The sequence below is a fragment of the Mycobacterium sp. NPDC050041 genome (assembly GCF_049541695.1).
GTDB lineage: Bacteria > Actinomycetota > Actinomycetes > Mycobacteriales > Mycobacteriaceae > Mycobacterium.
On sequence record NZ_JBMVDG010000001.1, the window covers coordinates 275,214 to 500,093 of the forward strand.

The 224,880-nt window shown below is 69.1% G+C and carries 212 protein-coding genes, 1 tRNA gene and 1 pseudogene (2 of these 214 running past the window's edge); 98 read left to right on the forward strand and 116 right to left on the reverse strand.

What is annotated here, in order from left to right; translation table 11 throughout:
• On the forward strand, window positions 1-107 hold the end of the coding sequence (locus ACPCHZ_RS01505; RefSeq protein ID WP_423483114.1) for a Na+/H+ antiporter. 1,486 nt of this gene lie to the left of the window's left edge; only the last 107 of its 1,593 coding nucleotides appear in the window; its start codon lies off the left edge, out of view; its stop codon occupies window positions 105-107.
• On the opposite strand, the gene ACPCHZ_RS01510 is transcribed toward ACPCHZ_RS01505, so the two are convergent.
• The gene (locus ACPCHZ_RS01510) at window positions 104-664 is read right to left on the reverse strand and encodes a TetR/AcrR family transcriptional regulator (protein WP_364978400.1); all 561 of its coding nucleotides are present in this window, start codon (window positions 662-664) and stop codon (window positions 104-106) included. The genes ACPCHZ_RS01505 and ACPCHZ_RS01510 overlap by 4 nt on opposite strands.
• Before the next feature lie 103 nt (window positions 665-767).
• On the opposite strand from ACPCHZ_RS01510, the gene ACPCHZ_RS01515 reads away from it, so the two are divergent.
• Both ACPCHZ_RS01515 and ACPCHZ_RS01520 read left to right on the forward strand, forming a co-directional pair.
• Window positions 768-1,808, forward strand: a complete 1,041-nt coding sequence (locus ACPCHZ_RS01515) for a Rieske 2Fe-2S domain-containing protein (protein ID WP_423483115.1) — start codon at window positions 768-770, stop codon at window positions 1,806-1,808.
• Entirely contained in the window at window positions 1,805-2,884 is a 1,080-nt protein-coding gene (locus ACPCHZ_RS01520) for a dihydrodipicolinate reductase (RefSeq protein WP_423483116.1), read from the forward strand. Before ACPCHZ_RS01515 ends, ACPCHZ_RS01520 begins: the two co-directional genes overlap by 4 nt.
• On the opposite strand, the gene ACPCHZ_RS01525 is transcribed toward ACPCHZ_RS01520, so the two are convergent.
• Window positions 2,881-3,147: a helix-turn-helix transcriptional regulator gene (locus ACPCHZ_RS01525; RefSeq protein WP_423483117.1), complete on the reverse strand. Its 267-nt coding sequence runs from the start codon at window positions 3,145-3,147 to the stop codon at window positions 2,881-2,883. The two genes, ACPCHZ_RS01520 and ACPCHZ_RS01525, sit on opposite strands and share 4 nt — an antisense overlap.
• Before the next feature lie 86 nt (window positions 3,148-3,233).
• Between ACPCHZ_RS01525 and map the strand changes: the two genes are divergently transcribed.
• A complete protein-coding gene (map, locus tag ACPCHZ_RS01530; RefSeq protein ID WP_423483118.1) occupies window positions 3,234-4,022 on the forward strand; it encodes a type I methionyl aminopeptidase in 789 nt (262 codons plus the stop codon).
• A 24-nt stretch (window positions 4,023-4,046) separates the two neighbouring features.
• Here the strand turns inward: map and ACPCHZ_RS01535 are convergent, their stop codons facing one another.
• Window positions 4,047-4,808 carry a MerR family transcriptional regulator gene (locus ACPCHZ_RS01535; protein ID WP_423483778.1) on the reverse strand — a complete coding sequence of 254 codons (762 nt, stop codon included), beginning with the start codon at window positions 4,806-4,808 and terminating at the stop codon, window positions 4,047-4,049.
• Between the two features lie 57 nt (window positions 4,809-4,865).
• Window positions 4,866-5,330: a MarR family winged helix-turn-helix transcriptional regulator gene (locus ACPCHZ_RS01540; RefSeq protein WP_423483119.1), complete on the reverse strand. Its 465-nt coding sequence runs from the start codon at window positions 5,328-5,330 to the stop codon at window positions 4,866-4,868.
• A 63-nt stretch (window positions 5,331-5,393) separates the two neighbouring features.
• Here ACPCHZ_RS01540 and ACPCHZ_RS01545 point away from each other — a divergent pair, with 63 nt between their 5' ends.
• The 5 genes from ACPCHZ_RS01545 to ACPCHZ_RS01565 all read left to right on the forward strand — a co-directional run bounded on the left by ACPCHZ_RS01545 (window position 5,394) and on the right by ACPCHZ_RS01565 (window position 10,586).
• Window positions 5,394-7,421: an MMPL family transporter gene (locus ACPCHZ_RS01545; RefSeq protein ID WP_423483120.1), complete on the forward strand. Its 2,028-nt coding sequence runs from the start codon at window positions 5,394-5,396 to the stop codon at window positions 7,419-7,421.
• 11 nt (window positions 7,422-7,432) lie between these two features.
• Window positions 7,433-8,245, forward strand: a complete 813-nt coding sequence (locus ACPCHZ_RS01550; protein ID WP_423483121.1) for an alpha/beta fold hydrolase — start codon at window positions 7,433-7,435, stop codon at window positions 8,243-8,245.
• Window positions 8,246-8,254: 9 nt separating this feature from the next.
• The gene (locus ACPCHZ_RS01555) at window positions 8,255-9,466 is read left to right on the forward strand and encodes a cytochrome P450 (RefSeq protein ID WP_423483122.1); all 1,212 of its coding nucleotides are present in this window, start codon (window positions 8,255-8,257) and stop codon (window positions 9,464-9,466) included.
• Window positions 9,467-9,484: 18 nt separating this feature from the next.
• Window positions 9,485-9,682, forward strand: coding sequence for a ferredoxin (locus tag ACPCHZ_RS01560; RefSeq protein WP_364977008.1), 198 nt, complete (start codon window positions 9,485-9,487; stop codon window positions 9,680-9,682).
• 103 nt (window positions 9,683-9,785) lie between these two features.
• Window positions 9,786-10,586 (forward strand): hypothetical protein, encoded by an 801-nt coding sequence (locus ACPCHZ_RS01565; RefSeq protein WP_423483123.1) that lies wholly within the window; start codon window positions 9,786-9,788, stop codon window positions 10,584-10,586.
• A gap of 15 nt (window positions 10,587-10,601) precedes the next feature.
• Here the strand turns inward: ACPCHZ_RS01565 and ACPCHZ_RS01570 are convergent, their stop codons facing one another.
• From ACPCHZ_RS01570 to ACPCHZ_RS01585, 4 genes are all read right to left on the reverse strand, one after another.
• A complete protein-coding gene (locus tag ACPCHZ_RS01570; protein ID WP_423483124.1) occupies window positions 10,602-11,633 on the reverse strand; it encodes a hypothetical protein in 1,032 nt (343 codons plus the stop codon).
• 63 nt (window positions 11,634-11,696) lie between these two features.
• A complete protein-coding gene (locus ACPCHZ_RS01575; RefSeq protein ID WP_423483125.1) occupies window positions 11,697-12,371 on the reverse strand; it encodes a hypothetical protein in 675 nt (224 codons plus the stop codon).
• Between the two features lie 18 nt (window positions 12,372-12,389).
• The gene (locus ACPCHZ_RS01580; RefSeq protein WP_364977016.1) at window positions 12,390-13,025 is read right to left on the reverse strand and encodes a PaaI family thioesterase; all 636 of its coding nucleotides are present in this window, start codon (window positions 13,023-13,025) and stop codon (window positions 12,390-12,392) included.
• The gene (locus tag ACPCHZ_RS01585; protein ID WP_423483126.1) at window positions 13,022-14,317 is read right to left on the reverse strand and encodes an adenylosuccinate synthase; all 1,296 of its coding nucleotides are present in this window, start codon (window positions 14,315-14,317) and stop codon (window positions 13,022-13,024) included. Before ACPCHZ_RS01585 ends, ACPCHZ_RS01580 begins: the two co-directional genes overlap by 4 nt.
• Before the next feature lie 91 nt (window positions 14,318-14,408).
• Between ACPCHZ_RS01585 and ACPCHZ_RS01590 the strand changes: the two genes are divergently transcribed.
• Window positions 14,409-14,993 (forward strand): hypothetical protein, encoded by a 585-nt coding sequence (locus ACPCHZ_RS01590; protein WP_423483127.1) that lies wholly within the window; start codon window positions 14,409-14,411, stop codon window positions 14,991-14,993.
• A gap of 10 nt (window positions 14,994-15,003) precedes the next feature.
• Here ACPCHZ_RS01590 and ACPCHZ_RS01595 read toward each other — a convergent pair whose 3' ends face one another.
• The gene (locus tag ACPCHZ_RS01595) at window positions 15,004-15,474 is read right to left on the reverse strand and encodes a DoxX family protein (RefSeq protein ID WP_423483128.1); all 471 of its coding nucleotides are present in this window, start codon (window positions 15,472-15,474) and stop codon (window positions 15,004-15,006) included.
• 35 nt (window positions 15,475-15,509) lie between these two features.
• Between ACPCHZ_RS01595 and ACPCHZ_RS01600 the strand changes: the two genes are divergently transcribed.
• Window positions 15,510-16,289: a site-2 protease family protein gene (locus tag ACPCHZ_RS01600; RefSeq protein WP_423483129.1), complete on the forward strand. Its 780-nt coding sequence runs from the start codon at window positions 15,510-15,512 to the stop codon at window positions 16,287-16,289.
• 44 nt (window positions 16,290-16,333) lie between these two features.
• Entirely contained in the window at window positions 16,334-17,236 is a 903-nt protein-coding gene (locus ACPCHZ_RS01605) for a cation diffusion facilitator family transporter (protein WP_423483130.1), read from the forward strand.
• A 20-nt stretch (window positions 17,237-17,256) separates the two neighbouring features.
• Here the strand turns inward: ACPCHZ_RS01605 and ACPCHZ_RS01610 are convergent, their stop codons facing one another.
• Window positions 17,257-17,673: a DUF3151 domain-containing protein gene (locus ACPCHZ_RS01610; protein ID WP_364977024.1), complete on the reverse strand. Its 417-nt coding sequence runs from the start codon at window positions 17,671-17,673 to the stop codon at window positions 17,257-17,259.
• Window positions 17,674-17,776: 103 nt separating this feature from the next.
• Here ACPCHZ_RS01610 and ACPCHZ_RS01615 point away from each other — a divergent pair, with 103 nt between their 5' ends.
• The gene (locus tag ACPCHZ_RS01615) at window positions 17,777-18,748 is read left to right on the forward strand and encodes a DUF4878 domain-containing protein (protein ID WP_423483131.1); all 972 of its coding nucleotides are present in this window, start codon (window positions 17,777-17,779) and stop codon (window positions 18,746-18,748) included.
• Here ACPCHZ_RS01615 and fbaA read toward each other — a convergent pair.
• Window positions 18,745-19,779, reverse strand: a complete 1,035-nt coding sequence (fbaA, locus tag ACPCHZ_RS01620; RefSeq protein WP_423483132.1) for a class II fructose-bisphosphate aldolase — start codon at window positions 19,777-19,779, stop codon at window positions 18,745-18,747. The genes ACPCHZ_RS01615 and fbaA overlap by 4 nt on opposite strands.
• A 45-nt stretch (window positions 19,780-19,824) precedes the next feature.
• Window positions 19,825-20,838, reverse strand: a complete 1,014-nt coding sequence (locus ACPCHZ_RS01625; RefSeq protein WP_423483133.1) for an alcohol dehydrogenase catalytic domain-containing protein — start codon at window positions 20,836-20,838, stop codon at window positions 19,825-19,827.
• A 118-nt stretch (window positions 20,839-20,956) separates the two neighbouring features.
• Between ACPCHZ_RS01625 and ACPCHZ_RS01630 the strand changes: the two genes are divergently transcribed.
• Window positions 20,957-21,664, forward strand: a complete 708-nt coding sequence (locus ACPCHZ_RS01630; RefSeq protein ID WP_364977032.1) for a VTT domain-containing protein — start codon at window positions 20,957-20,959, stop codon at window positions 21,662-21,664.
• A gap of 14 nt (window positions 21,665-21,678) precedes the next feature.
• Here the strand turns inward: ACPCHZ_RS01630 and ACPCHZ_RS01635 are convergent, their stop codons facing one another.
• From ACPCHZ_RS01635 to ACPCHZ_RS01650, 4 genes are read right to left on the reverse strand one after another with little or no spacing between them, the layout of a single operon-like run.
• Window positions 21,679-22,704, reverse strand: a complete 1,026-nt coding sequence (locus ACPCHZ_RS01635) for a zinc-dependent alcohol dehydrogenase family protein (protein WP_423483134.1) — start codon at window positions 22,702-22,704, stop codon at window positions 21,679-21,681.
• Window positions 22,705-22,747: 43 nt separating this feature from the next.
• A complete protein-coding gene (locus ACPCHZ_RS01640; protein ID WP_423483135.1) occupies window positions 22,748-23,233 on the reverse strand; it encodes a (R)-mandelonitrile lyase in 486 nt (161 codons plus the stop codon).
• A gap of 23 nt (window positions 23,234-23,256) precedes the next feature.
• Window positions 23,257-24,396 (reverse strand): alpha/beta hydrolase, encoded by a 1,140-nt coding sequence (locus tag ACPCHZ_RS01645; RefSeq protein ID WP_423483136.1) that lies wholly within the window; start codon window positions 24,394-24,396, stop codon window positions 23,257-23,259.
• An 8-nt stretch (window positions 24,397-24,404) separates the two neighbouring features.
• On the reverse strand, window positions 24,405-25,655 hold the full coding sequence (locus ACPCHZ_RS01650; protein ID WP_423483137.1) for an MFS transporter: 1,251 nt from the start codon (window positions 25,653-25,655) through the stop codon (window positions 24,405-24,407).
• Window positions 25,656-25,802: 147 nt separating this feature from the next.
• On the opposite strand from ACPCHZ_RS01650, the gene ACPCHZ_RS01655 reads away from it, so the two are divergent.
• On the forward strand, window positions 25,803-26,714 hold the full coding sequence (locus ACPCHZ_RS01655) for a helix-turn-helix transcriptional regulator (protein WP_423483138.1): 912 nt from the start codon (window positions 25,803-25,805) through the stop codon (window positions 26,712-26,714).
• Window positions 26,715-26,733: 19 nt separating this feature from the next.
• Here ACPCHZ_RS01655 and ACPCHZ_RS01660 read toward each other — a convergent pair whose 3' ends face one another.
• Window positions 26,734-27,627 (reverse strand): helix-turn-helix transcriptional regulator, encoded by an 894-nt coding sequence (locus tag ACPCHZ_RS01660; protein ID WP_423483139.1) that lies wholly within the window; start codon window positions 27,625-27,627, stop codon window positions 26,734-26,736.
• A gap of 101 nt (window positions 27,628-27,728) precedes the next feature.
• On the opposite strand from ACPCHZ_RS01660, the gene ACPCHZ_RS01665 reads away from it, so the two are divergent.
• The 3 genes from ACPCHZ_RS01665 (at window position 27,729) to arr (ACPCHZ_RS01675) (ending at window position 30,214) form a co-directional block, all read left to right on the forward strand.
• Entirely contained in the window at window positions 27,729-28,613 is an 885-nt protein-coding gene (locus tag ACPCHZ_RS01665; protein WP_423483140.1) for an aldo/keto reductase, read from the forward strand.
• A 2-nt stretch (window positions 28,614-28,615) separates the two neighbouring features.
• The gene (locus ACPCHZ_RS01670) at window positions 28,616-29,605 is read left to right on the forward strand and encodes an aldo/keto reductase (RefSeq protein ID WP_423483779.1); all 990 of its coding nucleotides are present in this window, start codon (window positions 28,616-28,618) and stop codon (window positions 29,603-29,605) included.
• Window positions 29,606-29,785: 180 nt separating this feature from the next.
• A complete protein-coding gene (gene arr, locus ACPCHZ_RS01675) occupies window positions 29,786-30,214 on the forward strand; it encodes an NAD(+)--rifampin ADP-ribosyltransferase (RefSeq protein ID WP_423483141.1) in 429 nt (142 codons plus the stop codon).
• A 3-nt stretch (window positions 30,215-30,217) separates the two neighbouring features.
• On the opposite strand, the gene ACPCHZ_RS01680 is transcribed toward arr (ACPCHZ_RS01675), so the two are convergent.
• The 5 genes and pseudogenes from ACPCHZ_RS01680 to ACPCHZ_RS01700 all read right to left on the reverse strand — a co-directional run bounded on the left by ACPCHZ_RS01680 (window position 30,218) and on the right by ACPCHZ_RS01700 (window position 36,189).
• Window positions 30,218-31,126, reverse strand: coding sequence for an LLM class F420-dependent oxidoreductase (locus ACPCHZ_RS01680; RefSeq protein WP_364977055.1), 909 nt, complete (start codon window positions 31,124-31,126; stop codon window positions 30,218-30,220).
• Window positions 31,127-31,155: 29 nt separating this feature from the next.
• Entirely contained in the window at window positions 31,156-31,998 is an 843-nt protein-coding gene (locus ACPCHZ_RS01685) for an alpha/beta fold hydrolase (protein ID WP_423483780.1), read from the reverse strand.
• Between the two features lie 54 nt (window positions 31,999-32,052).
• Window positions 32,053-33,180 (reverse strand): annotated as a pseudogene (locus tag ACPCHZ_RS01690) (XdhC family protein); the annotation flags it as partial.
• 25 nt (window positions 33,181-33,205) lie between these two features.
• Window positions 33,206-35,128, reverse strand: a complete 1,923-nt coding sequence (gene nhaA, locus ACPCHZ_RS01695; protein ID WP_423483142.1) for a Na+/H+ antiporter NhaA — start codon at window positions 35,126-35,128, stop codon at window positions 33,206-33,208.
• The gene (locus ACPCHZ_RS01700; RefSeq protein ID WP_423483143.1) at window positions 35,071-36,189 is read right to left on the reverse strand and encodes a glycoside hydrolase family 76 protein; all 1,119 of its coding nucleotides are present in this window, start codon (window positions 36,187-36,189) and stop codon (window positions 35,071-35,073) included. The genes nhaA and ACPCHZ_RS01700 overlap by 58 nt, the downstream gene beginning before the upstream one ends.
• Window positions 36,190-36,282: 93 nt before the next feature.
• On the opposite strand from ACPCHZ_RS01700, the gene ACPCHZ_RS01705 reads away from it, so the two are divergent.
• Both ACPCHZ_RS01705 and ACPCHZ_RS01710 read left to right on the forward strand, forming a co-directional pair.
• Window positions 36,283-36,825 carry a TetR/AcrR family transcriptional regulator gene (locus tag ACPCHZ_RS01705; protein ID WP_423483144.1) on the forward strand — a complete coding sequence of 181 codons (543 nt, stop codon included), beginning with the start codon at window positions 36,283-36,285 and terminating at the stop codon, window positions 36,823-36,825.
• Window positions 36,822-38,411, forward strand: coding sequence for an MFS transporter (locus ACPCHZ_RS01710; protein ID WP_423483145.1), 1,590 nt, complete (start codon window positions 36,822-36,824; stop codon window positions 38,409-38,411). The genes ACPCHZ_RS01705 and ACPCHZ_RS01710 overlap by 4 nt, the downstream gene beginning before the upstream one ends.
• Here the strand turns inward: ACPCHZ_RS01710 and ACPCHZ_RS01715 are convergent.
• Genes ACPCHZ_RS01715 through ttfA form a run of 4 tightly spaced genes read right to left on the reverse strand, consistent with a single transcriptional unit; the run spans window position 38,295 to window position 41,561 of the window.
• Window positions 38,295-38,945 (reverse strand): TrmH family RNA methyltransferase, encoded by a 651-nt coding sequence (locus tag ACPCHZ_RS01715; RefSeq protein WP_423483146.1) that lies wholly within the window; start codon window positions 38,943-38,945, stop codon window positions 38,295-38,297. The two genes, ACPCHZ_RS01710 and ACPCHZ_RS01715, sit on opposite strands and share 117 nt — an antisense overlap.
• Window positions 38,938-39,834 (reverse strand): hypothetical protein, encoded by an 897-nt coding sequence (locus ACPCHZ_RS01720; protein WP_423483147.1) that lies wholly within the window; start codon window positions 39,832-39,834, stop codon window positions 38,938-38,940. Before ACPCHZ_RS01720 ends, ACPCHZ_RS01715 begins: the two co-directional genes overlap by 8 nt.
• 18 nt (window positions 39,835-39,852) lie before the next feature.
• Window positions 39,853-40,629 carry an SDR family NAD(P)-dependent oxidoreductase gene (locus ACPCHZ_RS01725; protein ID WP_423483148.1) on the reverse strand — a complete coding sequence of 259 codons (777 nt, stop codon included), beginning with the start codon at window positions 40,627-40,629 and terminating at the stop codon, window positions 39,853-39,855.
• A 47-nt stretch (window positions 40,630-40,676) separates the two neighbouring features.
• Window positions 40,677-41,561 (reverse strand): trehalose monomycolate transport factor TtfA, encoded by an 885-nt coding sequence (ttfA, locus tag ACPCHZ_RS01730; protein ID WP_423483149.1) that lies wholly within the window; start codon window positions 41,559-41,561, stop codon window positions 40,677-40,679.
• A 144-nt stretch (window positions 41,562-41,705) separates the two neighbouring features.
• Between ttfA and ACPCHZ_RS01735 the strand changes: the two genes are divergently transcribed.
• Window positions 41,706-43,061, forward strand: coding sequence for a DUF7373 family lipoprotein (locus ACPCHZ_RS01735; RefSeq protein WP_423483150.1), 1,356 nt, complete (start codon window positions 41,706-41,708; stop codon window positions 43,059-43,061).
• Window positions 43,062-43,139: 78 nt separating this feature from the next.
• Here the strand turns inward: ACPCHZ_RS01735 and clpB are convergent, their stop codons facing one another.
• Window positions 43,140-45,686: an ATP-dependent chaperone ClpB gene (clpB, locus tag ACPCHZ_RS01740; protein ID WP_423483151.1), complete on the reverse strand. Its 2,547-nt coding sequence runs from the start codon at window positions 45,684-45,686 to the stop codon at window positions 43,140-43,142.
• A 107-nt stretch (window positions 45,687-45,793) separates the two neighbouring features.
• Window positions 45,794-46,147: a VOC family protein gene (locus tag ACPCHZ_RS01745; RefSeq protein ID WP_423483152.1), complete on the reverse strand. Its 354-nt coding sequence runs from the start codon at window positions 46,145-46,147 to the stop codon at window positions 45,794-45,796.
• A 107-nt stretch (window positions 46,148-46,254) separates the two neighbouring features.
• Here ACPCHZ_RS01745 and ACPCHZ_RS01750 point away from each other — a divergent pair, with 107 nt between their 5' ends.
• The 3 genes from ACPCHZ_RS01750 to ACPCHZ_RS01760 are packed head-to-tail and all read left to right on the forward strand — an operon-like array spanning window position 46,255 to window position 48,310.
• On the forward strand, window positions 46,255-46,884 hold the full coding sequence (locus ACPCHZ_RS01750; RefSeq protein ID WP_423483153.1) for a helix-turn-helix domain-containing protein: 630 nt from the start codon (window positions 46,255-46,257) through the stop codon (window positions 46,882-46,884).
• 46 nt (window positions 46,885-46,930) lie between these two features.
• The gene (locus ACPCHZ_RS01755) at window positions 46,931-47,587 is read left to right on the forward strand and encodes an enoyl-CoA hydratase-related protein (RefSeq protein WP_423483154.1); all 657 of its coding nucleotides are present in this window, start codon (window positions 46,931-46,933) and stop codon (window positions 47,585-47,587) included.
• 54 nt (window positions 47,588-47,641) lie between these two features.
• Entirely contained in the window at window positions 47,642-48,310 is a 669-nt protein-coding gene (locus ACPCHZ_RS01760) for a GAP family protein (RefSeq protein WP_423483155.1), read from the forward strand.
• 8 nt (window positions 48,311-48,318) lie between these two features.
• On the opposite strand, the gene ACPCHZ_RS01765 is transcribed toward ACPCHZ_RS01760, so the two are convergent.
• The 4 genes from ACPCHZ_RS01765 to ACPCHZ_RS01780 form a co-directional block, all read right to left on the reverse strand.
• Window positions 48,319-49,242: an antibiotic biosynthesis monooxygenase gene (locus ACPCHZ_RS01765; RefSeq protein ID WP_423483156.1), complete on the reverse strand. Its 924-nt coding sequence runs from the start codon at window positions 49,240-49,242 to the stop codon at window positions 48,319-48,321.
• A 13-nt stretch (window positions 49,243-49,255) separates the two neighbouring features.
• A complete protein-coding gene (locus tag ACPCHZ_RS01770) occupies window positions 49,256-50,653 on the reverse strand; it encodes an amidohydrolase family protein (RefSeq protein WP_423483157.1) in 1,398 nt (465 codons plus the stop codon).
• Between the two features lie 12 nt (window positions 50,654-50,665).
• Window positions 50,666-51,625 (reverse strand): antibiotic biosynthesis monooxygenase, encoded by a 960-nt coding sequence (locus ACPCHZ_RS01775; protein ID WP_423483158.1) that lies wholly within the window; start codon window positions 51,623-51,625, stop codon window positions 50,666-50,668.
• An 81-nt stretch (window positions 51,626-51,706) separates the two neighbouring features.
• The gene (locus ACPCHZ_RS01780) at window positions 51,707-52,336 is read right to left on the reverse strand and encodes a TetR family transcriptional regulator (protein WP_423483159.1); all 630 of its coding nucleotides are present in this window, start codon (window positions 52,334-52,336) and stop codon (window positions 51,707-51,709) included.
• Between the two features lie 95 nt (window positions 52,337-52,431).
• Here ACPCHZ_RS01780 and ACPCHZ_RS01785 point away from each other — a divergent pair, with 95 nt between their 5' ends.
• From ACPCHZ_RS01785 to ACPCHZ_RS01795, 3 genes are read left to right on the forward strand one after another with little or no spacing between them, the layout of a single operon-like run.
• Window positions 52,432-53,433 carry an ABC transporter permease gene (locus tag ACPCHZ_RS01785; RefSeq protein ID WP_423483160.1) on the forward strand — a complete coding sequence of 334 codons (1,002 nt, stop codon included), beginning with the start codon at window positions 52,432-52,434 and terminating at the stop codon, window positions 53,431-53,433.
• A gap of 11 nt (window positions 53,434-53,444) precedes the next feature.
• Window positions 53,445-54,611: an FAD-binding oxidoreductase gene (locus tag ACPCHZ_RS01790; protein ID WP_423483161.1), complete on the forward strand. Its 1,167-nt coding sequence runs from the start codon at window positions 53,445-53,447 to the stop codon at window positions 54,609-54,611.
• Window positions 54,612-54,633: 22 nt separating this feature from the next.
• Window positions 54,634-55,548, forward strand: a complete 915-nt coding sequence (locus tag ACPCHZ_RS01795) for an aldose 1-epimerase (RefSeq protein ID WP_423483162.1) — start codon at window positions 54,634-54,636, stop codon at window positions 55,546-55,548.
• Here ACPCHZ_RS01795 and ACPCHZ_RS01800 read toward each other — a convergent pair.
• The 4 genes from ACPCHZ_RS01800 to dnaK form a co-directional block, all read right to left on the reverse strand.
• Window positions 55,545-55,919, reverse strand: coding sequence for a heat shock protein transcriptional repressor HspR (locus tag ACPCHZ_RS01800; RefSeq protein ID WP_364977101.1), 375 nt, complete (start codon window positions 55,917-55,919; stop codon window positions 55,545-55,547). The genes ACPCHZ_RS01795 and ACPCHZ_RS01800 overlap by 4 nt on opposite strands.
• Window positions 55,919-57,088, reverse strand: a complete 1,170-nt coding sequence (gene dnaJ / locus ACPCHZ_RS01805; protein ID WP_364977103.1) for a molecular chaperone DnaJ — start codon at window positions 57,086-57,088, stop codon at window positions 55,919-55,921. Before dnaJ ends, ACPCHZ_RS01800 begins: the two co-directional genes overlap by 1 nt.
• Before the next feature lie 162 nt (window positions 57,089-57,250).
• Window positions 57,251-57,850, reverse strand: coding sequence for a nucleotide exchange factor GrpE (grpE, locus tag ACPCHZ_RS01810; RefSeq protein ID WP_423483163.1), 600 nt, complete (start codon window positions 57,848-57,850; stop codon window positions 57,251-57,253).
• Window positions 57,847-59,703: a molecular chaperone DnaK gene (dnaK, locus tag ACPCHZ_RS01815; RefSeq protein ID WP_423483164.1), complete on the reverse strand. Its 1,857-nt coding sequence runs from the start codon at window positions 59,701-59,703 to the stop codon at window positions 57,847-57,849. Before dnaK ends, grpE begins: the two co-directional genes overlap by 4 nt.
• 195 nt (window positions 59,704-59,898) lie before the next feature.
• Here dnaK and ACPCHZ_RS01820 point away from each other — a divergent pair, with 195 nt between their 5' ends.
• Window positions 59,899-60,612 carry an MBL fold metallo-hydrolase gene (locus ACPCHZ_RS01820; RefSeq protein ID WP_423483165.1) on the forward strand — a complete coding sequence of 238 codons (714 nt, stop codon included), beginning with the start codon at window positions 59,899-59,901 and terminating at the stop codon, window positions 60,610-60,612.
• Window positions 60,613-60,631: 19 nt separating this feature from the next.
• On the opposite strand, the gene ACPCHZ_RS01825 is transcribed toward ACPCHZ_RS01820, so the two are convergent.
• Complete coding sequence (locus ACPCHZ_RS01825) at window positions 60,632-62,371, reverse strand: acyl-CoA dehydrogenase family protein (protein WP_423483166.1); 1,740 nt, start codon at window positions 62,369-62,371, stop codon at window positions 60,632-60,634.
• A 109-nt stretch (window positions 62,372-62,480) separates the two neighbouring features.
• Window positions 62,481-63,098, reverse strand: a complete 618-nt coding sequence (locus ACPCHZ_RS01830; protein ID WP_423483167.1) for a DUF1942 domain-containing protein — start codon at window positions 63,096-63,098, stop codon at window positions 62,481-62,483.
• A gap of 146 nt (window positions 63,099-63,244) precedes the next feature.
• Between ACPCHZ_RS01830 and ACPCHZ_RS01835 the strand changes: the two genes are divergently transcribed.
• The 10 genes from ACPCHZ_RS01835 (at window position 63,245) to ACPCHZ_RS01880 (ending at window position 75,415) form a co-directional block, all read left to right on the forward strand.
• Window positions 63,245-64,081: a hypothetical protein gene (locus tag ACPCHZ_RS01835; protein ID WP_423483168.1), complete on the forward strand. Its 837-nt coding sequence runs from the start codon at window positions 63,245-63,247 to the stop codon at window positions 64,079-64,081.
• Window positions 64,078-66,312, forward strand: coding sequence for a sphingomyelin phosphodiesterase (locus tag ACPCHZ_RS01840; RefSeq protein WP_423483169.1), 2,235 nt, complete (start codon window positions 64,078-64,080; stop codon window positions 66,310-66,312). Before ACPCHZ_RS01835 ends, ACPCHZ_RS01840 begins: the two co-directional genes overlap by 4 nt.
• 59 nt (window positions 66,313-66,371) lie before the next feature.
• Window positions 66,372-68,891: an ABC transporter gene (locus tag ACPCHZ_RS01845; RefSeq protein ID WP_423483170.1), complete on the forward strand. Its 2,520-nt coding sequence runs from the start codon at window positions 66,372-66,374 to the stop codon at window positions 68,889-68,891.
• Window positions 68,892-68,949: 58 nt separating this feature from the next.
• On the forward strand, window positions 68,950-69,477 hold the full coding sequence (locus tag ACPCHZ_RS01850; RefSeq protein WP_423483171.1) for a hypothetical protein: 528 nt from the start codon (window positions 68,950-68,952) through the stop codon (window positions 69,475-69,477).
• A gap of 86 nt (window positions 69,478-69,563) precedes the next feature.
• Complete coding sequence (gene zwf / locus ACPCHZ_RS01855; RefSeq protein ID WP_423483172.1) at window positions 69,564-70,979, forward strand: glucose-6-phosphate dehydrogenase; 1,416 nt, start codon at window positions 69,564-69,566, stop codon at window positions 70,977-70,979.
• Window positions 70,972-72,804, forward strand: a complete 1,833-nt coding sequence (locus ACPCHZ_RS01860; protein WP_423483173.1) for a glycoside hydrolase family 15 protein — start codon at window positions 70,972-70,974, stop codon at window positions 72,802-72,804. Before zwf ends, ACPCHZ_RS01860 begins: the two co-directional genes overlap by 8 nt.
• 4 nt (window positions 72,805-72,808) lie before the next feature.
• Entirely contained in the window at window positions 72,809-73,429 is a 621-nt protein-coding gene (locus tag ACPCHZ_RS01865; RefSeq protein ID WP_423483174.1) for a TIGR03085 family metal-binding protein, read from the forward strand.
• Window positions 73,430-73,440: 11 nt separating this feature from the next.
• Window positions 73,441-74,382 (forward strand): LLM class F420-dependent oxidoreductase, encoded by a 942-nt coding sequence (locus ACPCHZ_RS01870; protein WP_423483175.1) that lies wholly within the window; start codon window positions 73,441-73,443, stop codon window positions 74,380-74,382.
• Window positions 74,383-74,415: 33 nt separating this feature from the next.
• Complete coding sequence (locus ACPCHZ_RS01875) at window positions 74,416-74,856, forward strand: hypothetical protein (RefSeq protein ID WP_423483176.1); 441 nt, start codon at window positions 74,416-74,418, stop codon at window positions 74,854-74,856.
• Between the two features lie 13 nt (window positions 74,857-74,869).
• Window positions 74,870-75,415 (forward strand): hypothetical protein, encoded by a 546-nt coding sequence (locus ACPCHZ_RS01880; protein WP_423483177.1) that lies wholly within the window; start codon window positions 74,870-74,872, stop codon window positions 75,413-75,415.
• 154 nt (window positions 75,416-75,569) lie between these two features.
• Here ACPCHZ_RS01880 and ACPCHZ_RS01885 read toward each other — a convergent pair whose 3' ends face one another.
• The 5 genes from ACPCHZ_RS01885 to ACPCHZ_RS01905 all read right to left on the reverse strand — a co-directional run bounded on the left by ACPCHZ_RS01885 (window position 75,570) and on the right by ACPCHZ_RS01905 (window position 82,906).
• Complete coding sequence (locus ACPCHZ_RS01885; protein WP_423483178.1) at window positions 75,570-77,465, reverse strand: Hsp70 family protein; 1,896 nt, start codon at window positions 77,463-77,465, stop codon at window positions 75,570-75,572.
• A gap of 61 nt (window positions 77,466-77,526) precedes the next feature.
• Window positions 77,527-79,032, reverse strand: coding sequence for a dynamin-like GTPase family protein (locus tag ACPCHZ_RS01890; protein WP_364977138.1), 1,506 nt, complete (start codon window positions 79,030-79,032; stop codon window positions 77,527-77,529).
• A gap of 67 nt (window positions 79,033-79,099) precedes the next feature.
• Window positions 79,100-80,953 (reverse strand): isoniazid-induced dynamin-like GTPase IniA, encoded by a 1,854-nt coding sequence (gene iniA / locus ACPCHZ_RS01895; protein ID WP_423483179.1) that lies wholly within the window; start codon window positions 80,951-80,953, stop codon window positions 79,100-79,102.
• 93 nt (window positions 80,954-81,046) lie between these two features.
• The gene (locus ACPCHZ_RS01900) at window positions 81,047-82,087 is read right to left on the reverse strand and encodes an IniB N-terminal domain-containing protein (RefSeq protein ID WP_423483180.1); all 1,041 of its coding nucleotides are present in this window, start codon (window positions 82,085-82,087) and stop codon (window positions 81,047-81,049) included.
• Window positions 82,088-82,384: 297 nt separating this feature from the next.
• Entirely contained in the window at window positions 82,385-82,906 is a 522-nt protein-coding gene (locus ACPCHZ_RS01905) for an Rv0340 family IniB-related protein (protein ID WP_423483181.1), read from the reverse strand.
• A 226-nt stretch (window positions 82,907-83,132) separates the two neighbouring features.
• Between ACPCHZ_RS01905 and ACPCHZ_RS01910 the strand changes: the two genes are divergently transcribed.
• From ACPCHZ_RS01910 to ACPCHZ_RS01930, 5 genes are all read left to right on the forward strand, one after another.
• On the forward strand, window positions 83,133-84,968 hold the full coding sequence (locus ACPCHZ_RS01910) for an Hsp70 family protein (protein WP_423483182.1): 1,836 nt from the start codon (window positions 83,133-83,135) through the stop codon (window positions 84,966-84,968).
• A gap of 7 nt (window positions 84,969-84,975) precedes the next feature.
• Window positions 84,976-87,513: an isoniazid response ATPase/transcriptional regulator IniR gene (gene iniR / locus ACPCHZ_RS01915; protein ID WP_423483183.1), complete on the forward strand. Its 2,538-nt coding sequence runs from the start codon at window positions 84,976-84,978 to the stop codon at window positions 87,511-87,513.
• A gap of 139 nt (window positions 87,514-87,652) precedes the next feature.
• On the forward strand, window positions 87,653-90,898 hold the full coding sequence (locus ACPCHZ_RS01920; protein ID WP_423483184.1) for a heterodisulfide reductase-related iron-sulfur binding cluster: 3,246 nt from the start codon (window positions 87,653-87,655) through the stop codon (window positions 90,896-90,898).
• Window positions 90,899-91,020: 122 nt separating this feature from the next.
• A complete protein-coding gene (locus tag ACPCHZ_RS01925; RefSeq protein ID WP_423483185.1) occupies window positions 91,021-92,304 on the forward strand; it encodes a pyridoxal phosphate-dependent aminotransferase in 1,284 nt (427 codons plus the stop codon).
• Window positions 92,305-92,334: 30 nt separating this feature from the next.
• Window positions 92,335-93,594 (forward strand): YibE/F family protein, encoded by a 1,260-nt coding sequence (locus ACPCHZ_RS01930; protein WP_423483186.1) that lies wholly within the window; start codon window positions 92,335-92,337, stop codon window positions 93,592-93,594.
• Here the strand turns inward: ACPCHZ_RS01930 and rfbA are convergent.
• The 8 genes from rfbA to dcd all read right to left on the reverse strand — a co-directional run bounded on the left by rfbA (window position 93,548) and on the right by dcd (window position 101,186).
• Entirely contained in the window at window positions 93,548-94,411 is an 864-nt protein-coding gene (rfbA, locus tag ACPCHZ_RS01935; protein WP_423483187.1) for a glucose-1-phosphate thymidylyltransferase RfbA, read from the reverse strand. The two genes, ACPCHZ_RS01930 and rfbA, sit on opposite strands and share 47 nt — an antisense overlap.
• Window positions 94,412-94,421: 10 nt before the next feature.
• On the reverse strand, window positions 94,422-94,787 hold the full coding sequence (locus ACPCHZ_RS01940) for a nuclear transport factor 2 family protein (protein WP_423483188.1): 366 nt from the start codon (window positions 94,785-94,787) through the stop codon (window positions 94,422-94,424).
• Between the two features lie 74 nt (window positions 94,788-94,861).
• Window positions 94,862-95,605: a maleylpyruvate isomerase family mycothiol-dependent enzyme gene (locus ACPCHZ_RS01945; RefSeq protein WP_423483189.1), complete on the reverse strand. Its 744-nt coding sequence runs from the start codon at window positions 95,603-95,605 to the stop codon at window positions 94,862-94,864.
• A gap of 1 nt (window position 95,606) precedes the next feature.
• Window positions 95,607-96,935, reverse strand: a complete 1,329-nt coding sequence (locus ACPCHZ_RS01950) for a cytochrome P450 (RefSeq protein WP_423483190.1) — start codon at window positions 96,933-96,935, stop codon at window positions 95,607-95,609.
• Window positions 96,932-97,258 (reverse strand): DUF1330 domain-containing protein, encoded by a 327-nt coding sequence (locus ACPCHZ_RS01955; RefSeq protein ID WP_423483191.1) that lies wholly within the window; start codon window positions 97,256-97,258, stop codon window positions 96,932-96,934. Before ACPCHZ_RS01955 ends, ACPCHZ_RS01950 begins: the two co-directional genes overlap by 4 nt.
• An 11-nt stretch (window positions 97,259-97,269) precedes the next feature.
• A complete protein-coding gene (locus ACPCHZ_RS01960; protein WP_423483192.1) occupies window positions 97,270-98,610 on the reverse strand; it encodes a UDP-glucose dehydrogenase family protein in 1,341 nt (446 codons plus the stop codon).
• An 87-nt stretch (window positions 98,611-98,697) separates the two neighbouring features.
• Window positions 98,698-100,362, reverse strand: a complete 1,665-nt coding sequence (locus ACPCHZ_RS01965) for a DUF7159 family protein (protein WP_423483193.1) — start codon at window positions 100,360-100,362, stop codon at window positions 98,698-98,700.
• 242 nt (window positions 100,363-100,604) lie between these two features.
• Complete coding sequence (gene dcd / locus ACPCHZ_RS01970) at window positions 100,605-101,186, reverse strand: dCTP deaminase (RefSeq protein ID WP_302914182.1); 582 nt, start codon at window positions 101,184-101,186, stop codon at window positions 100,605-100,607.
• Window positions 101,187-101,231: 45 nt separating this feature from the next.
• On the opposite strand from dcd, the gene ACPCHZ_RS01975 reads away from it, so the two are divergent.
• Together ACPCHZ_RS01975 and ACPCHZ_RS01980 are read left to right on the forward strand one after the other, a co-directional pair.
• A tRNA-Gly gene (locus tag ACPCHZ_RS01975) sits at window positions 101,232-101,302 on the forward strand.
• Window positions 101,303-101,461: 159 nt separating this feature from the next.
• Complete coding sequence (locus tag ACPCHZ_RS01980; protein ID WP_423483194.1) at window positions 101,462-103,261, forward strand: FAD-linked oxidase C-terminal domain-containing protein; 1,800 nt, start codon at window positions 101,462-101,464, stop codon at window positions 103,259-103,261.
• A gap of 54 nt (window positions 103,262-103,315) precedes the next feature.
• Here ACPCHZ_RS01980 and ACPCHZ_RS01985 read toward each other — a convergent pair whose 3' ends face one another.
• Genes ACPCHZ_RS01985 through ACPCHZ_RS02000 form a run of 4 tightly spaced genes read right to left on the reverse strand, consistent with a single transcriptional unit; the run spans window position 103,316 to window position 107,236 of the window.
• Window positions 103,316-104,014 carry a phosphatase PAP2 family protein gene (locus tag ACPCHZ_RS01985; protein ID WP_423483195.1) on the reverse strand — a complete coding sequence of 233 codons (699 nt, stop codon included), beginning with the start codon at window positions 104,012-104,014 and terminating at the stop codon, window positions 103,316-103,318.
• 58 nt (window positions 104,015-104,072) lie between these two features.
• On the reverse strand, window positions 104,073-104,828 hold the full coding sequence (locus ACPCHZ_RS01990) for a phosphatase PAP2 family protein (RefSeq protein WP_423483196.1): 756 nt from the start codon (window positions 104,826-104,828) through the stop codon (window positions 104,073-104,075).
• Window positions 104,829-104,867: 39 nt separating this feature from the next.
• Window positions 104,868-106,019: a glycosyltransferase gene (locus tag ACPCHZ_RS01995; protein ID WP_423483197.1), complete on the reverse strand. Its 1,152-nt coding sequence runs from the start codon at window positions 106,017-106,019 to the stop codon at window positions 104,868-104,870.
• The gene (locus ACPCHZ_RS02000; protein WP_423483781.1) at window positions 106,016-107,236 is read right to left on the reverse strand and encodes a glucosyl-3-phosphoglycerate synthase; all 1,221 of its coding nucleotides are present in this window, start codon (window positions 107,234-107,236) and stop codon (window positions 106,016-106,018) included. Before ACPCHZ_RS02000 ends, ACPCHZ_RS01995 begins: the two co-directional genes overlap by 4 nt.
• On the opposite strand from ACPCHZ_RS02000, the gene ACPCHZ_RS02005 reads away from it, so the two are divergent.
• The 3 genes from ACPCHZ_RS02005 (at window position 107,174) to ACPCHZ_RS02015 (ending at window position 110,352) form a co-directional block, all read left to right on the forward strand.
• On the forward strand, window positions 107,174-108,148 hold the full coding sequence (locus tag ACPCHZ_RS02005; RefSeq protein WP_423483198.1) for a Gfo/Idh/MocA family protein: 975 nt from the start codon (window positions 107,174-107,176) through the stop codon (window positions 108,146-108,148). The two genes, ACPCHZ_RS02000 and ACPCHZ_RS02005, sit on opposite strands and share 63 nt — an antisense overlap.
• Window positions 108,141-109,235, forward strand: a complete 1,095-nt coding sequence (locus ACPCHZ_RS02010) for a zinc-dependent alcohol dehydrogenase (protein ID WP_423483199.1) — start codon at window positions 108,141-108,143, stop codon at window positions 109,233-109,235. Before ACPCHZ_RS02005 ends, ACPCHZ_RS02010 begins: the two co-directional genes overlap by 8 nt.
• A 163-nt stretch (window positions 109,236-109,398) precedes the next feature.
• Window positions 109,399-110,352, forward strand: coding sequence for an enoyl-CoA hydratase/isomerase family protein (locus ACPCHZ_RS02015; protein ID WP_423483200.1), 954 nt, complete (start codon window positions 109,399-109,401; stop codon window positions 110,350-110,352).
• Here the strand turns inward: ACPCHZ_RS02015 and ACPCHZ_RS02020 are convergent.
• Window positions 110,349-110,972: a PadR family transcriptional regulator gene (locus ACPCHZ_RS02020; protein ID WP_423483201.1), complete on the reverse strand. Its 624-nt coding sequence runs from the start codon at window positions 110,970-110,972 to the stop codon at window positions 110,349-110,351. The two genes, ACPCHZ_RS02015 and ACPCHZ_RS02020, sit on opposite strands and share 4 nt — an antisense overlap.
• Before the next feature lie 59 nt (window positions 110,973-111,031).
• Here ACPCHZ_RS02020 and ACPCHZ_RS02025 point away from each other — a divergent pair, with 59 nt between their 5' ends.
• Both ACPCHZ_RS02025 and ACPCHZ_RS02030 read left to right on the forward strand, forming a co-directional pair.
• Window positions 111,032-111,859 (forward strand): hypothetical protein, encoded by an 828-nt coding sequence (locus ACPCHZ_RS02025; protein ID WP_423483202.1) that lies wholly within the window; start codon window positions 111,032-111,034, stop codon window positions 111,857-111,859.
• Between the two features lie 106 nt (window positions 111,860-111,965).
• A complete protein-coding gene (locus ACPCHZ_RS02030) occupies window positions 111,966-113,012 on the forward strand; it encodes an alpha/beta fold hydrolase (RefSeq protein WP_423483203.1) in 1,047 nt (348 codons plus the stop codon).
• 20 nt (window positions 113,013-113,032) lie between these two features.
• Here the strand turns inward: ACPCHZ_RS02030 and ACPCHZ_RS02035 are convergent, their stop codons facing one another.
• Window positions 113,033-113,908, reverse strand: coding sequence for a glycoside hydrolase family 16 protein (locus tag ACPCHZ_RS02035; protein WP_423483204.1), 876 nt, complete (start codon window positions 113,906-113,908; stop codon window positions 113,033-113,035).
• Between the two features lie 174 nt (window positions 113,909-114,082).
• Between ACPCHZ_RS02035 and ACPCHZ_RS02040 the strand changes: the two genes are divergently transcribed.
• The 4 genes from ACPCHZ_RS02040 to ACPCHZ_RS02055 all read left to right on the forward strand — a co-directional run bounded on the left by ACPCHZ_RS02040 (window position 114,083) and on the right by ACPCHZ_RS02055 (window position 118,282).
• The gene (locus ACPCHZ_RS02040) at window positions 114,083-114,961 is read left to right on the forward strand and encodes a hypothetical protein (protein WP_423483205.1); all 879 of its coding nucleotides are present in this window, start codon (window positions 114,083-114,085) and stop codon (window positions 114,959-114,961) included.
• Window positions 114,962-114,979: 18 nt separating this feature from the next.
• On the forward strand, window positions 114,980-115,696 hold the full coding sequence (locus ACPCHZ_RS02045; protein ID WP_423483206.1) for a hypothetical protein: 717 nt from the start codon (window positions 114,980-114,982) through the stop codon (window positions 115,694-115,696).
• Window positions 115,697-115,698: 2 nt separating this feature from the next.
• Entirely contained in the window at window positions 115,699-116,310 is a 612-nt protein-coding gene (locus ACPCHZ_RS02050; RefSeq protein ID WP_423483207.1) for a hypothetical protein, read from the forward strand.
• 529 nt (window positions 116,311-116,839) lie between these two features.
• Window positions 116,840-118,282, forward strand: a complete 1,443-nt coding sequence (locus ACPCHZ_RS02055) for a hypothetical protein (RefSeq protein WP_423483208.1) — start codon at window positions 116,840-116,842, stop codon at window positions 118,280-118,282.
• Between the two features lie 180 nt (window positions 118,283-118,462).
• On the opposite strand, the gene ACPCHZ_RS02060 is transcribed toward ACPCHZ_RS02055, so the two are convergent.
• From ACPCHZ_RS02060 to ACPCHZ_RS02070, 3 genes are all read right to left on the reverse strand, one after another.
• Window positions 118,463-119,131 carry a hypothetical protein gene (locus ACPCHZ_RS02060; protein ID WP_423483209.1) on the reverse strand — a complete coding sequence of 223 codons (669 nt, stop codon included), beginning with the start codon at window positions 119,129-119,131 and terminating at the stop codon, window positions 118,463-118,465.
• A 235-nt stretch (window positions 119,132-119,366) separates the two neighbouring features.
• The gene (locus tag ACPCHZ_RS02065) at window positions 119,367-120,140 is read right to left on the reverse strand and encodes a DUF2637 domain-containing protein (RefSeq protein ID WP_423483210.1); all 774 of its coding nucleotides are present in this window, start codon (window positions 120,138-120,140) and stop codon (window positions 119,367-119,369) included.
• Window positions 120,141-120,176: 36 nt separating this feature from the next.
• Window positions 120,177-121,535 carry a DUF7159 family protein gene (locus ACPCHZ_RS02070; protein WP_423483211.1) on the reverse strand — a complete coding sequence of 453 codons (1,359 nt, stop codon included), beginning with the start codon at window positions 121,533-121,535 and terminating at the stop codon, window positions 120,177-120,179.
• A gap of 68 nt (window positions 121,536-121,603) precedes the next feature.
• Here ACPCHZ_RS02070 and ACPCHZ_RS02075 point away from each other — a divergent pair, with 68 nt between their 5' ends.
• Window positions 121,604-121,825 carry a hypothetical protein gene (locus ACPCHZ_RS02075; protein WP_423483212.1) on the forward strand — a complete coding sequence of 74 codons (222 nt, stop codon included), beginning with the start codon at window positions 121,604-121,606 and terminating at the stop codon, window positions 121,823-121,825.
• A gap of 9 nt (window positions 121,826-121,834) precedes the next feature.
• Here the strand turns inward: ACPCHZ_RS02075 and ACPCHZ_RS02080 are convergent, their stop codons facing one another.
• The 6 genes from ACPCHZ_RS02080 to ACPCHZ_RS02105 all read right to left on the reverse strand — a co-directional run bounded on the left by ACPCHZ_RS02080 (window position 121,835) and on the right by ACPCHZ_RS02105 (window position 129,031).
• The gene (locus ACPCHZ_RS02080) at window positions 121,835-124,108 is read right to left on the reverse strand and encodes a DUF4185 domain-containing protein (RefSeq protein WP_423483213.1); all 2,274 of its coding nucleotides are present in this window, start codon (window positions 124,106-124,108) and stop codon (window positions 121,835-121,837) included.
• A 140-nt stretch (window positions 124,109-124,248) separates the two neighbouring features.
• On the reverse strand, window positions 124,249-124,662 hold the full coding sequence (locus ACPCHZ_RS02085; RefSeq protein ID WP_423483214.1) for an ATP-binding protein: 414 nt from the start codon (window positions 124,660-124,662) through the stop codon (window positions 124,249-124,251).
• Entirely contained in the window at window positions 124,649-124,990 is a 342-nt protein-coding gene (locus tag ACPCHZ_RS02090; RefSeq protein ID WP_364977203.1) for an STAS domain-containing protein, read from the reverse strand. The genes ACPCHZ_RS02085 and ACPCHZ_RS02090 overlap by 14 nt, the downstream gene beginning before the upstream one ends.
• Entirely contained in the window at window positions 124,987-126,966 is a 1,980-nt protein-coding gene (locus ACPCHZ_RS02095) for a glycosyltransferase (RefSeq protein ID WP_423483215.1), read from the reverse strand. Before ACPCHZ_RS02095 ends, ACPCHZ_RS02090 begins: the two co-directional genes overlap by 4 nt.
• The gene (locus tag ACPCHZ_RS02100) at window positions 126,963-128,198 is read right to left on the reverse strand and encodes a GAF domain-containing SpoIIE family protein phosphatase (RefSeq protein WP_423483216.1); all 1,236 of its coding nucleotides are present in this window, start codon (window positions 128,196-128,198) and stop codon (window positions 126,963-126,965) included. Before ACPCHZ_RS02100 ends, ACPCHZ_RS02095 begins: the two co-directional genes overlap by 4 nt.
• Entirely contained in the window at window positions 128,195-129,031 is an 837-nt protein-coding gene (locus tag ACPCHZ_RS02105) for a glycoside hydrolase family 26 protein (protein WP_423483217.1), read from the reverse strand. Before ACPCHZ_RS02105 ends, ACPCHZ_RS02100 begins: the two co-directional genes overlap by 4 nt.
• A gap of 149 nt (window positions 129,032-129,180) precedes the next feature.
• Here ACPCHZ_RS02105 and ACPCHZ_RS02110 point away from each other — a divergent pair, with 149 nt between their 5' ends.
• Window positions 129,181-129,792, forward strand: a complete 612-nt coding sequence (locus ACPCHZ_RS02110) for a VOC family protein (protein WP_423483218.1) — start codon at window positions 129,181-129,183, stop codon at window positions 129,790-129,792.
• A gap of 226 nt (window positions 129,793-130,018) precedes the next feature.
• On the opposite strand, the gene ACPCHZ_RS02115 is transcribed toward ACPCHZ_RS02110, so the two are convergent.
• The gene (locus ACPCHZ_RS02115; RefSeq protein ID WP_423483219.1) at window positions 130,019-131,827 is read right to left on the reverse strand and encodes an Hsp70 family protein; all 1,809 of its coding nucleotides are present in this window, start codon (window positions 131,825-131,827) and stop codon (window positions 130,019-130,021) included.
• A 206-nt stretch (window positions 131,828-132,033) separates the two neighbouring features.
• On the opposite strand from ACPCHZ_RS02115, the gene ACPCHZ_RS02120 reads away from it, so the two are divergent.
• Together ACPCHZ_RS02120 and ACPCHZ_RS02125 are read left to right on the forward strand one after the other, a co-directional pair.
• The gene (locus ACPCHZ_RS02120; RefSeq protein WP_423483220.1) at window positions 132,034-133,557 is read left to right on the forward strand and encodes an FAD-dependent oxidoreductase; all 1,524 of its coding nucleotides are present in this window, start codon (window positions 132,034-132,036) and stop codon (window positions 133,555-133,557) included.
• A complete protein-coding gene (locus ACPCHZ_RS02125; protein WP_423483221.1) occupies window positions 133,550-134,008 on the forward strand; it encodes a nuclear transport factor 2 family protein in 459 nt (152 codons plus the stop codon). Before ACPCHZ_RS02120 ends, ACPCHZ_RS02125 begins: the two co-directional genes overlap by 8 nt.
• A 15-nt stretch (window positions 134,009-134,023) precedes the next feature.
• On the opposite strand, the gene ACPCHZ_RS02130 is transcribed toward ACPCHZ_RS02125, so the two are convergent.
• Window positions 134,024-134,677: a L,D-transpeptidase family protein gene (locus ACPCHZ_RS02130; RefSeq protein WP_423483222.1), complete on the reverse strand. Its 654-nt coding sequence runs from the start codon at window positions 134,675-134,677 to the stop codon at window positions 134,024-134,026.
• 130 nt (window positions 134,678-134,807) lie between these two features.
• Here ACPCHZ_RS02130 and ACPCHZ_RS02135 point away from each other — a divergent pair, with 130 nt between their 5' ends.
• Complete coding sequence (locus ACPCHZ_RS02135) at window positions 134,808-136,298, forward strand: bifunctional phosphatase PAP2/diacylglycerol kinase family protein (protein ID WP_423483223.1); 1,491 nt, start codon at window positions 134,808-134,810, stop codon at window positions 136,296-136,298.
• Here the strand turns inward: ACPCHZ_RS02135 and ACPCHZ_RS02140 are convergent.
• The gene (locus tag ACPCHZ_RS02140; protein WP_423483224.1) at window positions 136,252-136,914 is read right to left on the reverse strand and encodes a phosphatase PAP2 family protein; all 663 of its coding nucleotides are present in this window, start codon (window positions 136,912-136,914) and stop codon (window positions 136,252-136,254) included. The genes ACPCHZ_RS02135 and ACPCHZ_RS02140 overlap by 47 nt on opposite strands.
• Window positions 136,915-136,957: 43 nt before the next feature.
• On the opposite strand from ACPCHZ_RS02140, the gene ACPCHZ_RS02145 reads away from it, so the two are divergent.
• The 3 genes from ACPCHZ_RS02145 to ACPCHZ_RS02155 all read left to right on the forward strand — a co-directional run bounded on the left by ACPCHZ_RS02145 (window position 136,958) and on the right by ACPCHZ_RS02155 (window position 138,566).
• On the forward strand, window positions 136,958-137,437 hold the full coding sequence (locus ACPCHZ_RS02145) for a hypothetical protein (RefSeq protein WP_423483225.1): 480 nt from the start codon (window positions 136,958-136,960) through the stop codon (window positions 137,435-137,437).
• Window positions 137,438-137,451: 14 nt separating this feature from the next.
• Window positions 137,452-137,934, forward strand: a complete 483-nt coding sequence (locus ACPCHZ_RS02150; protein WP_423483226.1) for a hypothetical protein — start codon at window positions 137,452-137,454, stop codon at window positions 137,932-137,934.
• 83 nt (window positions 137,935-138,017) lie between these two features.
• A complete protein-coding gene (locus ACPCHZ_RS02155; protein ID WP_423483227.1) occupies window positions 138,018-138,566 on the forward strand; it encodes a hypothetical protein in 549 nt (182 codons plus the stop codon).
• Here ACPCHZ_RS02155 and ACPCHZ_RS02160 read toward each other — a convergent pair whose 3' ends face one another.
• The gene (locus ACPCHZ_RS02160) at window positions 138,567-141,503 is read right to left on the reverse strand and encodes an RND family transporter (protein WP_423483228.1); all 2,937 of its coding nucleotides are present in this window, start codon (window positions 141,501-141,503) and stop codon (window positions 138,567-138,569) included.
• Complete coding sequence (locus ACPCHZ_RS02165) at window positions 141,500-141,916, reverse strand: MmpS family transport accessory protein (protein ID WP_423483782.1); 417 nt, start codon at window positions 141,914-141,916, stop codon at window positions 141,500-141,502. The genes ACPCHZ_RS02160 and ACPCHZ_RS02165 overlap by 4 nt, the downstream gene beginning before the upstream one ends.
• Before the next feature lie 148 nt (window positions 141,917-142,064).
• Between ACPCHZ_RS02165 and ACPCHZ_RS02170 the strand changes: the two genes are divergently transcribed.
• The 6 genes from ACPCHZ_RS02170 to cysC all read left to right on the forward strand — a co-directional run bounded on the left by ACPCHZ_RS02170 (window position 142,065) and on the right by cysC (window position 148,683).
• Window positions 142,065-142,718, forward strand: a complete 654-nt coding sequence (locus ACPCHZ_RS02170; protein ID WP_423483229.1) for a TetR/AcrR family transcriptional regulator — start codon at window positions 142,065-142,067, stop codon at window positions 142,716-142,718.
• An 86-nt stretch (window positions 142,719-142,804) separates the two neighbouring features.
• Complete coding sequence (locus ACPCHZ_RS02175) at window positions 142,805-143,497, forward strand: cutinase family protein (protein WP_423483230.1); 693 nt, start codon at window positions 142,805-142,807, stop codon at window positions 143,495-143,497.
• A gap of 112 nt (window positions 143,498-143,609) precedes the next feature.
• On the forward strand, window positions 143,610-145,004 hold the full coding sequence (locus ACPCHZ_RS02180) for a sulfatase family protein (protein ID WP_423483231.1): 1,395 nt from the start codon (window positions 143,610-143,612) through the stop codon (window positions 145,002-145,004).
• Between the two features lie 66 nt (window positions 145,005-145,070).
• A complete protein-coding gene (stf0, locus tag ACPCHZ_RS02185; RefSeq protein WP_423483232.1) occupies window positions 145,071-145,874 on the forward strand; it encodes a trehalose 2-sulfotransferase in 804 nt (267 codons plus the stop codon).
• Window positions 145,871-146,788, forward strand: a complete 918-nt coding sequence (gene cysD, locus ACPCHZ_RS02190; protein ID WP_423483233.1) for a sulfate adenylyltransferase subunit CysD — start codon at window positions 145,871-145,873, stop codon at window positions 146,786-146,788. Before stf0 ends, cysD begins: the two co-directional genes overlap by 4 nt.
• The gene (cysC, locus tag ACPCHZ_RS02195; protein WP_423483234.1) at window positions 146,788-148,683 is read left to right on the forward strand and encodes an adenylyl-sulfate kinase; all 1,896 of its coding nucleotides are present in this window, start codon (window positions 146,788-146,790) and stop codon (window positions 148,681-148,683) included. The genes cysD and cysC overlap by 1 nt, the downstream gene beginning before the upstream one ends.
• Window positions 148,684-148,689: 6 nt before the next feature.
• Here the strand turns inward: cysC and ACPCHZ_RS02200 are convergent, their stop codons facing one another.
• A complete protein-coding gene (locus ACPCHZ_RS02200; RefSeq protein ID WP_423483235.1) occupies window positions 148,690-149,454 on the reverse strand; it encodes a trans-aconitate 2-methyltransferase in 765 nt (254 codons plus the stop codon).
• A 36-nt stretch (window positions 149,455-149,490) separates the two neighbouring features.
• Between ACPCHZ_RS02200 and ACPCHZ_RS02205 the strand changes: the two genes are divergently transcribed.
• On the forward strand, window positions 149,491-150,690 hold the full coding sequence (locus ACPCHZ_RS02205) for an alpha/beta hydrolase family protein (protein ID WP_423483236.1): 1,200 nt from the start codon (window positions 149,491-149,493) through the stop codon (window positions 150,688-150,690).
• On the opposite strand, the gene eccE is transcribed toward ACPCHZ_RS02205, so the two are convergent.
• From eccE to ACPCHZ_RS02285, 16 genes are all read right to left on the reverse strand, one after another.
• Entirely contained in the window at window positions 150,675-151,640 is a 966-nt protein-coding gene (gene eccE, locus ACPCHZ_RS02210) for a type VII secretion protein EccE (RefSeq protein ID WP_423483237.1), read from the reverse strand. The genes ACPCHZ_RS02205 and eccE overlap by 16 nt on opposite strands.
• Window positions 151,637-153,010, reverse strand: coding sequence for a type VII secretion-associated serine protease mycosin (mycP, locus tag ACPCHZ_RS02215; protein WP_423483238.1), 1,374 nt, complete (start codon window positions 153,008-153,010; stop codon window positions 151,637-151,639). The genes eccE and mycP overlap by 4 nt, the downstream gene beginning before the upstream one ends.
• 10 nt (window positions 153,011-153,020) lie before the next feature.
• Window positions 153,021-154,436, reverse strand: a complete 1,416-nt coding sequence (gene eccD / locus ACPCHZ_RS02220) for a type VII secretion integral membrane protein EccD (protein WP_423483239.1) — start codon at window positions 154,434-154,436, stop codon at window positions 153,021-153,023.
• Window positions 154,418-155,305 carry an ESX secretion-associated protein EspG gene (locus tag ACPCHZ_RS02225; protein ID WP_423483240.1) on the reverse strand — a complete coding sequence of 296 codons (888 nt, stop codon included), beginning with the start codon at window positions 155,303-155,305 and terminating at the stop codon, window positions 154,418-154,420. The genes eccD and ACPCHZ_RS02225 overlap by 19 nt, the downstream gene beginning before the upstream one ends.
• Before the next feature lie 24 nt (window positions 155,306-155,329).
• Window positions 155,330-155,617: a WXG100 family type VII secretion target gene (locus ACPCHZ_RS02230; RefSeq protein WP_364977255.1), complete on the reverse strand. Its 288-nt coding sequence runs from the start codon at window positions 155,615-155,617 to the stop codon at window positions 155,330-155,332.
• A gap of 33 nt (window positions 155,618-155,650) precedes the next feature.
• Window positions 155,651-155,944 (reverse strand): type VII secretion protein EsxS, encoded by a 294-nt coding sequence (locus ACPCHZ_RS02235; RefSeq protein ID WP_264011213.1) that lies wholly within the window; start codon window positions 155,942-155,944, stop codon window positions 155,651-155,653.
• 56 nt (window positions 155,945-156,000) lie between these two features.
• A complete protein-coding gene (locus tag ACPCHZ_RS02240; protein ID WP_423483241.1) occupies window positions 156,001-157,545 on the reverse strand; it encodes a PPE family protein in 1,545 nt (514 codons plus the stop codon).
• A gap of 1 nt (window position 157,546) precedes the next feature.
• A complete protein-coding gene (locus tag ACPCHZ_RS02245; protein WP_423483242.1) occupies window positions 157,547-157,858 on the reverse strand; it encodes a PE family protein in 312 nt (103 codons plus the stop codon).
• Window positions 157,858-161,829: a type VII secretion protein EccCa gene (gene eccCa / locus ACPCHZ_RS02250; protein ID WP_423483243.1), complete on the reverse strand. Its 3,972-nt coding sequence runs from the start codon at window positions 161,827-161,829 to the stop codon at window positions 157,858-157,860. The genes ACPCHZ_RS02245 and eccCa overlap by 1 nt, the downstream gene beginning before the upstream one ends.
• Window positions 161,826-163,370, reverse strand: coding sequence for a type VII secretion protein EccB (gene eccB / locus ACPCHZ_RS02255; protein WP_423483244.1), 1,545 nt, complete (start codon window positions 163,368-163,370; stop codon window positions 161,826-161,828). The genes eccCa and eccB overlap by 4 nt, the downstream gene beginning before the upstream one ends.
• Entirely contained in the window at window positions 163,367-165,232 is a 1,866-nt protein-coding gene (gene eccA, locus ACPCHZ_RS02260) for a type VII secretion AAA-ATPase EccA (RefSeq protein ID WP_423483245.1), read from the reverse strand. The genes eccB and eccA overlap by 4 nt, the downstream gene beginning before the upstream one ends.
• 154 nt (window positions 165,233-165,386) lie before the next feature.
• Entirely contained in the window at window positions 165,387-166,280 is an 894-nt protein-coding gene (locus ACPCHZ_RS02265; RefSeq protein ID WP_423483246.1) for a class I SAM-dependent methyltransferase, read from the reverse strand.
• A gap of 130 nt (window positions 166,281-166,410) precedes the next feature.
• The gene (locus ACPCHZ_RS02270) at window positions 166,411-167,472 is read right to left on the reverse strand and encodes an aldo/keto reductase (protein ID WP_423483247.1); all 1,062 of its coding nucleotides are present in this window, start codon (window positions 167,470-167,472) and stop codon (window positions 166,411-166,413) included.
• A gap of 8 nt (window positions 167,473-167,480) precedes the next feature.
• Window positions 167,481-168,002, reverse strand: a complete 522-nt coding sequence (locus ACPCHZ_RS02275; protein WP_423483248.1) for a nuclear transport factor 2 family protein — start codon at window positions 168,000-168,002, stop codon at window positions 167,481-167,483.
• 128 nt (window positions 168,003-168,130) lie between these two features.
• The gene (locus tag ACPCHZ_RS02280) at window positions 168,131-168,949 is read right to left on the reverse strand and encodes a helix-turn-helix transcriptional regulator (protein ID WP_423483249.1); all 819 of its coding nucleotides are present in this window, start codon (window positions 168,947-168,949) and stop codon (window positions 168,131-168,133) included.
• A 66-nt stretch (window positions 168,950-169,015) separates the two neighbouring features.
• Entirely contained in the window at window positions 169,016-169,927 is a 912-nt protein-coding gene (locus ACPCHZ_RS02285) for an oxygenase MpaB family protein (RefSeq protein WP_423483250.1), read from the reverse strand.
• A gap of 81 nt (window positions 169,928-170,008) precedes the next feature.
• Here ACPCHZ_RS02285 and ACPCHZ_RS02290 point away from each other — a divergent pair, with 81 nt between their 5' ends.
• On the forward strand, window positions 170,009-170,632 hold the full coding sequence (locus ACPCHZ_RS02290; RefSeq protein WP_423483251.1) for a TetR/AcrR family transcriptional regulator: 624 nt from the start codon (window positions 170,009-170,011) through the stop codon (window positions 170,630-170,632).
• Here ACPCHZ_RS02290 and ACPCHZ_RS02295 read toward each other — a convergent pair.
• Window positions 170,604-171,191 carry a VOC family protein gene (locus tag ACPCHZ_RS02295; protein WP_423483252.1) on the reverse strand — a complete coding sequence of 196 codons (588 nt, stop codon included), beginning with the start codon at window positions 171,189-171,191 and terminating at the stop codon, window positions 170,604-170,606. The genes ACPCHZ_RS02290 and ACPCHZ_RS02295 overlap by 29 nt on opposite strands.
• 101 nt (window positions 171,192-171,292) lie before the next feature.
• Here ACPCHZ_RS02295 and ACPCHZ_RS02300 point away from each other — a divergent pair, with 101 nt between their 5' ends.
• From ACPCHZ_RS02300 to ACPCHZ_RS02330, 7 genes are all read left to right on the forward strand, one after another.
• Window positions 171,293-171,481, forward strand: coding sequence for a hypothetical protein (locus tag ACPCHZ_RS02300; RefSeq protein WP_423483253.1), 189 nt, complete (start codon window positions 171,293-171,295; stop codon window positions 171,479-171,481).
• A 123-nt stretch (window positions 171,482-171,604) separates the two neighbouring features.
• Window positions 171,605-172,738: an alpha/beta hydrolase gene (locus ACPCHZ_RS02305; protein WP_423483254.1), complete on the forward strand. Its 1,134-nt coding sequence runs from the start codon at window positions 171,605-171,607 to the stop codon at window positions 172,736-172,738.
• Between the two features lie 55 nt (window positions 172,739-172,793).
• Window positions 172,794-173,738, forward strand: coding sequence for an NAD(P)-dependent oxidoreductase (locus tag ACPCHZ_RS02310; protein ID WP_423483783.1), 945 nt, complete (start codon window positions 172,794-172,796; stop codon window positions 173,736-173,738).
• A 51-nt stretch (window positions 173,739-173,789) separates the two neighbouring features.
• Window positions 173,790-175,976: an acyl-CoA dehydrogenase gene (locus tag ACPCHZ_RS02315; protein ID WP_423483255.1), complete on the forward strand. Its 2,187-nt coding sequence runs from the start codon at window positions 173,790-173,792 to the stop codon at window positions 175,974-175,976.
• 53 nt (window positions 175,977-176,029) lie between these two features.
• Window positions 176,030-176,989, forward strand: a complete 960-nt coding sequence (locus ACPCHZ_RS02320; protein ID WP_423483256.1) for a LysR family transcriptional regulator — start codon at window positions 176,030-176,032, stop codon at window positions 176,987-176,989.
• Window positions 176,990-177,139: 150 nt separating this feature from the next.
• Window positions 177,140-178,636, forward strand: a complete 1,497-nt coding sequence (locus ACPCHZ_RS02325) for an APC family permease (protein ID WP_423483257.1) — start codon at window positions 177,140-177,142, stop codon at window positions 178,634-178,636.
• Window positions 178,637-178,671: 35 nt separating this feature from the next.
• Window positions 178,672-179,685: an aminotransferase class IV gene (locus ACPCHZ_RS02330; RefSeq protein WP_423483258.1), complete on the forward strand. Its 1,014-nt coding sequence runs from the start codon at window positions 178,672-178,674 to the stop codon at window positions 179,683-179,685.
• Between the two features lie 27 nt (window positions 179,686-179,712).
• Here the strand turns inward: ACPCHZ_RS02330 and ACPCHZ_RS02335 are convergent, their stop codons facing one another.
• Window positions 179,713-180,636 (reverse strand): ADP-ribosylglycohydrolase family protein, encoded by a 924-nt coding sequence (locus tag ACPCHZ_RS02335; protein ID WP_423483259.1) that lies wholly within the window; start codon window positions 180,634-180,636, stop codon window positions 179,713-179,715.
• Between the two features lie 57 nt (window positions 180,637-180,693).
• Between ACPCHZ_RS02335 and ACPCHZ_RS02340 the strand changes: the two genes are divergently transcribed.
• A complete protein-coding gene (locus tag ACPCHZ_RS02340) occupies window positions 180,694-181,017 on the forward strand; it encodes a hypothetical protein (protein ID WP_423483260.1) in 324 nt (107 codons plus the stop codon).
• A 3-nt stretch (window positions 181,018-181,020) separates the two neighbouring features.
• Here the strand turns inward: ACPCHZ_RS02340 and ACPCHZ_RS02345 are convergent, their stop codons facing one another.
• Window positions 181,021-181,575 (reverse strand): TetR/AcrR family transcriptional regulator, encoded by a 555-nt coding sequence (locus ACPCHZ_RS02345; protein ID WP_423483261.1) that lies wholly within the window; start codon window positions 181,573-181,575, stop codon window positions 181,021-181,023.
• Between the two features lie 168 nt (window positions 181,576-181,743).
• Between ACPCHZ_RS02345 and ACPCHZ_RS02350 the strand changes: the two genes are divergently transcribed.
• Window positions 181,744-182,484, forward strand: coding sequence for a 3-oxoacyl-ACP reductase family protein (locus ACPCHZ_RS02350; protein WP_423483262.1), 741 nt, complete (start codon window positions 181,744-181,746; stop codon window positions 182,482-182,484).
• On the forward strand, window positions 182,481-183,803 hold the full coding sequence (locus ACPCHZ_RS02355; protein WP_423483263.1) for an MFS transporter: 1,323 nt from the start codon (window positions 182,481-182,483) through the stop codon (window positions 183,801-183,803). The genes ACPCHZ_RS02350 and ACPCHZ_RS02355 overlap by 4 nt, the downstream gene beginning before the upstream one ends.
• Here the strand turns inward: ACPCHZ_RS02355 and ACPCHZ_RS02360 are convergent.
• Together ACPCHZ_RS02360 and fadD2 are read right to left on the reverse strand one after the other, a co-directional pair.
• Window positions 183,685-184,464, reverse strand: a complete 780-nt coding sequence (locus ACPCHZ_RS02360; RefSeq protein ID WP_423483264.1) for an SDR family NAD(P)-dependent oxidoreductase — start codon at window positions 184,462-184,464, stop codon at window positions 183,685-183,687. The genes ACPCHZ_RS02355 and ACPCHZ_RS02360 overlap by 119 nt on opposite strands.
• A 55-nt stretch (window positions 184,465-184,519) precedes the next feature.
• Complete coding sequence (gene fadD2 / locus ACPCHZ_RS02365) at window positions 184,520-186,211, reverse strand: long-chain-fatty-acid--CoA ligase FadD2 (RefSeq protein WP_423483265.1); 1,692 nt, start codon at window positions 186,209-186,211, stop codon at window positions 184,520-184,522.
• Window positions 186,212-186,276: 65 nt separating this feature from the next.
• On the opposite strand from fadD2, the gene ACPCHZ_RS02370 reads away from it, so the two are divergent.
• Window positions 186,277-187,545, forward strand: coding sequence for a DNA polymerase domain-containing protein (locus tag ACPCHZ_RS02370; RefSeq protein WP_423483266.1), 1,269 nt, complete (start codon window positions 186,277-186,279; stop codon window positions 187,543-187,545).
• A 254-nt stretch (window positions 187,546-187,799) separates the two neighbouring features.
• On the forward strand, window positions 187,800-188,255 hold the full coding sequence (locus tag ACPCHZ_RS02375) for an STAS domain-containing protein (protein ID WP_423483267.1): 456 nt from the start codon (window positions 187,800-187,802) through the stop codon (window positions 188,253-188,255).
• 206 nt (window positions 188,256-188,461) lie between these two features.
• Here ACPCHZ_RS02375 and ACPCHZ_RS02380 read toward each other — a convergent pair whose 3' ends face one another.
• The gene (locus ACPCHZ_RS02380) at window positions 188,462-190,090 is read right to left on the reverse strand and encodes a GMC oxidoreductase (protein WP_423483268.1); all 1,629 of its coding nucleotides are present in this window, start codon (window positions 190,088-190,090) and stop codon (window positions 188,462-188,464) included.
• An 80-nt stretch (window positions 190,091-190,170) separates the two neighbouring features.
• Complete coding sequence (locus tag ACPCHZ_RS02385; RefSeq protein ID WP_423483269.1) at window positions 190,171-190,335, reverse strand: rubredoxin; 165 nt, start codon at window positions 190,333-190,335, stop codon at window positions 190,171-190,173.
• A gap of 121 nt (window positions 190,336-190,456) precedes the next feature.
• On the opposite strand from ACPCHZ_RS02385, the gene ACPCHZ_RS02390 reads away from it, so the two are divergent.
• Entirely contained in the window at window positions 190,457-191,779 is a 1,323-nt protein-coding gene (locus ACPCHZ_RS02390; RefSeq protein WP_423483270.1) for an alkane 1-monooxygenase, read from the forward strand.
• Here ACPCHZ_RS02390 and ACPCHZ_RS02395 read toward each other — a convergent pair.
• A complete protein-coding gene (locus ACPCHZ_RS02395; protein WP_423483271.1) occupies window positions 191,686-192,099 on the reverse strand; it encodes a nuclear transport factor 2 family protein in 414 nt (137 codons plus the stop codon). The genes ACPCHZ_RS02390 and ACPCHZ_RS02395 overlap by 94 nt on opposite strands.
• A gap of 28 nt (window positions 192,100-192,127) precedes the next feature.
• Window positions 192,128-193,342 (reverse strand): CaiB/BaiF CoA transferase family protein, encoded by a 1,215-nt coding sequence (locus ACPCHZ_RS02400; protein WP_423483784.1) that lies wholly within the window; start codon window positions 193,340-193,342, stop codon window positions 192,128-192,130.
• A gap of 134 nt (window positions 193,343-193,476) precedes the next feature.
• On the opposite strand from ACPCHZ_RS02400, the gene ACPCHZ_RS02405 reads away from it, so the two are divergent.
• Window positions 193,477-194,889 (forward strand): NCS2 family permease, encoded by a 1,413-nt coding sequence (locus tag ACPCHZ_RS02405; RefSeq protein ID WP_423483272.1) that lies wholly within the window; start codon window positions 193,477-193,479, stop codon window positions 194,887-194,889.
• A gap of 56 nt (window positions 194,890-194,945) precedes the next feature.
• Window positions 194,946-195,884 carry a DUF808 domain-containing protein gene (locus tag ACPCHZ_RS02410; protein ID WP_364977306.1) on the forward strand — a complete coding sequence of 313 codons (939 nt, stop codon included), beginning with the start codon at window positions 194,946-194,948 and terminating at the stop codon, window positions 195,882-195,884.
• An 11-nt stretch (window positions 195,885-195,895) separates the two neighbouring features.
• On the opposite strand, the gene ACPCHZ_RS02415 is transcribed toward ACPCHZ_RS02410, so the two are convergent.
• Window positions 195,896-197,428 carry a phospholipase D-like domain-containing protein gene (locus ACPCHZ_RS02415; RefSeq protein WP_423483273.1) on the reverse strand — a complete coding sequence of 511 codons (1,533 nt, stop codon included), beginning with the start codon at window positions 197,426-197,428 and terminating at the stop codon, window positions 195,896-195,898.
• 69 nt (window positions 197,429-197,497) lie between these two features.
• Between ACPCHZ_RS02415 and ACPCHZ_RS02420 the strand changes: the two genes are divergently transcribed.
• Window positions 197,498-198,838 carry an esterase/lipase family protein gene (locus tag ACPCHZ_RS02420; protein WP_423483274.1) on the forward strand — a complete coding sequence of 447 codons (1,341 nt, stop codon included), beginning with the start codon at window positions 197,498-197,500 and terminating at the stop codon, window positions 198,836-198,838.
• Here the strand turns inward: ACPCHZ_RS02420 and ACPCHZ_RS02425 are convergent.
• Window positions 198,835-199,746, reverse strand: a complete 912-nt coding sequence (locus ACPCHZ_RS02425) for a LysR family transcriptional regulator ArgP (RefSeq protein ID WP_423483275.1) — start codon at window positions 199,744-199,746, stop codon at window positions 198,835-198,837. The two genes, ACPCHZ_RS02420 and ACPCHZ_RS02425, sit on opposite strands and share 4 nt — an antisense overlap.
• 101 nt (window positions 199,747-199,847) lie before the next feature.
• Here ACPCHZ_RS02425 and ACPCHZ_RS02430 point away from each other — a divergent pair, with 101 nt between their 5' ends.
• Window positions 199,848-201,290 carry a S1C family serine protease gene (locus tag ACPCHZ_RS02430; protein WP_423483276.1) on the forward strand — a complete coding sequence of 481 codons (1,443 nt, stop codon included), beginning with the start codon at window positions 199,848-199,850 and terminating at the stop codon, window positions 201,288-201,290.
• Window positions 201,291-201,336: 46 nt separating this feature from the next.
• Here ACPCHZ_RS02430 and ACPCHZ_RS02435 read toward each other — a convergent pair whose 3' ends face one another.
• From ACPCHZ_RS02435 to ACPCHZ_RS02480, 10 genes are all read right to left on the reverse strand, one after another.
• Window positions 201,337-201,624 (reverse strand): hypothetical protein, encoded by a 288-nt coding sequence (locus tag ACPCHZ_RS02435; protein ID WP_423483277.1) that lies wholly within the window; start codon window positions 201,622-201,624, stop codon window positions 201,337-201,339.
• A gap of 163 nt (window positions 201,625-201,787) precedes the next feature.
• Window positions 201,788-202,045 carry a hypothetical protein gene (locus ACPCHZ_RS02440; protein ID WP_364977316.1) on the reverse strand — a complete coding sequence of 86 codons (258 nt, stop codon included), beginning with the start codon at window positions 202,043-202,045 and terminating at the stop codon, window positions 201,788-201,790.
• A gap of 120 nt (window positions 202,046-202,165) precedes the next feature.
• Window positions 202,166-203,017, reverse strand: a complete 852-nt coding sequence (locus ACPCHZ_RS02445; protein ID WP_423483278.1) for an SDR family oxidoreductase — start codon at window positions 203,015-203,017, stop codon at window positions 202,166-202,168.
• Between the two features lie 153 nt (window positions 203,018-203,170).
• Complete coding sequence (locus ACPCHZ_RS02450; RefSeq protein WP_423483279.1) at window positions 203,171-203,443, reverse strand: WGxxGxxG family protein; 273 nt, start codon at window positions 203,441-203,443, stop codon at window positions 203,171-203,173.
• Window positions 203,444-203,676: 233 nt separating this feature from the next.
• On the reverse strand, window positions 203,677-204,693 hold the full coding sequence (locus tag ACPCHZ_RS02455) for an LLM class flavin-dependent oxidoreductase (RefSeq protein ID WP_423483280.1): 1,017 nt from the start codon (window positions 204,691-204,693) through the stop codon (window positions 203,677-203,679).
• Window positions 204,690-205,190: an SRPBCC family protein gene (locus tag ACPCHZ_RS02460; protein ID WP_423483281.1), complete on the reverse strand. Its 501-nt coding sequence runs from the start codon at window positions 205,188-205,190 to the stop codon at window positions 204,690-204,692. The genes ACPCHZ_RS02455 and ACPCHZ_RS02460 overlap by 4 nt, the downstream gene beginning before the upstream one ends.
• Before the next feature lie 30 nt (window positions 205,191-205,220).
• A complete protein-coding gene (locus ACPCHZ_RS02465) occupies window positions 205,221-206,177 on the reverse strand; it encodes a hypothetical protein (RefSeq protein WP_423483282.1) in 957 nt (318 codons plus the stop codon).
• Between the two features lie 40 nt (window positions 206,178-206,217).
• Window positions 206,218-207,036, reverse strand: coding sequence for an SDR family NAD(P)-dependent oxidoreductase (locus ACPCHZ_RS02470; RefSeq protein WP_423483283.1), 819 nt, complete (start codon window positions 207,034-207,036; stop codon window positions 206,218-206,220).
• Window positions 207,037-207,088: 52 nt separating this feature from the next.
• A complete protein-coding gene (locus tag ACPCHZ_RS02475; protein ID WP_423483284.1) occupies window positions 207,089-207,736 on the reverse strand; it encodes a maleylpyruvate isomerase family mycothiol-dependent enzyme in 648 nt (215 codons plus the stop codon).
• Window positions 207,737-207,786: 50 nt separating this feature from the next.
• Complete coding sequence (locus tag ACPCHZ_RS02480; RefSeq protein ID WP_423483285.1) at window positions 207,787-208,539, reverse strand: glycoside hydrolase family 16 protein; 753 nt, start codon at window positions 208,537-208,539, stop codon at window positions 207,787-207,789.
• Between the two features lie 153 nt (window positions 208,540-208,692).
• Here ACPCHZ_RS02480 and ACPCHZ_RS02485 point away from each other — a divergent pair, with 153 nt between their 5' ends.
• On the forward strand, window positions 208,693-209,691 hold the full coding sequence (locus ACPCHZ_RS02485; RefSeq protein WP_423483286.1) for an oxygenase MpaB family protein: 999 nt from the start codon (window positions 208,693-208,695) through the stop codon (window positions 209,689-209,691).
• Here the strand turns inward: ACPCHZ_RS02485 and ACPCHZ_RS02490 are convergent.
• The 3 genes from ACPCHZ_RS02490 to ACPCHZ_RS02500 form a co-directional block, all read right to left on the reverse strand.
• A complete protein-coding gene (locus ACPCHZ_RS02490) occupies window positions 209,624-210,088 on the reverse strand; it encodes a TetR family transcriptional regulator C-terminal domain-containing protein (protein WP_423483287.1) in 465 nt (154 codons plus the stop codon). The two genes, ACPCHZ_RS02485 and ACPCHZ_RS02490, sit on opposite strands and share 68 nt — an antisense overlap.
• Before the next feature lie 258 nt (window positions 210,089-210,346).
• Complete coding sequence (locus tag ACPCHZ_RS02495; RefSeq protein WP_423483288.1) at window positions 210,347-210,586, reverse strand: hypothetical protein; 240 nt, start codon at window positions 210,584-210,586, stop codon at window positions 210,347-210,349.
• On the reverse strand, window positions 210,586-211,107 hold the full coding sequence (locus tag ACPCHZ_RS02500; RefSeq protein WP_423483289.1) for a hypothetical protein: 522 nt from the start codon (window positions 211,105-211,107) through the stop codon (window positions 210,586-210,588). Before ACPCHZ_RS02500 ends, ACPCHZ_RS02495 begins: the two co-directional genes overlap by 1 nt.
• A 223-nt stretch (window positions 211,108-211,330) precedes the next feature.
• Here ACPCHZ_RS02500 and ACPCHZ_RS02505 point away from each other — a divergent pair, with 223 nt between their 5' ends.
• The gene (locus ACPCHZ_RS02505; RefSeq protein WP_423483785.1) at window positions 211,331-211,801 is read left to right on the forward strand and encodes a DUF1348 family protein; all 471 of its coding nucleotides are present in this window, start codon (window positions 211,331-211,333) and stop codon (window positions 211,799-211,801) included.
• A gap of 18 nt (window positions 211,802-211,819) precedes the next feature.
• Here the strand turns inward: ACPCHZ_RS02505 and ACPCHZ_RS02510 are convergent, their stop codons facing one another.
• Complete coding sequence (locus tag ACPCHZ_RS02510; RefSeq protein ID WP_423483290.1) at window positions 211,820-213,958, reverse strand: helix-turn-helix transcriptional regulator; 2,139 nt, start codon at window positions 213,956-213,958, stop codon at window positions 211,820-211,822.
• Window positions 213,959-214,267: 309 nt separating this feature from the next.
• Between ACPCHZ_RS02510 and ACPCHZ_RS02515 the strand changes: the two genes are divergently transcribed.
• From ACPCHZ_RS02515 to ACPCHZ_RS02545, 7 genes are all read left to right on the forward strand, one after another.
• On the forward strand, window positions 214,268-214,792 hold the full coding sequence (locus ACPCHZ_RS02515) for a hemerythrin domain-containing protein (protein ID WP_423483291.1): 525 nt from the start codon (window positions 214,268-214,270) through the stop codon (window positions 214,790-214,792).
• Window positions 214,793-214,938: 146 nt separating this feature from the next.
• On the forward strand, window positions 214,939-215,826 hold the full coding sequence (locus ACPCHZ_RS02520) for an alpha/beta fold hydrolase (RefSeq protein WP_423483292.1): 888 nt from the start codon (window positions 214,939-214,941) through the stop codon (window positions 215,824-215,826).
• Window positions 215,827-215,854: 28 nt separating this feature from the next.
• Window positions 215,855-216,784, forward strand: a complete 930-nt coding sequence (locus ACPCHZ_RS02525) for an SDR family NAD(P)-dependent oxidoreductase (protein ID WP_423483293.1) — start codon at window positions 215,855-215,857, stop codon at window positions 216,782-216,784.
• 117 nt (window positions 216,785-216,901) lie between these two features.
• Window positions 216,902-217,540, forward strand: coding sequence for an HD domain-containing protein (locus ACPCHZ_RS02530; protein ID WP_423483294.1), 639 nt, complete (start codon window positions 216,902-216,904; stop codon window positions 217,538-217,540).
• 14 nt (window positions 217,541-217,554) lie between these two features.
• Window positions 217,555-218,490: an NADP-dependent oxidoreductase gene (locus ACPCHZ_RS02535; RefSeq protein ID WP_423483295.1), complete on the forward strand. Its 936-nt coding sequence runs from the start codon at window positions 217,555-217,557 to the stop codon at window positions 218,488-218,490.
• On the forward strand, window positions 218,487-218,933 hold the full coding sequence (locus tag ACPCHZ_RS02540) for a cupin domain-containing protein (protein ID WP_423483296.1): 447 nt from the start codon (window positions 218,487-218,489) through the stop codon (window positions 218,931-218,933). The genes ACPCHZ_RS02535 and ACPCHZ_RS02540 overlap by 4 nt, the downstream gene beginning before the upstream one ends.
• Before the next feature lie 28 nt (window positions 218,934-218,961).
• Window positions 218,962-219,648, forward strand: a complete 687-nt coding sequence (locus tag ACPCHZ_RS02545; protein WP_423483297.1) for an alpha/beta fold hydrolase — start codon at window positions 218,962-218,964, stop codon at window positions 219,646-219,648.
• 24 nt (window positions 219,649-219,672) lie between these two features.
• On the opposite strand, the gene ACPCHZ_RS02550 is transcribed toward ACPCHZ_RS02545, so the two are convergent.
• Window positions 219,673-220,608, reverse strand: coding sequence for a lysophospholipid acyltransferase family protein (locus ACPCHZ_RS02550; RefSeq protein ID WP_423483298.1), 936 nt, complete (start codon window positions 220,606-220,608; stop codon window positions 219,673-219,675).
• Between the two features lie 147 nt (window positions 220,609-220,755).
• Here ACPCHZ_RS02550 and ACPCHZ_RS02555 point away from each other — a divergent pair, with 147 nt between their 5' ends.
• Together ACPCHZ_RS02555 and arr (ACPCHZ_RS02560) are read left to right on the forward strand one after the other, a co-directional pair.
• Entirely contained in the window at window positions 220,756-221,700 is a 945-nt protein-coding gene (locus ACPCHZ_RS02555) for a DUF5996 family protein (protein WP_423483299.1), read from the forward strand.
• 201 nt (window positions 221,701-221,901) lie between these two features.
• A complete protein-coding gene (gene arr, locus ACPCHZ_RS02560; protein WP_423483300.1) occupies window positions 221,902-222,324 on the forward strand; it encodes an NAD(+)--rifampin ADP-ribosyltransferase in 423 nt (140 codons plus the stop codon).
• Between the two features lie 24 nt (window positions 222,325-222,348).
• Here arr (ACPCHZ_RS02560) and ACPCHZ_RS02565 read toward each other — a convergent pair whose 3' ends face one another.
• Window positions 222,349-222,663, reverse strand: a complete 315-nt coding sequence (locus ACPCHZ_RS02565) for an STAS domain-containing protein (RefSeq protein ID WP_423483301.1) — start codon at window positions 222,661-222,663, stop codon at window positions 222,349-222,351.
• A protein-coding gene (locus ACPCHZ_RS02570; RefSeq protein ID WP_423483302.1) for a SpoIIE family protein phosphatase crosses the window boundary here: on the reverse strand, window positions 222,663-224,880 show its 3' portion. It continues 335 nt past the right edge of the window; 2,218 of the gene's 2,553 nt are visible here — the last part of the coding sequence; the start codon falls outside the window, past its right edge; the stop codon is at window positions 222,663-222,665. Before ACPCHZ_RS02570 ends, ACPCHZ_RS02565 begins: the two co-directional genes overlap by 1 nt.

Consider the following 224,880-nt stretch of genomic DNA (forward strand, 5'->3'; position numbering starts at 1 on the left):
GCGAGACGTTCATCGCCGAGCGCGACGCCGGACGCATCGACGACGAGGTGCTGCGCTCGGTGCTGCGCGGGCTGGATCTGGAGGAGGCGACGCTCAACCGCCGTTAGGCCTGCGGTTCGAGGTAGGCGACGATCGCGTTGGTCAGGCCGCGCCGCGCGACGTCCAGGTCGTAGTACGAGCCGAGCTGACGTTCGGACACCAGGCCCCGCATGGCGCCGGGGATGAACGACGCCACCTCGCGGATGCGCTCGGGGTCGACGTCGACGTCGGCGAATGCCGCCTGACAGGCCTCGATCCAGCCGCGTCCCCACGACTGGAGCTCCGCCGCGGTCTGCGGGTAGAGCCGTTCCAGCTCGGCGCCGTCGCGGGGCAGCGCGGCGCGCAGCGTCTCGATCGCGCGGGAGTCCGGCGCGGACAGGCCGTCGAAGAGCAGGTCGATGATGGCGCCGACGCGTTCGCGCAATGGCGCGCCGGGCGTCGCCCCGGACGGCAGCCTGCCGCGACGCTCGGCGGTGCGGCGCAGCACGGCCGCCCACAGCCCGTCGATGTCGCCGAACTGGTATTTGACCGCGCCCCACGTCGCGCCTGCATCCTTGGCGATGCGGTTTCCCGAGGCGGCGGCCGTGTCGCCGGTGGCGAGGGCATGCAGCGCCGCGTCGAGCATCCCGTCTCGGGTGGCCTGGCCACGCCGGTTGGTTCGCCGAGTGCTCTCGCTCTGCGATGCCGACACTTGACGAATCGTAGAGCCCTCTGTGATTCTCGTCCACATGGCGAAACCGCCGCTTTCGATGAAGCCGACGGGCTGGTTCCAAGTGGCCTGGTCCGACGAGGTCGGCGTCGGCGACGTGCACACGATGCGGTACTTCGGCGAGGACATGGTCGCCTGGCGGTCGGAGACCGGCCGGGTGGTGGTGATGAACGCCTACTGCGAGCATCTCGGCGCGCACCTCGGCTTCGGCGGTCACGTCGTCGGCGAGGTGATCCAGTGTCCTTTCCACGGCTGGCAGTGGAACGCCGACGGGCGCAACGTGTGCATCCCATACCAGGACCGGCCGAACCGCGGCCGCCGCATGCGGACCTACCCGGTCACCGAACGCAACGAAGCCGTCTACATCTGGCACGACGTCGAGGGCCGGGAGCCGTTCTTCGAAGCCCCCGACGTGTTCGCGTCGTTCGCCGACGGCAGCAGCGCCGCCGACTACTTCCCCCAGCAGCGGCTGTGCCGGCAGGGGCTGGAGATGCACCCGCAGTACGTGCTCGAGAACGGGGTCGACTTCGCGCACTTCAAGTACGTGCACGAGACGCCGATCGTTCCGGTGTTCACCCGCCACGACTTCGCCGAACCGGTCTCCTACGTCGATTTCACGATCACCTTCGAGGGCGACGACCAGCAGTCGATCGACGACGTCCGCAGCGGCGTCGAGGCGATCAACGGCGGGCTGGGCATCGCGGTGACCAAGAGCTGGGGCATGGTCGACAACCGCACCATCTCCGCAGTCACCCCGGTCGACGACTCGACCTCCGACGTCCGGTTCATGGTCTACATCGGCAGGCCGGGCAAGCCCGTACGGGACCTCGAGCGGGCCCGCGTCAAGGCCGAGGCGTTCGGCGACGAGGTGATCCGCCAGTTCGCCCAGGACATCCACATCTGGTCGCACCAGCGCTATTCCGATCCGCCGGCGCTGGCCACGGCCGAGTACGAGGGATTCACCGCGATCCGCAAGTGGGCGATCCAGTTCTATCCCGACGGCCGCGGCGGCAGTGCCGCGGACCTCGCCTCGATGACCGAGAAGGGTTCAGCAACATGACTTCACCGATTCGGGTGTTCCAGGTGGCGACGGGCAACGTCGGTTCCGAGATGATCCGCCGCCTGCAGCACCGTACCGACCTGGAACTGGTCGGGCTGCACTGCTACACACCCGAGAAGGTGGGTCGCGACGCGGGAGAGATCGCCGGGATCGACCCGATCGGGGTGACCGCGACCGGCACCGTGGACGAGATCATCGCCGCCAAGCCGGACGTGCTCACCTTCCACGGCGTGTTCCCCGACGAGGATCTCTACGTCGCGGTGCTCGAAGCCGGAATCGACATCGTCACCACCGCCGACTGGATCACCGGCTGGCACCGAGACACCAACCACCCGCACCCGTCGGGTAAGCCGGTCTCACAACTACTTTCGGAGGCCTGCGCGAAGGGCGGTTCGACGTTCTACGGCACCGGCATGAATCCCGGTGTCAACCAGATCCTCGGGGTGGCCTGCTCTGCCGACGTGGCCGAGATCGAGAACGTCACCACCATCGAGTCGGTCGACGTGTCGTGCCACCACTCCAAGGACACCTGGATCGAGGTCGGTTACGGCCTGCCCGTTGATGATCCGTCGATTCCGGGCAAGCTGGAGAAGTACACCCGGGTCTTCGCCGACAGCGTGCTGATGATGGCCGACTGCTTCGGCCTCGAACTCGACGAGGTGGCGTTCAGCTACGAACTCGGCGCCTGCACCAAAGACGTCGACCTCGGCTGGTACCGACTGCCGAAGGGTTCGCTCGGCGGCAACTACATCAAGTACCAGGGCATGATCGGCGGCGTGCCGCGGGTGGAGACCCACCTGGAATGGCAGATGACCCCGCACACCGATCCGAGCTGGGACATCAAGGGCTGCTACATCACTCAGATCAAGGGCGATCCCTGTGTCTACAACAAGCACATGATCTTCCCGAAACCCGGTGTCGACCTGTCGAATCCGGAGAACTTCGCGTCGATCGGGATGACCGTCACCGGCCTGCCTGCGCTCAACGCGATCCGCTCGGTGGTGGCCGCGCCGCCCGGACTGCTCACCAGCGCCGACGTGCCGCTGCGCGGGTTCGCGGGCCGCTTCGCGATCTAGATCGCCACCCGGCGTTCGTCGGCCCCGTGCCACGCGTCGACGGCGTCCTGCAGCGGCAGGCCGAGCGCATTGCAGAGCCCGATCACCGTTCCGAAGCTGGGACTGGGCATCCGCCCGACCTCGATCTTGCGCAGCGTCTCCGGTGAGATGCCCGCGTCACGCGCGATCGTCTCCGGGTCGCGTCCGGCGCGGGCCGCCCTGATCAGCGCGCCGAGGCGTTGTCCGGCCCTCACCTGCTCCGGGCTCAGGGGTACGCGCACCATGCCGGTCAGCATAGCCGGTATTCAAATACCGGAGCTGGTACCGTCGTGACGGTATAAAAATACCGAGGGTGCACGGAGGCACGAACGTGATCGAACTGAAGACCGCCGCAGAGATCGACAGGATGGCGGTGACGGGCGACTTCGTCGCGCAGACATTGGCGACGCTGGCGGCCGAGGCGGAACCCGGGATGAACCTGATGCATCTCGAGCACCGTGCCCGCGCGCTGGTCGCCGACCGCGGCGCCACGTCGTGTTACTGGGATTACGCGCCGTCGTTCGGTCGCGGGCCGTTCCGGAACGTCATCTGCCTGTCGGTCAACGACGCTGTGCTACACGGCATGCCGCGCGACCACATCCTTCGAGACGGCGACGTGCTGAGCCTGGACTTCGCGGTGTCGATCGACGGCTGGGTGGCCGACGCGGCCGTCACGGTGATCGTCGGGGACGCCGCCGACGCGGCCGACACGGCGCTGATCGATTCGACGCGGCGAGCTCTCGACGCGGGCGTCGCGGCAGCGGTGCCCGGCGGCCGGCTCGGTGACATCTCCGCCGCGATCGGCCGCGTCGCCGCAGAGGCCGGCTATCGAGTCAACGTCGAATTCGGCGGGCACGGCCTGGGTCGCACGATGCACGAGGACCCCCACATCCCCAACCGGGGACGCCCCGGCCGCGGCCTGCTGCTGCGGCCGGGCATGACCTTCGCACTCGAGCCGTGGTGGGCACGCGGCAGCGACCGGTTGGTCATCGACGCCGATGGCTGGACGCTGCGCTCAGCGGACGGGTCGAACGCGGCGCACTCCGAGCACACCATCGCCGTCACCGAGTCCGGCCCGCGCATCCTCACCCCCACCCGGTGCGCACACCGAGTCACGTAACCCAACCCGGTCGCGCCGAACTCGTCAGTTGCCCGTTCGATCCGCGTTCGCGTGAATCGCCTCGCGGCAGTAGGCCGCGAGGCCCGGGAGCCCGAACGACTCGTCGTAGGTGGCGACGTACCTGGGGTCGCTCACATACATGTCGCCCAGCTTGCGGTGGAAGGCCGGCGGGCAGTCGTAGAACCAGCGATTCACGTGCAGCCGGTGCTTCTCCGCCGCATTCATCGCCTCTTCGGAGTCGGCTGAGAGCCCGGCACGGAAGGCGTCGGACAACGCCTTCTCGACAGCTTCGCCCTCGGCCTTGATCTGGATCCATTCGTCGCGGCCGTAGGACTTGGTTCGGCGCTGCGATTCCTGCCACTCAGCCGTCTCGCCCCACTTCTGCTCAGCTTCTGCCTGATAGTCGTCGAAGCCCTCACCGAAGAGTTCACGCATGTCGTCGTCGGTCATGGGGGTGTTCGTCATTGCTTTCTCCAATGCCTGATCGATGGCCTCGATGAGGTCCTTCATCTCATCGAGCTGAGACATGACGCGTTCGCGCTGGCGAATCAGGTGGCTGACCACGTCACCCTCGTCCAGCAGGCTCGCGATCTCCTCCAGCGACAACCCGAGCCGGCGGTACACGATGACCTGCGACAAGCGCGTCAGGTCCGCCGCCGTGTACACCCGATACCCGGAGGAGGTACGCCGACCAGGGGTCAACAACCCGATGTCGTCATAGTGGTGAAGCGTCCGCACCGTGATGCCATACCGCTCCGCGACCTCGCCCACGGTGAGTTCGTCCACCTGCATCTCCTGCGTCACGTCAATCAGGCTGAGGCCTCACGTCGCGTGAGGGTCAAGTTAACCGTCCACCTCGCGCTGGAAGGCCAGCATCGCCTCGAGCACAGCGGCGAAGGTGCGGTGCGCGGCGGCGAGATCGCGATCGGACAGGCCGGACATGGCGCGGTGGTTGTGGTCGGCCAGCGGCGCGAAGAAACCCTTCGCCACGGCCATGCCGTGGTCGGCCACCCGCAGCAGCACCTTGCGCCGATCGGTCGGGTCCGACTCGCGTTCGAGGTGCCCCGACGCGATCATCCGCTCCACCAGGTAGGTGATGGCCGCTCCGGACAGTCCCATCCGCTGCCGCAGTTCGCCCGCGGTCAGCGGCGCGCCCGCCGTGTCGGCCACCATGACGTGCAGAAGTGCGCGGAAGTCGTTCACCGAGACGTCGTGCCGCGCCGCGAACAACCGGCCGACGCGTTCGGACTCCGCGGTGAGTGCCCGCACGTCCGCGGCGATCACCGCCTCCAGCTCCGTCCGGTCCACCCCGACAGCGTAACCGCTATTCGTTCACTTGATTAATATTTCAGTTTCTGAAATATTCGAACGATGTCCGGTCGCTTCTCCTGGGTGCTCGCCCTCATCGTCGTCGCGTTCTCCGGTGCGCTGCTCGGTCTGGTCGGCAGCGGGGATTCCGGCAGCCAGTCGCCCGTGTCCGTGCCGTCCGACGCGGAGTCGGCGCGCGTCACCGCCCTGCGCGCAGACTTCCCCGACGGCGACCTGGTGCCTGCCGTCCTCGTCGTCACCCGCACCGACGGGACCGCCCTGACGGCCGCAGACGTCGACGCCACCGAACAGGCGCGCCAACGCATGCTGGCCGTCGCCCGGACCGACGGCGCCGCGGGCCCGCCGGTGGTGGTGTCCGATGACGACCTCGCCGCGGTGACCACCGTGCCGCTGAGCGGCGACCTGTCCGGATTCGCCCTCAACGACGCCGTGAAGGGACTGCGGACCGCCGCCACCGACGGCCTGCCCGCCGACCTGCGGGCCGAGGTCACCGGCGGCCCGGCGTTCGGGGCCGACATCGCCAACTCCTTCGCCGGCGCGAACATCACCCTGCTCGCGGTGACCGCGGCGGTGGTGGCCGTGCTGCTGATCGTCACCTACCGGTCGCCGGTGCTGTTCCTGGTGCCCCTGGCCGTCATCGGCTTCGCCGACCGGGTGGCCGCCGTGGCGGGCACCGCCGTCGCCGAAGCCCTCGGCATGAGCCCCGACGGTTCGACCTCCGGGATCACCAGTGTGCTGGTGTTCGGAGCGGGCACGAACTACGCGCTGCTGCTGATCTCGCGCTACCGCGAAGAACTCGGCCGCGAGGAAGACCACCGCAACGCGCTGCGGGTCGCGGTGCGCAGCGCAGGCCCGGCGATCGTCGCGAGCAACGCCACCGTGGTGCTGGCCCTGCTGACGCTGGTGTTCGCGTCCGCACCGAGCACCCGCAGCCTCGGCGTGCAGGCCGCGTCCGGTCTGGTGGTGGCCGCGGTGTTCGTGCTGCTGGTGCTGCCACCGCTGCTGCGCCTGTTCGGCAAGCGCCTGTTCTGGCCGTTCATCCCCCGCACCGGCGCGACGCCGCTCACCGACAGCGGTGTCTGGCACCGGATCGCCGACGCGGTGGCGCGCCGTCCGGGCCGCGTCGCGGTGGTGTCGATCGCTGCGCTGGCGTTGCTGTGCACCGGCCTGCTGAGCACCCCGCTCGGGCTGTCGCAGACCGAGCAGTTCCGGGTCCAGGCCGAATCGGTCACGGGCTACCAGCGGTTGGCCGACCACTTCCCCGGCGGCCTCACCGATCCCACCCGGGTGATCGGCCCGACGGCGCGGGCCGCGGCGCTTCAACGGGCCATCGACGACACCGACGGCGTGGTGTCGGTGAGTCCTGCCGGCCAGTCGCCGTCGGGTCTGACGCAGTGGTCGGTGGTGCTCGACGCCGAACCGGCCTCCGAGCAGGCCTTCGACATCGTCGACCGGCTGCGTGATTCGGTGCACGAAGCGGATCCCGCGGCGCTGGTCGGCGGATCGGACGCGCAGGCCCGCGACATCGGCGCCGCCGCCACGCGCGACCGACTGGTGGTGATCCCGGCGATCCTGGCGGTCGTGCTGCTCGTGCTGTACGCGCTGCTGCGTTCGGCGCTGGCGCCGCTCGTCCTGGTGGCGGTGACCGTGCTGTCGGCACTCGCCGCGATCGGCCTCGGCGGCTGGGCCAGCGTGCACCTGTTCGGCTTTCCCGCGCTGGACAACTCCACGCCGCTGTTCGCGTTCCTGTTCCTGGTGGCACTCGGCGTGGACTACACGATCTTCCTCGTCACCCGTGCCCGCGAGGAGACGCCCGAACACGGCACCCGGCAGGGCATCGTGCGCGCGGTGTCCGCGACCGGCGCCGTGATCACCAGCGCAGGCATCGTGCTGGCCGCGGTGTTCTGCGTGCTGGGCGTGCTGCCGCTGATCGTGCTGACCCAGGTCGGCATCATCGTCGGGCTCGGCATCCTGTTGGACACGTTCCTGGTGCGCACTGTGATCATCCCCGCGTTGTTCACCCTGATCGGACCGCGCATCTGGTGGCCCGCGCTGCGGCCGGACCGCTAGCGTCACACGGTGTGCAGGAACGCCTGATCGACACCGCACTCGGCCGGCTTCGGACGACGGTAGGCGGCGCGCAGTCCGGCGACACCATCGTGTTCTGGCCCAGCCTGCTGATGACCGGTGACATGTGGTCGGCTCAGGCGGCGCACTTCGGCACCGGGCACCGCGTCGTGCTGGTCGACCCGCCCGGCCACGGCGGAAGCGCAAAGCTCACGGCGACATTCACATTCGAGGAATGCGCGCGCTGCGTCGTCGACATCCTCGACGCCGTCGGTGCGCCGAGGGCACACTTCGTCGGCAACTCGTGGGGCGGGATGATCGGCGCCACCTTCGCCGCCCGCCATCCGGACCGGATCGGACGCGCGGTGCTGATGAATTGCACGGCCTCGGCCGCAGGCGGCAGGCAGCGGCTCGAATACGGGCTGCTACTGAGAATGGCGGGCCTGCTGCGCGGCATCCGGCCGCCCCTGACCAGGTCGGTGCTCAAGGCGTTTCTCGGACCCACCACGCTGCGGACCCGGCCCGACGTGGTCGCCTACGTGCGGGACGCCGTTCAACGCGTCGACGTGGACTCGGCCCGGTGGGCGGTGCGCTCGGTGGTGCCGATGCGCCCGGACCAGCGCGCGCTGCTGGCCGACGTCAGGACGCCGGTGCTGGTGGTCGCCGGCGCCGAGGACGCGACGTTCCGGGTCCCCGAGACCGCCGCCATGGCCGACGCCATCCCGGGTTCGGTGTTCGTCGTGCTCGACGGTGTCGCCCACCTGGCGGCACTGGAGAATCCGACCCTCGTCAACACGCTGACCGGGGACTTCCTCGCCCGCGGGTAGCGTCGTGACATGACCGACGTCGAGGCGGAGCCGCTGCCGCCGTTGCACATGCGCCGCAACGACTTCGATCCCACCCCCGAACTGCGGGAGATCCGCGAGTCCACGGGTGTGCGGGTCGCCAAGAGTGCCTTCGGCATGGACGTCTACCTGGTCACCCGCCACGAGGACGCCAAGGCGGTGCTGTCGGATCACCAGCGCTTCTCCAACGGGCGACCGCCCGGCTTCGTGATCCCGGGCGCGCCGGTGCTCTCGGAGGACGAACAGCAGCGCAACCGTTCGGGGAATCTGCTCGGCCTCGACCCGCCCGACCACCAGCGGCTGCGCCGGATGCTCACCCCCGAGTTCACCATCCGGCGGATCAAGCGGCTCGAACCGCGCATCGTCGCGATCGTCGACGAACACCTCGACGCAATGGAAAAGGCTGGCGCGCCAACAGATCTCGTTGAAGGATTCGCGCTGCCGATCCCGTCGCTGGTGATCTGCGAGCTGCTCGGCGTGCCGTACGAGGACCGCGCCGACTTCCAGCGCCGGTCGGCACGCCAGCTGGACCTGTCCATCCCGATCGCCGACCGGTTCGAGCTGCAGCGGCAGAGCCGCGACTACATGCAGTCGCTGGTCACCCGGGCGCGGGTGGAGCCCGGCGATGACATCCTCGGCATGCTGGTGCGCGAGCACGGCGACGAGCTGACCGACGACGAACTCGTCGGCGTGGCGAGCCTGCTGCTGTTGGCGGGCCACGAGACCACGTCGAACATGCTCGGGCTGGGCACCCTTGCCCTACTGCGGCATCCCGAGCAGCTGGCGGCGGTGCGCGACGATCCCGATGCGGTGGCGCCCGCGGTCGAGGAGCTGCTGCGCTGGCTGTCCATCGTGCACAGTGCCATCCCCCGTATCACCACCACCGACGTGGAAGTTGCGGGGGTGCACATCCCGGCCGGCCAGCTGGTGTTCGTGTCGCTGCCGACGGGCAACCGGGACCCGCACTTCGTCGACGCACCCGAGAGGCTCGACATCTCCCGCGGCGCGATGGGGCACCTGGCCTTCGGCCACGGCGTGCACCACTGTCTCGGCGCACCGCTGGCCCGGATGGAGATGCGGATCGCCTTCCCCGCGTTGCTGCGCCGCTTCCCGCGGCTCGCGCTCGCCGAACCGTTCGAGGATGTGCAGTTCCGGTCGTTCCACTTCATCTACGGACTACGGTCGCTGGCAGTGAGTTGGTAGCAGGGTGGTGATGAGCGGATGAGGGTCGAAGCCGAACAGGACGCGTGCATCGCGTCGGGAAACTGCGTCATGGTCGCCGACGCGGTGTTCGACCAGGACGACGACGGCATCGTCGAGGTGATCGTCGACGAGGTGCCCGCCGGCGAGGAGGACCACGCCCGCGAGGCCGTCAAGCTGTGCCCGGCCTCGGCGCTGCGGATCGCCGCGGAGGATTAGCGCCCGAGCCCGGCAGTAATTGGGATCGGTAGCCCGGGTCCCCCTCTGTACTTGTCCCACGACGGCCGACACGGCCGAGGACGAGACCACCGAGGAGCACCCGATGAACGCCGCCGACAACCTCGACACCGCAGCCCACACCGGCGCGGTCGACCACGAGACCATCCGGTCCGCCGATCTCGCGGTGCTCTCCGCCGAGAGCACGCAGGCGTCCGCGTGGTCGAACGCGCTCGCCGACCTCCACGGCCCGATCGACGACTCGATCGACGACCAGGACCCGATCGACGGCGAGGCCCGGCCCGGCCGGTCGAAGGCGTTCAGCAACGGCGTGGTGGCAGCGGCGATGGCGGGTGCCGTCGGCGCATTCGCGGTTCTCGGCGTGGTCGTCTCGCAGTACTACGCCGAGCCGCATCCGCCGGCGCCCGTGGCGGTGACACCCGGCGCGGTGGTCGTGCCCGCGACCCCGGCCGCGGCGCCGACCGCTCCGTCGGTTGCCGCCGTCCCAACCGTGGTCAAGGCACCCGCGAACCACCAGCCCGTTCCGGTCCGCGTCGGCAACAACCGCCCGGCGGTCCCGGTCAAGGCTCCGGTGCGTCCGGCGCCCGTCGCGGCTCCCGCCGCCGCACCGGCCGCACCCGCACCAGCGCCCGCCCCGGCTGTCGTGCCGGCCCCAGTCGTCGTCCTCAACATCCCGGTGCCGCAGCTGCCGCCGCTGCCGCAGGCTTCCGCTCCTGTGGATCCGGCTCCGGCCGCTCCCGCCGACCCGGCGCCGGCAGACCCCGCCCCCGCCGCCGAACCGGCTCCTGCACCGGCCGACCCGCCCGCCGAGCCGGTGTTGCAGCCGCTGGCGCCGCTCGCGCCGCCGGTTCTCGACCCGGCGCCGGTGGTGCAGCTGGCACCGTGAGGTGGGGGCCGGGCGTCAGTTCTTCCTGTCGAACCGCTGGCGTTGCCGGACGCCGTAGGCCGCCGACTTCACGGCTTCGTCATCCTCCATCCCGGACCCGAGCGCACCACCCAGGGTCGCGATGGCAGCCACCAGCCACGCCAGCAGCAACAGGGTCGACAGGTCGACGGGATGGCCGATGTTCTGAGCGATCAACCCCGGCGGGATGGTCCACCACGCGGTCACCAACAACAGCAGGAACAGCGCGACATGGAAGATGGCGACGCCGAGTGTCAGCGTGACGACGGTCGCTGCGTTGTACAACCTCGCGCGTTCCCGTTCATCGGCCGACTGAGGGCGTTCCCACAGCTCGTGGTCCAGGATCAGCCAGGCGATCATTGCGGCGCTCGCGAGTATCGTCGCCGCGATCATCCGCCACGGGCCCATGGTGTCGGACAACTGCCAGATCGTCGGATAGGCAAGGCTCACCGCCCCGGTGGCGAACGCCGCCATCATCACCTTGGACATGCCGGAGACCAACCGCCACGGGCGGTTCGCGTAGACCATCCCGGAGAGAAGCCGTAACCGTGACAGCGCAGACGGCGCAGAGTAGCGCACCACGCCGTCTTTCTCAGTGCGAGTCAGTCGCTTCGCCGAGCCGTCCAGCTCGCCGGACTGCAGTACCTCGGCCACCACCGTCCTCGCCATCGCACGTACGCGGTGATCGAGGCGTACGCCGCCCATCGCGGGAATAGAGATCACCGCGAACCGGTGCTGCACGCTGATGTCGGCGATCGTCGGCGTCGTCCCCACGCGCCGGGCGAGGTCCGTCAAATAGACGACGATGTCCGCGTCCTCACCCGCCGGGTCGATGGTGCGGACCAGATCAGGGACGCCATCGTGCTCGTCGATCGCGTACGCCTCGCGGCGCGTGGACACGTCCCACCCGCGCTTGGCAGAGCTCCCTTCGGGCAGCACTTCCGGGAGCGATTCAGATAGACGTTCGGCCATTGCCGCCGGTGCACCTGGATCGGCGATGAGAAGAATTGATGATGTGACCCCAGACATCTAATAACGCCTACCCACGACGGATTCCGTCAAACGCGATCTTGTCCGAGCGGTCGCCGGCGGCTAACGCCGCTCGCCCGCCTCGTGGTCGCCCCAGTGCACCACGCCGGCGCGGGCCAGCAGCAGCACGCTGACGAGCAGCACCCACACCGGGAACGCCAGCACCAGCCACGCGCTCACATCGCCGGCGAGCAGCAGCGCCACCGCGACCAGGTAGGTGGCGTACACCAGCGGACGCGGCATGAGCCCGGTGCGCAGCCAGATCGTCGCCAGCGAGACCATGAACACCGCCGCCATCCGCACGCCGTAGGTCTTGCTCAGCGCGTTGAGCAGTGTCTGCCCGAACGCCACCACCTCGGCGTGCACCGCGGAATTCTCCGACACCACCCTGGTGGCGATCAGGCCCTCGCCGACCGCCACGGTGGTGAACATCATCGCCAGGAACAGCAGTCCGCTGCCGATGAACACGCTCGCGAAGAACTTGTCCTCGTAGCGGCCGAGGCCGTCGCGGACGACGCCGATGAACCACAGGAAGGCGATGCCCGCGAACGGCATCAGCACCGACGCCCACCGCAGCCGGCCACTGGCCCCATCGACCCACTGCGAGCCCGGCGCGCCACCGTCGGGCAGTGCGGTACGGATGAGAATCAGTGCGGCGCCGAACAACAGCGCGAACAACACCCCCGCCACTGCCGCGGCCCTGGGCGTCGAAAGCCTGCGCAGATTTTGTTCGACCACGCGGTCATGGTGTCACGCTCAGGGCTGTCCGGGCAGCAATCTGATCATCAGGCCGTTCGCCTCGGCAAGCAGATTCCCCTCGGGATCGCGCATCTCGGCGTTGACGAACGATTTGCGGCCCTGTGCCTCGCGGACCCAGCCCCGCACGGTCAGCGTGGTGTCGATCGGCGTCACCTTGCGGTAGTCGACGTGCAGGAACCCGGTGCGACTGATCGGCCTGCCGGTGGCGTGGATGACCATCCCGAACACCGAGTCGAACATCAGCGGCAGCACCCCGCCGTGCACCGCGTAGTTGCCGCCGACGTGAAAGCGACTGAACTGCACGGTCAGCTCCACGGCTTCGGCGTCGAACTTCGTCACCCGGTACGGCGCCATCAGCAGGCTGCCCGCGCCCGGCAGCTCGGGCACCCGGTTGGCCGGGCCGACGCCCTCGGCGGCCTCGAACGGGTCGAGCAGCGCGACGAGCGCCTCGACGTGCTCAGCGGCCTTCTCCCACGTCTCGGTGTCCGGGGCGGCCGACACCGCCAGATCCTGGGCGCGGCGCATCGCGGTCAGGAACCGCGCGAAGCCGGGGCCGGGGTCCGCCCGTTCGAAGTTGGGAAACCCGCCGTGCCTGTCGTATTCGGGATCGACAAGCCGCGGGTCGTCTGTCATTTGGCCGCCAGGATGTCGCGGCGCACAATCGTCTGCTCACGCCCGGGACCGACGCCGATACACGAAACATGGGCTCCGGCAAGTTCTTCAAGCCGAAGCACGTAGTCGCGGGCCTTGGCGGGCAGGTCGTCGAACTCGCGCGCGGTGGAGATGTCCTCCCACCAGCCCGGCAGTTCCTCGTAGATCGGCTCGGCGATCGCGATGTCGGACTGCGTCATCGGCATGTCGTCGGTGCGCTTGCCGTTCACCCGGTAACCCACACACACCGGCACGGTCTCCAGGCTGGACAGCACGTCGAGCTTGGTCAGGAAGTAGTCGGTGATCCCGTTGACGCGGGTGGCGTAGCGGGCGATCACCGCGTCGAACCAACCGCAGCGCCGCGGCCGTCCGGTGGTGACCCCGACCTCGCCGCCGGTCTTGGCCAGATAGGCGCCGTACTCGTCGAACAGTTCGGTGGGGAACGGGCCCGATCCGACGCGGGTGGTGTAGGCCTTGAGGATGCCCAGCACCGTGGTGATGCGGGTGGGCCCGATCCCCGATCCGACCGACGCCCCACCGGCCGTCGGATTCGACGACGTGACAAAGGGATACGTGCCGTGGTCGACGTCGAGCAGGGTGCCCTGCGAACCCTCGAGCAGCACCGTCTCACCGCGTTCGAGGGCCGCGTTGAGCAGCAACCGGGCGTCGGCGATGCGGTGGGTGAACCCCTCGGCCTGCGCCAGCAGATTGTCCACCACCTCGGCGGCGTCGAGAGCCTTGCGGTTGTAGATCTTCACCAGCATCTGGTTCTTGAGTTCCAGTGCCACCTCGATCTTCTCGGTCAGCTGGTGGGGGTCGAGCACGTCGGCGACGCGGATGCCGATGCGGGCGATCTTGTCCTGGTAACAGGGCCCGATGCCGCGGCCGGTGGTGCCGATCTTCTTGCTGCCGGCGTACCGCTCGACCACCTTGTCGATCGCCACGTGATAGGGCATCAGCAGGTGCGCGTCGGCCGAGATGAGCAGCCGGTCGGTGTCGACACCGCGGTCTTCGAGCCCGCGCAGTTCGGTGAGGAGCACGCCGGGGTCGACGACGACGCCGTTGCCGATCACGTTCGTCACGCCGGGCGTCAGGATCCCCGACGGGATCAGGTGCAGCGCGAAGTTCTCGCCGGTGGGCAGCACCACGGTGTGGCCGGCGTTGTTGCCGCCCTGGTACCGCACGACCCACTGGACGCGCCCACCGAGCAGATCGGTGGCCTTTCCTTTGCCCTCGTCGCCCCACTGGGCGCCGATGAGCACGATTGCCGGCATGGCTTCTCCGCTTCAGTGCGTGAAAATGACGTGTGCAGCCGGTGAGCTACCTTATCCGACCGGACACATACCCGTTTGCGAGGAGCTTTCCTTGACCACCACCGACGTCGCGGTGCTGCGCTGCGGCGACCGGCCGGCGCCGCGGCCGCTGCGGATGCTGCCGACGGTCGATCTCGACGGGGTCGACCGGTGCAGGCGGGTGGTCGTGGCCGGGGACGCCGCACAGCTGGCCGCCGTGCTGACCCGGCTGCTGCGCGCCGACCGGCTCGACGTCGAGGTCGCCGTCGCAGGCCGGTTCGGGGCGAGGCGGGCAGTGACCGCGCCGGCGAGGCAGGTGCCGCTGATCCGCGACGACACCGGAACCGCGCTGGTCGGGGCGGCATCCTGGACGGGCTCCCCGGAGGGCACACCGCTGACGGGCGAGGCCGTCGTCGACGACACCGTGCTCTTCGACGGCGACGTACACGGTGTGCGGATCGAACCGACGGCGTCACTGCCGGGTCTGCGTGCCGCGGTGCTCTCGCCGCGCGGGCGGCCGCGCGGTTGGGTCTCGGGGCGCGCCGTGCAGCTCGGCACCCCGGCGGCGACGCTGACCCGCGACGGCGTCGCGGCGCCGCGGCCGGTGAAGCGCTCGACGTTCTACCGGCACACCACGGGCTGGCTGCGCGTCGGCTGACCCGCCGCCTCTAGCGCGACCTGGGCACCGCCGTCGACCACAGCGCCCACGCCACCAGCACCGGCTGGAACACCAGCCGCACCAGGCGCTTGCGGTCGGAGTCCAGGCCGAAGGCGTCGCGCTTGCCGAGGTACTGCGCGATGTTCCCGGGGAACACCGCGACGAAGAACGCCGCCAGCAGCCGCCCGACGAGCACCCGGTCGCGTCGCAGCACGGCCAGCCCGGCCCCGAGCATGATCTCCACGGCGCCGGACGCCACCACCACGCCGTCGGTGTCGATCGGCGCGGTCTTCGTCACCCAGTCGGGCACCTGGGCCTGGAAGTCCTTGCGTCCCCAGAAGAGGTGGCTCAGCCCGGCGAACACCATCGCGCCCGCGAGCAGCAGCCGGGCCGCCGTGCGCAGTGGCGTGGACGGCGGCGGGCCTGCCGGGACCGGCGGCGGCAGCGCAGGAGGTGGCGCGGGAGGAGCGATCGTCGTCATGGGTCCTTCTTACCGAAGATCGGTAGCGTCGAATCGTGAGCATTCGTTCGCCGCGCCAGTCGGTGCGGCCCAGCCCGGTCTTCCTGGCCATCGTCGCGCTCACCGCGGCGGGCGGTGTGCTGGCGTGGCTGGCCGCCGACACCGTGAAGCCGCTGGCCTATGCGGGCGTGTTCGTGTTCGTGATCTCCGGCTGGCTGGTGTCGCTGTGCCTGCACGAGTTCGGGCACGCCTTCACTGCGTGGCGGTTCGGCGACAAGAGCGTCGAGATGCGCGGGTACCTCACGCTGAACCCGCTGAAGTACACCCATCCGCTGCTGTCGCTGGGCCTGCCGGTGCTGTTCATCGCGCTCGGCGGCATCGGGCTGCCTGGCGGTGCGGTCTACCTGCGCACGTCGTGGATGACGGCCCGGCAGAAGACGCTGGTCAGCCTGGCCGGGCCCGCGGCCAACGTGGCGCTCGCCATCCTGCTGCTGACGTCGACCCGGCTGCTGTACGACCCCGCGCACGCGGTGTTCTGGGCGGGCATGGCGTTCCTGGGCTTCCTGCAGGTGACGGGTGCGCTGCTCAACCTGCTGCCGGTGCCCGGGCTGGACGGCTACGGCGCGTTGGAGCCGCACCTGAGCCCGGACACGCAGCGGTCGCTGGAGCCCGTCAAGGGCTGGGGCTTCCTCATCCTGCTGGTGCTGCTGCTGGTGCCCGAGCTCAACCAGTGGTTCTTCGGCGGGGTGTACTGGCTCTTCGAGCTCTCGGGTGTGCCGTCGGGGCTGAGTGCGGTCGGCAACCAGCTGACGCGCTTCTGGTCGGCCTGGCTGTAGGGGAACCCTTGCGATATATGCGTCTTTACGCATAGATTGCTGGGATGGGCGCCGGGCACGACCACAGTCACGGCGGGGGCGACACCCGGGTGAGCCGGATGATCATCGCCGCCGCGATCCTGTCCGCGTTCTTCGTCCTCGAACTCGTCACCGCGCTGTGGATCGACTCGATCGCGCTGCTGGCCGACGCCGGGCACATGCTGACCGACCTCGTCGCGATGTTCATGGGGCTGACGGCGGTGCTGCTCGCCCGGCACGGCAGCGCGTCGCCGGCGCGCACCTACGGCTGGCACCGCGCGGAGGTGTTCACCGCCGTCGCCAACGCCGTCCTGCTGCTCGGCGTGGCCGTGTTCATCCTCTACGAGGCGTTCGAGCGGCTCGGTGACGCACCCGAGGTGCCGGGCGTCCCGCTGATCGTGGTCGCGCTCGCCGGCCTGCTCGCCAATGCGGTGGTGGTGCTGCTGCTGCGCTCCCAGTCCGAGCAGAGCCTGGCCGTCAAGGGCGCCTACATGGAGGTGGTGGCGGACACCGTCGGCAGCATCGGGGTGCTGATCGCCGGCATCGTCACCGTCACCACCAGCTGGCCCTACGCCGACGTGGTGGTCGCGGTGTTCGTCGCGCTGTGGGTGTTGCCGCGGGCGATCGCACTGGCCCGGGCCGCCCTGCGCATCCTGTCGGAGTCCTCACCCCAGCACATCGACGTCGAGGAACTGCGCTCGGCGCTCTGCGCGGTCGACGGCGTCACCGAGGTGCACGACCTGCATGTGTGGACCCTGGTGCCCGGCAAGGACATGGTCACCGCACACCTGACGTCGGAGGCCGACTCGGCCCGGGTGCTCGACGACGCCCGCGCGGTGCTGACCGCTCGTGGACTCGACCACGCGACCGTGCAGGTGGAGCCGCCGGCGGGCGCTGCGGACTGCAACTGCGAGAACAGCAACTGGTAGCCGCGGCCGGCGCCGTGAGGTCAGGCCAGCCCGAACTCGCCGCGCGCCGAGGGATCGCAGTCGTCGAGCAGATCCAGGCAGCGGGCGTACTCGTCGGTCTCGCCGATGGTGTCGGCGGCCTTGGCCAGCGCCGCCACACAGCGCAGGAAGCCGCGGTTGGGCTCGTGCCGGAACGGCACCGGGCCGAAGCCCTTCCAGCCGTTGCGGCGCAGCTGGTCCAGGCCACGGTGATAGCCCGTCCTGGCGTAGGCGTAGGCCGCGACCGCCTGGTCGGCGGCCAAGGCCTGTTCGGCCAGTGTCGCCCACGCCACCGACGCCGAGGGATGCGCGGCGGCGACGATGGACGGATTCTCGCCGGCGTCCAGTTCGGCCTCGGCCTCGCTGTCTCCGGGCAGCAGCACCGGCTCCGGTCCCAGGAGGTCGCCCATCCGCGTCATGAGGCCATTGTGCCGTGCGGTTCGGCGTGGCACTCCAGCGCACCACCCGAGCCGGGTCGATAAGCTTCCGGCGTAGGACGCGCGGAGGAGGAAAGCAGCAGGGATGTCGAACCCACCAGGGCCGCAACGAGGCGAAGAGCCGACCGAGCCGACGGCCGACGCGCAGGAGCAGACTCCGACGGCCGAATCCGGAGAATCGGAGCCGACCCCCGAGTACGCCGCCGAGACCGAGGTCATCGACGTCCAGCAGGCGGACGGCGGGCACGAGCCGGCCACCGAGGCGATCGCGTCGACGCCGCGGGAACCCGAACCTCACGACGCCGAACCCGAGGACGCAGTCCTGGTGCCGGTCGAGCACGATCACGAACCGGCGACCGAGGTCTTCGCCTCCACCTCGCAGCCCACCGATCCGCAGGCCGAGTCGCAGGCGGGCGAGCGTCGGTTCACCGCGCCGTCCGGTTTCGACGCGGGCACCACGCAGAAGATCGACAGCCCGCAGGAGCCGGCCACCGAGGTGTTCGCGACATCCGCAGCTCCGGCAGGCGGCGACTCGGCGGGTCAGCCGAAAGCGGCCACCCCGCAACTCATCCCGCCACGCGGCGAGCAGCCGCGGCCACCGCAGCCCACGAAGAAGCGCAGCTGGGGCTGGGTCGCGGCCGTCGTGCTGGTGATCGCCGCGCTGGCGGCCATCGCGATCCTCGGCACGTTGCTGCTGACCCGCGGCTCGGACGGTGGGGTGTCGCAGGAGGAACAGGTCCGCACGACCATCCAGAACTACGACACCGCCATGCAGAAGGGCGACCTCGCGACGTTGCGCAGCATCACCTGCGGCGCCACCCGCGACAGCTACGTCAAGTACAACGACCGGACGTGGGCCGACACCCACGCCCGGGTGTCGGCGGCCAAGCAGTATCCCGTCGTCGCGAGCATCGACCAGGTGGTGGTCAACGGTGATCACGCCGAGGCCAACGTCACCACCTTCATGGCGTTCGCGCCGCAGACCCGCTCGACGCGGAGTTTCGACCTGCAGTTCCGCGACGACCAGTGGAAGATCTGCCAAGCGCCCGCCAACTAGGCGGTGACCGACTTGCCGTCGCTGTGCAGGTCTCGGCAGGCCTCGACGACGCGCTCCGACATCGACGCCTCGGCCTTCTTCAGGTAGCTGCGCGGGTCGTAGACCTTCTTGTTGCCCACCTCGCCGTCGACCTTGAGCACACCGTCGTAGTTGGTGAACATGTGCGCGGCGACCGACCGGGTGAACGCGTACTGCATGTCGGTGTCGACGTTCATCTTCACCACGCCGTACTTCAGCGAGTCCTCGATCTCCGACTTCAGCGAGCCCGAGCCGCCGTGGAAGACGAAGTCGAAAGGCGTTGCGTCGGAACCGAGTCCGAGCTTCGCGGCGGCCACCCGCTGTCCTTCGGCGAGCACCTCTGGCTTGAGCTTGACGTTGCCCGGCTTGTACACGCCGTGCACGTTGCCGAAGGTGGCGGCCAGCAGGTACTTCCCGTGCTCGCCGGACCCGAGTGCATCGACGGTCTTCTCGAAGTCCTCGGCTGAGGTGTAGAGCTTGTCGTTGATCTCGGCCTCGACGCCGTCCTCCTCGCCGCCGACCACGCCGATCTCGATCTCCAGCACGATCTTCGCGGCGACGGCCTGGGCGAGCAGTTCCCGCGCGATCGACAGGTTCTCGTCGATCGGCACCGCCGACCCGTCCCACATGTGCGACTGGAACAGCGGGTTGCGACCGGCCGCCACCCGTTCGGCGGAGATCGCCAGCAGCGGGCGGACGTAGGTGTCCAGCTTGTCCTTCGGACAGTGGTCGGTGTGCAGTGCGACGGTCACCGGGTAGCGCTCGGCGACCACGTGCGCGAACTCCGCCAGCGCGACGGCGCCGGTCACCATGTCCTTCACACCGAGGCCGGATGCGAATTCCGCTCCGCCGGTGGAGAACTGGATGATGCCGTCACTGCCCGCGTCGGCGAAGCCCTTGATCGCCGCGTTGACGGTCTCCGACGACGTGCAGTTGATGGCGGGGAAAGCGAACGAGTTCTCTTTGGCGCGGCCGAGCATCTCGGCGTACACCTCGGGCGTGGCGATCGGCATGGGAGCCAGTATGCGCCGATCGGGCCGGCGTCACATGGCGAGTCGTCACATGGTCAGGACCATGCGGTAGCGCGCGCGCCCCTCGTCCATCGCCGCGTACGCCTCGGCGGCCTCGGCCAGCGGCCGCTCCTCGATCATCGCCCGCACGCCGGACTGCACCGCGAAGTGCATGGTCTCCTCGACGTCGCGCGCGGTGCCCGACGGATGGCCGGTCACGCTGAGCCCGGGGGTGATCAGCTGCATCGGGCTGATCGGCAGCGGGTCGGCGGTGACGCCGACGATGACCAGCTCACCCTGCGGGGCGAGTCCGCCGACGGTGTCGGCCATGGCCTTCGAGTTCGCCGCCGTGGCGAGCACCACCGCGGCCCCGCCCAGCTTCTGCAGCGCCTCGCCGACGTCACCGGCGGTGGAGTCGACGTAGTGGTGCGCGCCGAGGGCCTTGGCGTCGTCGGCCTTGCCTGCGCCGCGGGCGATCGCGACGGTCTCGAAGCCCATCGCCCTGGCCCACTGCACACCGAGGTGGCCGAGCCCGCCGATGCCGAGCACCGCGACCAGGTCGCCGGCGACGGCCCGGGTCTGCCGCAGCGCGTTGAAGGTGGTCACCCCGGCGCAGCCCATCGGGGCGGCCTCGGCGAACGACAGCTCGTCGGGGATGCGGGCGAGCGCGGTCGCCGGGACGGTGATCGACTCTGCATAGCCACCGGGATAGCTCAGGCTGGGTATCTGGCCCCGCTCGCACTGCATGAAGAAGCCCTTACGACAGGGAACGCAGCGGTTGCAGTTGCCGCCGAACCAGCCGACCGCCACCCGGTCGCCCACCTCGAAGCCCTCGACGCCGTCGCCCAGTTCGGCGATCGTGCCCGCCACTTCGTGACCCGGGGTGAGCGGCCACGTCATACCGGGGAAGGCGCCGTTGACGAAGGCGTGGTCGGTGCCGCAGACACCGCACGCGGCGACGTCGATGCGGACGTGGTCGCGCCCGGGGGCGGTGGTCTCGACGTCGACGAGGGTCAGCTTCTCGCCGACCGCGGCCAGTTGGGCGGCGGAGTGGGTAGCCATGAATACAACCCTAGCTATGCGAATAGCTTGATGGATTGCCGTTAGCAGGAAGTTCACCGGCCCGGGCCGCGCGGCTGAATTTCGGGACGCCGTGGCCGCGCCGGTATCTTGGGGTGCCATGACCACCCCGACCACCCATCTGGCGCTGATGCCCGAATTCCTGGATCCGATGACCCTGCTCGGGTACTTCGGCACCTGGGCGCTCGTCGGACTGCTGGTGGTGATCTTCGTCGAGTCCGGGGTGCTGTTCCCGATCCTGCCGGGCGACTCGCTGCTCTTCGTGGCAGGAATGCTGGCCGCAGGCACCGCCGCCGCGGCCGAACAGGGCAAAGAGGTGCCCGACTTCCAGCTCTGGCAGCTGCTGGTGTTCATCCCGATCGCGGCCATCCTGGGTGGTCAGGTCGGCTACTGGATCGGCCGCAACCTCGGCACCGCGATGTTCAAACCGGACGCGCGCTTCCTCAAGCAGCGCTACCTCGACGAGGCGCACCTGTTCTTCGAGCAGCGCGGACCGTTCGCGATCGTGATGGCCCGGTTCGTGCCCATCGTGCGGACGCTCGCCCCGCTGACCGCGGGCGCCGCCAGGATGAGCTATCCGGTGTTCGCGCTGTACAACATCCTCGGTGCGGTGGTGTGGGGCGTCGGCCTGACGCTGCTCGGCTTCTGGCTCGGCCAGTTCGAGATCATCCAGAAGCTGCTGGAGCCGATCTTCATCGCGATCGTGCTGGCGTCGGTGCTGCCGATGCTGATCGAGTTCATCAAGCGGCGCCGCGCGGCCCGCCGCGCCGGAATCCCGGCCCCGCCGATCGAGCCGGCCGCCGACTAGGCCGATCCGACCGGTCAGCAGGTGAGCAGCACCTTGACCGCCCGGCGTTCGTCCATGGCCCGGTACCCGTCGGCGGCCTGGTCGAGGGGCAGGGACAGGTCGAACACCCTGCCTGGATCGATCGTCCGATCCCAGATCAGCTGGATCAGCTCGGGAAGGAATCGGCGCACCGGCGCCGGGCCGCCGTGCAGATGCACCGCGGAGAAGAACAGCTCATCGGCGGGCAGTGTGACACCGTCGTGGGCGACCCCGACGTAGCCGACGTGTGCGCCGGGCCGGGCGGACCGGATCGCTTGCAACATCGACTCCTGGGTGCCGACGGCCTCGATGACGCTGTGGGCGCCGAGCCCGTCGGTGAGTTGCCTGACCCTGGCGACTCCTTCGTCGCCACGTTCTTCGACGATGTCGGTGGCACCGTAGAAGCGCGCCAGTTCCTGCCGTTGGGGGTGTCGCGACATGGCGATGATGCGCTCGGCGCCGAGCTGCCTGGCGGCCAGCACGCCCATCAGGCCCACCGCGCCGTCACCGACGACGGCCACCGTCTTGCCGGGCCCCGCCTCGGCGGCCACGGCGGCGAACCAACCGGTGCCGAGCACGTCGGAGGCCGCCAACAGCGAGGGAATCAGTTCGGGGTCGGGGTGGCCGGGTGTGGCGACCAGGGTGCCGTCGGCAAGGGGGATGCGGGCGCGTTCGGTCTGGGTGCCGATCGCCGCGCCCATGAGTACGGCGTGCACGCAGCGACTCTGATATCCGGCGCGGCAGATCTCGCAGGTGTTGTCGGACGCGAAGAAGGACCCGACGACGAAGTCTCCGACGCCGAGGGTCCTCACCGCGCTGCCGATCTCCTCGACGACGCCGACGTACTCATGTCCCATGACCTGATGGTCGGCGGATTCGACGCCGCGATACGGCCACAGATCCGAGCCGCAGATGCAGGTTGCGGCGACCCGGATGATCGCGTCGGTCGCCTCGATGATCTCCGGGTCGTCCCGGTTTTCGACCCGTACATCGCCGGGGGTGTGCATCACTACGCCACGCATGGCGATCCCTTCCTCTCGTGAACTGTCGTCGATGGCCGGTCGGTCATCCGTGGTACTGCTCGTCGGTGACGTGTTCCATCCAGTCGACGGGACGCCCGTCGACGGTGGCCTGGACGGCGATGTGGGTCATCTCCGTGTCCTGCTGGGCGCCGTGCCAGTGCTTCACGCCGGGCTCGGTCCAGATCACGTCGCCGGAGTTGATCGGTTGCCTGGGACCGCCCCACTGCTGCACCCAACCGGTGCCCGAGGTGACGATGAGCGTCTGTCCGCCGGGATGGGTGTGCCATGCCGTTCGTGCGCACGGGCTGAAGGTCACCTCGGCCGCGCCGAATGTGCGGGCGCCGTTCGGGTTGAACAGCGGCTTCACCCCGACCTGACCGGTGAAGTTCTCGGCGGGCCCCGCTGCGGTCGGCCGCTCCTGATCGGTTGAGATCTGGATGCCGTCGTCGGCGCCGGCGGGGCCTGCCTTCGCCAGGGTCAACGAGGTGGCCGCAGCCAGCAGGGCAGTCATCGCCAGGATCGGCTTCATCTGTGTCGTCCTCTCATATGTCCTCATGCAGGGGAAAGGTTGGTCCGGAAGAACGTGGTCAGCGCCTCGAAGGGGATGAGGTCGACCCGGTCGTACAGGTCGACATGCCCGGCTCCGGGAACGAGCACCAACTGCTTGGGTTCGGCGGCCAGCCGGTAGGCGTCCTCGCTGAACTCGCGCGAATGGGCCTGGTCACCGGAGATGAACAGCATGGGTCGAGGCGAGATGGTCTCGATGTCGGCGAACGGGTAGAAGTTCATGAATTTGACGTTGCTGGTCAGCGTGGGGTGGGTGCTGGTGTCGGGGCTGTGTCCGCGTGCGGTGCGGTAGAAGTCGTAGAACTCGCGGTCGATCGGCGACGACGCTGCGGACAGCTCCTCAGGTGTGCCGCCGGTGAATTCCGTCGGCGCACCGGTGAATTCGGCGTCGCGCTGCTGTGCGGCCTGTGCGAGCACCTCCCGGCGCTGTTCGAGGCTGACGGCGTTGCGCAGCCCGTCGCGGTTGGCGGCGCCCATGTCGTACATGCTGACCGTGGCGACGGCCTTGATGCGCGGATCGATCTTCGCGGCGCTGATGACGAAGCTGCCGCTGCCGCAGATGCCCAGAGCGCCGATGCGTTCGCGGTCGACGAACGGTTGGGTGCGCAGGTAATCGACGGCCGCGCTGAAGTCTTCGGCGTAGATGTCCGGCGACACGGCATTGCGTGGCAGGCCGTCACTTTCACCCCAGAACGACAGATCCAAGGACATCGTGACGAATCCTTGCTCGGCCATCTTGGTGGCGTACAGGTTGGCGCTCTGCTCCTTGACCGCTCCCATCGGGTGACCGACGACCATCGCGGCAGCGCTGGCGTCCGGCGCCATGTTCTTGGGGACGAACAGATTTCCCACCACGTTCATCTGATACTGATTCTTGAACGTGACCTTCTGGACCGTCACCTGGTCGCTGCTGTAGAAGTTGTCCGCGCCTCGGCCGATGTCGCCGGGGGGCAGATCCGGCGTTGCGGCCGCGGGCACCGGGGGTGCAGGTGAGCCGCCCGGCTGGGAGGCCGTGCAACCGGCAGCGGCCAGAATCGCCACCACCGATGCGGCAACGGTCAGTCCGCGGCGGCCGAAGCCCCTGTGGTTCTGCGCTTCACGGTCCTGATTGACGTCGATCGTCATGTTCACTCCTAACGTTGATATTCGAATCGCCTGTCCGGCAATGACTTCGGCGTGCGGTTGAAGTGCCGACCATGTCCGGCCCGGCGGTGGGCGACGGCCAGAATCGTCAGCGGCATCAGTGCGGAACCGGTGATCAGCGCACCGAGGACGGCCGGTCCGGTCAGTCCCAGCGGTGTCGAGAGCATGGCGCCCGCGAGTGCGGATCCGCCTGCGGTGCCCATGTTGAACGCGGCAGTGGCCAGCGACGAGGCCAGGGTCGAACCACCGCCGGCGTGACGGAGGACCTGGGCGATCAACACCGGGTTGGCGCCGAGCCCGAACGCGCCGAGCAGCACCACGAGAATCACCGCGATCGTCGTATGGCCGGCTGCGGCCGCAAGAGTCAGCATCGCCGCTGCCGATGACGCCGTCGCCAGGGCGATGACGGCCAGCGGATGACGGTCTCCGAAGCGACCCCCGACGGCGGTGCCGACCAGTGCGCCGATCCCCAACCCCGCCAGCACGACGGGCACCAGCGCCTCCGGGACCCCGGAACGACCGGTCAACAACGGGCTGATGAAACTGTAGGTGCCAAGGAAACCGGCCTGGGCCAACACGATCGCCGCCAGCGACGCCCACACCCGCCAGGGCCGGATCGCCTCGACCTCACTCCGGACGGACAGCTCGGCGGATCGGTCGCCGTTCGTGGCGGGTGCCAGTCGCTGCACCGCGACAGCCACGACCACCGACAGGCCGGCCAGAAGCCAGAACGGACCCCGCCACCCCGTGAGCAGGCCGGCGAAGGTGCCCAGCGGCACACCTGCCACCACAGCCAGACTCAAGCCGCCCGACATCACTGCCAGCGCTCGCGCACCGGCCGTGGGGCCGGCCGCCGCGGTGGCCACCACCGCTCCGACCGCCCAGAACGTCCCGGTGGCCAGCGCGGTGATGACGCGCGCAACGGTCAGCACGGCGAAGGACTCGCTGACCGCCGCCACCGCATGCCCGACGGCAAACACGATCAGTGCACCGACCAGGGTGGCGCGCGCAGGCATCCGCAGCGTGGCCAACGCCATGACCGGCGGACCGACGATCATGCCGACCGCGAACGCGGTGATGAGCAGTCCCGCCTTGGCGACACTGATGCCGAGGTCGGCGGCCACCTCGGGGAGAACGCCGGCGAGCATGAATTCAGTTGTGCCCATCAGGAAGATTCCTGCTGCCAGGACGTACACCAACAGCGGCAATCGGGTGCTGCCGTCGCTGCGAGCGGGGTTCATGGCGGGTTCGACTCCTCGGTTTCCGGGGTGATGCTCGACTTCTTCCGATGACCACGAAACCCGTTCTCATAGGCCGGTAACAGGTTCGGCTGTTCCATGTACTGACAGGGCACCCCTGACCGCGTCGTGACTGCCTACCCTGGGCTCATGGACAGCAGGAGCGACATCCGGGAGTTCTTCGTGACCCGGCGCGCCAGGATCTCCCCTGAGCGCGTCAACCTGCCGTCTTACGGCACCCGCCGCGTGCCCGGGCTGCGCCGCGAAGAAGTGGCCGCGCTGGCCGGGGTGAGCGTGGACTACTACAACCGCCTCGAACGGGGCAACCTCGCCGGGGTGTCGGAGACGGTGCTCGAGGCGATCGCCAACGCCCTGCAGCTGGACGAGGCCGAACGGCTGCACCTGCACCGCTTGGCCCGCGCCGCCAATTCCTCACCGCGCAGCAGGGCGGCAGGCGTGAAACGACCACGCCTGAGCCCCAGCATCCAGCGGGTGCTCGACGGAATGACCGGGGTGGCCTCGATCGTGCGGAACGGCCGCATGGATCTGCTGGCCGCCAACATGCTGGGCCGGGCGCTCTACTCACCGGCCTACGACGCCGAACCCGAAGTCCCGAACCTCGCCCGTTTCGCATTCATGGATCCCGCGGCGCGCGATTTCTACCCCGACTGGGACGGCGCGGCCAACGTCGCGGTCGCTCTGCTCCGCACCGAGGCCGGCCGGACTCCCGGTAATGCCGCGTTGTCCGCCCTCGTCGGGGAGCTGTCGACCCAGTCGGATGAGTTCCGCCAACGCTGGGCGACACACAACGTCCGCACGCACTACAGCGGCACCAAGACCTTCCGTCACCCCTCCGTCGGAGAGCTGGAGCTGGCCTATGACGTCATGGACATCCCTGGGGGCGCGGGCCTTTCGCTGACTGCATACACCGCCGAACCGGCATCGAAGTCCGCCGACAACCTCACGCTCCTGGCCAGCTGGGCGGCGACCGACAGCGGCGACTCCGATGTCCCGCCGAGGCTCCGGTCGACGCGCGCCCGACCCGAGGGTGAGACACAGTAGGACCGTCGCCGGCCGCGCCTCATCCTTTGGTTGCGGCCCGTTCCGTGGCGAGGCCGTCCTGGCTGGCCGCCCACGAAGCGAGCAGTTTGAGGCCGTCGGCGGTGGGCGTGTCCGCAGGCGCCGTGTAGACGTTGAGCTGAAGACCGGGGTCGGCGGGCAGCGGCATCGCCTCGAAGTCCAGATCGAGCTGACCGACGACGGGGTGGCGCAACCGCTTTCGCCCGGATCGGTGGAAGCGGACATCCTGAGAAGCCCACTGCTTCCGGAAGAGCTCGCTGCGGGTCGACAACTCACCGACCAAGGCGATCAGGTCCTCGTCGTGCGGGTTCTGACCCGCTTCGAGGCGAAGCATCGCGGCCGCATCGCGGGCGATCTTGTCGTAGTCGACGAAGAACTGCTCGGCAGCCTCGCAATTCAAGTACACGAACCGCGCGGTGTTCGCGGGCCGGCGCGGGTCGGCGAGCACCGGCGCGTAGAGCGCGCGGGCCAGTTGGTTCATCGCGAGCACGTCGTGGCGCCCGTTGCGGATCCAGGCGGGCGCGTCGCCGATGGCATCGAGGACCTGCTGCAGGGCGGGCCGGACGGTCCCCGGCGTCCTGCGCTTGCGACGACTGCTCCCGGTCCCGGACTGCCTGGCGAGCGCATAGAGGTGCTCACGCTCCGCCTCGTCGAGTTGCAGCGCGGATGCCAGCGCGTCCAGCACGCCCTCCGACGCGCCGGCCAGACTGCCGCGCTCCATGCGCACGTAGTAGTCGACCGACACCCCCGCCAGCATCGCGACCTCTTCGCGCCGCAGTCCCTTGACCCGGCGGTTGCCGCCGTAGGCCGGGAGTCCCGCCTGTTCTGGGCTGATGCGCGCACGCCGTGAGCTGAGGAATTCACGGACCTCGCTGCGCAGGTCGATCGCGGTCATGGCTCCACCGTAGGCAGGCGCAGAGGCGGCTGGGAGGTACTGCCGGTACCCCGCTGATCAGGCACTCCCAGACGCCGTCGGCGACGCCTAGCGTCGATGACATGAGCCTCCCCACCTTCACCCTCAACAACGGCGTCGAGATTCCCGTGCTGGGCTTCGGCGTCTTCCAGACCGCGCCGGACGAGACCATCGCCGCCGTCGAGACGGCGCTGCAGACCGGATACCGGCACATCGACACCGCGGCGGCGTACGGCAACGAGCGCGAGGTCGGCGAAGCGATCCGCCGGTCCGGCCTGGCCCGCGACGACATCTTCATCGAGACCAAGGTCTGGATCACCGACTTCGGCTACGACGCCACGCTGCACGCCTTCGACAAGGCCGTCGGCAAGCTGGGCGTCGAGCAGCTCGACCTGCTGATCCTGCACCAGGCGCTGCCGGGCGAGTTCGAACTGACCATCGGTGCGTACAAAGCGCTGGAGAAGCTCTACGCCGACGGCAAGGTCCGCGCGATCGGCGTCTCCAACTTCATGCCGCCCCACTTGGAGAAGCTGCGGGCCGAAACGGAGGTGGTGCCTGCGGTCAACCAGATCGAGATCCATCCCTACTTCCGGCAGTCGGAGTTGCTCGCGTTCGACGACGAACACGGCATCCTCAACCAGGCCTGGGCGCCGATCGGCGGCATCACCTTCTACCGCGAGGGCCCGCACACCTCGACCCTCGACAACCCGGTCATCGGCGAGATCGCGGCTTCGCACTCGAAGACACCGGCTCAGGTGATGTTGCGGTGGCATCTGCAGCAGGGCCGCCAGGTGATTCCGAAGTCGGTGACGCCGTCACGGATCGCCGAGAACTTCGACGTCTTCGACTTCGACCTGAACACCGAGCAGTTGGCCGCCATCGACGCGCTGGACACCGGTGTGCGCGGCGGCCCGGAGCCCGAGGACGTCACCCGCGAGAACTACGGCATCAAGATCCCGGAGGCATGAGCATGCACACCCGCACACTTGGCCAGGGACTTCGCGTTTCGGCGGTAGGGCTCGGCGCCATGGGGATGTCGCAGAGTTACGGGCCCAACCCCGGTGACCGCGACGACATGATCGGCGTACTGCGCTATGCGGTCGAAGAAGCGGGGGTGACGTTCTTCGACACCGCCGAGGTCTACGGGCCCTACGTCAACGAGGAACTCGTCGGCGAGGCGTTGGCGCCGCTGCGCGAACGGGTGGTGATCGCCACCAAGTTCGGCTGGAACATCCAGGACGGCAAGATGGTCGGCACCGACTCGCGCCCGGAACAGATCAGGCGCGTCGCCGACGCGTCGCTGCGCCGCCTCCGGACTGACGTCATCGACCTGTTCTACCAGCATCGGGTCGACCCGAATGTGCCGATCGAGGACGTCGCCGGCACGGTCGCGGACCTGGTGCAGGCGGGAAAGGCGCGGCACTTCGGGCTGTCGGAGGCGGGGGCCGCCACCATCCGGCGCGCCCACGCCGTGCATCCCGTCACGGCGGTGCAGAGCGAATACTCGCTGTGGACCCGGGATCCCGAGCCGGACGTGCTGCCCACATGCGCGGAACTGGGCATCGGGTTCGTCCCGTTCAGCCCGCTCGGCAAGGGGTTTCTCACTGGAACCGTCTCGCAGACAACGGACTTCGCCACCGGTGACGTCAGGGCGACGATCCCGCGGTTCACCGCGGAGAACATTGCCGCGAATGAGGCGCTGGTGACCCAGGTGCGCACGCTCGCTGAGGCCAAGGGCGCCGCGCCGGGGCAGATCGCCCTGGCCTGGCTACTCGCCCAGCAGCCGTGGATCGTGCCCATCCCCGGCACCCGCCGCCGTAGCCGCATCGACGAGAACGCAGGTGCCACAGAGATTGCGCTGTCGGCCGATGACGTCGCGGGGCTCGATGTCCTGGCCGCACGGGTCGGCGTGCAAGGCGACCGATACAACCCGGCCGGCATGGCGATGGTCGGCCTCTGAACAGTCATCCGAGTGTGAACGTCACGACGATTTGCGGCGAAATTCGCCGCCAGATTCACACTCGCGGAAGCGCGTCGCGCCTCTTCCCACTCTCACTTTAAGGCAGGGGTGGGGGCTTGCCGCAAGGCCCCGTTCGTGCTGCACAATCCTCCGGCCAGTAACGATCTACGGGGGTTGAGAGTGACGAACACGCCGAAACCGTTCGAGGTTCACCCGACGGGCGCGTACCTGCACGGCACCAGGGCCGACCTGTCGGTGGGTGATCTCCTGGTGCCCGGGCGCGAATCGAATTACGAGGCGGGACGGATCATGAATCACGTCTACGTGACGCAGACGCTCGACGCCGCGGTGTGGGGGGCCGAGATGGCGGCCGGCGAAGGCCGGTGCCGCATCTACATCGTGGAACCGGAAGGCGAACTGGAGGACGACCCGAACGTCACGGACAAGAAGCTGCCCGGCAATCCGACCCGCTCCTACCGCACCCGTGAGCCGGTGAAGATCGTCGGCGAACTGACCGACTGGGTGGGCCACTCAGCCGAGCAGTTGCAGTCCATGCGCGATGGCCTCGCCGACTTGAGGCGCAAGGGGCTCGACGTCATCTACGACTAGGGCTCATCCCAGCGGGAGCGCCTTGGCCAGTTCCCGCAGGGCCGGCCGCGGGTCGGCCATCGGGTTGTCCCCGAGCACCTGCACCACGACGTGGTCGGCGCCGGCGTCGAGGTGGGCGGTGACCGAGGCCGCCGCGTCGGCAACCGAGCCCAGGCCGACGACGCCGCGGGCCAGCCGGTCCGAGCCGCCGCGCACCAGGTCGGATTCCTCGAAGCCCTGCCGCAGCCACGAGTTGCGATAGTTCGGCAGCCCGCTGTACACGTCGAGATGCTGGTGCGCGCGCTGCAGCTGGTCCTCGTCGGTGCCGCCGAAGGCGACGGCCTGCTCGGAGACGATCCACTTGTCGGGTCCGAGGATGTCGCGGGTGGTCTGGGTCTGCGCCGGGGTGACGAGATACGGGTGGGCGCCGTCGGCGTGGGTGCCGGAGAGTTCGATCATCTTCGGGCCCAGCGCCGCCAGCAGCCGGGTGGGGCGGGGAGCGCCCGGCTCGATCATCTCGGACACCGCCGCCATCTTGTCGAGATAGGTGCGCATCGTCGCCAGCGGCTTCGAGTACGTCCCGCCCATCCCGTGTTCGACGAGCGGCGCGTGGCTCACGCCGAGGCCCAGCACGAAGCGGTGGGGATACTGCGCGTTGAGGGTGCGGCCGCCGGTCTCGGCGGCCGATGGCAGCCGGATGTGGATGTTCGCGATTCCGGTGCCCACCACCAGGCGGTCGGTCGCGGAGAGGAATGCCGCCGACTGGGTCAGGCACTCCTTGCCGGTCACCTCCGGGATGAACAGCGAGCCGTAGCCGAGCGCCTCGATCTCGCGGGCGACGTCCTGGGCCTCGGTGATCGACCATGTCTCGCTGGCCCACCAGACACCGACGCGGGACGGAAAGGCGATCTCGGGCTTACCGGAATCAGTCACCCGCTCAACTTAACTCGACGGGTGTCGAGTCAGGTGATCGGGTGGGCGGCGAACCACTCCAGCAGCAGGTCCGACAGCTCGTCGGCCTTCTCCTCGGGGATCCAGTGCGAGACGCCGGGCATCACCTCGAAGCGGTAGTCCGCCGCGACGTACCGCTCGGTCTCATAAGCGGCCTTGGGCAGCAGCGCCGCGTCGTTGTCGCTCCACACGTACATCGTCGGCACGGTGATCTCCCCGCTGGCCCGCCGCAGGTCGGTCAGCGGCATGGCCCGGTACCAGTTCAGGCCTGCAGTCATCGCGCCCGGCTCGAGCATCGCGCGGGTGTCGCGTTCGGCGGCCTGCCGGGTCTGACCGATGCGCTGCAGCGACTTCGTCGAGAATGCGCCGCCGTTGCGGGTGAGCAGGAACTCCGGCAGCCACGGCAACTGGAAGACGTACATGTACCAGGACGCCAGGCCCTGCTTGCTGGTCGGCATGGACTTGAGGAACGCCGCGGGGTGCGGTACCGACACCGGCGACACCGTCGCGAGCCGGTCGGGGTACTCCGACGCGACGCCCCACGCGACGGCGGCGCCCCAGTCGTGGCCGACCACGTGCACCTTGTCCGCGCCGCTGGCGTCGATCAGGGCGCCGATGTCCGCGACGAGCTCGGTGGTCTTGTAGTCACGGCGCCGCCGCGGGCGGGCGCCGGGCGAGTAGCCGCGCTGATTGGGCGCCAGGCAGCGGAAACCCTGCGCGCTGAGCCGGGCGATGACGGCGTCCCAGCTGTCGTTGTGCTGCGGGAAGCCGTGCAGCAGCACCACCACCGGCCCGTCCGGCGGACCCACGTCCTTGACGTCGAACACCAGGTCGCCGCGGCGGTACTGTTCCATACCGCTCAGTGTCGTCCCTGGCCGATCATGAAGGCAAGACGCCGGCCCGTCATGCTCGTGATGGATGGGGCCGCCGGTGGCGCCGAGTGGTCGCCCGGTGCCGCCCCAGCGCCGCGCGATGATCTCGGCCGCAATCGACACCGCGGTCTCCTCGGGGGTCCGCGCGCCGAGATCGAGGCCGATCGGGCTGGCCAGCCTCGCCAGCTCGGAGTCGGTGAGCCCGGCCGCCCGCAGCCGGTCGAGCCGGTCGGTGTGCGTGCGCCGCGACCCCATCGCGCCGATGTAGCCGATCTCCGGCAGCCTCAGCGCCACCTCGAGCAGCGGCACGTCGAACTTGGGGTCGTGGGTGAGCACGCAGATCACGGTGCGGCCGTCGACGGCGCCCGCCTCGGACTGCGCCGCCAGATAGCGGTTCGGCCACTCGACCACCACGTCGTCGGCGGTCGGGAAGCGCGCCGGGGTGGCGAACACCGGCCTGGCGTCGCACACCGTGACCCGGTAGCCGAGCAGCGACCCCTGCCGGGCCACCGCCGCGGCGAAGTCGATCGCCCCGAACACCAACATGCGCGGCCGCGGCGCGTGGCCGGCGACGAACACCTCCATGCCGACGCCGCGCCGCTCGCCGTCGGGTCCGAAGGTCAGCACCTCGCTGCGGCCGGCGTCCAGCAAACCGCGGGCGTCGTCGGTGACCGCCGCGTCCGCCCGCGCCGAACCCAGTGTGCCGGTGACGGGCGTGCCCGCGTTGTCGGGACGCACCACCAGCCGCCGTCCCACCCACGACGGGTCGGGATGGGTGACGACGGTCGCGGTCGCCACCGGGCGGTGGGCGTCGATGTCCTCGACCACTGTGTCGAAATCGGGGAACGTGTGCTGCGAGACGGCCTCGACGAACACGTCGAGGATGCCGCCGCACGTCAGCCCGACGGCGAAGGCGTCGTCGTCGCTGACGCCGTAGCGCTGCAGCCGCGGCGTGCCGTCGGCCACGACCTCACCGGCCAGCTCGTACACCGCCCCCTCGACGCAGCCGCCCGACACCGACCCACTGACCGTGCCGTCGGGGGCGACCACCATCGACGCGCCGGGCGGGCGTGGCGCCGAGCGGAAGGTGCGGACCACCGTCGCCACCCCCGCGGTGCCGCCGTCGCGCCAGACCGCGAGCAGGTCGGCGAACACGTCCCTCACGCCGACCACGGTACTGGGCGGGTGCTCAGCGCGGGACCTCGGTCGCATCGCCCGAGAGGCCGGCCTCCAGCGCGCGAATCAGGCTGGCGGCGTCCCAGGGACCCTTGTGCCGCTTGCCGTTGACGAAGAACGTCGGGGTGGAGTTGAGGTCCATCACCTCGGCGTCCTGGGCGTCGTCCTGCACCCGGTGCAGCACCTTCGACGCGTGCACCCGCACGTCCTGGTCGAAGCGCTCGATGTCGAGGCCGACGCCGACCGCGTAGCGGTAGATGTCGGACCACTCCAGGTCGTCCTGGTGGGCGAACAGTTCACGACCCATCTCCCAGAACTTGCCCTGCAGCGCGGCGCCCTCGACCGCGCGGGCGGCGTCGAAGGCCCGCGGATGGGCCCGCTCCAGCGGCAGGTGCCGCCACACGTAGATGAGCCGGTCGCCCAAGTGTGCCCGCACCTCGTCGATCGCCCCGGTGGCCCTGCTGCAGAACGGGCATTCGTAGTCGCCGTACTCGACGAGCGAGAGCGGCGCGTCCGGCCGTCCCTTGACGTGGTCCCGGTCGGGGTCGATGGGGCGGACCAGCTTCATCCCGACCGCCTCCGGAGGGCTGATCAGGTCGGTGATCCGGAAGAACGCCCAGCCGAGCACGAACGCCAGCACCGAGGCGATCAGCACGCCGACCCGCGCCTCGTCCTGCTTCAGCGGGTCGTCGATGGCGAGATCGACGATGAACAGCGAGATGGTGAACCCGATGCCGGAGAGCAGCGCGCCGCCTGCGACCCGGCGCAGCGACATGCCCGGAGAGAGCTGGCCGAGGCCGGTGGCCCGCATCACGGCGGTGGCCGCGGTGATGCCGACGAACTTGCCGAGCACCAGGCCCGCGACGATGCCCCACGTCAGGGTCGAGCCCAGCGCGGCCATGACGGTCGGCTCGTCCAGTCGGACGCCCGCGTTGGCCAGCGCGAAGATCGGCAGCACCAGGAACGAGACGTAGGGGCCGACGGCGGTCTGCAGTCGCTCGTTGATCGAGATCGACTCGCGCAGGCCGCGGGTGACCGCGCGCGCGTACTCGGGGTTGGGTGACTGGCGGAACGCGCGGATCAGGTCGACGGTCTGCTCGACCTGTCGCCGTTCGGGCGTGAACACGGGGATCAGCAGCGCGACGGCGACCCCGGCGAGAGTCGGGTGCACGTGGGCGATGTACAGCGCGATCCACAGCGCGAAGCCCAGCGCCGCGTATGCCGGACCGCGCAGCCTGGGCAGGAACCGCACCCCGGCAAGGGCGCCGATCAGGACGATGGCGACGATCAGCGGGGTCACCCGCAGGTCGTCGGTGTAGAACAGCGCGATCGCGCCGAGCGCGCCGACGTCGTCGACCACCGCCAGGGTCAGCAGGAAGATGCGAAGCCGCGCCGGGAATTTCGGCTTGATCACCGCCAGCGCGCCGACCAGGAAGGCGGTGTCGGTGGAGATCACCACACCCCAGGCCTGGGCGTCGTCGCCGGAGGGGTTGAATGCCAGGAAGATCACGGCGGGCAGGATCAGCCCCGCGACGGCGGCGACCACCGGCACCGCGGCACGCGACCGGTCGGTCAGCTCGCCGATCGCGAACTCGGCCTTGACCTCGAGCCCGACGATGAAGAAGAAGAAAGCCATCAGGCCGTCATTGACGAGGTGCTTGACCGACATCTCGGTGTGGTGTTCGCCGAAGCTCAACCCGATGTCGGTGTTCCAGAACTCCGAATACGTCTCGGCCCACGGCGAATTCGCCCACCCGATGGCCAGCAGGGTGAACAGCAGCAGCAGCGCGGCGGCGGTGTTCTCGGTGGATCGCGGCGTGCTGGGGTCCCGGCTGAACCGGGTCGGCAGCAGGCGGACGATCCGGGGAAAGGCCGTCGTCACGTCGTGGCGGCCTCCGATTCGGCGACGGTGTGCGCGGCCTCCATCAGCATCCATCCCGACAGCTGCACCGAGAGGTCGCGCTCGGGGATCTCGGATGCGTTGACGGCGCCCTCGACGAACTCCGCTTCCTTGCCGGCGAGCGTCGGCACCTCGGCGGTGCGCTCCCAGAACGCGCCGAACAGCGGGAGGCCGTCGACGGTCTGCCGGTTGTCCCAGGCGGCCTGAGCCGAGGTCAGCACCAGATCGCGGGCGGTGTCACGGGCGGCGGCATCCTCCGGGGTGCGCTGCGGCAGGTCGGTGGCGACCAGGGCCAGGTAGCGCGCGAGGATGCCGTGGAACAGGCCGCCGTCGCCGCCACCCGCCCCCTTGAGCACCCCGTCGGGCGCCATGTGCTCGCGGACGGCCGCGACGAGCCGGTGCACCCGGGGCGCGTGGTCGTCGTCCTGGGTGCGTGCGGCGAGTTCCACCTCGAGCCCGAGCACGACGCCCTGGCAGTAGGTGTACTGGGCACGCACCAGGGAGCCGGCCTTGATGCCGTCGAAGACGAGGTGGCTCTCGGGGTCGATGAGCACCTCGTCGATCCAGTCCGCCATCTGCTGGGCGCGTCGCAGCCGGTCGTCGTAGCGCGCGAGGAAGATCCCGGCCGGGCCGTTGGCCGGTGCGTTGAAGAACTGGTCCTGCTTGCGCCACGGGATGCCGCCGCCGTCCTCGGGCACCCAGGCGTTGACGAGCTGATCGGCGAGCTTCTTGAGCGCCCGCGGCTTCTCCACCCCGGCCAGCCGGCAGGCCCGTTCCAGGGACAGGGCCAGCCACGCCATGTCGTCGTAGTAGTCGTTGACCCAGGACCCGTTGTTGCGCAGCCGATGTGACCGGACCTGGCGGGCGATCCTGCTCTGCCGCTCCGGTTGCGGATCGCGCACCTGCGCGTCGACGAGGCAGTCCAGCAGGTGCGCCTGCCACCAGTAGTGCCAGGTGCCGAACCACGAATGGCGCCGCGCCGCCGGCCAGGCCACCACGCCGAGCTGGGTGCCGGGCAGGCCCCACAGCCGTTTGAGATGGCGCTTGGTGATCGCGGCTTCGGCGCTGGCCGCGCGATTGGCCCACAGCTGATCCATGGCCTTGATCCTGCCTCACCGGGCGGCATGCGGGAGGGTCGCTCGGCGGAAAGTCATGAGACAATTCTGTCTCATCAGGGTTATAGTCGTCTCATGGCCGTCGATCGCGAACACCTGCTGCGGGCGGCCGCGGACTTCCTCGGACGCCGGCCCAACGCCACCCAGGACGAGATCGCCGCGGCCGTCGGCGTCAGCCGCGCCACGCTGCACCGGCACTTCGCCGGCAAGCCGGCGCTGCTCGCCGCGCTCGACGACCTCGCGATCGCCGAGATGCGCGGCGCCCTGAACAGCGCGCGCCTGCAGGAGGATTCGGCCACCGACGCGCTGCGCAGGCTGGTCGCCGCGTGCGAGCCGGTGTCGCCCTACCTCGCGCTGCTGTACAGCCAGAGCCAGGACGTCGACATGGACGCCTCGCTCGAGGGCTGGGCCGAGGTCGACGCGGAGATGACGAGGCTGTTCGAGCGCGGCCAGCGCGCCGGGGAGTTCCGTCCCGATCTCACGGCCGCGTGGCTGACCGAGGCCCTCTACAGCCTGGTCGCCGGATACGGCTGGGCCAGCCAGGTGGGCCGGGTGCCGGCCCGCGACTTCAACCGGATGATCACCGAACTGCTGTTGAACGGAGTGCAGACACCATGAGCCGCCGCTGGTTCGCCCTGGGCATCCTGACCCTGGCGGTGCTGCTGATCGGCATCGACGGCACGGTGCTGGCGCTGGCCACCCCCTTCATCAGCCGCGACCTCGGCGCGACCGCCACCGAGATCCTCTGGATCGGTGACATCTACTCCTTCGTCCTGGCCAGCCTCCTCATCACGATGGGCAGCCTCGGCGACCGGATCGGCCAGCGCAAGCTGCTGCTGTTCGGTGCGACCGGATTCGGCGCCGTCTCAGCGCTGACCGCCTACGCACCCACAGCCGAACTGCTGATCGCGGGCCGGGCGCTGCAGGGTGTGGCCGGGGCGACGCTCGCGCCTGCCACGCTGGCGCTCATCCGGAGCATCTTCGCCGATTCCCGCGAACGGTCGCTCGCCGTCGGCATCTGGGCGGCGACGTTCTCCGCAGGCGCAGCGCTCGGCCCGGTGCTGGGTGGTGTGCTGCTCGAGCACTTCTGGTGGGGCTCGGTGTTCCTGATCAACGTGCCGGTGATGGTCGTGCTGGTGGCCGGTGGCCTGCTGCTGCTCCCCGAGCACCGCAACCCGCACCCCGGTCCGTGGGACCTGCCGTCGGTCGCGCTGTCGATGGCGGGCATCCTCGCCGTGGTCTACGCCGTCAAAGAGACCGCCGCCCACGGCTTCCGCCTCGACGGAGCAATCGCGGCGGTGGTCGGCGCCGCGGCGCTGGCCTGGTTCGTCCGGCGCCAACTGCGGCTGCCCAGCCCGCTGATCGACGTACGGCTGTTCGCCAACCGCGCCTTCTCCGGTGTGGTCGGCGCGAACCTGCTCTCCGTGCTCGGCCTTTCCGGCCTGGTGTTCTTCCTCTCGCAGTTCTTCCAGCTGGTGAAGGGGTACGGCCCGCTGCAGGCCGGGCTGGCCGAGGTGCCTGCCGCGCTCGCGGCCACGGTGTTCGGCGTGCTGGCCGGCGTCGCGGTGCGCTACCTCAGCCAGCGGGCGGTGCTCACCGCGGGCCTGACGATGGTCGGGTTGGCGATGGCGACGCTGACGCTGATCCGCCCCGACACGCCGTATCCGCAACTGGGCGTGACGTTGTTCATCGTCGGCGTCGGGCTCGGGCTGGCCTTCACCGTCGCCAGCGACGTCATCCTGGCCAGCGTGCCCAAGGAGCGAGCGGGCGCGGCGGCCGCGGTGTCCGAGACCGCCTACGAACTCGGCATGGCCTTGGGCATCGCCGTGCTCGGGTCCATCGTCACCGGCGTCTACCGCGGCTTCGTCGTGCCGCCCGGCACTCCGGCGGAAGCGGCCGCGCACGCCCAGGATTCGCTGGCCGCCGCGGTCCAGGTCTCCGAGGGACTTCCCGCCGCCCAGGGTGATGCGCTTCGCACCGCCGCGCAGGAGGCGTTCACCTCCGGGCTGGCCTTCGCCTCCGGCGCAGGCGCGGTGCTGATGCTGGTGTCGGCGCTGGGCGTGTGGCTGCTGCTGCGCAGCGCACCGCTACCAGGCCAGGCCGAGGTCGGCGTGCTGGACGACCCAGGCGTGCATGGCGATGCCGGCGGCCACGGCGGCGTTGATGCTGCGGGTCGAACCGAACTGTGCAATCGAAACCGTTGACGTCGCACCGGCTTTCGCATCCTCGGTGATACCGGGGCCTTCCTGCCCGAAGATCAGCAGGCAGTGCCGCGGCAGGGTCGTCTGCTCGAGGCGGGTCGCACCAGGGACGTTGTCCACCGCGACGACGGTCAGGCCGGCGTCCGCCGCGAACGCCAGCAGTTCGGCGGTGCTGTCGTGGTGGCACAGCCGCTGGTAGCGGTCGGTCACCATGGCGCCGCGGCGATTCCAGCGCCGGCGGCCGACGATGTGCACGGTGTCGACGGCGAACGCGTTGGCGGTGCGCACCACCGCGCCGATGTTGGCGTCGTTGCCGAAGTTCTCGATCGCGATGTGCAGCGGATGGCGACGGCGGTCGATGTCGGCGACGATCGCCTCCCGCGTCCAGTACCGGTAGGCGTCGACGACGTTGCGGGTGTCCCCGTCGCGCAGCAGGTCCGGATCGAAGCGCGGGTCGGTGGGCGCAGGCCCGGGCCACGGTCCGACCCCCGGCGTTGCGTGCCACTCGGTGGGGCCCGGCGCGTCCTGGTCAGTCACGGGTGGTCCACAGGGCGGCGTGGGTACCCACCACCGAGACCGTGGCGTAGAGCAGCGCGGCGTTCAATTCGCCCTGCGTACACAGCGACGCGTTGAGCGCGACGGCGTCACGTGAGGTATCGGGCAGCACCAGCACCGAGGACCCGTAGGTGGAGCATGCGTAGCTCAGCCCCGGCGGCGGGAGCGTCGGCCCGACGACCACCATCAGCGGGCCGCCGCGCCGGACCGCGTCGTCGCGGTAGCGGGTCGACGCGCCGGTGATCTCCAGTCCCATCAGCATGTAGCCATCGCCGATGAACGCGTCCGGCGCGCCGATGGCGGTCGGGGCTATCTGCACGCCATCGGCATCGAAGGCGTCGACGCTGGTGGTCTTGAGGCTCAGACCGGTGTCCGTGCCGGGGGTGGCCACCATCCCGACCGGGAATGCGGCGGGATAGGCGACGGTGGTGCCCGGAACCCGGTCCTTCGGCGAATAGACATAGACGCCCCGCACCTGGCTCTGGTCGCGCATCGGGCCGAGACAGACAGTGCCGCTGAGCCGGTCGGGCGTCGGCGACGCCGCGGGCCGGATGTCCAGCGTCTCGGCGTCCCGGCAACCGCCGACGGCGTTGGCCTCGATGGGGTGGTACAGCGCGCCGTAGAGGCCGAAGCGCAGGCTGTCCGCGGGGGCGGCATCGTCGGCGTTGCGGGCCGCGTCCACATCGACCAGCACGAGGTCGCCGTCGAACCGCAGGTTCGCCACCGAGAGGTTCCAGCCCAGCACCGACTGCGACTCACCGATGGCGACAGCCTCTGCGCCGTAATGGTTCTCGTCGGTGGCGGCGTCGTCCGAGCAGCCGGACACCGCGGTGAGGACCACGGCCGCGACGGCCGCGGTCAGCCTACGCACTGGTGTTCACGGTCGGCGTCAAGTCCTGCCACGGCCCTTGCCCACCACTTTGGTCATGGCGCGCACCAGGTTTCGCGGGACGACCCGGCCACCGGTGGTGAGCGCCTTGTACTGCACGCCGGGCACGATGACGACCTTGTCCTTGGCGACGCCGGCCAGGCAGTCCCGCACCACGTCGTCGACCTCGAGCCACAGGAACGACGGTGTGCCCGCCATCTCGATGCCCGCGCGGGCGTGGAATTCGGTGCGCACGAACCCAGGACACAGCGCATGCACACCGACGCCGGTGCCGCCGACCCCGTTGGCCAGCCCCTCGCTGAACGCGATCACCCAGGCCTTGGACGCGGAGTACGTCGACCCGCGGCCGGGCAGCAGCCCCGCGACGCTGGCGACGTTGATCACGGTGCCGCGCCCGTCGGCGAGCATGGGCGGGAGTGCCGCGTGCGTCAGCTGCATCACCGCGGTGACGTTGACGTCGAGCTGGGACTGCAGCAGCGCGAGGTCGGCGGTCCAGAACTCGCCCGCGGTGCCGAATCCGGCGTTGTTGACCAGCACCTGGACCCCGGCGGCGAGCCGGTCGGCAACCTTGGCGCGGTCACCGGCGACGGCGAGATCGGCGGGGATCACCTCGACGGTGGCGCCCGCCTCGGCCCGCAGTTCCGATGCGAGTTGCTCGAGGCGGCCCGCGTCACGGGCGACGAGCACCAGGTCATAGCCGTCGACGGCGTAGCGGCGGGCGAATCCCGCACCCAGTCCGGACGTCGGTCCGGTGATCAGTGCGACGGGGCGGGCCATGCCGACAGGTTACTTGGCGGCGTGTGCCGCCCGACAACCGCGGAAGGTCAGCGCTGGTAGTGCGGCGACTGCCTGGCGTTGCGGGCCTGCGGCGGACGGCGCGACGGCTCGGCACGCACCGGGGACGGACCGCCGGCGCGGCCGGCCGGGGGGCCTTCGGCGCGAGCGGCTTCGGGCCGCTGGGGGTAGCGGGTGACGTCGGCGCGGCCGGGCGCCGCGTCGGCGCGGCCAGCGGCCATCTCGGCGCGGGGCGCGGGGGCCGGCTTGAGCGGACGGCTCGGCGAGCCGCTGCGCCTGGGCGCCGGCTGGCTGGCGGCGGGCTGCGGGACGGGCGGCAGCACACGCAGCAGGTCGTTGAACTGCCGCACGGTCCGCAGACCCTCGTCCCACTGGGCGCGGGTGCTGGTGACCGGCATGCTGACCAGCGTCCAGTTCTGCTCGTTCCACATGATCTCGGCGCAATCCGGCGCGGTGTGGGCGAACGTCACCATCCGGCGATCGCAGGCGCGCCGCGCGGCGTCGAGGTTGGTGGAGTAGACCATCCGCGGCCCGATCGCGCCGAGCAGCCAGATGTCGTTCTCGCGCGGTTCCTTGATGTCCTTGAGGCGCACGTCGACGACGACGTTCGTGCCGACCTTGCGGTGCAGCGCGATCACCGTCGCGACGTCCTCGAGGTCGAAGATGAAGACGGCCTCGCCGCGGATCTGGCCGAGCACCACGTTGCGGGCGTTGACGTCGCCGACGGTGGACATCACCCCGCGCTTCCAGCGCTTGAGGATGTCACCCGACTCGTGTTCGTAGTCGAAACCGTGCGATTTCGCCCAGGACTTCCGGCGGCGGCCGAGCCCGCGTCGACGGTCGATGTCGACGTACAACAGCACGGCCGCACCCACGAAGCAGAGCGCGGACAGCGTGAACCAGAGCGGGACCATTGGTCCTAGCCTACTTGCTGGTACCGCTTTCGCCCGAACTCAAGTTGGTCACAACCACGTCTCGGCGACTGTCACGCGTCTCTCCCGTCACATCAGTCACGGTGTCGACCCATGCCGGCGGTGCCGCCCACTATCTTCACCGCCATGCAAGACGTCGGGCGGCGCGCAGCCCTTCTTCGCGGCACCCTGTCGGCCGGGGTGGTGGCGATCCTGATCGTGGGTTGCAGCGAAACGGTCGACGTACGACAGCCGCACGGCGCGGCCCCGACAAGCGCCACGTCGTCCGCACCACTGCCCCCGCCCGTCGACCCGGCTCGACTGGACACCGGAAGCTATCCGACCCGGCCACGTGGGCCGCTCGGCACAGCAGGCACCGACGAAGAGGCCGCGCTGGTCGAGGGGCGCCGATTGGCGAACCACGTCGTCGGCCCCTGGGAGGTGGACGGCGGGCTCACCGGCGGCGGCCACATGCCCACCCTGTTCGACGACGCGTTCGCGAGCAGCGCGTGGTTCGCCACCGCCACCTCGCATCGGGCCACCTCGCCCATCCGCTGGTTGACCAGGGATCAGTGGCGCGCGGTGACCCCGCCCGACAAGTACGTCGTCGGCGTCCACTCCGGCCGGACGAAGACGCCCGACGACACTCTGTGGAACGAGGTCCACCGGTTCGCGGACGCGCGGTCGGCGGCGGCTGCCGCGGCGGCGATCGGCGAGGCCGCGCTTGCGGCGCACGACGGGACGGGGGCGTCCGACGGGGCGGCGGCGCAAGTGGACATCCCCGGGCACCCCGAGGCGATCGCGGCGACCCATCACTACGACGAGGCCGAGGACGACGCGATGCTGCTGCCCGGCGTCGACGATGGCGTCGTGTCGCACCGACACACTGCGGTGCGGTCGGTGGTCGCGCACGGCCCCTATGTGCTGGTTCAGCAGACGCTGTTCCCCGAGCTGCCCGTCGACGGTCTGGCGCCGGCGGTCGCGCGGATCGCCAGGACTCTGGATCTGCAGATCCCGTTGGCCGATTCGTTCTCTGCGACCGATTCCGCCGCGCTCGCCGATGCGCCGATCGATCCGACCGGGCTGCTCGCCCGCACCGTCCCGATCCCGCCCGAGGATCTCGGCGTCAACCGGACGGCGCTCGCGGTGTTCGAACCGCGCGGCGCCCTGCACTTCCTGCGTGGGCCCGTGAGCACCGCGGCGGCGATGGATGCGACCGGCGTCGATCTGGTGGCCAACGGGAAGGCGACCGTCTACCGGGCCAGCGATGGCGCGTCGGCGGCGACACTTGCCCAGCGGCTGATCGCCGCACTCGACGACCACGCTAGGCCGCAGGCGCCCGTGACCGGCCTCCCCGAAAGCAGATGCCTGCGCTTCACCGCCGCCGACAGGTTCCACTGCGTGGCGGCCGTCGACCGGTACGTGGTCGAGGCGGACCTGCGAGACCTGAAGGCGGTGCGCCAGGTCGTCAGCGCTCAGGTCGCGATGCTGATCGACCCCTAGGTCACCCACACGCGAAACTGCGGCCAGATCGCGATCCGTTCACGAATCGCAATCTGACCGCAGTCTCGGCGCATCAGCTCAGCCGAGCACCAGGCCGTCGCCGTCGGCGCTCACGTTGACCGGCACCACGTCTCCGTCGTGCACGTCGCCGGCGAGCAGCAGCTTCGCCAACTGGTCGCCGATGGCCTGCTGGATCAGCCTGCGCAGCGGCCGGGCGCCGTAGAGCGGATCGAATCCGCGCTGGGCGAGCCACTTCTTCGCGGGCAGCGACACCTCGAGGGTGAGGCGGCGCTGCGCCAGCCGCTTGGCCAGCTGCTGCAGCTGGATGTCGACGATCGAGACCAGCTCTTCGGGGTTGAGCCCGTCGAAGATGATGACGTCGTCGAGGCGGTTGATGAACTCCGGCTTGAAGGCCGAACGCACTGCCGCCATCACCATTTCCTCCGAACCACCGGCGCCCAGGTTGGACGTCAGGATGAGGATGGTGTTGCGGAAGTCGACCGTGCGGCCCTGGCCGTCGGTCAGCCTGCCCTCGTCGAGCACCTGTAGCAGCACGTCGAACACGTCGGGGTGGGCCTTCTCGATCTCGTCGAACAGGATCACCGTGTACGGCCGCCGCCGCACCGCCTCGGTCAGCTGACCGCCCTGGTCGTAGCCGACGTAGCCGGGGGGCGCACCGACGAGGCGGGCCACCGAGTGCTTCTCGCCGTACTCGCTCATGTCGATGCGGACCATCGCGCGTTCGTCGTCGAACAGGAACTCCGCCAGCGCCTTGGCCAGCTCGGTCTTACCGACGCCGGTCGGTCCGAGGAACATGAACGAGCCCGTCGGCCGGTTGGGGTCGGCGACCCCGGCGCGGCTGCGGCGGACGGCGTCGGAGACGGCCTGCACGGCCTTCTTCTGGCCGACGACGCGCCTACCCAGCTCGTCCTCCATGCGCAGCAGCTTGGCGGTCTCGCCCTCGAGCATGCGGCCGGCGGGGATCCCGGTCCACGCGGACACCACCTCGGCGATGTCGTCGGGGCCGACCTCCTCCTTGAGCATGACGTCCTCACGCGCCTCGGCCTGGGGCACCGCCGCGTCGAGCTTCTTCTCGACCTCGGGGATGCGGCCGTAGCGCAGCTCGGCGGCCTTGGCCAGGTCGCCGTCGCGCTCGGCGCGCTCGGATTCCTGACGCAGCGCGTCCAGCTGTTCCTTGAGCTCGCGGACCGCGTCGATGGCGTGCTTCTCGTTCTGCCAGCGGGTGGTCAGCTCGGACAGCTGTTCCTTCTTGTCGGCCAGTTCGGACCGCAGCTTCACCAGCCGGTCCTTCGAGGCGTCGTCCTCCTCCTTGGCCAGCGCCATCTCCTCGATCTCGAGGCGACGGACCAGCCGCTCGACCTCGTCGACCTCGACGGGCCGGGAGTCGATCTCCATCCGCAGCCGCGACGCGGCCTCGTCGACCAGGTCGATGGCCTTGTCCGGCAGGAATCGGGCGGTGATGTAGCGGTCAGAGAGGGTGGCAGCGGAGACGAGAGCCGAGTCGGTGATGCGGACGCCGTGATGTACCTCGTAGCGCTCCTTGAGGCCACGCAGGATGCCGACGGTGTCCTCGACCGACGGCTCGCCGACGTAGACCTGCTGGAAGCGGCGCTCCAGCGCGGCATCCTTCTCGATGTACTTGCGGTACTCGTCCAGCGTGGTGGCGCCGACCAGGCGCAGCTCGCCGCGGGCCAGCATCGGCTTGATCATGTTGCCCGCATCCATCGACGAGTCTCCGGTGGAGCCGGCGCCGACGATGGTGTGCAGCTCGTCGATGAACGTGATGATCTGCCCGGCCGAGTTCTTGATGTCGTCGAGGACGGCCTTGAGCCGCTCCTCGAATTCACCGCGGTACTTCGAGCCGGCCACCATCGAGCCGAGGTCGAGCGAGACGACGGTCTTGTCGCGCAGGCTCTCCGGCACGTCGCCGGCGATGATGCGCTGGGCCAGGCCCTCGACGATCGCGGTCTTGCCGACGCCCGGCTCGCCGATCAGCACCGGATTGTTCTTCGTGCGACGGCTCAGCACCTGCACGACGCGACGGATCTCGGTGTCGCGACCGATGACGGGGTCGAGCTTGCCTTCCCGCGCGCGGGCGGTGAGGTCGGTGGAGTACTTCTCCAACGCCTGGTAGGTGCCCTCGGGGTCGGGGCTGGTGACGCGTGCGCTGCCGCGGACCTTGGCGAACGCCTCCCGCAGGGCCTGCGGTGATGCGCCCGCGCCGGTCAGCAGCTTGGCGACGTCCGAGTCGCCGGTGGCCAGGCCGACCAGCAGGTGCTCGGTGGAGACGTATTCGTCGTCCATCTCGGTGGCCAGCTGCTGGGCGGCGGTGATCGCGGCCAGCGACTCGCGGCTCAGCTGGGGCTGGCTGTTGGCGCCGCTGGCACGGGGCAGCCGGTCGACGAGCCGCTGCCCCTCGGCGCGGATCGTCGCGGGTTCGACGCCGACGGCCTCGAGCAGCGGGGCGGCGATGCCGTCGTTCTGCGTGAGCAGCGACATCAGCAGATGCGCGGGTGCGATCTGCGGGTTTCCTGCGGCGGTGGCCGCCTGCAGGGCCGACGTGAGCGCGGCCTGCGTCTTGGTCGTCGGGTTGAACGAATCCACCACAACCTCCGATTCAGTCTCTACGGGGTGGTCAAAATGCTTGTCCGCATGTTCAACGCCGTCAAGGTTGAGTCTGTTCCGCTCAAGTCTATGTTTTTTCGCCAGACTCAGTAATCGGGCCGGAAGCCCCCGATGAAGCCGACGACGTTGCCGTCCGGATCGGCGATCTGCGAGAACCGCACGCCCTTGTTCGCCTCGACGATCTCGCCGGGCTCGATGCCCCGGCCACGCACCTCGTCGAGGTGAGCCTCCAGGTCGTCGACGGCGAGGTTCAGCTGCCCCTTGCCTGCCCGCTCCGGGTCCACGAACACCTGCACCCACCCGCCCGGCAGCACCTGCCACTCGGTGAGGCTGGGCATGGGGTCGTTGTCCGCCGGGCGCCCGATCAGCGTGGCGTACCACTCCCGGCTGCTCTGCAGGTCGGACACCGGGACCACGGCCAGTACGTGCTCGATCGACATGAGGAGCACTCCCTTCTCTCGTATTCGTCGTCGAGTTGTAGACCCCTCGACCCTGCCGGACTCATCACGGCGAGTTACAGAGCATGCGCTCTGTTACTGTGACGGCCATGCCCCGGCCCCGCATGCACGACCTCGACCGGGTACTCGACGCCGCCGAGGAGCTCGCAGTCACCGCGGGGCCCGCCGCGGTGACGATCCGAGCCCTGTCGGAGGCGACGTCGGTGTCCAACGGAGCGCTGTACCACGCATTCGGGTCACGGGCCGGCCTGCTCGGCCGCGCGTGGGTGCGTGCCGCGGAGAGCTTCCTGCAGCTCCAGCGTGATGTCGTCGAGCAGGCGCTCTCCGGCGCGGGCGACGACGCCGGTGACGCGAGCGCGGTGGAAGCCGTTGTCGTGGCGGCACTCTGCCCGGCGCTGTTCTCCGACCGCAGACCGACGTCGACGCGCTTCCTGCTGACCGTTCCGCGCGACGAACTCCTCCGGTCCGGCGAGATACCGGACGGCGTCGCCGATCAGCTGCGCAGGCTCGACATGGCCCTCGGCGAGCTCTTCGTGCAACTGTCGCGCAGCCTGTGGGGCCGTGCGGACAGGCAGTCCGTCGCCCTCATCCGCGACTGCGTCGTCGAACTGCCGACCGCACTGCTGCTGCACGGCGACCGCACCGCCGACCCCGCCGCCCGCGAACGCCTCGCCGCCGCTGTGCGCGCCGTGCTGACCGTTCCACCCGCCACCGCCTGACACCGCCTGACACAAGGCATTCCACCACCCCGAAAGGACGACCCCGATGCCCCCGACACTCGAATACCGCGACACGATCGCCGTGCTGACCCTCGGCGACGACGAGAACCGCTTCTCCGTCGAATGGCTGGACACCGTGCACACCCAGCTCGACGAGGTCCGGACCGAGGCGCAGGCGCTGATCACCTCCGGGATCGGCAAGTTCTACTCGAACGGCCTCGACCTCGACTGGCTGGCCGCGAACGGCGACCGGCTGGGCTGGTACGTCGGCCGGGTGCAGGAATTGCTCGACCGCGTGCTGACCTTCCCACTGCCGACGGTCGCGGCGGTGAACGGCCACGCGTTCGGCGCAGGCTCGATGCTCGCCATCGCCCACGACTACCGCGTCATGCGCGACGACCGCGGCTACTTCTGCTTCCCCGAGGTGGACATCCGCATTCCCTTCACCCCCGGGATGGCCGCGCTCATCCAGGCGAAACTCCCTCCGCAGACCGCCGTCACCGCCATGACCACCGGGCACCGCTACGGCGGCCGCGAAGCGCTGGCCGCGGCCCTCGTGGACGACACCGCACCCGAGGCGGGCGTGGTCGAGGCCGCGGCGCAACGGCTGCAACCGATCCTCGGCAAGGATCCCGGCACGCTCGGCGCGATCAAGACGACCATGTACGCCGCGGTCTCCGAAGCGCTGCGAATCCCGGGCTGACGACGCGCCCCGTCGACCCCCTATTCGGCGTGCGCGCTTGCTAGGTTCGAGACCATGACCGGGCGTTGGGTGTCGGAACTGGTCGAACTGATCCCCCTGGCGCTCGTGATCGCGCTCTCACCGCTGTCGATCATCCCCGCGGTGCTGGTGCTGCGCTCCGCGCGACCGCGGCCCGCAGGCCTGTTGTTCCTGGCCGGCTGGCTACTCGGGATCTTCGCCCTCGCCGCGGCCTTCCTGTTGCTGTCCGGTCTCATCGGCAACTTCGACAAGCCGCCGGCGTGGGCGTCGTGGCTGCGGATCCTCGTGGGCGTCGTCCTGATCGGGCTCGGGGTGTACCGCTGGACGCGGCGCGGCGAGACGCACACTCCGAAGTGGATGACCTCGCTGACGACGCTGTCGCCCGCCCGCGCGTTCGTCACCGCACTGACGCTGGTGGTCGTCAACCCGAAGGTGTTCTTCATCAGCGCCGCATCGGGTATGGCGATCGGCAGTAGCGGGCTGGGCGTCGCAGGCGCGTGGTCGGCCGCCGTCTACTTCGCCCTCGTCGCAGGGTCGACGGTGCTGCTTCCCATCGTGGCGTACTCGCTCTTCACCGACCGCCTCGACGCGACGCTGCGCCGGGTCGGCGACTGGATGGAGCGCAGGCATGCCGTACTCGTCGCCGGAATCCTCGTGGTCATCGGTCTTCTGCTGCTGTACAAGGGCATTCACGGCGTGATCTAGCCGGCGGGTCACCGCCGGGCGAGCGTCTCGAAGAGCAACAGCGTGGCGGCGTAGAGCACCACGATCACCGCCGCACCGGCCAGGTTGCTCCGCCAGCCGGTGCCCTCCACCGGGTCGAGCCACCGCCGGAACGGCCGCGACACCCACGGCATCAGCCACCACTGCATCAGCGACACGCTGACCACCTGGCTCAGCCACAACGCCAGCCACGGCGGCGCGAAAAGCCGGTCCAGCACGGGCCCGAGATACCGCGACAATGCCATCACGGTCGGATAGAGCACCAGAAGCAGGAGCATCGCCGACTTCCAGTTCGGCGTCATCACGATGCGGCCGTGCTCGTTGCGCACGGTGGTGCCCAGCGGGGTGGTGCTCGTCATCGGTACGAAGTCCCGGCTCAGGCTGGAACGCAGGTCGGGCAGGTCGGCGACGCGCTGCGGCGACGACGTCCACACCGCGAGCTGCCGGTCGGTTCGGAAGCGCAGCACCGACAGCGATTCGCCGCCCGCGTCGTCGAGGAAGAGCGAGGTCCCCTCGTATCCGCTGAATCGGGCCGCCGCGTCGGTGAGCAGGCCCTGGGCGGTGAGGAATTCGGTGCGTCTGCCCGCGGCGACCCGGTGCCGGAAGGCCGCGACGCCCGGTGGCGGCGGCGAGTCGGCGGCCAGCACGAGCACCGGCGCCGACGGCCACCAACCCTTCTCCCTGCCCGCCCGCAGCACCTCGGCCCGTGCGGTGCTGTCCAGCCACCGGTCCAGCCGCTCTTCGTCAGAGAAGGTGACGGCGACCGCGGGCTCGAACTGCCCGCCCTCGAGGGCGATACGCGTCGAGACGCACCCGTCGGCGTCGGCGGCGCACGCCGTCAGGGAACGGGCCCACTCGCCGAACGGCGCACCGCCGACCGGGTGGAACACCGACACCGCTGTCGCCTGGTCCATGGTCTCGGGCGACCTAGGCGACCACGCGCCGGCCCTGCACGTACACCTCGGCGATCGACGACTCCCGCAGACCCATCAGCAGCGCGAAGAGTGTCTGATCACCGGCCAGGCGGGTGTCGTCGGCGCGAATGGCATTGTGCAGCAATCCTTTCAGTGCACCTTCGGGCCGTACCACCAGGAAGTCGGCCTCCTTGCCCTGGTCGAAGTTGCCGAACCTGTCCTCCATGTCGAGAGCCCGGGCGCCGCCGAGCGTGCCGACGAACAGCAACTCGGCGGGATGCAGCGAGACACCGGCAGCGCCGTCCTCGTTGATGTGCTGTTTGAACGCGTCCCCGAGCACCCGCGGCACCAGCCACTCGTCTCCCCCACCGAAATCCGTTCCCGCAGCGACGTTCACGCCTGCGGCGATGGTCCGCTTCCACGGCATGGTCCCGGAGCCGAGGAACAGCTGCGACACCGGGCAGTGCGCGATCGAGGTGCCGGTCTCCGCCATCCGCGCCAGCTCGGCGTCCTGGCAGTGCACGCAGTGAGCGAGGATGGTCCGTCGGCCCAGCAGGCTCTTGCCGCCGACCTGCGAGCCCGGCAGGAACTTCCCGTCGTAGGTGTCGAGGTAGGTGCCCACCTGATACTCCTGCTTGGTGGAGTCGACCTCGCCGGTGCCCGGGCGGTTGTTCTCGTTCAGGTGGGTGTGCACGTAGACACCGCGGTCGCGGAACTCGTCGTATAGCTCACCGAGATTCCGCAGGGTCTCGGTGGTCACCGACAGTGAGAACCTGGGCACGATCGCCACGTGCAGCAGCGCGGTGTCCACGTCGCCGGTGTCGGCGGCATGCCACTTCTCGATCTCCTCGCGCGTCAACCGGATTGCGTCCTCCTCCGAGGTGATCAGCGGTCCGGCGCTGTCCGGGCCGCGGGTCTGGATGCCGCGGCCCGACACGATCCGCAGACCCGCCTTCCGCGTCTCGGTGAACAAGGCGTCCTGGGCGTGCGGGAACGCCGAACCGAACACCATCGCGGCAGTGGTGCCCGCCGCGATCCGGCGCCGGGTGAACTCCACCGCCGCCTCCTGCGCGAATTCCGGATCCGCGTACCTGGATTCGGAGGGAAAGATGCAGTTGTTCAGCCACTCCAGCAGTTGCCCACCGCCGTAGGAGTCCCCCGCGTAAGTCTGCGGGAAGTGGATGTGGGTGTCGACGAACCCCGGCAGCAGGTAGCCGCCGCGCTGGTCGTGCACCGTCGCCGATGCGTATTCGGCTGGTACCGAGGCTCTTTCACCGGCGAACAGCACCCTGCCGTCGTCACCGACCACCAGCGCGCCGTCCGGGACGGAGACCAGCGCGTCGGCCGCCTCGGTGACGGTCGGGCTACCTGCCAGGTGGAAGACGTGCCCGTAGTGGACATCAATGGTCATGGACTTCCCTCGTCAGAATTCGACCGTGATCAGGTAGAACACCAGCACCCACGCGGCATTGACGAGGAGAACCACCAGCAGACCGCGCAGGTCGGTCGCCGGTTGGCGCGCCCCCCGCCGCGGCGTGAGCCACCAGCCCAGCAGCGGGTTCACGTACCGCGGCATGACGACGTAGCTCATCACGAAGCTGGACAGCAGATTCCCGACCAGCATGGCCAGCCACAACGGCATACCCAGCGGCGCCGTCAGCAGGGAGAGCATCATCACCGTCGGGTAGAGGCCGACCCACACCGCGACCGACGTCTTGAGGTCCGACGGCGGCGGTTGTGCCTTGTCGCCGAACGAGAACCAGTTGCCGAACGAATGGTCGATCCTGCTGAGGGTGTAGTCGCTGAAATCGTCGGCCTCATCGAGCAGGCGCCGGCGTTCGTCGGACGTCAGCCAGGCGTCGAGGTGCTCGGCGGTGTCGAACCGGTAGGAGATCGTCCACTCCTCCTGCACGCCGTCGACCGGGCGGAACACCTCGGAGCCGCGGTAGCCCGGGAACGCGCCCTCGGCTTCGTCGACCCGTCGCTGCCAGTTCAGGAAGTCGTCGATCTTGGCCTCGGCGACCCGGTGCGTCACCACAACCGTGACCAGGGTGTCGGGTTCGCGGCCGCCCTCGGCGATCACCTGCGCGGTGCCGGGGCCGTCGAACCATGCTCCCGCCTCCTCGAGCAGTTCGAGTCGCCTGGCGCTGTTCAACCAGTCCTGGACGTGGCTGACCGAGTCGAACTGGTACACCGCCAGCCAGTCCTGCTGGATTCCGGTGGGTGGCCGCATGTCCGACCCCTGGTAACCGGGGAACCGTGCGGCGGCGGCGTTGACCTCCTGCTGCCAGCGCCGGTACTCGTCGTCGTACCCGTCACGCACGCGCTGACCGATGATCAGCGTGGCCGCGCCGCCTGTCGCGTCGACCGCAGCGCCACTCATCGGCGACCTCCAGCGAAATACAGCCGTCGGACCCGGCTCGTCGCAGAACGTTATCCCGCAGTCCTGTCGACCGCTACCGGATCACGGCGATGGCAGCCCGAGGTCGTCGGGGTCGGCGGTGAGGTAGCGCGTCACGGTGGGTGCGAGCAGGCCGACGAGTTGGTCGCCGGTCAACGTGGCCAGCGGCGGGATCTTCATCACGTAGCGCAGCATCGCGGTGCCGACCAGTGTGGTCGCCGCGAGCATCGCACGCAGCCGGGCTGATTCGTCGCCGCCGAGCACGCCGGCCACGGCGGTCAGCACGTAGTTCTGCATGAAGCTGCGGAACGCCTCGTGTGCATCGGTGTTCGACGTCGCCGACTGCAGCATCGTCACCATGCTCGGCCCGGTGTCGGGCGACTCCCAGATCCGCAGATACGCCCGCACCATCCGGGTGCCGACATCGCCGTCGCCGTCGGCCAGCGCGTCGACGAGCATCTGCGGCTCGAGGATCAGGCGCAGCGATTCGCGGAACAGGTCGAGTTTCGAGCCGAACAGGTACAGCACCATCGACGGGTCCACGTGGGCGTCGTCGGCGATCGCACGCAACGTGGTGCGCTCATACCCCTCGCTGGCGAACCGCTTCTTGGCCGCGGCCAGCACAGCGTCGCGCGACACCGGCTCACCCTGCCGCCGGCCCCGGCGGCGCACCGTCTTCGCTGGTGGAGCCATTCGACGACAATATCATTTCAATAGTTGTTGAAAACTTGTCCGCGCAGCGATACGCTCCTCGCATCGAATTCAACGGTCAATGAAAAGGAGCGGTCATGGCGACGACTTCCGCACCGCACGCCCAGCACGCGGTGCCCACCCACGAACCGCCGGCCGCGGTGCGCGCCGCCGGGATCCTCGCCGTCCTCACGGTGGGGCTGGCCACCATCGCGATCGCCTTCGCGCTGCCCGCCACCAAATCGGCTCCGCACGACGTCCCGATCGGCATCGCCGGCCCGCAGGCCGCCAACGGACAGCTCACCGAACGGCTCGACCGCCAGGCGCCCGGCGCCTTCGCGGTGACCTACTTCCCCGGCGAGACCGCGCTACGGGACGCGATCCTGCACCGCGACGTGTACGGCGGCATCGCCCTCGGACCCGACGGCCCGCGCCTGCTCATCGCCACCGGCGCAGGCCCGGCCGTCGCGCAGATGCTCACCCAGCTCGGCAACGGCCTCGCCCAACAAACCGGTGCCCCCCTCCAGACCGAGGACCTGGCCCCGCCCACCGCCGACGATCCCCGCGGCGTCGGGCTGCCGGCCTCGGCGCTGCCCATCACCCTGGCCGGCATGCTGCCGGCGATCGCGCTGGTGCTCGTGCTGCGCCGCGAGGTATGGACGCGTCTGGCGGCCGTCGTCCTGTACGCGCCGGTGGCCGGCCTCACCGTCGCCGCCCTGCTGCGTTACGTCTTCGGCTCGATCGACCAGAACCTCTGGGGCGTGGCCGCCGGACTCACGCTCGGCGTGCTGGCTTCCGGGCTGCTGCTGCTCGGCCTCGGATCGCTGTTCGGCCGGCCCGGCCTGATCGCCGGTGCCCTGGTGGCCGTGCTGCTCGGCAACCCGCTCTCGGGCCTGGCCGCCGCGCCGGAACTGCTGCCCAGCGGCTGGGGTGAGCTGGGCCAGCTGCTGCCGCAGGGCGCCACCGCCACGCTGCTGCGGTCGACGGCGTTCTTCTCCGGCCACGGCGCTGGCACCGCGATCGCCGTCCTGACCTGCTGGGCGGTCTTCGGCGCGACGCTGGTGTTCATCGCCGCGATGCGCCGCAACAGGGTCACTTAGACTCGAACGGCGTGGGACTCGACGACCGTGACGCGCTGATGCTGCTGCGCGATGCCGTCGACCCCGCCCTCGGCTCCGACGAGACGATCCGCCGGTTCTACACCCACTGGTTCGCCATCGACCTCTCGGCACGCGACCTGTTCCCCCCGGACATGGAGCAGCAACGCAGGGTCTTCGCCCAGGCGATGACCTGGCTGTTCGGGGAACTGATCGCCCAGCGCGCCGAGGAGCCGGTGGCGTTCCTCGCTCAGCTCGGTCGTGACCACCGCAAATACGGTGTCACCCAGGCGCATTACGACTCGATGGCGCACGCGCTGTCCACGGCGCTGCGCGACCGGCTCAGCGACCACTGGGACGACCGGCTGGCCGAGGCCACCCACGACGCGGTCACGCTGGCCACCGGCGTGATGCGCGGCGCCGCGGACGCCGAGGCGGCGCCGGCCTACTGCGACGGCACGGTGATCGAACACATCCGCGCCTGCCGGGACGTGTCGGTGGTGCGGCTGCAGCTCGACCAGCCGCTGTTCTACCACCCCGGCCAGTACGTGACCGTCCAAGTGCCGCAATGGCCCCGGCGCTGGCGCTACCTGAGCCCCTCCATCCCCGCGGACCGCGGCGGGGCGATCGAGTTCCACATCCGGTCGGTGCCCGGCGGCATGGTGAGCACCGCCATCATCGGCGAGACGCAGCACGGCGACCGGTGGCGGCTGTCCAGCCCGCACGGCGGCCTGCACGTCGACCGGGCGGGCGGTGACGTGCTGATGGTCGCGGGCAGCACCGGGCTGGCGCCGCTACGGACCCTGATCATGGACATGACCCGGTTCGGCGACAACCCGCGGGTGCACCTGTTTTTCGGCGCCCGGTTCCCCTGCGACCTCTACGATCTGAACACGCTGTGGCAGGTCGCGTCGACCAACCCGTGGCTCTCGGTGACGCCGGTGTCGGAGTTCAGCACCGATCCGCCGTGGGCGGCCGACTTCCCCGACGTCCGACCGCCGCGTGGCCTGCACGTCCGGCAGACCGGACTGCTGCCGGACGTGGTGACCCGCTACGGCAACTGGGGCGACCGGCAGATCCTGGTCTGCGGCGGCCCGCGGATGGTCGAGGCGACCAAATCGGCGCTGATCGCCAAAGGCGCACCGGCCGAACGGATCCAACACGACCCGCTCGCGAGCTGACCGTCCGTGACAGACTCGGACGATGCCTGACCACACTCCCGTCACCCTGCGCGATCCGTCGTCCTCGCTGACCGCCACCTACGTCCCGTCGGCCGGCATGATCTGCACGTCCCTGGCCGACGACGGTGAAGAGTTCCTCGGCCAGCGCCGCGGGGTCGAGGCCTACATCGACGCCGGCAAGACGATGGGCATCCCGATCCTGTACCCGTGGGCGAACCGGTTGGGCGCCAACACCTACGGCGTCGACGGCGAGCAGGTCACCCTGACCCCCGGCGAGGCGGGGGTGCGCACCGACGAACACGGCACGCCCATCCACGGCGTGCTGGCCGCCGATCCCGGCTGGGACGTCGTCGAACAGAACGACCACCGGCTGGTCGCGAGCCTCGACTGGGGCGCGACGCCGCGGCTGATGGAGTCGTTCCCGTTCCCGCATGTGCTGACCATGACCGTGGCACTGGAGGACCGCAGGCTGACCGTGGCCACCACCGTGACGGCGTCCACCGACACCCCGGTGCCGCTGTGCTACGGCTACCACCCGTACCTGACGGTGCCCGGTGTGCCGCGCGAGGAGTGGGAGCTGCAGACCCCCGCCATGCGGCGGCTGCCCACCGACGACCGCGGCATCCCGACCGGGGACCACGCCGAGTGGGCGGCCGAATCGGAACCGTTAGGACGCCGCGAACTCGACGACGGATTCGACCAGGTGCCCGAGGGGGCGGTGTTCGCGCTGTCCGGCGGCGGCCGGCGGATCGAGGTCACCTACGTGCGCGGGTACCCCGCTGCCCAGCTCTTCGCGCCGGGCAGCGACGCCGTGGTCGGCATCGAGCCGATGACCGCGCCGACCGACGCACTGCGACGCGGCGGCTACAGGACGGCGGAGCCCGGCGACGGGCCCCACTCGGGGGACACCGCCACGTTCACCATCACCATCGGCTAGCGCTTGTGGCGCGGCTGCCAGACCACAAGCGCCTTCGACGACACCGCGACATCGCGCCGCTGACCGGCGCGCAGCTCGTCGATCTCGGCGGCCATCTCCTTGAGCCGAGACTGCAGCGCCTCGACCTGATTGGTCAGCTCGATGATGCGCTTGATCCCGGCCAGGTTGACGCCCTCGTCCTGGGACAGTCGCTGCACCTCACGCAGCAGGTCGACGTCGCGCTGCGAATACCGCCGTCCGCCACCGGAACTGCGCTGCGGGCTGACCAGACCGAGCCGGTCGTACGTGCGGAGCGTCTGCGCATGCATGCCGGCCAGTTCGGCGGCCACCGAGATCAGGAACGTGCGAGCGTCGTCGGCACGCTTGGGCATCACGCACCCGCCCATCCCGCCCGCGGGTCGAATCCGCTGGCGCGCTCGGCTTTCGCGTACGCCTCCAGTGCCTCGGCGGCCTCACCCTCGAGATTCGGCGGCACCGCGACCTTCACCGTGACCAGCAGGTCGCCGTGGCCACCCGACCGCTTCGGCACGCCGCGTCCGCGCACCCGCAGGATGCGGCCGTCGGAGGTGCCGCGAGGCACCCGCACGCCGACCTTGCCTTCCAGTGTCGGCACCGAAAGTGTTGTGCCTAGTGCGAGTTCATGGAAGCTCACCGGCACCGACACGGTCAGGTCGTCACCGTCGCGGCCGAACACCTTGTCCGGGCGGACATGCACGGTCACGTACAGGTCACCCGAGGGCGCCCCGCGCAGCCCGGCCTCGCCCTGGCCGGCCAGCCGGATGCGCTGACCGTCCTCGACACCCGGTGGGATCCGGACGTTGATGGTGCGGGTGCGGGTGGTGACGCCGGAGCCACTGCACTCACCGCAGGGGTGCTCGATGATCGAGCCGCTGCCCTTGCACTCGGTGCACGGCTCCGAGAAGCCGAACGCCCCCTGGTTGCGGTTCACCACACCCGAGCCGTTGCAGTTCGGGCACACCTTGGGGCTGGTGCCCGGACGGGCACCGCTGCCATGGCAATTCGTGCACGGCGCCTGGCTGGTCAGCCGCAGCGGCATCGCCACGCCCTTGGTGGCTTCCAGGAACGACAGTTCGGCCTCGGTCTCGAGGTCGTTGCCGCGCCGCGGCCGGGTAGGCCGTGGCTGGGCGGCGCCCCGGCCGAACAGCCCGCCGAACAGGTCGCCGATGTTGGCGCCGCCGGTCTGGCCTGCCGCGTCGAAGAGGTCGTTCAGGTTGAACTCGGCACCGTCACCACCGGTGCCGAACGTGCTGCCGCTGTACCGGCCGCCGCGACCGAAACCGCCTCCGGCGAAGAGCCTTCGGGTCTCGTCGTACTCCTTGCGCTTGGCCGTATCCGACAGCACGCTGTGGGCTTCCGACACCGCCTTGAACCGCTCAGAGGCGGCCGGATCGGGGTTGGTGTCGGGGTGCAGGTCGCGGGCCAGCTTGCGGTAGGCACGCTTGATGTCGTCGGCGCTGGCGTCAGAGGAGACGCCCAGCTCCTTGTAGAAGTCCTTCTCGACCCATTCTCGTTGGGCCATTACCGCGTCACCCCCTCACCTTTCTGAAGTCGGGTGTTGTTCGATTGTGCTGCCTGGCGGGCCCGCCGGCCGGGTTTCCGGGCCGACGTGCCGCAGGTGTCGTGGCTCCCGCCCGCCGGAAGAGCGGCGGCCGGGGGCACATCGACCCCCGACCGCCGGCGCTCATTCCGCGTCCTGAGCGGGGCCGGACTGCTCACCGGCACCGCCGGCCGGTGCCTCGGGCACCGTGTCCACCACGCCGACGAGCGCGTGGCGCACCACCTGTTCGCCGACCCGGTATCCGCGTCGCATCACGGTGCCGACGATCGGATGGGTGCCTTCGCCCTCGTGCTGCACGGCCTCGTGCAGCGCCGGGTCGAACGGATCGCCCTCTTCGCCGAATCCGGAGAGCCCCAGTCCTTCCAGCGCGGTCGCCAGCTTGTCGGCGACCGACTTCAACGGGCCGGACTCCAGATCTCCGTGGCTGCGCGCCCGGTCGAGGTCGTCGAGCACGGGCAGCAGCTGGGTGACGGCCGCGACCTTGGCCCGCTCGGCGATGAGCTGCTGATCGCGCAGCGTCCGCTTGCGGTAGTTGTCGTACTCGGCCTTCACCCGTTGCAGGGTGCCCTTGAGTTCGGCGACTTCGTCGGAGTCCGACTCGGGGGCGCCGGCGGCGGGCGCCGGCTCACTGGGAGCCGGCGCCTCGCGTACCTCACCGGTGTCGGGATCGATGCGCCGTTTGTCGGTGATGGTCACCGGCTCGTGCGGATCGCTCTCACTCACTTGTTCTCCCGGTCATCCTCGACGACCTCGGCATCGACGACGTCGTCATCGCTGTTGGTGGAGCCGCCCGCAGGGCCACCCGCGGTCTGCTCGGCCTGGGTGGCCTCGTAGATCGCCTGACCCAGCGCCTGGCTCTCCTCGCCCAGCTTCTCCATCGCGGCCTTGATGGCCGAGATGTCGGTGCCGGCCAGCGCCGACTTCGCGTCGGCCACGGCGGAGTCCACCTTGGTCAGCGTGTCCTCGGGGACCTTGGAGCCACCTTCGGCCTCGCGCTGCTCCTTGACGAACTTCTCCGTCTGGTAGACCAGCGACTCGGCCTGGTTGCGGACGTCGGCCTCCTCGCGACGCTGGCGGTCCTCCTCGGCGTGCGCCTCGGCGTCCTTGATCATCCGGTCGATCTCCTCCTTGGACAGGCCGGAGCCCTCCTGGATGCGGATCGTGTTCTCCTTGCCGGTGCCCTTGTCCTTCGCGGTGACGTGCACGATGCCGTTGGCGTCGATGTCGAACGTCACCTCGATCTGGGGCACGCCGCGCGGAGCCGGCGGGATACCGGTCAGCTCGAAGCTGCCGAGCAGCTTGTTGTGCGAGGCGATCTCGCGCTCACCCTGGAACACCTGGATCTGCACCGACGGCTGGTTGTCGTCGGCGGTGGTGAACGTCTCCGACCGCTTGGTCGGGATCGTGGTGTTGCGCTCGATGAGCTTGGTCATCACGCCGCCCTTGGTCTCGATACCAAGGCTCAGCGGGGTGACGTCGAGCAGCAGGACGTCCTTGACCTCACCCTTGAGCACACCGGCCTGCAGGGCCGCGCCGACCGCGACGACCTCGTCGGGATTGACGCCCTTGTTGGGCTCCTGCCCACCGGTCATCTCCTTGACGAGCTCGGAGACCGCGGGCATCCGGGTGGAGCCGCCGACCAGCACGACGTGGTCGATGTCGGACACCGAGATGCCGGCATCCTTGATCACCTGCTGGAACGGCTTGCGGGTGCGGTCCAGCAGATCCTGGGTGATGCGCTGGAACTCGGCCCGGCTGAGCTGCTCGTCGAGGAACAGCGGGTTCTTGTCGGCGTCGACGGTGATGTAAGGCAGGTTGATCGAGGTGCTCTGGCTCGAGCTGAGTTCGATCTTGGCCTTTTCGGCCGCCTCACGGAGCCGCTGCATGGCCATCTTGTCCTTGGTCAGGTCGATGCCCGCAGAAGCCTTGAACTTGTCGACGAGCCACTCGACGATCCGGTCGTCCCAGTCGTCGCCACCGAGGTGGTTGTCACCCGAGGTGGCGCGCACCTCGACGACGCCTTCGCCGATCTCCAGCAGGGACACGTCGAACGTGCCGCCGCCGAGGTCGAAGACCAAGATGGTCTGTTCCTTCTCGCCCTTGTCCAGGCCGTAGGCCAGGGCGGCCGCGGTGGGCTCGTTGACGATGCGCAGCACGTTCAGGCCGGCGATCTGGCCGGCCTCCTTGGTGGCCTGCCGCTGGGCGTCGTTGAAGTACGCCGGAACGGTGATGACCGCGTCGGTGATGTCCTCACCCAGGTAGCTCTCGGCGTCGCGCTTGAGCTTCTGCAGGATGCGCGCGCTGATCTCCTGGGGCGTGTAGTTCTTGCCGTCGATCTCCACGGACCATTCCGTGCCGATCTCGCGCTTGACCGAACGGATGGTCCGGTCGACGTTGGTGACCGCCTGGTTCTTGGCGGGCTGGCCGACGAGCACCTCGCCGTTGCGGGCGAATGCGACGACCGACGGTGTGGTGCGCGAGCCCTCCGAGTTCGCGACGACGACGGGATCGCCGCCTTCGAGCACCGCGACCACGGAGTTGGTGGTCCCGAGGTCGATTCCGACCGCACGAGCCATGGTGTTGCCTCCTGATTAGATACGTAGGGTCTGAGCGGACCGCACTCAAGACTGCAACCGCTGACCGCTTCGTGTCAACCCAGACTTGAGCCTGATTCACTCAACTTGTTCGAAAGCCTCAACGGGGCCGCCCGCCGATTTGTTCCCGACGGCGTATTTGGTCCGAAACGGTCCCGGTCGGCGGACGATCGAGGCATGGACACCGTTGTGGACGAGATCGCACCCGGGGTCTTCCGGCTGTCGACCTGGATACCGGACATCACCGAGCACGGCTTCACGATGAACCAGTTCCTGCTGACCGGCGACGAACCGTTTCTCTTCCACTGCGGCCAGCGCCAGCTGTTCCCGCTGGTGTCCGCGGCGCTTGGCCGGGTCATGCCCGTCGAGGAGCTGCGGTGGATCTCCTTCGGCCACATGGAGGCCGACGAGTGCGGAGCGGTGAACCACTGGCTGGCGGCCGCGCCGCACGCCGAGGTGATCCACGGCCCGCTGGCATGCATGCTGTCGCTCAACGACATGTGCGACCGCCCGCCAGTGGCGGCCACCGACGAGCCGCTCGACACCGGGGGGCACCGCCTCCGCTTCCTGCCGACACCCCACGTCCCGCACAACTGGGAGGCCGGCCTCTGGTTCGACGAGAGCACCGGCACGTTGTTGACCGGCGACCTGTTCACCCACGTCGGCAGGTGCGCGCCGCTCGCCGAGTCCGACCTGGTCGGGCCCGCCCTGCAGGCCGAGGAGTTCTTCCGCGCGACGGGCCTGACCGACACGCTGGCGCCGACGCTGACCGCGTTGGCGGACCTGCGTCCGACGACGCTGGCGACGATGCACGGCGCCTCGTTCGCCGGCGACGGCGCAGCTCAGCTGCACGCGCTCGCCGACGGGTACGCCGCGATGGCGCGCGCGTGACGGGCGGACGTCCCCGCCGTCAGGGCCGCATCTCGTAGGCGCCGTCGTAGGACACCACCTGCGTCCACACCCGGTCGAACCGGTCGGCGTCGGCCACCGGCTTGCGCACCGCCGACACCGCCCAGCTCTGCTGCGCGTCGGTCGAACTCGGCTTACCGTGCAGCGCGACGGCGTAGCCGGAGAAATCGCGGACGGCGACATCGAAGACCTGATCGAGCAGGTCGGCGTCGAGGCCGGTGATCTCGGCCTGCTCGAGGATCAGCTGGCCGTAGACCACCAGGGAGAACAGGTGCCCGACGACGAGCACGAAGTCCAGGTCGCGCTGCTGGTCGGCGTCCGGCGGTGACGTCGTCAGCAGGTCCTTCAGCGCCTGCACCTGCTCGTAGAACACCGCCACGTTGGGCACGCCGAGGTGCCTCTCGTACACCGGCGCCCAGTCCGCGAACTGGACCTTCGACGCACCCCGGGCCGGGCCCTGGGACCAGAAGAACACGTCGTCGGCCGGGTCGCGGCGGGTGCCGATCTCCGGATAGCCCGCCGGGTTGAACATGTAGTTCGGCATGAACTTGAGGATCTGCGCGACGTTGACGTGCACGGTGCCCTCGAGCCTCGGCAGGGCGCCGATGAGGCGGGCGACCTCGCAGAAGTAGGTGTTCCGCTCGAAACCCTTGGCGGCGAGGATGTCCCACAGCAGGGTCACCACCTTCTCGCCCTCCGAGGTCACCTTCGACTTGGTGACGGGGTTGAACAGCAGGTAGCGGCGGTCGTCGAGACTCGCGCTGCGGAAGTAGTCGACGGCGCGGTCACTGAAAAGTTTCATCGCGACCAGGCGGGCGAACGCCTCGACGAATCCCGCACGCACGTGCGGGAAGTCGGTGACCGGGTTGCCGTACAGGATGCGGTTGTTGGCATGGGTGATCGCCTCGTAGAAGGCGTGCTCGCACATCCCGATCGAGCCGCTGCACAGGTTGAACTTGCCGACGTTGACGGTGTTGAGGGCGGCGGAGAAGGCGTCGGGCCCAGTGCACAGGATGTCCTCCTCGTGCACCGGGTACTCGTTGAGCCGAAAGTTGCTCACGAACATCTGGCCGTGCACCACGTTGCCGATCAACTCGTAGTTCTCGTGTCCGGAGTCGGCGACGAACCACACGTAACCGTCGGCCCCGTCGACGTCGGTGCGGCGCGAGAACACCGACACCATGCCCGCCACGTTGCCGTTGCCGATGTAGTACTTCTCGCCCGACGCCCGGAACACCACTCCCTCGTCGTCGTCGGCGCTCGCCGGCGTCAGCAGCAGGTCGGTGTTGTAGATGTCGGCGCCGTGTTCACGTTCGGAGAGCGCGAATGCCATCACCCCGCCGTCCTCGAGCTGCGCGGCGGCCTTCTCCTTGGCCTTGATGTTGTCGCTCTGCCAGATCGGCCCGAGCCCGAGGATCGTGACCTGCTCGGCGTACCAGTAGGCCAGGCCGTAGAAGCCGAGGATCTCGCTGAGTGCGGCGTTGCGGGAGGTGTCCCAGCGCTTGTCCGGATTGCCACCGCCGTACTCGGACGGGGTCAGGAACGTCGCGAACAGCCGTTCCCTCTTGATGAAGTCGAGGAAATCCGACACCCAGGCGGCCTGCAGATCGTCGTCGAGAAGCCTGGTCTTCCCGCGCGTCTCGAACCAGTCGATCAGCGCACGGAGCAGCCTGCGGGTCTCGGCGTCGAAATGTTGCGGGTCATAGGCGTTGGGATCGAGCAGCAGTCCGCTCTTGGGCATGGCGGCCCCTTCCGTCGGGCGGTCGGCGTCGAATCTACGGCTCCGTGGGTCCGCTCCGACCGGAAACCGCCACGATGGCTCGTGACCGCCGCGCCAGAGGCAGGGCGATCTAGCCGGAGTCCTCTTCGCCGCCTTCCTCGGTGTCCACGGCTTCACCTTCGAGGTACGGCAGGCCGAGTTCCTCGTCGGTCTCATCGGGCACTCCTTGCGAGCCGCCACCCTCGCCGCCTGCCGAATCGCTGCCCTCGCCTTCGCTGCCGGGCAGCGGCTGACCGGCCTGCACCCAGGTCAGCACATCCCCGGCCCCGTTGTTGAAGACCACGCTGTTCGGCGCCTCCCCGACGACGTCGAAGTAGATCTGGCCCTTTCTCGTATCGCCCTGCAGCAGAGGGAATGTGCTGAGATTCGAGACGTCGGACCGCACGGGATAGCTGGCACCGCTCGCAGAGCGGGCGGTGAAGGACGGCACCGCCGGGATGACCGTGCCCTGCAGTGCTTTGGCCATCACCGTGGCCTCGTAGAGCTGGCCGCCGACCGGGGGTGCGATGGGGGCCGAGCTCGGCACGATCCTGCTCACCGTGTACGCGACTTGAGTGCCGTTCTGATTCGCTGTCGCCTCGCTTCCCGCGACCTGGATGCTGCTCTCTGCCGCCGCCGGCGACGCGGTACCGATGCCGGCCATCACTGCGCCGGCGGCGACGACTCCGGCCAATTTCGTAGTGTCCACGGTGAAAACTCCCTTGTCGTTGTGTTTGGTAGACGGCGTTACCCGAAGATCAAAAATTGAAACTCCGTCTCCGCGCGGCGGGTAGCCGACTACCCCATCGGTCAAGATCACCCCCACCGCGGCGGCCGAGCCGACAGACTGAGCCGATGACAGTCCTGTTCACGGAGTTCCTGGGCGGCCGGGTGTTCGAGGTCGACGCGGACACCCTTGATGCGGGGACGCTGATGGAGTTCGGCGGCGCCACGCTGTCCGGTCCGTCGGGGGCCGCGCGGGACGGCACGGGAGCAGTGGCGATCGCCGAGTTGACCGCGGACAGCGTCGCCGCGGCGGACTTCGGCGGCGGGTGGACCCGCTTCGGCTCGTCCGGCGGCGGGACCGGTGAGTTCCGACGACCGGTGGCGACCGCGTTCAGCGGCGGGCGGATCGTGGTCCTCGACGGCGGCAACTCCCGACTGGTGTTCATCGACGACATCGGCGGCGGGGGCTGGACCACCTACGGGCAACTCGGTGCCCCCACCGTCGCGGATCCGGCGGAAGGGGCGTACGCCGATCCCCGCGGACTGGCGGTCGACACGAGCGACCGCATCTGGGTCACCGACCCCGGCGCCCGCCGGCTCACCCGCATCGACGGCGATCTCGGCGGGTGGACGCAGATCTCGCTGCCGGGCGGCGCCAAACCCACTGTGCCGTATGGCGTCTGCGCCTATCTGGACGGCGTCGCGCTCGTCGACGTCGGCAACCGCCGGCTGCTGATCGTCGACGACGCCGGGACGCGGGCGGTGACACTCGACGGTTCGGCGTGGCCGGCCCCCACCTTCGTCGCGGCGGCCGGTGACAACCTGGTGGTCGCCGATCTGCGGGCCAGCGAGCTGCGGCTACTGCAACCGGCAGGCGACGACTACGACGAGGTGGCACGGCTACGTGGCAGTCCACCCGATGTGGTTGTGCCGCTGTTCGACTCGATAGGAGGGCTCGGATCGTGAGCGACTCGATGCGAATCCTCACCTACAACGTCCAGATGCGTTCGGCGCTGATGGAGATGGGCTTCCCGCCGTCGATACCGCCGGTCTACACCGCGCCGCAGCGCGCCGCGCTCATCGCGAAGGCGATCCTGAACAGCCCGGAGGAGATCGACGTCGTCTGCCTCAACGAGGTCTTCGACGAACCCGCCCGCGACGTGCTCAGCGCAAAATTGCGCGCGAAGTTCCCCTACCAGGTGGCCAAGGCCGACACGTTCCACACCCGCATCGTCAGACCCGGATTCGCCGGCGACCTGCAGGAGGCGGTCTGGGAGATCACCATGGGCCCGCTGGCGGATCTCGCCGGCCTGGCTGCGCTGAAGTTCGAGGACAGCGGCCTGTTCCTGGCGAGCCGCTACCCGTTCGCGACGGTGCCCGCGCCGCCCGATGCCGCCGACCTGCTCGACCCGGCGTTCGCCGGGAAGGTCCCCGTGGTGCGGTTCCTGATGTACGCCGCGGCATCCGACAACGACAAGTTCGCCGCCAAGGGGGTGCTCTACGCGCGGCTGAAGCCGTCCGGCACCGACGAGCGACACGTCTTCATCAGCCACACCCAGGCCGACACCGAGAAGATCGGCGAAAACACCGGCGACCGCCGCAAGCAGATGCGAGACGTGGCGAAGTTCATCGAACGATGCGTCGAGGAATCGCCGCCCTTCAGCCAGGAGGTGTTCTTCCTCGGCGACCTGAACGTCGTGGGCCATCGTGACCATGATGGCGCACCGGCTCCCGGCGAGGCCGGCGACGAGTGGAGGTCCCTGTTCGGCAAGCCCGGTGCGCCGCTGCACGACCAGGTCGTCGATCGGTGGGGACGTGACCAGTGCCCGGGCGGTGGAAGTGGGCGCAACGACCGGGGATTCACCGCCGACGCGGTGTACCCGCCGTACCGGCAGCGGCTGGACTATGTGTTCACCTCGGCGACGAGCCGATTGGCCGTGCAGCACCTGCGCATCGACAGGGAGCTGGCCGACCCACATGGGCTCGTCCCGTACCTCAGCGACCACCATCCGCTGCGCGCAGACTTCCACGAGGCCAATCCGTTCCGGACACCGGCGACCGCGGTCGACGTGCCGAGCCAGGTGGACTACACCGGCAGCGGGACCCTGCAGGAGGGTTCCGTGCAGTGGTTCCGCGTGGACGTGCCGGGCACCTACGACATCAGGCTGGAGGTGCACCGCACCCCGATGGGGTTCGAGATCTACCTCGGCGACGACTTCTCGACACCGCAGCCGCCGTACCGCAACCCGAGCGACCCGGAACTCGGCGAGCGGTTCGTGCTGATGGCGCCGTTCTTCATCAAGGTGTTCCTGCGAAAGCGGCGCAGCGAAGGGAATTTCACACTGCACATGCACCGCCACGAGGGGCGGACGTGGCGCGACGCGATCGTGCTGATACCCGAGAAGGCGCGCACGGAATGGTTTCCGGAGCAGCCCTTCAACATCGATACCGGCGACGCCGACTGGGACGACAGTGAGAGCAAGTGGTTCCTGGTGGAGACGCCGCGCATCGCACTGCCGCGACCGGTCGAACTGTTCGTCGACGTCGAGTACGCGGTCGTGGACGGTGCGTACCCCACCGATGTCCTGCTGACCGTGGGCCGCTGGGACGGCGTCAACGTCCCCGCCGAGTGGCTCTTCGACTCCGGGCCCGACAGCCAGCCGAACGTCGGGTGGGAAGCCAAGGAGAACGAACACTTCTTCGTCCTGGTGCAACGCACGACGGACCCGTCACGCAAGGTCGAGTTCAAGATCGTGTTGCGCACGCCGATCAATCTGCTCCTCACCTCGCCCGCCATCGAGACCACCCTGACCTGCCAGCAGGAGACGTCGGGCTGGGGCGCCGACGACATCGCCCTGCAGGTGCGCGCCGACGGGCAGATGATCGTCGACCTCCCCAACTCGGTCATCGGTGACTTCGAGGACGACGCGGTACGCACCGTCGGCGACAAGTTCTCCGCCCCGCGAACGGTCTATCTCGACGGGGTCGAGGTGTCGGTGATCGAGGAGGACGACATCGACGACAACGACGTCGGCACGGGATTCATCCCACCGGTTGCCGACGCGAGGTCGACCCCCGACTTCACGGTGCTCGACGAAGGTCTCGACGGCCGCATCTCCGGTGTGGCCAGGATCAGGGTCGACGACGGGTGGTACGCCTTCGCCTGCCGGATCGCGCGCTGGCATCCGGAGGCCTGACACTCACAACGGCTGCGCTTCTCGTCCCACGCGAACATCGCCGTGACAGGGTGGCTGACATGACGCCCGGTCCCGATCGCGACGCACTCGATCCGTACGTCCGCGTCCGGGGCTCACGGGTGCACAACCTGCGGTCGGTCGACGTGGCCGCACCACGCGACGCCTTCGTCGCCTTCACCGGCGTGTCTGGTTCCGGCAAGTCCTCGCTGGCGTTCGGCACCATCTACGCCGAGGCGCAGCGCAGGTACTTCGAGTCCGTCGCTCCGTACGCCCGGCGGCTGCTGCTGCCCGCGGGAGCGCCGAAGGTCGACGACATCACCGGCCTCCCTCCGGCGGTGGCGCTTGCGCAGCGGCGGGGTTCGTCGTCTTCGCGTTCGACGGTCGGTACGGTGACGACACTGTCGAACCTGTTGCGCATGTTGTTCTCCCGGGCCGGTACCTATCCCCCCGGGAGCACCCAACGACTCGACTCCGACGCCTTCTCCCCCAACACCGCCGTCGGCGCGTGCCCGGAATGCCACGGCCTCGGCCGCGTCCACCGGGTCACCGAGGAAACGCTGGTGCCCGATCCGTCGCTGAGCATCCGGGAGGGCGCGGTCGCGGCGTGGCCGGGCGCGTGGCAGGGGCAGAATCTGCGCGACATCCTCATCACGCTCGGCTACGACATCGACAGACCCTGGCGCAAACTACCCAAGCGGCAACGCGATTGGATCCTGTTCACCGACGACCAGCCGACCGTCGAGATCGATCCCGGCGAGCACCCCGTGACGGCCGACTACTACTACAACGGCACCTTTTCCAGCGCCGAACGCCACGTCCGCCACACGCTGGCCAATTCGCAGAGCGCCACCATGCGCCGCCGGGTGCTGCAGTACGTCGACAGCGCCGAGTGCCCGGTCTGCCACGGCGCCGGGCTGCGCCCCGAGTCGCTCGCCGTGACCTTCGCGGGTCGCTCCATCGCCGACTACATCGCCATGCCGCTGGCTGACCTCGCCGAGGCGTTGCGGCCCACGGCCGTTCGCACGGATTTCGCACCCGCCTTCGAGTCGACGGAGTCCGGCGAGCTCACCGAGGTGGCCACCATGATCACCGCCGATCTCGTCGCCCGGATCGCGATCCTGGTGGACCTCGGGCTGGGCTACCTGAGCATGGACCGCCGCACACCGACGGTCTCGCCGGGTGAACTGCAGCGTCTCAAGCTCGCCACGGAGTTGCGGTCCGGACTGTTCGGCGTGCTCTACGTTCTCGACGAGCCGTCGGCGGGGTTGCACCCGGCCGACGCCGAACCGCTGCTCGAGGTGCTGGACAGGCTCCGCCGCGCAGGCAATTCGCTCTTCGTCGTCGAGCACGACATGGACGTGGTGCGTCGCGCCGACTGGATCGTCGACGTCGGACCGGGTGCGGGTGAGCACGGCGGCGAGGTGCTCTACAGCGGACCGGTCGCCGGGCTGGCCGATGTCGCCGCGTCGACCACGCGCCGCTACCTGTTCGACGACGCGGCACGCGAGACCGGGAAGCGACGGACGCCGCGAAGCACCCTGGAGCTGCGCGGCATCGACTTCCACAACCTTCACGACCTCGACGTCGACGTGCCGCTCGGCGTGTTCACCGCGGTGACGGGCGTCTCCGGATCGGGCAAGTCCACTCTGGTGTGCAAGGTCCTCGGCGACGTGGTCGCACGTCACCTCGGATCCGGCGGTGCGGCAATGCAATCCGCCGAGGAGATCGACGACGCCGACCAGATGCTCGACATCGACCTCGACGCCAGCATCGGGGTGAGTGCCGACGGCGTCGAGCTCATCGACCGGTTGATCAGCGTCGACCAGCGTCCGATCGGCCGCACGCCGCGGTCCAATCTCGCCACCTACACCGGCATGTTCGACGCCGTGCGGCGCGCGTTCGCCGAGACCGAGGAGGCCAGGCGGCGCGGGTGGTCGGCGGGCCGGTTCTCGTTCAACGTCGCCGAGGGACGCTGCCCCACCTGCCAGGGCGAAGGGTTCGTCGCCGTCGAACTGCTCTTCCTGCCCGGCACCTACGCCACGTGCCCCACCTGCGACGGCGCCCGCTACTCCGACGAGACGCTCGAGGTCACCTACCGCGACCACACCATCGCCGACGTCCTCCAGATGACCGTCGACGAGGCCGGTGACTTCCTGGCCGACCTTCCTGGCGCGGCCCGCAGCCTCGCCACGCTGCGCGATGTCGGGCTGAGCTATCTGCGGCTCGGGCAGCCGGCGACCGAACTGTCCGGCGGCGAGGCCCAGCGCATCAAGCTGGCGTCGGAACTGCAGCGGAGTCGGCGCGGCCACACGCTCTACGTGCTCGACGAACCCACCACGGGCCTGCACCCCGCCGATGTCGAGCGGCTGGAACGCCAGCTGCACCAGCTGGTCGACGCGGGAAACACAGTCGTCGTCGCCGAACACGACATGAACGTCGTCGCGGGCGCCGACTGGGTGATCGACCTCGGTCCTGGCGCAGGTGACGACGGTGGCCGTGTGGTCGCCGCGGGCACCCCGGACGCGGTGGCCGCATCGCGACGGAGCAGGACGGCGCCGTATCTGGCCACCCGACTGTGACGCCAATCCACGCGCGTCACTTCCGTCACTGCCGCCCCACACTCGGTAGCCTGAGCGGATGAGGCTCGCCCCGGCCATCGCAACCGTCCTGGCCATCGGTGCGCTCGTTCCGGGCTGCCAGAGCGCCCCCGAGGCGCCACCGCGGATCAAGCCCATCTCGCCGACCGAGCCGACGTTCCCCACGCCGAGGCCGAGTCGGACCCCGGCCGCGAAGCCGCCGGCGTCCACGCCACCGGCGCCGCCGCCGGCCCAGGAACTGCCCGCCGAGAACGGCTACGTGTTCATCCAGACGAAGTCCGGCAAGACCCGCTGCCAACTCGACACCGGCGAGGTCGGCTGCGAAGCGCCGTTCACCGATGCCCCCGAGGTCGACGGCGCCCCCGCCAACGGTGTCCGCGTCAGCGCGGGCGGCGGCATCGAATGGGTGCTCGGCAATCTCGGCGACATCCCCGCCGTCACGCTCGACTACCGCAGCTACCGCGCCGTCGGCTGGACGATCGAGGCCACCCCTGACGGCACCCGCTTCACCAACGACGGCACCCGGCACGGCATGTTCGTCGCCGTCGAACGGGTCGACACTTTCTGACGTTCTTCATCACACCTGTTTTGCCGCGACGCCTCCGGGCAACTCACCGACGTGCATCCCCTCGAAGCCAGCATCGGTAGAGCCGCATGACCACCGACGACCGGCCACCGCCGCAGGTGTTCGTGCTGTTCGGCGCGACGGGCGACCTCGCCAAGCGCAAACTCTTCCCCGGCCTGTACAAGTTGGCCGCGGCGTCCCGGCTGCCCGCCGACTACGCGGTGATCGGGTCCGGGCGCCATTCGCCCGGCAGCGACGACGAATTCCGTGACACCGTCGGCGACGGCCTGCGCGACACGGTCGACGACATCGACGACGATGTGTTGACGGAGTTGTTGCAGCGCATCAGTTTTCAGACATCGGACGCCGATGACGGCAGCGACCTGGCCGGCGCCGTCCGGCAGGCCCGCGAGAAGCTCGGCGAGGACGCCCGCGTTCTGATCTACCTGTCGGTGCCGCCGACGGCGATGCGGCCGATGATCGGCATGCTCGGCCGCGAGCACCTCACCGATGACGCCCGCATCGTGGTGGAGAAGCCGTTCGGCACCGATCTGGGGTCGTCGCGCGAACTCGACGCGGCGCTCAAGGAGGTCGTCAGCGAGGAGCAGGTGTACCGCATCGACCACTTCCTGGGAAAGGAAGCGGTGCAGAACATCCTGGCGATGCGGTTCGCCAACGGCCTGATCGAGCCGGCCTGGAACCGCGAGCACCTGGAGTCGGTGCAGATCGACGTGCCCGAGGAACTCACCGCCGAGGGACGGGGCAGCTTCTACGAGTCGACGGGCTGCTTCCGGGACATGATCTCGACCCACCTGTGCCAGGTGCTGGGGTTCGTCGCGATGGAGCCGCCGGTGCACCTCGACGCGACGGCACTGCGGAACGAGAAGTCCAAGGTGTTCCAGGCGATGCGGCCGCTCGACCCGGAGCGCGTGGTGTTCGGCCAGTACGAGGGATACCGCGACGAGGACGACGTCGCCGACGACTCCGACGTCGAGACCTACGTCGCCCTGGAGGCCTACGTCGACACCGAACGCTGGCAGGGGATGCCGTTCTACCTGCGCACCGGCAAGGCGATGGGCGGCACCCGCCGCACCGTCACGCTGACCTTCCGCAGCCCGCCGATGGGACGCTTCGGCGACGAGACCTACGGGGCGAACCAGCTGGTGCTGGAACTCAGCGACGACGCCGCCGTCGGCGCGCACCTGATGGCCAAACGACCGGGCCCCGATCTGTCGCTGATGCCGGTGAGCCTGCACATCGACCTCGCCGAAGCCGACCCGGACGGCGACATCCCGCTCGAGGCCTACGAACGGCTGCTGCTCGACGTGATGCGCGGCGACCAGACGCTGTTCACCCGCGCCGACGAGGTGGACCGACTGTGGCAGGTGTGCCAACCGGTACTCGACGCGCGGCCACCGGTTCGCGCCTACGCCAAGGGAAGCTGGGGACCCGACGAGGCGCTGGCCCTGCCGGGTGACTCCGGCTGGCGGCTGCCGGATGAGTGAGGACGTCCTCGCGATCGCGGAGCACGGCCTGATCGGCGACCTGCGCACCTGCGCACTGGTCGGCACCGACGGCACCATCGACTGGTTCTGCGCGCCGCGATTCGATTCGCCGAGTGTGTTCGGGTCGATCATCGACCGGGAGAAGGGCGGCGGGTGGCACCTGCGGCCGACCACCGAGGTGACCCGTACCCAGCAGTTCTACTACCCCGACACCGCCGTCCTGATCACCCGGTTCCTGACCGGCGACGGTGTGGCCGAGGTGCACGACTTCATGCCGGTGCTGGCCCGCGGAGACCTCACGCACCGCCAGCGACTCGTCCGGCGGGTCACCGGCGTGCGCGGCCGGTTGCGCCTCCGGATGGGACTCGACGCCCGGCCGGACTACGCCCGCGAGTCGTGCGGTGCCGAACGCAGCGGCGACGGCGTGCTCATCACCGGTGACGGCGTCCGCCTCGGCCTTGTCGCGTCGACCGACCTGCACATCGACCACGGCGCCGAGAACAGCGTCGTCACCGCCGAATTCGAGATCGGTACCGGCGACACCGCGCAATTCGTACTGGAGTTGCTCGGCGACGACGAGGAGGTCGACGCCGGGTCGATCGAGCAGACCGACGCTCTGTTCGACGCCACCACGTCGTTCTGGCGCGGATGGCTGTCCCAGTCCACCTACACCGGGCGGTGGCGCGAGACCGTGCACCGCTCGGCGATCACCCTCAAACTGCTCACCCACGAGCCGAGCGGGGCCATCGTCGCCGCACCGACCACCAGCCTGCCCGCCCCGATCGGCGGCAACCGCAACTGGGATTACCGCTACGTCTGGATCCGCGATGCCGGGTTCAGCGTGTACGCACTGCTGCGGCTCGGATTCCTGGAGGAGGCAAGGGAATTCATCCGCTGGCTGTCCGAACGGATGGGCAGGCACCACGAGACCGGGGGTGCCGACGACCAGCGCCTCGGACCGCTGCGCGTGCTCTACGACATCGACGGAAACCTGCCCGAGGAAGTCGAGCTCGACCACCTGTCGGGGTACCGCGACTCCTCGCCGGTGCGGGTCGGCAACGCCGCCGCCGGCCAGCTGCAGCTCGACATCTACGGCGAGATCATCGACTCGGTGTACCTGTTCAACAAGCACGGTCCGGGCATCAGCCACGACGGGTGGACCGACGTCTCGGGCATCGTCGACTGGGTCGCCGAGAACTGGGACCAACCCGACGCGGGCATGTGGGAGGTCCGCGACGAATACCGGCCCTACACGGTGTCGCGGCTGATGTGCTGGGTGGCGATCGAACGCGCCATCCGCATCGCCCGCGCGCGGGGGCTGCCGGGCGATCTGGTCGCCTGGTCGAAGGCCAGGGACGACATCTACGAACGCATCATGACGAAGTCGTGGAACGCCGACCTGCAGGCGTTCACCCGCGTCGAGGGCGATGCCACCCTCGACGCAGGGGTTCTCCTGATGCCGATGCTGAAGTTCCTGTCGCCGGCGGACCCGCGCTTCCTGTCGACGCTGGACGCCGTCGAGGAGCACCTCGTCAACGACAGTCTGGTGTTCCGCTACGAACCCGGCGCCGACGGCCTCGACGGCGAGGACGGCACGTTCTCGATCTGCTCGTTCTGGTACGTCGAGGCGCTCACCCGCGCGGGCCGACTGGAGGCCGCGCAGCTGGCGCTGGAGAAGATGTTCACCTACGCCAACCACGTCGGGCTCTACGCTGAACAGGTCAGCGAGACCGGCAACCAGGTCGGCAACTTCCCGCAGGCGTTCACCCATCTGGCCCTGATCAGCGCCGCCATCAACCTCGACCGCGCACTGGACGGAGAATGACACCATGACCGCTGCACGGCGCGAACGCGCCGCCCTCGTCGAGACCATGCGGGCCACCGCGCCCGACGACGCCACCCTCTGCGAGGGCTGGGACACCCGCGACCTCGCCGCACACCTGGTGATCCGGGAGTACCGGCTCGACGCCGCGCCAGGCATCGCGATCCCCTACTTCGCCGGCCGGACCGACAGGATCCAGGAGGAGGTGGCGCAGTCCACCGACTGGGACACACTGCTCGACAAGATCGCGTCGGGTCCGCCGGCCTGGTCGCCGTTCAAGCTGCTCGACCCGGTGGCCAACCTCGCCGAGATGTTCATCCACCACGAGGACGTCCGGCGGGCGCACCCCGGCTGGGAGCCGCGCGACCTCGATGCCGACGCGGTCAGGGGACTGACCCGCACGCTGTCACTGTTCGCGCGCCTGACCCTGGCCAAGGCGCCCACCCGCACCGCGCTGCGCACGCCGGACGGCAAGACGCTGGTGACCGCAGGCAAGGGTGCGGCGGTCACGGTGACGGGCCGGCCGGAGGAGCTGCTGCTGTTCGCGGCGGGACGGGAGGCGCGCGTGGACCTCGACGGCGAGCCGCAGGCGGTGCAGGCGCTGCGCGACGCGCCCAAGGGTCTGTAGGTTCGACCGACGTGGACCTCGCCGACTTCCGTGTCTTCGTCGAACCCCAGCAGGGGGCGACCTACGCCGACCAACTCGCAGTCGCCCGCACCGCCGAACAGCTGGGCTACTCGGCCTTCTTCCGCTCCGACCACTACGTCGCGATGAGCGGCGACGGCCTGCCCGGGCCGACCGACTCGTGGGTGACGCTCGCCGGGATCGCGCGGGAGACGACCTCGATCCGGCTGGGCACGATGGTCACCTCCGCCACCTTCCGCCACCCCGGCCCACTCGCGATCTCCGTCGCGCAGGTCGACGAGATGAGCGGCGGGCGAATCGAACTGGGGCTCGGCGCCGGCTGGTTCGAGGCCGAGCACCGCGCCTACGCCATCCCGTTCCCGCCGCTGGGCGAGCGCTTCGACCGGCTCACCGAGCAGCTCGACGTGATCACCGGACTGTGGGCGACGCCGTCTGGCCAGACGTTCGACTACGCGGGCGAGCACTACACCGTCGCGGATTCGCCTGCTCTGCCCAAGCCGGTGCAGTCGCCGCGGCCGCCGATCATCATCGGGGGCGGCGGACCGAAGCGGACCCCGGCGCTCACCGCCCGGTTCGCCGACGAGTTCAACATCCCGTTCGTGCCGCTGGACACGCTCAAGACCCAGTACGGCCGGGTCGCCGCGGCGCTCGCCGAGGCGGGCAGGCCGGAAGACTCGCTGACCTACTCGGTGGCCTTCGTGCTGTGCGCCGGTCGCGACGATGCGGAGGTCGCCCGGCGGGCGGCCGCGATCGGGCGGGAGGTCGACGAGCTGCGCGGCAATTCACCGACGGCGGGGACGCCCGCGGAGATCGTGGACAAGCTCGGCCCGTTCCTCGATGCCGGTGTGCAGCGGGTGTACCTGCAGGTGCTCGACATGTCCGATCTCGACCATCTCGCGCAGTTCGCGGCCGAGGTCGTCCCGCAGCTGAACTGACCGGACGGCCGGGCATGGATAGGATCGGTGCCCGTGACCGGCGACGACGATGACCGCGACGGGCAGGACCCTGCGGAGCCGCCGTGGCACGAGTCGACCTCCCAGCTGCTGGGGGCGAGTGCCGCCGGCCTGGCCGCCATCGCGCTCGTCGTCTGGGGCGTGACGGCCGTGTCCCGGGACGAACCCGACAACACGCCCGCCGAGTTCGTGGATTCGACGTTCTCGAGCGCGGCCCCCTCCGATTCGACGACCTCGACCACCTCGACGATCACCACCACCCGGTCGATCCAGACCACCGAGATCAACCCCGGTGACCCGGCGCTGACGCCGCCGCCTCCGACGTCGGCACCGGAGTCCTCCAACACCCGGTCCCGCGGACCCCGCACGAGGGAGAGCGAGGACGACGAACCCACCTCGACGCGCCGCCGGCCGCGCCTCAACGAGACCCGCTCCCTGTACCCGGGACCCAACTGAGGGCCTACTATCGATGCCCGTGGCGCGTGATCCGAACAACTACAGCGACGATGATCCGACGCAGTACGGCAGCCAGGCCTATGGCAGTGAGGCCTACGGCAACGAGCCGACGCAGTACGGCGACTACGGCGGTGGTTACGGCGAACCGCCCGGCGGTGGTGCGCCACCGCCGGAGGAACCGCTGCCCTGGTACCGCAAGCCGGCTGCCCTGGTCGGTCTCGGCGCGCTGGTCGCGCTGCTGATCGCGGTGATCATCTGGCTGGTGGTCCAGCTGACGTCCGACGACTCCCCGTCCGGCGAGACCACCACGACGACGACCACGACGACGTCGACCGACGAGACGTCGGCGCCGGTGGGCCCGCCGCCTACGGAGACGGTGACCGAGTCGTCGTCGGCACCGGAGACCACGACGACGGCCCCGACAACCACGACCACCACCACGGCTCCGACCACCACGACCACCACGACGACGCCTCCGACCACCACGTCGGTGGAGACCAGCACGAGCACCAGCACGGTGACGATCACCGTGCCGACGCTGGTCCCGCCGGGCGGCTGATCCGATTTCGCGCCGGCGGTCGAACCGCCGGTTCCGCGGTCAGCGGACTCGTTCGGTCCCTACGGGCGAAAGCGCACTGAGGGCTGTGCACAGCCGCATGAGCACCGTCGTGTGCAGGCGGCCGGCGGGTAGGCGCCTCCCGGTGTGCGTCGCGTCAGCAGGTCACTTCGGCTGACGGGACACACTCGGCCGGCGGCTCTGCTGCGGGCGCCGGCGCCGCTTCAGGCTCGGGTGCCGGCGCGGGCTCAGGCTCGGGCTCAGGTGCGGGCTCAGGTGCCGGCTCGGGCGCAGGCTCGGGTGCGGGTTCAGGTGCCGGCTCGGGCGCGGGCTCGGGCTCGGGCGCGGGTTCTGGTTCCGGCTGTGGCGCGGGCTGCTGGGGCGCCGGGTCCTGCGGTGCGGGCAGCGACGGGAAATCCATCGGGATCTGCGGCCACGCCATCGGCACCTGCGGCAGTGCGGGGGCCGGCGCCGGGGCGGCGGGCGCGGGCGCGGGGCGCGGAACGGCGCGCGGCGCGGGCCGGGGCGCTGCAGGCCGCGGCGCGGCGGGACGCGACGCCCCGGCGGCCACCCGCCGAGCCGCTTCGGGCGATGCGGGCCGCGCGGCAGCGGGCGGACGATCCGCCACCACGGTCCGGGTCACCGGCGCGGGCGCGGGAAGCTGCGCGGCCGCGGGCGTACCGGGCGCCGGAGCCGGTGCGGCAGGAGCGATCGGAGCCGTCGCCGCGGCCGGGGCGGTGCCTGCGCCGCCACTACTCGAGGTGAACACCAGACCGGCGACGGCCAACGCGGCGAAGCATGCGGCCCCGGCGAACAGCACCGCAGGCCGTCGGTACCACGCCGCCGGCTCGGCTTCTGCGGCGTCGTAGCCGGAGTGGTCGAACAGCACGTCGGGTCGCGCCATCCCGGTGTCGAACGATTCCCGGTACATGCCGTGTTCATCGGTGGCGTCGTCGCCCACAGGGGTCGCGGCCGACCAGGCCAGCGGGGCGACGGCCGCGGCGGCGACGGTGGCCAGGCCCGTGGCGGCGGGTGCCACCGCGGCCAGCGCCGTGACGGGTTCCTGCTCCTGAACGCGGCGGGCCACCAGAGCCGCGCCGATCGCGGCGGCCAGCTCGGGCCGGGGCATCGTCGTGACCGGCAACCGCAGTTCCTCGGAAAGCCGTTGCGTGACAAGCGGAATGCGGGCGCCGCCGCCGACCGTGGCGACGGCGGCCAGCGCGGCGGGCGCCACCCGGTTGCGGTGCAGCAGGTCGAACACGGCGGCCAGCAGCTGGTCGACGGGCTCTTGCATCAGCGCCTCGACCTCGGCGCGGGTCAGCCGCAGCGCCGAGTGCGGACCGGTCAATCCCGTCGCGGTGTCGAAGGACAGCCGCTCCTTGGCGAGCCGGCACTCGTCACGCAATGCGGACAGCGACGCGACCGCCGACGTGCCGGACTCCTCGGCGTCGAGGTCGGCGAGCACATGCGTCAGCACTGCCCGGTCGATCGCCTCGCCGCTGAACTCGTCGCAGCGGACGCTGCTGCCGACGGGCGCGAAGCCCGCGCCGGCATCCGCCAGTGTCAGCGTCGTGCCGGTGGCGCCGACGTCGCACAGCAGCACCAGGCCGCGGGCGGGCAGGCCGGGACGCGACTGCAGCGCCGTCAGCGCCGCGACTGCGTCGGACACCACGACGGCGTGCGGCATCCGCGCCCGTACGGCGTCCACCGCGGCGGCAGGCCAGTACGCGGGCAGCGCCAGGCCCGTGACGTCGGCCCGGCCCGCCGAGCGGGCGAGCGCCGTCACCGCCGTCACCGTCAGGTCTTCGCCGCGATGGGTGGAACCGTCGGCGGCGACGATGGGAACGGGGTCGCCGACGCGTTCCACGAAGGCCGACAACACCAGGCCCCGTTCGTCGAGCGCGGGGTTCTCACCCGGCAGGCCCACCTCGGGCGGCCGGTGCCCGAACAGGGTGAGCACCGACCGGCGGACGACGGGGCGGTCGGCGGGCCCGGCCAGCGGCACGGCGACCAGGTTCGTGACGCCGACTGACAATCCCAGCAAGCTGCGCATACCTGTATGTCGCCGCGGGACCGCGATTCGTTATGCGGGTCGGGCGACCGATTTCACCGGCTCAGCGGCCGCGGGCGGCGAACTCCGCGACCATGGCCTCCGCACTGCGCACGGCGGCCCGGCAGGCCCTGGTGGTGAACGGGTCGTTGAGGGGGTGATCGGCGCGGCGGCGCCAGCGCTGGGCGGCGGCGAAGGCGGCCCTCGGTCCGTCGTAGGGGGCGTCGGGCTGCAGGCCCAGCCTGCTGGCGGCGTCGGTGCCCGACCCGCCGATGATGCGCCGCAGCGAGACGATCTCGTCCTCGTTCAACGTGGTTGGCCGCGAACGCAGTTGGCTGAGCAGCCGGAGCTCCTCGAAGGCATGGGTGTCGGCAAGCAGCGGATCGATGTCGGCGACGATGTAGGGCGTCGCGTAGATCGGATGGTGCTCGACGAAGCGTCGCAGTGAGATCAGCGCGGTGTGCGCCTTGAGCAGGTCGGACCGCTGGGCGAACTGCTGGTCGATGACGTCACGCAGGGCGACCAGTCCGCTGCGCTCGAGCAGTTCGTCGGCCAGCGCCACCGAGTCGGTCACACCGGCCCGCAGCACCGCGATCGAGATCCGCACCCCGAACATCCCGAACCGGTCCAGCAACGCCGCGCGGGTGGCGGCGTCCACGGGCAGCGAGGAGTCCTCGCGCACGAAACGGTCCACCGACAGCATCGCCTTGGCCAGCTCGGCCGCGTCGACACCGGCCAGCTTCTCCAGCGCCACGAACTCGCTCTGCCGCAGGGTCCGCGCGGTGAGCGCGAGCAGCCCCGACACCGGCACCACGGCCTGGCAGATGCCCGTCTTGTCCATCTCGGTGGTGAACCGCTTGGCGACGTCCTTCGCCGACATCATCGCGTCGATGCGGCCCGCACCGATCTCGTCGGCCCGGGACGCCACCCCGATGACGCCGAGTGCGCCCGACGAACCGCCGACCAGCTCGCCGATCTGCTTGAGCAGCGCGATGTCGGCGGCGTTGAGGGTGCGCAGCAGGAAGACCACGGCGTCGACCCGCGGCACGCCGTCGTCGGGCACCAGCAGCCGCAACGTGCGCTGCGAGACGTCCCGCGACAGCGACGACGTGCCGGGGGTGTCGATGATCGTGGTGTCGATCAGTTCGGCGGCGGGCCACTCGACGTCGAGGTCCACCACGTCCTCGGGGTCGAGCCGGGCGAAGTCGAATGTCAGGCCCCGGTGGTCCGGCGAGCCCTGCGCGCCGCGCCCGATCGGCACGTTCGATCGGCGGCCGCCGCGGTGGTTCGCGGTCACCTTGGGAGTGGGCCCGTGCCGGAACCAGGTGACGATCCGGGTGGCCTCGGTGGCGTCGGTGGGCGCGATGTCCTCCCCTACCAGCGCATTGACCAGTGTGGACTTGCCCGCCTTCAACGTCCCGGCCAGCGCGATGCGGATCGGCTGGTTGAGTCTGCGGCCGATCCGGTCGAGCTCGTTGTGCACGTCGGGACGGTCGCGGTACGCCGGATCGGCCCGGTAGGCACTGATGGTGCCGCCCAGGATCGCCCGCACCTGATCGCTCGTGCTCATGTCGGCTGTCCAGCTTAGGCACCCGCCGGGCGCGCAGTGCACGCACGCGGTCGACGCGGCGCCCGGGCTAGGAGTTGCTGGGCGCGCCGACCGGCTCGCCGACGGCGCCGAGCTTCTCGCAGTGGTCGATCACCTGGCGCAGGATGTTGCGCTGACGCTCGAGTTCCTTGACGCGGGCGTTGCGCTCGTTCTCCTCGAGCTTGGCGGCGGCGAGGGTGGCCTGCAGCGACTCGTTGAGCGAACGGGTGGTCTGGTTGGCGATGTCGCGGTAGTGGTCGCGCAGCTGGCGCTGGATGCCCTTGAGCCGGTCGCGGGACTCCTTGGACACCACGAACGCGACGTCGTCGACGAATTTGCGCATGTTCGTCTTGGCCTCGTTGCGCACCCGCATCATCCGGTTCTCCATGTCCTCCTTGTAGGCCTTGCGGCCGAGGATGAAGCCGGCGCCCAGCGACAGCGGGTTGAACATCCCGAGCCCGGCGAACGAGGTGAGCATGCCGAACATCAGCACGCCGCCGTAGGAACCGCGCATACCGGTGACGATCTTGTGCCCGGTCTTGATCGGCTTGGCCTCCAGCCGGGCCAGCGACTTGAACTCGCCGAACCCGGCGCCCATGTCGCGGGCGTCGATGGCGGGCATCTGCACCGCGTCCAGTCCGGCCTCCATGAACGTGCGGGCCACCTCGGCGGCCAGCGCCTCGGCCCGCTGATAGGCCCACACGAAGTTGTCGCCGACGGCGGTGGCGACGGAGTTCTCGAGTTCGGCGCCGATCTCGGCCCACTGCAGGGTCGGGTCGCAGGAGTCGATCACCTTCTCGGTGTGCGCCACGATGTTGCGGAACCGGTGCCGCAGGTCGTGGTCGATGTCGCCGGTGAGGTCGGTGATGCCGTCGTTGAGCACCTGCTGCCACAGGGCGGTCTGCTGCAGCGCGTCCTGGGCCTCCTGCTTGCGCCGTTCCAGCTCCTCGGTCAGCCGGCCGCGGGCCTGCGGATCGTTGAACGCCGACAGCTCGGAGTCCACGGCCATCGCCAGATGCTCGGCGGCGGCCCGGATCTCGTCCACGACGTGGTCGCGTACCCGGTCGTTCTCGCGGCTGAGCACCCGGTCGGACAGGAACTTCACGATCGCCGGGAAGTTCGACTCCTCGTTGAGCTCCTTGTCGTTGAGCTGGATGGCGTGACTGCGCAACTGCGCCGACGCGGGGATCATCGGCGTGGAGATGCCCGCGCGACGCAGGTGCACGGAGTTGGCGTCGACGATCTGCCGCCAGTGCGGGTAGAGGTCGGTCTTGGACGCGACGATGACGGCGACGGGGCAGATCTCGACGGCCTGCCGGATGAACGTCATCTCGGGTTCGGTGAACTCCTGGCTGGTGTCGCTGACCATCAGCATCGCGTCGGCGTCGGGCAGCAAGCCCAGCGTCGCGGACAGGTGCGGCTGGCCGTGCCCGCCGACCCCCGGGGTGTCGACGAACGCCAAGCCGCCCTTGAGGAGTGGGCTGGGAGCGGTCACCTCGACGCGCAGCACCTCGCGGCCGCCGGCCTGCGGCGCGCGGCGCAGGTCGTTGCGCAGGTCCGCGGGCGGGATCTCGACCAGGTCGGGCTCCTCGCCGTCCGGATTGGCGACCACCAGGCGGGCGGAGGCCTGTTCGCCGTACGACACCACGGTGGCCAGCACCGTCGACTCGTCGTCGCCCACCCGCGCCACCGGCATGTTGAGCAGCGAGTTGAGCAGCTGGCTCTTGCCCTGCTTGAGCTGACCCGCGATCACCACCCGGATCTGCGGATCGCTGATGCGCCCCTTGGCCCTGGCCAGCCGGTCGACGAGGTCGCCCCGCTCGTAGGTCGCGGCGATCTTGCTGGTGTGGTCGATGAGCTCGACGATCACCTTGACCTTGCGCGGGTCGTTCGGTTGCGTCATGGGGCCCTTCTCCCTCGGTCGATCTCACGGTAGACGCGCGAACTGGCGGGGACCGTTGCGGTCCCCGCCAGCTGCGTCACGCGGTCATGTCGATCAGAACGCGTCCAGATCGTTGTTCGAGGCGACGTCGTTGTTCGAGGCGATGTCGGTGTTGGTCTCGAACTCGGTGGTGTTGCCCGAGCCGATCGCGGTGTCGTTGCCCGAGCCGATGTTCGACTCGTAGGTCGACGAGTTGTCCTCGATCGAGCTCTCCGTGGACGTGGTGACCTCGGTCTGCACCGACGTGTTGGTCGAGTTGTCCTCGGTGTTGTCGCTACCGAAGTCGCCACCGACCTCGGTGTTGCCGGTGTTGGTGCTCGTGTCGGTGATGATGATCGAGCCCGCCGAGCCGCCGTCGCCGCCGGCCGCGTTGCCGTTGCCGACCCCGACGCCGAGCAGTGTGTCGCCGCCACCGACGGCACCGCCGCCGCTGCCGCCGCTCATGTCGACGTCGTTGATCACCGGCGCGTCGTTGTCGGTGATCAGGTCGCCGCCCGCGGTCTGCGAGTTGTCCTCGACCTCGTTGTCCTTGCCGACGACGACGTTCGAGCCGGACCCGGCGAGGATGTCGCCGTTGCTGGTGGTGTTGCCGTCGCCGAGCACCGCGCCGTCACCGCTGACGATGTCGCCGTCGTTGTCGCCGCCGACCACGACGCCGCCGTTGGTGGCGGTGTTGCTGGTCTTGTCACCGAGGGTGATGTCACCGAAGCCCAGGTTGAACGCGCCGTTCTGGGCGTTGGCGCCGGCGTTCTGATCCGGGCTGGCGATCGGCACGTTGTTGCCGCTCAGCAGGTCGGTGTCATTGCGGCTGGCGAACTCCGTGGTCGGCGCGAACGAGGTCTGCGGCGAGAACGGCGAGGCGATGTTGCTGGCCAGCTGGTGGTGATCGGCGACCGCGCGCTGCAGGCCGACGATCGGGTCGCCGCCGCCGAGGGCGTAGCCGGCGGGAGCGGCGGTGGCCGCGACCGAGGCCAGCTGCTGGGCCGTCACGTTCGGCAGACCGGCGTCGCGCAGTGCGCTGTCGGGGTCGGCGACGAAGCGGGCCGCCTCGACCGGGCTGCGGAAGAGGTCGAGGATGAAGTCGATGAGGTTCATGGAACTTCCTTTCTGTCTTTCCCGGCGTGTCCTCGCGGACTCTGGGAGGTGGTTGCCCGCCGGGCGTTCCGGCGTTCTGGCGACAACGTTATGGATTCCGGGACCACCGGGGAACGGGGTCGCCTCCCATCCCCCAAAGCCTCCGTACTGGGTTCCCCGCATCAGCCCCGTTAGGGGATTAGGGGATACCCGGGGGTGAACGGCGCAGCCAGTCGGCTACGACATGTTTTCGCTGCTCAAACGACTTCACCCGCACGGACAGACGTCCGTGCGGGTGAAGGGGAGATATCGGGCGGGTCAGTCGAAGAGGTCGAATCCCTGGCCGTCGGCGCCGGGCAGCTGGTCCTCGGCGGGGGCCTGCCCCCAATCGGCGGCGAAGTCGGCGGCGGTGCCGGCAGGCACATCGGCGAAGGCGGTGTCGAACTGCGCGGCCGGGTCGGCGATCGTGCCGTCGAGGTCGTCCAGCCCGGCATCCGTCAGCTGACCGGCCGAGTCGTCGGCGACGTCGGTGATCACGGTCCCGGTGTCGTGGATTGCGGGGCCTGCGCCCGGATCGCCGAAGGCGTCGAACGCCGCGGTGGCCGCGCCACTCGCCCAGACGTTGCCCGCCGTTTCGGCGCCCAAGGCATCGAAGCTGCTGGTCGGACCGGTCATCGACAGCGATTCGGACACCACCGGGATGAGGTTGTCGACGTCGACGCTCGTCACGTCGGTCAGGTTCGCGTCGGCGATGGCACCGGCCGGGTCGGCGGTGTAGCGTGCCGCGGCGTCGGGGTCTCGCACCAGCGACATGACGAAGTCGAGAAGCGAGTTGGCCATGACTGCCCGTCCCCCTTGATGATGTCGGTGTCCTTCGGCGGTTCGCCGATGTCCCACGATGCTATCGGCGCAGGTGCGCCCCGGGATCGGTGCCGAACCCAGCCTCGCGGCGCGGCCGTTAGGGGACGGCGCGTTAGGGGATTCGCGCCACTAGGGGGATGTTCCGCGACTTCGGGGGCCGAGCCGCTAAGGTGAACACCGGCCGAGACAGCAGGAGTGACAGTAGATGACCGACTCGCTGGGGTTGTCGATCGGAATGACCAATCTCGTCGCGGCCCGCTTCGGCCGCGATCCGGTCATGCGCCGGTCGATTCTCACCGTTTTCGACGACCGCCCGCCCGAGGTCGGGCTGGCCGCCGAGAACCCGCCTCGCACCTCCCCCGGGATGGTGCTCAGCGGGTTCGTCGACCGCGTCGGCGATCCCGTGCCGCTGGTGGCGGCCGACGGTTCGGCTCACCGCGGCGAACAGGTGCTGGCCGAGGCGCTTGACTCGATGGCGCGCACCGCGGGCGGCGGCGCCCCGGTCGCGATCGCGGTCCCCGCGCACTGGGGTCCCGCGACCGTCGGCGCGCTGCGCGGGGCGCTGCGCAACCATCCGGGTCTCGCCTCCGACGGCTCCCCGGCCGCACTCATCCCCGACTCGGTGGCCGCACTGGCCGCGCTGCAGGCCGCACCCGGACTGCCCGACACGGGTGTCGTCGTGCTCTGCGACTTCGGCGGCAGTGGCACCAACATCACGCTCGCCGACGCGTCGGCCAACCTCGACGCCGTCGGCCAGACCGTCCGTCACACCGACTTCTCCGGCGACGGCGTGGATCAGCTGCTGCTCAACCACGTCATCTCCGGTCTGGCCGACGCCAACGACGCCGACCCGGCAGGCACCGCGGCGGTCAGTTCGCTGGCCCGTCTGCGCGATGCGTGCCGGCAGGCCAAGGAGCGGCTGTCCGCGGAGACCGCGACGGTGGTGCCCGCCGAGCTGCCGGGTGTGCGTACGGACTTCCGGGTGACGCGTGCCGAACTCGAGCAACTCATCGCCGGACCGCTGGCCGGTGTGCTGGCGGCTGTCGAGGACACGTTGCGGCGCAACAACATTGCGCCCGCAGACGTCTCGGCGGTGGCGACTGTCGGCGGCGGCGCCCACATCCCGCTGGTCACCCAGCAGCTGTCGGAGCGACTGCGCGCACCCGTCGTCACCACCCCGCAGTCACAGCTCAACATCGCGGCGGGCGCGGCGCTGGTGGCCGGCCGCGGGCTCAGCGCCGACGCACCCACCGGGATGGCGCCCATCCCCGCCGACGCGCCGACCGGACTGGCCCCTGCCGCAGATGCGCCGACGGGTATGGCGCCGGCGGCATGGGCCGCGGGCGCGGCGGGACTGGCGGCGGCCGAGTCCGCATCTGACGGAGCGTCGTCGGCCACCTTCCGCGCCTTGGCCTGGTCCCAGGACGACGCACCGACCGAGGAGCCGGTGCCCTACGCGGGCGAGGACTACACCGTCGACGCCGGCACCGGCGCCGCACGACCTCCGATCGCCTTCGCCCCCGGCGGCGAGCAGGAGCAGTATCCGCCCGAACCCGAACCGCTGCCCTGGTACAAGCGGCCGCCGATCCTGTTCGGCGCCGCCGCGGTGGCCGCGCTCGCGGCGATCGGTGGCCTCGCGGTGACGCTGACCAGCAGCACCGGCGATTCCGGCCCCGTCACCGAGACCAGCACCACCTATTCGATGGAGCCATCGCCGGCTCCGCTGCCGCCGCCGGTCACCACCGTCACCGTCGGGCCCGACGGCCGTGCCACCACGACGGTGAGCCAGCCACCGCCTCCGCCACCACCGAGCAGCACCACCACCACGTCGCCGACGAGCACCACGTCGCCGACCACCACCACGACGACCGCGACCACGACGACCACCACGCGGACGACGACCACGACGACGCCACCCACCACGACCCCGCCGACGACGACGCAGCCGCCGCCCACCACCTCCGTAGTGCCCGATCCTCCGGACCCGCCCGATCCGCCGGATCCGCCGACCACGGTGATCGTGCCGGGCGACGGCGCCTGACCCGCCGATGCCCAACCCGGCGCCGGACCGCCTGACCGACGTTCCGCCGGCCGCGGGCGCGTTCGTCACCGCGCTGCTCGCCGCCCCGACCGCGCCGGTGAAGGTGCTGGTCTCCGGCGGCATCGGCACCGGGAAGAGTGCTGTCCTCGCCGCGGTGCGGGCCGCGCTGCGCGACGCGGGCCGCACGGTGCTCACCCGCCCGCCCCGTCCTGAGGACCCGGCCGACGCGGCGCTCGTCGTCGACGACGCGCACCTGCTCGGCGACGCCGAACTCGACCTGATCGCCGACCGGGCGGCCGATCCCGCCTCGACGGTGGTGGTGTCGGCGGAGGCACGCCTGCGGCATGCCGCGCTGCAGTCGCTGAGCACCGCGCTCGCCCGGGAGAACCCGGTGGTCGCGCTCGGCCCGCTCGGTCCGGCCGACGTGCACCGCGCCGCGGCCGCCGCGCTGGGCGTGGCGCCGCAGGCGCAGCTGGTGCGGGCGCTGTCCGCCGCCACCGGCGGAGTGCCGTTCCTGCTGCGCGCCGCGTTGGCCGCCGACGGGCTGAGCGCCGCGGCCACCGCTCCCGCTGCGATCCGCAGGGCCGGTGCGGTCGCGCTGACCGAGCGCCTGCGCCGGGTCGACGGACCGGTCCTCGACACCCTGCTGGTGTCGTCGCTGAGTGCGGACCTCGGGCCCGACGACGTGGCGGCGGCGCTGCGGGTGAGCCAGGCCGTCGCGCTCGACCTCGTCGACGGCGCGCGCGCCAGCGGCCTGATCGACCCGTCGCACCACCCGGCCTTCCTGCGTTCGGTGCACCACGGCGCCGCGCAGATCGCGGGCGCGGCGCGGCATCACGAGATCGAGATCTCCCTGCTCGGCACCCAGATCGAGATGTCAACGCTGACAGCCGATCTCGCGCTTCAGCTGGCCGAACACGGGCTGCGGGACGAGCGGCTGGCCGCCGCGCTCACCGAACTCGCGGGCCGGGTCCGTGGCCAACCGGCCCGCGCCGCGCGGCTCTACCGGGCGGCCGCCGACGCCGGCGCCACCGCGCTCGACGCCCGCCTGGCCGACGCCCTGGCGCTCACCGGCGACTGCTCCACTGCGAGCCGCCTCGCCGACGAGCTGCTGGCCTCTGACGACCCGGCCGAACGGGCCGCCGCGGTGCGTGTCGCGGCCAGCATCGCGGTGCACGACGGCGGCGCCGCGCAGGCCGCCGACCTGTTCCGCTGGCTGGGCCCCTACCCCGACGCGGTCGTCAGTGCGGCGGGCGCCGTCGTCGCGGTGGCCGCGGGTGACCCGGTCACGGCGCGCACGGTGCTCACCGCCGACAGCGTCGGGCCACCGACGTCGACGGCGCGGGCGGCGCGCAGCCTGGCCGAAGGTCTGATGCAGTCGCTGGACCAGCCGTATCCCGTTGCGGTCGCACGGCTGAGCCAGGCGATCACCGCCGAGCGCGGTTCACCCGTAGTCGCGCCCGACACCCCGGCTGCGCTGGTCACCCTGGCGGCGATGCACGGCGGTGACCCCGTGCGGGCGCGAAGTGTGATCGGCCGCGCGGTCCGGGAAACCGACGGCGCCGACGGTGAGATCTTCGTCACCCACCGACACCGCCTGCTGGCGGGCTGGGTGCGGATGCAGGACGGCCAGCTCGGCGCGGCGGCGGCCGGCGTGGCGGGCACGGCGAACGCCACCCTGCACCGGCGCGACGCGCTGTGGTCGGCGGCGCTGCAGACGGCGATCGCCCGGCGCAGCGGCGACAGCGGCGCCATGCAGAAGCACTGGTACGCCGCGATGGAGGTGCTCGCCGAGTACTCGGTGGACCTGTTCACCCTGCTTCCGCTGGGTGAGCTGTGGGTGGCGGCCGCCCGGATGCGTCAGGTGGACCGGCTGGCGCATCCGCTCGCGGAGGCTTTCGGGCTGCTCGAGTCGCTCGGCAATCCGGTGTTGTGGTCGACGCCGCTGCACTGGTCCGGAGTGCATGCGGGGATCCTGGCCAATGCTCCCGATGCGGTGGCCCCACACGGCCAGGCCCTCACCGCGGCGGCCGGGAGCAGTGCCTTCGCGAAGTCGCTGGCCACTGCGGGTCGCACCTGGCTGCGGGTGCTGGCCAACCATGTCGACGTCACCGAGGTGACGGCGGCGGCGCGGTCGCTGTCGCAGTTCGGTCTGACCTGGGATGCCACCAGGCTGGCCGGGCAGGCGGCGCTGCAGACACCCGACGGCCGGGTTTCTCAGGCCATGCTGCAGCTGGCCCGGGACCTGAAGCAGTCCGTCGGAAGCGACGATGTCGAGATCCACGCCACCGACCTGCCTCAACCTCTGCGGACACCGTCGTCGACCCCGGCGTCGGCGCCCGCCTCCTCGCGGCTCTCGGACCGCGAGCGGGAGGTCGCCGAACTCCTGCTGCTCGGCATGCCCTACCGCGACATCGGCGCGCAGCTGTTCATCTCGGCGAAGACCGTCGAGCATCACGTCGCCCGGATCCGTCGCCGCCTCGGCGCCGAGTCGCGCTCGGAGATGCTCTCGATGTTGCGGGCGATGCTGGCGCCGCAGGGGTAACCGACCGACTAGTTAGGTCAACCTTCGTGGCGGCGCCCAGGGCCGGGGTGTCACTATGAGCAGGCACATAGCCTAAGTTACTGACGAGTAACATCGTCTAAGTTACCGTTGAGTAACTTACCTAGCCGGGGAGGCGCGCGTGGACACGCAGATGCTGATCAGAATCATCGCCGGGGTTCTGATGATCGCCGTGGTCGGCGCGCTCGCGGTGAAGCGGTTCCTCTGGCTCACGAAACTGATCCGTTCCGGTCAGCCGACGAGCGAGGCGAACAACCGCAAGGACAACCTCAAGAAGCGCATCACCACGCAGTTCGAAGAGGTCTTCGGGCAGACCCGGCTGCTCAAGTGGTCGATCCCCGGCATCGCGCACTTCTTCACGATGTGGGGCTTCTTCATCCTGGGTTCGGTCTACGTCGAGGCGTTCGGCCTGCTCGTCGACCACGACTTCCACATCCCGTTCGTCGGCCGCTGGGATGCGCTGGGCTTCCTGCAGGACTTCTTCGCCGTCATGGTGCTGGCCGGCATCGCGACCTTCGCCGTGATCCGGATCGTCCGCGAACCCAAGAAGCACGGCCGCGACTCGCGCTTCTACGGCTCGCACACCGGTGGCGCCTGGCTGATCCTGTTCATGATCTTCAACGTCATCTGGACCTACGCCCTGGTCCGCGGCGCGGCGGCCGTCGTCGGCAACCTGCCCTACGGCAACGGCGCGTTCTTCTCTCAGGCCATGGGCTGGATCATGCGCCCGCTCGGCGTCACTGCCAACGAGTGGATCGAGACGATCGCGCTGCTCGGGCACATCGCCGTGATGCTGGTGTTCCTGCTGATCGTGCTGCACTCCAAGCACCTGCACATCGGCCTGGCGCCGATCAACGTCACGTTCAAGCGGATGCCCGACGGCCTGGGCCCGCTGCTGCCGGTGGAGTCCAAGGGTGAGCCGGTCGACTTCGAGGATCCCGCCGAGGACGCCGTGCTCGGCCGCGGCAAGATCGAGGACTTCACCTGGAAGGGTTTCCTCGACTTCACCACCTGCACCGAGTGCGGCCGCTGCCAGTCGCAGTGCCCGGCCTGGAACACCGGTAAGCCGTTGTCGCCCAAGCTCGTGATCATGAACCTGCGCGACCACATGTTCGCCAAGGCGCCGTACTTCCTCGACGGCAAGGAGAGCCCGCTCGAGAACACCCCGGAGGGCGGCCTCGGCGAAGAGGCGCGCGGCGAGAAGCACAGCGAGGAACACTCCCACGAGCACGTTCCCGAATCCGGCTTCGAGCGCATCCCCGCCGACAGCCCGCTGCAGGCCACCCGTCCCCTGGTCGGCACCCTGGAGCAGGGCGGCGTCATCGACCCCGACGTGCTGTGGTCATGCACCACGTGCGGCGCGTGCGTCGAGCAGTGCCCGGTCGACATCGAGCACATCGACCACATCGTCGACATGCGCCGCTACCAGGTGATGATGGAGTCGGAGTTCCCCGGTGAGCTCGGCGTGCTGTTCAAGAACCTGGAGAACAAGGGCAACCCCTGGGGACAGAACTCCAAGGACCGCACCAACTGGATCGACGAGGTCGACTTCGACGTGCCGGTGTTCGGCAAGGACGTCGAGACCTTCGAGGGCTTCGAGTACCTGTTCTGGGTCGGCTGCGCCGGCGCCTACGAGGACCGGGCGAAGAAGACCACCAAGGCCGTCGCCGAACTGCTCGCCACCGCGGGCGTGAAGTTCCTCGTCCTGGGCGAGGGCGAGACCTGCAACGGCGACTCGGCCCGTCGCTCGGGTAACGAGTTCCTCTTCCAGCAGCTCGCCGCGCAGAACGTCGAGACGCTCAACGGCCTGTTCGAGGGCGTCGAGCGGGTGGACCGCAAGGTCGTCGTCACTTGCCCGCACTGCTTCAACACCCTGGGCCGTGAGTATCCCCAGGTCGGCGGCACGTACACCGTGCTGCACCACACGCAGCTGCTCAACCGGCTGGTGCGCGACAAGAAGCTGGTGCCGGTCACGGGTGTCGACGGCAGCCCGAGCGGCCAGGACATCACGTATCACGACCCGTGCTACCTCGGCAGGCACAACAAGGAGTACAGCGCCCCGCGTGAGCTGATCGGGGCTTCGGGAGCCAAGCTCACCGAGATGCCCCGCCATGCCGACCGCGGCCTGTGCTGCGGCGCCGGCGGCGCACGCATGTGGATGGAAGAACACATCGGCAAGCGGGTGAACACCGAGCGCACCGAGGAGGCCATCGACACCGGCGCGTCGGCGATCGCCACCGGCTGCCCGTTCTGCCGCGTGATGATCACCGACGGTGTCGACGACGTCGCCTCCGCCCGGGACATCGAGAAGGTCGAGGTGCTCGACGTCGCGCAGCTGCTGCTGGGCTCGATCGACAAGAGCTCGGTCACGCTGCCCGAGAAGGGCACCGCTGCCAAGCAGGCCGAGGAGCGCGCCGAGGTCGCCGCGAAGACCGTCTCCGCGGCGCCTGCCGTCGAGGAGGAAGCCGAAGAGGCCGGCGCACCGGCCGAGGCGGACGACGCCGCCGAGGTCAAGCCGGTGACAGGCCTCGGCCTGGCCGGTGCCGCCAAGCGGCCCGGAGCCAAGAAGACCGCCGCCGCACCCGCGGAGGCCAAGACCGAGACGAAGCCTGCGCCCGCACCGGCCAAGGGCCTCGGCCTGGCCGGCGGCGCCAAGCGACCGGGCGCCAAGAAGACCGCCGCCGCACCCGCAGAGGCCAAGGCCGACGCACCCGCCGCCGACAAGCCGGCCGCCGCACCGGTCAAGGGCCTCGGCCTGGCCGGCGGCGCCAAGCGACCCGGCGCCAAGAAGACCGCCGCCGCACCCGCAGAGGCCAAGGCCGAGCCGATTGCCGCAGAGGCCAAGGCCGAGGCGGAGGCGCCTGCCACGCCGGAGCCCGAGGTCAAGGGTCTCGGCCTCGCCGCGGGCGCACGCCGCCCGGGCGCGAAGAAGGCGCCCGCGAAGAAGGTGTCGCCGAACGAGGGTGAGGCCACGGTCGTGCAGCCCGCCAACGTCGACCCCGATCAGGTGGAGGCCGGGACGGAACCGGACGACACCGCCGACTCGGATCGCGGCCTCGAGGAGCACGAAGCCCGTCCGGAGCCCGAGGTCAAGGGACTCGGCATCGCCGCAGGCGCCCGCCGGCCGGGGGCGAAGAAGGCGCCGGCCAAGAAGGCCGCGCCCAGCACGCCCGCGCCTGAGGCGACGCCGGAACCGACGCCGGAGACCAACGGCGAGGCCCATGCCGACCCGGCGCCTGCCGAGCCGTCGTCGAACGGATCGGACGCGAACGGATCCGACGGCGGCGAGGCCCGCGTCGTGGGCGACGAGGCCCCGGTGAAGGGTCTCGGCATCGCCAAGGGCGCCCGCCGCCCGGGCAAGCGGTAGCCGCAGCGGCGTTTCTGTGCGATTTGTGGAGTCGTAACCGCGCTCACCGCGGCTACGACTCCACAAATCACGGCGCCGCCGCCACAGCCGAAATTTCTAATTCACTGGACGCCGGTGCGACCATGGGAGACGTGACCAGCCAACAGGTGCCCGCGGAGAAGATGTGGCACACCAGCCACACGCCGCGGCCGCGGACGTTCAACCAGTCCTCGAAGCTGCAGGACGTGCTCTACGAGATCCGCGGCCCGGTACACGAGCACGCCTCCCGGCTGGAGGCCGAGGGCCACCGCATCCTCAAGCTGAACATCGGCAACCCCGCGCCGTTCGGCTTCGAGGCGCCCGACGTCATCATGCGCGACATCATCCAGGCCCTGCCGTACGCGCAGGGCTACTCGGACTCCAAGGGCATCATGCCCGCGCGCCGCGCGGTGTTCACCCGCTACGAACTTGTCGACGGCTTCCCGCGCTTCGACGTCGACGACGTCTACCTCGGCAACGGCGTCTCCGAGCTGATCACGATGACGCTGCAGGCCCTGCTCGACAACGGCGACCAGGTGCTGATCCCCGCTCCGGACTATCCGCTGTGGACGGCGTCGACGTCGCTGGCCGGCGGCACCCCCGTGCACTACATCTGCGACGAGACCCAGGGCTGGCAGCCCGACATCGCCGACCTGGAGTCCAAGATCACCGACCGCACCAAGGCGCTGGTGGTGATCAACCCGAACAACCCGACGGGTGCGGTGTACCGCCGGGAGGTCCTCGAGCAGATGGCCGAACTGGCCCGCAAGCACCAACTGCTGCTGCTGGCCGACGAGATCTACGACAAGATCCTCTACGACGACGCCGAGCACATCGCGATGGCCTCGGTGGCGCCGGACGTGCTGACGCTGACGTTCAACGGGTTGTCGAAGGCCTACCGCGTCGCCGGTTACCGGGCGGGCTGGCTGGTGATCACCGGCCCGAAGGAGCACGCGGGCAGCTTCATCGAGGGCATCAGCCTGCTGGCCAACATGCGCCTGTGCCCGAACGTGCCCGCGCAGCACGCCATCCAGGTCGCCCTCGGTGGCCATCAGAGCATCGACGACCTGGTGCTGCCGGGTGGCCGGCTGCTCGAGCAGCGAGATGTGGCGTGGGAGAAGCTCAACGAGATCCCCGGAGTGTCGTGTGTGAAGCCGCAGGGCGCGTTGTACGCGTTCCCGCGCCTGGACCCCGAGGTGTACGACATCGTCGACGACGAGCAGTTGGTGCTCGACCTGCTGCTGCAGGAGAAGATCCTCGTCACCCAGGGCACCGGGTTCAACTGGCCTGCCCCGGACCACCTGCGCATCGTCACGCTGCCGTGGGCGCGTGACCTGTCCAACGCGATCGAACGGCTCGGCAACTTCCTGGTGAGCTACCGGCAGTGAGCCGCCAGTGTCGCCCTCTACCCTGACCGGGTGACGCACTCCCATGCCCACTCCCATTCCCTGAGCGGCCCAGCGCCACTGGGCCCGCTGGCCGCGAAGATCGTCGTCGGCCTACTGATCGCGATCGGCATCGCGGTGCTCGCGAGTGCGGCACTGCTGTGGCCCGGCCAGCAGAAGGTCGACATCCCGCTGCCGTTCCAGAACGCCCAGGGCGGTGCGGTGACCACCGAGGGCGGCCACGTGGTGTCCACCAGCCTCGGCACCTGCGGCAGCCCGTCGGCAGGTGCAGTGCTGACCGCCGACCCGGTGCCCGCGCAGGGCGAGGGCGCCGAATGCGTGCAGACCCTCATCGCCATCGACTCGGGGCCGAACAAGGGCGCGAACACGCTGGTGGAGTTCGGCGGCGGACCGGGCCAGCCGAATCTGATGGCCGGGGACGACATCCGGATCATCCGCCAGGTCGATCAGGGTGGCACCACGAGCTACTCGTTCTACGACTACGAGCGGGCGTGGCCGCTGTTCGGCATGGCGGCGGTGTTCGCCGTCGTCGTGGTCGCGGTCGCGCGGTGGCGCGGATTGCGGGCGCTGATCGGCATCGTGGTGGCCTTCGGGGTGCTGGTGGTGTTCCTGCTGCCGGCCCTGCGTGACGGCGCGTCGGCCGTGCCTGTCTCTCTCGTGGCGTCCGCGGTGATCCTGTACGCGGTCATCTACCTGGCACACGGGGTCAGCCTGCGCACCAGTGCGGCACTGCTCGGCACCCTGACCGCACTCCTGCTTGCAGCGTTGTTGTCTTGGCTGGCAATCGAACTCGCGCACCTGACCGGACTGTCGGAGGATCAGAACAACGAGGTCGCCGCCTATCTGGGCAACGTGTCGATCACCGGCCTGCTGCTCGCCGGCTTCATCATCGGCTCGCTCGGCGTCCTCAACGACGTGACGGTGACGCAGGCCTCCACGGTGTTCGAGCTCGCCGAGCTCGAGGGCGCCACCAGGCGCACTATCTTCGTCGGCGCCATGCGGGTCGGTCGTGACCACATCGCCAGCACCGTCTACACCCTGGTGCTGGCCTACGCAGGCAGCGCGCTGCCGTTGCTGTTGCTCTTCAGCGTCGCCAACCGCGCGCTGGGCGACGTGCTGACCAGTGAGAGCGTGGCCATCGAGATCGCCAGGTCCGCGGTCGGCGGTATCGCGCTCGCCCTCTCGGTGCCGCTCACCACCGGGATCGCGGCGGTGCTGGCGACGCCTACCGCTCCAGCAGCTCCAGCAGGTAGGCGCCGTAGCCGGACTTGAGCAGTTCCTGGGCACGGGCGGCGAGCTGGTCGTCGTCGATCAGGCCGAGGCGCCAGGCGATCTCCTCCGGCACACTGATCTTCAGACCCTGGCGACGCTCGATGGTGCGGACGAAATCGCCGGCGTCCAGCAGCGAGTCGAACGTGCCGGTGTCCAGCCACGCCGTGCCTCGCGCGAGCACCTCGACCGACAGCCGGCCCTGCTCCAGGTAGGTCTGGCTGACCTCGGTGATCTCGTACTCACCGCGGGCCGAGGGCTTCAGCGACCGGGCGATGTCCACCACGTCGTTGTCGTAAAAGTACAGCCCGGGCACGGCGTAGTGCGACTTCGGGGTGACGGGCTTCTCCTCGAGCGACAGCGCGACACCGTTGTCGTCGAACTCCACCACGCCGTAGTCCGACGGGTTGGCCACCCAGTAGGCGAAGATCGCTCCGCCCTTCACCCCGCCGAACCGGCTGAGATTGGTGCCGAGACCGGGACCGTAGAAGATGTTGTCGCCCAACACGAGTGCCACCGAGTCGGTGCCGATGTGCGACGCGCCGATCACGAACGCCTGGGCGAGTCCGTCGGGGCGGTCCTGCACGGCGTAGGTGAGGTCGATCCCGAACGCCGAGCCGTCGCCGAGCAGGCGGTGAAAGGCCGGCGCGTCGGCGGCCGTGGTGATCACCAGGATGTCCCTGATGCCCGCCATCATCAGCGTCGAGAGCGGGTAGTAGATCATCGGCTTGTCGTACACGGGCATGAGCTGCTTGCTCGCGCCCAGCGTGATCGGATGCAGTCTGGTGCCCGATCCACCGGCCAGGATGATGCCCTTCACACGAAGCCTCCTAGCCGCTCAGATCCTCTTCGGTGAGCTCGGTGGCGGCCAGCGCCGATGCCAGGTCGTCGTGCCGGAACACCGACGTGACCTTGTCGTGCACCACCCGGAACGCCGACGCGGCAGCCCTGCTCCCGTCGGGCGTCGCGATCCGCTGCTCGACGACGACCACGCCGTCGCGCACGTAGAGCTTCCCGGGTTCGGCGGTGACGCCCGCTGATCGTGCCCACTCGAGCAGGGCCGCGTGCCCCTGGCCCGCACCGTTGGCGTCGCCCACCTCGATGTCGTCGCTGGACAGCGCGACCAGTGTGTCGAAGTCCTGCTCGTTGAGCGCGTCGTGCCATGCCAGCACGGTCGCGATCTCGGAAGTGCTCATGCTCGCACGGTAGCCTACGGCGCGACGCCGATGAGCTCATCGACCCGGGATCGCACTGCCCGAGCCGTTTCGGCTCAGAACTGCGTGCGCTGCAACCAGGTGTCCCAGACCGCGGCGTCTCCGAACACCTCGAGGCCGAGCTCGGCGGCCGTGCGGCGCCGGGTGATGGCCAGCAGCAGGTCCCGGGCCGGACCACGCAGGGCCACATCGCCTTTGCCGTGGTCGTGCGTCCACGAGACGCCTTCATGGTCGTGCACGACGGTCCACTCGCCGGTGACGCCCAGGCCGTTGTCGGTGGCGTGCAGGTGCATCGTCTGTCCGCGGTCCAGCGCACCGGCGATCAATGTCGGGTTGGTCATCAGCTCCACCCATTCGCTGATCGCGTCCGCGGCGAGGTCGGCGGGCACCTCGAAGACACCGCCGACGGCCAGTGCCGCATCGGCCCGGTGCACGAGCACCTCGTGCAGGCGGCGCCGGATCCACCAGCCGGCCGGCCGCGGTCCGGCGAAGGTCCACACCCTGGCACTGCCCACCCGCTCCACCGCGTCGACGATCAGCTGCGCGCCGGCGTTGAGCCAGTCGAGTGCCGCGGCGGGTTCGGCCGGCGGCTTGCCGTCGCGCACCTCGCGCGGGTCGAGGGCCTCGCTGCGCCGGTCGGCGATGATCTGTGCGGCCCAACGGTTTCCGCGGCCGACGTGCCGGAAAAGATGCGTCAGGGTCCAGTCGGGACAGGTGGGCACCGGCGCGTCGGGCTCGCCGGTGGCGATCACTGCGCCGAAGGCATCGGTCTGTTCGAGCAGTGCGGCACGGAAATCCACGTCACGAACCTAGCGCCGCGCGCGCCGTACCGAGCGTGATCGGCAGACTCGACCACCCCCGCAGCACCCGGGTGTCGCGGCGGCTGCCGGAGCCGGCCAGCCGCGCGTCGGGGAATCGCTCGAAGAACGACCGCAGGCCGACCTCCCCCTCCACCCGGGCCAGGGCGGCGCCGAGGCAGAAGTGCCTGCCACCGGAGAACGACAGGTGCCTGCCCGCGTTGTCGCGCTCGATGTCGAACCGGTGCGGATCGGCGAACACCGCCGGATCACGGTTCGCGCCGGCCAGGTGCAACACGATGGTCTCGCCTTGGCGCAGCGCTGTGCCCGCCACCTCGACGTCCCTGAGCGCGGCCCTTGCGGTCATCTGCACCGGCGGGTCGAGCCGCAGGATCTCCTCCACCGCCGTCGGCCACAACTCCGGGCGTGCGGCGAGGGTGTCGAGGTGTTCCGGGGTCTCCAGCAGCATCCGGATGCCGTTGCCGAGCAGGTTCACCGTGGTCTCGAAGCCCGCGGCCAGCACCAGTCCGGCGAGCGCCTCGAGTTCGGGGTCGCTGAGCCGGTTTTCGGCGTCGGCGGCCGCGCTGGCCTGGATCAACTGGCTCATCAGGTCGTCGCCGGGGTTGCGGCGGAGCTCCGCGAGGTGGCCGCGCAGCCACGTGTTGAATCCGACGATGCCCTCGTGCACCTGCCGGTACTGCTGCCAGGACAGCCCGATGTCGAGGCTGGGCGCGCCCAGTTCGCCGAAGCGCAGGATCTGCGGCCGGTCGCGCTCGTGCACACCGAGGATGTCGCTGATCACCGCGACCGGCAGCTGCGCGCAGTAGCGCTGCACCACGTCGACGGCGCCGTCGACGGCGGCCAGGTCGTCGAGCAGCAGGTCGGCCCGCTGCTGCACGCGGTCCCGCAGGGCGGCAACGGCTCTGGCCGTGAACACCGACGACACCAGCTTGCGGCACCTGGTGTGGTCGGGCGGTTCGATCGACAGCAGCGACGGCGGCTGGATCGGGTGCATCAGTCCGGTCTCGGTCTTGCGGGTGATCCAGCGCTGCGGGGCGGGCAGGTTGCTGCCCTGCGGGACGGTGCGGAAGTCGTCGTTGCGCAGCAGGTCGGTGATGACGGCGTGGTCGAACGTCAGCAGTGCGGCTCTGCCGCGGATGACGGGGCCGCGCGGCCGCAGTTCGTCGGCGAAGGCGGCCGGGTTCTCCCGGACGGCGGGGTCGGCGATGAGGCGGGCCTGCGGGTCGCCGCGCCGCGCGCCGAGCGTCGACAGCCCGCGAATCACGCCGTGCAGGGCGACCCACCGGATGCGTTGTCTGAGATGAATGCTCATCGTTCGAGCCCCAGCACGGGTCGCAGGTCGTCCAACCGGTCGAACAGGTGCCAGATGTAGGACGACGTGCCTTTCTCGCGGTGGGCGTGCAGGTCGGCCAGCGCGGGGTCGTCGCGATAGCTCTCGAAGGCTTCGCGGGAGTCCCATTCGACCAGGATCAGTACCTGGCGCGGCTCGAGTTCACCGATCATCGATTCGCGGAACTTTCCGAGTGCCACCACCCGGCCACCGTGCTTGGCGACCTCCTGCGGGGAGCGCTTGGAGTAGGCCCGGTACTCGTCGGCGTTCGCGACGTCGAACAGGTTGAGCGCGTATACCGTCATACACCCCGACGCTACGCCGCGGGCGGTTCCGCGATGCGTCGGCCCAGCGCATACACCCGCCACCCGGCGGCGCGCCACCGCTCCGGATCCAGGCAGTTGCGGCCGTCGACAACGACTTTCGCCCGCACCGTGGCGGCCAGCTCACGAGGGTCGAGGTCGACGAATTCGGGCCACTCCGTGAGCACCAGCACGGCGTCGGCGCGGTCGCAGGCCTCGATCACCGACGTCGAGTAGTTCAGCGTCGGGAACACCCGCTGCGAGTTCTCCATCGCCTTGGGGTCGTAGACGTTGACGGTCGCCCCGTTGAGCTGCAGCAGGCCGGCGACGTTGAGCGCCGGGGAGTCACGGACGTCGTCGGACTCCGGCTTGAAGGCCGCGCCGAGGACGGCGACGTTGGCGCCGAGCAGTGAGCCGCCGCAGGCGGACGTGGCGAGTTCCACCATCCGGGTGCGGCGCCGCATGTTGATGCTGTCGACCTCGCGCAGGAAGGTCAGCGCGTGGTTGGCGCCCAGTTCGCCGGCGCGGGCCATGAAGGCGCGGATGTCCTTGGGCAGGCAGCCGCCGCCGAAACCCAGGCCGGCATTCAGGAAGCGCCGCCCGATGCGGGGGTCGTAGCCCAGCGCGTCGGCCAGCAGGGTGACGTCGCCGTCGACGGCCTCGCACACCTCGGAGATGGCGTTGATGAACGAGATCTTGGTGGCCAGAAAGGCATTGGCCGACACCTTGACCAACTCCGCGGTCTGCAGATCGGTGCGCAGGAACGGCACCTCCTCGGCGAGTATCGGTGCGTAGAGCTCGCGTACCGCCGCTTCGGCGCGCACCGAGTCCCGTTGCACACCAAGCACGATGCGGTCGGGGTGCAGGGTGTCGTGCACCGCGAAGCCTTCGCGCAGGAACTCGGGGTTCCAGGCCACCTCGACGTCGACGCCGTCGGGCGCCAGATTGCGGGCCCGCTCGGCGAGGTCGGCGGCGGTGCCCACCGGCACGGTCGACTTGCCGACGATCACCGCGTTCCGGCGCAATCGCGGCACCAGGGTGTCGATCACGGCGTGCACGTGCCGAAGGTCGGCGCCGTATTCGCCCTTCTTCTGCGGAGTCCCGACGCCGAGGAAGTGCACGTCGGCGAACTCGGCGGCCTGCTCGTAGTCAGTGGTGAACTGCAGGCGGCCGGCTGCCAGATTCTCGTTGAGCAGTTCCGCCAGGCCGGGCTCGTAGAACGGGATCTCGCCCGCCGCCAGCTTGGCGACCTTGCCGGGGTCGATGTCGACACCGATCACCTCGTGGCCGAGCGCCGCCATCCCGGCCGCGTGGGTCGCGCCGAGGTATCCCGTGCCGAATACGGTGCATCGCATACTGCCTGAATAGGTGGGCGCGATGAGCTAACCGCTACGCGACACTGATCGGCAGCCCAACACCAGGTGACGATCAGACGTGGGTGATCAGCCCAGCGACGGGAACGGCCAGAACGGCGACCCGCCGTTGCCGCCCGAGGATCCGCGGTCCCCGCCCGAGGGACCCCGCGAATCCGAGCCCGCCCCGTAGTCACCACGCCCACGTGACCCGGAATCCCCGTAGTCGCCCCGGCCACCCGAATCCGAGCCGGAACCCGGGAACGGGAACGACGGCTGCCGAGGGGTCTGCGGCACCTGGGGATACTGCGGGTACTGGGGATACTGCGGGTATTGCGGCTGCTGAGGCACCTGCGGCCAGTCCGAGTCACTCTTCGGCGGATCGTCGTTCTGCCACGGGGGCGTCCACGGTGGCTTCCAGGGCGACTTGGGCGGTTCGTAGACGCGTGGCGGCTGGAAGACCGGATAACGCGGACGCGGATAGACGGCGACCGGCGGCGGCAACACCGCTGGCGGCGCGATCACCGGTGCGGGCGCGGCCGGCGGCGGCGCAGGAGCGGGAGGCGGAGCGGCGGGCGCCGGAGCGGGCGGGGGTGCCGCGGGTTCGACATACACCTGCCGCGGTGGTGCCTGCTGCACCGGTGCCTGCTGCACCACCTGCACGGGAGCCTTGATGGTCTCCGGCGGCGGCGCGGCCGGCGGAGCCTGCACGGGCTGGGCCTCCCGGACGGGGGCGGGCGCCGCAGGGGCCTGGGTGATGCTCGGGACGATCGCACTCTGCGCCGGGCTGGGCCGCTGATCGGCGGTCGGCCGGATGCTGACGGCCAGCGAGATCGCGAGCGCCACCACACCCACCACGAAGACCGAGGTCAGTGCGCTGCCGACCAGCAGGAACGGCTTGCGGGTCTCGTCGTGGGGCAGGTCGGCCCCGGCGGCGACGAAGTCCTCGGGCGCGGGCACCGGCTCGCTGACCGGTCGCATCTGGGTGGCAGCCGCGGCCAGCGCCGCGTAGGCACCGCCCGCGGTCGGGCCGTCGTCGGGATCCTGTGAGTAGGCCAGTCCGACGGTGGACGCCTCGAGGGCGGGGGCGTGCGCCGATGCGAGCGCAGCGCCGCGCGCCAGCGCCATGGCGGACTCGTCGGGTGCGCTGACGGGCAGCGAGACGATGTGTTCCAGGTGGGCCTTGACCGAGCTGACGTCGACACCCGAGCCGACCACGAACATGCCGTCGGGCGGGGAGTCCTGGGCGTCGACCGCGGCGGCCATCTCGGTGAGCACAGCCATCGCGTCGTCGCTGTGCAGGCTGCGGCTGAGCACCTTGACCACGGAGCCGTCGTCGGTCTGCACGACCGACAGGGTGGCGGTGTCCCGGTCGATGAACAGCAGCGCGGTGGTGGCGTATCCGACGGTCCGGCCGACGGCCTGCGCGAGCGCAGCGGCGGCGTGCCCCTCGGACACCAGCATGACGTCGTCGATGCCGCGGGCGGTCAGTGTGTCGCGCAGTGTGGACGCCTCGGCGTGGTCACTCCACGTGACGCCGATCGACTTCAGATCGTGGCCGCCCTCGGTGGCGCTCTCCTTGGTGCCGAGCACCGCGGCGACGACCTGGTCGGCCGCGCTCGACGTTGCCGAGCCCTCGGTTGCGGTGATCTCGAAGACGTCGTGGTCGACGGTCACACCGTCGGCCTTCTCCCCTTCGACCAGCACCATGCGGACCGTCGTAGGTGTCATCGACACACCCAGTACGATGTCCACCAGATCCTCCAATGTGTTTGCTACGCCTGCTCGTTCGCCGTTGCGCAGTCGACCGTCACGAGTCTCCAACTAGAACTTCATCGTCGCGAGCAGCGTGGTCGTTACATTCCGACGTTGTTAGCTGTGCGCGGTGGAGCCCTGGCCGGATCGCGACGCACCGAATGCCCGCGGACGCCGGTACTTCGACCCTACTCGGATCAACGACAACGAGGAATGTTCGGTTCATTCCCTCTTGCGTTGAGTCAGCGGGGATCGGGGTGCTTGATGAAGTTCTGATAGGACCGCGAGGGCGTGGGGCCGCGCTGGCCCTGGTACTTCGACCCGGCCTTGCTGCTGCCGTAGGGATGCTCGGCGGGACTGGTCAGCCGCAGCAGGCAGAGCTGGCCGATCTTCATGCCCGGCCACAGCGTGATCGGCAGGTTGGCCACATTGGACAGCTCGAGGGTGATGTGGCCGGTGAAACCCGGGTCGATGAAGCCGGCGGTCGAGTGGGTCAGCAGGCCGAGCCGGCCCAGAGACGACTTGCCTTCGAGGCGGCCGGCGAGGTTGTCGGGCAGCGTGCAGCGCTCCAGCGTCGACCCGAGCACGAACTCACCCGGATGCAGGACGAACGGCTCGCCCTCCTTGGGTTCGACGAGCGTGGTGAGGTCGTCCTGGCGCAGCGCCGGGTCGATGTGGGTGTAGCGGGTGTTGTTGAAGACCCGGAAAAGGTTGTCGAGGCGCACGTCGACGCTGGATGGCTGGACCAGGGTGTCGTCGAACGGATCGATGCCCATCCGGCCGGCGTTGATCTCGGCGCGGATGTCGCGATCGGAAAGGAGCACGCGCCGAGCGTATCGGCCCGTGGTGCTAACCTCACTAGCCACACCGCCGATGTAGTTCAATGGCAGAACATCAGCTTCCCAAGCTGAATACGCGGGTTCGATTCCCGTCATCGGCTCCGCTTCTAACGTTGCGGTGGTGCGCTTGCAGCAATAAACGGACGCGCTCACGGCGATGTCCCCGGTTTCATTGCCAGCACCACTTGGACTCGGCGCGCCTTGCAGCCTTACGGGCATAACAACGTCGGCCCGACGAGAGAAAACATAAGTTGGGCGGCATGACAGCGGATGCGCTCGGATCGGATCTGCGCCGGCTGGTCGGGTCTGATGCAATCATGACCGACAAGGCGGCTCGCGTGCTGGCGGGAACAGACTTCATCACACAGCGCGGCATCCCAGCTGTAGTCGCTCGACCGACGTCGAGCGACCAGGTCGTGGCACTGCTCCGGTATGCATCCGAGCATGGGTTGCGAATGGTCCCCCGCGGCGCCGCGACGAACCTGTCCGGGGCGATCGCGCCCGGTGACGAATCCCTGGTGCTCGATCTCACGGGTATGAATCGGATCTTAGAGATCGATGCGCAAGCACGGCGCGCGGTCGTCGAACCTGGTGTGATCAACGCCGATCTCAAGGCCGCAGCCGCGCCCGCAGGTTTGGTCTATGCGCCGGATCCGGCGTCGACACCCATTTCGACCATCGGCGGCAACATCGCGGAGAACGCCGGTGGTCCTGGGTGCATCAAACACGGTGTCACATTCCACCACGTGCTCGGCCTCGACGTCGTCCTCGCCGACGGTCGCCTGGTCACCTTCACCGACGACGACGAAGTCGACCTGTTGGGGGTGGTGATCGGATCCGAAGGGATCCTCGGAGTGGTCACACGTGCCGTCCTCAAACTGATGCCTATCCCTGCGGTCCGTTGGACGGCGCTCGCAGCCTTCGACCGAGTCGAAGACGCGGCGTTGGCAGTTTCCGAGATCATTGCCGCGGGAATCTTGCCTGCGGCGCTGGAGCTGTGCGACCAGAGGTTCGTCGAGATCATGGAGGCTCACCTCCCATCCGGTTATCCCACGGACAAGGCGGCGATGCTCATCGTCGAGCTTGACGGTGAGCCCGACGACATCGCCCGGGAGACCCCTGCACTCGAAAAGCTTTTTCGGCGTTGGGATCCCACGCTGCGCACTGCGGTCAACGAGCAACAACGCACGGCACTCTGGGCAGGTCGTCTCGCTGCGGGATTCGCGATACGAGCGACTGGAAAAGCGTTCTATATCTGCGACTCGACCGTACCGCGGCAGCGAATACCCGAGATGATGGCCCGTAGCCGACAGATTGCCGCGAGCTACGGACTCGATGTCCCAGTTGTGGGGCACGCCGGGGACGGCAACTTACACCCGACAATCCTCTACGAGCCTGCCCAGCTCGCAATCGTCGAGGGAATCGCCGAAGAGATCGCCGACGCAGCGCTGGCGCTTGGTGGCACGCTGACGGGTGAGCACGGAATCGGCACTGCGAAGCGGGCTCAGATGCGAAAGGCGTTCGGGGCCGTCGAGCTGGCCGCGTTCCGCGCAATCAAGCGGGCCTTCGACCCAGATGGCCTGTTGAACCCTGGTGTGATGTTGCCGTCGCAGGAGCGCGACGAACCGGATTTGAAAGCCTTCGGCGACACTGTGAAGGCGGCACTCGATGGTCGGCCAACGGCTCTCTCGCCGGTACTACAGACGACACACGACAGAGAAGTCCATGTCGATATCGAGAACATGAGTCTCGCCGCAGGCGGCGCTGCGTTGTGTCGCGACGTCGCCGCTGCAGCCAGGGCGGTCGGACTCTCCTGCCCTGCAATGGAGATCGACGGCGTGGTGGGGGACAACATCGAAGGTGCGGGACATCGGCGGCCAGCGCGCAGTGCTCTCCTCGGCGTCGAAGCCACGCTGCCCGGCGGATACCACGCGACTTTCGGCAGCGCAGCCATGAAAGACGTCGCAGGACTCGACGCCAAGCGCCTCATCGCCGGTGGCCGTGGCGCCTTTGGCCGAGTGGAGCGCGTGAACCTGAGAGCGACCCCGCATCGCAGCTGATCGCTGCCCGACTCAGCCGTGTAGTGGCAGGCGTGTCCGTTCGGGCGCAGAACATCAGCTGCCCAAGCTGAATACGCGGGTTCGCTTCCCGTCATCGGCTCCACGATGAGCGGGCCCTGCGTGCACGACGTACAGGACGACGCTCAGCCAGATGCCGCCCAGGATCAAGCCGCCGAGCACATCCGTCGGGTAGTGCATGCCGCGGTAGACCCGGCTGACGCCGATCAACAGCGGCACTGCGGCACAGCCGACCACAGCAGCCGCGGTGACGTAGCGATACCGGCTGTGCCACAGGGCGATCACCGCGACAGATCCGTAGAAGCAGACCGCCGCCGCGGTGTGGCCGGAGGGGAAGGACGACGTCGGCGGCGCCTCGTCCATGTGCGGCACCTGCGGCCGCGGGCGACTGATGAGCAGTGTGGTCGCCATGAAGACGGCAGTCTCGCCGGCCACTGCACACACCACGAGCACCGATTCGCGCCAGCGGCCGAACACCCAGCGGAAGACCGTCGCCGCCAGCGCTGTGAGGACGACGATGGTCGGCGTGGCCGAGAGAGTCGTGATCACCGCACTCTCCGAAAAACCCTGTCCCTGACGGTGCTTCACCAGCCGGGCCGGTAACTCGGCGTCCCACCTACCGAACGCGGTCGGCGGCAGCACATGGGTGAGCAGGTAGCCCAACGCCACCATCAACCCGATGAGGCACACGGCGGCGACGAGTAACCGCCCGACGTCACGACGGTGGCCGGCCATGCCATGCATCGACGTGGATTACCCCTTTGACAATGCCGTCAAGCGGTGGGCGGCGCGCTCACCGCCGTGCCCACGGCTGTTCGCGGGTCCCGACATCGGCCGGACCCGCGACGGGCTGGCCCGTTTCCCGGCGCCACGCGGCGTAGGCCCATGTCGTGACCGCCACCCAGCCGACGCCGAGCGTGACGCCGCCCAGGACGTCGCTGACGAAGTGCACGCCGAGCACCACCCGTGCGAACGCGACCGCCGCAACGACCGCCGCGGCCGCCGCGACGGCGGCGATCCGGCCGCCTCGCGGCAGGAAACGGAGGGTGAGCAACAGGAGCAGGCAGCAGCCGATCGTCGCGCTCAACGCATGGCCGGACGGGAACGACATCCCCGGCGCCGTCGAAACCGGATCCGGCAGCACGGGGCGGGCCCGGCCGACCATCTCCTTCAACGCGAGGCCGAGTCCCGCGCCACCGAACACCGTGGTCAACAGCCACGCCGCGTGGTGTCGTTCACCGTTGATGAGATACACCACCGCGACCACCGTCAGGCCGACACGGAAGACGACCGGGTCGAAGGTATCGCTGACGATCTCGGCTGTCTGCGCCAACTGCGGGTGGTCGGTGTGCAAGCGGTGAAACGCGTCCGCAGCCCCGGCGTCGAGGGCTCGCAGTGGCGGCCAGCCCGCGCGGACGAGGAGGAGAACGAGCGCGAAGCCTGCCCCGGCGACGAGCGTGCCGAGCAGGCCCACGCCGAGCCGCAGCCCGAAGTGCTCGTCTGCGGCGGAAAGATGGGCATGAACCGCCCGGCCCACCCGCGTCGGCATGGTGTGGGGGGTCCCCGGGTCGGCGCTCCGGTAAACGCGTTACGCGAAGACCTTGGGGCGTGAGCCCGCAATGCACTGTTCGTAGAGATCGAGGTAGGCCGAGGCCATCACCTCCGGGGCGAACCGACGTTCCGCCACCGCGCGGCAGTGTGCGGGATCAAGCCTGTCGACGGCGGTGACCAGCTGAGCCAGCGCCGCCTCATCGCCGAACTCCGCGAGCAGTCCCGTGCCGGGTTCGACGAGCTCGGGCAGGCAGCCGCGGCGGTAGCCGACCACAGGTGTGCCAAGGGCCAGCGATTCGATGACCGCGGTACCCCCGGGTTCGTCCCAGCACACCGGAAACAATGTGGCGAGCGCGGTCGAGACGAGGTGGTCACGATCATCTCCGGTCACGTTTCCGATCCACCGCACCCGGTCACCGTCGACGTGTGGGGCAACCTCTTCGCGCCAATACCGAACATCGGCATATCGATCGGCATTCGGCTCGGCGCTCAGCTGCTCCGGCGTGGTGAACGGCCCGATCGGCCCGGCCAGCACCAGCTCCCAGCCGAATCTCTGCGCCAGGCGCGCGGCGATGTGTTGCCCCTTTCTACGGTTGATTCGCGCGACCAGAACGAGATGACCGTTCCCGGCTGGGGCAGACCGACGTGTGGCGTGGTGTGCGAGCGGAGTGGCCAGATGGACGTGCCCGAGAGTGTGGTGGCGAAGCGCATCGGGCGCGCGCCGCAGTTGCTCGGCGGAGACACCGTTGACGTGAAATCGATCGTGCCTGCCGAATCCGCGGTAGAAGGCGCGGTGCTTCGTCAGATCCCAGTGCAGGGTGTGGAGCACGGTCGGCCGGTCGGCGCCCATGGTCGTGAGCATGCTCGGGCCCAACACCTCCATGTGGTCGTGAACCAGGTCGATGTCCGATCGGCGCCGCAATTCGGCGGCGATGCGTTGCAAATGCGCTGCAGCGACACCGACTACATCGTTGTAAGGCTCTGCGAGGTGGGCGAACTGCGGCTCGTCGAACACGTGGATCTCTTCGTCGACGTCGATGGTGCTCTGACCGACGGTGGCAAGAACGACGCGCACGCCTCGCCGGCGTAGCTCCGGAATGAGCGTCGCGATGATGTTCTCGATTCCGCCGTAGCCGACCGGCGGAACCGTCAGCCACGGTCCCGCATTGATCAACACCGTCAGAGTCATGGCCGCTGATTCTCGAGCGGCCAGGAACGGGCGCCGGGAGCGGTGGCAAGCAAGTCGGCAACGGCGCGGACGTCAGCCAGCGGCGGTCTCTCTTCGACGGTGACATCGGAGACCATCAGCTGGTGGTGCACGGGTGTCGCGGTGTCGTGGCGAAACTGGGTGAGCCATCTCGATGCCGGCGCCTCGGCGACGCCGCGGTGCTCGCGCTGGAGCCGCACGCTCGCGGTGTGCAAGATCTGAGCCGCCATGCGACCCAACGCTTCGATGTCGTGGTGACGATGGGTGCGGGTGCCCAGATCGACCTGGGCGAGCGCATCGAGTCCGACGAGGTTGAGCAGATCCACCAGCATGGCGAACTCGACGCCGTAGCCGGTCGTGAAGGGAATCTGTTCGAGTACGTCTCGATATCCCCCGTACTCGCCCGCCAACGGCTGAACGAAGCCGGCCAACCGGGGCCAGAACATGTTGATGAGGGGCCGGGCGACGAGTTCGCTGACCCGACCGCCACCACCGGGGACGGTGACCTGATCGGTCATCAGCGGGCGCAGGTAATGCGCCTTGACGAACACCACGTCCGATTCACACAGCAGAGGGCCGAGCAGTCCGACGATGAAATGCGTGGTGAAGTCGCGCAGGTCCGAATCGACGAAGAGAACGATGTCGCCGGTGCTGGCAGCCAGCCCCTTCCACAACGCATCGCCCTTGCCGTCCATGCGCGGTTGGTCGGGCAGAATCTGGTCCTGGTGAAACACCGTCGCCCCGGCTGACGCCGCGACTGCCGCCGTCGAGTCGGACGATCGGGAGTCGATGACGATGAGCTCGTCGACCAGACTGACGTCCTCCATGAGCAGGCGCCGAATCTGCGCGACGATTCCCCCGACGGTCTGCTCCTCGTCGCGAGCGGGCAGCACGACGCTGATACGTCTGGCGCCCTTAGCCCGCATGACCCGCTGCAGCGTCCACGACGTCCCGCGACTGGACCGCCGTGGCAGCCACTTCCATACCTCGGGGTCCACCCCGGCCGGAGTGTGCTCATCTGGTTCGTGCATGACAGTCGGGTTACCGTTTACACCGACGTCAAATCCACCCTTAAGGGTGGAGTGACGCCAGTTGGCGAGGGTAATCGGCATCGAGGCCGACCCGGGAGATGAGCTGTGGACCGCTGCAATGTCGGATTCGTCGGCGCGGGTGGTGTTGCCCTGCGGCACGCGCACCATCTCGCTCAACTGAGGGATGTACGCATCCTTGCCGTGACAGACCCGGTTCCGGCGGCCGCAGAGTCATTCGCCGATGCGACGGGTGGCGTCGTGGTACCTGACCTGCAGGCACTACTGAACACGTCGCCGGATGCGGTGTATGTCTGCGTTCCCCCGCATGCGCACGGCGCGATCGAGGAACGGGTGCTCGGCGCAGGCATCGCCATGTTCGTCGAGAAGCCGCTGGCACTGGACCTGCCGACCGCCGAGCGCATAGCCGACACGGCGCGGATGGCCGGCGTCGTCACCGCGGTCGGTCATCATTGGCGCTATTCGGCGGCCGTCGACCTCGTCCGTGAACTACTCGACGGCCGACCCGTTCGGCTCGCGGTGGGGTCATGGATCGACCGTGTGCCCCCGGTGCCCTGGTGGAGCAGGCGGGCGATGTCGGGCGGTCAGATCGTCGAGCAGGCGGCGCATGTGCTGGATCTGATTCGGCTGTTCTGCGGCGACGTCGTCGAAGTCGACGCCTACGCCAACGCCGCGCCGCCGGGCGTGCCGGACGCCGATGTCGACGGAGCCACCGTCGCGATCCTGAGGTTCGAATCCGGAGCGGTGGGAACCGTCGCCGCCGCATGCTGCCTCGATTGGAAGCACCGGGCGGGTCTCGAACTCCATGCCGACGGTCTGTCGGTCACGATTCACGAAGACGAAATCGTCGCGAGGACAGCGCAGGGAACCACGCAGCGCAGTCTGCTACCCGACGACGCCAAGCGGGCGGCCGATCGTGCGTTCATCGACGCTGTGCTCGACAACGGCGCGGCGCGCGACGGGATCCTGGTGGACTACGGCGAGGCGCTGCGGACCCATGAACTAGCTTGCGCCATAGCGGCTTCGGCCAGGGACCGCCGGCCGGTGAGACTCCATGACTGACCGCAGATTCACCGTCGTGGTCGAGCGCTGCGGCGTGGTCACACTGCGCGATGAGCCGCCACCGCCGCCTCTGCAGGACGGCCAGTTCGACGTGGAGACCGTTTTCAGTGGACTGTCGACAGGGACGGACCTCAGTTGGGTGAAGGGCACGAACCCCGCCCTGCACCGTAGGTGGGACCCCGAACTCGGCCTGTTCATGCCGGGCGCCCCAGACGTGGGCTATCCAATCGACAAGTTCGGTTACATGCAGGTCGGTCGGGTCACGAAGAGCGCAACACCTGCCGTGCAGCCAGGTGACCTGGTCGCCATGACCTACGGGCACCGCAGCGCTTACCGCGCCGACGCGCTGAGCGACCGTTTCGTCACACTGCCGAGTTCACTCGATCCGGTGCTGGGCATCTATGCCGCACACATGGGACCGATCTGCGCGAACGGGCTACTCCACGCTGCTGCCGACGTTCATGGCACCGATGTTCGCGGCCTCGCCGACGGCGTACGCGGTCGCCGAATCGCTGTCACCGGGGCCGGCGTCGTGGGCCTGCTGACCGCGCTGTTCGCCCGCCTGCACGGCGCAGAATCGGTTGTCCTCGTCGAGCCCACTCCGTCACGCCGCCATGTCGCGACCGATCTCGGCCTGGAGGTCGTCGATCCTCACGCTGTCGACCCGGCCGTCCTGCTGAAAAGCCGATGGCGTCACGCGGCCGGGGACCGTGGAGCCGATATCGTATTCCAATGTCGCGGGCAGGCCAGTGCACTGGCCATGGCTCTTCGTATGTTGCGCCCGCAAGGAACGGTCATCGACTTGGCGTTCTACCCGGGGGGAAGCGAAGAAGTCCGACTGGGAGAGGAGTTCCACCACAACGGACTGAGCCTGCGCTGCGCTCAGATCGGACGGGTGCCGCGCGGGACCAGCCACCTGTGGGACCGCGAACGCCTCAGCACCGAGACCTTGGCGCTCCTGGCCGCCCACGGCAAGGACATCGCCAGGCACATCATCACTGACTACACGCCCTTGTCCGAAGCGCCGGAGACCCTGGTTCGCCTGGCCGGCAGCCGACACGACGGGCTTCAACTCGTATTCACCTGAACGGACACTGGTGAGTGCGCGGCTCATCCAGCCCTGACCGGAGATGCGTGCAGTTCCCTCGAGCAATCCGGGGCGGTCGATACGCTGTGACGTCAGGTCCGTGCTTCGGGCCGATCGCGGTAGAGCTCTTGCAAATCGACACGAGAGGCGGAGCCGAGTGGGTATGACGATCAGCGCCGAGCAGCATGGCCGGGTGGTGGTCGCCCGTTTCGACAATCCGCCGTACGGGCTGATGACGATGCAAATGGTCGAAGAGCTCAACAGCCTGGTGCGACGCGCCGAGGTAGACGACGGAATCGGTGCGGTTGTGCTGACCGGCGCACAGCCTGACCTGTTCCTTGCGCACTACGACGTCGCGGAACTCCTGGCTGCCGCCCGTCAGGCACCACCCATCTCCGAAGCGCGAGCCGGCATCGCGTTGCGCCTGGTCCGCCGGCTCACGCGGATTCCTGGACTCGAATCGCGTCTCGAGGACTCACAGGTCGGGGGTGTCGTGGCCCTTCAGCGCTTCCACGAGACGTTGTTGATGATGGGGCGCAGTGGTGTCGTCTACATCGCCGCGATCAACGGCGCCACAGCCGGAGGCGGACTCGAACTCGCGCTGGCCTGCGATCTGCGCTACCTCTCCGACCGCGGTGAACTCGCACAGCCCGAGGTTCTCCTCGGCTTCCCGCCCGGGGGCGGGGGCACGCAACGAATGGCGCGCCTGATCGGTCGTGCCGCGGCGCTGCAGATCATGCTCAGCGGCGACGTCCTCACCCCCGCAGATGCCGAGCGGGTGGGCCTCGTGAACGAGGTCGTGCCTCATGGCGAGCTTCTCGAGGCCGCCTGCGCGACCGCTGAGAAGCTCTCCATGCGTTACAAACCAGCCGTCTCGGTGATCAAGCGCGCGGTGCTCGAAGGGGGTTCCCTCCCGCTCAAAGACGGTCTGCAGGTCGAGCAGGCCGGACTCCTGGCGATGTTCGGCCATCCGAAAGTCCAGTCGGCCATGGCCGCATACGGCGCGTTCATCGAGGAGAACCAGGCGCTTCCGGCCTACGACCCTGAGGCCCGCCGGCAGCTACAGGACGGAACCTTCTCTCCCTTCGTCCCGGCACGTCGCAATCCCGGAGTCTAGGGGTCAGGCTTGTCGACCATTGCGCGATAGCGTTGCCGGACCCGCGGCGTCATCCCCAGATCCTTGGTGTCGGGCCACGTGTCTATTTCGGCGATGGTCTCTTCACACCATCCGATGAGGAGTCGAAAGAACCCCTCGTAGAAATGTGCAATCGGCTCGATGAGATGCACTCGCTGAGGAAATGGTCCTCCGGTCTCCAGGTGTTCCCCGACGAGAGCCTTGCCGCGGGCATTCAACGCGCGGGCCTGCCGTGCGGTGGATTCGAGAGCGGCGCGCAAGTCGTCGCCGTCGCCCTGGTCGCCGAGGAACATGCGCAGGAACCCCTCGACTTCCACCGTGGGTGGGGCCGGCTCGGTGGTCAGCCATTCTTTCAGCGCCGCCCGGCCCTCCGGGGTGATCGTGTAGCGCGTGCGTTGGCGTCGCAGGCCGTCGACGAGTTCGGCGTCGGCGTGCCCACGCGCCACGAGTCGCTTGAGCTCGGCGTACAGGTGGGCTTCCGAGCGCGGCCAGATGAAGTGCAGGCTGCGATTGGCCTGGCCGACGAGTTCGTAGGCCGTCCACGGCTGTATGCCGAGCAGGCCGAGGAGCGCGAACGACGTCGCCGTCGGTGGAGAAGTCATCCCTTGACAATACTCCAGTGTGGAGTAAGTATAGCTCCACACTGGAGTAAGGGGCGGACATGAACCACACTGGATACGTCGCACTCGTCGACACCGACCGAGCGGAGTTGCGCGAGCGCATCGCGACAGCGTGGAAGCACTTCGATCGTGTCGCTCGGTCGGCGGATCCGATGGCCCGGCCGCCGCGCATGGAATGGACGGCTCATCAGATCGTCGCCCACGTGTTGACAGTCGCGTACCGGTACCGAGAGATCATGGACGGCCGGATGTTTCGCCGCGCCAGCTCGCCACGCGACGTGGACGTGATCAACCAGATCGAACTCGACGCGATCATGGCGCCCCAGCCCGACATGATCGAGCAACTCGACCAACTCCGAGCCATCGCGGCGGACATGGACGCGTTCTTCGACACCATCACCGACGAGTCGATGTTCCCGTTTCACTGCGACATCGAGATCTCCGGGGTCGCTGCGCAGACCAATTGGTTGGGTGAGCTCGTCTTCCATGGCGAGGACATCGCCCGGGCGGCCAAGGCACCGTTCGACATTCGTGAGCGCGACATGCTGCTCATCGCCCGTGGGCTGATGGAGATGGGCCACGCCTGGGTGCGAAGCGACCTCTCACCCGACACTGACCTCTGCGTCGCGTTGAAGGTCCCGGGCGCTCGGCCCTACGTCATCCACATCCATCACGGCACCGCCGAGTTTCGCGAGCGCCGGCCAGACGATCGTCCCGACGCCGTCATGCGCACTCCGGCGTCAGTACTGACCCAGATGCTCTACCAGCGCATCGGGCCGATCGGTGCGGCGCGCAGAGGTCTTTTCATCGTCGGCGGTCGACGGCCATGGGCCGCGCTGAAGCTCCAGTCCTACTTCGAAGGGGCTTGAGTCGGATCGAGGCTTACCCCGCGGATAGGAAACTGTTGCCGTCCCGCGGTGAACTCTGGCCTCCCGTCGATTACGGCGCCACCCCCAGTTCCGCGACCATTTCTTCATGGCTACAGCGACCTCGGCACCCACCGCCCCGATCTCCACGGGCACCCCGAGGCCCGTGCGTCGCCACCCGCGCACTGCCTGCACCGGGCGCCGGCATCCCGAGGTCACCGAACGGACCGTGACCGTCCGCGGCGGCGTGAAGCTCGCGGTGCGGGACCAGGGACCCGCGGACGCCGAGTCCACCGTCGTCCTCCTGCACGGTCTGTGCCTCGACCAAGAGTCGTGGGCCGGCCAGGTCGATCACCTGACTCGGCAGTGGGGCGATCGCGTCCGGATCATCAGCTATGACCACCGCGGCCACGGCCGATCGGACTCGGCCCCGAAGCGCACCTACACGGTCGCGCAACTCGCCGACGACCTCGCCGAGGTGCTGACATCCCTGCGCGTCACCGGCCCGCTCACCCTCGCCGGACACTCGATGGGCGGGATGGTCGCCCTCGCCTACCTCGGCCGGCCCCGGGCTGACCGGCCCGTCGAGCCGACGGGGCTTGTCCTCGCCGCGACGGCCGCCGGCCGACTCACCGAGCGCGGCATCCCCCGCCTCCTGGCCAATCCGGCGACGAACACCCTGTGCGGGCTCGCCGCCGTCACGCCTCACCGCGTCATTTCTCTGCTCAGCAAGCCGGTGTACGCGGCGCTGGCGCTGCGGTGTGATGCCGACGCCCGCTCGACACTCTCGAGGCTGTTCGCCGAGACCTCGGCCGCAGCGACGTCCGTCGACACCGCCGCCGGGTTCCTGCCCGGCCTACGGTCCTTCGACCAGCTTTCGACGCTCGGCTCGATCCGGGCCGAGACGATCGTCCTCAGTGGCGGCGCCGATGTGCTCACCCCGTCGTCCCACGGGCACGAGATGGCCGCCGCCATCCCCGGCGCCGCGCACGTGCACCTCCCCGAGGCGGGACACATGCTCCTCGACGAGGCCGCGCGCCCCGTCACCGCTGCCATCAGTCAGACGATCGCGACCCGCATCGGCGCCCGCCCGCAGCCCGCGTCGGTGAATCACACTCGCGGACACCGCTACTCGCGTCTCACCGCGGCAGCGTAATCCCGCATCAGGACGGCCCGTCAGAACACCCGGATCCAGTCGATCAGCATGTCGGCGGGGTAATTCCCTCCGGCAGGCTCACGACCGCCGGAGCCACCGACGGCGATGTTGAACACCGGGGCCATCGTGTAACCCGGGTCGTTGAACGGCCACTCCGGCAGAGAGTTCGACGGCACCTCGAAGAACGGCTGCATCCCGGGCTGGTAGTCCTTCCAGAAGTACATCCCGGTCGGCAACCACGTCATGCGCCAGGTGTGCCATTCCGAGTCGACCGGGTGCTTGTTGGTCTGGAACTGCGTCCCGTCCAGCCGCGCGTGCACAGTGGTGCCCGACGGCCAGTCCCGGTTGCCGTACCACTCCACCAGGTCGACCTCACCGCCTCGCACGGGGTTGTCGTTCAGCAGCCAGAAGGCCGGCCACGCGCCGTCGGTCAGGCAGTTGAGTTTGATCCGGGCTTCCCAGGTCGTCCCGACACCGCCGCGCCAATTGCCGATGACCTTCGCGCTGGCGTACTTCTCCTGGATGGTGGCGCCCGCACCGCGGGTGGCCCGGATGACCAGGTTCCCCTCTCCGTCCTGGAACACGTGCTCCTGGTCAGTGACGTAACGGCCCATGTTGAAGGGCTTGTCCCATTCGACGGGGTTCCGGATCATTTCGCGGGCCGGAACGATGAACCACGACGCGGGATTCGGCGGCGCACCGGCCGGTCCGTCGAATTCGTCGGAGAACAAAAGCCCAGTTCCTGGGTCCGCGGCGGTCACCGGCAGGCCCGGCACACCGGGGGGCGGCCCGGGCGGCGCGTCGCCGATCACCGGCTGAGCCCCAGCCTTGGGCAGGGGCAGCGCGGCAACCGCCACACCGAACCCCAACATCAACATTGCGCTTCGGCGATCCATGCTCGACACCCCCAAACCGTAAACGGAACCGACGGAAAACTGGGTGCAAACCCCCCCAATGTCTCTCGAATGGCCGGCAACGGGTCTGGCACGGCACCAGAAATGCCGTCCCCCCGACCCGAGATACGGCCTTAGGATCGATCCACACCTTCGGCTGTCACGGGGAGATCAGTCATGGCCACACGGCAGTCCTTCCGCGCACTGGTGACGGCCCTGGCCGTGTTGATCGCGGTGGTGGTCGGTGGTTGGTCGCCTCCCCCGGCCCACGCCGACGAGGCCGCATGCCCCGCCCAGGTCGCCTCGCTTCAAGCGACCATGGCCAAGATCGACGACCACAATGCGCGCGGGCTCCCCGGCGGGGTCGGTCCGCCGGAGATCGTCGGCCCGTACAACCGTGAAGCCGATCAACTCAACGCCGAGAAGGCCGCCAAACTCGGCCAGCTGCAGGCCTGTGCCGCGGTCACCGACAAGCTCCGCGCCGGGGGTCCGCCCACAAAACCGCTGAACAAGGCTGCGCTGGACAACATCAGCGACGGCAAGACGAAGATCCCGAGCGGGTGGACCCCGCCCAGTCCGCTGCCCACACTCGGCACGCGGATCACGATCCCGCCGAACAGCCCGCTCAAGCCGCTATGGGATGCCGTCAACAAGCAGAAGAGCCCGGAGTATCCCTATCCGAACGTCTCACTGCAGGGCGCGCCGCGACCGGCGAGCACCGACAGGCACCCGTCGCAGCCGGATAGGCCCATCGGGACCAATGCCAGAGGCGGACCGGCGGTCTCGGCCGATCACATCGTGCCGAAGGTGGAGATCATGTACCTGCCGCGGTTCACCGAACTGACACCCGAGAACATGTGGCTCGTGCTCAACGCGCCGGTCAACCTGCAATGGCTGCCCACCGTGGTGAATGCGAAGAACAAGAACTCGCGCTCGGCCGCCGACATGCAGGGTGTCGATCCGCAATGGCAGGACGAGCAGGTCGCCCTGCAGGACGAGAAGCGTCGCGAACTGACCGAGTTGATCGCGCAACTGGCCGACAGCCAGCAGCCCTAGCGGCGGGAGGTTCCATCGATGGCCGGAACGGACTACGAGGCACTCGCGGCCGCGATGCCCTGGGAGACAGATCCGTTCACGATCCTCGAGCCCGGGGAACAGACTCGGGCGGTGATCCCGCAGGAATGGTGGTCGATCGCCGAATCGGCCGATCCCGAGGAGCGCAAGCATGCCGCACTCGCCCTGTGGAACGACGAATTCTTGGCGCTGATACCGCAATTCGCGCAGGCGTTGCGCGACGAACTCGTCGACGTCCGCGTCGTCGAACACCCCTGGATCGGCGCTCCGTCGCTCGACTACGTGGTGGCCGTGAGCGCCGGTGAGGGGTACGCCGTGTGGATGGGCGAGAACCCGGCGACGTTCGGCGACGACGATCCGCCGTTGTTCGACTCGCTGCCGCAGCCCGTGCAGACCTTCCTGCGCCGGGTGCACGCCGGTTTCACTACGTGGGACCGCGAGTCGTGCGGTCTCACCCCGCCCTCGATCATGACCACGCTCGCGGCGCACTGGGGCGATCCCGAGGACTCCTCCCGGATCGAGTGGTACGAGACGGAAGCGGATCCGCCCGAGATGCGCCGCCTACTGCGGGTCACCGGTCGCGGACCGCACGGTGACCTCCTGACGTCCCCGGACCTGCCCGCCGGGAGTGCGGTCACGTACTTCGAACCCGACTTCGAGCTGAAGCCGTTCGGCGAATCCCTCGACCTGTTCATGACCATGCCGTTGGAAGAGTGACCATGACATTCCCAGGACCGTGGCCGGGGCCCCAGCCGGACCCCTTCTCGCACCCGCAGCAACCGTCGCCGCCACAGCAGTGGACAGGGCCGCCGGGCTGGGGGCCGCCACCCCCGCCGCCGCAGTGGGGACCTCCTGGCGTGCCGCCGTACGGCGGACCTCCCTACGGCGGACCCCCGCACGGCGGACCTCCTTACGGCGGGCCGCCGCCGAAACGCCCGGGTCGCAAGTGGGTGATCGTCGCCGTCGTCGGCGTGCTGGCCGTGGCGGCGATCGCCGGGGGCGTCTGGGGCTACCTGCATCACCAGAGCGAGAAGCAGCTGGCCGGCATCCGCGACACGGTCAACCAGTTCGCCGAGGCATCGGACACGGCCGACACCGACAAGATGTCGGCGCTCATGTGCGAGGCCGAAGCCGAGCAGTTCGCCGACGGCATGGAGGGCACCGACGAGGGCGGTCCCATCAAAGCGGATGACCGCCGTGCCGTGAATTTCGGCGCCATCTCCGTCGACGGCGACAACGCCACCGTCGAGGTCACCCGTCCGCCCGCGCCGCGCGTCACGCTCAAGCTCCTGCGCGAGGACGGCGTGTGGAAGCTCTGTAACCCGGCCTGACCCGCGACCGCGCGAGCTGAGATTTCCCTCAGGGCGATGCTGTGACAGGGATCACATGTACGCCTCCGCGAGGGCCGAGCGTAGGCGAATTCCTGCGCGAACCACTATTCACTTTTACTGCTTTCTGAAGCGAACACCGGCCTTCGCATCGCTCAAAAGGCGTCCGCCACATCGCTCCATACTTAGGGTAGCTTATTTAGGCTAGCCTGCCCTATAAGCAACGGTCAGGGTAGGTGCCGTCGATACCGCCGAGTTCGCTCAGATTACGGCCGACCATGCCGCCGTGGGGCGCTACCTTTCGCCGATCGGACAGCCGCCTCATTGACGCGGCAGGCAATTCTGCGTCAAGTTGCCGACACCGTGACAGCTAAGGGATCCGCTGACAGTTTTGTCTCAGGTTCCTCACAGCCGATTTTCGAGTCGAGATCGTCTCCGCAGGTGAGACGTAGGCATTGTTCCTCAGGTAACGCTCAGCTACTGTCCGTCTGCCTGATAAGGCAACCCTCAGTTACTTAGACCAGGAGACCAAGTGCAGCAAGTCCCAAGCCTCGACTCGGGCCGGCATCACGCCGATTCGCAGTCGCGCGTCAGCAAGTTCGTGGCCGCCGGTGTGGCGGTCGTCGGAGCCGGTGCGATCGCCGTCAGTCCGGTGTCACCCGTTACCGACGACATCAGGATTCAGGAGCGCGCAATACAGCTCTCAGCGGTGGCGAACCCCATCACCGAGTACCAGAAAACCATCACCGCAGCGCTGGCAAATCTGAGTCTCATCAGCGCAGGAACTCAGGTCTCGTCGAACGCCCTGGGTCAGGCACTGACCAGTCCCGCGCTCTACGAACAGCTGGCGACTTTCGTCGGTGGCAACATCCTGAATCCACTTCCGTTGTTGACTGAACTGGCCGAGTTCCAGGAAACCTACGGGGCCATCATCAGCACGGGCTTCGAAGGGTCCTCTGCCGCGACGCAGACAGCGCTGCAGAATCTGCCCACCGTCCTGCAAAACACGCTCAATTTCCTCGCCGATGGTGAGTTCGTCGAAGCATTCAGCGAGCTCGACATCTATTTCCTCGTTCAGTTGCTCGAACGCCCGGCCAGACCACTGTTCCCGGTGCTCGAGATCCCCGGCGACTTCCTGGCGAGTCTTCCCGGCGGGCAGATCCCCGGCGCGCTGGTCGACTCACTGCTGGTCGGACGCGCCAGTGGTTATGCCAGGGCATTGCTCGCGCCGGCGTTGACCCTGGGTCTGCAAACAGCGATCATCCTCGATGACGTGCGCGCCTCCCTGGAGGCGGGAGACACTGAACAGGCGCTCAGCGACCTGATCAACCTGCCGGGGAGGGCGCTGAATGCCTTCGTCAACGGGTTCGACCCCTCCGGCGAGGGAATCGGTTCCTCGTGGCAGGGATTGCTCAGCGATCGGGGACCCGTCGACTTCTTCACAGTCGACCTGCCCAACGCGATCGCAGCGGCGCTGAAGGTTCCGACGACGCAGGCGGTCACCGGTCTCAACGCTCCATCGGTCGAGACATCTCGCGTGGCATCCGGTGAAGTGACTTCGGCCGCAAGCACCGTGACGCTGGCGATCGAACAGGCCCCTGAGGTCAAGCCGCAATCCGCCCCCGCGGCCGCCCTCGGCACCCCGTCGACAGGCGCGACGATCGTCGATGCGACCACGGTGCCGAGCACCGGCGAGGTCAAGGAGATCATCGAGGTTGACGGCGCGGGCGAGGCTCCCGCTGCGACCACGCCGGTCAAGAAGGGCTACAAGCCTGGTGACGGTCTCAAGGCGCTCAAGAAGGCCGGGGACGACTTCAACAAGGGCGTTAAGAGCTTCACGGACTCACTGAAGCCCAAGAAGAAGACCACCGAGTCGGAGGACAAGAAGGGCGACGCCGAAACCAAGGCAGAAACCGACACCAAGGACGACAAGCCCAAGTCCGACGACAACAAGTCGGAAGGTTCCGAGAGCTGACTCGAAACCCGTAACAGCGACGGCCCCCTCGGCGAAGAGGGGGCCGTCGTGTTTCCGTAGCGCAATGTCGCTTCGGCGTCAGTCGAATTTCTATCGAATCCGCCTACACCCGGCCGATGGGGACGCTGCCCGTGCCGAGCCCGTTAACTCGGCCAATCATGAGGCGCGGTGAGCCGGCCGTCAGCGGAAGTAGAGCTCATCCCCGGTTGGGAAGCCGCCGCCGGTGGTGGTGATGTGGACGTGGTCGAAGTGGCCATCTGCGCCGCGCACCCCGCTCGGTGTGATGTAGCGCCCGCGCCAGATGGCGTCCTGCATACCGAACCGCTCGGCGTTCTTCAGCACGAACGCGACGATCTCGTTGCCCAGCGCGATGCCCGCGTCCGACGTCGGGTTGGGGATCATCACGTCGAGGGCCAGACCGTTGGGATGCCACCGCAGCGCATCGGACCGCACGCCGCCGATCTCGTTGATCTCCGGGAAGGCGGCGCTGATGCTGCGCGCGGTCAGGATCGTCTTGACCTGCAGACCGCTCTCGGGCGCGTCGCCGGCCTGCAGAATCCGTTCGGCCTTGGCCGTCTCGACGATCCGGTACCTCGACGCGGGAGGCGCCTGCACGGGGATCGGGTCGGCCGACGCCGGCATCCACGCCAGCGCGGGCGCGGCCCCGGCGACGAGTTCCACGCAACACGGCGACCCTTGATCGGGAGCGGGGGCCACCTGGGCCTCGGGCCGCTTGGCGTCGGGCGAGACGTCGGCGCCCGCGGCGATGAAGACGGCGGCCGGGGCAGCGAACGCGCCGAGGAGTACCGATACCCGTCGGCGGTCGGCGGTCATCGAATGCCTACCCACCCGATGCACCATAGAGGGACATTCCCGCGAATGTCACGGTCGAGTCACGGAGTTGTCACGGCAACGAATCGGACCTTTCGGCCGATTCACCATTATCGGCCGCAAATCCGCAGCTCAGCCGCGTGATGTCGAAGATCACCGCTGATCACCCCCGAATTTTCTCTCAATGAATTCTTAGTGCGATCGGTCCGGGTAACGACACGGCACGACGCGGTCAGCCGCGACGCGTGAACGGTCACACCGCCAGACGTTCGACGCTGACGTCACCCGAACGCAGGAGCTCTGCGCTCGCGTCGATGATCTGCAACACCGCCCGACGGTCGAACCCGAGCTGGCGGGCGATGGCCTGGGGCGTCAGCTCGCGTTCGTAGCTCAGGTGCAGCACGCCTGCGACATCGTCGGCGGAAAGCCCGCGCAGGTTGTCGCGTGACGCGATCGCCTCCGCCATCGTCTCCCAGGGCTGACGGGCCGCGGTGCCGATGTCCGCCGAGACCCGGCGGCCGGGTTCCTCGGCGAGCTCGGTGACCGTTGCGTCGGCCTCGCTGTCCGCGCCGCCGACGTCGGTTTCGACGTCGTCGGTCTCCGGCGGCCCGGGAATGCGGCTGAGCAGGCTCAGGCCGTGCGTGGCCGCCAACAGACTCACCGGCGCCACCACGGCGATCGCCGCCGCCAGCCAGGGATTCATCGGCCCGCCTGCCGGGATGACCGCGTGCAGGGCGTTGGCGCCGACGCTCACGGCGGCCGCGCACGTCAGCACGGCCCAGAAGTAGCGGCGGCTGCGTGCCTGGTCGGGAATCCCGGCGAGCACCACCACGGCCATCGTCGCCTGCAGGATCGTCCCGTCGACGATCAGCGGCCACAGCCAGGCGAGCTGCGCGGGGATGCCGGCCCGGGCCGCAAGGTCACGCAGCGCGGCGAAGGACAGAACGAAGCTCGCGATGCCGATACCCGCGGTGATCAGCACCGCCGCGGATCGGGTGAGGGTCAGTGACCGTCGTGGCCGGCTCATGGCAGGCGATCCTGCCGAAGGCCACCGACAGATCCGTCAGCCTCCGGGACCCTGCAACCGGTTGATGAGCGGCAGCCGGCCGATGATGCGGTCGCGAAGGCGCGGCTGGGGCTGCTGGACCGGAGGCACGGTGCCGTCGGGGCGCGGCGGCACATAGGCCGGGTTGCCGGGCGTGAACCCGGGCGGCGCGCCCTCGACCGCAGGCACCGACGGAGCGGCCGGCGGCACGTAGGCCGGCGGTGCGGGCGGCACATAGGCCGGCACTACCGGTTCGGGCAACCCCTGCGGCGCGGGATCGGCGGCCGGCGGTTCCCAGGCAGGCGCCTCGGGTGCGGGCGCCGCTTCCACCGGTTCGACCGGCAGCACCTCGGGCGGCGCCGGAGCCGCCGCGGGCGGGTCGATGTCGACGGGCGGCGCGGCAGGCGCGGGGCGCGGCGGCAGCTTCTGGGGGCGCGACGGCAGCTGCTCCACCGGCTCCTGGACAAGGGCGGCCTTGGCCGTCTGTTCGGACTCGCTGGCCGTCTGCTCGTGCTCGGGCGTGGAACTCGGGGTCAGGGCGACCGACAGCGACACCACGAAGGTGACCACCGCGGCGACGAGCACCCCGCCCACCGCAGCCACCCGCGGCGTGACGAACCGTCGCGTGCCGGCGGGGGCCGGCGCGGCGGCGAAGCCGAGGTCGAGATCGTAGGTGCTGCGGGCAGAGGCCAGCGCTGCGCCGCGGGCGAGCGCCAGGTCGGCTTCTGCGGCGGAGATCACCGCGAGTCCCGTCGCGCCCAGTGCTACGACCACATCGTCCAGATCGCCGGCCGAGCCGAGCACGTAGACGTCGGCGGGTTCGGACGCGCAGCCGTCGACCAGCGCGGTCAGCCAGTGCGCCAGGTCGGCGGCGTCACCCGCACCGAAGCGTTCGACGACGTCGACCACCACCTCGTGCGCGTCGACGACCGCGGCCACCGCCGCATCCGGTTCGACCACACAGACCGCGACGTCGTCGACGCCCGCGATGTCGCCGATCCCCGTCGCCAGGGCGGCCGCGGCATCTGACTCCGACACCGCGATCACGTTGTCCGCACCCTTGTCGGCGAGCAGTTCGAGCACCGTTGAAGCCGCAGCGGTGGCGCTACCGAGCCAGGTGACCCCGATCGCGCGAGGACGGCGGCCCGGGACCGCGGCGAAGGGGCCCTCGCCGAGGACCGCGTCCACCAGGTCATTAAGGCCGTCGTCGGCGCCGCCGAGTTCCAGGGTGCCCTTGTCGATCGTGGCTCCCTCGCCGGTCGCCCCTTCGACCAGCACGAAACGAATGGCAGCCGACGTTATCGAGAGGCCGAGTACTAGGTCCACTGATACGTTCCCGATCTGCTTGTCAGTCGGACCGAGATTACCGTCGTCCACCCGGGTTGGTGCAATCCCTGGCTACGCCGAGCCCGCTACCTGCGGCGATGCGCGGCTACCCTGAGAGAATGAGGCTTCGGAGGGTGTCGGCGATCGTGTCGGTCATCCTGATCGCCAAGGTCGTGCTGATCGGCTGGGTGGCGTGGGGGCGGGCGGCGATGATCGGCCGGACGCCGGAATTCGGCGCCGGCGCGGTGCTGGTGATCGGGTTGATCGGCGCGAGCCTGGCCGTTCTGGTGATCGCCGCCCTGCGGGTCAGGGCGTCCGCTGCCAGAGGCACTCGCCGCTGAGCGGCGAGCTCACACCTTGCTCAGATCCGTTCGCATCGTCTTGACCTGGTAGTCGTCCCACGTCGAGATGTTCCAGTAGAGGTACTGCTGATCGCTGGCGGAGACGTTGGCGGTGGACGACCAGGGGTGGATCATCGGCGCGTAGAGGCCGGGCATCTTCGACGAGGTCACCAGCGTGGTGGGCGCCGACCACACGCCCTCCGGCCGGTCCGCCTTGCGCATGACGACGTTGTTGTTCTGGTCGGTGTAGAGCATCACGTACTTCTTCTCGTAAGCGTTGTACTGCACCGACATCTCGCCCACGGTGGGGTACGTGGTGTTCTTGACCAGGCCGAACCACGATGTCGTCGTCGTCCCCGGCAGGATGGGCTTCGCCGCCGCCGGGTTGTTGTTCACCCACGACGAGCCGTTCCAGTACTGATACTTGGTCTGGTCGAGGATCTCCTTCTCGTTGACCCGCGACAGGTAGGCGGTGCCGCCGCGGCCGGCCGGCGTGCCGAAGGCGTACACGAAGCCGTCCGTCTTCGGTTCCCCGGTCACCGGATCGGTGACCGGCACACCGTTGGCGTCGACGACCGCGCCCTTGACGTAGGCGAACTGCTGGAAGTTCTCGTTGCCCGCGACGAACGGCTGGGTCGAGCGTCCCCAGGCGGCGGGCCGCACCGAGGACACCGGAACGGTGCGCCAATTCTGGCCGTTGTCATCGGAATACGCGATCGCCGAGTAGTTCGTGGTCCACCGGCCCGGGGTGTCCCATGACCGAACCGACATGAAGTTGATGTACTGCCGGGTCGCCCCGTTGACGCCCGCGCCGGGAACGGAGATCGCCGCGGTGGGGATGATCGTCACCTCGGGTCCGACGGCGTAGCCGTACTTCCCGATGATCTCGCGCGAGTACCTGTCGACCGACATCGGCGATCCGCTGTACGTGCCGGGGTCGTGAATGATGCCGTCCTGCACGTACATTCCATTGGACAGCGTGTTGTCATAGCTGCGGAACAGGGTGTTCATCCGCCACCCGGTCTGCCGCACCGGGTTGTCGCCGTAGAAGGTGTCGCCGAACGCGACCAGCACCTGGTGTTCGTTGACCGGCGTGAGCGGGTTGTCGCGAATGCCGTTGTCCCACATGATGCCCAGATCGGTGCCACCGATACCGAATCGGTCGTAGGTCTTGTTGAAACTGTTGCGGCCGGTGACGGCGGTGATGAAGTCGGTGTTGGCACTGACGGGAACCGGTGTGACCACATTGCTGGTGGCGGGGTCCGGGGTGGCGACCAGCGCCGTTGAGGTGGTGGCGGCCGTCGTCAGCGAGGTGGCGGCCGTCGTGACCGCGGCGGTCTTCGACGTGACGGCGGCCGTCGACGTCACCTGTTCGGTCTCCCGTCGTGCGGCCACCGCCATCAGCGCCCCGAGCGCCCATGGCGACGTCGGCGCGGCGGGCAGATTGGACAGTGATCCGAGGCCGAAGGCCGCGAGCAGCCGGTTGACGATGCGCGTCGCGGGCGCCGGTGCCGGCACCGCCGCTGTGGGAGCGGCAGCCAGCGCCGAAGCGACCTGCGCACTGGCCGACGCCACCGACGTCACCGCCGTGGTGACCGCCGTCGCCACGGAGCGGGTCTCGCTCACCGCGGTGAGTGCCTTGGTCTCCAGCTCGGGCCCGGACGCGACCTTGTCGACGACCACCGCGCGTGCGGAGGCCGTCGGGCGCGCGATCTCGACCTGGATCTTGGGCGCGCGGGCGTCTCGTGCCGACGTCCGGGGCCGGATCGAGGCGGACGACGGCTCACGTGGCGCCTCCGCCACCGGACCTCCGCCCCCCGCGGGGGTGGCCGGATCGCCGGTGACTTCCTCGATACCCTCGTCGTCGACGTCGACGAGGTCGGATCCCTCGGCGCGTTCGGCGTCCTCGCCTGCCTTCTTCCCGCTGACCTTCGGGCTGAGCTGAACACCGATGGCGTCCAACGTCTTCAACACTCCCGAGCGCCTCGCCGGACGCGACGGCCATGACGACTTCTTCTTCTTCACACCTGTGGCGGGCGCCTCGTCATCCGCTGCCGTCGGCGCATCCTTCGCCGCATCCTTCGCCGCGTCCTTCGAGGTGTCTTTCGCGGTGTCTTTCGCGGTGTCTTTGGACTCGTCCTGCGACGTGTCGTTCGATGTGGTGTCGGACGTGGAGGACTCCTCCGCCCATGCCACCCCGGTACCGCCGGAGACCACGGCGATGCCTACCCCCAGCGCCACTGCCAGTCCGCCGACACGCCCCACGTACGCCGATGCACCCATTGTTCCGCCCTCGAAGCCATTCCCCCGACGGAAAGGAGTTCCGGCGGCGCACGGCCGCCGGTCGCCCCAAACTAGACCCCGACAGCCACACCGGCACCACTTTCGGCAAAAATATTCGCAGGCGTCAACACATTTCCGGCTCACTCCGCGCGGCTACGCACCAACGTCCAATGGTTGCCGTCGGCGTCGCGACGATAGGACAACTCGTCGAGCACCCGGTGGGCGATCGCCAGACCACGACCTCGCTCCGACAGGCCGTCGGGCATCTCGGCCTGCGACAGGTCGACCGGAGCCGGACGGCCGTCATCGGTGAAGACAGCGCGCACCGATTCGGGAAGCACGTGCACCTCCATCCGGAGGTGCACGGGCCTGCCACCACCGGAGTGTTCGATGATGTTGGCCCCGATCTCGCCGGCGGCGAGATCCATGTGCATGCGCACCATCTCCGGGAGATCGTGCGCGGACCACACACTGTCGAGGGTCTGCTGGATCGCGTCCAGCGTGTCCGGTCCGGTGGTGGTGTGCAGGACATGGGGCCCGTCAGGTTGCGCCATCGAACGCACCGTCTACTGAATCATGGACGCGCAGCACGCGATTGAGGTTCGTCAGTTCCAGCACGGTGACCACTTGCCGCGTCGGCGCCGCGATGCGCAGGTCACCCCCGGCCTGACGGGCCGCCTTGAGTCCGGAGATCAGCGCGCCCAGGCCCGACGAGTCGATGAATTCGGTTCCGCTGAGGTCGACGACCAGCTTCGTGCTGCCCGCCTCGACGAGGGAGTGCAGCTGCTTGCGCAGACCGGGTGCCGCGACCATGTTGAGCCGCCCCTCCGGTCTGATCACCGTCGTATCGGATGCCGTTGTACGCGTGGGATATTGAGTCATAGCGCTCCTTCCGATCGATATCCGCGGTAGCGAACCGCCTGGATCACTACGCTGAGAATCAGCAGGTCGAACAGCACCCAGAAGAGGTTCACCCCGACGCCGAGGACGGAGATGGCGCCCAGGTACAGCTGGATGATCCCGATCACCGACGCGACCACCAGCATCGCCATCGCCGCCAGCTGCCACTTGACCAGGTGCCACGGCGTGGCGCCGACCGCCTGACGGGTCTTCGGCGTCACCGCGAACCCGAGTGGCCGTCCGAAGTAGACGTTGCGGAATGCGGTCACACACGCCCGGATCCACACCGGGAACAGCGCCAGGCTGTACTGCTGGCCCCGCCAGGTCGGGGTGCCCCGGCTGATGATGATGAACATCAGTTGGTTCAGGAGCAGGAACGGAATGAGCCGCCCGAAGAAATCCCAGCTGTAGGCCTGCACCGGCATGATGCCGGTGATCAGGTAGATGGCAGGGGCTGCGATGTAGGCCAGGGCGGCGAAACCGGCGAGGTAGCTGTACATGGTCGACCAGTACATGAACTTCTGACCCAGGCTGAGACCCTTCTGAACGAAGGGATTCTCCCGCAGCATCACCTGTATCGTGCCCTGCGCCCATCGCAGGCGCTGGGTCAGCATGGTGCCGGCGTCCTCCGGTGCCAGTCCCTCGCAGAGCTTTTCGTGGTGATAGGCCGATCGCCATCCCATCGAGTGCAGTCGCATGCACGTCGCCATGTCCTCGGTGACCGAGATGGTCGCCATCGGTAGCACCGGTTGCGCCTCGTCGTCACGATCGACGTCCACCGCCCGGATCATGGCCCGGATCGACTCGATCGCACCGAGCGGCGACCACTCGCGGTCCGCCAGCGTGGCGAGGGCCTCGTCGTCGAACAGGAGATCGGCCGACGGGTCCTCGAGGTCGGCACTCATGGCGGCGATCATCTCGAGATCTGCGCGCATCGTCATGATGTCGGAATCGACCAGGGTGCGCGCCGCGGCGTCGATCCGCTGCTGGAACGTATAGGTGATGTCGGCGAGTGGTCGCTTGTCACGCAGTTCCCGGCGGGCGTCGCGGACGGCGTCGCGGACCGCGTCGAGGGCGGCCTGGGCCTCCCGCTCATCGGATCCGATCTGTCCTGCGGTCTGTTTGAGGATCTTGTCCGCCGTGTACAGCGTGCGTTTGATGCCCTCCTCGATCGCCCGCACATATCCGCGAATGCCGAGTTGCATCAGCGCTTCCCGGCGCAGAACCGCATTGGAGCCACAGAAGTACGCGGCGTTCCAGCCGTCCTTGCCCTGCTGGATCGGGCCGTAGAACAACGGCGCCTGACTGCCCAGCGGGTCGCTCATGGGGACGTTGTGGAAGAACTGCGGCGTCTGGACCAGCGCCATGTACGGATCTCGGAAATAACCGAGCGTGTTGTCCAGGATCTCCGGAACCGGTACCTGGTCCGCGTCGAGCATCAGGATGAATTCGCCGTCGGTCTCGAACAGCGCGTTGTTCAGGTTGCCCGCCTTGGCGTGGCGGGGCTTGTCCTGAGTCCAATGCGCCGACCGGGTGATGTAGCCGACGCCCTTGCCGGCCGCGGCATCGGCCAGTTCCCGACGGTCGCCGTCGTCGAGGATCCACGTGCTGTGCGGGTACCGGATGTCCTGCGCCGCCTTGGCGGTCGCCATCACCATCTCGATCGGTTCGTTGTAGGTGGTGATGAACACGTCGACGGTGGCGCCGTCGGGCGGCGGTTCCGGTGGATTCCGGCGAAGCATCCGCCACATCGTCAACCCGAAGAGTTGGGAGTCGATCACGCTGTAGGTCTCCGCCACCACCAACGGAACGGCGATCCACCACGCCGTCCAGTTCACCGACGCCACCCACCGCCACACGATGTAGTTGACGCCCAGGATCACCGTCGCCAGGATCAGGCCTCGCAGCCATGGGGAGGGATACCGCCCGGCGGCGGCGTGCGGCATCTGGTGCCTCATGGCAGCTCGCGGCGTACGGCCACCAGGGTGACGTCGTCCAGCGGCGGGGTACTCGCATGCAGGCTGCGGGCGAAGTCACACAGTTCGGCCGGTTCGCGGTACTGGGATACCAGCTGCAGCGCGGGCCGGACGTCGCTGCCGTCGCCGACCAGATCGAGGACTCCGTCTGAGGCGATGACCAGCGTGTCACCGGGTTGCAGCGTCACCTCGCCGCGCGTCCAGCTGTATCCGGGCAGCACGCCGACGGGGAGGTCGGCGCTGTTGAGGGGTTCCACCCGGGAATCGTCGCGGATCACCGCCGCGAAGCCGTGGCCCGCGTCGACGAATTCCACCCGGCCACTGTCGGTGTCGAGCTTGGCGTGGAAGAGCGTCACGAAGGTGTCGGTACTGGCCAGGTCCTCGCTCAATTGCGCGGCAATGGAATTCACCGTGTCCGCGACGTCGACAGCGGTCGCCGTGAGGCGGTCGACTGCCCTTGAGGCGGCCCGCAGGGACGATCGCACGCTGGCCGCAAGGATGGCGGCGCCCAGTCCCTTACCCATCACGTCCGCGACGGTGAACATGGCGCCGCCCTGCACGCGGTAGTGGTCATAGAAGTCGCCACCCACCGCGTAGGCCGGTAGGCACATCGCGCACACCGAGTAACCCGGCAGGTCGCCCAGCGGCCGGGGAAGCAGTTGCCGCTGGACGGCCGACGCCCGCTCCAGGTCGTCGGTGCTCTCCAGCTCACGTTGTGCCCATGCGGCGAGCTCCTTGAAAGCCTCCAGTTCCGAGCCCGCCAGTGCCCGCGGCTTGTTGTCGAAGATGCAGAAGGTTCCCACCGGGTGACCGCCGGGGCCGTAGAGCGGGTAGCCCGCGTAGAACCTGATGCCGTCACCGCCGACGCCCGGCACGCACGCGAACTCGGTGTCGGCGGCGTCCTCGAGGATCAACGCCGGCTCCTCCGGGTGCTGGTAGGTGCGGGCGATGGTGGCCTGACACACCGAGTTGCGCCGCGTCGTCTGGGGGCCCAGGGAGAGGCCGTCGGCTTGCTTGAACCACTGGCGGTCGCGATCGATCAGGTTCACCGATGCCATCGGCACGCCGAACACGCAGCGCGCCATCCGGGTGATGCGGGCGAACCGGTCCTCTGGGGGCGTGTCGAGGATGTGCATCTGCTCGAGGGAACGCACCCTCTCGTCCTCCACCTCCGGCGGCAGCGCGTACCGCTGAAGCAACGTATCGGTGTTCATGCCGCCACCTCACCCAGCGATGCGGCCATCGCCGCGGCCGCGGCCGCGGTGCTGGTCAGTCGCCAATCGGTCTCTTTGTCGTGGTGGAACCAGATGAAGCCGGTCACCTGCGGCTCGGCGGCCGTCATGCGCACGAGCTCGCCGATCCACTCGGCCTTGTCGCCGCCCGCCTCGGCGCAACCGACCTCGGTGACCAGGATGGGCTTGCCGTCACTGAGCCGGCGCAGCTCGGACAGCCCGTGGCCGAAGATCTCCGTCGGTCCGGTCCACCGGCTCCCGGGCAGGGTGGTGCCCCAGTTGTAGCCGTCGATCCCGAGCACGTCGACGCACTCGTCGCCCGGGTACCAGTCGGCGAGCGGTTCATCGGAGATCGGCCCCGCGTCCGGCGCCCACACCCATCGGACGTTGGTGGCGCCGCGCTCGCAGAAGATGTGGTGGACGTGCCGCCACGCCGCGACGTACTCCTCGGCGGACGTTCCTGCCCCGGTGGACCACGGATACCAGGTGCCGTTGAATTCATGGGCAAATCTGAGAAGGACGCCGTGGCGCACACCGGCGAGTTCGTCGGCCCACCCTCGGAGGTAATCGTCGTAGCAACCCGAATTGATCTTGGGGAGAATGGCGCCGACGGCTTCTGCGGACGCGTCGTGCCACAGCCGGGGCTCCCAGGTGATGACGGGTTCGGCGGCTCGTCCGATCACCGCATCGATCTTCGCCACCGGCGGTGGAGAGGCAAAATCCTCGTACCAGAGCTCGAATTCGGGAGGAGTGCCCACCGCGTCACCCACCTCCGCGAGTTCCTGCGCGGCCAGCGGCCCTCCCTGCGTGCTCACCCCGAAACGCAACCCACCGGCCATTCGCCTCCCGCCGTCCAGCAAATTGCCCCGATTCAACCATAGGCATCGGCGCCGGTTGAATGGGCCCGAACGACCGAAGTGGCTCGAGCACAGTGATGTCAGTACCGGTCACTAACGTGACGCCGATGCCCCACCTCATTCGCCACATCCTGGTGGAGTCGGCCGATCCCGCGGCGCTCCTGCAGTTCTGGTCGGCCCTGCTGGAACCGCCGGTGGTCGACGACAGGGCGGTCAACCTCGGCGAGGGTGCGGCGCTGCGGTTCGCCGCCACGGCTGAGCCCAAGCAGGTGAAGAACCGACTGCACCTCGACCTGGCCTCCACCTCCGCCGAGCATCAGGCCGACCTGGTTCGCACCGCCCGCGGACTCGGTGCGCAACCGGTCGACGTCGGCCAGTCGGATGTGCCGTGGGTGGTGCTGGCGGATCCCGGCGGCAACGAATTCTGCGTGCTGGAACCGCGCGAGGAGTACCGCGGTGTCGGACCCGTCGCCGCGGTCGTGATCGATGCGCTCGATCCCCCTGCGCAGGCGGAGTTCTGGGCCGGACTGACCGGGCTGCCTCTCACCCGGTCACATCCGCAGTTCGCGTCGCTGCGCCAGGAGGGACGCTTCTGGGTGGAGTTCATTCGCGTCGATACGCCCAAGATGGTGCGCAACCGGGTCCACCTCGTCCTCGCGGCCGACGACGGAGACCTGCCCCAGACGGATCCGGAGGGCAACGAGATCCTCGGCTGCTGACGGGGTTCTGCGGCCACACCGCCGCGGTTGATCGGTGTCAGGGCCCGAACGCATCTCGAGGGGCAACGCTCCTGTCAAGGTGCAGTCAGGTCGTTCGCCTAGTCCTGAGAATGCGAACAGGGCTGTGCGCGTTCCGATTCAACAGCCCTCAGTGCAATCTCGGGCGTAGGGCCGCAGTCGGTCCCTGGTTCAGGGCGGCGCCTCCACGAGGCCGGCGGGCGCGGCGTCAGGGTCCGAACGGCGACGGCTGATACGGGTTCTGGGGCTGAGCCGGCACCTGGATCGGGATCGGCACCGGGACGAACGGCACCGTGACGTAGGTCGTCGTCATCGGGTTCGTCGTGGTGGTCCGCGTCGTGGTGGTGGTCGGCGGTGTCGTCGTCGTGGACGGCGTCGTCGTGGTCGTGGTGGTGGTCGTGGTGGTGGTGGTGGTCGTCGGCGCCGCCGTGGTGGTGACGGCCTGCGTCGACGGCGGCGGCGGAGGCGGCGCGGGTGCCTGCGTCGTGGGTGGCGGCGGCGGTGGTGGGGGCGGTGGCTCGCTGATCACCGTGAGCGCCGGCGGCGGTGGCGCCGCGCTCGGGGGCGGCGGCGCGCCGGCAGGCACCTTGGTGGTCTCCACCTGCGTGCTCGGCGTGGTGCTGCTCGAACTCGTCAGCCCGTAGGCCACGCCGCCGACCGCGACGAGGGCCACCACAGCTGCCAGGCCGATCACGATCTGCGGCAAACCGAGCCACGGTCGGCGCTGTTCGATCGGTCCAGTGCCGGGCACGTACTGAACGGGCGGCCGCGCTCCGGTCGCGCCGCCGTCGAGTCCGCTGTCGAAGCCACTGGAGTAGGGGCTGTCGTACGCCTCGCCGCCGGTGTACGCCACGGGCTCGGCGGCGTTGTCGTCGTCCTGCGACCAGGCGAGTGCCCGGAACGTCGCCGAACCGGGCGCGTCCGCTGCACCCTCCACCACCGGCGGGACGACGACCGTCGGCGCAACGCCGGTCTGCGCGTCCGACGTCGGCCCGTAGGCGGCGAACAGTGCGGCGCCCACCGCGGCGTCGAGAGCCGGTTGCGGTGTGGTCACCACCGGCGCCCGTGAGTACTCCGAGAGCCGCTGGGTGATCAGCGGAATGCTCGCCCCGCCACCGATGGTGACCAAGGCGGAGACATTCGCCCATCCGATCCTGTTGCGCTCCAACGCATTGTCGAGCGCGGACAGTACGCCGTTCAGCGGGATGTCGGCCATGTCGTCGAGCTCGGCGCGGGTGACCCGGACCGTCGAACCGAAGCCGGGCAGCTCGACGGGCAGCTCGGTCGCGGTGACCGCCGAGAGCCGCTCCTTGGCCGCGCGGCACTCGTCCCGCAGCCGGCTCAGCAATCCGACGGCCGCGGTGCCGGCCGGATCCACGCCCCCCGCGGCGGCCACGCCCTCCAGCACGTGGGTGAGCAACGCCTGGTCCAGTTGGTCGCCGGAGAAGTCGGCGATCCGGGTGGTCTCGTCGATCGGCTCGAACAGCGCCCCGGCGTCGGCCAGGGTGATGCTGGTGCCGCTGCCGCCGAAGTCGAGCAGTGCCACCACGCCCTGCGACGGCAGCCCGGGGTCGGCGTTCAGTGCCGACAGGGAGGCGACGGCGTCGGGCACCAGCCGCACCGGCGTACCGCCCGGCGCGAATCGCGGGTTGGTGCGCAATGCGCTGCGCAGCGCCCACAGCGTGGAGGCGCCCCAGTGCGCGGGCACGGCGATCGACACGTCCGGCGAGCCGGTCCCGCCGGCGACATCGATCATCGCGTCGAGCGCCTCGACGAGCAGCGCCTCCGCCCGGTAGGACGAACCGTCGGCGGCGACCAGCGGCACCGGATCGCCGACCCGATCCACGAATCCGCTGAGCACCACGCCAGGGCCGGCACCGTGTTCGGTAGTCGAGCCGACCTGGGGCGTGCGGTCGCCGAACAGGGTCAGCACCGAACGTCGCGTCACGGGTCGGTCGCCGACTCGCGCCGCAACCAGGTTGGTGGTGCCGATCGACAACCCCAGGGGGTCGCTCATAACGCCCCACACCCTAGCGCCCCGGAACCGGTTCGGCCGCCAGACACTCCGCGCCGAGCTGCGCCAACCGCGTTCGGCCAACAAGGTTTTGGCATCCTCAGCAACGCTCCACCAACGGCGTCACCGGTAATTGACGCGCGCGCGGCAACCGTTCGGCGTGCGGGGCGGGCGCGTTTGGCGACAGCGCCGCTGGGTATCTCGTGTCCATGACGTCACTCTGGCTCGCCGACCGCGTTCAACAGGCGGCACATCCCTCATCGGTGTCCTCGGACTTCGACCGCAACGCCGACGTCGTGGTGGTGGGCGCGGGCATCACCGGCCTCACCACGGCCGTGCTGCTGGCCCGCGCCGGCCGCAACGTGCTCGTCCTCGAGGCGTTCACCGTGGGTGCCGGCGCCACCGGGAACACCACCGCGAAGATCAGTCTGCTGCAGGGCAGCAAGATGTCGAAGATCCTCGGCAAGCACGGGCCGAAGATCGCGACGATGTACGCCGAGGGAAACCGCGAGGGTCAGGAGTGGCTGCTCGGCTACTGCGACGCGCGCGGCATCTCGGTACAGCGCGAGGACGCCTTCACCTACGCCCAGACCGAGAAGGGTGTCAGTTCCGCGCGACAGGAACTCGAGGCCTGCCAGGCCGCCGGCCTGGCCGCGGACTGGGTCGACGACGCCGACGTGCCGTTCGAGTTCAACGGCGGTGTGCGCCTTGCCGATCAGGCCCAGTTCGATCCGATGCCGTACCTGGACAGCCTCGTCGTCGAACTCGACGAGCGCGGCGGCCGGCTGGTGCAGAGCACGCGGGTGCAGAAGGTGTCCGGGCACGGTGACGGGCTCGCGCTGAGTGTGCGCACCTCGGCCGGCGACGAATTCGACGTTCACGCCAAGCAGTGCGTGCTGGCGACCGGGATCCCCATCCTCGACCGCGGTGGCTTCTTCGCCCGGCTCAAGCCGCAGCGGTCCTACTGCATGGCCTACAAGGTGCCCGGCACCCTGACTCGCGGGATGTACCTCTCGGTCGACTCGCCCACCCGGTCGGTGCGCTACGCGCCCACCCCCGACGGCGATCGCCTGGTCGTCGGCGGGGCGGGCCATCCCGTGGGCCGCGAGAAGAGTCCGTCGTCGTCGGTGCAGGAGCTCGACTCCTGGGCCAAGCAGCACTACCCGGGCGCCATGCAGACCCACTACTGGTCAGCGCAGGACTACACGCCCGCCGACGAGCTGCCCTACGTCGGGCCGATCCTGCCCGGCGACGACAAGATCTTCGTGGCAACGGGTTTCGACAAATGGGGGATGACCAACGGTGTCGCAGCGGCGTTGGCACTGTCCGGCCGCATCCTCGGTGGCCGGATGGACTGGGCCGACGCCTTCGCCAGTTGGAGTCCGCACGAGCTGTCCGGGATCCCGAAGGCGTTGCAGGCCAACCTCGAGGTCGGCTTCAACCTGGCCAAGGGCTGGATCACGCCGGTCACCCGCATCTCGGACCGGTCGCCGGAGTCCGGCGGGGTGGTGAGCGGCCCGCCGTGGCACCTGGAGGCCCGCTGCGTGGTCGACGGCGTCGAACACCGGGTCTCACCGGTGTGCCCGCACCTGGGCGGCATCGTCAACTGGAATGACGCCGACGAGGCGTGGGAATGCCCGCTGCACGGCTCGCGGTTCGCGCCGGACGGCACGCTGTTGGAGGGTCCTGCGACCAGGGGGCTGACTGCATCCGTACAGTCAGCGCATGGGTGACATCGACGACATCAAGCAGGTCAAGTACCGCTACCTGCGAGCGCTGGACACCAAGGACTGGGAGACGTTCGCCGCCACCCTCACCGAGGACGTCTCCGGCGATTACGGCGAATCACTGGGCGAGGACCACCGTTTCACCGACCGGGACGGTCTCGTGGAGTTCATGCGCACGTCGCTGGGGCCGGAGATCGTCACCGAGCACCGCGTCAGCCACCCGGAGATCACGGTGGACGGCGACGAGGCATCGGGGACCTGGTATCTGCAGGACCGGGTGATCGCGGCCGACTTCAACTTCATGCTGATCGGCGCCGCGTTCTACCGCGACCGCTACCGGCGCACTCCCGACGGCTGGAAGATCAGCGCCACCGGCTACGACCGCACGTATGACGCGAGCATGTCGCTGGAGAACCTGAACTTCAAACTCAAGAAGGGCCGCGCGCTGCACCTGTAGACACCGCCCGGTGCCCTACTGGGCAACGGCGATCAGCGCGCCGGGGCGCAGCCAGCGCATGATGCGCACCAGGGTCCGATCATCGATGGCGACGCAGCCAGCGGTGGGTCCACCGTCGGTGCTGTGCAGGAAGAACGCGCCGCCGTTGCCGGGCACCCTGGCCTTGTTGACACCCATCACGACGGCGTGGGCGTACTGCGGGATCTGGAGATTCTCGGTGCCGCTGGCGGGCGACGTGTTGAACGGGCACCGGTCCTTCTTGCACACCTGCATGGTGTTGTAGGTGGGACTCTTCATGTCGCCGTCCCACCAGTGGTCCGGTCCGACCTGGACGTACTGCAGTCCCCCACCCGGATTCGGTTCGGTGCCGAAGGCGAAGTCCAGGGTGAACACCCCCATCGGCGTCTTCATCTGACCGTCGTGGGTCTGCGGAGCCATCCCGTTGGCGCCGATGAACGCCGGAATCCCGGCACCGACCGGCTGCCAACCCGCCGCCGTGCGCTCGTAGACGTCCACCTTTGCCTTCGAACCACCAACGCCGACAACGGATATCACCTGGGTGGCGGCCCCGACCGAGTGGGCGAACCACGGCGCTGCGGCACCCGCAGGCGCCGCAGGCAGCACGGAGAGCACCGCCGCCGCACAGAGCAGGATCGACAACCGGCGCACACACCCATCGTCGACGCCGCCGCTCTCGGTCCTGTCAACGTTGGGACACGATCAGGTCGCAACCGGGTGGGAGCGTCGCGGCCGAGGCCGGTCCGGTTTTGTTGTCAAGGGGAGCGGCTACGTTGATGCCATGGAACTGCCGATCCGCCGCCGCCGTGAAGGCCTCCGCCAGATCGGCCGTGGGCTGGGGACACTCGACCGCGAGGTCTTCGAAGCCATCGCCGAATCCCCGAGCCCATTGCTCGACTCGGTGATGCCCCGGCTGACGCGGGCCGCGGACCACTCGAAGCTGTGGTTCGCCCTCGCCGCCGCGCTCGGAGCGTTCGGCAGCGCGTCGGTGAAACGCGGCGCCGCCCGAGGGGTGATCACCCTGGCGGCCACCAGCCTGGTGACCAACCAGGGCGCCAAGAAGATCTGGAAGCGGGCCCGGCCGAACTACATCATGGTGCCGCTGGCCCGGCGGTCCCGGCGGTTCCCGACATCGAACTCGCTGCCGTCGGGCCATTCCGCCAGTGCGGCGGCCTTCGCCGTCGGCGTGGGGCTGGAGAGCCCCCCGGTGGGGTTGGGGCTGGCGCTGTTGGCCGGCCTCGTCGGCATGTCGCGCATCGCGGTCGGGGCGCACTATCCGGGCGACGTCCTCGCCGGCCTGGGTCTCGGCGCAGGTCTGGCCGTCCTCGGCGGACGCATCGTGCCGACCGCGGTGCCGACGAAGATGCCGACGGCGGCACCGCTGCGCGTCGAGACCGATCCGCGCCCCGAGGGCGCAGGCGTGACGCTGGTGATCAACCCGGCGTCGGGCAGCGGAACCGGAGCCCGGGTGGTCGACGAGGTCCGCCAGGCGCTGCCCCAGGCCAAGATCGTGGAACTGAGCGGCGACGAGGACCTGAAGACGGTCATGAGGTCGGCTGCCGAGAGCGCCGAGGTGCTGGCCGTCGGCGGCGGCGACGGGACGGTGGCGTGCGCGGCCGAGGTCGCCGTCGAACTGGGGATGCCGCTGGCGGTGTTCCCCGGCGGCACGTTCAATCACTTCGCCAAGGACATCGGCTGCGACACCGTGGCGAAGACGGTCGACACCATCCGGCGGGGCCACGTCTCCTGTGTGGACCTGGTGTGCCTGAACGAGAAGGACACGGTGATCAACACCGCCAGCATCGGGGCGTACCCGATGTTCGTCCAGACCCGGGAGAAGTTCGAGCACCGCATCGGCAAACCGCTGGCCGGCGTCTACGCGATGTTCTACACGTTGCGGCGGGGCGTACCCGTGCGCATCGAGTACGACAACCACACGCTGCAGACGTCGCTGTTCTTCCTGGGCAACTCGACGTATCTGCCGTCGGGCTTCGCGCCCGCCCGGCGACACAAGATGGATGACGGCCTGATGGATGTGCGGATCCTCGAGACCGGCAGGCGGTTCAGCCGACTGCGGATCCTGGTGGCCCTGATGCTCGGTCGGCTCACCCGCAGCCCGCTCTACCACGAGATGCGGGTGCCCGAGTTCACCTTCACCGCGGTGGACGGGCCGACGGAGCTGGCCCGCGACGGCGAGATCGGAACCGTCTGCGACAAGGCGAGCTTCAGCGTTCGCTACCGGGCACTGCAGGTGTTTCGTCCGCTGCCCTGACCCGCGGCGGCACCAGCAGCAGGCAGAGTACGAACCAGGCATAGCCGAGCGCCCAGCCGGCCAGCACGTCGGACGGGTGATGGACGTTGAGCACCACACGGGCGAGGCCGATGGTCACCACGACCACGCCGCCGAACACCGCCAGCGGGACGCGACGTCCCGGCCGCACCGCGGGCCAGACGACGGTGAGCACCGCGAGCACGATGGCCATCAGCCCGAGCGCATGCCCGGACGGGAACGACGTCGAGTTGGCGGCGACGAAGGCGCTGGATGGCCGCGGGCGGTCGGCTGCGGCCTTCGCCAGCTCGGTGACGAGGCCGCTCAACACGACGGAGAACACCAGGAACACGGCGAGGCGATGCCGCCGCCGGACGAACGCCCAGACGATCACGAACACCGACAGGATCCGGATCACCACCGGGTTGACCACCGTGCAGTACACGTCCCAGCCGGTCACCCAGGCCGGATGGGCAGAGCCGAACCGGTGCAGCGGGTCGAGCGCGGCCGAATCCATCGCCTGCTGCCAATGCCAGCCCTGCGCGAAGCCCACCCACAACGCCGCGTAAATCGCCACGGCGACGAGGGCGGAAGCGATGAGCACCGCGCGCCGATTCATCTCATCAGCTGTATCACGCCGGGCCCTCAGCTACCTTTTGATCATGGCGCTGCTACGCAAGTTGCTCCGGATCGGCAAACTCCCCGACGACATGCGCGCGCAGGTCGAGGCCGAGGGCGTCATCTTCTCCGCTGAATTCCTCAGCGCGGTGGTGCGGTTCACCGGTCAGGTGCCGGGCCGGCGGTCGGTCGGACTGGTCCGCGGCTACGGCGGCGCACTCGTGCTGACCAACCGGCGCGTCCTTGCGACGCTCTCGGCCATCCCGGGCAAGGCCGGGCGGTCGGTGGACCAGCCGTGGACCGCCGCGCAGAGCGGCATGGTCGCCGGCACCCTGTCCGAAACGGGCCTGCTCCTCGACATCGCCGACCTCGCCGTCGTCCATCCCGACTTCTCCGGCCAGTTCTCGCTGACCTACAAGACCGCCCTGCCCGCCGACGTGCTCACCCGAATTCCCACCCGATCCATCGGTTTCGATGTTCCCCCCAAGTTCGTCTACAGCGCTCTCGGCATCCCCCGCGGCTGAGCTACCGTGCAGAGATGGCCGTAATCGTCCGCAAGCTGCTGCGCATCGGAAAGCTACCGGGTGAGCTGCGCTCCCAGGTCGAGTCCGAGGGTGTGCTCCTGCTCGCCGAATACGTCCCGGTGACCCGGCGGTTCAGCGGGTCGATCCCGGGCAAGCGCGCCACCGGCAGCGTCGCCGGCTACGCGGGCTCGCTCGCCCTGACCGACCAGCGGGTGCTGGCGACACTGTCGACGGTGCCCAAGCTCGCGGGCCGCACCATCGACCAGCCGTGGTCGGCGCCGCAGACCGGCGCCGTGACCGCCGAGATCTCGCCCTCCGGGCTGAAACTCGACGTCGACATCGCGGCCGTCGACGAACGCTGCGAAGGCAGCCTCTCGCTGTACTACAAGCACGACATCCCCGACGAGGTGCTCAGCCGCCTGCCCGCACGGACGCTGGCCTTCGACGTGCCGCCGGAGTGGGTGTTCCGCGCCGTCGGCGTCCCCTACCACCCCTGAGGCGTCGGCGGGGTCGCCGTTTGGCGTCCGGGTCCCGGGGTACCAGCCGGGCACTCGACCGCTCGACGTCCCCAGGAGTTCACATGGCCCGCGCCACTCTCTCGCACCAACTTCACGATCTCGGCCTCGCGGCCTGGTTCGGCGGCACCCTCGCCAACGCCGTCGCACTCAATCCCGCCGCCGCCGCAAGCGGTGACCCGTCCCGGGTCGGCGCGGTCGCCAATGCCGGCTGGGATGCTTGGACCCCGGTCAATGCGGCCGCGATCGGCGTCCACCTCGCCGGCGCCGTCGGACTGCTCAAGCACGACCTCGGCCGACTGCGGGCACAGCAGGGCGTACCGGCCATGGCTGCCACCAAGATCGCCCTGACCGCCGCGGCGCTCGGCGTCACGGCCTACAGCAGGGTGCTCGGCAAGAAGGTCTCCGAGCACCGGGCGGTCCCAGCCGCCGACGGCACCACTCCCGCGGCGGCCACCCCGCCGGACGTCGCCGCGGCACAGAAGCAGCTGAAGATCCTCCAGTGGGCGGTGCCCGCACTCACCGGCGGCATCGTCGCGATCGGCTCCTATGCGGCCGAGCAGTACCGACCCGAAGAGGTCTCGAAGGGCGTGCTGCAGCGACTGCTGCCCTGATCACGACAGCGCGTTCTCGGGCACGTGCTCCGAAGCGTCGGCCTGCCGCGGGCTCGGCCAGCGTTGCGGCACCGGACGCCGGCGGACGTTCTGCGGCCACCAGAACCAGCGTCCGAGCAGCGCCGCCAGCGACGGTGTCATCAACGACCGCACCACCAGGGTGTCGAACAGCAACCCGAGGCCGATGGTGGTGCCGACCTGACCGATGACGATCAGCTCGCTGCTCGCCATGGACATCATGGTGAAGGCGAACACCAGTCCCGCGGCGGTGACCACGGATCCCGTCCCGGCCATCGACCGGATGATGCCGGTGCTCAGTCCGGCGTGGATCTCCTCCCTCATCCGGGACACCAGCAGCAGGTTGTAGTCCGCGCCGACCGCGAGCAGCACGATGACCGACATCGGCAGCACCATCCAGTGCAGCGGTATCCCGATCAGGTGTTGCCACAACAGGACTGACAGGCCGAACGAGGCGCCGAGGCTGAGCACCACGGTCCCGACGATCACCGCCGCGGCCGCAACGGCCCTGGTGAGCACCACCATGATCAGGAAGATCAGGATCAGCGCCGAGATCGCGGCGATCAGCAGGTCGTAGTCGGCGCCCTGCTGCATGTCCGTGAACATCGCTGCGCTGCCGCCGATGTAGACCGTCGAGCCCTCCAGCGGGGTGCCCTTGATCGCGTCGGCGGCCGCGATGCGCAGCGGCTCGATGTGCGACGTGCCCTCCTCGGTCAGCGGATCGCCCTGATGAAAGACGGTGAACCGGACGGCATGACCGTCGGGCGAGAGGAACAGCTTGATGCCGCGCTGGAAGTCGGCCGTCTCGAACGCCTCCGGCGGCAGGTAGAAGTTCTCGTCGTTCTGGGCGGCGTCGAACGCCTTGCCCATCGCGGTGGCGTCCTCCTGGGTGGCCATGTTCTGGTCCTGCTGCGCCTTCTGCGCCTGATACTGGTTCAACATCATCTGCTTCTGGTTCTTCATCGTCTGGATCATCGCCGGCATCAACGCCGCCAATTGCGGCGTCAGATCAGCCAGTTGCTCGATGTCGGGCACCAGGTCCTGGAAGTCGTCGGAGAGTGCGCCGATGCCGTCGAGGCTGTCGAAGATCGACCGCAGCGACCAGCAGACCGGGATGTCGAAACAGTGTGGCTCCCAGTAGAAGTAGTTACGGATCGGGCGGAAGAAGTCGTCGAAGTCGGCCAGGTGGTCGCGCACCTCGGCGACGGTCAGGGAAGTGGAGTTGAACTTGTCGGCCATCCGCCGTGTGACGTCGGCCATCTGCAGCGTGATGGACTGCATCTTCTCCATGGAGTCGATGGTCACCTGCATCTCGTCGGCCTGCTTCAGCGTGTTCTCCAGCACCCGCTGCTGGTTGTCGTTGTTCATGAGTTGCCCTGTGCCACTTTGGCTCATCGTGTAAGCCAGCGACGCGTGCTCGACCGGCTTGCCGTCCGGGCGGGTGATGGTCTGCACCTGCGCGATACCGTGCACGCGGACCATCGCCTTGGCGATCTTGTCGATCACCAGGAAATCGGCGGGATTGCGCAGGTCGTGATCGGCTTCGACCATCACCAGTTCTGGGTTCATCTTCGCTTCGGAGAAGTGCCGGTTGGCCGCCGCGTAACCGATGTTGGCGGGCACGTCGTCGGGCTGGAAGATGCGGTCGTTGTAGGTGGTGTGATAGCCGGGCAGGGTCAGCAGCCCGACGAGGGCCAGCACGACGGCCATCACCAGCACCGCGCCGGGCCACCGCACGGTGGCGGCGCCGACCCGCCGCCATCCCCGTGAGCGTCCCCACCGCCTGGGCTCGAGCACCCGGCCGAACCGGCTCGCGATCGAGATCAGCGCGGGACCCAGCGTCAGCGCCGCGGCGACCACGATCGCCATGCCGATGGACAGCGGGATGCCCATGGTCTGGAAGTACGGCAGCCGGGTGAAGTGCAGGCAGAGTGTGGCTCCGGCGATCGTCAGCCCGGACGCCAGCACGACGTGCGCCGTGCCGTGAAACATCGTGTAGTACGCCGACTCCCGGTCCTCGCCCGACCGTCGCGCCTCCTGATAACGGCCGATGAGGAAGATCGCGTAGTCGGTGGCGGCGGCGATCGCCAGCGTCACCACCATGTTCGTCGAGAAGGTGGTCAGGCCGAACACGTCGTGATAGCCGAGGAAGGCGACGATGCCGCGGGCCGACAGCAGGCCCACGACCACCATCACCATCGTGACGAGCATGGTGACCACCGACCGGTAGACGAGCAGCAGCATCACGATGATGACGGCGAACGTCAGCGCCTCGATGGTCTTCATGCTGGCGTCGCCGACGGCGTTCTGGTCCGTGGTGGTGGCCGCCGGACCCGTCACGTAGGCCTGAACGCCGGGCGGCGGCTGGACGCCGGCGACGATGGCGCGCACCGCCTCCACCGATTCGTTGGCCAGCGCCTCGCCCTGATCGCCGGCGATGTACACCTGCACGTAGGCGGCCTTGCCGTCGACGCTCTGCGCGCCCGCCGCGGTCAGCGTGTCGCCCCAGAAGTCCTGGACGTGCTGGACGTGGGCGGTGTCGGCACGCAACTGGCGCACCAGCTCGTCGTAGAAGATGTGCGCGTCCGCCCCCAGCGGATCGTCGCCTTCGAGCACGATCATCACATTGCTGTTGGTGTCGTACTCCTGAAACACCTCGCCGACCCGCTTGGTCGCGACCAGCGCCGGAGCGTCGTTCGGACTCATCGACACCGCGCGCAGCTTGCCCACCTCCTCGAGCTGCGGCACCACGGTGTTGAGCAGGCCGACGATCACCACCCAGGCCAGCACGATCGGGACGGCGAAGGCGCGGATGAACCTCGCCACCCTCGGGCGCGCGGCGTGCCGCGCGGGCGGCATGGCGTCGGTCGGAGGGTCGTCGGTTCCGGCTCCTGCGTCCCAGCCGTCGAGGCTGCTCATGCCGCCTTCACCAAGCAGTACGTCGCGGCGTTCACTCCCTGGGCCGTCCTTTCGTCCTTCACCTCGTCGTCGACGGTGACGCGACATCCGATCGACTGGCCGTCGCCCTGGACGAGGAGATTCGGCGTCACCGAGGGCACCGTCGTCTCGAGCCGCAGTGACCACGGCAGCGTCACCTCGCCGGTCCGCTGTGGCAGCCCGTCGAGGTCGGTGTAGTTGATCACCGCGGTGCCGCCCGATCCGAAGACCTCGTAGACCACGACCTTGGGATTGAAGTTGTCGGCGGTGTCCGTGCCGACCGGGGTCACCACTGCGCCGTCCGAGCCGAAGACCGAACGCAGGTGCGCGACGCTGGCGACGCCGACCGCGATGGCCACCGCGAACAGAAGCGGCAGCCAGACGCGTTTGAGCATCACGAAGACTGCGGTCACGTCGGCCTTTCGGGGAGGTCCCTGCCGCGGATGCAGCGGCGATTGATCTAGAAAGGCAATCTAAGCCGCTAAGTGGATAGCGTCAATCCACTTATGGACGCCCGTTACGCACATCACTAAAGTGGCCGTGATGATTGACAAACCATGCCGAGGGCTGCGCAAGGACGCCGAACGCAATCGGCAACGCGTGCTCGAGGCCGCGCGCGAACTGTTCGCGGCGAAGGGCATGGAGGCCACCCTCAACGACGTCGCCCAGCATGCGAACGTCGGCGTCGGCACCGTCTACCGGCGGTTCGCGACCAAAGAGGAACTCGTCGACGCGATTTTCGAACACGGAATCCAGCAGGTCGTCGCCCTCGCGGAAGCTGCACTGCAGCAGGAGGATTCATGGGAGGGCTTCGTGTGGTTCGTGGAGCAGCTCTGCGAACTCACGGCCACTGACCGCGGCCTGCGCCAGATGGTCTACAGCACGGCCTACGGCGGCTACGGCGTGGACTGCGCCCGCGAGCGCATCGCCCCGCTGACGTCGAAACTGGTCGAGCGGGCGCGCGACGACGGCCATCTGCGGGCCGACATCGAGCCCACCGACGTGCCCTGCCTCGGACTGCTGGCGGGCACCGTCGGCGAGTGGGCCGGGCACGTCGAGCCCGGACTGTGGCGGCGGTACGTGGCGCTGCTGCTCGACGGCATGCGCAGGCGCGACGGGCAGGAACCCCTCGACGTCGAGGCGCTGGACGAGAAACAGATGGACGCCGCGATGCACGGGTGGCGCCCCGCGGGCTGAGCCGCTCAACGCCAGGTCAGCTGTGACGGGAGTGATCTCTGTGAATTCTGGGTATAAAATCAAGATCTTCCTACCGAGGAGTCTTCGTGTCCGTCGACAGCCGGTTCGCACGATGGGCGGTCTCGGTCGCCACATCGGCGACCGCGCTCGCCGTCCTCGCCATACCCGGCGCCCCGACGGCGTCCGCCGCCCCCAAGTGTTCCGACATCGAGGTGATCTTCGCCCGCGGCACCGATGAACCGCCCGGCCTCGGGGTGGTCGGCAAGGCACTGGTCGGTGCGCTGCGTCCGATGGTGAAGGGGAAATCCATCGGCACCTACGCCGTCGAGTACCCGGCGTCGTGGGACTTCGTCCAGGTGGCCGCCGGCGCCAACGACGCCAGCCGACGCGTCCAGTCGACGGCGGCGAAGTGTCCCGACACGAAGATCGTTCTGGGCGGCTACTCGCAGGGAGCGGCGGTCATCGACGTCGTGGCCACGTCACCGATCGCTGGGCTCGGCTACACCGCGCCGCTTCCGGCCGCCGCCGTCCCGCACATCGCCGCGATCACCGTCTTCGGCAATCCCTCGGCGCGGGTGGGTCAACCGCTGACCCGCATGAGCCCCGACTTCGGCGCACGCACCGCCGACCTGTGCAACACGAACGACCCGGTCTGCTCGCTCGGACAGGACTTCGACGCCCACGTCCGCTATCCGCAGTCCGGACTGGTCAAGCTGGCCGCACAGTGGGTGACACGCCACGTGCAGCAGGGCGCCGGCCCTCGGCCTTCCACGAGGTAGTCCCTTCGCGCCGTCCGACGGGCGATGGGTTTGGAATCTTTTGGATGAGGCAAAGGGTTGCGCATCGACACCGGACGCTGTGCGGTGACAGCACACCAGCGAGAGGAGTTCGGTGACCCAGCCACGCCGAGACGGCACCCGTCGAGACAACGTCCTGATCGTGCACTGGCACGACCTGGGCCGCTACCTCGGCGTCTACGGCCACCCCGACGTCACCAGCCCGCGCCTGGACGCGTTCGCCGCGGAGAGCTTCCTGCTGACCCGCGCCCACGCCACCGCGCCGCTGTGCTCACCGTCGCGCGGGTCGCTGTTCACCGGCCGCTATCCACAGAACAACGGGCTGGTCGGCCTGGCCCACCACGGCTGGGAGTACCGCTCAGGTATCCGCACCCTGCCGCACATCCTGGCTGAATCCGGTTACCACACCGCCCTTTTCGGCATGCAGCACGAGACGTCCTTCCCGGCCAGGCTCGGTTTCACCGAGTTCGACGTGTCCAACTCGTTCTGCGAGTACGTCGTCGAGCACGCCGCCAACTGGCTGCGGCAGTCCCCGCACCGGCCGTTCCTGCTCACCGCCGGGTTCTTCGAGACGCACCGGCCGTATCCGCACGACCGGTACACCCCCGCCGACCCCGACAGCGTGGCGGTACCGGGGTTCCTGCCCGAGAGCGACGAGGTCCGCCAGGACCTCGCCGACTTCTACGGATCGATCACGGTGGCCGACGCCGCGGTGGGCCGGCTGCTCGACACCCTCGAAGAGACCGGCCTGGACCGCAGCACCTGGGTGGTGTTCATGACCGACCACGGCCCGGCTCTGCCGCGCGCCAAGTCGACGCTCTACGACGCAGGCACCGGCATCGCCATGATCATCCGGCCACCCCGGGACGCGGGCATCGCGCCGATGGCGTACGACGACCTGTTCAGCGGTGTCGACCTGGTGCCGACGCTGCTCGAGCTGCTCGGCCTCGAGGTGCCCCAGGAGATCGACGGCATGAGCCACGCGGCGAGCCTGGTCGCGCCGCCGGCGCACGCTGACCAGACCCGCACCCACCTCTTCTCCACGAAGACCTACCACGACTCGTTCGATCCCATCCGCGCGATCAGGACCAAGGAGTACAGCTACATCGAGAACTACGCCGCGCGGCCGCTGCTCGACCTGCCGTGGGACATCGCCGCCAGTGCACCGGGGCGGGCGGTGGCGCCGTTGGTGAATTCCGAACGGCCGCAACGCGAGCTGTACGACCTGCGCACCGACCCGGCGGAGCAGGACAATCTGCTCGGCCCCGACGCGACCGCGGAGGCCGAGGCGGTGGCCAACGACCTGGCCCTGTTGCTGCACGACTGGCGACAGAAGACCAACGACGTGATTCCCTCCGATTTCGCGGGTACCCGGATCTCCGAGCGCTTCACCGAGACCTACCTGCGCATCCACGGCGGAAGGATCACCAGCAGGTCGGCACTCGCGTCCGAGCGCGGCATCGAAGATCAGCACAGCGCCACACAATAGTCAGGATCACCGTGATTCAAATAGCCCGTTCTGCAACGCAATACGGCCACGGTTAGGCTCTCGCGCATGCCTGCCCATCCCACGGCGTATCTCGTCCTGGCGTCGCAGCGCAGCGGCAGCACGCTGCTCGTCGAGTCGCTGCGGGCGACCGGCGTCGCCGGAGAACCGCAGGAGTTCTTCCAGTACCTGCCCCGCACCAGCCAGGCGCCCCAGCCCCGCGAGTGGTTCGCCGATGTCGCCGACGAGTCGATCCTGCAGCTGCTCGACCCGCTGGACGCCGGCACACCGGACCTCGCCCCGGCCACGATCTGGCGCGACTACATCCGCACCGTCGGACGCACCCCCAACGGCGTCTGGGGCGGCAAGCTGATGTGGAACCAGACGCCGCTGCTGCTCGACCGCGCCAAGGATCTGCCCGACCGGTCGGGCGACGGCCTGCTCGCGGCGATCCGTGACGTCGTCGGCTCCGACCCGCTGCTGGTGCACGTGTACCGGCCCGACGTCATCTCCCAGGCGGTGTCGTTCTGGCGGGCCGTGCAGACCAGGGTCTGGCGCGGCAGGCCCGACCCGGTGCGCGACGCCCGCGCCGAATACCACGCGGGCGCCATCGCCCACGTCGTCAAGATGCTGCGCGCCCAGGAGGAGGGCTGGCACGCCTGGTTCGCCGAGGAGAACGTCGACTACGTCGACGTGCCCTACCCGGTACTGTGGCGCAACCTCACCCAGGTCGTCGGCGACGTCCTCGAACGGCTCGGCCTGGACCCCCGGCTGGCACCTTCACCGGTGCTCGAACGCCAGGCCGATCAGCGCTCCGACGAATGGGTCGACCGCTACAAGGCCGACGCGCAGAGGGAAGGACTTCCGACATGACCACCACCATCGAAGACCTGCGGGTCGACGAATTGCGCCTGCTCGAGGCGGAGGCCGTCCACATCATCCGCGAGGTCGTCGCCGAACTGCAGCGGCCGGTGCTGCTGTTCTCGGCGGGCAAGGACTCCATCGTGCTGCTGCGGCTGGCGGAGAAGGCCTTCCGGCCGTCGCCGCTGCCGTTCCCGATCATGCACGTCGACACCGGCCACAACTTCGACGAGGTTATCGAGTTCCGCGACCGCCGGACCACCGGCGAGGGCCACAAGCTCATCGTCGCGTCGGTCCAGGAGTCGATCGACAGCGGCCGGGTCCCCGACCCGGGGCCGACCGCGTCCCGAAACCGGCAGCAGACCCGCACGCTGCTCGACGCGCTGGAGGCCGGCGGCTTCGACGCGGCCTTCGGCGGCGCGCGGCGCGACGAGGAGCGCGCCCGCGCCAAGGAGCGGATCCTGAGCTTCCGCGACGAGTTCGGCCAGTGGGACCCCCGCGCGCAGCGCCCGGAGCCGTGGTCGCTCTACAACGGCCGCATCAAGAAGGGCGAGCAGGTCCGCGTCTTCCCGCTGAGCAACTGGACCGAACTCGACATCTGGCGATACATCCAGCTGGAGAACCTCGAGTTGCCGTCGATCTACTTCGCCCACGAGCGCGAGGTGGTCGCCCGCGACGGCATCCTGCTGGCGGTGTCGCAGTACGTGCAACCCCAGGGCGACGAGACCTCCGCGGTCGAATGGGTGCGCTACCGCACCGTCGGCGACCTGACGATCACCGGTGCGGTGCGCTCGCGCGCCGTCGACATCGAGAAGGTGATCGAAGAGATCTCCGCGGCCACCGTCTCCGAGCGCGGCGAAACCCGCGCCGACGACCGCACCTCGGTGGCCGCCATGGAGGACCGCAAGCGAGAGGGGTATTTCTGATGACCAGCGTTGTGTCCGCACCGACCACCCCGGTCACCCGCCAGCTGCTGCGGATCACCACCGCCGGATCGGTGGATGACGGCAAGAGCACGCTGATCGGGCGGCTGCTGCACGACACCGACAGTCTCCCGCTGGACCATCTGGAGGCGGTCAAGGACGAGGAGGGGGTCGCCGACCTGGCGGCGCTGTCCGACGGGCTACGCGCCGAGCGCGAGCAGGGCATCACGATCGACGTCGCCTACCGGTTCTTCTCCACTGAGACCCGCAGCTACATCCTGGCCGACACCCCCGGCCACGAGCGCTACACCCGCAACATGTTCACCGGCGCGTCCAACGCCCACGCCGCGGTGCTGCTGGTGGATGCCCGCGCCGGTGTGCTGCGCCAGACCAACCGGCACGCCCGCATCGCGAAGCTGCTCGGCATCAAGCACTTCGTGGCGACGGTCAACAAGATCGACCTGGTCGACTTCGACCGAAACCGCTTCGAGGAGGTCCAGGAGGAGCTGCATCAGGTGGCGGCCCGCCTCGGCGGCCTCGACCTCACGGTCATCCCGATCGCCGCGAAGCTCGGCGACAACGTGGTGCACCGCTCCGACAACACGCCCTGGTACGAGGGGCCGACACTGCTCGAGTACCTCGAGAACGTCGAACTCGCTGCGCCGCAACCGGAGGCGAGCAAGCTGCGGCTGCCCGTGCAGTGGGTGTCCCGACCGACCGCCGAGCAGCGCCGCCGCTACACCGGCCGGCTCGCGGCGGGCACGCTGAGCGTCGGTGACACCGTGGTGAGCCTGCCGTCGGGCACCAGGTCGACGGTCACCGTGGTCGACACCCTCGACGACGACCGGCCGGTCGCTGTCGCGCCGCTGTCGGTGTCGATCGAACTGGCCGACGACATCGACGTCGGCCGCGGCGACGTCTTCGTCAGCGGCGAGGAGGACGGCACCCTGCCCGTGCTGGCCCGCGAGGTCGACGGCACGGTGTGCTGGTTCCGCGACACCCCGCTGCGGGCCGGCGACCGGCTGGCGTTCAAGCAGGGCACCCGGACGGTGCGGGCCACCGTGCAGGCCCTGCACAGCAGGCTGGACCCCGAGACCCTCGAGGAGGTCGACAACCCGGTCGAGTTGTCGCTCAACGACATCGGCTCGGTCACGTTGCGCACCAGTTCGATCGTGGTGGCCGACGCCTACGTCGACAACCGTGACAGCGGCGCGTTCATCCTCATCGACGAGACCACCAACGACACCGTCGGCGCCGGCACCATCACCGAAGCGCGGGAGGTCAAGCCCGGCGAGCAGACGCGCAACGACATCCGCTGGCATCCCTCGTCTCTCGACCGCGACCACCGGTGGACGGCGACCGGGCAGCGCGGCGCCACGATCTGGTTCACCGGCCTGCCTGCGTCGGGCAAGTCGACGATCGCGGTGGCGGTGGAGCGCGCCCTGGTGGAATCGGGTCAGGTGGCGTACCTGCTCGACGGCGACAACATCCGGCACGGCCTGTCCGACGATCTGGGCTTCTCCGCCGGCGACCGTGCCGAGAACATCCGTCGGGTCGGGCATCTCACCCGGCTGTTCGCCGACGCGGGTGTGGTGGCGCTGGCGTCGCTGGTGTCGCCGCTGAAGTCCGACCGCGACATCGCCCGCGCACTGAACGACGCGGCGAAGTTGCCGTTCATCGAGGTGTACGTGTCGACGCCCGCCGAGGAGTGCGAGAAGCGCGACCCCAAGGGTCTCTACAAGCGGGCCCGCGCCGGAGAGCTGAAGGGGCTCACCGGTGTCGACGCGCCCTACGAGGCGCCGGAGAACGCGGACCTGGTACTCGACACCACGGGCGCCGACATCGATTCGCTGGTCGCCCAGGTTCTCGAACTGCTCGACCAGAAGCGCTCGCCGTAGGGCGATTCACTGCACGCGTGCCACCACGAACACCCGGCGGAACGGGAAGAACGTCCGCCCGTCGGGCGTGGCTGGGTAGGCCGCGTCCAGCAGTGGGATCAGCTCGGTACGGAACCGCTGCCACTGGTCGTCGTCGAGACGGCTGCGCACCGGGGTGAGCGCGGTGCCGGTGATCCAGTTCAGCACCGGGTGTTCACCGGTCAGCTCGTGCAGGTACGTGGTCTCCCACGCGTCGACGGTGCAACCCGCCCCGGTGAGCAGCTCGGCATAGCCGTCGGGCGCGTCGACCACCTTCCCCACCCGGAAAGGGATGTCGCTCAATACGTCTCGCCATTCGGCGCTGCTCGCGAGGTCACGCACCGCGACGTGTGACGGCGCGTCGAAGTTGCCCGGCACCTGGAAGGCGATCCACGCGCCCGCGGCCAGCGCGCGCGTCCAGGACACCAGCACCTCGCGGTGTTCGGGCACCCACTGCAGGGTGGCGTTGCTCACCACGACATCGGTGTCCGGCGCCGGTGTCCATGCGCGCACATCACCCACCCGGGCGTAGACGCCACGCCCGCGGGCGGCGTCCACCATCTCCTGCGAGCTGTCCCAGGCCTCGATCACCGCGCCGGGCCACCGCTCGCCGAGGGTGACGGTGAGATTGCCAGGCCCGCAGCCCAGGTCGACGACCCGGCGGGGATCCTGCGCACCCACCCGCGCCAGCAGGTCGAAGAACGGCCGCCCGCGGTGGTCCGCGAAGGCCAGGTAGGTGTCGGGATTCCACATGTCCGCCAGTGTCCCACTTCGCTACCATCGGAAGCCGTGGAGCCGTCCAGCACCGACCCGGTCGATCCTCCCATCCCCGTCCCCGATGTGCCCGGTGGTGAGGCAGGCGCGCGCGGGTTGCCCCGTCGCGAAGACCTCACCGTCCGCCAGCGGCTGATCGTCGACTCGTCCGCCGTCGCCGACATCGCGCTGCGGACCGGGTTGGCGTCGATGCTCGGTGCGGCGATGCTGCCGTCGGTGATCGGTTCGTTGTTCCGCCCAGAACAGGCCGGCATCGAGCAGGAGAACCTGCGGTTCTACGGCGAACTGGCGGCGGCCCGCGACCCCGCGGTGTCCTTTTCGGCGCCGAAGGAGCCGCCGCGGATCTCGTCGCGACCGGCCAATCCCGTCGCCGAGTGGATCGCACACGGGCGGGTGCACAACATCAGGTTCACGAGCAGCTTCGAGGCGGTGAACCCGGCGATGCGGGAGCGGTGCAGCGGCTTCCAGCGCAACAACGTGGTGCACGCACAGCACTGGCGCCACGACGACGGCCCGCACCCGACGCTGTGCGTGATCCACGGGTTCCTCGGCTCGGCGTACCTCGCCAACGGCCTGTTCCTGTCGCTGCCGTGGTTCTACCGGTCCGGCTACGACGTGCTCCTCTACACCCTGCCGTTCCACGGCAGGCGAGCCGAGAAGTGGTCGCCGTTCAGCGGTTACGGCTACTTCGCGGGCGGCGCCCCCGGATTCGCCGAGGCGATGGCGCAGGCCGTCCACGACTTCCGTTCGCTGCTGGACTATCTCGAGTTCACCGGCGTCGACCGCGTCGCGCTGACCGGCATCTCACTCGGCGGCTACACCTCGGCGCTGCTCGCGTCCGTCGACGAGCGGATCCAGGTGGTGATCCCCAACGTTCCCGTCGTGACGCCGGATCGCACGGTCGACGAGTGGTTCCCCGCCAGCAAGCTGGTCGCGCTGAATCGCGCTGTCGCACAGACCGACCCGCAGATCGCCGAGGCCGCCGCCAGGTACTCCTCGCCGCTGAACTACACCCCGCTGGTGCCGAGGGAACGCCGGCTCATCATCACCGGCCTCGGCGACCGGCTCGCCCCGCCGGAGCAGGCCGAGATGCTCTGGGAGCACTGGGATCGGTGCGCGTTCCACTGGTTCCCCGGCAACCACCTGCTGCACGTCAGCCAGCCGGACTACCTGCGCCGGATGACCCGCTTCATGAGCGGTTACATGCTGGCCTGAGCGGCAACGGCTTCCTGCGCGACGGGTTCATCGCGGCGCGACTGCTCCGTCGGCCACCACAGCCGGCCGAGCAGGCCGTCCGGTAGCGCCGTCGGGTCGCCCTCCAGCCGCTCGTCGGACGCCGGGGCGAGCGCCTCGAGCGCCGGGCGGTGCCGTCCGCGCTGCGGGGTGAGGCCGGCGACGGGTGCACGGGCGCCCGGCCGCTCCACGGTGCGGACCGCGCACCCGACGGTGATGCTCGGACGCGTGGCGGTGCCGGTGATCTCCAACGCGGTCCAGGTGTCCGACGACAGCGCGGGAACGGCGGCGAGTGTGTCGGAGAGGTTGTCCTTCACCGCGATCCGGTATGCCGCGACGAAGCCGGACTCGTCGCGCAGGCCGCGCCAGGTCTCCTTGGCGGCGGGCGGGACGGGGGTGTCTGCCCGCTCTTCCAGCGTCACGTTCCAGCCGGCCTCGCGGAGGTGGTCGGTCAGCCTGCGGCCGGCGATCTGGGCCGTCTCCAGCAGCGGGATGCGCGTCGACCGGGCTCGCAGCGCCGCCAGGTTGTCCGCCGCTCCCAGCGTCAGGCTCACCCACGTGGTGCGGGTGCCGCCGGCGTCGTGGCTGACGACCCTCACCTTGTGGGCACGGATCCCGTAGCGCTCGACGTAGCCCGCGACGATCGGCAACGGCACTGCGCGCTGCTCCGAGGGATCGAGCCGCAGCACCACGGTCGCATGGGCCGCATGCCGGCCGGACCGCTTGGCGTGCCGCTTGCCGTGATTGCGGCGCCACACCGCGAGCCGCCGGCTGACCATCGTCGTGGCGAAGAGCCCACGCCACCAGGCGAAGACGACGACCAGTACCGCGGCGGCGACGCCGAGCACCCACCAGTCGAGGGTGGTCTGCCACGGGTAGGCCAGCGCGGCCGCGGCGACGACGAGCGCCGCCAGCGTGATCCGAACCGTCATGCGAAATCCTTTCGTCGGTCCGAGCCGAACACCGCGACGGCCGCCACGATCAGTGCGAGCGCGCCCGCACCGGCGAACGCCACGATCCTCGGGGTGTCGTCCTTCGCGGGTGGTTCCGGTGGCGCAGCCACCGGCTTGCTGGAAACGGCTGCCGCCGTGGCGGTTTCGGGTACATCCCAGGTGAGCGCCGCCACCGGGTCGACGCTGCCCGCACCGACCACGCTCGACGGCGTCCGCGGGCCACCGTGGGCGGTGGTGGTCAGCCTGCGGACCACCTGCTCGGCCGACAGCTGCGGATACCTGCTGCGGACCAGCGCCGCGACACCCGACACGTAGGCCGCCGCGTAGCTGGTGCCCTTGATCGGGTTGTACTCCTGCCGCTCGTTGGGCAGGCCGTTGGCCAGTCCGCCGCCGGGCGCATTGCTCACCGACGTGATGTTCTCGCCGGGCGCCGCGATGCCGACCCACGGCCCGGCCATGGTGAAGTCCGACGGTTGCCCGCCGGGGGTCAGGGATCCGACCGACAGCACGTATGGCTGCCACCACGACGGGATCGAGACCGAGGTGACGCCGGCCCAGTTCCGCGTGTCGGCAGGATTGCCCGCGTCGGCGACCGGATTCGACTCGCATGCCGTCCCCGTGGTCAGACCGCCGCGCTGATTGCCCGCGGCCGCCACGACCACCGCGTCCTTGTCGACGGCGGCATACCGCAGCGCGGCGCCCAGTTCGGCCTGGTCCACCGACCTGTTCGCCGGAAGACAGGTCACCACCGAGATGTTGATGACGCGGGCCCCGAGATCGGCTGCCCGCACCACCGCCCTGGCCAGGCTGGTCACGTCGCCGGCCGCTCGCGCGGTGGCCTGGTCCTCCCCCGGGTTCCGCGGGGAGAACGCCGCGGAGTTCTGCCTGATGGACAGGATCCGGGCGTTCGGCGCCACCCCGGAGAAGCCGTCGGCGCCGGGCTTGCCCGCGATCAGGCCGGCCACCAGGGTGCCGTGCCCGTCGCAGTCGGTCAGGCCGTCGGTCGACTCCACGAAGTCGCCACCCGGCTGCACGTCGGGCAGCCTCGGGCCAGATTGCACACCGGTGTCGATGACCGCGACGGTCTGCCCGTCACCCCTGCTGTGCTCCCATGCGCCGGCCAGGTCGAGTGCGACGGTGTTCGGGCTGACCGCGCCGGGGTCGCTTCCGCCGATCACGCCGCTCGCCACGCATTCGGTGCGCTGTTCCATCGGCTGCGCGGGTCCGGCGCTGCCGGACGGCGGCGGCAGCAGCGGATCGACCTCGGGCGGGCTGATGGCGGCGGCCGGCGGACTGCTGATCAGCAGCACCGTGCACGTCGCGGTCAGCGAAGCCAATACCTTGTGCATCACCGCGGCGTCATCGTTCGAGGACCCAGGTGAACAGCCCGATCAGGTAGGCCATCACCGGTATCAGCGAGGCGTCGACGCCGGCCGCGGCGAAGCCCACCAGACGCCGCATCGGCAGCGAATAGCTCTCCGGCGACGCCACCTTCGGGTTGAGCGCGACGACCACCCATACCAGGACGAGGATGGTCAGCGCGAGCAGCGTCCACCACGCCGCCTGGTAGCGGTCGGTCACCGCGAACGTCACCAGCAGCGCGGTGGTCACCAGGTAGGAGTGACCGAGCAGCCAGGCCTTGCACGGCGCCGAATCCCACACGCGGGCACGCAGAGCGGCCCCCGCGGCGGCTGCCGCGACGACGTACCACGCCCACGGCGAGGCGTCCGACGGCGCGACCAGGAACAGCGAGCCGGTGACCGCCAGCAGCACACCGGCCGCGATGAAGCCGACCTGGTGGGACTGGCTGATCCGCACCCGGCGCGGCAGGTCCTGAAGCACCCGCAGCGGCTGGGCGGACGGCGTCGGGTCACCCGGCGCCGGGATGTTGGGAAGCGGGAACCGGGCCAGCGTCGCGGAGAGCTGCGCCGCCTGCACGGTGACCAGCAGGCCGATGACGATCAGCAGACAGCCGATCTTCGTCGGGTTCAGCTGCCAGACGGTGGCCGCGCCCGCAGCCAGCAGGACGCCGACCCCCACGGTCGCCGTCGCGGTGAACAAGCCGATGGCGCGGGCCCCGGTGGTGAGGCTGATGACCGACCAGGCCGCCACGCCCGCCGCGCCGAGCAGGATCTGCGGCGCCCCGAACTCGCCGGGTACGGACAGCGTGAACGCGGCCGCCACCGGCGCCAGTGCCACCACCGACAGCGCGGTGCCCAACCGGGCGGCACCCGGGCGGGCGAGCAGCGCGGCCAGCGCGGTGGCCAGAGCCAGCCCGCAGACGGTGAAGAGGCCGACCAGTTCGCCGGTCACCACCCGGTGGGTGACGGACAGCGCCGTGGCGACGAGCACCAGACCCAGCACCGCCAGCGTCGCACCGCGCTGGATCTGCTCGATGCCCCACGGCTTGGCGCGTGCCGCCGAGAAGATCACCGCCGCGTCGGCGATGTCCTCGACGATCCGCGGTGCCGGCGTACCCAACGGAACGGGCTGCAGCGCAAGGAGATCACCGTCGACGACGCCGACGGTGTCCAGCGTGGCGTCCAGGCTGAACGGCGCCCCTCCGATGGGCGCCAGGCTCAGCCGCACCGGGTCGGGCACCTCGGTGTCGGGATCGTCTGACCCGCCCGCCGGCAGCACCAGGCGCTGGACCGCGGGCAGGATCTCGCGCAGCGGCAGGTCGGCCGGCAGCGCGACCTCGGTCAGCCGGCCGCCGTCGTCGCCGGCCGCGAGGACGGCCACGCGCACGATCGGCATCACAGTGTTGTCGGACATTGCTCGTTTCTCGGATCTCTCGTTGTGTCTTCGGTTGTCTCCGCGTCGAAGTCGCGGGTGAGGTTGAGGTCGGGGAACCAGGCTCCGCTGGGCAGCGAGCCGGTCAGTCGTTCGACCGCGGCGGCGATCGCGAACGGGGTGCCGGGAGCGAAGGTCGAGACCCATTCCCCGTCGAACGCCTTGGTCGGGCTGACCAGCACCCGGCCTGCGACGGTGTCGACGATGCTCACGCCGACGCCGGTGGTGACGCGGTGGCCGTCACGGTGTTCGCCCGCGACGATCTCCACATAGGTCCTGGTGCCGGAGAACGCGGCCTCGACGACCGGCCGCGCGGACCCCGGGATCCCGAGGAAGTCGAGCACCTCCGCCAGCGGCACACCGTCGCGGATCTGCTGATCGGAGCGGGCACCCAGCGCCGCGGGCAGGGCGAATTCGTCGAAGTGAGCGGGTCTGCGCCCAGACAGTCCGACGGCCAGCACCGGTACCAGCGCGTGCGGGTGGTCGATCGCCATCTCCGTGAACGTCACGAGGTGGGCATTGCGCAGGACCACCACGGTGCGGCCCTCACGGCGCGCGATCACGCCGCGCAGCAGATCGCCCGGCCCGGAGACGAAGCGCAGATCGAGCCACTGCTCGGCGCGCGTCGTCACCCGGACCCACTGTGCCACCGCGGGATTGATCATCCCGTCGGCGTTCATCACCCCGAGCGCGGTCAACTCGGCGGTGCGTTCGGCTTCGAACTCAGACCGTTGAGACAGGTCGCTGTACGGCGGCGTGATCGCCAACACCCACGGAAAGGACCCCGCACCGAGGGTGTCGGCGACGAACCACGCCTGCTCGACGGTCAGTTCGACGGCGTTAGGACTCACTGAGCCTGACGCCGCTCGAGGGGCTCAGCCCCACTTGGCGCCTTCGGCCATGTCGCGGGCGTTCATCGACGTGGTGTTCATCTCGTGGGTCGACGCCATCGCCCGGTAGGCGCGCACCAACTCCTCGAGTGCCATGTTCCACTGCGCCTGCCACGCCTGGTAGGTCATACCCGTGTCGCCCTGCCACGCGCCGGCCAGCGCCGCCTGCTCACTGGCGATGTCCGCGCCCACCGCGTGCATCGCACCGGCATAGGTCGACATCTCGCCGGCGTGAGCGATCATCGCCGGGTAGTTGTACATGATCTGTGACATCACAAACCCTCTCGTTCGCCTTCGGAATTCCGGTCAGATCGCGGTGTAGGTCGACGCGGCCGCGGCGTCCTCGGCCACGTAGGTGCCTGCCGCATCGCCGAGGTTCACCTGTGCGATGTCCAGCAGTGCGTTCACCTTCGCCGACACCTCGATGAACCGCATGTGCGCGGCCTGGAACGCCGCCGACGACTCACCCATGTGAAACGCCTGCGCCGACGTCGCCGCCTGCTCGGCCTGCGCCATGGTCGACCGCATCAACGCGGTCTTGGCGCCGAATGCGGCCTCGGAGGCCACCAACTGCGGAATGTGCGCGTCCAACATGCTCATCTATTGCTTCCCTTCACCGTTGTTCGTTCGAAACAGACTGTCCCCCAGCGCATTGCTCAGTTGCGCGATCCCCCCTCCGGGCCGTACTGCTCGGACTCCCAAGACGTGGGCAGCATCGGCACCACCGGGCCCCCGTCGAACGCGTCGGTGGACACCGTCGTCAGCCCCGCGGCCGCGGCATCCGGACGGCCCGCGGTACCGCTGAACCCCATCGGTCCGCCACCGCGGGTCGACGCGCTCACCCGCGGCTCGTCGGCCGACGGCGAGTCGCCGTCGGGCTCGTCCTCGTAGTCCATGTAGGCATCGGCGTATCCGCGTCCCTTGACCTCGGCGGCTTTCTTGCGACGCCGTTTCCGTCGCTCCGCGGCCGTCAGCGCCGCAGCGGCGGCCGCGGCAGGGATGCCCGACGCCGGCGCCTTGGCACTCGAGCCTTCCCGGAAGGTCGGGGAGAACCCCTCCTCCGGGTCGGACCCGGCCACGGCGTACGGCGCGATCGGCGCCGCCGCGGGGGCCGGTGCGGGCGCGGACGGCGCGGCGGTCCCGCCGGTGCCTGCACCACCACCTGCGGTCGCGGACACGCTGCCCGGCGGAAGGCCTGCCGCGGTGAAGGAGGCGGGCTGGTCGGCGCGGGCCGGCACCTGAGGGGCGGGCGCGGCGGGGGCCTCGGCCGGCACGTCGGGTGGCGGCACCGGCAGCTGCTTGAGGTACTGCAGCACGCCGCCGATGATTCCCAGGGTCAGCGCCAGCAGCGGCTGGATCAGCAGCTGGGGGTAGGTCAGCGAGGCCCCGATCCACGAGATGGCCTGATAGGCGACGGCGAACAGGAAGGGTCCCCAGGTCTGCAGCGCCGCAGCCGGGTTGGTCAGGAAGTCGGTGATCAGCTGGATCGTGTTGCCGATCGGATCCCGCAGGAAGTCGGCGATGTCCTGACCACCGGGGAAGAGGTTCAGCAGGTCCGAGAGCCAGTCCGAATTGTTCAGCGCCGAACCGGATTCGGTCGCCTGCGCCTGGGCGCCGGTCTGCTGCAGGCCGGCCATCGCGGCACCAGCCTCGCCGACGCCGGGGGTGAGGATGAACGGCGACGGCAGTGAGGCAGGCGTGCCGGCCATCGCCGCGCCTGCGATCGCCTGATAGGTGCTCATCGCGGTCGCCGCCTGGATCCACATCCGCACGTAGTCGGCCTCGTTGACCGCGATCGGGATGGTGTTCAGGCCGAGGAAGTTCGTGGCCACCAACACCCCGTGCACCACATGGTTGGTGACGAGCTCCGGCATCGTCGGCGTCATCGCCAACGCCGTCGTGTACGCCGCGGCGGCCGTCGTGTGCTGCGCCGCGGTCACCGAACTGTTCGCGCTCTGCTGGGCCAGCCACGCCAGGTAGGGCTGGTGCGACGCCACGTACTGCTCGGCGCTGGGCCCCTGCCACGAGCCCGCCTGCACCGTGCCCAGCAGCGCCGTCAACTCCGCTGCGGCTGAGGCGTACTCGGCGCTCAACGACTGCCATGCCCCCGCGGCGGCCAGCAGCGATCCGGGGCCCGGACCACTGCTCAGCAGCGTCGAATGCACCTCGGGTGGCAGGGCCATGAAGATGGGGGCGGTCATCTCAGCCGCCGCGTGCGATCAGGTACGACGACGCCGCCATCGCGTCACCGGTGGCGTAGCTGACGCCCGACTCGCCCACGCCCATACCCGAACGGCCGAGTTCCTCGACGCCGAGCGCAGCGGTTGCGGCGTGCTGGCTGCCGTGCGCGCTGAAGCCCACCGCCGTCTGCAGCGAGACCACGTCTGCTCCTGGCGGCAGCACCGCCGTCACCGCGGGTGCGGCCGCGGCGTGCGCCGCCGCCAACCGCGCGGTCAGACTCTCCACTGCGGCGCTGGCCGCGGTCAGGCCCTCGGGTACGACACGAAGCGTCATCAGCTGTATTCCTTTCCGTTGCTGTCCGTCCCTCGGCCGCCCTGGGTGGCGGCCTCGCCGACGAGTGGGTTGACGAGCTGCACGAATGTCGGGAGGTCACCGTCGTCCAGCAGCATGCCGCGACCGGCAGGTAGGCGGCTGAACCTGTGGCCGCGAATCTTTCCGCTGTCCTGCGGATTACCGGACAGCAACAGCGTCGTCGCCTGCAGGTCGTTGAGCCTGCGCAGCAACGGCGCCGTCATGATCGCGTGCGCCGAACCCGTCGCCCGCGCCGTGACGATCACCCGCAGCCCGAGGTCACCGGCCTGGCCGAGCAGACCGAGCAGCGGCGTCCACGGCCGCTGACCCACATAGGGGCCGCTGACCGCCGGGCTGTCCGGGATCTGGTCGACGTCGTCGATGATCAGGTAGTGGGTTTCGCCCTCATATCCCCAGCTGCTCAGCTGTTGTGGCGTGAGACCTGCAGGCGGGCGCCGCTTCTCGATCAGCGCGGCCAGCCCGAGCATCGCCGGAGTGATCCGGTCGATGTTCGGCGTGTACTCGTTGTCCGGGAACAGCGGCTCGTCGACGAGGTGCAGCCGCCGGTCGATCACGGTGAACGCCACGTCGTCCTGCCGCGAGTTCTCCCGCACGGTCCGGATCAGGTGCCGGAGCAGGGTGGTCTTACCCGCCCTGGCGTCACCGAAGACCATCAGCAGCGGGTTGCGCTCGAAGTCCAGCGCGACCGGTGCCAGGTCCTGTTCCCGCTGGCCGATGACCACCCGTTCCGGCGGCGTGTACAGCGGGGCAAGCACTTCCGGCCGCAGATCGGTCGGCAGCAGCCGCACCCGCGGTGCCGTGACGTCGGGGTGCCGGTTGTTGATCGCCCGGATCACATCCAGTTGCGGCGCGGCGATCAGGAAGTGCTCGGCCGCCATCGTCAGACCACGGCCGGGCTGATCGGCGGGCACGCTCTCGGCGGGCCTGCGCAGCCCGCCGACGATCCGCACATTGCTGTCGCGGGCGTCGTGCAGCTTGAGTTCCAGTCGCAGGCCGAGACCGTCGCGCATGTTCAACGGCACCTCGAGCCAGTTCGGCGTGGTGATCACCACGTGGATGCCGTAGGCCAGCCCGCTGTTGACCAGTTCGGTGACCTTCGCGAGCAACGGGTTGCGGGTGTTGAACGTGTCGGTGTTGTCGCGGCTGAACGCGTACAAGTTGTCGATCACCAGGAACACTTCGCCGTAGCCGTCTGCGATGTCCTCGGACCGGGAGACCGCGCCGCGCTCCTGACGGGCCCGCAGCAGCTGTTCCAGTTCGCCGAAGGTGCGCCGGATGCGTTCGGGCTCCAGTGGAGTGGCGACGCTGCCGACGTGGGCCAGTTCGGCCATCGGGCGCAACTGGCCGCCGCCGTAGTCGAGGCAGTAGAAGGTCACGTCGCGAGGTGAGTGCAGCGCGGCGGCGGACAGCATGAACGTCTGCAGCGCCGTCGACTTGCCCGACTTGGGCCCACCGTGGATCACCATGTTGCCTGCGGCCGAGTTGGCGTCGAACACCAGTGCGTCACGCCGCATCTCGAAGGGACGATCGATCTCGCCCAGCGGCCAGCGCCACTGCCGAGCGTTCACGCCCGAACGCTGGAGCAGATCGAGCAGCGGGATGGAGTCCTCCAGCGGCGGCAGCCACAGCGGCGGCGCCTTGGGGCCGTACTGCGCCAGCTGCTCGCCGATGGTGGCGATCAGCTTGCGCGGCGGCAGCACCTCGATGTCGGCGTCCGCGGACGGGATGATGGTGTCGGGCTCGGGCTCCACCCGCGTCGCGGTGAACTCCTGGGGTTGCGGCAGCGCCCGCACCACGATGGCCTTCTCCACCCGCGGCGGCTCGTAGATGCCGTCGACGTAGGTGCTGCGGAACTTGACCGGCACCGCGCCGGGGGCGGGCACCAGGAAACCCTCGCCCTTGTGCTCGCGACCCGACTCGATGTGGTAGGCGTCCTCCACTCCGATGATCTGCCGGGAGACGCTGGGGCTGGCCACTTTCAGGCCGATGCGGTACGACGTGTTCTTGTCGATGTCCTTGATGCGGCCCACATCGAGCGTCTGCGACGCGAACAGGATGTGGATCCGGAACGACCGGCCCTTGCGGGCGACGTAGTCGAACAGGTCGGCGTACTCGGGATGGTCGGCGAGCATCAGCGTGAACTCGTCGGCGACCACGAACAGGGTCGGCATCGGCGGCAGGTCATGTCCCGCTGCGATGGCCGCCTCGTATTCGGTGACGGAGTTGAACGCGCTGCCCTGCACGCGCCGGCCCGACTCCTTAAGCAGCTGCTCGCGACGGGCCACCTCCCCGCGCAGGGTGTCGGCGAACCGGTCGGCCAGCGACTTCTTCTCGGCCATGTTCGAGATGACGGCGACGACCTGCGGGAAATCGCGGAAGATGTCGGCGCCCGCCTCGCCCTTGAAGTCGGCGTAGATGACGATGAGCCGATCGGCCGAGTGTGTCGTCAACAGCGACAACAGGATCGACATCAGGGTCTGCGACTTGCCCGAACCGGTCATACCGATCATCAGGCCGTGCGGGCCCATGCCGCCCTCGGCCTCGTCCTTGAGGTCGAAGTACAGCGGCTCGCCGGTGGCGGTGACGCCGATCGGCACCCGCAGTTCGTCGTCGCGGTTGCGCGGTGCCCACAGCGCTGCCACGTCGAGTGCGGACGCGTCCGGAATGCCGAGCAGGGTGGTGAACGTGGAACCACCGGTGGTCGTCGACCGCGCGTGGTTGGGGTTGGAGTCCCAGCGGGACAGCCGCCGCGCGATGTGGCGGCAGTCGTCGGCGCCGATGCCGTCGGCGACGTCGACGTAGGGCTGCCAGCCGCCGCTCTGCCACCGTTCGATCCGGCCGTCGGCGACCTTGAGGATCGGCCGCTCGGGGTCGGGGTACTGCTCGCGGTTCGGCGGCGTGGTGGTCCGCTGGATGACGGTGACGCCGGCCAATCCGGACCGCCGCACGATCGCGTCGAGGTCGGCCTCCGGGTCGTCGACCACGATCAGGAGGTGCTTGACCGCACCGTCGGTGTTGCCCGGGAAGGCGTCCCGGCCTGCAAGCGCGAGGGCGAGCAGCTGGCGCAGTTCACCTGCGGTGGTGGTCAGGTAGCGCGCCGGGCCGACGCCGTCGGTCTCACCCGGGACGTCGACGTGCGGGAGCCATTTCAGCCAGGACCAGTCGTCGCCGTCCACGTCGGGCGACGCGAGGGCGACCCCGAGCACGGCCGGGTCGTGCCAGGTGACCGCCTGCGCCAGCCAGGCGCGCACCGCGGCACGCACGTCGTCGGCCTCACCGAAGACCGTGATGCGGGCCAGCTTGGCGATGTCGATGCCGGCCGGGGCGTCTCGGACCGTACGTTGCACGTCGAGCAGCCCACGAAGGGTGCTGTGCGACACCGGTTCCAGGTCGATCTCGTCGGCGGTGTCCTTCACCCTCAGCGTCGCGTTGAGCGGGGTGTCGTGCAGGCCCGCCCGCAGCACCAGGAAGTCGTTGTCCCGCGGATCGCGCTCCCACTGCCTGCGGGTGCCGGGGATGGTCGCCAGCACCTCGGGATCGGGATGCGACCACTCCAGTGCCGCACGCTGTTCGGCGGCGTGCGCGCGGACGTTGTCACGGACCACCGACAGGTAGCGCAGGTAGTCGGCGCGCTCGGCGTCGACCTCCTCGGTGCGCATCTTGTTGTCCGAGCCGCGGTAGAGCGCGGTGGCGGCCAGCAGCAGCACGAACGGGAAGAACAGGATCTGCGGCGAGATCAGCCGCATGCCGGTCGCGACGAGCGCGACGATCATGCCGACGATCAGGATCACGATCAGGTACGGCAGCACCCGGCGCAGCAGCGACGGCGGCACCAGCCGCGGTAGTTCGGGGGGCGGTTCGATGGTGATGGTGCCCTTGCGGGTGGTCGGCTGCGGAAGCCGCCGGTGGGCCTCGAAGATCAAGCGGCTCATCGGTTCTCCAGTCGCACGGGGCTCGGGTCGGGCAGCAGGGTGTCGTGCGCGAGCAGAGCGTCACTGCGCGACAGGGTCGGGCCCGCGGCGAACTGCGCCAGCACGGACCACGGGACGGGCAGCGGCGGGGAGGTCAGGCCCAGTGCGGCGACGGCATCGTCCTCGGCGCCGGTGTCGATGCCGTAGCGGACGCCGGTGTCACTGACCCAGAACAGCGAACCCGCGGTCGGCGAGCCCGGGGCCTGGCCGACGGTCTGCACGAAGTAGCCGCTGCCGGGGGTGATCGCCACCCGGTTCGCCGTCGTGCCACTGCCCGCACCGACCAGGGTGAGCGTGCGCTGGTTCTCGGGCAGCGGCAGGGTGGCGCCGGACAGCAGGGCGAGCGAACTCTCGGTGGCGCCCGACGGTTTCGTCCACCGTGCGCAGGTGACCGGATCGGCCGAGGTGTCGACCAGGTCGACCGTCGAATCGGGGTACGCGGCGGTGTCGATGCCGCGCGCGACCGGCATACGGGCCACCTCGTCGGCGCCCAGCCTCGGCGCTTGGGCCAGGCCGTAGGAATTGGTGTTGCGCAGGATTCCTGCCAGCACCGGTGACACCGGCTGCAGGCCGTCGGTCAGCACGGCGTAGTAGCGGATGGAGTTGTCCGCCTCGAACGCCGCGACGACGGCGCCGACAGGAGCCTGGGTGGACAGCGGGAACTGCGGTGGCGCACCGGCACCCGCGATCGGCGGTGCGGCCAGCGCCGGAGCCTCCGGGATGGCGTTGAACAGGCCGGCGGCGATGGGGCGCGGCGACGGGATGTCGCCACCGAAGCCGAGCGCGTCGGTCACCGCGCGGTTGGCCAGGTCGATCGGGCTGCGCCTACCGTCCCACAGCAGCCAGGTGCCCGCGTTGGTGCCTTCGGTGTTCTGCACCAGGACGGCTTGGTCCGCGGCCAGCGTCGCGGCGCGCTCACCGCCTGCGCCGGTGGCACCGGCGATCACGGTGACGCCGGTGTCGGGTCCCGAGACTGCTTCGCAGACAGTCCAGTCCGCGTCCGCGGCGGTGCTCTGCACCATGCGTTCCGGTGCGCCGGGGATGCCGATCAGGTTGCCGCGGGGGAACTGGTCGATCTCACTGGTCTTGACGGTGGTGGGGTTGTCCGCGCGGCCGGCGATGAGGCGGGCCGACGTCAGGTTGAGCACCGGGTGCAGCTGGTCCCCGACCTTGACGTAGAGAGCGGCGGTCGAGCGGTCGGCGAGGATCGAGTCCGTGCCCGCGGACCCCGACGGCCGGATGAAGGAGAACAGGAAGCAGCCGATCAGCCCGGTGACCACGATCAGCGCCCCGGTGATCACGGCGCGGCTCTGGGTGCGCAGCGGGTCGACCAGCATGCGGGTGTCGTGCAGAGCGACGCCGGAAGCGATGCGGCGCATGACGAATCGCCAGCCTGACACCTGGTGGCGGGTGACGAAGCCGCGACGGTACTCGACGCGGTCGGGGTTCTCGTTGGCGGGGGTTCGAGACGTGAAGGAGCGCCGGTCCTCAGGAGATGTCATGCCTGCACCGACAGTTCCGGCACGGTCAGGCCCAGCCCCTTGAGCAGCGGCACGGCGGAGTTGCGGACGTCCTCGGCGGTGATGGTCATCAGTTCCTCGTCGGTGAAGTCGTCGGCAGCGCCGGCGGTGCCGGCAGTCCGCGGCATGTGGTCGAGGCGGTACTCCCGCTCCTCTTCCGAACGCTCGACCAGGTTGCGCACGAAACGGCCGTTACCGGCGATGTCGAGGCTGCGCCGGTCCACGCCGTTGCCATCGGGCGTGGTGGACCGGGCGAGCTTCTCGAACAGGTCCTCCATGTGGTCGTGCGCCGCTTTCTCGAACACGCTGTCGCGCTTCTCGGCCATCCGCATGGCGATCTCGACGAGCTCGGCGCCCGAGTAGGACGGGAAGTCGATGCTGCGGGTGAAGCGTGATCGCAGGCCCTCATTGGTGTCGAGGAAGTTGTCGAGGTCCTTGCGATAGCCCGCGACGATCACCACGAGCCGGTCACGGTCGTTCTCCATCCGGGCCAGCAGCGTGTCGATCGCGACGAGTCCGAAATCGTTCTTGGCGCCCGTCGACACCAGCGCGTAGGCCTCGTCGAGGAACAGCACGCCGTCGAGCGCGCTGTCGATGATCGCGTTGGTCTTGGCCTCGGTCTCGCCGATGTGCTGACCGATCAGGTCGGCGCGGTGCACCTCGCGGACGGTCTCCTTGCGCAGCAGGCCGAGCCCGCAGTAGATCTTGGCGACCACCCGGGCGATGGTCGTCTTACCGGTTCCGGGTGGGCCGGCGAACACCAGGTGGTTGGTGCGCTGGGCGACGGTGAGCCCGCGCTCCTGGCGGCGCAGCGACATCGCCACCGAGCTCTTCAGCCGGGCGACCTGGTACTTGACCTCCTCGAGGCCGATGAACTCCGCGAGTTCGGCCTCGGCCTCCACGAGCAGGTGCGACTTGCGGTCCTGGGCACCCGGGTCGATGAAGTCGGCCTCGCCGGGCTCGGTGGCCGGATCCCACGGGTTGCTGCGCGCCTCGATCCGGGCGGCGGTGGTGGTGGGGATCCCGAACGTCCTGTCCGTCAACGCCGTTTCGACCTGCGCGTTCTCCGGGTTCGCCGCATAGAGCTCCTGCAGCACGTCGGCGGCGTCCTCGTCCTCCCCCTCGGCGCGCAGCACCAGCGCCTTGGCCAGCGCGCCGTCCACGGCGGCCACCGCGACGGGGCCCGCAGGCTGCTCTAGGTAGGACAGCGCCGGGGCGAACATGCCGATCCGGGCCAGCGAGATGCCCAGCGCGATGCGCGCGGCGTGCGAGAAGGTCTCGTCCTGAGTGGTGTCGTTGACCACCGGTGTCAGCAGCCGCACCACGTCGGACCAGCGCTCGGCCCGATAGTTGATCGCCACCCGCACCCACCGGGCCTGCACCCAGCCCGGTCGCCGGTCGAGCAGTTCGCCCACCAGCTCGTCGGCGTCGGCGTAGGCCTCGTTGTCGGCCAGCGTTGCCGCCCAAGCTAATTGGAAGCCATCGGGGTCAGACGCCCGGAACTGCAGATACAGCCCGGTGTCGTAGGTGAAGGCCAGCGCGCCCGGCGCGAGGTCGATCTCGCGCTGCAGCAGACCGGCCGAGCGCCTGGTGCGCCAGATGGATTCGATGACATGCCCCGAGACGTCACCCGCGGCGGCGAGGCCCGTCCAGGCGTCGCAGTGATCGTGGGCGACGTGGGCGAGCGCGGCGAAGCCCGACCGCGCGCCGGTCAGATCCGCGGGACGTTGGCGATCATTGACGGAGAGGCCGAGCGCCCGGCAGCAGGTGGCGAACCGACTGACCACGTCGCGGTCGATTCGGGGCGCTCCGTGCGAGAGAGCGGCAAGCGTGTCATTACCCATGTCTGTGCACGGGAAGCGAACCCCGGGCGGAACAGTCCCGCCGGGCAGCCCCCGTTTTCTCCCCTTATGTAGGCAAAGCTAACTTTTGCTGAAAGTTAGCATTACCTAGCCTCACTGTCGAGACTCACGGTCTCGCCCACAAACGTGAGCCAGGTCACCGCTTGACGGCGCTGACCAGGGAGATCGTCTGGAACATCGGGCCCGCGTCGGTGTCGGCCGCCGGCACCGGGCGGCCGACTCGCCGCAGGTAATCGGCGAGACGGGTGGTTTCGGCGGTCCACTCGCGGGCGGTGAACCAGTCCTGGGCGGGCGCGTGCTGCTCGTTGTAGATCAGCGTGAAGAACGAGTTGTCCGCACCGGCTGCCCGCTCCTCGGCACGCTTTGCCTCGAACACCGCCGACGGCATCGGCGTGGCCTCCTCGACCGCGACCCGGCTGCCTGCCGCGGCAAGCCTGTCGATGCCGGCGAACAATTGCTCCTGCGCGGTGCCGGGCAGGTACATCAGCAGCCCTTCGGCGAGCCACGCCGACGGCGCCGCAGGGTCGAATCCGCCGTCGGCGAGCGCGGCCGGCCAGTCGTCGCGCAGATCGATCGCCACTTCGCGGCGTTCGGCGCGCGGGGTGTCACCGTGGGCCGCGAGGACCTCCCGCTTGAACTGCAGAACCTGGGGCTGGTCCAGTTCGTAGACGACGGTGCCGTCCCGCCACGGCAGCCGGTAGGCCCGCGAGTCCAGGCCCGCCGCGACCAGGACGACCTGCCGCACACCGGCTTCGGCGGCGGCGGTGAAGTACGAGTCGAAGTAGCGGGTGCGTGCGCCCTGGAAGTCAACGAAGGCCGCGCCGAACTCCGAGGCGAGCGGGTGGTCGGGCGCCTTGCCGTCCAGCAGGGCGGACCAGTCACCGCCGACCGCGCGGCAGAAGACTTCGGCGAAGGGGTCGACGGCCAGCGGCTCGGCCTTCTGCGCCTCAAGCGCCCGCGACGCGGCGACGAACAAGGCCGTGGAGCCGACCGAGGTGGTGATGTCCCATGAGTCGTCGTCGGTGCGCACGCGAGTGAGGCTACGCCGCCTCGCTGACAGGATCCTGGCCGCTGAGCCCGCCGAGACTACGGTTGTTGACACGTTTTCCGCCGATTCCCGTCAACAACCGTAGTCTCGGCGCACGTGTCTGCTCGCCGGATCACTCCGGCGCAGGCCACATCCCGCGGTCGCGGTGAAAGTCGATGCGCTCGAGCATGCCGCCGTAGGTGGGCTCACTCGTCGTGGCCAGGAAGTCGGTCGGGAACCCCATCGACACTGCGCTGACCTCGTCGAGGCGCGTCATGATGTCGGCGTCGAGCGTCACCAGCAGACATCCGGCGTTGTCCTCGAACTGCGCTACCGTGCGAGCGCCGATGATCGGGATGACCTGTGCGGGCTGCCGTTGACGCAACCACGCCAGCGCCACCTGCGGCGACGAACGTCCCAGCTGGGCGGCGACGTCGCCGACTGCGCGGGCGACCGCCAGGCTTCTCTCGTCGAGTGCTCGGAAGCTGACGGTGTCCAGACGCCGGCCGCCCTGGCCCACCCGGCCGTCGTCGGCGTACTTGCCGCTGAGGATGCCCGAAGCCAGCGGTGACCACGCCACCACGGTGATGTCGAGTGCGCGGGCCATGGGAAGGAGTTCGCGCTCCGGGGTGCGCTCGATCAGGTTGTACTCGATCTGCAGGCCGACGAACGGCGACCAGCCGCGTAGTTCCGCGATCGTGTGACAGCGCGCCACCACCCATGCCGGCGCGTCCGAGATCCCCACGTACAGGACCTTGCCGGAGCGGACCAGGTCGTCGAGCGCGCGCATCACCTCGGTCTCCGGAGTGAGGAAGTCCCAGGCGTGCACCCACAACAGGTCGACGTAGTCGGTTCCCAGCCGCCGCAGCGACCGTTCGACCGACTGCACCATGGACTTGCGGCTGTTGCCTGCGGCGTTGGGGTCGGTGCCCGGCGGCGCATCGGTGTATTTGGTGGCGATGACCACCTCGTGGCGGTGCCCGGTGATCAGCCGGCCGAGGTACTCCTCCGAACGGCCCGCGGCGTAGATCTCGTTCGCCGTGTCGACGAAGTTGCCGCCGGCGTCGCGGAAGGCCGAGTAGATGGCACCTGCCTCGCCCTCCCCGGTACCCCACCCCTCGGCACCGAAAGTCATTGTTCCCAGAGCTATCTCGGAGACCCGCAGGCCGCTGTTGCCGAGGAGTCGATACCGCATGAAGCGTCCTATGACCGTGCCGCGGCCTGCAGTACGCCGCGGTCGCCTTCTTCGTAGAGCCGCTGTATCGCCATGACGGTGACCTGCCAGCCGGCGGGCCCGTGTCGTAGATGGTGGGTGTAGACCCCGCCGAGTGTCCAGGACCGACCGTCGAACCAGTGCGCAGCCCGCACATGTGAGAGCGCGATCGCACCCGCACCCTCCGGCGACACCACCACGTTGGTGATCTGGTGCTGGGTGGCGTCCAGACCGCCGAGCGTGGCGCGCCACTGCTCCAGCAGGGCCGCGCGCGTCACCGTGGCCGGCTCACCGCCGAACACACTGACGTAGTCAGTGGTCACCTCGTCGGCCAGCAGTGCGCCCACCCGCTCCCACTGGCGCAGATCCGCGAACAGCCCGACACCCGTGACGGCGTCGGTGATCGCCAGCCGATCCTCGGTGGTCAACGAGCCGGTCTGCGCCGCGCCTGGCACGGCCGTCATCCCGAACGTCGACATCAGCACTGCTGCTGTCATCACCACGGTTTTCATCAGGGTCCCTCCGCGAGCAGCGCTTCCTCGGCCGTGACCGAACCGACGCTAGTACGGCCGCCCGTACCGGGCACCGATCGAACGCGAAATGAGCAAGATCGGTCCGTGTGGACCCCAAGGGGACTGCCTCAGAACGCTGCGCCGGGATCGCCGAAGAACCGCCGGTAAGTCCTGCGGAACTGCGACATGTCAGCGATGCCGACCTCGTCGGCCGTCGCGCGCACCGTGGCGCCTGCGGAGAGCGAACGGTGCGCACGCTCCATCCGGATGCCCATCGCATAGGTCGCCGGTGTGACACCGACGGTCCGCCGGAATGCTCGGTGAAAGTGGTACGGGCTCATCACCGCAACTGCGGCCATCTCGTCTAGCGTCACCACCCGGCGGTGATGGGCGCGCAGGTGGACGCCCACCCGCCTCAGCGTGGCGGCGTCGAGCCGGCCGCCGTACCCACGAGGGCGTCGGCCGCCGAGATGGGTCACCGCGACGTGCAGCGCCACATTTTCGATCAGTGCTGACGCGGCGGACGGCGCCACCGCGGCGCCGCGAAGGACCACCGCGCGGAACGCGACACACGTGCCCCAGACGACGTCGTCATCGGGCAGCTGGCGGTACTCCTCCAGGTCCGCCCAGCGGCAGCCGGTGCGCGCGCCAACCTCCTCGAGCAGCGCAACGGTCGGACGGATGTCCACGCTCTCGGAGGGTTCGGCAACGTCGAGCCAGGTGATGCTGCGCGGGCCGGTCAACCCGACCGTGCCCGCAGTGAAGGACCGGACCTGCGAGGCCTCCGACCCCACGCGGATCTCCGCCGCGCGGTGGCCGGTGAACGACACCCCGAATCCGAACGGTTCACTGCGCGAGGTGAACCCGTCTGCCCGGTGCGGAGGAAGCCGGTTGACCTCCACGGTCCCCGCCGGACAGCCGACTTCGGTGGATCCCGTCCCCCACATCCCGACCTCCGGACCGGTCTTGCGCGGCGAGCCCCGCTCCGGGCCGGCCCGCTCCGCTCGCCGACACTAGACCAACGGCTTGCCGGTGCGGATGCGCCGGTCGAGGTCCTTGAGCAGGACGTTGAACGGGAACTGCCGGATGAAGCCCGGCGCCAGGTCGTTCGCCGTCCGCAGCACGGCCATCAGGCGGTCGAACCGGCGCTGGCGTCCGGCGTCCCACGGCAACCGCATCTCCTCGCGGAACCGTTGCGGCAGAAAGCCGGTGGTGATCAGCAGGTTGGCCGCATCGAGGCGGCGCTGGACGGCGAGCGGCAGCTTCACGCCGCGGACGCGGCCCGCGGCGATGGGGAACAGGTACTCGCGCACCGTGTCGTCGATGTGGACCTGGTCGAGCGACTCCTGCCAGTACTTGTCGAACGCCGCACGGTCGGCAGGCCACATCTCGAGTGGCACCTGCAGGGTCGTGCCGAGCGTCGCACTCTCGCGGTAGTGCTCGTCGGCGGTCTCGTCGTCCATCTCGCCGATGAAGATGCGCTGGATGTCGACGCCGCCCTTGTACAGACACGCGGCCACCCACAGCTGCAGGTCCTTGTCGAACGCGTGGTACTTCACCGGGCTCTCGTCGGTCGAGTAGACCTGCGCGTGCGCCGTGTTCACCGCGCGCCGGTAGGCCGCCTTCTGCGCCTCGGTGCCGCGGGTGGCGACGGCCAGGTAGGTGAACGTTGTGCGGGCCCGCTTGATCGGATGCAGATCGATGCGGCCGCTGTCGACGCGGCTCTCGTAGACGCCGTAGCCGACGCCGGGCCGCGCCAGTTGCATGATCACGTTCGCGGGACCGGCCAGCAGCGCCACCCCCATCAGGCCGTCGTCGCGGGTGGCCCTGCGCATGGAGAGCAGCGACGGGCGGGCTGCCGCCCGCGGCCGCGCGGGCTCGCTCACCGGGCGCTCGACGTGCGGGACCGGCTCGGTGACCGTCATCGGGCACTCCTCGTCGATAAAAGTGATAACGAATGTTTCCTGATATTGCCCTGCCCCGCTGACGGGTGTCAAGATGGCTGGATGGCACAGGTCCGGCCCTATCGCGGCGTCGAGGCGCCCGAACGGCTGGCCCAGCGCAGGCGCCGGTTCCTCGAGGCCGGTCTCGCCCTGCTCGGCTCCGCAGGCGACGACCTGGCGGACCTCACGGTGCGGGCGATCTGCCGGCAGGCCGGTGTCGGCGTCCGGTACTTCTACGAGGGCTTCATCGACAAGGACGACTTCGTCGGCGCGGTGTTCGACTGGGTGATCGCCGACATCGCGGCCACCACCCAGGCCGCGGCGGCCGCGGCGACACCGAAGGACCGGACGCGGGCGGTGATGGCCGAGATCGTGCGCACGGTCGACGGTGACGCCCGCATCGGCCGCCTGCTGTTCAGCTCGCAGCTGTCCAACGCCGTCGTGGTGCGCAAGCGTGCAGAATCAGGCGCCCTGTTCGCCATGCTCTCCGGCCAGCACGTCAGTGCAGCGCTTCGTCGCGACCCGAACGAACGCATCAAGGCGACAGCACATTTCGTCGTCGGCGGCGTCGGGCAGACCATCAGCGCCTGGCTGGACGGCGAGCTGGCGCTGGCTCCCGATCAGCTCGTCGACCAGCTGACGGCGATCATCGACGACCTCAGTGCGCCGCGGCTCTTCCGCGACTGAGCGACCGGTCGGCCGCCGTCTTGGGCGGAGTCTGCGCCTCTTCGTCGGTGAATTCACGTGTCCAGCAGGCGAACTCGAGTGTGACGCCATCGGGATCGAAGAAGTAGAACGATCGCACGTAGACACCGGGATGAACCGTCGCCGACACCTGCATCTCACTCTCGTCGTGATTGAGAACGGGCCCGACGCGCACGCCCTTCTCCTTGAGCTTGCGGCGATACTCGTCGAACTTCTCTGCGGGCACGTGGAACGCCAGGTGGTTCATCGACCCCGTCGCACTGACGATCTCGCCGATGCCCGGGATCGCCGCGGGCGAGGACACCCCCGGCACCCCGTCCGGCGCATCGCGGAACCAGAAGAATGCGACGCAGTCACCGTTCCCGGCGTCGAAGAAGAAGTGCTGACCCACGCCACCCGGCAGATCGAGCGACTTGATCAGGGGCATACCCAGCACATTGCTGTAGAAGTCGACCGTCTTCTCCATGTCCGAACAAACCAGTGCCACATGGTTGATTCCGCCGAGCTCGAATTCGCGATTCGGATTGTGCGGCTTGATCATGCTCGGCTCCTGTGGTTATGGCGAAAAACCGGTCAAGCGGCAGAACTGAATCTAACATCGCATTCAGACCCGCTCAATGCCCGGAGAGGGGTTCACCGGCTGTGACGACCGTGCCCCGCCACGCCCTGCCCACCGCCGGTGGCCGGCATAACCGTGCGGCCACCGACTCGTCGGCGCCCACGGCGCCCACCCGCGAGGGAAGCCTGGCCTTGGTCGACGATCGCCTCGCCGAATACCGTTCCGACATGCGCGAACTGCCGATGTGCCGTGGCGGTGCTGTCGATGGGTGACCACTTCTGCTACACACGATGGTCGGGGGGCGAGGCTGCGCGCAACGCCGACGACGACGCGTGCGCCTCCACCCCCGCCGACGTCTTCCGTCGGACGATCTACCACCAGGGGGCTGGGGGAACATGACCAGGACAGCAGGAACACCGGGGGTCACCCGCGAGTTCGTGGGGCTCGACTCGCCCACCGCCCGCCGGGCCGGCTCCGGCGGGCACCCCTGTCAGGGCATCTATTACCGGGGTGTGGGCCGTAAGCCCAAGGTCGCGATGATCGCCGCGCACTACCAGATCGACTTCTCCGAGCACTACCTCGCGGAGTACATGGCCACCCGCGGCATCGGGTTCCTGGGCTGGAACACCCGGTTCCGCGGATTCGAGAGCAGCTTCCTGCTCGATCACGCGCTGGTCGACATCGGTGTCGGTGTCCGATATCTGCGTGAGGTACAGAACATCGAAACCGTTGTGTTGCTTGGCAATTCGGGCGGTGGGTCGCTGATGGCCGCATACCAGGCGCAGGCGCTGGACCGCCACATCACTCCGCTGGACGGGATGCGCCCGGCGGCCGGCTTCATGGACCTGCCGCCCGCCGACGGCTACATCGCCAGCGCGGCACATCCCGGCAGGCCCGACGTGCTCACCGCCTGGATGGACGCCGCTGTGATCGACGAGAAGGACCCGGTGGCAACCGATCCCGATCTCGACCTGTTCGACATGGGCAACGGGCCGCCCTACTCGGCCGAGTTCGTGAAGAGCTACCGCGCGGCCCAGGTCGTACGCAACGAGGCGATCACCGACTGGGCCGAGGCCGAGTTGAAGCGGGTGCAGGCCGCCGGCTTCTCCGACCGCCCGTTCAACGTGATGCGCACCTGGGCGGACCCGCGCATGGTCGACCCCACCCTCGATGCGAGCAAGCGGCCACCGAACATGTGTTACGTCGGACCGCCGGCGAAGGCGAACCGCTCGGCGCACGGCGTCGCTTCGGCATGCACATTGCGCAACTGGATCAGTATGTGGAGCCTGCGGCACTCCCAGACACGGGCAGAGCCGCACCTCGCGCGCATCACCTGCCCCGCCCTGATCATCAACGCCGAGCAGGACACCGGCGTTTTCCCCTCCGATGCCCAGCGCATCTGCGGCGCTCTGGCGAGTGAGGACAAGACGATGCGCTCGATCGACTCCGACCACTACTTCACCACCCCGGGTGCACGCAGCGAGAAGGCCGATCTCGTCGCCAAGTGGATCGGCAAGCACTGGCGTTAGACTCCGTCGTCGGCGACGCCGCATGCGCATCGCCGGCACGGGAGGTGCTGTGACCGTGCGGGTGCTGGCGCACTTCACGCCCGGGCAGAAGGTGCTCGATCTCCTCGCTGCCGAGTCCGACTGGCTCGACGTGCGATTCTGCGCCGAGGAAGACGACGCCACCCTGCACCGCGAGCTGCCGGGCGCGGACGTGATCTGGCATGTTCTTCGGCCGCTGTCGGGAGACGACGTCCGGCGGGCCACCCGCTGCCGCCTCATCCACAAGCTCGGGGCCGGGGTGAACACCATCGACGTCGATGCGGCGACCGAACGCGGCATCGCGGTCGCCAACATGCCGGGCGCCAACGCCCCCTCGGTGGCAGAGGGCACCGTTCTGCTCATGCTCGCCGCGCTACGCCGGTTGCCGGAGCTCGACCGCGCCACCCGAGCCGGCGAGGGCTGGCCAACGGATCCGAGTCTGGGCGAGACCGTGCGCGACATCGGCGGTGCGACAGTCGGTCTGGTCGGTTACGGCAACGTCGCACAGCGGGTGGCCGCCGTCGTCGCCGTGATGGGGGCGACGGTGCTGCACACCAGCACTCGCGACGACGGCCGTCCGGGCTGGCGGACACTGCCCGATCTGCTGGCGACCAGTGACGTCGTCTCCCTGCACCTTCCGCTGACCGCACACACCGCCGGACTGCTGGACCGGGCGGCCCTTGCCCGCATGAGGCCGGGGGCGGTGCTCGTCAACACCTCGCGCGGGCCGATCGTCGACGAGGCCGCCATGGCGGATGCGCTGCGCTCCGGACGGCTGGCCGCTGCGGGCCTCGACGTCTTCGGCGAGGAGCCCGCGCCCGCCGACCATCCGCTGTTCGGCCTGGCCAACGTGGTCGTGACGCCGCACGTGGCCTGGTACACGGCGGACACCATGCGTCGCTACCTGGCAGAAGGGGTGGAGAACTGCCTGCGCCTGCATGAGGGCCGGGACCTGGTGAACGTGGTGAACCAGCCGGGGTAACCTGGCTCCCAACCGACCGGTTAATAGGGACGGCGCCCCAGGAGGCACGGCATGCCCATTGCGATCACCCCCGAACACACTGACCTCGCCGAATCGGTGCGGTCCCTGGTCGCGCGCGTCGCGCCGTCGGAGGTGCTGCACGAGGCACTCGAGAACCCGATCCCCAATCCGCCGCCGTTCTGGAAGGCCGCGGCCGAGCAGGGTCTGCAGGGAGTGCACCTGGCTGAGGGCGTCGGAGGCCAGGGGTTCGGGATCCTCGAGTTGGCGATCGTGGTCGCGGAATTCGGCTACGGCGCGGTGCCCGGCCCGTTCGTCCCGTCGGCGATCGCCAGTGCGCTCATCGCCGCGCACGACGCCGAGACCGACGCGCTGAGCGGACTGGCCTCGGGTGAGGTCATCGCCTCCTACGCCATCGACTCCGGCCTGACCGCCACCCGCCACGGTGACGGCCTGGTCATCCGCGGCGAGGTGCGCGCCGTACCCGCGGCCGCCCAGGCCTCGGTGCTGGTGTTGCCCGTCGCGATCGAAAGCGGTGAGGAGTGGGTGGTACTCGACGCCGACGCACTCGAGATCGAACCCGTCCAGAGCGTCGACCCGCTGCGGCCGGTCGCCGACGTGCGCGCCAACGCCGTCGAGGTGTCCGAGGACCGGGTGCTGTCGAACGTCAGCCGCGCCCTGGCCCGCGCGCTCATCTCGACCCTGCTGTCCGCCGAAGCCATCGGGGTCGCGCGGTGGGCCACCGACACAGCCACCGGCTACGCCAAGATCCGCGAGCAGTTCGGCAGGCCCATCGGCCAGTTCCAGGCGATCAAGCACAAGTGCGCCGAGATGATCGCCGACACCGAACGGGCCACCGCCGCCGTGTGGGACGCGGCCCGAGCGATCGACGAGGCCCGCGAAAATCCGGACAACAGTTACGAATTCGCGGCCGCGGTGGCGGCCACCCTGGCGCCCGCAGCCGGTCAGCACTGCGCCCAGGAGTGCATCCAGGTGCACGGCGGCATCGGCTTCACCTGGGAACACGACACCAACGTGTACTACCGGCGGGCGCTTGCGCTCGCGGCGAGTTTCGGCCGGACCGCCGACTACACCCAGCAGGTCGTCGACACCGCGACGGCCACCGGCATGCGCAGCATCGACATCGACCTCGATCCGGACACCGAGAAGCTGCGCGAGGAGATCCGCGCCGAGGTCGCCGCGCTCAAGGACATGGAGCGAGGCGAGCGCATCACCGCGATCGTCGAGGGCGGCTGGGTGCAACCGCACCTGCCCAGGCCGTGGGGCCGGGCGGCCGCCCCCGTCGAGCAGATCCTCATCGCCCAGGAATTCGCCTCCGGGCGGGTGAAGCGCCCGCAGATGGGCATCGCCGCCTGGCTGATCCCGTCGATCGTCGCGTTCGGCACCGACGAGCAGAAGCAGCGTTTCCTCCCGCCGACGTTCCGCGGCGAGATGATCTGGTGCCAGCTCTTCTCCGAGCCCGGCGCGGGTTCGGACCTCGCGAGCCTCACCACCAAGGCCACCAAGGTCGACGGCGGCTGGCGCATCACCGGCCAGAAGATCTGGACCACCGGCGCCCAGTACTCGCAGTGGGGTGCCCTGCTGGCGCGTACGGATCCGAGCGCGCCGAAACACAACGGCATCACCTACTTCCTGCTGGACATGGCCAGTGACGGCGTCGAGGTCAAACCGCTGCGCGAACTGACCGGCAACGCGATGTTCAACACGGTCTTCATCGACGACGTGTTCGTGCCCGACGATCTGGTGCTCGGCGAGGTCGATCGGGGATGGGAGGTCAGCCGCAACACGCTGACCAACGAGCGGGTGTCGATCGGCAGCAGTGAGCCGCCGTTCCTGGCCAACCTCGAGGGCTTCGTCGACTTCGTGCGCGAGGGGCAGTTCGACCAGATCGCGCAGCACCGCGCCGGGCAGCTGATCGCCGAGGGCCATGCCGCCAAGCTGCTCAACCTGCGCTCGACGCTGCTCACCCTCGCGGGCGGCGACGCGATGCCGTCGGCGGCGATCTCCAAGCTGCTCTCGATGCGCACCGGCCAGGGCTACGCGGAATTCGCGGTCTCGTCCTTCGGCACCGACGGCGTGATCGGCGACCCGAAGACGCTGCCGGGCAAGTGGGTCGAGTACCTCCTCGGCAGCCGGGCCACCACGATCTACGGCGGCACCACCGAGGTGCAGCTGAACATCATCGCCGAACGGCTGCTCGGCCTGCCGCGCGACCCGTAGGCCGCCGCTCGCCCGAGCGTGAACCTCGCGACGGTTTCGGTGCCAGACTCGTCGTGGGGTTCACACTCGCGAGGAGGTCCACCACGAGCGCCGACGTCACGCTGAGGCAGCTGCGGTACTTCGTCGTGCTCGGCGAGGAACTGAACTACCGGCGCGCCGCCGAACGCCTGTTCATCACCCAGCCCGCGTTGTCGACGGCGATCAAACACCTCGAGCATCAGGTCGGTGTGCAGCTCTTCACTCGCAGCACACGTGAGGTGACGCTCACAGAGATGGGCCGGCTCTGGTGGCCGACGGTGCGTGAGGCGCTGCACGGAGTCGATTCGGCCTTCGAGCAGCTCGTTGCGCTCTCCTCGCACCGCCGCCGCATCAAACTCGGCTACCTGATCGGCACCGGCGCCGACCTGCTGTTCCGCCTGGTGCGCCACTTCGAGGCGGCCCACCCCGAGATCACCTTGGAGACAAGGGAGTTCGATTTCTCCGACCCGACGGCCGGCCTCGCCGACCGCACCACCGAAGTGGCGATCATCAGGCCACCGGTCGACCTCCCCGACCATCGGATGCTCATTCTCGACGCCGAGGACTGGGTGGCCTGCCTGCCCCGCGATCACCGCCTGGCACACCGGTCCGAGTTGTCGATCACGGAGTTGCTCGACGACCCGATTGTCGTCGCGCCAACGAGTGCGGGGCGGTGGCGGGACTACTGGATGGCCATGGACGCCAGGAACGGCAAGCCTGCGACGGTCGCCGCCGTTGCCGCAACGTACGAAGAGGAGACCACCACCATCGCGCGGGGGCTGGGCATCAGTTTCACCAGTGAGGCGAGCGCGCGCCTGTACAACCGCCAGAGCATCGCCTACGTACCGATCGTCGACCGCCCACGGAATTACACCGCGCTGGCGTGGCACCCTGCGGGACTGAGCGAGGAGGCGACGGCGCTCATCCGCCAAGTGCGCAACGAGTGGAATTTCGGGGACGGCCAGTCGACGGAACGTGCAGCGACGTATTACTGATCAATGGCGTCGCTGATAACGCGCGCTTATCAGTAGATCAGTAATCGGAACTTCCCAGGCGCGCTGAAGTGGGGTTTCCTCGGATCACTCGACCAGCCCCATCCCCGAGTGAGGCGCAAACCCTGTTCGACCCTCCGACAGGAGCATCTGATGACCGACACCGCCCCCGCAGTCACCACACCGCCACCGACGGACGACGAAGACGCCCGGCTGTCAGATTTCGGCTATACCCAGAAACTGGACCGCTCCGTCGGCAAGCTTGCGTCCTTCGCCATCGGCTTCGCGACGATCAGCGCCACCACGGCGGTGTTCACCGGCTTCGGTGCGGGCTACTTCACAGCGGGTGCACCCTTCGTGTGGACGCTGCTGCTCGCCGCTGCAGTGTTCCTGATCTGGGTGTTCATCGCCGCCGACCTCACCGCGAAGATCCCGTTGGCCGGCTACGCGTACCAGTGGACGAGCAGGATCCACGGCTCGACGCTCGCGTGGTTCACGGGCGTGATGGCTCTCGCGGGATGGGTCTGCGGGATGACCGGCGTCGGTTTCATCCTGTCCGGCTATCTCGGCGGCCTGTTCGGCTGGGACATGACGCAGACCGTCCAGATCTTCGTCGCCATCGGAGTGATGGCGGTCTGCATGCTCGTCAACCTCTACGGCGTGCGCTTCGCCACGATGGTCAACAACATCGGCGTCAGCCTGGAGTTCGTGATCACCATCGGCGCGACGATCCTGGTGGCGATCGTCGCCTTCTCCGCGCCGGAGAACCACCAGTCGTTCTCGGTGCTCTTCACCGGCGGCACCTCCGAGGGCAGCACTCCCTACATCGTCGCGTGGCTGGCCGCGTCACTCGGACCGTTCTTCGGCTTGATCGGTGTCGAGGCCAGCGCCGACGTCGCCGAGGAGACCAAGGACGCGCGGCGGATCATCCCCCGCACGATGTTCTACGCGCTGACCGCCTCGATCATCATCGAGTTCCTGATGTACGTCGTCTACGTGCTGGCGATCAAGGACGCCGCAGCCGTCGAGGCCAACGGCGCCGCACCGATCGAGGAGATCATCACCCAGCAGGTGGGCCCAGTGGTCACGAAGATCATCGTCGCCGTGGCACTCACCAATGTGATGGCGTGCATCCTGGCCAACATCCTGGTCGCGACGAGGCTGACGTACTCGATGGCACGCGACAACATGCTGCCGTTCTCGCAAGTGTGGCGGCACGTCTCCCCCACCAACCGCACGCCCACATATGCGGTGCTCGGACTGTTCGGCCTCTCGACGGCGCTGTTGCTGTTGGCCCTGGTCAGCGAGAAGGCCTTCTTCCTCATCCTGGGGCTCTCGGCACTCGCCGTCTTCGCCACCTATGTGCTGCAGACCGTCGCCCTGATCATCGGGCACCGCCGAGGCACCATCCCCGCTGCCGAACCGGGCACCTTCGACCTCGGCCGCGCGCGGATGCCGATCTACATCGTCGGCCTCATCGTGTTCTCCCTGGTGTGTGCGGCGCTCATCCTGCTGCCCCAGTTCGCAGGCAACAAGTGGGTCTTCCTGGGCCTCGTCGTGCTGGCCGGCGCTTGGGCGGCGACCGGGTTACGCAGGCGATTGGCCACTGGTGAGGCGGGGCCCGATTACGCCAAGACGCACCCGTCCTGACTTCCTGACAGTCAACACTTTCGAAAGGACACAACATGACCAGCACTCTCGGCACCAGCAATCTCGTCGCCGTCGAGCCCGGCGCCATCCGCGAGGCCACTCCGCCCGGTTCGGTGATCCAGTACAGCGACTACGAACTCGACACCTCGAGTCCGTTCGCCGGCGGCGTGGCGTGGATCGAGGGCGAGTACATGCCCGCCGAGGACGCCAGGATCTCGATCTTCGACACCGGGTTCGGCCACTCCGACCTGACCTATACGGTCGCACATGTCTGGCACGGCAACATCTTCCGGCTCGGTGACCATCTCGATCGGTTGCTAGACGGCGCCCGCAAGCTGCGCCTCGACGCGGGGATGACCAAGGACGAACTCGCCGACATCACCAAACGCTGCGTCAGCCTCTCGCAACTCCGTGAGTCGTTCGTGAACCTCACGGTCACGCGGGGCTACGGAAAACGCAAGGGCGAGAAGGACCTGACGAAGCTCGCCCACCAGGTGTACATCTACGCGATCCCGTACCTGTGGGCGTTCCCACCCCAGGAGCAGATCTTCGGCACCACCGCGATCGTCCCCCGCCATGTGCGTCGCGCCGGCCGAAACACCGTCGACCCGACGATCAAGAACTACCAGTGGGGCGATCTGACGGCCGCCAGCTTCGAGGCCAAGGACCGCGGCGCGCGGACCGCGATCCTGCTCGACTCGGACAACTGTGTCGCCGAGGGCCCGGGGTTCAACGTCTGCGTCGTCAAGGACGGCGTACTGGCGTCGCCGTCACGAAACGCGTTGCCGGGCATCACCCGTAAGACGGTGTTCGAGCTCGCCGACGCGATGGGCATCGAGGCCACGCTGCGCGACGTCACCAGCCACGAGCTCTATGACGCCGACGAGCTGATGGCCGTCACCACCGCCGGTGGCGTCACCCCCATCAACTCGCTCGACGGTGAGCCGGTAGGCGACGGCGCGCCCGGCCCGATGACCGTCGCGATCCGGGACCGGTTCTGGGCCCTGATGGACGAGCCCGGCCCACTGATCGAAGCCATCGAGTACTGAGGCGGCGGGAGCGGGCAGCCCGCGGCGTCAGGCGAGCGTCGCGCGAAGCGCCGCCAGCGCCGCAGCACTGCGATCCAGCCGGCCGGGCTCCGGCAGCGCCAGCGCGGGAAGCCAGGGAACGTCCATGTCGAGGTGTCCCAGCCCGCCGAGGATTCCGCAGGCCAGCGCCGCGACGGTGTCGGTATCGCCGCCGAGCATGACGGCATCGCGCGCCGCGTCGGCCAGACCCCAGCGGTGCTGTCCGGATCGCCGGACCACCGTGATGGCCGCGGCCGCCGTCTCGATCCCGTCGAGCGACACACCGTCGTGACCCGGCTGCCAACGGCCGGTGACGGCGTCGGACAACGGCGCCCACACGGTGTCCGGCCTGGCGAACCGGCCTCTGAGGTAACGGATCTCGGTGGACGCCGCGTCGAGGAGGTCATCGATGCCGGCCGCTTCGACGGCCGCCGCGGCCATCGCCGTCACCACGCAGGCGGCGCCGGTCGCCCCCGCGGCGCCATGGGTGGTGCGGGACAGCCGCGTCACGACGCGGCGCCGCAGCCCGGCCGCCGCCGTCGGGATGCCCCAGCCGATCGGCAGTGACCGCATGGCCGCGCCGTTCGTGTCGCCGGTGGGCGCACGCAGACTGCCGGTTCGACCGAATCGTTCGACGGCGGCGTGGGTGCTCGGACCGATCCCGCGGATGCCGGGCACCGCGTCGGCGAGACGGGTCAGGAAGTCCCGCTCGTCCACCTCGGCGCCGTGGTCGGCGAGGTAGTCGGCCACCAGCAGGATCAGTGCCGTGTCATCGGAGGTGGCGCCCGGCGGCCACCCCGCCCGACGCGGCACCTCCGCCACGGCGCCGGGGTCGATGGCCGCAGGCCGGTAACCCTCCCAGGGCACACCTGTGGCGTCCCCGACGGCGAACGCCACGAGCGCCGCGCGGATCCTGTCCTCGAGGGCCGTCATGTCCCCAGCCTGCCCCGCGAGACGGTTCGAGGCGATCGGTCCGGGTAGCCGGTGTCCATGACCAACGATGTGGAGAAGCGGTGGGACGATCCGCCGACCTTCCGGGCGGCGATCACCTACACCGCCGTGGTCGTCGTGGTGGCGGGCATCGCGTTCGCGATCTACGCGCTTGCTGCGCGCGATTCATTGGTGGTGGCCTCGACGGTGCCGGCCATCCTGTTGCTCGGCGGCATCGGCGCCTTCGTGAAGACCTACCGGGTGTGGAAGGCGCGTGGCGCCTGGCCGGCCTGGCAGGGCGCCGGGTGGTTCCTGCTCGCGCTGATGCTGGTGGCGCTGTCGATACCCGGCGCGGCCATCATGGCGGTGCAGGCCGTCGCCTGACGCTCAGCCGCCCACCGAGATCAGCGCGTCCCAGGCCGAGAGTGCCGCGCGTGCAATGGCTTCCAACGTCGCCCGGTCCGCGCCGTCCCTGGCCTGAATGGACATGCCCTGCTGGACGGTGACGTAGAACCGGGCGATGGCCGATACATCGGCGCTCGCTGGGATCTCGCCGTTCTCGACGCCCTCGGTGAGCCGGGCAGCCAGGTCGCGGGTGTTCTGTTCGCGCATCTCGGTGAGGTCGGCGCGGACGGCGTCAGTCGCACCGTTGGTGTGCAGCGCCGAGAGGACCACGAGGCAGCCCGCCGGGCAATCGCCGCGGGTGAACGAGCTGGCGGTCGCCAGGAGGAAGCGTTCGACGGCGCCGAACGCGGTGTCGGCGTCGGTGAGCGCAGACCAGATCTCGCCGCCCACGGTCTGCGTGTAGTGGCTCACCGCCTCACGGAACAGGTCGTCCTTGGCGCCGAAGGCGGCATAGAGACTGGTCGAACCTATCCCCATCGCCGAGGTGAGATCGGCGATCGAGGTGCCCTCGAACCCTTTGTCCCAGAACAACTCCATCGCCCGCTCGAGCGCGCGGGTTCGATCGAACCCCCTCGGCCTGCCGCGTGGCGCCATAGCGTTCCCGCCTCCTGACCAGATTCTGCAACGAATACTACAGAAAGGTCTTGACGCCGCGCCGTCCACCTGCCTAAATTTGCAGCGATCACTGCAGAAATGGAGCGGGCAATGAAGACACTCGATGGGAAGCGCGCATTCGTGACGGGCGGAAGCCGAGGCATCGGCGCAGCGATCGCGAGGAGGCTGGCGAGCGACGGTGCCGCCGTCGCGGTCGGGTACGAACGGTCGGCGGACACCGCGCACGCGATCGTCGACGAGATCACCACCGCGGGCGGACGTGCCGTCGCCGTGCAGATGGCCGCCGACGACCCCGCCTCGATATCGCGCGCCGTCGACGAGGCGGCCGAGGCGCTCGGAGGTCTCGACATCCTGGTGAACAACGCAGGCATCTATCGTGGCGGCCCCATCGAGGAGATGACACTCGACGACGTCGACGCGACATTGAATGTCAACGTCCGGGCCGTGATGCTGGCGTCGCAGGCAGTTCTGCGCCACCTGCCGGCAGGGGGGCGCATCATCTCGACGGGCAGCAACCTGGCGAGCCGCGTACCCGAGGCCGGGGCGAGCCTCTACTCGGCGAGCAAGGCTGCGCTGATCGGCTGGACGCAGGGCCTGGCCCGCGACCTGGGACCGCGCCGAATCACCGTCAACGTCGTGCATCCCGGCTCCACCGACACCGACATGAACCCGGCGGACGGACCGCAGGCCGAGGCGCAACGCGCGAGGATGGCGATACCGCAGTACGGCAAGCCGGAGGACGTCGCCGCCCTCGTCGCGTTCGTGGCCGGGCCGGAGGCGGGCTCGATCAACGGAGCCGGGCTGACCGTGGACGGCGGAGCCAACGCGTGACGTCTGCTGACGCAGATGCCGACCGGGCGCTGCGTCGGGTGTTCATACTGCTCGCGCCCGCGATCGCCTTGGTGGTGGCGACCGAGTTCATCGTCGTCGGCCTGCTGCCGTCGATCGCCACCGACCTCGGCGTGCCGCTCTCGATCGCCGGCCGGCTGACTGCGGTCTTCGCGATCGCCGCGGCGGTGGCGGGACCGGCCGTCACGCTCGTCGTGAGCCGTGTACCACCGCGGGCTCTGCTGGCCGGGGTGCTCGTCCTGTACGCGGCGGGCAACGGCGTCATCGCGCTGGCAACCGATCTCACGCCGATGCTGCTGGCGCGCGCCGTTCAAGGGGCGCTGCTGCCGCCGTTCGTCGGGCTGGGAACGGCCGAAGTCCTGCGCCTGGCGCCCGCGGCGTCGCGCGGCCGCGCCCTCGCCAGGGCCAATCTCGGCTTCGTCCTCGGCGTGCTGCTCGCATTGCCCGCGGGCATCGCATTGGCGCAAGGGGGCAACTGGCGGCTGTCATTCGTCGTGCTCGCGATCGTTCCGTTGCCCGTGGCCCTCGCCGTGGGCCTGCTCTTTCCACGCAGTCGGCGGGCGCACGACGGGCCGCCACCAGGTCTCGCCGGTCAACTCGCCCTGCTGCGCCGGCCCCTGTTCCTCGGTCACCTCGCGCTGTCAGTGGCGATCTTCGCCGCCATGTTCTCGGCCTACACGTATCTCGGAGCCTGGTTCGAAGACGTCATGGGGTTGGATCTGAACCGCCTCGCGCTTGCACTGCTGCTGTTCGGCGCCGTTGGCGTCGCAGGCAATTCAGTGGCAGAACGCGTCGCGGACCGGCGGCCGTTGGCGGCGACGGTGGTCACGTCGGCAGTGCTCGCCATCGCCGTCAACATCGCGGCATGGACAGGAGGTTCGATACTGGCGGCTGTTGTTCCGCTGCTCGTCTGGGGCGTGCTGCACACGGCGGGTGTCACGCTCAGCCAGGTGCGGGTGACGATGGCGGGTGCCGAGGCGCCGGCATTCGCGATGACCTTGAACATCTCGACGGCCAATCTGGGCATCGCCGTGGGAGCGGTCGCGGGTGGTTGGGGCATAGATCGGTGGGGCATGGCCGGATTCGGCGTGATGCCGGCCGCACTGACCGTGGTGGCCCTGCTGCTCGTCGTTCCGCTCAGTGTGCGACTGCGGCCGGGGTCACGTCGCCTCCGACACGGTCCTACGGCAGGATCGAGTCGACGTACCCGCCGTCCACCCGCACCGCCGCGCCCGTGGTGGCCGACGCCAACGGAGACGCCAGGTACGTCACGAGATTTGCGATCTCCTCGGGTTCGATGAGGCGCTGCAACAACGACTGTGGCCGGTGCAGGCGCATGAATTCGCGCTGCGCCTCGTCCCACGGCAGCGAGGAATCCACCAACTCGTAGACGAACTTCTCGACACCCGCGGTGTGCGTGGGCCCGGCGATCACCGAGTTGACCGTGACGCCAGTACCCGCGGCATCCTTGGCGAAGCCCCGCGACACCGCCAGCAGCGCCGTCTTCGACACCCCGTAGTGGATCATCTCCTCGGGGATGACGATGGCCGAGTCGCTGGCGATCTGGATCGCCCGGCCCCAGCCGCGGTCGGTCATCCCGGGCAGATAGCTGCGGATGAGTCGCACCGCGGCGAGCACGTTCACCTCGAAATAGGTGCGCCACTGGTCGTCGGTGATCTCCCGCGCAGGCACCGCGCCGAAGATGCCGAGATTGTTGACCAGGATGTCGACGGCAGGCAGTTCGCGCAGCAGCTCGGCGACGCCGTCGTCGGTGCTGACGTCGGCCGCGATGCCGACCACGTCGCCGTCGAGCGCGGCCACCGCCTCGTCCACCCGGTCACGACTGCGGCCGTTCACCGCCACGCGGGCGCCGGCGGCCGCCAGGCTGCGGGCGATCGCCAGGCCGATGCCCTGGGTGGAACCGGTGACGAGTGCTGTCTTACCGCCGAGATCGATGTTCACAGTGGATTACGACGGCCTCGGCTCCCCGACTATTCCGTCAGCTCTCCACGTGCGACTATTCGTCGTCTCCGCCGACGGTGATCTCGCGGAGCTCCCTCTTGAGGATCTTTCCCGTGGGGTTGCGCGGTAGCTCGTCGAGGAAGATCACCTCGCGCGGCACCTTGTAGCGCGCGAGGTTCTCCTTGACGTAGGTCTTGATCGTCTCCTCGTCGACGCTCGCGCCGTCGACCTTGACGACGAACGCCCGCAGCCGGTGACCCCACTCCTTGTCCTCGACGCCGAGCGCGGTGGCCTCGACGACCTCCGGGTGGCCACTGATGAGGTCCTCGACCTCCGCGGGGAAGACGTTCTCACCGCCGGAGACGATCATCTCGTCGTCGCGGCCGCTGACGTAGAGAAGGCCGTGCTCGTCGAAGTAGCCGACGTCTCCGGAGGACATCAGCCCGTCGATGATCTGCTTGTGGCCACCTCCGGTGTAGCCCTCGAACGGGAAGGTGTTGCCGACGAAGATGCGGCCCACCTCGCCCTTGGCCACCTCCTTGCCGTTCTCGTCGAAGAGCTTGACTCTGACGCCCTTCACGACGGGACCCACCGTGGCCGGGTTCTTCTGCAGATCCTGCGGGCGGGCGATGGAGGCGAACGCTATCTCGGTGGACCCGTAGAGGTTGTACACGACGGGCCCGATGTCCTTCATCGCGCGTGTCGCGAGTTCGGCGCCCAGCTGCGAACCGGACACGAACACGATCCGCAGCTTCGACAGATCGGGCTTGGGGTCCGTCTTCTCCAGCTGGTCGAGGATCCGCGACAGCATCACCGGGACGACGACCATCGCCGTCACCCCGTGCTTCTCCAGATCGTCGAGCACGGTCGCCGGCTTGAACCGCCGCCGCAGCACCAGCGTCGAGCCCAGCATCATCGCGATCGTCGCGTGCAGGAAGCCCAGCGCGTGGAACATCGGTGCGGGCAGTGACGTGATCTCACCGGCCTTGAACGGCACGTGCGACAGCACGCCGCCGATGGGCGCCAGCGACGGCGGGGTGCTGCGGTTGGCGCCCTTCGGGGTGCCGGTCGTCCCGCTGGTGAGGATGATGATCGACGAGTGCTTCGACGCCTTGGGCGCCGGGGTCTTGCTGCTGCGCTCGACGATCTCGGCCAGCGTCTCCGCGGAGCTCTCGGAGGGTTCGTCGGTGTCGGGGTTGGTGCCGAGTGCCCGCAGGAAGCCCAGCTCGGGCTCGGCCTGCGCCATCGCCTTCGTGTACTCGTCGTCGTGGATGATGACCTTGGCGCCTTCGCGCTCGGACACCTCCTTGACCTGCGGGCCGGAGAACTCGCTGTTGAGCAGGATGATGCGGGCCCCGGTACGTGCGGCGCCGTACACCGCGACGAGGAACCAGCGGTGGTTGCGCGCCAGGATCGCGACTCCGTCGCCACCCTTGACGCCCTTCGCGAGAAGGGCGTTGGCGACCGCGTGCGCGGCGGCGTCGAGTTCGCCGAACGTCATCTCGCCGTCGTCGTCGATCACGGCCGCGCGGTGCGGCGTGCGGCGGGCGTTGAGCGCCGGGATCATGCCGAACTCGCCCCATCGGCGGATGTCGGCCAGCATGGCGGCGACGTTCTGCGGCGGCTCGACCTTGAATGCCCCCGCCTCGAACATCTTGCGCGCGTAGTGCAGTTCGGCCGAGCCCCGGTCGAGATACTGCTTGGCCTTCGCGGCAGCCTGCAACGGGAGATCAGTCAGCTTCGGCATGCCCACACCTTATGTGTTCCATGTCGCACCGGAGGGCGGTATCGCCAGTCCCTACCATTGCTGGTATGGCCGGATCCGCGTCGAAGGGTCAGTCGCTCGAGGTGGCCGGTCGGCAGGTCTCGATCACCCATCCGGACAAGGTCGTCTTCGAGGCATTCGAGAGCCGTCCGGCGGTCACCAAGCTCGACCTGATCCACTACTACCTCGCGGTCGCCGACGGTGCGCTGCGCGGCGTCGAGGGCCGGCCGATGATCCTGAAACGCTTCGTCAAGGGCATCTCCGAGGAAGCGGTGTTCCAGAAGCGCGCCCCGAAGAACCGTCCGGATTTCGTCGACGTCGCCGAGCTCCGCTACGCGTCGGGCACCTCGGCGGAGGAAGCGGTCATCCGGGACGCCGCAGGCCTGGCGTGGGCGGTGAACATGGGCTGCGTCGATCTCAACCCGCATCCGACGCGCGCCGACGACCTCGCCCATCCCGACGAGCTGCGCGTCGACCTGGATCCCATGCCCGGCGTCGACTGGCGCCAGATCGTCGCTGTCGCCCAGGTCGCCCGCGAGGTGCTCGAGGACCACGGACTCACGGCGTGGCCGAAGACGTCCGGCTCGCGCGGCTTCCACATCTATGCGCGCATCCACCGCCGCTGGCCGTTCAAGTTCGTCCGGCTCGCCGCGCAGGCGGTCGCCCGCGAGGTGGAGCGGCGGGCGCCCGACCTCGCCACCGCGCGGTGGTGGAAGGAGGAGCGCGAAGGCGTGTTCGTGGACTTCAACCAGAACGCGTTCGACCGCACGGTGGCCTCGGCGTACTCGGTGCGCGCACTTCCCGACGCCCGGGTGTCCACGCCGCTGCGGTGGGACGAGGTGGCCGGGTGCCGACCGGAGGCGTTCACCGTCGCGACCGTGCCTGCCCGGTTCGCCGAACTCGGCGACCCGTGGGAGGGCATGGACGACCACCCGGGCGCCCTGGACGGGCTGCTCGACCTGGCGGACCGGCTGGGGCCGGCCGAGAAGGCGCCGCGGGGGGCCGCCCGCGGATCGACTGCGGGGACCGGACGGCGCCAGTCGACGATGCCGCTGATCGAGATCGCCAGGACCAAGACCAAGGACGAGGCGATGGCGGCGCTGGACACGTGGCGCGGTCGGCATCCCGCGGTCGCCGAACGCCTGGAGCCCGCCGACGTGCTGGTGGACGGCATGCGGGGGCCGAGCTCCATCTGGTACCGGATCCGGATCAACCTCCAGCACGTTCCGCAGGATCAGCGGCCACCGCAGGAAGAACTGCTCGCCGACTACAACCCGTGGGAGAACTACTCCGGCGGTCAGATGCGGGATCGCTGAGCGAACACCTGTCGAGAACTCGGAGAAACGGCCCCGTACCCACGCAACGTTAAGGATATGCGGCCGGATCCTAAGACCTCCATGTGAAACCGGTGGGTAACAAAAGCCGTTGAGACCTGCCGAAATTGGGTTCTTACCAAAGGCTTAGCGGTCACTACCCAGCCGCCTTAGATTGGCCGCTTAGCTTTGGGGTCATGTTCGGAGCGGCAACAAGCGAAACGCCGCTACAGCGAACCAACGGAGGGAGGCAGGTCATGGCACTGAGAAGCGTCGACTCAACCCCCGGTGTTGCCTTTCGATACGGCAACCCGGCGACCGACTGCGACGGCGTCCGGATGCGGGCATGCTGCCGCCAGCTGGCCACCGTGGTGACGGTCAGCGGAGACATCGACACCAGCAACGCCAACTGCGTCCGCGCCTACGCCAAGCGCAACATCCTCGCCGAGAAGCCGCTCGTGATCGACATGAGCAGCGTGACGTCCTTCTCCATGCAGGCCGTCGAGTTGCTGTTCGATCTGGACGACGACTGCTACCGCACCGGTGTCGAGTGGGCACTGATCGCCAGCGCTCCGGTGCTGCAGGCGCTGCGGGCCACCGGCCCGGAGTCCGACTTCCCGCTCGTTGGCTCGGTGCCTGAAGCCATGCACCACTTCCGCGAGGGCATCCTGGCTCGCCGCCGGTTGCTGCCGCTGCTGACCAAGACCGCCTAGAGAAAGTCGAGATAACCATGTTGATTGACGTCCGCTGGCTGTCATTCCTGCTGAAGCGCCGCCACCACCAAAGTCATCCCGCCGCCGCGTAGCGGCGACTGATCGATCCGATCGCCGCCGCCGAACACCGGCGGTGCGGTTCTCCCGACGACCCGAAGGCCGCGGAGCCACCTGGCTCCGCGGCTTTCGTCGGCCGGTGGGTCGATTCACCTGCGTCCCTGCAGCACAGCCTCGATGTTGCGCTCGGCCAGCGCGGTGATGGACATGAACGGGTTGCAGCCGAGGTGGCCGGGCAGCAGCGACGCGTCGTTGACGTACAGGCCGTCGTATCCGTTGACCCGGCCGTAGCCATCGGTGGCGCGGCCGCGCACACATCCGCCGAGCGGGTGAACGGTGTTGGGCGCGAACACCTCCCCGTCGAAGATGTCGTCACGGTACTCGACACCGTTGGCCTGGGTGATCCGGTCGAACACCGCGCGGGCCCGGGCGGTGAGGTGTTCGGTATGGCCTTGGGGCCAGAGGATGTCGATCGAGTCGGAGCCCTTGTCGTAGGTGATCGCGGCGCGGTCACCGGTCTTGACCATCACGTAGTAGCCCAGCGCATAGGTCTCCACCGGTAACGGAATCGAGAACATGCTCGCGTACACCGGGTTGTCTGGATCGTCGCGGCCGTCGAGGTTGATCATGCCCATGATCGACTGCTGCGTGCCTGCCGGTGTGTTGTCACTGAGCATGTGCGCGACCATCATGTCGCCGTTGTTACCGTAGCCGCCGCCGATCTCGGAACTCAGGTTCGGCAGCGTGCCCGTGTCGCGAGCCTTCAGCAGCAGCTTCGTCGTGCCCAGCACTCCCGCGTTGAGATGCAGTTGATCGCAGCCGATCTCCTCGCGGGCCACCTCGGCCCCCCAGCGGTCGATCTCGCGCACCGACACCACGTACTCGCCGCTGCGCTCGCGACGGATGTCGGTGACCTCGGTGAGGGGGCGAAGGCTGACGTTGCCGGTGGCCAGCGCCGCCGCGATGTAGGTCTGATCGACGCTGCCGAAACGCCCGTGGTTGTTGCCGAACTGCTGCTCGAAGTCCAGGGCGGACCGCGGAACCTGCCCCGCCTCTTCTTGTTTCATGTAGTCGAAGGAATAGGCGCTGCCGTTGTAGTCGACGGAGTAACCCGCCGCCGCGGCATACTGCCGGCCCACCCGGGCGTACTGGTAGTAGGGCGTGCGCTCGAACCAGTCCATGTCGCGGTAGTTGATGCGCAGTGTGGACTTCGCTCGCTCGACGTAGGTGCCGAGGAACTCGGCGGGGTCGATGTCGGGAAATGCCTCCCGCAGCTGCGCCGTGGTGGGGATCGCGGCGATCGCCGCGTTGACCATCGACCCGCCGCCCACCCCGATTCCCCGGAAGACGTTGTGGGCGCCGTGCACCGCCTTCTCGCAGATGCCCGCCTGCACCGGCTGGGCCGACGGCGTCCGCTGCGCCACCATCTCCATCGAGATGCCCTGGAACGACGGAACGAGGCTGGGCGGGGTCTCGGTGAACCAGCCCGCCCGGGTGTCGGCGGGCAGCATCCGGGAGAACCGCTTGCCGTCGTCGTCGGCGGCATCCCAGAGCCGTCCCATCTCGAGGATGAGGGTCTGCACGCCCGCCTGCCCGAGCCGAAGCGCGGACACACCGCCGCCGTAACCGCTTCCGACCACGATCGCCGGATAGTGGCTTCGCGTGCGCGTCGGGCGTGCACCTGACTCCAGCCACACCGATGCGCCAGCGGCGCCGGCGGTGGCCGCCACGGCCGCCGCGCCGGCCTGAAGGAACCGTCGTCGCGACAGCACCGTCATCCCCGGCCCTCCGATCCTCCGTCGACTCGGACTAGAGCGAATCTACAATACTTAACTAAAAATGCAATCCTGTGTGTCCTTCATGTCCTGAAGACGAAGTCTGACTTGTCTCGGACGCCACAGTCCGGACAGTTCCAGTCCGGCGGCACCGCGGTCCACGGCGTGCCGGGCGGGAATCCTTCACGGTCGTGGCCTGCATTTTCGTCGTACCGGTAGCCACATTCCGGGCAGAACGCCGAACCCACTGTTGCTCTCCTCTCGCGCGGGCCGACCACGTGCGGGCCGCGCGAAACTGTAAACAGGCTTATGTTACGAACGTGTTACCACATTTGCAGAGTTGGTAACAGCAAGGTAGATAGATAGTCCATGGGATCCACTGCATCGCCCAGTCGCCCCCGGACCGTGCACACCGAGCGCGGCGAGATCCCCATTCCTCGATGGCACGACCCGAAGCGGTACCTCTGGCTACTGGGGGCCGTCGTGCCCGCCAACGTCGCCGCGTCCTGGCTGGCCGTGTACCTCACCGGTAACGGCCTGTTCTGGTGGTTCACCGCGGCACTCGCGTTCGTCGCCGTGCCCGTCCTGGACTGGGTGGTGGGCGACGACGCCGACAACCCACCCGACAGCGCGCTGGCGTGGCTGGAGCACGACCGGCTCTACCGCTGGGCGACCTATCTGTACCTACCCAACCAGTACGGGTCGCTTCTGCTCGCGTGCTGGTTCTGGGCCGGCGGTGGGTGGCTGACGATGTCGGTCGCCGACAAGGTCGGCTTGATGGTCACCGTCGGCATCATCGGCGGCATCGCGATCAACACCGCCCACGAGCTCGGCCACAAGCGCGCACCCGCGGAGAAGCGGCTGAGCAAGGTGGCGCTGGCCCAGACCTGGTACGGCCACTTCTACATCGAGCACAACCGCGGCCACCACGCGCGGGTGGCCACCGCCGAGGATCCCGCGAGCGCGAGATTCGGCGAAAGCCTCTACGCGTTCATCCCCCGCTCGGTGCTGGGCAGCCTTCTCTCCGCGTGGCGGATCGAGAGCGCACGGTACGAGCGCCTCGGCCGGTCCCGCTGGACGCTGCGCAACGATGTGCTCAACGCCTGGCTGATGAGTGCCGTGCTGTTCGTCGTGCTGGTCGCGTGGTTCGGAATCACGGTGCTGCCGTGGCTGATCGGGCAGGCGATCATCGGCTTCTGCCTCCTCGAGGCGGTCAACTACCTCGAGCACTACGGGTTGCGCCGGCAGAAGCTTCCCGACGGTCGGTACGAGCGGGTGCGCGCCGCGCACAGCTGGAACAGCAACACCGTCGTCGCCAACGTCTTCCTCTTCCACCTGCAGCGCCACTCCGACCACCACGCCCATCCGCTGCGGCGCTATCAGTCGCTGCGCCACGCGGACGAGGCGCCGCAGTTGCCCGGCGGTTACGCCACCATGCTCGTGCTCGCCATGGTGCCGCCGCTGTGGCGACGGGTGATGGACTGGCGGGTGGTGCAGCACTACGGCGGCGACATCCGGTTGGCCGCGCTGAGTCCGCGGCACCAGCGGGGCCTGCTGGTCGCCTCCGCACCGGCGGGGTCGGTGGCCATCAGCGAAGCTCACCCCCCGGCGACCGCGACCACCCGCACGACGGTGAAGCGGCGCCGCGAGATCCGCCAGCCCGCGGCGGTGCGGGCGAATTCGTCGTCGTAGAACCCGACGGCATTCACCCCAGAAGTGTTGTCGGCGGACATGATCAGCGCGTCGACGTAGCTGCGCGCCGACGCCGTGTCGCCGTCCACCACGACAGCGTGATTGGTGATCCGGTGCAGCGTATGGCCGGCCATCGCGTGCGTCTGCTCCATGAAGTCCGTCACGGCGTCGACCCCGTCCCAGCTGCCGATCTCGCCGTAGTCGAGGACGCAGTCGTCGGTGAAGACCGTGCGGAACAGCGGCCAGTCCCGGCGGTCGATACCGGTCGCGTAGCGCACCAGGACATCGCTGAGGTCGAGGCGATCCTGCACGTCGGTCATGAGGTCTCCGTTTTCTGCGGGTCAAGGATCAGGCGATGGCGCCGGCGGCCTTGAGGGCGTCGATGCGATCCCAGTCCATGCCGATGTCCATCAGCACCAGTTCGGTGTGCTCCGACGCTTGCGGGGCACGGGTGGTCTCCAGCGGTTCGTGGTTGAACTGCACCGGGCCGCGCACGACCTTGAAAGGCGCGCCGCCGTCGTTGGCCTCGACCTCGACGACCATGTCGTTGGCCAGCGCCTGCTCGTCAGCGCCCAGATCGACGAGGCTCTGGAACGGCGCCCACTGCCCCTTCATCGTCTTGAGGTGGTCACGCCAGTAGTCGAACGGCTTGCTCCGGATCGAGTCCGCGATGTGTCCTGCTGCGGCAGCAGCATTCTCGATCAACGGCAGGACATCGCTGAACCGTGGGTCGTCGGCCAGTTCCGGCAGTCCGAGATGCTCGAACGCGTCGCGGATGTACCCGGTCGGACTCACGATGCAGAGGTTGATGGTGCCACCGTCGGAGGTCAGGTAGTTCCCGAGGAACGGGTTGACCGTCGGCCCCACGGCGTCCGGCAGAAGCGAACGCATGGTCTCGCCGGTCTCCATCCCCTGTGTGACGCTGGCTCCCGCGGCCCACCACGCGGTGCTCAGCAGCGACACGTCGAGTTCGACCGCCTCGCCGGTGCGTTCGCGGTGGAACAACGCCGCCGAGATGCCGCCGGCGATGTTCATCCCGCCGATCGAGTCGCCGAACGCCGGAATCCCTTGCGAGAGCGCGCCTCCCAGCCCCTCGGGTGTCAGCGCGTGCCCGACGCCGCTGCGGGTCCAGAAGGCGGTGCCGTCGAAGCCGCCGGTGTCGCGTTCGGCTCCCTTGTCGCCGTAGGCACTGCCGCGCGCGTAGATGATGTCCGGGTTGGCGGCGCGGATGTGCTCGATGTCGAACTTGTTCTTCTGGCGCTGCGCGGGCATGTAGTTGGTCAGGAACACATCGGAGGTCTTGGCGATCTCGTAGAGCACCTCCTGGCCGCCCGGCGTGGACACGTCGATGCCGACGCTGCGCTTGCCGCGGTTCGGATGCTCGATCAGCGGATGGCGGTTCGGGTCGAGCTGCTTGCCGCCCATGTTGATGAACCCGCGCTGGGTGTCGCCGCGGACCGGATGCTCCACCTTGATCACATCGGCGCCCCAGTCGGCGAGGATGGCCCCCGCGGCCGGAACGAACGTGAACTGTGCGACCTCGAGGACCCGCACGCCGTCCATCACCTTGATCACTTTCGGACCTCTCTCCGTCGAACGGTCTGCCCTCACCCTAGTGGGCCACTTACCGTTGCACCGACGGTACGAAGCCGCCCGATGAACAGGACGGCAACGCCGGATCGCTTTAGGGTCGAGCAATGAATCGTCTCGACCGCTTCTTCGAGATCTCGGCGCGCGGGTCGACGGTCGGCACCGAGATCCGCGGCGGTGTCGTCACGTTCATCGCGATGGCCTACATCATCGTGCTGAACCCGATCATCCTGTCGAGCTCCGAGGACGTGACCGGCGGCCGTCTCGAGTTCGACCAGGTGTCGGCGACGACGTCGCTGGCCGCCGGCGTGATGACGATCCTGTTCGGCGTCATCGCCCGGATGCCGTTCGCATTCGCCGCGGGGCTGGGCATCAACTCGTTCCTGGCGACCACCGTCGTCGGCGAGCTCACCTGGCCGGAGGCGATGGGACTGGTCGTCATCAACGGCCTGATCATCGTGCTGCTCGCCGCGACGGGCCTGCGCAGGCTGGTGTTCGACGCCGTGCCGATGGAGCTGAAGCTGGCGATCACCGCGGGCATCGGCTTGTTCATCCTCTTCATCGGGGTGGTCGATGCGGGCTTCATCGGGTCGACTGGGTCGCCGTCCCCGCCGGTGGGCCTAGGCTTCGGCGGCGTCGGCTCCATCAACACCGTCCCGACGGTCATTTTCGTATTCACCCTGCTGGTCACCGCCGTGCTGGTGGCCCGGCGGGTGCGCGGGGGCATCCTCATCGGCCTCGTCGCCGGCACCCTGGTGGCCGTCGCGGTGGAGGCCATCTGGGAGCTGGGCAAGGCCACCGAGCGACCGGGCGGCTGGAGCCTGTCGGTGCCGACGCTGTCGGGTTCGCCGTTCGCCTTGCCGGACCTGTCGCTGGTCGGCGCGTTCAGCCTGGACAGCTTCGGCCGCATCGGCGTGCTGGCCGCGCTGATGCTGGTGTTCACCCTGGTCTTCACCAACTTCTTCGACGCGATGGGCACGTTCACCGGCCTGTCCCGGGAGGCGGGCCTGGCCGACGACGACGGCACCTTCCCGCGGTTGAAGTCGGCGCTGATCGTCGAAGGCGCGGGCGCGGCGGTCGGCGGTGCGACGTCGGCGTCGTCGAACACGGTGTTCATCGAGTCGGGCGCCGGTATCGAGGAGGGCGCGCGCACCGGGCTGGCGAACCTGATCACCGGCGCGCTGTTCCTCGCCGCGATGTTCGTCACCCCGCTGGCCTCCATCGTGCCGACCGAGGTCGCCGCGGCGGCGCTGGTGGTCGTCGGCGCGATGATGGTCTCGCACCTGCGCCACATCGACCTGTCGGAATTCTCGGTGGCGCTGCCCGTCGTGCTGACCGTGGCGACGATGCCGTTCAGCTACTCGATCGCCAACGGCATCGGTGTCGGCTTCATCGCCTGGGTGGTGCTGCGCTCGGCCGTCGGCAAGGCGCGTGAGGTCAGCCCGCTGCTGTGGGTCGTCGCCGCCGGCTTCCTGCTCTACTTCGCCCGCGACTGGATCGAGTCCCTCGTCGGTGCGTGATCGGGACGGTTGAACCAGGCCGTGGCCGGTAATCTGCTCACCATGACGGAGACCCGATGAGCGCCGGTCTGTTCGCCCTTCTCGACGACGTGGCCGTGCTCGCCCGCCTCGCGGCGGCATCGATCGACGACATCGGCGCGGCCGCCGGGCGCGCCACCGTGAAGGCCGCCGGAGTCGTCGTCGACGACACCGCAGTGACGCCGCAGTACGTGCACGGTCTGGCGGCCGAGCGGGAGCTGCCGATCATCAAGCGCATCGCGATCGGGTCGCTGCGCAACAAGCTGGTGTTCATCCTGCCCGCGGCGCTACTGCTCAGCCAGTTCCTGCCGCAGTTGCTGACCCCGATCCTGATGCTCGGCGCGACGTATCTGTGCTTCGAGGGCGCCGAGAAGGTGTGGGGGCGCATCCGAGGACACGACGCCGGCGCCGCACCGGTCATCGCCGCCGGTCAGGACGCCGAGAAGTTCATGGTGACAGGAGCGATCCGCACCGACTTCATCCTGTCCGCCGAGATCATGGTGATCGCGCTCAACGAGGTGGCCGACCAGTCGTTCTGGCCGCGCCTGGTCATCCTGGCCATCGTCGCCGTGGTGATCACCGCCGCGGTGTACGGGGTCGTGGCCGGCATCGTGAAGATGGACGACGTCGGGCTGGCGTTGGCGCAGCGCTCGTCGAAGTTCGCCCAGCGCATCGGCCGCGGCCTGGTCGCGTTCATGCCGAAACTGCTCGGCGCGCTGGCGCTGATCGGCACGGTCGCGATGCTGTGGGTCGGCGGGCACATCCTGCTCCTCGGCACCAACACGCTCGGCTGGCACACGCCCTACGAATTGGTCCACCACGCCGAGGAGGCCGTCCACCACGCGGTCGCCGGGGTCGGCGCGGTGCTGGCGTGGCTGACGAACACCGCGGCGTCCGCCGTGATCGGCCTGGTGGTCGGCGCCGTCGTGGTCGCGATCGTGCACGTGCTGCCGTTCGGCAAGCGCGAGAAGCACTGAGCGCCCGGCCGTCAATCGCGCCGCAGCACCTTCCGCAACGGCCACAACGCCACCTGGCCCAGCAGCGTGCGCGCACTCTCGGTGAGCGACGGCGGCACGTGGTCCGGATCCATCAGATCGTTCTCGGCGAACGGGCCCACGTCCGCGGACACCATGAGGCGGCTGAAGCTGCGCAGTGACCGACCGCTGGTGCGCGACGCGTCGACCGCGGCGCGGAACGAACCGCACCTGGCCAGCTCGGCGCGGAACGCCTCGACGGAGTAGCCGAGGTGTTCGGCCACGAGATCGTCTCGGGTGTACAGGATTTCGCGACGGATGCGATCGCCCGCCGGGTCGCCGGGAATCGCCTCGATCGCCACGTCGCATTCACTGTCGAAGCCCAGTGAGCGGTTGTTGAGATTCGACGACCCGATGCGCAGCAACCGGTCGTCGATCACCATCACCTTGGAGTGCACATACGTGGAGACCCCGCCGGGGGCCATCGGCCAGTAGACACCGAGGCGGTCGTGCTCGTCGGCGGCCCAGAGCACGCGAAGCATCCGTTCCCTGGCGCTGTCCATCGACTCCTGTTCGAGCCGACTCTCCGCGCTGCGCGGCAGGATGACGACGACTTCGGGGCCGTCGGGTTCTGACAGGCGGGCCGCCAGCGCCTCGGTGAGACTGCGGGCGGCGAGGTACTGGTTCTCCAGGTAGATGACGTCGCGGGCTGCGGCGATCGCAGCCAGGTTGAGCGCTTCCACCTCCCGGACCTCGTCGCGCTCGGGCAGGGCCGGCTGAGTGCGGGCGACGGCCACCTCGACGTCGCGCAGCATCGGTCGCAGCAGGGCCGGCCAGATCGACCGGTCCGACGTCACCGGTTCGAGCGTCGTCCCGGTCGCGGCCTCCCACCGCTGCCGGGCCTGCTCGGCCAGGACGCCCGCGGCAACGTCGTCCACCGCGGCCGCGACCTCGTGGCGCGGTCCGTAGCTGTCGCCGGCCATGGAGCGCACCGGGTCGTCCTGGGCGTGGGCGCGGGTGTCCCACCGCCCGAGTGTCAGGTCGATGCCGCCGCAGAACGCCACGGCGTCGTCGACCACCACGATCTTCTGGTGGTGCACCGCGCCGGTCGGGTGAGCGCCGTCCACCGCGAAGTGCATGCGCCGCGACGTGACCCTGTTGAGCAGGGACACCGGCGTGATGCCGTACCAGAACGCGTCGAACGCCGGCAGCAGCCGCAGGTTGGACCGCAGCAGATACACCTCGAGCTCCGGCCGACGCCAGACCAGCCAGTGCAGGAACGGGCCCAGCTTGTTGGGTCCGGGCAGCGTCGGCTCCCGCTCGAAGAAGGTCCGATAGTCGAGATCCCAGCCGATCACCATGATCCGGTGTTGCGCACCCAGCATGGCCGCCTTGACGTGGCGCAGGTAGTCCGCGCCGTCGACGATGCGGGCGAACCGGTCCGCATGCCCGGTGCGCCAACACGTGTCCCCCGGCCTCAGTATCGCCACATCGCCGGAATCGAGGACCTCATCGGGCCCCGCCGCGTCCTCCGCCACCTCTGACATCGTCACCCTCCTCTGTCAGTGTGTTGGACACCCGGGTCGGGTGGAAGCGATTGCGCAGCGGATATGCCGATGGTCACAGCCGCGGTCCGATTGTGCCGCGAGGCGCACGGGGGTCGCACGTCGGCGTCGCCTCACATCCCGCCGCTTCGCCTGCGCATCGCCGGCCAGGACGGGTACAACCAGGACATGCGTACGGCAGACATGGAGGCACTCGGTGGCGTCGTCACAGAAGGATTGACGGTGCTCAACAGCGTGGTGAGGGGCGTGCACACCGGAATCGTCGGGCGGGTGTTCAGCACGATCGGCCCGGTGGCCCGACCCGTCGAGGCTGTCCACGACGTCATCGCGGGCGCCGTCTACAACACCATCGACGCGGCGGGGCACCGACTGCCCCCGGCGATCGGCTCCTTCGCCGCGGCCGGCGTGGCCTTCGACGACGACCGTCCCCTCGACGAACGCGCAGGGGTGGCCGAAGCGATCGCCGCCCTCAACGGGATCTACGGCGACGAGCTCGCCGAGCGCGGCAACCAGTTCGCCGCACCTCTGTCGATTCGCGTCGACGGCCGGCCTGTCCAGCTGACCCCCGACGGGGTGGCTGCGGCATTCGCCCGACCGACCGACCGCATCGTGGTCTTCGTGCACGGGCTGTGCCAGACGGAGTCGTCGTGGCGGCGTTCGCCGCGTCCCGTGGAGGACGCCGACCCCCGGTCCTACGGCGAACGGCTGCGCGAGAACCTCGGCTTCACGCCGGTCGACATCCGGTACAACACCGGGTTGCACATCTCGACCAACGGCCGGCAGCTCGACGAGCTGCTCACCCGGCTCGTCGAGCTGTGGCCGGTGCCGGTGCGGGACATCAGCCTGGTCGGCCACTCCATGGGTGGTCTGGTGGTGCGCAGCGCCTGCCATCACGGAGACCAGGCGGACCACGAGTGGACGCGGGCGGTGCGACAGGTGGTCTGCCTGGGTTCGCCGCACCTGGGCGCGGACCTGGAGAAGGGCGTCAACGCCGCGTCCTGGCTGTTGGCGAAGCTCCGTGAGACCCGGGCCGTCGCCGAGTTCCTCAACCTGCGCAGCGACGGCATCAAGGATCTGCGTTTCGGCGCCCTCACCGACACCGACTGGTCCGACGCGGACCCCGACGAGTTCCTGCGCGACCGCTGCAACGAGGTGCCGTTCCTTCCGCACGCGAGGTATCACTTCGTGGCGACGTCGATCGCCCCCGCCGCCGTCGGGGCGGTGCTCGGCGACCATCTGGTGCGCCCGTCGAGCGCCTCGGGGCGTGGGCGAACCCGACGGATTCCGTTCGAAGAACACCACGGCCTGGTGCTGACGGGCCTGCACCACTTCGACCTGCTCAACCATCCGCGGGTGTACGACAAGCTGTCCGCGTGGCTGAGCCCCCGCTAGCGCAGGCTCCCCGCCGCTGACCGGACCGCGGCGGTGACGGCGTCGATCAGCGGACTGTCGAGTTTCCAGCACTGCCAGAACAGCGGCACGTCCAGATGCACGTCGGTGATGCGGACGAACGCACCGTCCTCGAGTTGGGGCTCCGCCAACTGTTCCGGATACATCCCCCAGCCGAGTGCGGCATGCACCGCCGCACCGAATCCGTCCGCGGTGGGCACGTAGTGCACAGGGCGACTGATGTTGCGCCGGAAGGTCTTGCGCACCAACATGTCCTGCAGTGCGTCGTCGCGGTTCCACGCCAGCGACGGGGCCGTCGCGGCCGCGTCGGCGGTGAATCCCGCCGGTAGCCGGCGCTGCACGTACCCCGGCGCCGCGACCGGGATGTAGCGCATCACGCCGAGTGACACGGCGCGGCATCCCGCCACCGGCGTGCGCTCGGTGGTCACCGCGCCCATCACCGCGCCCTCACGCAACAGCCGGGCGGAGTGATCCTGGTCCTCGATGGCGATGTCGAGCAGCACGTCGGGCAGCGCGTCGAGCACGGCGGAGAACCACGTCGACATGGAGTCCGCGTTGACGGCCAGCGCGACCCGCGGGGCGGCGGAGCCACCGCTCATCTCCGCGAGCGCCTCGGCCTCCAGCATCGCCGACTGTGCGGCCAGGCGGAGCAGCGGAGCCGCCGACGGCGTGGGCCGGCACGGCTTCTCCCGGATGACGAGTACCTGGCCGACGCGCTGTTCGAGGGCCTTGATGCGTTGGCTCACCGCAGACGGGGTCACGTGCAGACGGCCGGCCGCGGCGTCGAAACTGCCGAGTTCCACCACCGCGGCGAAGGCGGCGAGCTGCTGACCGTCGACGTTCACCTCAGCAATTCTAATCTTCACAGTTCGACTGCAGATTTGCTTCATCGCATCGCCGTCGTGGAGGCGGCGCTCACCTGCATGTCCGAGGCGAGAGCGGGACGTCGGTAGGCTGGGCTGCGCCGTGTCAGGAAGAAGGTGATGCACGCGTGACCGATGAGGACCAGTCCGCCGCGAATGGCCCGACGTCGCGTTCCGGCTCGCCTTCGGAACCCGATCCGGCCACCCGCCGGGTGTTCGGTCGGCCCGACGGCGTTCAGGGCGCATTCGCCGGACCCGACCGGTCGCCCGCCGACGGCGCCGACGCCCCGACGAATCAGTCGCCCGAGCCGGTGCTCGCAGCGGCGTTCGGCCGCACCGACGTCGATGACGGCCGGTCCGACGACGCGTCCGAGACGGTGCCGGCGCAGCCTGCCTACGACGAGGCCACTCCCGCCGTCGCACCGCCGCCCGCACCGGCTCCGCCCGAAGTCCGCGGACCCAAGTTGGGTGTGCGGGAGTTGTTGTTCAGCGGGCAGGTGTCGCGCTTCGCGCTCGTCCTCGTCGCGGTCCTGGCGATCGGCTGCGGGCTGCTCGGCGGCTGGATCGGCAGCAAGACGACGTCGATCATCGAGGCCTTCACCACCCCGAAGGTCGAGCTGTCCCAGGCCGACCCCGACGAGGCGCCCGAGGGCCGCTTCGCGCGGGTGGCCGCCGCGGTCGCGGATTCCGTGGTCACCATCGAGGCGATGGGTGAGTCCCAGGGCCAGCAGGGCTCGGGTGTGGTCGTCGACGGCCGTGGCTACATCGTCACCAACGCTCACGTCATCGCCGACGCCGCTCGCAAGCCGAAGGAATACAAGCTGACGGTGATCTTCAACGACGGCAAGACGGTACCGGCGAACCTCGTCGGCCATGACCCCGACACCGACCTGGCGGTGCTCAAGGTGGACAACGTCGACAAGCTCACCGTCGCCCGGCTCGGCAATTCCGACGCACTGCGGGTGGGTCAGGAGGTCATCGCCGCCGGGGCGCCACTCGGCCTGCGCAGCACTGACACCCAGGGGATTATCAGCGCACTGGATCGTGCGGTTGCGGTGCCGCGGAACGAATCCGGCGACGAGTCGACCGTGATCGCCGCCGTGCAGACCGACGCGTCGATCAACCAGGGCAACTCGGGCGGACCGTTGATCAACATGAACGCCGAGGTGATCGGCATCAATTCCGCCGCGAAGTCGGCGTCCGGCAGTTCCAGCGGTCTGGGCTTCGCCATCCCGGTCAACGAGGTTGCTCGCGTCGCCTCGACGCTGATGCGTGACGGGTTCATCGCTCACCCCACCATCGGGGTCGAAGCGAAGTCTGTAGGCGACGAGGCCGAGGGCGGCGCACAGATCCAGAAGGTCAAGGCCGGCAGTCCAGCGGAGCGGGCCGGGGTGAAGCAGAACGACATCGCCGTCAAGCTCGGTGATCGCGAGATCTCCGACCTGAACTCCTTCATCGTCGCCGTGCGGCAACTCGAGGTCGGGAAGGACGCCCCGCTCGAGGTGCTTCGCGACGGCAAACCGGTGACCTTGACGATCGCGCCGGACGCGGGCGAACCCTCGACGCACTGACGATGGCCGCCTCGCTGGCGAGCGAGGCGGCCATCTTTCAATCCGGCTAGCGGCCGATGTGTCCCGGGAATCGGGGCAGACGTACGTCGTCCCAGTGACCGGGCGGAACCCCGTTGAACGGGCCGGGCAGCTTCTTGAACTGACCCGGCGGGATACCCGTCACGTTGGCGATCTGTCCCGGCGGCGCCTGGAAGTCCACGCGCGGGATACCGGGCACCGGCACCCAGTAGTCGTCGTGTTCGGCCTGAGCCAGGCCTGCGCCGAGTCCCAGCGCGGTGGCGCCCATGGCGCCCGCAGCGATCGAGGTGACCGCGATTTTCTTGAAATTCCGCATTGTTCTTCCTTTCCTTCGCGCGAAGCCGTGTCGTGAAGACAACGCACGCGTTGTGCAGGAACGCGGCCCACCACCGCAAACTCGAGTGGTACGGACCCTGTCGCGACCCCCCACACTGTTTATCGCCCCGCTACCCGGGAGCGTTAACAGTGCCCGTAGGCGATCAGCTGGTGATCTTGCGGCAATCCTCTTCGATGAGTGTGGCGATCACGCCCCCACCACCCTCGATGCCGTATTCGGCTCTCCTGCTGTCGACACAGTCATTGAAGGCCATCTCGTTCGAGCACTGCACAAGCCCGAAGCCCAGCAGGCCGATCACCGCGACGAGGGAGATGAGAAGGATGAGCCGTCCGGCGGTGGACAGCGCCATGAAGTACTCGTGGATCTGTTTCAGGACTCCCGGTCGGTCCGCGTCTGCCATGCCCACCCCCTCGCCGCGACGATGCTACCGGCGGCCGGTTTCGGCCGGTTTCGGCGTTGACTTTGTTTTCAGAGCGCCGTCACCGCGCATTCTGCGATCTGAACGCAAAGTCGATGACGACTACGGTGATGCTGACCCGGTTTCGGCGTTCCGCCTGGCCCGCTCGGTGATCGAGGCGATCACGCCGCCGTCGTTGAGGATGTCGGTGCCGGTGAGGTATCCCGCTTTGTCGCTCACACAGAAGGCCAGTAGTTCGGCCATCTCCTGCGCGGTGCCCCAACGCGGGACCGCGGCGTCGGCGACCATGGCGCCGGCGCCGGCCTTCTCCTCGAGCCTGCCCATCTCGGTGTCCACCGAACCCGGGGACACCGAGACGATGCGCAGTCCGCGGCCGTTGAACCGTTCAGCCTGCGCGATGCTGTACCACTTGACGAAGCTCTTGCTCAGCGCATAGGCCAGTCCGGAGCGTGCCTCCTCGGGCGCGATGCTGCACGCCGTCGCCATCTCGGCCAGGAAGGCATCCCGGTCGGCGACGGCCAGCGGGAAGTGTCCGGTGGGAATCAGGCTGTCGGGCAACATGTGTGCGGCCATCGACGCCACGTTGACGATGGCGGCGTTCTCACCGGCGACGCTGAAGAAGGCTTCGTTGACGTTGACCGTGCCGATCGCATTCGTCGTGATCACGTAGTCGGCGTCGCCCATGCTGGGGCTCACGCCTGCGGTGTGGACCACCGAGGCGATCGGACCGAGATCGGTCGCGGTCTGCAGCAGTGCCGCAACCGCGTCCGCATCGGTGACGTCGCAGTGCACCGCGGTCGCGGTGATACCGAGATCGTCGAGCGTTGCGGTCGCGGCGTCGAGACGGTCGTCGCGGACGTCGCAGAGGACGATGCGGTGTTGCCGTCCCACGATCTTGGCCGTGGCCAGGCCCATGCCGCCGGCGCCGCCGGTGATGATCGAGACTGATTCCATATCAGGGACGGTAACGGTGCCGGTCCAAGGCGCCGGTCACCAGGTCGGCCCACGGCGGATCCGATTCTGGGTGCGGTTGTACTGCAACGCATTCAGCGCGAGAGTGACGGCGCCCCCGCCGGTGCTGTACCGGCGGGGGCGGCCACCTGCTCGCTAGGCGCGCGGAGTTCCGGGGCCGGCTGCCGTTCCCCGCGTGGTCGGGAAGTCGGCATCCTTACGGCGCTTGAGGCCCGCGAGCCCGATCAGGCCGAGCAATCCGGCCAAGCCCCACAGACCGGTGTTGTCGCCATCCTCTTCCTCTGCCTGCTGCGCCACCGTGGTGGTCGTCGCGGGCGCCGGCGAGGTCAGTTCGGTCGCCTGCGCGACCCCGGCCCCGCCGAACAGCAGGGTCAGAGTGGTGGTGCCGATGACAACTGTCTTGCGCATGTGCGTACTCCTCCAATTGTGGTGTTTGTTGGAGCCGTATGACCCCGAGCGTGTGCTCGCCCCCCGGCTCGCAGACCCATAGATTCCCCGCGGCCGGGCAGCGAAACCTCCGATTTTCGATTCCACGTCTTGAACCGCTGAATGCGCAGCTCAGGGGCCTCAAGAAATATCGCTTCGCGTCAAATACCTAGCTCAGCTAATCCGTTCACCGCCGCATTCGACGGTGACATGGCTCACACGATCGGCATCAGACGTTTCAACGTGGCCAATTGGTGGTGGTGATCGCCGTCGAGTTTGACCAGCAGGGTGGTGATGGATGCGTCGCGGTACGCGGCGATGCGCTCGGCGACGGCCTCCGATGTTCCGAGAAGGTTGGTGAGGCGGCCCAGGTCGAGGGGGACTGCGGCCCGCGCCTCGTCCCGTCGCCCGGCCTGCCAGAGTTCGATGACGCGCGCCACCTCGCGTTCATAACCGAGGCGGTTGAACGCGTCGTTGTAGAAGTTGCGGCCGCGATCGCCCATGGCGCCGATGGTGAACGCGTAGCCGTCGGCGTGACGGCGGGCGGCGGCGTCGGCCGCTGTTGTGTCGCTGTGGAATTCGAGGGCGACGGGAGCCACCAGATCGAGGTCGCCGAGGATGCGGCCGGCGGCGCCGGCACCCTCCCGCAGTGGACCGAGGAAGATTTCTGCGGCCTCGGGAATGAAGGCGTTTCCCAGCCAGCCGTCGGCGACCTCGCCGGTCAGTCGAAGGTTCCGCGGACCCATGGCGGCGATGTAGACGGGGACGTGGCGCGGTGACACGAGTGGCCGCAGTGCAGCGCCGCTGCTGTTGGGCAGCGGCAGGGGGTAGATCTCACCGGAGTGCTGCAGCCGATCACCGCGGCTGATGATCCGGAGGATTTCGATTGTCTCTCGGGTGGTTTGGACGGGTTTGCGGAACGGAACGCCGTGCCATCCCTCCATGACCCGTGGTCCGGAGGTTCCGACACCGAGCATGAATCGGCCGTGAGAGAGTTCTTGCAGGCTCAGCGCGGACGTGGCGAGCAGTGCGGGACTGCGCGAACCGAGCTGGACCACGAAGGTTCCCAGTCCGATGCGTTCCGTGTGCGCGGCAAGGTAGGCGAGGCCGGTGAGGGCGTCGTAGCCCCACACTTCGGGCACCCACAGCGAGTGCACTCCCAGCTGCTCGACCTCGGAGGCGAAGTCCGCGGCGCCCGGCAAGCGGGGCTCGACGACGAGGCCGACCTTCACGACGCAGGGCCGAATTGCTCGGCGAGCCACGTGAGATTGGCGCGCATGTTCTGCTGCCACTCCTCGAGGCGTCGGGCGACGATCCTGGCTTCCTTCTCCGGCGTGGCGGAAATGGCGAAGGTGAGGCCCGAAGGACCCGGGCCCATCCTCGCCCACTGGCGGACGATGGCGCCCCGGCTGGAAGGCTCCACTTCGAAGCCCCACGTAGCGGTGACACCCTCGGCGCCGTGGACGTTCCAGGTCCAGCGCCGGCCGGGTTCGACTTCGGCGACTTCGCAGATGGTCTGCCAGTCGCCGAGGGCATCGTGCTGGCTACACCCGCGGAAGCGGGCCCCGACTTCGACGTGGTCGGCACCGTCGAGCCACTCGACGCGCTTGAGTTCAGCCGAACGGCCCACGGGCAGTTCGATGTCGGCGACGTACTGCCATGCGGTCTCGGTGTCGCAGGCCACGATCTGTGTGACTTCGACGGTGGGCTGATCGCGGTATCGCACCATGCATCCTTCGTCAGCGAGGGTCATACGATGCTACGCGGCATGGACGCCGGCCAGTCCTGTGAGGCCACCCGCGACGTGCGCCACCACGCGTTCACTGCCCTTGCCCAGCGGAACGGCGCGAATGTCGCCGTAGAGGTCGCTGACGTAGGCGATGCCGGCGCCGGAATCCACCGCCAGCCCGATTGCCTCGCGGAACCCCGAGGACACGATGTCCACGGCGCCGCCGACCTGGCCTTCGTCGGGGAGTTCAGCTCGGTTGAGGGTGTTCCCCGACGGCGGCGCGCCGCGGTCGGTCCAGTAGAGAAGGCCTGCGCCGGAGTCGATCTCGAGATCGATCGGTTCGGGTAGCCCGGCCCAGAGCACCTCGACCTCGCGACCGTCTGCCCTCGCTCGGAAGGGAATGTCGAGGCGCGTACGCAGAATCCGGCCGTCGCCGCCGTCGGACGGGCCCTTCTGCGTCCAGTAGAGATGCCCGCGCTGTTCGTCGACCGCGATCCCCACACACTGATTTCGTGCGACGCGACGTTCGGCATCCGTTCGCGCGGTGAGCACTTCATCGCGCATGCCGGTGCCGTCGAGAGCGGCGCTCCGCACTGCTGCGCCCTCCCGATCAGCCCAGTAGAGACGGCCTCTGGACCATGCCGCGGCCAGCTGCTTGCCGGTCACGAAGCTTCCTTCCCGCAGAAGCCACGTCCGCCCGGATCCGTCCAGAGCGGCCCTCTCGATCGAGCCGTTGCGGGCATAGAAGTCGAGATCGCTCTCCTGTGATGGAGCGCGACCGGCAGGCAGCGTCGGCGCGCCCATGTTCGTCCAGTAGACGAGCTGACGACGCCGGTCGACCACGATTCCGTCGGGGAATGCGGACAGCCCGCCGACCAATTCGGTCACCGAGCCGTCGGACACATCGACTCTCACGAGTGACTGGCCGCCCGGATTGAGCGCGAGCAGATGCGTGAAAGGCACTTCGCCTCGAGCCGGAATCGTCATCGGACGGACCGCCGACCCCGCCTGAGCAGCAGGCGCTTCATCACGCGGATCCCATCGTGCGGCGACTCATTCGGACCATCAGTCGAACGAGAAGACCACGAGGAATCGGGTTGATGAGGCGAGCACCCCACCGCATCTGCCTGCCTGCCATGCACGTCGGACCCTTGCCGAGATTCGTGAACGCCGCGTCGACGACTTCGTCGACCGTCGTGGCGCCAGGCACCGGGGCATCCGGTTCGGCAAGACCCCGAGCGGTGCGCAGACGACGCAGTGAGGGCGTGTCGGTCTCGCCGAGGATGACACCCAGGACGTCGACACCCTGCGGTTGCAATTCGCACCACAGCGCCTCGGCGAAGATCATGTCGAAGGCCTTGGTCGCGCCGTAGGTGACCATGTTCGGAGCGCCGACGAAACCCGCGCCCGAACTGAGGACGACAATGCCGCCGTGCCCGCGTCGCACCATCGACTGGCCGAGATGATGCGCCAGTTGCATGGGAACCAGACAGTTCCGCCGCAGCATGCTCTCGGCCGCCGCGACGGAGTTCTCGAGGAAGGGAGCGAAGTCGGCGTCGGCCCCCGCGCAGTAGATCATCAATCCGATGTCGAGGTCGGAGGTGGCATCGACGATCGACGGCACCGCGTCAGGCGCGGACAGGTCGGTGACCAGCACCCGGGTGGCGACGCCGGTGCGCCGACGGATGCAGTCGGCGACCTCGTCGAGCACCTCCGCACGACGCGCCAGGAGAACGACGTTCACCCCATGCTGGGCGGCCGCCTCGGCGAAGGCCGCACCGACTCCGTCGGATGCGCCCGCAACCAGCGCCCACGGCCCATATTTCGCTCGCCATTCGTCGCTCATGTCCGCGGTCTCCTTCGGCTAATGCTCTTCGCGTCCCCAGGGCGGCCGCCGGTCATGCGAGACGTGACCGCAGAACGGATACACCGGACCCGGTCAGCAGGTCGAATGCCACGGTCCGCCCGCATATCGCCATCATCACCGCGACGCCGGGCCCACGGACCGCCGCGCCCTCACCCCAGGATCGGCCGGTGTCCTCGTCGTACAGGGCGATACCGCGGAGGCGACGGCGGGGGAAGAAGCCGATCTGCGTTGGTCCCGTCAGGAAGTCGATGACGCGGGCCACCAGCAGAGGATCTGGTCGGTGTTCGATACCCAAGGGGATGCGCATGTCACCGCCGTGCACCAACATGTCGGCCAGACCCGACAACGGCCCGGCCACGGGCGGGCTCAGCCGGTGATCGGCCCCTCGTTCGAGGGCCTGCGCGATGTCGACGGCCGAGTCGCGCGCCCGACGACGGGCCAGCGCGTCGATCCCGCGGTCGAGGCTGCCATGACGAATGCCACTGATCAAGAACCCCCGGAAGCCGTCCTCGAAGTCGCTGACAAGATGCGCAGCAACGGTTTTCACATCCCAGCCGGCGCACAGGCTCGGCGTGGCCAGCTGTTCGGCATCGAGGCCACGGACAAGTTCGGCGATGGACCGGCGCTCGGCGGCGACCGCCATGAATATCTGGTCACGTTCACCTCGGCTCAGGCGCACGTGTGCACACTATCGCCCCGAGGCGGGTGAGGGTCGGCACCGCTTCGTCCTCAGGTCAATGGGCTCGCCGTCACTCGCGTCACGCGCAGGCGCGGCACGTGGGCGGGATCGCCGGGGCGATCGGGGAAGTCGAACACTCCGAGGATCAGGAACATCGGATAGTCGGGGGCCTGCTGCGCTGTGCGGGTGGTGACACCATCGATGCTGAATTCCACCGCGCCGGGTCGCCAGTGCACCCCGTAGGTGTGCAACTCTCCGACATCCAGAGCACATGACTGTGTTGAGAAGTCCTCGCGCAGCGCCGGATCGCGGAAGCAGTGGATGCCCTGTCCTACGTCGGCATGCCCGCCGAGGGCGCTGTCGCCGAAGACCTCCACCAGGCAGATCTCGCCGCATCGCTCGGGCTCGTCCTCGAGTCCGACCATCCACGCCGAGAACATCGAACGCGAACTCAGCTCGGCCGAGCACGTGACGGCAATGCGGCCGAAGTGCGGCACGAATCCGAGCACTGTGGGTTGTTCCTCCCGGACGATCAGGTCCTCCCGGAAGGGCTGCGGTGCGTCGGAGGACCCGAGCCGACCGGACCGATTGGCACTCTGGATCGCTGAGACCCGCAGCGGACCGTCATGCAGATCAGGACACCACAGCGGTTGTGTCACAGGTATTGACAGCTCCAACCCGGCCGGACCGGTCTGCACGGTTGCCGCCGCGTCCACCTGTGAGCTCCACGCCGGCAGGTAGGCCGCCGTCCAGATCGACGGGTCGAGATGGGTGAAGGCTTCGTCGAACGTCACTGACGTCACCCCGGCAGAATAACGGCGCTCCCATTGCGGCGCCTCAGCCGCCTTTGCGATGCACGAGTTGATGACTCGATGCCAGTAGTGCGCCGACCTGAGCCACATCGCACTTCTCTGGGTATGAGACATGTGGTATGACTAAGACCTCATATGTATCACTTGGCTGAGCGAGGGAGCGGTGTGGTGTTGCGCGAACGGTTGACCCAATCGGTGTACGACGTCAGTGGCCGCCACGATCAGCCGGACCTCTACGGCGGCCCCGCCGGCGATCCCGGTCTGTGCGGCGGACCCGGCAGCATCTCCTGGAAGATCAACGGCGACATCGGCTCGGTGGCCACGGCCGGCGCGGCGGCGATCGTGTTGGAGATACTGCACCCGTCCGTGATTGCCGGCGTGCAAGACCATTCCAGTTACCAGCGCGACCCATTCCGGCGTGCCCGCACCACCATGGGTTACGTCCTGGGCACCACCTTCGGGAATACCACCGCGGCAACCGATCTCATCACCGGAGTGCGCAACCGGCACGCGCAGGTCTCCGGGGCGCGGCCTGACGGCGTCGCCTACCGCGCCCTGGACCCGGATCTGCTGGCGTGGGTACACACGTGCATTCCGTGGATGGTGATGACCGCCTTCGAGCGGTTCAACCGGCCGCTGACCCCGGCCGAACGCGACCGGTATCTGACCGAGCAGGCCGTGATCGGCCGCATGAGTGGCGCCGAGCGCGTGCCGGAGACGACCATCGAGCTGGCCGAACTCGTCGCTGCTGTCCGTCCGAAGCTGGCCGTCAATGAGCAGACCCGAGCGTTCATCGACTTTCTGCTCGCAGCGCCGTTCCTACCGCCACTGCCCGGCCCGGTGGACGTCGCGGCGCACCAGTTCTACCTTCGCGCCGGGATGACCCTGGCGCCGCGGTGGGCGCGAGAAATGACGGGATTGACCCTGCCCGACACCGTGAATCGATGGATCGCACAGCCGTACCTGCGTCGATCCGCCCAACTGACCCGCTGGGCATTCGACACTCCCCCGCACGTGGCGATGGCGACCCGGCGAGTGAACGCTCACTCTCACAACGACATCGACGCCGCCGCGGTCAGAGCTGATCCGCACGGCGCTTCCTACGTCGTGGTGGCGGCACCACCGCCGGTTCGTCACCGGTGAGGATCGTCTGGATCCAGGCGTCGAGGTGATCGGCATCGGTGACGACCGGCGTGCTGAGGGCGAAGCTCATCATCACGCCGTTGATGCAGGTCATCAACATGGCTGCCTGCTCCTCGACGATGGGATCAGGCACGCCGTCGTCCCCATGCCACTCTCGGATGACCCGGCGAATGAGGTCGGTGACCCGCACGGTGAACCGCGCGAGACTCGCAGCCAACTCGGGTTCCCGACTGGAATGCAGGGCCAGCTCGTAGCGGGCGCGCGTGCGGGTGCGATAAGGCTCGGCGTAGGACGCCATCACCAGTGCCGCCAGGCCGCGGGTGCCGGTGAACCCCTCTGCGGCGTCACCGGAGAGTTCGGCCATTCTCGACAGGTCAGCGATGTCGAGTTCGGTCATCCGCTCGGCGATTCCTCCGAGCAGCGCTCGACGGGTGCGGAAGTAGAACGAGGTGGTGCCGGGCGGGACCCCGGCGTGGCGGTCGACCTTGCCGTGACTGATCTCGCGGGCGCCTCGGCTGCCCAGGAGGTCGATGGCAGCGTCGGCCAGCTCCCGCCGCCGTTCGGGAGCGTTGTACTTTCGACGTTCGCTGATGAATCAGAAGATACCGGTAAGCGCCTGATCACCGATTCGCGTACGGCGGCGCGCCGCCAACGGCTACACGGTCGGCAGGACGCGCGGCAACGCCGGGAACGACGACGGCGGGCCCGGCCGGTAGGCGACCTGCCACCGCTGCCAGCCGTCGCGTTCTTCACCGGTGGCTTCCATGCGGATCTCATCGACGAAGTCACCGGCCTCGGTGGCGTTGAGACGAACCTGCTCATACAGCCGGCGGGCTGCCTCGCGCGGGCTCAACTGCGCAGGAAGCACCATGTCGAACGGTTTCCACTCGCTCATCACCGCGACCTGTGTTCGGCCGACGCATCCAGCAGGACCGGCCGACTCGCCGCGTCGATGGTCGGGCTCGTGCCGGCGCCGGTGCGCGAAGCCGCAACGGGCGGGCCCCAGAGGACTTCTAGGTGTTCGTCGCCGTGCATCTCGCGCGGGGCGAGATGCACGCCGCCCGCCGCGGCGATCGCATGGGATTTGTACACCCGGGCAGCAGCACTCGAACACGCAGTGCGACAGCGGGCGCCGAGCTGCGGCTCGCCGGGAAGACGACCCCACAGGACCACCTCGGCACGACCTTCGCGCGACGCGGCACGCGCCATGTCGCGCACGGCAGGGTCGGCGTCATACACCGCCCGCGACACCGCCAGGATCGTCGCGTCGGCGTCGTCGTCGGCGTCAGCGTCGCGCGCCACCGCCGGCGGGCCGATGTCGATCACTCGCACACCAAGAATTCGCAACGCGCGGACGTGACCCCGATCGGTGAGGCTCGCGCGCACATCCCACCCACCCATCGCCTGGTCGAACACCCATCCCCCGATAGAAGTGACGACCTCGACGGCATCGCGGGCAACGACGTGAAGCCGGTAGCGGCGAACAGCTCTGGAAGCACTCGATGCAGCGATGCTGTCAGCCTAGCCGACATTCTCTGCGTTTATAGAGAAATGCGGGGATCGGTCTCAGGCGCCGCATCATTTCGATGTGGAACTCTGGACCGATGAGACTTCCGGCAAGCGGACGGAGCCGCACGACATGACGACGCGTCCCCCGCTCCCACCGTTCGACCGCGAAGGCGCCACCCAGAAGGTGCGCGCTGCTGAAAATGGTTGGAATACCAGGAATCCCCAGCTGGTCGCCGAGGCCTACTCGACAGAGAGCCGGTGGCGCAACCGTTCGACCTTTCTCCAGGGTCGTGAGGAGATCGTCGAATTCTTGACCTCGAAATGGGCCACGGAACTCGAATACCGGTTGATCAAGGAACTCTGGGCGTACGACGGCGACCGGATCGCGGTCAGGTTCGCCTACGAGTACCACGATGTGACCGGTCAATGGTTCCGCGCGTACGGCAACGAGAACTGGGAGTTCGATCCCGACGGCCTGATGCGGGCCCGTCACGCCAGCATCAACGATCTGCCCATCGCTGACGAGGACCGCAAGTTTCATTGGCCGCTTCTCGGCCCTCGACCCGAAGACCACCCCGGCCTCAGCGATCTGGGGCTCTGACCGCCCCTGAGCATCTGCTCATATTCGGCCGGGACGCCCGTCCTCGGAGAGGGCGGACGCGAGTTGGCGGCGGGACGTCACGCCCAATTTCCGAAAGGCCTTGCTGAGGTGGTACTCGACGGTGGACGTCGTGACGAACAGTCGGCTGGCGATCTCGGCGTTGGTCGCGCCGGCACTTGCCTGGCGTGCCACCTGGGCCTCCTGTGGTGTGAGACCGAACGGGTCGTGCGCTCGCGGCGCGTCTGCCGCGGCTCCGCCTGCGGCGCGCCGCTCCGCACCCGTGCGGCCGGCGAACGCGGCGGCACCCATCGCGGTGAACATGTCGTACGCCGTCCGCAGCTGTGCCTCCGCGTCGCGGCGACGCTTCCTGCGGCGCAGCCACTCCCCGTAGAGCAGGTGCGCCCGCGCGAGCTCGGTACGCACCGCGGTGCCGGCCAGTTGACCGATCGCCTCCAGGTAGAACATCTCGGCGTCAGCGTCGGCGGCCATCAGCGCTCGCGACCTCGCCAAGACACCCAGAGCCCACGGGGTGGCCGAGGCGGTGGCGCGTTCGGTCAGCCGCGCCAACGCTGCCTCAGCGGCGGCTCGGTCACCGCCGCGCACGCCGGCCTCCACGACCTCGGGCAGCACCCGGTTACCGAAGCCCGGCGGGTCGTCGTGAAATATCTGCAAGGCCCATACGAGGGCCTCCGGATAGCGGCCCAGACCGAGTTCCAAGATGGTCAGGCCCATCAACGCGAAGACCTCCAGGACGGCAGCGCCCTTCTGACGACCCCAGTCCGCGGTCGAGGATGCCACCGCGCGGCTCTCGCTCTCTCGGCCCTGCCAGGCGCGCACCTCCAAGAGCACCCCGGTCGTCGCGGGGGGCGGCACACCGATCAGCGCGGATATCTCGGCGGCCTCGCCATAGCTGTTCTCGGCGTCCTTCATCTCTCCAGCCCAGACCTGGGACGTCGAGAGGCCGGCCAGGGTGATCCGCATCGCTCCCAAGGCCCCAGCTCGGCGCTCCATGTCCTGGGCGCGTTCGAACATCGCGCGACGGCCTTGCTCGTCCCACACGTCGTCGGCGGCGAACCATCCCAGGATCGTCGACGGGATGTCGACGTGCGCGGCCGTCTCGTCGGTGAACATCATCGCCACCGCAGAGCGCAGCAGCGGGACTGCGTCGGCGTAACCGCTGGCGATTCGAGTCGCGAAGCCGTCCAGGAGTAGGTCGTTGCCGCTGGGGGGCCTTCGCGGGTCGCGAGTGGCACTCAGCGCCGTGCGGGCCACCTCTTCCAGAGTGGTGCCGACGGTGTATTGGCGGGCGACGATCGCGGCTTGCATGGCGTCGAACAGGATCTGCCGGATCTGTGACACGTCAGCCGGATCGACTCTCGTCGCCGCATCCAACAAGACGGCTGGCGCGTCCTTGTGACGGGAGAAGAACACCGAGATCGCTGCGGACAGCCGTTGCACCGCGACGTCCATGCCGGCGCCGCCGAGCCCCGGCATCGCCAGAGTCATCAGGGCCTCGGCGAGCCGACCGTCGCCGGCCGCCAAGTACGCCTGCGCAGCAGCCAGATACCGCAGCGCGCCGCCTCGGGCGTCGGGTGACAGCTCAGCGGCGCGCGTCAGGAATGCGGCCTGCATGATGTGGCCACCCCGGCGCTGGGCGCGCTCCGCCGAGGCCTGCAGGTCAGCGGCGATCGGCTCATCGGGCGTCGTCACGGCGGCCGCCCGGTGCCATGCCGCCTGGTCGTCATCACCGTCACGATGAGCCACCGTGGCCAGCGCGTTGTGCACGCGCTGGCGCTCCTCGGGTGTCGCACCGTCATACACCGCCGACCGGATGAGCGGGTGCCGGAACGCGATGCGCGGCTCCAGGGACATGATTCCCTGCTGCACAGCATGATTGGCTGCCGCTGCGGCCACCCCAAGCAGCGCGCCGGCTCGCCACACTGTCGACGGCTTCTCGTCGGCACAGGCCGCGGCGACGAGCAGAAGGGTGCGTGCCTCCGGTGACAGCGTGGCGACCTGCGCCAGGAAGTGCACGTCCACCCGCCGACCGACCGGCAGGCGGCGCGGTAGCGGGAACCGCCCGGCCAGCTGTTCGGCGGTGAGTTCCCCGAGCAGCTCCAGCATCGCCAACGGGTTGCCCCCGGTTTCGTCGATCACGCGCGCTGACACCCGTGGATCCAGCGGTCCGGACACCGCCTCGTCGAGGATGGTGTGCGGTAGTGATCTTGTCGAGCATCGCGCACTCCGCGGCGCGCCCGACGAGGACGCGGAGCCGGCCGGCGGGGCCATTCCGCTCATCGCTCAATGTGTTCCACGCCTGCCATCTCCCCTGTCCAGACCCAAGCTAGCCGAATCTTGGTGGCGCCACTTCGGCATGACTTCGTGTTCGGACGGGCCCTGCACGGGTACCCCCTTCGTCGTCGCGCGGTGGCCGCGGGACGGGCGAGAGCAATCAGGAGTGAACAGATGGCAGACATCATCGAGCTCGTGTACGCCGATCACGACTGGCTGCGCCGACAGTTCTTCCGCCTCGACGACGCACGATCCGACGAGGAGCTTGCCGCGGTCTGGGACGTCCTCAGTGCTCGCCTCGATGCCCACGCCGAAGCGGAGGAGACGGTGTTCTACCCGGCGCTGCTGAAGCAGGGTGGTCGCAAGGACCCCGGGAATCCGGAGGGCGATCCCCGGGAGGAGACCGAGGACGCCATCACCGACCACAATGCGATCCGCGACGCGGTGCGTTCGTCACGCAAGTACCGGCCGGGCAGCGAGGAATGGTTCGAGGCGGTGTTCAAGGCACGCACCGAGAACGGTGAGCACCTCGACGAAGAGGAACGCGAGGCCATGCCCGACTTCATCAAGAGCGCCTCCCTGGAACTGCGGCACCAGCTCGGCATGGAGTGGCTGCGGTTCTATGCCGAGCACGAAGCCGTCAAGGGCATCGACGGGCGCGACAAGGATGCCGACGAGTACATCGAACGGCACTCCTGACAGCCTGAGCGTCGCGCCGTCTCGTGCGACGCTCCGCGTCACTGGGGTTCATCCCGGATTCGCACCGGCACTGTTCCGTGGTCGGCTCCAAGGGGTCGGCAGCGCCGACGCACACCACGCCCATTGCTTCCGAACAGGTGATGTCCTTGACTGCTTTTGCCACCCGTTACCACACGGCGACGATCGAAGGACTCGAGGTGTTCTACCGCGAGGCCGGCGATCCGGCCAATCCGACATTGGTTCTGCTGCACGGTTTTCCGTCCAGCTCGCATATGTTCCGCAACCTGATCGACTCCCTGGCCGATTCGTACCACCTGGTGGCGCCCGATCACGTCGGGTTCGGCCGCTCTGCGATGCCGACAACGACCCAGTTCACGTACAGCTTCGACCGCCTCACCGAGATCACCGAAGGCTTGATCACTCATCTCGGCCTTGACCGGTTCGCGCTCTACATCCACGACTACGGCGCTCCGATCGGCCTGCGGATCGCCAGCCGGCGACCAGAACGGATCACCGCGCTGATCACCCAGAGCGGCAACGCCTACATGGAGGGCTTCACCCCGTTCTGGGACATCCTGTTCGCTCACGCGAAGGACCGCGCCGCCAACGAAGAAGGCGTGCGCGAGAAGTTCACCCCCGAAACCACCTACTGGCAATACACCCACGGCGTACCCGTCGACCGTCTCGATCGGATCGCGCCCGAGACCTGGCAGCTCGACCAGCTCGGGCTGGACCGCAAAGACAACGACGCCATCCAGTTGCAGCTGTTCTGGGACTACCAGTTCAACCTCGACGGCTATCCCGCATTCCAGGAGTACTTCCGCACCCACCAGCCCCCGCTGCTGGTCACCTGGGGCAAGAACGACGAAATCTTCGGAGCCGCCGGCGCGGAGGCGTTCCGTCGAGACTTCCCCAACGGCGAATTCCACCTCCTCGACGCCGGCCACTTCGCGCTGGAAACCCACGGCGAGGAGATCAGCGGGTACATCCGCGACTTCATGCCGCGAGCATTGGCCACCGGGCCGGCGAACTGAGACAGCAGCTGGCATCGAAGGACGTGACGTGTTGCAGCCGGTGATGACGCCGTTCGGCTTCGAGTCGACCACCGATGAGGTGATACGGGGCGTCGACCTCAACGGCAAGCGGGCCGTCGTCACGGGCGCGACCAGCGGCCTGGGCGTGGAGACTGCACGGGCGTTGGCCGCGGCCGGCGCCGAGGTCGTGCTGGGTGTTCGCCGACTCGATGCGGGCCGGAAGATCGCAGAAGAGATACGAAGTGCCACAGGCAACGGCGCCATCGTCGCGGCGCAGCTCGATCTGTCCGATCTCGCATCGGTCACGTCATTCGCGCAGGGCTGGAACGGTCCGCTGCACATTCTGGTGAACAACGCCGGCGTGATGGCCCTGCCGGAGCTGCAGCGCAGTGCGCTGGGGTGTGAGATGCAGTTCGCGAGCAACTTCCTCGGCCACTTCGCGCTCGTCGTGGCGTTGCGGGGTCCTCTTGCCTCGGCCGGCGGCGCGCGTGTGGTGTCGGTCAGCTCCACCGGCCATCTGTTCTCACCCGTGGTATTCGACGACCTGCACTACCGTTTTCGACCCTACGATCCGATGACCGCCTACGGACAGTCGAAGACGGCCACCGTACTGCTGGCGGTCGAGGTGACGGCGCGGTGGGCGAGTGACGGAATCATCGCCAATGCACTGAATCCGGGCGCGATCGCCACGGGCCTGCAGAAGCACACCGGCGGGTTGCGCACTCCCGAGGAGTTCCGCAAGACCGTCGAGCAGGGCGCGTCGACATCGGTGTTGTTGGCGGCGTCGCCGCTCGTCGACGGGATCGGCGGACGGTACTTCGAGAACAACAACGAAGCCGAGGTGGTCGCCGAACGCGCCGAGGATCTCGGCCGTGCAGGCGGGGTCGCGAACTACGCGCTCGACGGCGACAACGCGGCACGTCTGTGGCGTGAGGCAACCGCGCTCACGCAGCTCTGACATCGACGGCAACTCTTCGGCGTCCGCAATTGAGGGATTCCTGGCAGGAAAGCACCGGCGCGCAGCGCACGGTGAGACCAGCATGGAATCAAGCGGAGACGGCGAAAGGAAGAGGTCATGTCAGGCAACATCGCTGGTGTCGAGGTGCCCGAGACCGCCGCGGTCGCCGAGGCGACTCGTTTCGTCGAGGCGACGACCAGTCCGCTCATCTATCACCACTCCCTCCGCGTGTACTACTTCGGCCAGCTCCACGCTCTCCGGCTGGGCATGACACCGGTTTCCGAACTCCTCTACCTGGCCGCGGTGTTCCACGACACCGGTCTCATGACGCCCTTCTCCGATGCGGAACAGCGTTTCGAGGTCGATGGAGCCGACCACGGGCGCGCGTTCATGCTCGAACGCGGATTCTCCACTGCGGCCGCCGAAACCGTGTGGACGGCCATCGCGCTGCACACGACACCGGGCATCCCGGGACGGATGGGGCCGGAGATCGCCGCCACCCACCTCGGTGTGCTGACCGACGTGAGCGGCGTCGGCCTCGACGGGCTGAACACCGACCAGGTGGCCGAGATCATCGCCGTTCATCCCCGGGGCGACTTCAAGAACGAGTTCCTGAGTGCCTATTTCGACGGGCTGAAGCATCGACCGGCGACGACCAACGGAACGGTGAACTCCGACGTGCTGGAGCACTTCATGCCCGGTTTCCGGCGCACGACCAGTGTCGAACGCATCCTCGGCTCACCGTGGCCGAGCTGATTGGAAGAGGCGACATGCAAGCCATAACGACACGAGACCGGGACGCCGGAGCCAGCGGGCTCACACTGACCGACCTGCCCTATCCGCACGCGGCGGAGAACGACGTCGTCGTGCGCGTACACGCCGCCGGCTTCACTCCCGGAGAGCTCGAGTGGCCCAGCACCTGGACCGACCGGGCCGGCCGTGACCGCACGCCCAGCGTGCCCGGGCACGAACTGTCCGGAGTCGTCGCCGAGTTGGGTTACGGCACCACCGGCCTGACCGTCGGCCAACGGGTCTTCGGCCTCACCGACTGGGCACGGAACGGCACGCTGGCCGAGTACACGGCGGTAGAGGCGCGCAACCTCGCCCCCCTCGCCGCCGACATCGACCACACCGTGGCCGCAGCTCTGCCGATCTCGGGTCTGACTGCATACCAGGGGCTTTTCGTCCATGCGGGCCTCACCGCCGGCCAGACCGTTGTGGTGCACGGCGCCGCCGGTGCCGTGGGGTCCGTCGCCGTTCAGCTCGCGCGCGAGGTGGGTGCTCAGGTGATCGGCACCGGACGGACCGACGACCGCGATGTGGTGCTCGGCCTCGGTGCACACGCGTTCCTGGACCTGGGCAACGAACCCCTCGACGGCATCGGCCACGTCGACGTGGTGTTCGACGTCATCGGCGGCGATGTCCTGGAGAAGTCGGCGGCACTGATCCGTCCCGGCGGCACGCTGGTGACCGTCGCGACGCCGCCGACGGTGCAGCCCAGGGAAGGTCGCGCCGTGTTCTTCGTGGTCGAACCCGATCGTGCGCAGCTGGCGGACCTGGCCCAGCGATTGCGGACGGGGCGGCTCGGTATCGCGATCGGCGCCGTGTATCCCCTCGAGAAGACGGCCGAAGCGTTCGCCCACCGTCGGCGCACGCACGGTCGGACGATCATCCAGATGGCGACCGACGGAGAGGAACGTCCATGAGGGCAGGTCATTTTGGCCAGGGCGTGCTGGCCGCCGCGGTCGCTGCCGTCGTCGCCGGCTGCGGGTCGTCGGCGGAGCCGCAGGCCGCCGCAACTCCGAGGCATCCGTCGGAGACCCTGGCTCCACTCTTCGAACAGCCGCTCCCCGGTGTCGCGGGCAAGACCTTCACTTCGGCGATCGTGACCTTCCCGCCGGACGCCCGCGCGGTGCCCCACCGACACGGCGACGCTTTCGTCTACGCCTATGTGCTCGAGGGGTCGGTGCGCAGCCGGCTCGAGGGCGGGCCCGCGCTGGTGTACCAGGCGGGACAGAACTGGTCCGAGCAGCCCGGCGCCCACCACGTGGCCACCGAGAACACGAGCACGACGGACCCGGCGAAACTCCTTGTCGTCTTCATCGCCGAGACCGGCCAGCCACTCAAGGTCGACGATCCGCACGGATGAGCGGGCGAGGATCACACAGGAGGTCGCCATGGCCATCGCCTCGGCACTGACGAACGTCGTTCTCGTGCACGGCGCTTTCGTCGACGGATCCACCTGGCGGCCGGTGTACGACCTCCTCACACGGGACGGATTCCACGTCGCCGTGGTCCAGAATCCCACTTTGTCCCTGGACGGTGACGTGGCCGCGACGCGACAGATCATCGACGCGCAGAGCGGACAGGTTCTGCTGGTGGGGCATTCCTACGGCGGAGCGGTCATCACCGCGGCGGGTACCCACCCGAAGGTCGCCGCCCTGGCCTACATCGCAGCCTTTGCACCAGACGAGGGCGAGTCGGTGAGGACTCTCAACGGCGACCCGGACGCGCCAGGATCACCGCTGGTGTCAGCTCAGGGCGGATTTCTGTTCCAGGACCGATCAGGTTTCCACAGGTCTTTCGGCGCTGACCTGTCCGCCACTGACGCCGCGTTCCTGGCCGACGCACAGGTCCCATTCGCCCTGGCAGCCATGGAAAAACCGATGACCAGTCCTGCATGGCGAAGCAGGCGCAGCTCATTCCTGATCGCCACTCGCGACCAGATGATCGCGCCGTCAGCCCAGCGCGCCATGGCGCAGCGGGCCGGTGCCACCACCGTCGACGTCGTCGCCAGCCACGCCGTCTACATGTCACAGCCGGCGCAGACGGCCGCGATGATCCGTCAGGCCTGCGTCCTCTGATCCGGCCGGTCGCTTGTTCGACCTTCAGCCGAACAGCGGCAGCGCCCGCTTGCGCGCCAGCGCCGACATGCCGCGCTGAATGCTGTCCTCCACCTCGCGGTACTTCTGCTCGACGTAGTCGTCATCCTCGGCGCGGGCCGGGTCGTGATCGACCTCGACGGCGGGCATCAACCGGGTACGAATCTTCGCCGGCAGCGGCAGCTGAGGCAGTGCCGCAGGCGCGATACCCCACGGCAGAGACACCGCTACCGGAAACACTTTGAGTCGCAACAACTTGTCCAGACGCAGCGCCCGAGACAGACCGTCACCGCGGATCAGCACCGGCATCGCATCAGCGCCGCCGACCGTCGCGATCGGCACGATCGGCACTCCCGCCCGGATCGCCATCCGGACGAAGCCCGCGCGGCCCGCCAGGTTCGCGACGTCGCGCTCGGTCCACGGACGCAGCGAATCCACCTCACCGCCCGGCCACACCGCCACGTCGCGACCCTCGGCGAGCGCTGTGGCCATCGAGTCGGGCGCTGCCGGCAGCACCCCCATCGCGCGGAAGTACCGGCCGATCACCGGTATCGCCATCAACGCGTCATGGGCGGTGCCGTGCAGCGGGCGTTCCTGACCGAACCGGCGCCACCACTGCACACCGACCGTCCAGGCATCCCAGACGAACGGGGCGCCCGAATGGATTCCGACCAGCAGCACCGGCGGCTCGGGCAGGTTCTCCCAGCCGTCGAACTCCATCCGGAACCAGTGATCCACCAGAAAGTTCCACAGGTACTTCTGGCGCTGCATGGTCGCCTCGTCTTGACCGCCCAGATCCCACTGGCCGGCCCGTTCGCTGAGCCAGCCGCTGATCCCGCCGTCCTCGCCGCTGCGCCGCTCGGCCATCTTGCGTCGTGCCTGCTCAGCATGCTGCTGCGCTTGCTCACGGACGGCGGCGGGGCGGGAGTCGGATTCGGTCATGCCGACCGTGTACCCGCCGCTGTGGTCGTCGTCACATCCCGCGGCCTGTGAGACGGCTGTGCATCAGTGACGGTGCGTCCGACGCAGGTGAAGGATGGTGTCGCCGCCGGACTTCGTGTTCGGTTCACAAAGAACGAGGAGGTTCGTATGACAGAGGTCCGATCGGGTGGAGGCTGGCCGGCATTACGCGTCGATGACTGGGAGCCGACGCGCAGATCGCTGCACATGTGGACCCAGATCGTGGGCAAGGTGCGGCTGGCGCACGCGCCGCTGCTCAATCATTGGTGGCAGGTGCCGCTGTACGTGTCACCGCGTGGACTGACGACGTCGGCGATCCCTGTGGGCACCGAATCGTTCGACATGGAGTTCGACTTCGTCGACCATGTGCTCGCGGTGCGAGTGAGTGATGGCGGCGCTGCCAGCATCGATCTGCGCGACACCTCCGTAGCGCAATTCCACCGAGCAGTGCTGGACACGCTGGGCGGACTGGGCATCGAGGCGAACATCTCGAACGGACCCAACGAGGTGGACCCCGCCATCCCGTTCGCGGAGGACACCCATGTCGGCTACGACCCCGCCGCGGCCAACGCGTTCTGGCGGCAGCTGGTGCAAGCCGACCGGGTGATCGGCCGGTTCCGTGCCCGGTTCATCGGCAAGGTCAGCCCTGTCCACTTCTTCTGGGGATCTTTCGACCTGGCGTGCACCCGGTTCTCCGGTGGCCTGGCTCCCCGGCATCCCGGAGGTGCGCCGAACTGCGGCGACTGGGTGATGGAGGAGGGGTACTCCCACGAGCTGAGTAGTTGCGGCTTCTGGCCCGGCGGTGCGGCCGAAGGGGCGTTCTACTCCTACGCCTATCCCGAACCGCCCGGGTATGCCGACGCCGCGGACAGTCCCGCCGGTGCGTTCTACGACACCGGCCTGCGGCAGTACCTGTTGCCGTACGAGGTTGCCCGCCAAGCGGAGAACCCAGATGAAGCGGTGATGGACTTCCTCGAGTTCACCTATGGCGCGGCCGCCGACTTGATGGAATGGGACCGGCGCGCCCTCGAAACCGACCCAAGTCGCTGGGAGCACAAAGCTCGGCCTTCGTGACTGCTTGAGCGGCCGTGGTCATATCCGGCCAACTCTGACGTACCGGCGGATGTGTTGGCCGAGGAGCGTTTTGGCCGAGCGCTTACATGGGGGGCTTCATCCACTTCCCACTTCAGGATACGGCGTAACCGGGGGCTTGCGGCAAGGCCCGGGTGGTGCTGCATGCTTGCGCGTCCCGAGCAATAGAAAGTAGGGCGCCAATTGTCCACATCGCTTGATGAGGGTCCGTTCTTCCATGGCACGATCGCGGACCTGAGGGTGGGCGAGTTCCTCACTGCGGGTCATCGATCGAACTATCGTCCCGAGGTCGTGATGAACCACATCTACTTCACCGCCCTCGTCGATGGCGCCGGCCTTGCTGCGGAAATCGCCGCAGAGCTCGCCGGCGGCGACGCCCGTCCGAGGGTGTACGAAGTAGAGCCAACCGGAGAGTTCGAGAACGACCCGAATGTGACCGACAAGAAGTTCCCCGGCAACCCCACGCGTTCCTACCGCAGTGCGGCCCCACTGCGGATCGCCGGCGAGATCACCGAGTGGACGCGACTGACACCCGAGCAGTTGCAGACGTGGCGGGAACGGCTGTCCGCGCTCCGGTCCGACGATCGTGGCGAGATCATCAACTGAGTCAGCCGGACATCGCGCGTGTTCTCAAGCCGGCGCGGCTTCCACCGGAACCAGTTCGGTGAGCCCGGTCATGGCGAGTGTGGACATCAGCAGCTGTGGGGCGATGACGTGGATCTGCTCACCGCGAACGAACAGCGCATTGATTGCGGCGCTGTCCAGATACTCCAATGCGCTGAGATCCACGATCAGCCGTTCCTCACCTTGCCCGAGAGCGCCGGTCGCTGCGGAGAGCGCTTGATCGAAGTCGTCGATGTTGCTCAAGTCGATCTCGCCTGCGGCTCTGAGCACCAGCCTGCCGTCGTCACGGCGAGCGGTGTCGAGCGTGAGAAGCGTTGGCATCAGGCAATCCTCGCTTTCAGGTGGACGGTCGTTCCGGAGGCGTCGGTGTCGACGGTGACGTGGTGCATCAGCGACCTCATCAGGGTGGTGCCCCTGCCCCGGAGGGAATTCGTCGGGAGCGGCGCCTTCCACGTGCCGGTGTCGGAGACAGTGATCCGCACCTCGTCACCGATCGCGGTCGCGGTCAGGGTGATGGCTCCGCCCGGGTCAGCGCGGTGACCGTGTTCGACGGCGTTCGCGACAGCTTCACCCACGGCGACAAGCACTTTCATCGCCTGCTCCGGATCGGCGCGGACATTGTTCAACCACTTCCGCAGTGCGCTGCGGGCCGGGGCGAGATGTTCGGCGTGGGCGGGGAATGTCAGGTCGAGCGGCGCGGGATGGCGGTAGAGAAGCAGGACCACGTCATCTTGGTAGCCGCTGGGCGGCTCGAGACTCGACATGGCTTGGCCGACCAGGTCGTTCAGCGTCGTGTCGCGTCGCTCGGAGATCAGGTCGGCGAGGCGGCCGATGCCCTCTTCCAGCGCGGTGCGCCGGCGTTCGACGAGGCCGTCGGTGTAGAGCGCCAGCATGGCGCCCGTCGGCATCGTCACCTGTGCCTCCGGTCGCGGCCATCCGGCTCTCATCCCCAACGCGATGGTGTGGGCGTCGTCGAGCATGCGGATGGTTCCGTCCGCGTGTATCAGGAGCGGCGGCGGGTGCCCTGCACTGGAGTACACCAGCTCACCGGTACTGGGATCGAGCACCACGCAGACAGCGGTGGAGCATCGGGCACCGGGCAATCGGGCCGCGAAACGATCCAGCCCGATGAGTGCGGCAGCTGGACTGGGGTGGTCGAAAAGCAATGCACGACAGGCGCTTCGCACCTGTCCCATCACGGTGGCCGCAGTGAGTCCGTGGCCGACGCAGTCACCGACCACCAACGCGATGCGTCCGTCGTCGAGGTCGACGATGTCGTACCAGTCACCGCCCACCTGTAGCGGCGGGCTGGCGGCCTGGTAGCACGCGGCGAATCCGTCGGGGAGCTGAGCCGGACCGAGAATCGCATGCTGCAGCGCCAGTGCGGTTTCGCGCTGCTGGTCGACCTGATGCACGCGCTGCAAGCCCTGACCCAGGCGGCCGGCCAGCACGGTCAGCAGCGTCTGATCCTCCAGGGTGAACGACCGCGCCTCGTTGAGGTCGATCCAGACCACGAGCACGCCTTCGGGATGCTGCAACGCAATTGCGGCCGTGCCCGGCTGCACGACGTTGGCCGTCATCAGGTCGCCGTCGCGCAACGCGATGACCGCCTGGCGGGTGTCGGCGGGCAGGTCGGCCCACTGCGTCGACTCGCCGACCGCCACCACGTGCGGTCCTGGGTCATTGCCGCGCGCCGGAGAACGGTGGTCGAGGAACGTCACGGCCAGTACGCGGCGTGCCCGCCACAGCCGCCGGAGTTCCTCCGCGGCCGCCTGCACGGCTTGGTCGACGGTATTGGCCAGCGCGAGCTCCTGGTTGAGCGCATGTTCACGACCAGCCGCCAGCGCCAGGGCGATGGCGGCGTGGCGGGCGAAGTCGCTGACGAGCACGAGGTAGTCGTTGTCGAAGGGCGGCTGATGAGGACGACGCGCGACGGCGATGACACCGAGGACCGCATCGTCGGAGACCAGCGGCATGACGATCGCCGAGCGCTCGCCCACGTCGGTGAAACCCTCGATGGGGTACTGGAACGAATCGGTGATCAGCGGTAGGCCGCGACGGGCCACGCCGCCCGTGGTGGAGGCATCCATGGGCACCTGCTGACCGATCACCTCCGTGGAGTACCGGCCTGCGGTCGCGGCCACCACGAGCGTGTCGACTTCGTGAGCAGGCACATCGGGTTCCTTGGGAACCAGCAGGATCGCCTGCTCGGCATCGGCCAGTTCGAGTGCCCGGTTGACGATCAACTGGAGCGGGCCCATCTGAGGATCGCCGGACAGCAACGCACTGGTGATCTCCCGGCTCGCCCTGGTCCACCTCGCCGACTCGCGTTCCCGCTCGAACAGTCGCGCATTGTCGATGGCGGCGGCCGCGGCTGTGGCCAACGCCCGCACCGCGCTCTCCTGCATGTCCGAGAACACCCAGCCAGGCCGGTCGTCGGCCAGGTACAGGTTGCCGAACGCGGCTCCCCGCACCGTGATCGGTGTGGCGAGGAGCGCCAGGATCGGCAGCCCGGCCAACTCCGGGTGCGCTGCAAGG

Excerpts from the sequence above, each read along its gene's own strand:
- ACPCHZ_RS01510 (WP_364978400.1), bottom strand. The coding sequence starts at position 664 with ATGCTCGACGCGGCGCTGCATGCCCTCGCCACCGGCGACACGGCCGCC.
- ACPCHZ_RS01515 (WP_423483115.1), top strand. The coding sequence starts at position 768 with ATGGCGAAACCGCCGCTTTCGATGAAGCCGACGGGCTGGTTCCAAGTG.
- ACPCHZ_RS01520 (WP_423483116.1), top strand. The coding sequence starts at position 1,805 with ATGACTTCACCGATTCGGGTGTTCCAGGTGGCGACGGGCAACGTCGGT.
- ACPCHZ_RS01525 (WP_423483117.1), bottom strand. The coding sequence starts at position 3,147 with ATGGTGCGCGTACCCCTGAGCCCGGAGCAGGTGAGGGCCGGACAACGC.
- ACPCHZ_RS01545 (WP_423483120.1), top strand. The coding sequence starts at position 5,394 with ATGTCCGGTCGCTTCTCCTGGGTGCTCGCCCTCATCGTCGTCGCGTTC.
- ACPCHZ_RS01555 (WP_423483122.1), top strand. The coding sequence starts at position 8,255 with ATGACCGACGTCGAGGCGGAGCCGCTGCCGCCGTTGCACATGCGCCGC.
- ACPCHZ_RS01560 (WP_364977008.1), top strand. The coding sequence starts at position 9,485 with ATGAGGGTCGAAGCCGAACAGGACGCGTGCATCGCGTCGGGAAACTGC.
- ACPCHZ_RS01565 (WP_423483123.1), top strand. The coding sequence starts at position 9,786 with ATGAACGCCGCCGACAACCTCGACACCGCAGCCCACACCGGCGCGGTC.
- ACPCHZ_RS01570 (WP_423483124.1), bottom strand. The coding sequence starts at position 11,633 with ATGTCTGGGGTCACATCATCAATTCTTCTCATCGCCGATCCAGGTGCA.
- ACPCHZ_RS01580 (WP_364977016.1), bottom strand. The coding sequence starts at position 13,025 with ATGACAGACGACCCGCGGCTTGTCGATCCCGAATACGACAGGCACGGC.
- ACPCHZ_RS01585 (WP_423483126.1), bottom strand. The coding sequence starts at position 14,317 with ATGCCGGCAATCGTGCTCATCGGCGCCCAGTGGGGCGACGAGGGCAAA.
- ACPCHZ_RS01595 (WP_423483128.1), bottom strand. The coding sequence starts at position 15,474 with ATGACGACGATCGCTCCTCCCGCGCCACCTCCTGCGCTGCCGCCGCCG.
- ACPCHZ_RS01605 (WP_423483130.1), top strand. The coding sequence starts at position 16,334 with ATGGGCGCCGGGCACGACCACAGTCACGGCGGGGGCGACACCCGGGTG.
- ACPCHZ_RS01610 (WP_364977024.1), bottom strand. The coding sequence starts at position 17,673 with ATGACGCGGATGGGCGACCTCCTGGGACCGGAGCCGGTGCTGCTGCCC.
- ACPCHZ_RS01615 (WP_423483131.1), top strand. The coding sequence starts at position 17,777 with ATGTCGAACCCACCAGGGCCGCAACGAGGCGAAGAGCCGACCGAGCCG.
- fbaA (WP_423483132.1), bottom strand. The coding sequence starts at position 19,779 with ATGCCGATCGCCACGCCCGAGGTGTACGCCGAGATGCTCGGCCGCGCC.
- ACPCHZ_RS01625 (WP_423483133.1), bottom strand. The coding sequence starts at position 20,838 with ATGGCTACCCACTCCGCCGCCCAACTGGCCGCGGTCGGCGAGAAGCTG.
- ACPCHZ_RS01630 (WP_364977032.1), top strand. The coding sequence starts at position 20,957 with ATGACCACCCCGACCACCCATCTGGCGCTGATGCCCGAATTCCTGGAT.
- ACPCHZ_RS01635 (WP_423483134.1), bottom strand. The coding sequence starts at position 22,704 with ATGCGTGGCGTAGTGATGCACACCCCCGGCGATGTACGGGTCGAAAAC.
- ACPCHZ_RS01640 (WP_423483135.1), bottom strand. The coding sequence starts at position 23,233 with ATGAAGCCGATCCTGGCGATGACTGCCCTGCTGGCTGCGGCCACCTCG.
- ACPCHZ_RS01645 (WP_423483136.1), bottom strand. The coding sequence starts at position 24,396 with ATGACGATCGACGTCAATCAGGACCGTGAAGCGCAGAACCACAGGGGC.
- ACPCHZ_RS01650 (WP_423483137.1), bottom strand. The coding sequence starts at position 25,655 with ATGAACCCCGCTCGCAGCGACGGCAGCACCCGATTGCCGCTGTTGGTG.
- ACPCHZ_RS01655 (WP_423483138.1), top strand. The coding sequence starts at position 25,803 with ATGGACAGCAGGAGCGACATCCGGGAGTTCTTCGTGACCCGGCGCGCC.
- ACPCHZ_RS01660 (WP_423483139.1), bottom strand. The coding sequence starts at position 27,627 with ATGACCGCGATCGACCTGCGCAGCGAGGTCCGTGAATTCCTCAGCTCA.
- ACPCHZ_RS01665 (WP_423483140.1), top strand. The coding sequence starts at position 27,729 with ATGAGCCTCCCCACCTTCACCCTCAACAACGGCGTCGAGATTCCCGTG.
- ACPCHZ_RS01670 (WP_423483779.1), top strand. The coding sequence starts at position 28,616 with ATGCACACCCGCACACTTGGCCAGGGACTTCGCGTTTCGGCGGTAGGG.
- ACPCHZ_RS01685 (WP_423483780.1), bottom strand. The coding sequence starts at position 31,998 with ATGGAACAGTACCGCCGCGGCGACCTGGTGTTCGACGTCAAGGACGTG.
- nhaA (WP_423483142.1), bottom strand. The coding sequence starts at position 35,128 with ATGGATGCTGATGGAGGCCGCGCACACCGTCGCCGAATCGGAGGCCGC.
- ACPCHZ_RS01700 (WP_423483143.1), bottom strand. The coding sequence starts at position 36,189 with ATGGATCAGCTGTGGGCCAATCGCGCGGCCAGCGCCGAAGCCGCGATC.
- ACPCHZ_RS01705 (WP_423483144.1), top strand. The coding sequence starts at position 36,283 with ATGGCCGTCGATCGCGAACACCTGCTGCGGGCGGCCGCGGACTTCCTC.
- ACPCHZ_RS01710 (WP_423483145.1), top strand. The coding sequence starts at position 36,822 with ATGAGCCGCCGCTGGTTCGCCCTGGGCATCCTGACCCTGGCGGTGCTG.
- ACPCHZ_RS01725 (WP_423483148.1), bottom strand. The coding sequence starts at position 40,629 with ATGGCCCGCCCCGTCGCACTGATCACCGGACCGACGTCCGGACTGGGT.
- ttfA (WP_423483149.1), bottom strand. The coding sequence starts at position 41,561 with ATGGTCCCGCTCTGGTTCACGCTGTCCGCGCTCTGCTTCGTGGGTGCG.
- ACPCHZ_RS01735 (WP_423483150.1), top strand. The coding sequence starts at position 41,706 with ATGCAAGACGTCGGGCGGCGCGCAGCCCTTCTTCGCGGCACCCTGTCG.
- ACPCHZ_RS01745 (WP_423483152.1), bottom strand. The coding sequence starts at position 46,147 with ATGTCGATCGAGCACGTACTGGCCGTGGTCCCGGTGTCCGACCTGCAG.
- ACPCHZ_RS01750 (WP_423483153.1), top strand. The coding sequence starts at position 46,255 with ATGCCCCGGCCCCGCATGCACGACCTCGACCGGGTACTCGACGCCGCC.
- ACPCHZ_RS01755 (WP_423483154.1), top strand. The coding sequence starts at position 46,931 with ATGCCCCCGACACTCGAATACCGCGACACGATCGCCGTGCTGACCCTC.
- ACPCHZ_RS01760 (WP_423483155.1), top strand. The coding sequence starts at position 47,642 with ATGACCGGGCGTTGGGTGTCGGAACTGGTCGAACTGATCCCCCTGGCG.
- ACPCHZ_RS01765 (WP_423483156.1), bottom strand. The coding sequence starts at position 49,242 with ATGGACCAGGCGACAGCGGTGTCGGTGTTCCACCCGGTCGGCGGTGCG.
- ACPCHZ_RS01770 (WP_423483157.1), bottom strand. The coding sequence starts at position 50,653 with ATGACCATTGATGTCCACTACGGGCACGTCTTCCACCTGGCAGGTAGC.
- ACPCHZ_RS01775 (WP_423483158.1), bottom strand. The coding sequence starts at position 51,625 with ATGAGTGGCGCTGCGGTCGACGCGACAGGCGGCGCGGCCACGCTGATC.
- ACPCHZ_RS01780 (WP_423483159.1), bottom strand. The coding sequence starts at position 52,336 with ATGGCTCCACCAGCGAAGACGGTGCGCCGCCGGGGCCGGCGGCAGGGT.
- ACPCHZ_RS01785 (WP_423483160.1), top strand. The coding sequence starts at position 52,432 with ATGGCGACGACTTCCGCACCGCACGCCCAGCACGCGGTGCCCACCCAC.
- ACPCHZ_RS01795 (WP_423483162.1), top strand. The coding sequence starts at position 54,634 with ATGCCTGACCACACTCCCGTCACCCTGCGCGATCCGTCGTCCTCGCTG.
- ACPCHZ_RS01800 (WP_364977101.1), bottom strand. The coding sequence starts at position 55,919 with ATGCCCAAGCGTGCCGACGACGCTCGCACGTTCCTGATCTCGGTGGCC.
- dnaJ (WP_364977103.1), bottom strand. The coding sequence starts at position 57,088 with ATGGCCCAACGAGAATGGGTCGAGAAGGACTTCTACAAGGAGCTGGGC.
- dnaK (WP_423483164.1), bottom strand. The coding sequence starts at position 59,703 with ATGGCTCGTGCGGTCGGAATCGACCTCGGGACCACCAACTCCGTGGTC.
- ACPCHZ_RS01820 (WP_423483165.1), top strand. The coding sequence starts at position 59,899 with ATGGACACCGTTGTGGACGAGATCGCACCCGGGGTCTTCCGGCTGTCG.
- ACPCHZ_RS01825 (WP_423483166.1), bottom strand. The coding sequence starts at position 62,371 with ATGCCCAAGAGCGGACTGCTGCTCGATCCCAACGCCTATGACCCGCAA.
- ACPCHZ_RS01835 (WP_423483168.1), top strand. The coding sequence starts at position 63,245 with ATGACAGTCCTGTTCACGGAGTTCCTGGGCGGCCGGGTGTTCGAGGTC.
- ACPCHZ_RS01845 (WP_423483170.1), top strand. The coding sequence starts at position 66,372 with ATGACGCCCGGTCCCGATCGCGACGCACTCGATCCGTACGTCCGCGTC.
- ACPCHZ_RS01850 (WP_423483171.1), top strand. The coding sequence starts at position 68,950 with ATGAGGCTCGCCCCGGCCATCGCAACCGTCCTGGCCATCGGTGCGCTC.
- zwf (WP_423483172.1), top strand. The coding sequence starts at position 69,564 with ATGACCACCGACGACCGGCCACCGCCGCAGGTGTTCGTGCTGTTCGGC.
- ACPCHZ_RS01860 (WP_423483173.1), top strand. The coding sequence starts at position 70,972 with ATGAGTGAGGACGTCCTCGCGATCGCGGAGCACGGCCTGATCGGCGAC.
- ACPCHZ_RS01865 (WP_423483174.1), top strand. The coding sequence starts at position 72,809 with ATGACCGCTGCACGGCGCGAACGCGCCGCCCTCGTCGAGACCATGCGG.
- ACPCHZ_RS01880 (WP_423483177.1), top strand. The coding sequence starts at position 74,870 with ATGCCCGTGGCGCGTGATCCGAACAACTACAGCGACGATGATCCGACG.
- ACPCHZ_RS01885 (WP_423483178.1), bottom strand. The coding sequence starts at position 77,465 with ATGCGCAGCTTGCTGGGATTGTCAGTCGGCGTCACGAACCTGGTCGCC.
- ACPCHZ_RS01890 (WP_364977138.1), bottom strand. The coding sequence starts at position 79,032 with ATGAGCACGAGCGATCAGGTGCGGGCGATCCTGGGCGGCACCATCAGT.
- iniA (WP_423483179.1), bottom strand. The coding sequence starts at position 80,953 with ATGACGCAACCGAACGACCCGCGCAAGGTCAAGGTGATCGTCGAGCTC.
- ACPCHZ_RS01900 (WP_423483180.1), bottom strand. The coding sequence starts at position 82,087 with ATGAACCTCATCGACTTCATCCTCGACCTCTTCCGCAGCCCGGTCGAG.
- ACPCHZ_RS01905 (WP_423483181.1), bottom strand. The coding sequence starts at position 82,906 with ATGGCCAACTCGCTTCTCGACTTCGTCATGTCGCTGGTGCGAGACCCC.
- ACPCHZ_RS01910 (WP_423483182.1), top strand. The coding sequence starts at position 83,133 with ATGACCGACTCGCTGGGGTTGTCGATCGGAATGACCAATCTCGTCGCG.
- iniR (WP_423483183.1), top strand. The coding sequence starts at position 84,976 with ATGCCCAACCCGGCGCCGGACCGCCTGACCGACGTTCCGCCGGCCGCG.
- ACPCHZ_RS01925 (WP_423483185.1), top strand. The coding sequence starts at position 91,021 with ATGGGAGACGTGACCAGCCAACAGGTGCCCGCGGAGAAGATGTGGCAC.
- ACPCHZ_RS01940 (WP_423483188.1), bottom strand. The coding sequence starts at position 94,787 with ATGAGCACTTCCGAGATCGCGACCGTGCTGGCATGGCACGACGCGCTC.
- ACPCHZ_RS01950 (WP_423483190.1), bottom strand. The coding sequence starts at position 96,935 with ATGAGCATTCATCTCAGACAACGCATCCGGTGGGTCGCCCTGCACGGC.
- ACPCHZ_RS01955 (WP_423483191.1), bottom strand. The coding sequence starts at position 97,258 with ATGACGGTATACGCGCTCAACCTGTTCGACGTCGCGAACGCCGACGAG.
- ACPCHZ_RS01960 (WP_423483192.1), bottom strand. The coding sequence starts at position 98,610 with ATGCGATGCACCGTATTCGGCACGGGATACCTCGGCGCGACCCACGCG.
- ACPCHZ_RS01980 (WP_423483194.1), top strand. The coding sequence starts at position 101,462 with ATGACAGCGGATGCGCTCGGATCGGATCTGCGCCGGCTGGTCGGGTCT.
- ACPCHZ_RS01985 (WP_423483195.1), bottom strand. The coding sequence starts at position 104,014 with ATGGCCGGCCACCGTCGTGACGTCGGGCGGTTACTCGTCGCCGCCGTG.
- ACPCHZ_RS01990 (WP_423483196.1), bottom strand. The coding sequence starts at position 104,828 with ATGCCGACGCGGGTGGGCCGGGCGGTTCATGCCCATCTTTCCGCCGCA.
- ACPCHZ_RS01995 (WP_423483197.1), bottom strand. The coding sequence starts at position 106,019 with ATGACTCTGACGGTGTTGATCAATGCGGGACCGTGGCTGACGGTTCCG.
- ACPCHZ_RS02000 (WP_423483781.1), bottom strand. The coding sequence starts at position 107,236 with ATGGTGCGCGTGCCGCAGGGCAACACCACCCGCGCCGACGAATCCGAC.
- ACPCHZ_RS02010 (WP_423483199.1), top strand. The coding sequence starts at position 108,141 with ATGACTGACCGCAGATTCACCGTCGTGGTCGAGCGCTGCGGCGTGGTC.
- ACPCHZ_RS02015 (WP_423483200.1), top strand. The coding sequence starts at position 109,399 with ATGACGATCAGCGCCGAGCAGCATGGCCGGGTGGTGGTCGCCCGTTTC.
- ACPCHZ_RS02020 (WP_423483201.1), bottom strand. The coding sequence starts at position 110,972 with ATGACTTCTCCACCGACGGCGACGTCGTTCGCGCTCCTCGGCCTGCTC.
- ACPCHZ_RS02025 (WP_423483202.1), top strand. The coding sequence starts at position 111,032 with ATGAACCACACTGGATACGTCGCACTCGTCGACACCGACCGAGCGGAG.
- ACPCHZ_RS02030 (WP_423483203.1), top strand. The coding sequence starts at position 111,966 with ATGGCTACAGCGACCTCGGCACCCACCGCCCCGATCTCCACGGGCACC.
- ACPCHZ_RS02035 (WP_423483204.1), bottom strand. The coding sequence starts at position 113,908 with ATGGATCGCCGAAGCGCAATGTTGATGTTGGGGTTCGGTGTGGCGGTT.
- ACPCHZ_RS02040 (WP_423483205.1), top strand. The coding sequence starts at position 114,083 with ATGGCCACACGGCAGTCCTTCCGCGCACTGGTGACGGCCCTGGCCGTG.
- ACPCHZ_RS02045 (WP_423483206.1), top strand. The coding sequence starts at position 114,980 with ATGGCCGGAACGGACTACGAGGCACTCGCGGCCGCGATGCCCTGGGAG.
- ACPCHZ_RS02050 (WP_423483207.1), top strand. The coding sequence starts at position 115,699 with ATGACATTCCCAGGACCGTGGCCGGGGCCCCAGCCGGACCCCTTCTCG.
- ACPCHZ_RS02065 (WP_423483210.1), bottom strand. The coding sequence starts at position 120,140 with ATGAGCCGGCCACGACGGTCACTGACCCTCACCCGATCCGCGGCGGTG.
- ACPCHZ_RS02075 (WP_423483212.1), top strand. The coding sequence starts at position 121,604 with ATGAGGCTTCGGAGGGTGTCGGCGATCGTGTCGGTCATCCTGATCGCC.
- ACPCHZ_RS02080 (WP_423483213.1), bottom strand. The coding sequence starts at position 124,108 with ATGGGTGCATCGGCGTACGTGGGGCGTGTCGGCGGACTGGCAGTGGCG.
- ACPCHZ_RS02085 (WP_423483214.1), bottom strand. The coding sequence starts at position 124,662 with ATGGCGCAACCTGACGGGCCCCATGTCCTGCACACCACCACCGGACCG.
- ACPCHZ_RS02090 (WP_364977203.1), bottom strand. The coding sequence starts at position 124,990 with ATGACTCAATATCCCACGCGTACAACGGCATCCGATACGACGGTGATC.
- ACPCHZ_RS02095 (WP_423483215.1), bottom strand. The coding sequence starts at position 126,966 with ATGAGGCACCAGATGCCGCACGCCGCCGCCGGGCGGTATCCCTCCCCA.
- ACPCHZ_RS02100 (WP_423483216.1), bottom strand. The coding sequence starts at position 128,198 with ATGAACACCGATACGTTGCTTCAGCGGTACGCGCTGCCGCCGGAGGTG.
- ACPCHZ_RS02110 (WP_423483218.1), top strand. The coding sequence starts at position 129,181 with ATGCCCCACCTCATTCGCCACATCCTGGTGGAGTCGGCCGATCCCGCG.
- ACPCHZ_RS02115 (WP_423483219.1), bottom strand. The coding sequence starts at position 131,827 with ATGAGCGACCCCCTGGGGTTGTCGATCGGCACCACCAACCTGGTTGCG.
- ACPCHZ_RS02120 (WP_423483220.1), top strand. The coding sequence starts at position 132,034 with ATGACGTCACTCTGGCTCGCCGACCGCGTTCAACAGGCGGCACATCCC.
- ACPCHZ_RS02125 (WP_423483221.1), top strand. The coding sequence starts at position 133,550 with ATGGGTGACATCGACGACATCAAGCAGGTCAAGTACCGCTACCTGCGA.
- ACPCHZ_RS02135 (WP_423483223.1), top strand. The coding sequence starts at position 134,808 with ATGGAACTGCCGATCCGCCGCCGCCGTGAAGGCCTCCGCCAGATCGGC.
- ACPCHZ_RS02140 (WP_423483224.1), bottom strand. The coding sequence starts at position 136,914 with ATGAATCGGCGCGCGGTGCTCATCGCTTCCGCCCTCGTCGCCGTGGCG.
- ACPCHZ_RS02145 (WP_423483225.1), top strand. The coding sequence starts at position 136,958 with ATGGCGCTGCTACGCAAGTTGCTCCGGATCGGCAAACTCCCCGACGAC.
- ACPCHZ_RS02150 (WP_423483226.1), top strand. The coding sequence starts at position 137,452 with ATGGCCGTAATCGTCCGCAAGCTGCTGCGCATCGGAAAGCTACCGGGT.
- ACPCHZ_RS02155 (WP_423483227.1), top strand. The coding sequence starts at position 138,018 with ATGGCCCGCGCCACTCTCTCGCACCAACTTCACGATCTCGGCCTCGCG.
- ACPCHZ_RS02160 (WP_423483228.1), bottom strand. The coding sequence starts at position 141,503 with ATGAGCAGCCTCGACGGCTGGGACGCAGGAGCCGGAACCGACGACCCT.
- ACPCHZ_RS02165 (WP_423483782.1), bottom strand. The coding sequence starts at position 141,916 with ATGCTCAAACGCGTCTGGCTGCCGCTTCTGTTCGCGGTGGCCATCGCG.
- ACPCHZ_RS02170 (WP_423483229.1), top strand. The coding sequence starts at position 142,065 with ATGATTGACAAACCATGCCGAGGGCTGCGCAAGGACGCCGAACGCAAT.
- stf0 (WP_423483232.1), top strand. The coding sequence starts at position 145,071 with ATGCCTGCCCATCCCACGGCGTATCTCGTCCTGGCGTCGCAGCGCAGC.
- cysD (WP_423483233.1), top strand. The coding sequence starts at position 145,871 with ATGACCACCACCATCGAAGACCTGCGGGTCGACGAATTGCGCCTGCTC.
- cysC (WP_423483234.1), top strand. The coding sequence starts at position 146,788 with ATGACCAGCGTTGTGTCCGCACCGACCACCCCGGTCACCCGCCAGCTG.
- ACPCHZ_RS02200 (WP_423483235.1), bottom strand. The coding sequence starts at position 149,454 with ATGTGGAATCCCGACACCTACCTGGCCTTCGCGGACCACCGCGGGCGG.
- eccE (WP_423483237.1), bottom strand. The coding sequence starts at position 151,640 with ATGACGGTTCGGATCACGCTGGCGGCGCTCGTCGTCGCCGCGGCCGCG.
- mycP (WP_423483238.1), bottom strand. The coding sequence starts at position 153,010 with ATGCACAAGGTATTGGCTTCGCTGACCGCGACGTGCACGGTGCTGCTG.
- eccD (WP_423483239.1), bottom strand. The coding sequence starts at position 154,436 with ATGTCCGACAACACTGTGATGCCGATCGTGCGCGTGGCCGTCCTCGCG.
- ACPCHZ_RS02230 (WP_364977255.1), bottom strand. The coding sequence starts at position 155,617 with ATGTCACAGATCATGTACAACTACCCGGCGATGATCGCTCACGCCGGC.
- ACPCHZ_RS02235 (WP_264011213.1), bottom strand. The coding sequence starts at position 155,944 with ATGAGCATGTTGGACGCGCACATTCCGCAGTTGGTGGCCTCCGAGGCC.
- ACPCHZ_RS02240 (WP_423483241.1), bottom strand. The coding sequence starts at position 157,545 with ATGACCGCCCCCATCTTCATGGCCCTGCCACCCGAGGTGCATTCGACG.
- ACPCHZ_RS02245 (WP_423483242.1), bottom strand. The coding sequence starts at position 157,858 with ATGACGCTTCGTGTCGTACCCGAGGGCCTGACCGCGGCCAGCGCCGCA.
- eccCa (WP_423483243.1), bottom strand. The coding sequence starts at position 161,829 with ATGAGCCGCTTGATCTTCGAGGCCCACCGGCGGCTTCCGCAGCCGACC.
- eccB (WP_423483244.1), bottom strand. The coding sequence starts at position 163,370 with ATGACATCTCCTGAGGACCGGCGCTCCTTCACGTCTCGAACCCCCGCC.
- eccA (WP_423483245.1), bottom strand. The coding sequence starts at position 165,232 with ATGGGTAATGACACGCTTGCCGCTCTCTCGCACGGAGCGCCCCGAATC.
- ACPCHZ_RS02270 (WP_423483247.1), bottom strand. The coding sequence starts at position 167,472 with ATGCGGTATCGACTCCTCGGCAACAGCGGCCTGCGGGTCTCCGAGATA.
- ACPCHZ_RS02275 (WP_423483248.1), bottom strand. The coding sequence starts at position 168,002 with ATGAAAACCGTGGTGATGACAGCAGCAGTGCTGATGTCGACGTTCGGG.
- ACPCHZ_RS02280 (WP_423483249.1), bottom strand. The coding sequence starts at position 168,949 with ATGTGGGGGACGGGATCCACCGAAGTCGGCTGTCCGGCGGGGACCGTG.
- ACPCHZ_RS02285 (WP_423483250.1), bottom strand. The coding sequence starts at position 169,927 with ATGACGGTCACCGAGCCGGTCCCGCACGTCGAGCGCCCGGTGAGCGAG.
- ACPCHZ_RS02290 (WP_423483251.1), top strand. The coding sequence starts at position 170,009 with ATGGCACAGGTCCGGCCCTATCGCGGCGTCGAGGCGCCCGAACGGCTG.
- ACPCHZ_RS02295 (WP_423483252.1), bottom strand. The coding sequence starts at position 171,191 with ATGATCAAGCCGCACAATCCGAATCGCGAATTCGAGCTCGGCGGAATC.
- ACPCHZ_RS02305 (WP_423483254.1), top strand. The coding sequence starts at position 171,605 with ATGACCAGGACAGCAGGAACACCGGGGGTCACCCGCGAGTTCGTGGGG.
- ACPCHZ_RS02315 (WP_423483255.1), top strand. The coding sequence starts at position 173,790 with ATGCCCATTGCGATCACCCCCGAACACACTGACCTCGCCGAATCGGTG.
- ACPCHZ_RS02325 (WP_423483257.1), top strand. The coding sequence starts at position 177,140 with ATGACCGACACCGCCCCCGCAGTCACCACACCGCCACCGACGGACGAC.
- ACPCHZ_RS02330 (WP_423483258.1), top strand. The coding sequence starts at position 178,672 with ATGACCAGCACTCTCGGCACCAGCAATCTCGTCGCCGTCGAGCCCGGC.
- ACPCHZ_RS02335 (WP_423483259.1), bottom strand. The coding sequence starts at position 180,636 with ATGACGGCCCTCGAGGACAGGATCCGCGCGGCGCTCGTGGCGTTCGCC.
- ACPCHZ_RS02340 (WP_423483260.1), top strand. The coding sequence starts at position 180,694 with ATGACCAACGATGTGGAGAAGCGGTGGGACGATCCGCCGACCTTCCGG.
- ACPCHZ_RS02345 (WP_423483261.1), bottom strand. The coding sequence starts at position 181,575 with ATGGAGTTGTTCTGGGACAAAGGGTTCGAGGGCACCTCGATCGCCGAT.
- ACPCHZ_RS02350 (WP_423483262.1), top strand. The coding sequence starts at position 181,744 with ATGAAGACACTCGATGGGAAGCGCGCATTCGTGACGGGCGGAAGCCGA.
- fadD2 (WP_423483265.1), bottom strand. The coding sequence starts at position 186,211 with ATGCCGAAGCTGACTGATCTCCCGTTGCAGGCTGCCGCGAAGGCCAAG.
- ACPCHZ_RS02370 (WP_423483266.1), top strand. The coding sequence starts at position 186,277 with ATGGCCGGATCCGCGTCGAAGGGTCAGTCGCTCGAGGTGGCCGGTCGG.
- ACPCHZ_RS02375 (WP_423483267.1), top strand. The coding sequence starts at position 187,800 with ATGGCACTGAGAAGCGTCGACTCAACCCCCGGTGTTGCCTTTCGATAC.
- ACPCHZ_RS02380 (WP_423483268.1), bottom strand. The coding sequence starts at position 190,090 with ATGACGGTGCTGTCGCGACGACGGTTCCTTCAGGCCGGCGCGGCGGCC.
- ACPCHZ_RS02390 (WP_423483270.1), top strand. The coding sequence starts at position 190,457 with ATGGGATCCACTGCATCGCCCAGTCGCCCCCGGACCGTGCACACCGAG.
- ACPCHZ_RS02395 (WP_423483271.1), bottom strand. The coding sequence starts at position 192,099 with ATGACCGACGTGCAGGATCGCCTCGACCTCAGCGATGTCCTGGTGCGC.
- ACPCHZ_RS02400 (WP_423483784.1), bottom strand. The coding sequence starts at position 193,342 with ATGGACGGCGTGCGGGTCCTCGAGGTCGCACAGTTCACGTTCGTTCCG.
- ACPCHZ_RS02405 (WP_423483272.1), top strand. The coding sequence starts at position 193,477 with ATGAATCGTCTCGACCGCTTCTTCGAGATCTCGGCGCGCGGGTCGACG.
- ACPCHZ_RS02410 (WP_364977306.1), top strand. The coding sequence starts at position 194,946 with ATGAGCGCCGGTCTGTTCGCCCTTCTCGACGACGTGGCCGTGCTCGCC.
- ACPCHZ_RS02415 (WP_423483273.1), bottom strand. The coding sequence starts at position 197,428 with ATGTCAGAGGTGGCGGAGGACGCGGCGGGGCCCGATGAGGTCCTCGAT.
- ACPCHZ_RS02420 (WP_423483274.1), top strand. The coding sequence starts at position 197,498 with ATGGTCACAGCCGCGGTCCGATTGTGCCGCGAGGCGCACGGGGGTCGC.
- ACPCHZ_RS02425 (WP_423483275.1), bottom strand. The coding sequence starts at position 199,746 with ATGAAGCAAATCTGCAGTCGAACTGTGAAGATTAGAATTGCTGAGGTG.
- ACPCHZ_RS02435 (WP_423483277.1), bottom strand. The coding sequence starts at position 201,624 with ATGCGGAATTTCAAGAAAATCGCGGTCACCTCGATCGCTGCGGGCGCC.
- ACPCHZ_RS02440 (WP_364977316.1), bottom strand. The coding sequence starts at position 202,045 with ATGGCAGACGCGGACCGACCGGGAGTCCTGAAACAGATCCACGAGTAC.
- ACPCHZ_RS02445 (WP_423483278.1), bottom strand. The coding sequence starts at position 203,017 with ATGGAATCAGTCTCGATCATCACCGGCGGCGCCGGCGGCATGGGCCTG.
- ACPCHZ_RS02450 (WP_423483279.1), bottom strand. The coding sequence starts at position 203,443 with ATGCGCAAGACAGTTGTCATCGGCACCACCACTCTGACCCTGCTGTTC.
- ACPCHZ_RS02460 (WP_423483281.1), bottom strand. The coding sequence starts at position 205,190 with ATGGTGCGATACCGCGATCAGCCCACCGTCGAAGTCACACAGATCGTG.
- ACPCHZ_RS02465 (WP_423483282.1), bottom strand. The coding sequence starts at position 206,177 with ATGACGATTCCGGCTCGAGGCGAAGTGCCTTTCACGCATCTGCTCGCG.
- ACPCHZ_RS02470 (WP_423483283.1), bottom strand. The coding sequence starts at position 207,036 with ATGAGCGACGAATGGCGAGCGAAATATGGGCCGTGGGCGCTGGTTGCG.
- ACPCHZ_RS02490 (WP_423483287.1), bottom strand. The coding sequence starts at position 210,088 with ATGACCGAACTCGACATCGCTGACCTGTCGAGAATGGCCGAACTCTCC.
- ACPCHZ_RS02495 (WP_423483288.1), bottom strand. The coding sequence starts at position 210,586 with ATGAGCGAGTGGAAACCGTTCGACATGGTGCTTCCTGCGCAGTTGAGC.
- ACPCHZ_RS02505 (WP_423483785.1), top strand. The coding sequence starts at position 211,331 with ATGACGACGCGTCCCCCGCTCCCACCGTTCGACCGCGAAGGCGCCACC.
- ACPCHZ_RS02515 (WP_423483291.1), top strand. The coding sequence starts at position 214,268 with ATGGCAGACATCATCGAGCTCGTGTACGCCGATCACGACTGGCTGCGC.
- ACPCHZ_RS02530 (WP_423483294.1), top strand. The coding sequence starts at position 216,902 with ATGTCAGGCAACATCGCTGGTGTCGAGGTGCCCGAGACCGCCGCGGTC.
- ACPCHZ_RS02535 (WP_423483295.1), top strand. The coding sequence starts at position 217,555 with ATGCAAGCCATAACGACACGAGACCGGGACGCCGGAGCCAGCGGGCTC.
- ACPCHZ_RS02540 (WP_423483296.1), top strand. The coding sequence starts at position 218,487 with ATGAGGGCAGGTCATTTTGGCCAGGGCGTGCTGGCCGCCGCGGTCGCT.
- ACPCHZ_RS02545 (WP_423483297.1), top strand. The coding sequence starts at position 218,962 with ATGGCCATCGCCTCGGCACTGACGAACGTCGTTCTCGTGCACGGCGCT.
- ACPCHZ_RS02550 (WP_423483298.1), bottom strand. The coding sequence starts at position 220,608 with ATGACCGAATCCGACTCCCGCCCCGCCGCCGTCCGTGAGCAAGCGCAG.
- ACPCHZ_RS02555 (WP_423483299.1), top strand. The coding sequence starts at position 220,756 with ATGACAGAGGTCCGATCGGGTGGAGGCTGGCCGGCATTACGCGTCGAT.
- ACPCHZ_RS02565 (WP_423483301.1), bottom strand. The coding sequence starts at position 222,663 with ATGCCAACGCTTCTCACGCTCGACACCGCTCGCCGTGACGACGGCAGG.